The sequence below is a fragment of the Martinezella lusitana genome (assembly GCF_016901135.1).
In the GTDB taxonomy this organism is placed as follows: domain Bacteria; phylum Pseudomonadota; class Alphaproteobacteria; order Rhizobiales; family Rhizobiaceae; genus Rhizobium; species Rhizobium lusitanum_D.
This window is the reverse complement of sequence record NZ_JAFEVL010000042.1, coordinates 173015-347897: the sequence shown is the minus strand read 5'-3', so window position 1 is coordinate 347897 and position 174883 is coordinate 173015. Positions and strand designations below refer to the sequence as shown.

Below are 174883 nucleotides of genomic sequence, written 5' to 3'. Positions count from 1 at the left end.
GAAGGTGATGTGCGGCACGACCAGATTATAGCCGACGGTGCCCCATGGAATATGCACCACGAACGCGACGCCGACATAAGCGAAGAGCGAGAGGGTCAGCCACTTTAAAACCGAAACGTACCGCGAGTATTGCGAAAACACTTCCAGCAGCACCGACGCAAGGCCGAACAAGGCAACATAGATCAACGCCGGGCCGCCGATCAACAGCTTGAGTGCCGCCCCCATCGCGCCGAGGTCAGCACCAATGTTGATGACATTGGCGACCACCAGCAATGATACGACGCCATATACGACGCCAACGGGGTAGTGTCTCTTCAGATTGCCGGCGACGCCTTGACCTGTGACACGCCCGATCCGGGCACTGATTTCCTGAATGGCGCACATCAAGGGCCAGCTGAAGAGCATGACCCAGCCCATACTGTATCCGAATTGGGCACCGACCTGCGAATAGGTCGCAATGCCGCTCGGATCATCATCGGACGCCCCTGTAATCAACCCAGGGCCAAGGATTTTTAACAGGTTCGGACGCTTTGACTGTTTGCTCACCGCCTGAGGCGACGGCTCGGTAGAATTGGCGTCCATCGAAAATGTCTCACCTCTTGATCGTGTGGCGTCGAACAACGTTCATACGTTAACGATCAAGGCGACCACTGGTTTCAGTCTATGCCAGCTATTTATTGTTTGGGTTGAGGAGTGTCATGCTTACTTGGTGACTATGACAGTCATCCGCGTGACGGGCCTCATGCCCAGCAAAAGATCGTTCAAATCCAAACTCCCACTAACGCGGTTTCTGAAACATATGCTAGGTGATTTGGGTATCAGTTGTGGGTCGTAACCCAGAGGGGCCGGGGAAGAGAAACGCGATGATCCGCAAATATCTCACCAATCATGAGCATCCGTTGCAGTCGGCCGATTTGGATATCTGTCAGCGGGCTTTCGATGCTCTTCTGATCGAGTTGGACATTGCCAAAGACGCAGAAGAAGCGGAGCGCGTGGCCGCCGTTATCATCGAGTTGTATCAACAAGGGGTTCATGATGAACACCAGCTAGTCGTTCTCGCTGGTGGAGCCCGCGGAAAGATCTGAACGGGTTTAGGTATAGACAAGTGAATGCGGTGGGTTTGCGTCGGCACTGAGCCGGAAAACTGCCGCGTCAGCCGGCGGATTCAGCTCGCCGTTGGTCGCCTGGCGAATGCTCGAGAGGAGTTTGATCATATCCCTAGGCTGCGGTTTCTTTGACGGATCGAAATGCTTGTAAAGCTGGATCGTATTCATGCTGACTGCTCCAACCACCGAAGCACTGCGACTTCATCTTCGTCCAACCATCTCAGTATGTTGCTGGATCTCGTCTTCACCTTCACTTGCGCAATTTCGGCTAGGTGGCCGTTTTCGAAGTCTTCAAATACACGCGGGTGGATGTAGGATCCTCGGCAGACAGCGCGCGTGTTCACCAGTTTCGCCGCAACGGCATCGACGACTTCGTTCACTTGTCTCGCTCGCGCTGTGGCGGTGTCGGCAGGTTGGACAGCCGCCAGCGTGGAAGCGGCCATACGGGTGGCGCCCCAGGTGCGGAATTGCCGCGAGCTGAAGTCGCCGGCGGCCGCCTCACGAATATAAGCGTTAACGTCCTGCGAGCGTATCGAATGACGAGCGCCATCGTCGTCCACATATTGGAACAGCTGCTGGCCGGGCAACTCCTGCAGCATTCGTATGGCGCGGATGATGCGACGATCGCTGTAGCTCAGTCGCCATTCCTTGCCGGATTTTCCCTTGAATCGAAACTGGACGCGTGATCCAACCACTTTGACGTGGCGGCTGCGCAAAGTCGTCAAGCCATAGGAGCGGTTTTCCATAGCATAGGCCTCGTTGCCGATGCGGATGAAAAGCTTGTCCATTAGCCAGACGACGGTAGCGAGCGCCTTCGCTAGTCCGGGCTTCCTGCGGCGAAGGTCGATATCGATCCGCTTGCGGATTTTAGGCAATGCTCGGGCGAACTCCGCCAGTTGCGCGAATTTTTCCCGGCCGCGCTCTGCGATCCAATCCGGATGATAGCGATATTGTTTCCGTCCCCTGACATCGCGGCCGACGGCCTGGAGGTGCGATCGCGGATCCGGTGAAATGATCACGTCAATGTACGCGGGAGGAATGGCCAAGGCGGAAAAGCGGTCGAGCTCGACCTTGTCGATGATGCGGTTTCCGCTCTGGTCGTAATAGAGAAAGTCTTTTCGGCCCTTCTTGCGGGTAACGCCGCTGTCCAGTGTGGCGAGATAGAAACATCCCGAACCATGGTCACCTTTCGGCACCGCCGGGTCAACAGCTGTGCGTCCGCGTCCCTCTACGACCTTGGCTGCCGCTGGTCTGGCGACGCTGTCGCTGCCGCCGCCATTTAGTCCCGATCCCAAACGCGTATTGCCCTCAGTCGTGGTCCTCTTGCTCGGGCGCATTTGAGATTTTGCGCCCGCGCGGGTGTTTGATGTTCTCGGCATCGTGCGCAGCTTACGCAAGCATGCGGATGTGGGGCTCGCGATCCCAATAACGCTTGCCGGCTGCACCGACAAAGGCGGAGAGACCGACCACACCTGCGTCAGGTTGAATGCCGGCTTTGTCGAGCAGAGGCTTGGCCGGCTCATCATAACCGATGGCCTTCAGATGGCCGAAAGCATCCATCACCCATTGCACCGCAGCCCCTTCCTTGACAAGCATTGCCGCACCCTCCTTCGACAGGATGACCGCCACGGCGTCGAAGAGCTGTGACGGCGAACCGAGGAGTTGCCCGTCGGCCTGGATCGTATTGCCATCTGAAAGTTTCGTTCCTCCCACCTTCGGCGCGACGATGAAGGGTGTGGCGCCGGCAGCGGTCAGAGAGCCGATAAGATCGGAGATTGCCTTGGCGTCGCTACCGGCGGCGATCATGATGCCGATCTGCCGACCTTCGATAGTGTCCCGCATGTTGCGATGTATGGACAGGGACGGCGAAGGATCGAGATCGATCGGTTTACGGGCGGGCGGATTCTTGTTGGGCAGGACGATGCCGAGACCGGCGGCGACGCGGTTTGCCAGATCGGCATCGACATTCATGAGGTTGCCCACCATGCGTGGCGGCACCTGCTCGAGCTGCACCTTCGATAGCTCGAACACGAAGGCGGAGGCGATGTGAGCCTGTTCCGACGGTGTTTGTGAATTCCAGAACAGGCGTGCCTGACTGTAGTGATCGGCAAAGAGTTCGCCGCGTGCCCGTAACTTGTCCCCTTGCTCTCCTTCTCCGGCCTGGTGGGCGAAGGTTCGAAAGCCGGTGACGGGACATTCGCGCGGCCCGCCAGGTTCGCCGCTTGCGGCAAGACTGTTCGGTTCGTAATTGGCGCGGCCCTTGGGTACATTCATCTGCATCTGACCGTCGCGCTGGAAGTTCATCACCGGACATTTCGGCGCGTTGATCGGCAATTGATGGAAATTCGCAGTGCCGAGCCGTGATTTCTGTGTGTCGAGATAGCTGAACAGGCGCCCCTGCAGCAGCGGATCGTTGGTGAAATCGACCCCCGGCACGATATTGGCCGGACAGAAGGCGACCTGCTCGGTCTCGGCAAAGAAATTGTCCGGATTGCGATCAAGCACCATCCGTCCGACGATCTTGAGTGGCAGGATCTCCTCCGGAATGAGCTTGGTGGAATCGAGGACATCATAGGGAAGGCTTTCGGCGAATTTGTCGTCGAAGAGCTGCAGGCCGAGCTCCCATTCCGGAAAATGGCCGGCGGCGATCGTCTCGAACAGATCGCGGCGATGATAGTCGTTATCGGCTGCCTGTAGTTTCAACGCTTCGTCCCACACCAGCGACTGCATGCCGAGTTTCGGCCGCCAATGGAATTTCACGAAGGTGGATTTACCGGCCTCGTTGACGAGGCGGAAAGTGTGGATGCCGAAGCCCTGCATCATGCGGAGCGAGCGAGGAATGGCGCGATCCGACATCGCCCACATCAGCATATGGGTCGCTTCCGGCATCAGGGATGCCCAGTCCCAGAAGGTATCGTGGGCACTGCCGGCTTGCGGATAAGCCCTGTCCGCCTCCATTTTGACGGCGTGGATGAGATCTGGAAACTTGATCGCATCCTGGATGAAGAAGACGGGGATGTTGTTGCCGACGAGATCCCAGTTGCCTTGCTTGGTGTAGAATTTCACCGCGAAGCCGCGCACGTCGCGCGGCGTATCGACGGAGCCTGCGCCGCCGGCAACGGTGGAGAAGCGGACGAAGACCGGGGTCTTTTCGCCCTTGCGCTGGAACAGATCGGCCTTGGTGATGTCGGGCAGCGGCTCATAGAGTTCGAAAAACCCATGCGCGCCCGAACCGCGGGCATGCACGATCCGCTCGGGGATGCGTTCGTGATCGAAATGAAAGATCTTTTCGCGCAGCGCGAAATCTTCAAGAAGGGTCGGCCCGCGTACGCCCGATTTCAAGCTGTTCTGATTGTCGGAGACAGGGATGCCCTGGTCTGTCGTCAAATGATCGACGCCCCCATGTGGCCCCTTGGCCGGTACCTGCTGATGCGTCTCGCCGCCTTCGCCGCGCGAGGTCTCGAAATTCGTATCCGTCGCCATTGGGGTCCTCCTTCGGACGTCATTCTGCGGACCTAACGTCCGCTATTCCTGGTTGTTCCGAGCGACCTGCGTTCGTCGCTCTTGGGCCGTTCAAAGGGCAATGAGCGCAATGCCAAGATCGTGCTGGTGGCGACGGCGAAGGTGGGCAGGTGCTTCGACGATCGTAGCCTCCAATGTCGGATGCACGATGCCGTCAAGGAAATGGCCGCCGCGCGTGGAGCCGTCCTGGAGGCCCAAAACCGCGTGGAGATGGAGACTTGCCTTGCCATCGTCGCCGGTCGCTATATCGCCGAGCAGGCTCAGCACCTCGCACTGACTATCGACGGGAATCTTGAGATAGCTGCGGCTGGCAAAATCGAACCAGCCGACGGTGGCCTTTTCGAAAGCGCCGATGGCGGTGACTGACGCGGCCGTCAGCCTTTCAGCGATGGCAAAGCCGCCAAGGGTGGAGAAGGCTTCCTCTGTCGCATCAAGTACGACCACATAGGTCCGCTGGCCGTTCGTCTCACTGACCTGTTTGTAATTCATGGACGTCACCTCGCTTTGGGCTTCAGTCGGTTGTCCGTTAGAAATTGAGACACTTCGGTCGATGGTCATTTCGCACTGATCGCGAAGTTCGTGTAGTTGCTCACAAGAGGAGCAATGACAGCCGCTACTTCTCGCGGTTCACACACGCGGTCGATTGGAATGCGCCGGGATCGAGCGGCTTGCAGGCTTTTGTGTACAGGTGCAAACAAGCGCAAAACCAGGAATGGTTTTCCGATCATGGATTTCGCGAGACGCACTATACCCAGACCGTCAGCGGCCTCATTTCCTTCTGGGCGATGTGGTGATTGCTTTTTAAAGACGCTTATAGCGGCCGGCCAATCCCGATGAGAAATTCAGTTCCTCGGCATTTTCCGAAATCGCAAGCACCACCCGGCTCTTCAGCCGGGCTGCGGCACAGGCGTAATCTATTCTTACGGCCGCCGCACGACCCGCATAACCAGCGAGATGACCAGCAGAACCAAGAAGATGAAGAACAGAACTTGTGCGATCGAAGCAGAAGCGCCTGCGATTCCCCCAAATCCGAGAACCCCCGCAATTAGCGCCACAACAAAAAACACCAGAGCATAATAAAGCATGGTGATCTCCTTTTCGGTGTATGCGGAGACAACGGAACTCATCAAAATTGGTTCCAGAACATCCATAATCTTATTGCATTTGATCTTTTGCGCTTGGCTGCAGGCATTGATCCGCTCAAGCGAGGCAACAAATGGACGTCGGCAATGAAGGCGTCCCACGGCATCTGTTTGTAGATCAGCCGAACCCAACGGCGCGTTGAAATGATCTATCGTCCTCATCGGGTTCAGGTGGTTCGGCTGCCTGAAGATAGAATTTTGCAGGAACTGTCAGAACAAACCAAAGACTTGCTCCCAATAAGAAAAACATCCCCGTGGAGTCGGCTGTTCCTGCGAAAAATGGGAGGCTAGCGGACACGAATAGGACGGTCATTCTCACGGACCATTCTGCCTCCCGTTTTGTGAGGGCGCGCGTCCTGTGGAGTGCATATTCTCGTCGGCTATAGATATTGGCTATTCTGAACGAGGAAACCAATTTCCAAACGGAAGGGAGCGCGAGCATGGCGAGAGCTGAAGCGCAGAGGACAAGCCCAGAATCGCGAAGAAAATGTGCGGCGGCGATCAAGAGAAGCGAGAGCACAGCGAGATGCCATGTCGGCTCCAGCCGCTCGGGATGCTGTCCAGAACGAATATGCCAGGCTCGCAACCCGCTAGCTGCGCCGTCGAGCAACGGTCGATCGATGTAGCTATTAATCCATTCCATCCACAGGTCCTCATAATCAGACCCGAACGGAACATCATTTTATTTGGTCATCATCGTGGCAACGCCACTGCCAAGTGTCGATCCGACATCACAACGGTTGGCGCGCGTCGAGTATCCTCAGGGCAGAGGGGACATGAAAGCGCAGCTTTTGACGAAATATGGCGCAGAGGCATTATCGTTGGCCGAGCTTTATCGGATGAGCCTTCGCTCAAGAAATGCCTGCATGTCGCGGCGCCCGTCTGCGACGCAATAAACAACAACATCGGCGCCCATGACGCGATAGATCAATCGCCACGGTTTGTGATGCAGTTCGCGATATTCGGAGATTCCCAGGCCCGCCAATTCCTTCGGAATGTTTCCTCGTTCCGGGAATTCCTCAAGGTCGGCGCATGCACTCTCGATTTCCGCTAGAATTCGATCGGCAGTCTCGGCGCCGTCGCGGCCGGCGATGAAACGATAGAGGTCCTCGATGTCTCGTTCGGCGTCCTCGGCGAAAAGAACACGATAGGACATCAGGAATGGCTATCCGCCAGACGCTTGCGGATGCGCGCAAAGGATTCGGCCACAGGACGGATCTTACCCTCCTCGACCTGTCGGTTGGTGAGCGCCAGCACCTTTAAGAGCGCCAACGTCTCCTGCGTTTCTTCGTATTGGCCGACGTCCTGAAGGACGGCTTTCGCCTCTCCATGGAGCGTAATGACAACCGGCTGTGGGTTATCCTTCAGCGTGCGGATGATCTCCGGGGCATGCGCCTTAAGATAGCTGATAGGCCTAACCTGTTCTGACAGCTTCATGCGAAGACTCCTTTCCGACCAGAATATAGATCATTAAGTGGTCGATTGAAAGGTATGGTTTCGATTTTGACTTCATCGCCAACCTTCTCTACTCGGCGTGTTGAGGTTGTGAATCAGCATCGACTGCTGACCCCTGAACAGACCGCGATTAAGTGCATGTGTTTGTTGGATAATTTCACAATAGATTGGGTCATCATCGGCGCAGATTGAGACTCCACTCAATTTCCATTTTCTGTCTGTAAATCACGCCTTTCGCTCATGTCGGAAGGGTCAGCCTTCGGTGCGGATTCACAGGTCGGCAAACTACAAAGTTGCCAGCCTCCGGTTTGAAATCCGACCGGCATAATTCTTCCTCATCTCCATCTTCTGTTCCAGCGCAATGATGACATCGGGCGTCAGATCGACGCCGTGGAGTTCGGCAATATCGGGTAGGCCGCCGGGCGTGAAGACGTTGATCTCGAGGATTTTGTCGCCGACGATGTCGAGCCCGACGAGGAACATGCCATCCTCGACGAGCTTGGGCCGGACCATTTCGGCGACTGCGAGAATCTCGGGCGTGATTTCGGCGGCGGCGGCGGTGCCTGCCGCATGCATGTTGGAACGGACATCGCCTTTTGCCGGCACACGCCGGAAGGCGGCATAAACGCCGTCGCGCTGCAACGGTCGGCCATTCATCAGGAACAGTCGGATATCGCCAGCCATCGCTTCGGGAAGATAGGCCTGTGCGATCAGGTACCCTTCGCCGCTGACCGCCTCGAAAATCTGATTGAGGTTGCTTTCCTTGGTAGAGGCGATCTTGAAAACGTTCTTACCGCCCGATCCCTGCAGCGGCTTCAGGATGGTGCCCTGCTTCTGCTTGTCGACGAAGGCGCGGATCTCCTCGATGTTTTTCGATATCAGAGTGGACGGTCGCACCGCCTCCGGAAAGCCCTGAAAATAGAGCTTGTTCTGAGCGCGTGCCAAACCGTCCGGATCGTTGACAGTGAGCACACCGCGCTCGGCCGCGAGCCTTCCGAAGATCGCACCGGCATGCGCCGCCCACGGCCGTTCATCAGCATCTTCGGATGGGTCGTTGCGTAAGAAGAGCACATCGATCTCGCTGATGTCGACGGTCTGGATTTCCACCTGATCGCCCTGCAATGCGCTGATAAAGGTATCAGCTTTTTTCGGCTTTCCATTCTTGAGGGCGGTTGTGCGGATCATCAGGCGGTCGTCGGGACGAAACACGAAGTCGCCTGGCGTCAAATAACAGACGTCATGACCACGGGCGATGCCGGCAAGCGCGAGCCCGGTCGTCGTGTAATCCTTGGTTTCGCCTTCGATGGAGTTTACAAAAAATGCTATCCGCATTCACGGCTCCTGTCGTTGGATCATGTCGAGAGGGCGCATACCGCTTCTGGCCCGTTCCAGCCGCGTACGTCCTGCATCGGTGTGAAGAAAGATGGGCTGGATTGCCGGTAAGCGGAGAAGTCCGCGGTCGGCGAGTTCCTGCATGACCTTGAAATGCGACGCGGCAATCTTGCCCATCCAGAATGGCTCCAGAGCACCGCCATTTTCAAGATGATCGAGAAGAGCGAGCAGGCCGCGAAGATAGATCGCATCCTTGGCAAGCCCGCCGCCGCGATAGAGCCGCAGGACAAGGTTGAAGGCTGCCGGTTCGGAAAAATTATAGTCCCTGACGAGTACGGAATAGGTTTCGGCAAATGTCGCGCCGTCGAGCATGGAGGCACATCCGACGACCCGTCCCGCAATCAGCTTGAGTCGCTCCGGCGTCATGCCGCCGGAGAGATATTCGGCGAAAACGGCCAGGCCTTCCTGCATGCCCTCATATCCTGAAAGCCCCGAGCGAAACAGCCGCAGACCTTGCGCCGAACCGTTGAAATAGGTCAGCAGATGAACGCCGATCTCATGCGACAGCAAGGGCTCGACGCGGCGTATATCCATCAGCGTACTGCGGGCGATCAGCAAACGATGTCCGGACACCATCAGGCCTGAAGGCAAATCGTCGCGAAGCTCGACCGATGCCTCGAAATCCTTTCCTTGTCGCTGATATGCCGCGACCATAGCCCTGGCCCGCCGCTCCACTTGGAAACAGTCGGCGATCTTGTTTCCCATGCCCGCGTCGTCATCGACGTTCGGCCATTTTCCGTTCAAGGCGGTCAGGATCGTTGTCGCCTCGCGCAGCAAGGGCCGCTCGACCGGCTCATAGAGTGCGCGGCCGAACTCGACAAATTTGGGGTTCTGTCGCGACGATAGCAGCGAGAGTTGCAGATCTAGCTCCCGCTGCTTTTCGCGATAGAGTTGGTAGAGCACGGGGTCTTCGAGATGTTCGAAGGAGATCGAGAAAAGTTTCCGCTTGACCGTCTCTACCTGCAATCCGAGCGGGCGGTAGAGAAAGGCCGGCTGTGCCCCGTGGCCGCTGGCCTTGAAGGCTTCAAACGCAGCTTCCGCATTGATGGGTGTAACCGCCAGAAGAAAGTCGAACGTCGAAGCGATCTCATCGATGTTGCGGTCTACCCTGGAAACCGCGTCGATGAACGCCTTACGTCCGAGTGCTCGGTGCGTGGTCAGCTTGAAGAGCTGATGCATTGCGATAAAGGAGGCGAAAGCCTGCAGGCCCGCATCGAAGAACATGGCCACAAGCTGTTCGCGAAGTTCCGGATAGATGTCTTCGGAGCCGGGTTGGCGGTAGACCGGTGCGAATCTCACGGCAATGGCCGAGCAGCCGAGTTCGCGCGCGAGCTGTTTGTCGTCGCTCAAGGGAGCCGCCTCCGTCTTCTCCACGCGCGGCGTACGGAACCGCGCTTCGCTGTCGCTGACGGCCGTCGAGAATGCATCGGCTGCTGCAATCGCATCGGCGCTCGACCAGATCGACACTTCGAATGGTGGCAAGAACGGCGCGTCATCGGTTAAAAACCTGTCCTGCGACAGTTCACCAATGTCGAGCAGGAGGAAAGCGCCAAAGCGCTCTTCCAGGGTATCTACGACAGCATCGATCACCGCTATGGCCGGCGCTGCATGCGGCGCTATCAGATAAGAGGCATTGGCTTGGGCAACGTCCCGGGCCGTGGGTTCGGCGCCGTCCTCCGCGATATGGACGCATAGAAAGGGCAGGGGTCTGTCGATATGCAGACGACCACCGCCGGGCAGATCGCGACGGATCGACTTGCCTTCACGGAGACAGGTCAGGATATCTTCGAGCCAATTCGTTTCGTCTTCCCGGCTAAGCGACGTCGCCTTGTTCATTGCTCAGACCCCAGTGCTTGCTCCAACAGGGGAACGGTGGACGCAACGATGCCGCGGAGCTTTTTAAGGACATCGAGATCCGGTTTGCCCGTCCACTCGTCCATGAAGAATTTTTTGAATTCGACCGCGATGGCGCAGCCGGTGAGAGGGAAATGCTCATGGATGAAGCGGGTCTGCTCGCCCTTGCCCTGGAAGGCAATGTTTTCCCGCACGTCGAGCCGGCAGCCGTCGATCTCGAAAGACTGGAAATGATCCGTGAGAACATCGAGCACGTGCGACCAGCGGGCGCGGTCGAGGGAGGACGTGCCAATATTGATATGCGGTGCTTTTGCCTGTTCCGTCGGTGCAGCGGCAGGTCCTCCCCGACGATGATTGTAGCTGTGGATATCGAGAACCACGAATCGGCCATGCCAACGCTCGATACCCTTCAAAAAGGCCAGCAGCACTTCGTAATAATCATCATGGGTCTGAAGGGAGGTCTTGGCGTCATCGGATGAAAGCCCGTCTTTCCAGACCGTCAATCCCCAGGCCTGTTCCGGTGCGTAGTAGATCGCTCCATCGCGACCTCGGTTGATGTCGACTTCGAAACGGGACCGATGGAAAACGATCCGGTTCGGAACGTCGCGTGAGATGAACTCCGTGAATGGATCCTCCTCGCGAAGGCGCTCATCGGATGAAAGCGCATACAAGCCTTCCAGCTCCTTGCGAACGGCGTGCCCATCGTGGATGGCCGTCGCAACGATCGGTGAGACGCCGCGCTCGATTGTCCAGAGGGCGTCCGAATGAACCGGAGGAATGGTCAGCGACTGAGGCATGTCTGTTTGTTGGCACCTATCTGTGAGCGAAGAGCGGTGAGCCAGACTGAACGCCGGACAAGCCGCTGAAACCTCTCTCATGCGTAGTCTAAACGCATACAAGCAATAAAAGTTACGCGAGCCTCGACCGCTGAAAAATCCGGCTGGAGCCCTGTGGATGCTCTTGCGATGCAGACGTCTTGCCGCTGGTCGCTATTGTCACGACGTAAATCTGGAGAGAAAATGAGGCGCTTGCCGATTGTCGCTATCGGATGAGGGAGGAAGACACGATAATCTGTGAGTTACACAGCAAGCATGACGCCCCTTTGGATTCAAATGATCTGAACATCTGTCAACGAGCCCTTGATGCTGTCCTGACCAAATGAATATTACGGGCGATACCGAAAAGGCTGAGTGCGCGGCAGCAATCATCAATTGTATCGCCAAGGCGTTCATGACGAACACCAGCCTTTCACACTCATCTGTGGAGATGACAGGCGAATGTGAGATAAGGAACAAATCAACCGTATGAATGTTGGGAATGAGGCGAGCCGGTCGGCAGGTGCGGCGACCTGGTCACTGGTGTGACGACAGCTGCGACCCTATGGATCATGACCCTGGGGCTGATGATCACATCAGTTCTGGCCATTTTAGTCATCAGGCCTTTCACCTCAGGCAACGGCCAGGATACGTCGGTCCGTCAGGGACCGATCGAGCAGCCGGAACCAAAGCCATGACGACGGAACGGCGCCCTCATTTGGCTGGCTGCTGATTGTTCTGCTGCCCGTTTTGCGTATCGCCAGGTTTGATGACGGGTGTCCTGCCCACCTTCGGAGCAGGCTTTTCCAACTCGCTGTCGCCGACGGCCGGCGGCTTCAGTACGCCTCTGCAATCCGCTAGCTTGTCGCCGGAACTGTCGTCTGGAACCGGTGCTGCCTGCCCGTTCCTTTGCATTTGTTGTCCTGATTGATCGGCTTTGCACCGATCGCTGTCAGGCGCTTGCTGAGCAAACGCAATCGTCGATGAAGCGGCGACGGCCAGGGTGGCCGCCAGCAGGAAGGGTCGGCATTTGGGCGAGGGCCATCCACCGAAACGACGCCTCGCATTAAACCTGCGTGGAAATGATGGTGTCGACGCTGATCGTACCGCTGACGACGCCACACTGATGATATTCCTTGCCATTGTTCACCTCGATGACAGTGTAGAGTTTCTCATTGCGAAAGACGCTTTAAGGCGGAACCAAGCGCGGCAAAGAACCGTTTCCTTCTCGTGTCGGAGGGAAATTCATGGCTCCACGTTCATTCTGGAAAGGTTATCTGAAACTATCGCTCGTGACCTGCCCGGTCGCCATGGCGCCGGCGACCAGCGAGAACGAAAAGGTCCGCTTTCATACCCTCAACGGAAAGACGGGCAATCGTGTCGTCAGTCGCTATATCGATGCCGTGACCGGTAAGACTGTGGACGAGGACGACGAGGTCAAGGGATATGAGCGGGGCGAGAGCGACTACGTCATGCTTGAGGATGATGAGCTCGATGCGATGGCGCTGGAAAGCACGCGCACGATCGATATCGAGATGTTCGTACCGCGCGACAGCATCGAATGGATCTGGTTCGACACGCCGCACTATCTGACGCCCGACGATGCCGTCGGAGAGGAGGCTTACTGCGTTATCCGCGATGCGATGGCCGCAACCCATATGGTCGGCATTTCCCGGTTGGTCATGTACCGCCGGGAGCGAGCCGTCATGCTGGAGCCGCGAGACAAGGGCATTGTTTTATGGACCTTGCGATATGGTGACGAAGTGCGCGGCGAGGAGGATTACTTCGGCGATATCGGAGCCAAATCCGTGGATTCCAAGCTGATGACCTTGGTGCAAAAGCTGATAGAGGAGCGCACCAAGCCATGGGATCCCCACATGGTCGCGGATCCCGTTCAGGAAAAACTGCTCGAGATCATCGCGGCTAGGAAGAAAGGTCGCAAACGCCCTGCAAAGGTTGAGGCCGAAGAGGAGGCCGCGCCCAGCAATGTCATCAGCATCATGGACGCGCTTAGAAAGAGCCTCTCGCAGGAAACCGGCGCAAAGAAGCGATAGGCTCGCAAGGGTTCAGGCGCTGCGTTTGCGTCTTGCCTCGTACTGGCGCAACGGTTCGGCCGAAGCCTTGAATTCAGCCCAAGGATCCGAGCGAAGTGCGGAAAGCCGTGTCGCTGCGTTGAGCACGGTGAAATAATCCGGGCCGATGGCAGGGCTGAGTTCTTCCCATGACAGCGGCATGGAAACGGCGGCGCCCGGGCGGGCGCGACTGGAATAGGGTGCGACCGCAGTCGCGCCGCGCTGGTTTCTGAGATAATCAACCAGGATCTTTCCGTGACGCTTCGATTTCGTGATCGTCGAGACGTAACGCTCGGGGCTGTCGGACGCCATCGCATCCGCGATGCCTTTCGTGAAAGCCTTGACATCAGGCCACTCGGCTTGCGCAACCAGCGGACAGACGATGTGCAACCCCTTGCCGCCTGAGGTTTTGACGAAGGGGGTCAATCCCGCTTGTTTCAGCCGCTCGCCCGTTTCTTCTGCGGCCGCTATCACCTGGCTCCAGTCGACACCCGGTCCCGGATCAAGGTCCATGATAATCGTATCCGGCTTTTCCCAATTGCCGACCATCGAGCCCCAAGGGTGAATCTCAAGGACCGCTGCCTGTACCAGCCCGATCAGCCCATCGAGATCGTTGATGCTGATATAGGGCTCTTCGTCCTTCGGATCCTGGGCCAGTGCAATATTCCGGTTCATGCCCTTCCAGGCATGTTTCTGGAAGAAGTGCTGACCATCGATCCCGTTTGGGCAACGTACGAGCGCGAGCGGACGGCCGACAATGAACGGCCCCATATAGCGCCAGACCTCGGCATAATAGTCCGCAAGCCCCGCCTTGGTCACACCTTCATCCGGCCAGTAGAGGCGGTCGCCATGGGTCAAGGGCACGCTGGGCCGAGCCGGTTTTGCCGGCGTCTTCGCCGCAGCTTTCGGCGTCTCGCGCACGATTTCCCGCGGATCCTTGTCCTCTCTGAGGCCTCGGAAGGATGCATGGCGCAAATGCCCTTCGGCTGTCCAGGTTCGGAATTCGACTTCGGCTACCAATTCGGGTCGCACGAAGCGGACACCGCGGTTTTCCTCAGGCGTCAGCTTGGCCGCAAATGGGCTTTGTTCCGCTTTCAGGCGACCGAGTGTTTTGTAGAGCTGCTCGGCTACAGTGTTGGTGAAGCCGGTTCCGACGCGTCCGACATGGTCGAGCTTACCGTCGTCATAGACGCCGAGGACAAGCGAGCCGATCGCCTTTCGCGAGGTGCTGGAGGGAACCCAGCCGGCGACGACGAATTCCTGCCGCGACGAGCATTTCGATTTGACCCATGTCTTTCCGCGCCCGGAGCGATAAGGATCATTCGCCACTTTGGAAACGATGCCTTCCAGGCTCAAGCGACAGGCATGTTTCAACAATAGGTCGCCATTTGCATCGAAGTGGCTGCTGAAACGCAGCGTCCCGGTTTCGGATGGTATGATCTGCTGCAGAAGCTCCTTGCGCCGGACCAGCGGGCAGGCCCTGAGGTCATAACCGTCGAGATGGATGAGATCGAAGGCGTAGAAGACGAAGCGATCACTCCGGCCCTCGCTGAGATCGGCTTGCAAAGCGGAGAAATCCGAAGCGCCGGCAGCCTGCTCCACCACCAGTTCTCCATCGATAACAGCCGTTCCGACGGGGAGGTCCTTGAAGGCGCTGACGATGTCCTTGCCGAATTTTCCCGTCCAGTCGAGGCCGCTGCGGGTCAGGAGCTTGACACGGCCTGCTTCGATGCGAACTTCGAGCCGATAGCCGTCGAACTTGATTTCGTGAAGCCAGCGTTCACCCGTCGGCGGTTTCGACACCAGCGTCGCCAGGGCAGGCTCGACGAAGGACGGAAGCGCGGCTTTCTTCGCGCCTTTCACCGATGATGGCTCGATGAGGGTCGGTGCGGCATCCGGCGCAGGCGTTTCGGCCTTTTCCTTCGCCTTGTTTTTCTTGCGATCGATCCTGCCGGTCTTGGAGGACCAGCCCGGTTCTTCGCCGTCGACATCGCCGATCACGCGTCCTGTCTTTGCCGATTCCGGTCGTTCATCAAGGATATCAGGCGTGCCTTCCGGCCGGGCCACTTCGTCCTCGCCCTTGATCAGCAGCCAGTTTTCCCGCTTCTCCCGCGGCTTTCCCGCCATGCGGATCAGATGCCAGCGGCCGCCCAGTTTTTCACCGTGCAGCTCGAATTCGAGATGGCCCTTGGCGTAACCCTTGTGAGGATCGCCAAGCGGCGTCCAGGAGCCGCGATCCCAGACGAGGACGGTTCCGCCGCCATATTCGCCCTTCGGGATCGTGCCCTCGAAATCCCCGTATTCCAGCGGGTGATCCTCGGTTTGTACGGCAAGCCGCTTTTCACCGGCAATCAGGCTCGGCCCTCTAGTGACGGCCCAGCTTTTCAGCACGCCGTCCATTTCGAGGCGAAAGTCATAATGTAGCCGGCGCGCCGCATGCTTTTGAATGACGAAGCTATTGCCTGCAGGCTTTGCCTTCTTGGGAGCACGGCCTTTCGGTTCCGCCGTCCGTGAGAAGTCCCGTTTGCGATTGTAGGTCTCGAGTGCCATTGTCAGCTCGCCTTGCGCTGTGGCCGCGACGAAGTCCGGGCGCGCGGTTTCTCCGTTTTCCCGCGTGTCGAACCCGGCTTCTTTGCTGAAGGTTTCGGATTTGCCTTATCGCCGTCGCGCATGCCTGCGCTTTCTCGCAGCGCTTCCATAAGATCGGTGACTTTCGCCACCTTGGCGGGCTTGCGTGCCGGGATAGGCTTGCCTTCAATCTTTGCCTTGACGAGTTCGGTGAGTGCGGCCTCATACCGATCATCGAATTCGCCGGCGTCGAATGTGCCTTTCTTGGTGGTGATGATGTGTTTGGCAAGGTCGAGCATCTCGCCCTTGATCTTCATATCGGGCACATCTTCGAAGGCTTCATCCGCCGGGCGAACCTCATAGTCGAAGTTCAATGTGGTCGCGATCAGTCCCTTGCCATGTGCGCGGATCAGGAGCGTGCGCAGGCGGCGGAAAAGGACAGCCTGGGCAATGGCGGCAACCTGTTGATTGCACATCCCCTCGCGGATCAACGCGAAGGCCTCTTCGCCGGCGGGCGCTGAAGGGGCAAGATAATAAGGTCGGTCAAAATAAACGTCATCGATATCAGAGCACGCCAGAAACGCCTTTACGTGCAGAACCTTGTCGCTTTCCGGAACGGCGGCGGCAACTTCGTCGGGCTCCAGCGCGATATAGTCGTCCTTGTTGATTTCATAGCCCTTGACCTGATCTTCGCGTGGCACTGGCTTGCCGGTCTCGCCATCGATGAATTCGCGCCTCACGCGATTGCCGGTCTGACGGTTCAGCGTATGGAAGGAGATGCGCTCCGAGGTCGAGACCGCTGTATAGAGAGCGACGGCGCAACTCACTTCGCCGAATTTGAGAAATCCCTTCCATTGCGCGCGCGGGACCATGATCCATACTCCATGTTCACGATGGGATTCAACGACGGCGGATCGGCATTGTTCCGTTTCGTCGGTTTCGTCGATGGATTGCTGTATCGAGGGAAACGAGGTGTCGCACTTCGGTCTGTTTCGACCGCAGCGCCGCATCTAACCGTTCGGCTGCAATATTGACCGGAAGAGAAACCGGGCAGCTTTCGTCGGGGGAACGTAGGGCGCGCTGAGAGCGCGCAGAGCGTTGGAAGGCGCAAAGGCCGGCGAGCCCGCACCGTAAGCGGTCCGGCAGACCTCTTGCAGCCGCAAGATCACATGTTCCGATCCTTTCAGGACCAACCTTTGCGGCTTTCTTCGGATCTCTCATCGATTCAACGGAGTGACCGGGTCGGAAGTTCAAATCTCCTCAAGGCGGTCATTAATTGGACCGGTGAGCACCGGATTACTGACCGCTTCGTAGGGGTGCCCGGGCAGATACATAAAAGCTTCCCATCGGACTTCGATCCATTGCATGATACACTTCCTGATGGTTATTGGTTTGATGTCGCGTCCCCGCTGGCGGCCGGAAAAGAGCTTTCCGAGCTATGCGTATCTGCCGGGCAAGCAGCCGCACCCTGTCCGCGATCCTGCGGGACATAGTTATCGTCATGTCGATCCTATGCCGGTCGCGGGGGAGGCGTCGCTTGATTCTGACATGTTCTTCTGGGGGCTCGACCTCTTCAACCACGGATATTACTGGGAAGCGCATGAGGCTTGGGAAGGTCTTTGGCAGGTGGCGGATAGAGGCAGTCCATTGCGCATGTTTTTCAAAGGAATAATTCTATTGTCCGCGGCCGGGGTGAAGATCCGCGAAGGCAAGCATATTGCGGCTATGCGCCATGCCGACCGCGCGGCCTTGCTGCTTCGTCGACTGATGAAAGGGCCGCATCGTGTCTTCGAAAGGGTGCTCGGCATGACACCTGCGACGCTCGCTGATTACGCCGAAGCCGCCGCAAGACTTTCCGCTCCTTTACAGGCGAGGGCGCCTGGAGAGCCTCAGCCCGTGTTCGAATTCGTTCTCGGGTCGCGCTCCTGAAGGAGACGGGCAGGATCACCGAGGGGCGCCTATCGGCGATTTCGAGAACTATGGGCCAGCCCCCAATCATGCTTTGGACCAGACCGGAACTATACGGTCCGCTCACTCGTTTCCTCGGATATCGCATCGTTGGCGATGCTGCATAGGGAGCATGAAAAATGCCGAACGACATCAGGACGGGTGGAAAGAGACCGTTCAAGGAAACCAATGACAACGTGGTCGGGCAATCTGTGGAAGCGCAGGCTCAATTGCGCGATGCGGCGAAGGAGTCATCGACATATGTGGGGCGTGGCGAGACGCTCGGCGTTTACCAATTGGTCCCCATCGCAGCCTTCAACGATCCCAATTGGGACATTGCGCCCTCGCGCGGCAAAATGTTGGTCGCGGCACGGACAACAGGCGATGCGCGTGTGGTGGCTGCCGCCTTTGAAGTCAATTTTATGAAAATCAAATCCACGCCGGGCGAGAGCGTGGCGACGATGGGAGCAAGCGCCTTTCGCAATGAGAAGCTCTACACGGTCATAGAAATCGATAGAAATCGCGGCGATCTAGATCGAGGGGTAATGGAGATCTCTGACACCGGGATGACCGCCAGCCAGGCCCTGAGAGCCGATTTCGATGCACGTCCTCATGATGGTCGGTCGTTTGGCGCTGGATCGCTGGCGCGGTGGGACAACGAAGGCGGCGCGCCATCAACCAATTGATTAGATGGTCGCGACCGCAGTAACAGGCGAAGAAGACATCTTTGCCAGACACCCCCTCCAGGCAAGCGCGCACGGAGCGAATTTGGAACTATCACGCGCGCATCACTGAGATCGAGCCAATGGAGTTACAAGCTTATGCCCAAGAGAATGGTCGAAGCAACCGTCAAGAAACGCGGTAGGCGCACAGCGGTTGGACTAATGAACACAACGCAAGCACTCGATATGCCGGAAACAGAGGGTATGGAGTTTTCGCATCCGGATGAAAGACCGGGAGAGACTGAGGTGAGACTTACACAAAGCGAATTTGCCGAAGTCGTCAAACTTTGAACGTGCCTCAGATGCAGCTATCCGAGTTCAAGTACTGTTGGTGAGCAGACTTAGTGCGGCTTTTCCGCATAAGTCTTGTTGGCGATAGGCGCATTTACGAAGATGACCATCTTCAAGTGCGGCACTCTGTCGATGAGATGATATTGCTATGATCAACAGGGATCTTTCGCACCGTCATCCCATCCGGAAACCAGACCGACACCGATTGCGTTTTCATATGAGGCTTGGACCGTTTCGATAGCTAATTGCGCCGATGCCGCGTAGCCTTGGCGCAACACCACGAAACCGGGATCGGATGCGGTCGCGCTCGACCAGTGCCAGAGGCGGCTGAAACGGAGACCGGTAATTTTTCTGGGGTCAGGCGGCGCGCAGAAGGGGTGGCTTGGGCTTGAACAGCGAAGTCCCCATCGACGCTGAAGATCGTCAGAGGAGGCAACCGGCCTACGTCTTTGCCTTGCCGAACGGAGATGCCTCTGAAGCGGGATGAGGGCCAATTATCCCGCGCGTAATCGCTTTTCGCTCGTCGCCCCGGTTTTCTCCGATGGCTTGACGTAGGCGCGCAGGAAGGTCTGCACGGCCTTGCAGGTCGCGATCTGCAGCTGTTCATCGGTCGGCGTCTCGCCGAAGAGGACGATCATCTGCAGGTCGGCATTGATGAGGGCGAGGAATTGTCGTGCCGCAAGATCAAAGTCGTCCATAGCAAGATTGGCCTGGCTCGAAAGGCGCGCCAGGAGTGCGGCCAGCGCTGCATCCACGCGACCCGGACCCTGCTTACGCCAGGCCTCGAAAAGGTGCGGATAGCGCTCGCCTTCCGTCTGGACCATGCGGCGAAGGAATTTTCCATCGTGATTGCAGGAGCAGTTGCGCACTAGCGCCGCGGCGAAAGCGGCCAGCTCGTTCTCAAGATCGTCTGCGTTGTTGGGAAATGTCGCCAGGACGGAGAATAGTGCAGCGTTGGCACGGTCCATGACATCCTGCACGACCGCCATGAAAAGTGTCTCTTTCTCGCGGTAATGATTGTATATCGTCTGGCGGGAAACACATGCTTCCATAGCGATTTCATCGATGCTTGCTCCGGAGAAGCCTTCCCGGCAGAAGACCTCTGCGGCGGCATCCAATATGGAGATGCGCTTGGCGCATTGGCCTCGCTGGGTATGGCCGCTTGCCTTTCTTGCCGAGGGAATTCGCTTTTTCATGAGCCGAAGATAAGACGTGTTGACGTTTTAGACAATAGTGTCTAATTTTACATCTATGTCCAAATTTATGGACGAGAATAACAAAGCGCATGCATGGTTCTCCCAAGTCATCGCATTCGCCCTGCCAATCCATTGAAACTCCGCCAAAAGCGATGCGGCGCCCTTAGTGTTGCGCCTTCTTGAAAGATCATCATCATGACGACCTCCTTCTTTCGCATGGCGCTCATCCTCGGTCTTCTGTCGGCCATCGGTCCCTTTGCAATCGATATGTATCTTCCGGCGCTACCTTCGATCGGTAAGGACTTGCATGCCGAGACGAGTGTCGTGCAGCTCAGTCTCCTCTTTTTCTTCATTCCTTTTGCGGTCGCGCAGCTTCTCTATGGTCCTATTTCGGATATGTGGGGACGCAAGCTGCCGCTTTACATCGGTATTGGCCTTTTTGCCGTGGCCAGCATCGGTTGCGCGCTCGCCAACAGTATAGAAATGCTGATCGCGTTCCGTTTCGTGCAGGGCATCGGCGGAGCTGCCGGCATGGTCGTACCGCGCGCGGTTGTGCGCGATATGCATACGGGTGTTCAGGCTGCCAAGCTCATGTCGCTGCTGATGCTGGTCTTCAGTATTTCGCCGATTCTTGCGCCGCTGACCGGCAGTGCCGTGATCAGCTTCTATGGCTGGCGTGGCGTGTTCTGGGCTGTAACGATCGCCGCCGTCATCGGACTTATTCTCCTGTCGACGCAGCTTGAGGAGACGCGGACGAAAGCGGATCGCCGGCGTAGCAATCTCAGCAGCGCGATGAAGGCCTACAGAATGCTGCTCAAAGACGGCCATTTCCTGGCGATGACGTTCATCGGAGGCTTCGGACTTTCCGCGTTTCTGGTCTATCTGGCGAACTCATCCTTTGTGCTGATCGAGCACTATGGCCTGACGCCGACCGAATATAGCCTCGCCTTCTCGATCAATGCCGTATCGTTCTTCGCCGTCTCGCAGGCTACCGGCTGGCTTGGGCACAAGTTCGGTCTCGTTCGCATCATGCGGATCGCGGTGGCCTCCTTCGCTGTCGCGATGGCCGCTATGGTTGTTGTCATGGCCGCAGGGCTCAATCAGTTGCCTGTCATGGCAGCCTTCCTGTTTGTCGGTTTCGGTTGCCTTGGGCTGGTCATTCCCACCACCGGCGTGCTTGCGCTGGAGGACCACGGCGAGATTGCCGGTACGGCATCGGCCTTGATGGGAACGCTGCAATTCGTGGCGGCCGCTGTCGCCATGACCGTGTCGGGCCTGTTTTTCGACGGAACGGCCTTGCCGATGGTCATCGGTATCGCTGTCTGCGCCCTGATTGCGTTCGGATTGGCTCAGGCAACAACGGGACGACGCCATGCTGCGGTAGACACGGAAGCCGACGCGCCGGCTGCCGAGTAGTTCTTTGCTCCCCCGAAAACGCGAAGGCCCGGGTAACTCCGGGCCTTCTGCATTTGTGTGCGTCGACGTCCGGTAAAGCGGCCCGTAGATTCAAGAGGCGCAGTAAATTTTCCGCATAGGCCGATTCTCTCCGAGCGAAAATCGCTCATTGTCGTTGGAGTGGTGCGCCGGGTGAGTAAACTGCCCCCATTTTCGACCGGACATGCAGCATAAGCAGGAAAGCTCAAGCACAGGTTTGAGGCTTATGTCTTACGAGTTTTGACGGGTTGATCTGATGGGGAGACGGTATCTTCTGTGTCTCGGCGGCACGCAGTTACGCCAAACTTCTGTCTGGTTCGAACTTTTCGCGCGCGCTGATAAACACGCTTATTTTTGCATTGGCATCCGTGACGGTCGAAATGGTCCTGGGGGTACTTGCAGCAATGCTCCTGAACCAAAAATTTTACGGTCGAGGGCTCCTTCGCGCCTTGATGATCCTGCCTTGGGCGCTTCCGACGATCGTAAATGCCATGCTCTGGCGTCTGATCTACGATCCGCAATACAGAGCGCTTAACGCTGCCCTTACACAGGTCGAGCTCATCTCCGAGAGGCTCGCGGTGCGAAAGCCTTCCCCGGTATGGACGCCGTCGCTCAAGACAGCGCCTGCTGCTTTGCACGTTTCCTGACAAAAACACGGATCGATAAGGCAGCGAGAAGAATCCGTTATACGTGCTCGTTGTGACCCGGGCCTTTCATGCAATGTCATTGCGATAGGAAGGCAGTTGCCGTTGTGCAGTTTGCCCAGCCGCTAAATGGAACCACGTTGACGGCCGGACGTTTCTGTATGGCGATATCGGGCACTGCTGACATTTCGTCGGTACCCCCGAATGGGAGGAAAATATGAAAACGTTGCTGATCGCGATCGGCCTTTTGGCCGCAACAACTTTGCCGGCTCTGGCGGCCGAGCCCGTCAAGATGGTCGACACCAAAATGGGCAAGGTCATGGCCACGGAAAAGGGCATGACCCTCTACACGTTCGACAAGGATGCCCAAGGTAAATCAAACTGCGACAAGGATTGCCTCAAGAAGTGGCCAGCCTTTCACGCTGCCGGCAAAGCCAAGGCAGAGGGTGAGTGGTCGTTGGTCAAGGATGCCGACGGCAAGGAAATGTGGGCTTATGGCGGCAAGCCGCTTTATACCTTTGCGGGAGATAAAAAGTCAGGCGACATGAACGGCGATGGCGTTGGCAACGTCTGGCACGTGGCCAAATAGCCGGATCGGCGTAGAGTTGCAGAGGGCGATCCTCGGATCGTCCTCTATGTCGTGCTGGAAATTCCTGCACAATGCGGCGTCGCATCTAGGGCAAATCCTGTGATCGATGGGCAGGGCGCCAACCAGAACGTCGCCGTCGGCGATGGTGGGTTGCGACCATGTCGGAGGCCGGCATCAATCTGCTCACAGCCCGGAGGGCCCCTTACGTCGCTTCCAAAGGCGCGATGCTCGGCCTTACCAAATCTCTGGCGCGTGAGCTCGGCCCGCATACAGCCGTCCGACATTGCCGACCTCGTGCATTTCCTTGTGACGCCTGCGTCTGATATGATCTCGGGCCAGAACATCGCGATCGACGGCGGCTGGTAATGACGGTCGCCTTCAGCTCCGTTTGGTCCGTGGTTTCAGTGGGCGAGGTAGAGGTCATGCTCAGCTTGTCGGGTCGCGGCCCTGGTCCGTTCGTCTACGACGCGACGATGACGTATCGCCTTGAAGGACCGTCGCTTGTCACGGAACTCACGGTTACGAACCGGGCCGCAATGCGCTTGCCTTACGGCGCCGGCTTTCATCCCTGGTTTGTGCGTGAACCGTCAACGCTTCTTAAGGCCGGCGCCAAGCGCGTCTGGCTGGAACAGCCCGATCATCTGCCCTTGAGGGTCGATCCGGTCTCGCGGCACCCCAGTCTTGATTTCAGCGAGATGCAAATGTTGCCCTCGTCCTGGACCAACAACTGGTTCGACGGCTGGGATGGGAAGGCGCGTCTGGAGTGGCCGAATCGGGGTCTTGCGGTCGATATCGAAGCGCAAGATTTGCTCAACCGTTATGTCGTCTTCTCGCCTGACGGCGATGCCGATTTCGTCTGCGTCGAGCCCGTTACTCACGCGGTGGATGCCTTCAATCTGCCGGGAGGTCCAGAAGCAAACGGGCTGAAAGTCCTGATGCCGGACGAGGGCCTGCATGTTTCCGCGATGTTTCAAGCTTCGAGCCTTTGACAGATCGCGGAAAGCCTTCAAAGGCCGATGCGTAGCTCATGGCGGGGCACCGTAATGTTAACCGAGAATCGATGGGAAGCGGGACTTGGTGGGGCTCTGTTGCAAAGAGCGACGACGGTTGCGGAAGGGTTTGTTGATTTCTGCTTCAGACTGTATAGACTCCAAATTGCCTGTTGATGAGACGCACCTCTCCCATGACCCCGCTCTCGTATTGCCAGAGTGCCGCCTGTCCCTTGCGCAGCGCGTTCATCACCTCGAAGGGGCTTGTCACGTTGTTGTCGATTGATTGAATGGCGGTAGCCGCAGCTCAAATCAAGCACATTCCAGTCATGGCTTTCCACTGCGCCATGGCGCGGAGGCGGTGAATGCCGTAGGAGCGGAGTTTATCGGTGATGATCCGTTTGGGAACAAAGCTATAGCGCTTCATCAACGCCACCAGCAGGCGCTTTGCCGCCCCTTTATCACGTCGCTTCTGCAAGATTTCTTCGAGAACGGTGCCATGCTGATCGACTGCGCGCCAGAGCCAGAATTTCTTTCCAGCACATTTGACGACGACTTCGTCCAGATGCCAAACATCGCCGGGGGGCGTCTGCCGCCGCAGGTTGCGGGTGATTGGGGGGCCGAACTTGGCGATCCAACGGCGGACTGTCTCATAGGATACGTCGATCCGACGCTCGAGCAGCATTTCCTCAACCTCACGAAGACTGAGGTTGAACCGTAGACAAAGCCAGACCGTGTGAGCAACGATCTGCGGCGGAAAACGGTGGCGCTCGAAACTGATATCTGCTGTCTGCATCGCCGAAAATAATGCGGAGCCCATCAGGCAGGCAACCCATTCCGGTTAATGTGACAACACCTCACCGGCTATTTTGGTGTGGCGCTTGGCGTGCTTGACGGTGCGGGCGGAGGAGGTGGTGGAGGTGGTGGATCCTTTCCCGGAGGCGGCACGACCTTGCCAGACGGCGGGTCAGACGGTGCCCCAGATGACTGCTGCGGTGATGGCGGATTGCGTCCGGGAGGAGGCGCGACCCCACGCGGTGGTGGCCCAGGCGGCGTTGGAGCTTTGGGCTGCTCCGGTTGCTTGGGCTGAGGGGCTTGGGTTGCAGGGGTAGCCTGGGTTGTAGTTGCAGGGGCGGCTTGACTTGTCTGGGCAGACTGCCCCGGATTTTGTTGGTTGAGGCAAACCAGAGCAAGTTCCTTAATGAGTTCTAACTCGGGCTTCGTTGCATTGCTCTCAGTGAACGATAATCCACCGCCGGATGGGCAATCGAAGGTGACCTTAGGTTGAGCCGATCCGCCGCCTGCCGCACCAGGGGGGTGCACTGGCACTGGGACTGGGACTGGTTTTGGCGCAGGCTCGGGAGGAGGATTGCCGCCGACGATGACGTATGTATTAGTGGTGGTGGCCGGCGCGCTAGTGCTTGCTGGCGTCCCTGTTGCCGTTGCCTTGCTCTCTCCTCCTGTTGCTGTTGCCTTTCCGTCTCCCCCTGTTGCGGTGGTTGTCCCTCCGGGTGTGCTGCTCCCACCTACTGATGGAGACTTCGGCGGCAGACCCAAAAGTTCTCTCGCCTTATTATCGAGCAGCTGCTCGGCTTTCTTCAGACCGTATTCCTTCACGGATGGAGGAATGATCCCGACGTACGGAATTTTCGTCATTGGACTGCCCTCACGCTGCCGTCGCCGGGGCCGCAGAGGCCCCCAGCGTACCGTTTGCCCTGGCCTGCGCGAGTTCCAGTTCGGCCGTAAACAGCCCAGCGCTGCGCATGTAATCCGGCACAAGGTCTTGCCGACCAGTGGAAAACACCCCGACCGCCGTCTCGAGCCACGCGCGGTATGCCTTAAGGAGGTCGGCGTCATTACCCTGCGCTTCGACGCTCAAGGCATGCACGCGCAGAAATTCCAGGACGCCGAAGCGCATGATCGCCGCATCCGCATCCGCGTCCGAGGGCGGGGTGGATGCCGTGTCGATTGCGGCTTTTGCGCTCGCGACGCTCACTTCGATCAGCCGAAGAATACTCATAACGTCTCCTTTCGAATTGTACCGATGCTTACAGGTTTGGGTCGTGTCACCTGCCAACCCGCGGCCGATAGCGCTGAGGCGACAAGATCGGCCGCTTCTTCCGAGGGGCTTGCATCACAGAACTTGATCTGTGCGGCGCAGCCCGTTGCCCGCCAGCGCGCATTGTCGAGCGCTTCGCCCCCGTTCGGCGCTGATGGAGACACTGCAATCACATCACCTGCGGCGGTCCCGGCGACCCGAACAACATATTTCTGCGGCTCGGACTGAAGATTGACATCAGCACCGAATGCCGCGTGCGGTTCTTCGGCGAGCACGTCCTTCAGCACATCGCGATAGCGACACAGTTGATCGGCACAGATCACCGTGCATAGCAGATAGGGGTCATGCGTGCGGCGCATGAGTTCCTTTGCGCGTTCCATCATCAAACCACGAGAAGCGGTCGCGCCGAGCCAGAGCTGATTGCTGTTGATGCGCTCGCCGACAGAATCGCGCATGGCCGAGGTCAGTAAGTCCACGGCGGCCTTCGGCCATCGCCCCTGCACGGCACGACGCGCGACAGTGATGTGAAGCACCTGCAAGGCGAAAGCGTGAACTCGCTCTGAAAGATCCTCGCCAAACGGAGTGCGCGCGGCGACGAAAGCGACCACGTCGGGCCATACCACATCGAGCCCGTCAGTGGCGGCAACCGCAGTGTTGAAAAGCCGTATCCCGAGCAGCCGTCCATCGGAGGATTCGGCGAGCGCACGCGCGTCACGCCACTGACCGGGGGTCTGGCCCGCCAAAGAATGGAACTGGCTTTCCTCGAAATACGCCTCGATCTCAGGCCGCGATCGCCACTTAGTCATCACGGCGGCAACCTTGGCATCGTCAATCGCTATGGCGACGCCAAGATCCTTCGCCTTCGGCACGGCCACCATGACCGGCGAGTGATCGCCTTCACTGAACACTGCCGCACGTCCACGCGGGAGAGTCGACAGAATCTTCGACTGCTCTTCGTCCATCGACATGGCGAGAGCCATCGCCTCCCGGTCGTCGCCGGCCACCAAACGGTGAACAATTTTCAGGTTCGTGTTCTTCAGGACATCGGGTGCGAGTCGGACCGGAACCTGATCGGCGATGATCATGCCTTGACCGTAAGCGCGCACTTCCGACAGCATCTGTGAGAATGCATCAGAAAACGCGCCGCGCGGATCCGCGTGCCAGGAATCTTCCAACTTCTTTCCGCCGGACAGCAGCCGGTGAGCCTCTTCGATCACCACGATGTGCGACAGCGGGTTGCCTGGTGGCACAGGCAGGTTGGCAGCGGCCGCAGTGGCGAGGCGTGCGGAGTATTCCGCCCGCCGGTGCTCGTATAGGCGGACCAAGAGGAGCCCCATGATGAACGCCTTGTCGTCATCGTCGCCAATCCCTTCCAGTTCAATGATCGTCGGCGCGCTCAGCAATTCGCCGATCGGGACCGAACGTTCGACGTCAAGCATCAGCCCCCGGGTTCCGCGCCGCAAGCCGTTGAGGCGCGTCGTGAGCGAAGCCGTCATTTCCTGCGTGGTTTCTCCCTTGTATCCAAGCTTTGGAACCGTGCGCTCGACGGCAGCGACAAGTTCGCCGATCGTCGGAACCTTCGGCGTGACATCTGAGCTGCCGTGCCTACCCGTAGTGAAGTCCCATCCACGCTCCGTATAAAGCTCAACCAAACATTGCTCGAGGATTTGGGGAAGCGGTATCCAAAGCGCGAAACTTCCCATGAAGACGGCTTTGAGCAGGTCGAGGTGGGTCGAAACGTCGACGCCTGGCGGGATCTCGAACGGATTCATTCGCAGTGGCGCCACTTGTTCGCGACCCAGCGTGAAAACGCGAAGCTTGTCTGCGAGGCCCTTCTGGCCAAGCAATTCTCGATACTCGGTCTTTGCCGGCTCGATCACAAGAAAAGGGACGTCGGCCGCCGCCGCTTGCATAAGCAGATGCATCACCGTGTTAGTTTTGCCGGAGCCTGTTAGACCGCTGACGAAGGCGTGTCGTGTAAACTGATCCAGCTCAGTGCGATACGTCGTGTTGGTCTTGCGCTGCTGGTCAAGGATTTCACCGACCTCCACGGCCTTCTGTATGTTTTGCTGCACCGGCCGAGACACGGCGAATGGCGGCGCCGATCGAACGGAGAAGCCGGATGAGTCGCGTCGGGGGAAATGAACCATTGCCGCAAGCTGCCGCGTATCGAGCAGGCTCTGATTGAGAAAGGGGTGCCGCCAGATACGTGGACCTGGCGGAGCGGGCTGGTAAGGCAAGGCCCAATTGCCGGCGAGCTTTTGCGCTTCGGGCAATGGCAGTACACGAAGCGGTGATTGTGGACGATCCGACGAAAACTGCGCGCGCCACGCCGCTGCCAGGCGCCAGTAACTGCCGATGTCGCCGAGAAGGTAGACGCCCGTCCGCCAGGCTCCAATGGCGAGCCCGCGGTTGAGCGACTCGGTGAGTTCTTCCACGTGCCGACTGTAGGCGCGGGTCAGAGGCAGTTCGCCGCGCGTTTCGCTTGCCGCGAGTGCCGCCCGCTGATCGTCCAGCGCAATATCACGCAGCTTGGCGATGGTTACCAGGTCAATGGGTTCGGCCAGCACCACAACTGCGAAGACCCCACCGTGAAGACCTCGCAACAACCGGTCCCAAGGCGCATCACCATCGCGAACCTCGCCGTTTGGCACGCCGTAGGCAAGACCGCCAAGTTTCATAGGCGCAAGCAAGTTGGAGTCGATCGCCTGGACGGTTCTGTCCATGGACGGATAGGCCCCATCAAGCAGGGAGGCGAGTACCTTGTGCTGTTGGTCGAGGCCCGCGTCCTGTTCGACGCTCCACGTGCCGATGGAGAAGCGAACGCCATCGGGCGCACCAATCACCTGGAATGCAAAGGGAATGGATTCGCCGGCGAGCCCCGCGAGCACCGCTTCCGTCGTGAATTTCGCCGGCAGGTCCCTCTCTTTTTGCTTTTCATTGAAGCCGACACCGAGGATGTGTTCGAGCCGCCGTGCCTTGGAGGGAACGGGCGCCCATGACGCCTGCGGTGGCATGCGCGTCGGATCGAGCGAGAGGCCGGCTATGTAGTCCAGGGCTTCGGGGCGAACAAGAGATTCAATAGGCATGGCTTGAGGCTCTCCTCCTGCAATCAACGCTTCGGCACTACAGGGGCAGGTAAATTGAAGTGTATGGTTGGGGGGGAAGATTTCTCGAAATCGGATTGCATCTGTTGGGAGGCCTGTTGAAAATTGGATAGCATCTGGCGACCCGCTTGGTTGAACTGAGAGGACAACTGCGAGAACACAAGTAACATAATTGCGACACCCACGATGGTAGTAACGACTTTAAAAAGGCCCTGTCGTGCCCACGGCCACCTGCTGGTCAGCCCACCGATGTAGACGGCTTGCGTGGTGTGATTGACGCATCGCGTGGCGGCGAGAAACGTCGGACTCTTTCGGCCGATGGCTTCCACCCAGTCGCCGACGTCGGCGAATCCGCTCACGCTGGTGCCCACCAGCCTCACGCTGGCGACAAAGGTCCGTCCCGCATGGGGATCATTTCGCTCAAGCCGAAGCGTGAGAATGGGCACGTTAGTTTGGCCGCTCTGAAGTGTCGCTTGTTCGACATCGGTGACCTGGCCGGCAATGCTGCCGGCCATCGTCTGCGCCGGTATTTGTTGCCCAGTGAGTGCCGGTGGGGTCCTGGGGATTGTGTGTTCTTCCTGCCGTGGAGGCGATGTATCAGAGACCGACTGAGGGTCGGGAAGTTGCCAGCCACGTCGGCGCATTGGAGATGCTCCCAGGGTTTCGGAAGTCGCTATTGCTTCCTTTGGTTGTACATTTTCTGCTGCAAAAGCGAGATTGGACGACACCGTCTCCGAACGATGTCTTGAGAGTGCGGGGGCGGTAGAGGGCTCATAAGCATCCCTTTTGGCCGGCGTTTGGGCTTGGGGTGATCCCTTTGGTTGAAAGAAATCGCCGAATGACCAGGAAAATAGGCCAATAAATCCGCACAAAGTAAGGATCGTCATCTCAATAGTAAAACTTAGTCTGTTACTGTATGGTGGGGTTTTTGAGATATAATTGAGAAAAATATTGAACGTTATAGATCCTACTAAGGAAAGTATAAAGCAAATAGTTTTGTTTTTCGTAGAAATCATCATTTTGTTTAAATAAATAGAAGATATTCTTATAATAAGTAAACATATAATAAATGATAATATCATATTAATTATAGAAAATATATCAACAAAGCTGGGTGAAAAATGAGATTTAACGAATCCTTCATCACCAATGGTAGCGTTTAGACCCATTATACTGGAAAATAATATCCAGAACCTGATGGCGTAGCTTTTTAAATTTCTGTTAGCCGGTTCTTTTTTTTGCTTTTCACGTGGGTTCAAGGGGAAGAATCGCTCGAGAAGTAGCTCGAACAGCATGGACCAAATTGCATAAAATGAAGCAAAAACCGAAAGCACCGTGGCAATTGACGCCCTCGGCGAGTCGACAAAGGCGCCATAAGCAATCAAGACGTTCGAAACAATCAGAACGAGTATTAGAAGAACGCGCCAAAACGTCGTCAGCCTGGTAAACTTCACCATTGAATCCCAGTGAAATACCAAAACAGCAAAAATTATAATTGCCGAAAGCAAAGATGCAAAAAGATGAATTAGGGAAATTTCAATTGCCGAAAGCGATGGCATATCCACGCCAGCCATAAAAATCGCGGCGGCGCTAAGAATTACCAACGTGACCAAACGCCAGTCTGTCTCGTCCGAATTCTTAGGATCTCGATTAAACAAGCACGACCTCCGCCAGACAAATGAAATTCTCGTATCTTGGCGAATTTTGTTGGTATATTCCGCCGGTTGCCATGTATCCGAGGTGGTGGGTAAACACGTGACACTTCGTTCAAAGTTAACCTTCACCCGGCTTTCTTTTCGCCATCTGGTTGATGGCGCGCGCGACGATCAATCCCGAATTCCCGCTCACGCCGTCGCCTGGCCAAGTCGCCGCACATCCGTGTTCGAGGTCACGCATCTTTCGTTCCAGATTTTTCTGATGTTGGCATCAACCGTTTGGTGGAGACGCGTGTGGTTAAGGCGCGCGAAGCAGTGCCATTTGAGGAATCAATCGTGTGGTCCAGGCGCAGAGACCGAGGGCGGCATCAACAGCGGGTCAAAGCGGAATGGAAAGTGATGCCGCCAGCCTCACGAGATCGGTCTGACGCTTGCAGCCGGTCTTCTCGAAGACACGAAGAAGATGCGTCTTGATCGTGCTTGCGGCGAGCCCGAGCTTTACGGCGATACCTCTTTGAGTTTGTCCCGCCACGATCATCTCGAAGACGCGCGTTTCTGCTGGAGTAAGGCCGTAGAGCAATGCCAGGGCGTCAGCCGGCATTTGCGGGGAGGCGACCGATGGTGACACGAAAATCGCGGCAACCGCATTCTGAAGGATATCGCGATGAAGCGGCATGACATGCAGGATCATCGGCGTTCCGTCGCGGCGGGTCGCCGGGATGCCCGAGCGTCTCGGCGGCGACGTCAGCGGGCCGGTCGCGGCACTTTTGACCGCTTCCTTCAAAGCGGCCGTGGCAGCCTGCCGCGGCAAAGCGAGGCGCCCATCATTCAGCGTGAGCGGATCCTTGGCGTTCAGCATTGCGGTTGCCACGGCGTTGGTATGAACACAGATGGCGTCTTCGTCGACAAGCACGATCGCTGAATTGAACGTATCAAGCGTCGAGGCGAAGGTGGAAATTTCTATCGTTTTCAGTTCCAGGACCTGGCTGATTGCGACAGCCCGCCGGATATGCGGAGCCAGCATCCTCAGCCCCTCGATTTCCCCATCGGTGATCGGCCCCGCCGAGCCGTGTCGCCCAAGCGTAAAGTTCGATAGAGTCGTTGTATTGTGCTCTAGACTGATGTTGACGGCGTCCGTAATACCTTGCGGCCTTACCCATTCAACGAAATAACGATTGCCTTCGAGATCGTATCCGGGCATCGCGCGAGACTGCACGACCGGCTCCTCAAGCGGATACTCGGTCAGTTTCTCGATGCCGCCCCAAGCGTCCGTAACCGCCGATCCATAGTTTAGCATTCGGGCGGACCAATAGCTGTCGACGCCCACCAAGGCGCCCAGAAGATGAATTCCCTCATGCGCCGTTACGGAGAGGATTGCATTGTGGAAGTTGAATTCGGCGCGTATCGCGTCGATAACACCCCCCCATTTTTCAGGCATAAGAACACAATCATAGATAGCGCCTATGAGATCTGACATGCGTTGCGCGAATTCGTGCTGTTCGGACATTGGATGCTCCGAGATTGGGCTGCCGCCTCCACCGGCAACTTTGCGTAATTCGACATGGCAGAGATCTGGAAAGTCTTGCAGCATCCACCAAATGGCGGACGCCAACCTTAAAGAAATCTGAAAGGTTGAAAGCGTCAAGCAGAAAATGCACGGCCAGGGTGATGATTTTCCCGTCAGGCTGGAGCAGCCGGGGCGGGTGGATATGGCAGATCTTGCAGATGTGATGCGTACCACGGCTTGGCGAAGAATTTTTCGAGTTCCGCGATATCAAAGGATGCGGGCCGGCAAAGGGCTCGCATCACGGTCGGGCGCGCCGTTTTCTGAAGGTAACGGCGCGCAACCGTGGTGCCAGCCTGGCATGGGGGCTGCCAGGCTGGCAGACACGATCACACTGGGCCCAGGTGTTGCAAACCGTTGCATAGAATGGACATGGCACCATGCTTGACAGTTTCGAAAGTCCCGCAGGGCATTTGATATCCTTCGGCCTGTCCTATCTTTTGCTGGCCATCTCTCCCGGGCCGAATTTGATGATCGTTTCCGCCGCCGGGCTGCATTCGCAGCGCGCGAATGCGGTTGCTGCGGCTCTTGGCGTCGCGCTCGGCGCCTGTCTGCTTTATCTCGCAGTAACGCTCTGCACTGGTCTCTTGCCCGTAAGCGATACGACGAAACGGCTAGGCGCGGTGTTTTTCGGTACTTATCTCGTTTATCTCTCTGTCAAGTCCTTGAGCCGCACACGCGTGGTGGCAAGGTGGACGCATTCGACGGCCGCGGAACCTACATCGGGTTATTTCAGGATGGCTTTCCTCACTGCGATGGCCAATCCGGTCACCGCTATGTTTTTCGCGTCTTCCCACCTTGTCGCATCCTCTTCTTTCTTGACCTTTGTTTGCGCTGGTGTGATCTTCGTAATTGCGGCGGGCTGGTTTACCATGGTCGCTGTGATGGCATCAAATGACAGGCTGCAATCGCTTTCGGGGCGTCACCTCGATCGCTTTGATCTATTCTTTGCAGCGGTATTTCTATTTCTCGGTATAACGACACTATTGTCTTCTCTTCCGTAGGTGTTGTGCCCAAGTCCTGCGCCGGTCCGCGCGCGTCTTGATCCTTCGGATAGCGCGCTGCGGCAATATCGATCGACTGAAGAAGTTCCCAGGGCGTTTCCCGACCGCAAGCGGAGCGGGTTTCTCGGCATTTGGATTACGCTTGACGTACGGCGCCTCTTTTTCCTGCAGATGTAAAATGGCATTTTAAATGCTCTTCATGTCGTTTTCAGCATGTATACTCGGATCTCGGGTGAGGATTAGCCCACGCGAGCCGATATTCGCAAAGAACAGGTCATCTCCTCAGTTTCATTAACTATGGTGTTGGACAATATGGTTGGTCGAACCTATCCTTTGGAACGGATTTCCACACTTATCGGCACGATATACGATTGTGTTCTCGATCCCGGACTGTGGCAGTCGGTTGTCGATAGTATTCGAAGAGAACTCGACTTCTGCTATGCGGTTCTCGGGGTGTATCCCCTGCCGGGTGGCAACGTTGTGCTTGGCGTTTCGACGGGCATCGATTCAGTGAAACTCGGCGAGCTTCCATACTATGGCAACGATCTCGTGGAGCTCTGGGGCGGCGACGCCCGCGTCAAACAATACCCGCTTGAGGAACCCATAGTCCAGTCCAGGGTCGTGCCGAATGCCACTCTCTTGGCCAGCCGCTATTTTATCGAATGGGCTGGCCCCCAAGGTGTCATCGATGCGGTTGCGATCGGATTGGAGCGCAATACACGCATGGTCTCCACGCTTTCGTTTGGCCGGCATAGCACGGCCGGTATCGTGGGAAATGGGGAAGTCGACAGCCTGCGACTTCTGGCGCCGCATTTCCGGCGCGCTATAGCAATCAGCCAATTGCTCGAATTGCAGTCAATTGCAGCCGCCAACGTTGCATCAGTGCTGGATGGCCTCTCGGTTGGCGTCGTGCTGGTGGATGAATTGATGGCTCTGATCCATACCAATCCCGTCGCCGAGGCGATGCTGGCCCGCAAGGATCCGATCAAAGTCACAAATGGCCGCATTGCCGTCCTGGATGCTTCGTCCGCTGTGGAGGATGCAGTCGCCCAGGCGGCCGGTGATGAGATGCTGCTCGGACGCCGCGGCGGCACCGGTTTTCCCATCCACGGCCCCTCCGGGGAGCCCTATATCATCCATGTCCTGCCGCTGGAAAGGCGGGAAAGTCGCCCCGGCCTGTTCCGGCGAGCGACGGCGGCCCTCTTCGTCACACCGGCGGATAGACCGATAAGTCTTCCATTTGATGCATTCGCGGCCCTGTATGGTTTGACCCCTGCAGAGGTAAGGATCGCGGAGATGTTGGTTGCGGGCCGGACCCGGCGGGAGATCTCGGATGAGCTTGGCCTGGGGAGCGCCACCGTCAAAACGCATCTTCTCCGCGTTTTCGAGAAAACGGGTGTTCGGCGCCAGGTTGACCTTGTCAGACTTGTCGCCTCTTTTGCGTCACCCGCCTGAAAGAGCTCACATCTAAGCCACAGCCCATTTTTCTTCGGTGCGGTATGTCGTGAATCTGGCGGCTATTGCGTTGGGTAAAGACTATCGGTTGATCGAGAATCCTAAGAGACTGACTCGGAAAGAATTCAATAAAGATAATATCTTGTGAGCCGTCTGGTCCGGCTGCGGATCTGGGCTACCGGCTCCATGAACGCGGTCTGCAACCGTTATCACAACGCGTAGGCTGAGAGCTTCATGAAAACTCTGATAGTCGAAGACTGTCTATATTGCTGACGACTAGAGCTCTACGGACGTAGCCGAACGATTGTCGAGGTTCATCGAACAGGTCTACAGTTCCAAGCGGCTATACTCGCATCTTTCAACGCCGGCTTTCGGCGTGCGCCGGTTCGATTCCCCTCATATCAGAGCAGCATTTGCGGCTTTCGTCGGACATCTCGTCCGCTTCAACGGAATGACGGGATCGAAAGTTCGACTTTGCACAAGGTGAAGGAGATAAAACTATCGAAACGCCGCAGAGTGGGCTAGGGCCACTCACGGCGCTTCTCGCCTTGAGCCTAGCGGATTATTTTCCCGTCGCTTCTCGCCCGTCATGGCGATGAAGTTCTTGACGTTTCGGCTTCGTTTCAGCCCAGCAGACGATGCTTAGCGACGATCGTAACCTCGCGCGTCAGTCAACCAGCCGATCAGCGGCAAGACGGTTCATCTCCCAATATAGGGGAACGTCAAATAGCGTTTCCGGGATAAGCTCAGCTAGCCGGCCGGAATCCAAGCTGAGGCTAATTCGGCAGGCTGAACTCCTAAGCGGCCAGCGCATGGCGACGGCGGTTTTTCGAATCCATCAGTGAAATCGAAGCCTTTCTAGGTCGCATACTCATTAATTTTGTTGCCGCAGAGAAGACCTCGCCCACGGTTGTGAAAATCCGGCTATGAGCTATTCCTGCCTTGCGACTTTCGTCAAAGAGCGTCGGTAGTGCATAGCAACAACGCCGTTGTGGAGCGGCTTCGCCGAAACCAATTCGAGCTGTCGCGCGCTAGGCAAGCCGCTCTCGTATAGAGTGGGGCCGTGGCCGACGATCCTGGGGTGAACGAGGAACTTGTACTCGTCGATCAAATCCAGCCGATCCAGCTCAGCCGCGAGCTTGCCGCTACCGAGGAGCACGCCCGCCGGGGTCGCACCCTTGAGATTCTGCACGCCTGTTCGCAGATCACCGGCGATGTGGTGGCTATTGTTCCACGGGAAGTCGTTTCGCGTAGACGACACCACGTACTTCGGCTTGGCATCCAGCTTAACCGCCCACTCGCGCATCGGCGGCGGTACCTCCGCTTCGCCGCGGGCGACCGCTGGCCAGTAGCTCTCCATCATCTCGTAGGTGACGCGGCCCCACAACATCGCCCCGCTCTCGTCCATGAGGCGAGTGAAGAAGGCGTGTGTCTCGTTGTCGGCGATTCCTTCTTGGTGGTCGACACAGCCGTCTAAGGTGACGTTGGTGCTGAAGATCAGTAGTCCCATGCGACAAGCATACAATCTTCCGATACCGTAGTCACGCTTCAGCTGTGGCTGTTGCGGGCAGCAGAACAGCTACTCTAGGTCGCATGTTCATAAGCGATAGGCAAATCGGCTGAAAACTGATTCAAACTCCGAAAGGAGTTTACGATGGCCCACGGACGTTATGACGTGACTGAGTTTGAGTGGAATGTGATCAAGCCGCTTTTGCCGAACAAGGCGCGGGGCGTTCCGAGGGTCGATGACCGGCGCGTGCTGAACGGTATTTTCTATCAGCTAAGGTCAGGTTCGCCTTGGGCAGATTTGCCCGAGAGATATGGGCCTTACACGACGGTCTACAATCGCTTCAACCGCTGGCGGAAAGCCGGTGTCTGGAACAGGCTAATGGATGCAATCATCGCTGCCTATGAGGCCAAAGGCCAGAAGCTGCAAATGATCGACAGCACAAGTGTGCGGGTTCACCAGCAAGCTGCCGCCCAAAAAAACAGGATGGAATTTGTTGTATCGGTCGTTCGAGGGGAGGACTGACCACCAAGATGCATTTGCGGGTCAACGAACACGGTCTGCCGCTGCAGATCGAACTCTCCCCCGGTCAGGCCCATGATGCCCCGATGGCCGAACTGCTCCTGCAAGATTTGCCCAAGGGAATGAGCCTTCTCGCCGACAGAGGCTATGACGCCGACTGGATCAGGGAGATGATCGAAGATCAGAACTGCACGCCCGTCATTCCACCAAAATCAAACAGACGTGAAGAAATCCCCTTCTCAAAGCGCAAGTACAAGAAATGCAATCTCGTCGAACGCTGTATCAACAAGCTCAAGCAGTTCAGGCACATCGCAACACGATACGACAGGTACGCTTCAGCTTACCTCGCCTTTGCAAAGCTTGGTGCTATCCGGCTCTGGCTTAGGTTTTATGAGTCCGCAGCCTAGTTGCGCAGGCGGAGAAAGATGCTCAACCAAAAACGATACTCTTCTTCGTCACCTTCGCACCAAGCCTCAAATGCGCACCACGCCACTGTCGTTGGCGCGCTGTCTCCATAAAGCGCAATCATATCATGGACTATTTGATGATCCTTGCGAGTGGCATCCGATTTGCCGTCAAAGCGGCCTGCTGCTGCACGTGTCGTTGAATTTCGGGACAAGTAAACACCTCCTGCGTCCGGCGCAGGGAGTTGATTTTGAAGCCGGACGTTGGAAGCTCATTTAGGAGCTGCGAAGGTCGATCTAGCTGACCATCCTATCGTCCTGGGCATTTTGCTCGTGACAAACATGTCACGCGGAAAGAGGCTTCGTGGAAGAAATCCGACGAAGTTTTAGTTCTGCGACTATGATCGTCTCCGTGAGCGGCGATCGGCTTCTTCTACGTCTATCCTTAGTGCTTCAAGCTGATCCTGACAGACTGCTTCCACCCGATCGATCAAATCCGTCGTGCGGTTCAAGAGCCATGCGAGTGCCTCTCGGCTTATCTCATAGTGCTTTGAATAGCGCGCCTTAACATATGCTTCGTTGAGAATGTTGAACCAGGCGACAAAGCGCTGTTGGTCGCGTGGCCAAGCCTCTGCCAACTGCTGCGCCTGACTTTCAGCGAGACCACGCAGGTGCTTGAGATTGTGGGAGGCTGGGCTGTAATTAGTCAGCACGAGCAGCAACGTGGCATAAGCCTGTTCGATCGACTGATGTAGGAGGAACGCGGATTCTTTGAAATCGCCTTCATTCATGTAGAATAACGAGCCTTTTGCGAATTTCCGAGCATGGGGCAGCCGGTCTTCGAAATACTCTGATGCAAATTTGTAGGCGTCCGCAGGGTGAAGGAGATTGGGATTGGCCAGCGGCTTATCATCGAGTTCGTACAACACGACACCATCGCGGCGGAGGTCGACGAAAAAATACCGGCCCTGCTTGAGTAGGGTGTTTACCTCACGAAGCGAATGCACGATGAAATTGACCGGTGTTTTGATTTCGTCGAGATGCAGGAAGCGGTCCGCCGCCTTCTGCCAATAGGCGGAGAAATCGGTAAGCTTCCGATTGTTCACGATAATCAGCAGATCGAAGTCCGAGCGGTAGCCCTTCTTGGTATGGGGCTCGTCGACCCAGCTGCCGCGTGCATAGGATCCGAACAGGATGATTTTCAGAATACGGCCGCGCTTCTTGAAGTCCGCCGACCCACCCTTCAGCGCGTCTTCAAACTCTTATGCAACACCTCTAGGACCCGAGCGAGCTCGCGTCGCTTAAGCGGCGGCAAATGGTCGATGCTGGACTTCATGAACAAGGGCGGCTCTTTCACGGACATAGGACAGGCATAAAGGAGCTTGCGCTTCAAATCCACAGCGTGCGCGAAGACGGCAGGAAAAGCAACAAAAATGTTGCATCAAAAATGGGAGAATTATACTAGACTTTTATGTAGGAAATGCGAATATTGGGCAATGTTGAGCCAAAAACGGCGGAAATCTATGAAGTACGGTGATCTCGCCGCTATTTTTGATGCAACACAATTCCGGATCTTCGATCTGGCAGTTAACAAGAGAAGGGCTGTTGTATGAATCCAGAGGTTCTTTTCTGGTCGCAAAATCCCGACTTTTATCTCGTGTTTAGCCACATTCTCGCAGTGGAGGGGCTGAGTTCCGCGCTTTTGGACGAGGAAAAGGTGGGGGAACTTGCAGGACGCACGTCTGTTTTAGCGATTGTCCTCGACACTGAAAACAATGCAGAGCGTGCGTTGCGCATTTGTAGCCTGATCAGAGCCGATCGGACAACGGCGCATATCCCGTTGCTCGCGCTGATACCCAGCGGCGATGAGCGGCACTATCTGGATCTGCTCAAGGCCGGTGTGACCGAAAGTTTTGTTCGCCCGATTTCGCCGGCAAGGATATTGGCCTATCTGCAATCTCTCATGTCAGGGTTGCCTCTGGGAACAGGAGGCATCCGCCGGGACGGCAGTACGTTCAACGTTTGGGAACTCAGCCTCGAGGTAGGCAAGAGGCTGGTCAGGCACGGCTCGGAAGAAATTCAGCTCGGTCCGATAGAGTTCAAGCTTCTATGCCGTTTGCTTCAAGCACCTGGCCGCGTCTTTAGCCGATCGGAACTCATCGAAGCAGCCTGGCCTCCGAACTATTATGTCCAGCCGAGAACGGTCGACGTTCATATAGGGCGTTTGCGCCGTGTGCTGGAGCAGATGATCGGTCACAATATTATCCGCACGATTCGCTCCAGCGGTTACGCCGTCGAATTCGGCTAGTCCTACACTCGTGCTGCTTCACATATAAGCGATCATATAACATTAGTAATATTGTATATTTCATAAGATTTAGTGCCTAGTTTGTTGAGGTTGCTGGGAACTGATTTCAACCTCTGGTCTGCACACTGATGGACCGGAGTTTGAAACATGGAAAAGAAAATTTCCGCGCGTTCTGATCGAAACAGGAAAACAACCCACCGTAATACCGGCAGCCTCGTCGACACGGCCGATCGACATTTCGAAGCTGCCCACTATCAAGGTATCATGGCGATCTACGCCCATCCGTCGGACGGCAGGGCCGTCAGGCTGAACTATGAGGATCGTGCGGTTGTCGACTTTGTCCGATGCTCCTATTTGGGCCTCGACAATCATCCCGACATTGTCGAAGGTGCCGCCGAAGCCGTACGGAGTTCGGGCACACTGCATTGGTCGTGCGCCCGCACTCGACTGAATTTTGCGAGTCTCGGTGAGTTGGAAGAATCCCTCTCCGATCTCTTCGCCGCGCGGGTGATCACTTACACCACAGTGCTCGCCGCCAATATGAGTGCCTTGCCGTTGGTCGCTTCGGGCCATCTCACTGGTGGTCCCAAGGCCGTCATGGTGTTCGATCGCCTGGCCCATGCAACCCTTGCCCATCACAAGGGCACCATTGCTCAGGAGACGCGGGTCGAGACAATAGCCCACAACGACCTCGATGCTCTCGAGCGACTATGCCGCCAGAATAAAGCCGTCGCCTATATCTGCGATGGTGTCTACTCAATGGGCGGCAGTGCACCGATATCCGGCCTGCGCCGCCTCCAAGAACAATATGGCCTGTTTCTTTATATTGACGATGCTCATGGAATCTCGCTCTTCGGCGAGCGTGGTGAGGGCTTTGCGAAGTCCCAGATTGGTGAATTGGGCGACAGGACCATTATCGCAGCATCTCTCGGCAAAGGCTTCGGTGCATCTGGTGGCATGCTTATGCTGGGTACAGCGCACCAGGAGATCCTGTTCCGCAGATTTGCGGTGGCTCATGCCTTTTCGGCATCGCTCAACACGGCCGCTATTGGTGCCGGTCTGGCATCTGCGAAATTGCATCGAACCGAAGAATTACCTCATCTGCAGCGAACGCTGCAGCAAAAAATAGCCTTGCTTGACGGTTTGATGCCGACGGAACAGCACGGAGCTCGGCTTCCGATCCGCACTGTTCATCTTAGTGATGAATTGCTCGCGATTGGCGCCGCGACAAGTCTCTTCAGGCAAGGCTTCTACACCTCGGCGATCTTCTTTCCCACTGTATCAAGGGGCAACGCCGGCCTAAGGATCTGCGTCACCGCAGGCCACTCAGATGAGGAAATCAGGTCTCTCTGCGCAGCAGTGATTGCGATCCGGGATGAAATCCAGGCAAATTTGGAATGATGGGCGAGGCGGATCTCGGCGACGAGTTCAAACGGCACATCTGGCCTCGGATTCCGCAAAGTGCCATTCTGTCATCGGCGCCCATTTGGGGCGCCGGCAGGGCGTAGCGGTTAAAAATGAAGATCTGAGGCGTATAGCATGGGCTTAATGCAAATCACTTGCAAGCTGCTCTAGGGAAACGCAGGTTTTCGCGAGGCTTGGCGAGCCCTTCTGACGTAGGACGCGCTCATTCGACATCTTTTCCATGCATAGCCAATGCGACGCAGACGCGAGCATCGCAATTGGGCAATCGAATTATAGTGAATAATTTTATATAGTATAATCGCGTCCTTTGGCCTTGCTACTTACTCTGTCCAAAGGCTCTCAGTTTTTCAAAAATCTCAGGTGCGATCTCGAATTGACGCGCCTTGCCGCGCCCCATCGAATTCTTCACGAATGTCTCCGTGAGCATGCCACGTTTGAGCAGCGGCTCTATGACTTCCGAAACACCCACACGCGTCAGCTTCGTAATCTCCACGAGATTTGAAATGGTTAGAGCCTGATGCCCCTGATTCATGATGTAAAGGATGCTCATCATGCCGACCTGCTTCAGTCTGGATTGTGGCGTCTCGTCTTCCTGCGGATGATCCATGATTTCACGCAGGATGAAGGCTGCGAACGAAAGACTATGCAATTGTGTGTTGAAGGTACTTGTCATCTTTTTAACTGCATTATATAAGTTAGTTAAGCGACGAGGAAATTCCATCCTGAAGTCGTAAAGATCGCTTGATGCTGTCACATCGAAGGGTCCTAGCCATGAAAAGCCTTCTGGTTGGAATAGTCTCCGCCGTTACCGGCTGTATTCCCATATACCTTATTTCAGGGGGTGATGCGCGCGCCGATGATTGGGGATGCCAGGTTATCCTGTGCCTTTCTAATCCGGGTGGCCCGACGCAATTTGCCGAGTGCCGTCCACCGATCAGCAAGCTCTGGCAGACGCTTGCCAAGGGACATTCCTTTCCAACTTGCAGCGGCGTCGGTTTCCGTGCTTCCCAACCCGGATATGAACCCTATTCATGCAATGACGGCTATAGCCTGACCGCGCGCTATGGTGACCGCGGCCAAGAGGCGACTTGCGTCTCCGCAACACTTCAAAAGGTCGATGCCCGATTTTGTCGCTCCGGCCGCAATGGTGCTGCCGAAAGCACCGATCTGGTCACCTCGGCTCGGTGGCAGCGCGAGGGAAAGCACGTCGAATGCATGGGTTATCCGATCGAGCGACCGAGCAGGCGCTCGCAGCCGCATTATATCGACGTGAACATCGACAGCGTCGGTAGTCAACGTGTGTGGTATTGACCCATGGCCGTCGCCTTCATCGATCTTGCTGAAACTTGCGCGCCCGCGGTTGCGGTAGAAACGCTGGCTGCCGTCGTCAGTCTGGAAAGCAATTTTCAGCCCTTCAATATCCGCATCAATAGCGACCTTCCGCTTGACCGGCAGCCAAAAAGCAAGGCGGAGGCGATCGAAACCGCAGCCAGGCTGGTTGCCGAGCACCAGGACATCCAGCTCGGGCTTGGCGGTGTCGGAATCGAGGAGCTTAATAAACTCAATCTTACGATCTCCGATGCCTTCGATCCTTGTCTCAATCTCAAGGCGACTGCGACGCTACTCGACGGTTACTATCGCCTAGCCATGCGTGCGGGCGCGGCATCGGAGCAGGCCAAGCACGTAATGTTGCAGTCCTATTATGGGCGCTCCGATCCTTCCGTCGGGCAAATGGTTCGGTATGACGAGCAGGTCCAGCGAGAGGCAGAACGGCTCTCAGGAGGGCTGGCGACGCTGACAATAGGGCGGGGCGCTGAGCAGCCGACACCTCTTAAGGATCAGGCAACCAGTCCGTCTTCCGACGGCAAGGCTGGGCTGCCGCAGGAATGGACGACGAAAGCGCCGTCCTGGGATGTGTTCAACGTGGCGCGGCGCTCGTCCGCGCTCGTTTTCCAAAACGATCAACCGGAGCAGCCTGAATGATGTCAAGGATCAATATGCGTTCACTTGCAGCCATTGCCTTGATGGCCGCCCTGTTTTCGGCAGTCACGATCGAACCCGCCTTCGCCCAGAGCACCGGCGGCATCGAGACGGTTCTGCAGAACATCGTCACATTGCTCACAGGCAATGTCGCCAAGCTGCTCGCGACGATCGCCGTCATTATCGTCGGCATCGCGTGGATGTTCGGTTATCTCGATCTGCGAAAGGCAGCCTATGTCGTGCTTGGCATCGGCATCATCTTCGGTGCCTCGCAGATTGTCAGCACGATCTCAGGGAGCTGAGACAATGCCGGACAAAGTCATGCTTGAGGAAGACACGCTTTTTCTTGCTTGCACGCGGCCGGCGATGATTGCCGGTGTGACAATGGAAGCCATGGGCGCCAACGTCATGATGACGACGATCCTCTACATCATCGCGGGTTCGATCGCCTACGCGCTTGTCGGTGTGGTCTTCCATCTCATCTTTCGCGCGCTCGTCAAGCATGACCATAACATGTTCCGCATTCTGCTCGCCTGGATTGAAACGCGCGGCCGCTCGCGCAACAGCGCCTACTGGGGCGGTGCTTCGCTGACGCCATTGAGGCTCGTGCGGCGCTACGATGAAAGGGACCTCGGCCTTGCATAGCGCTTCTCTCCTCGAATCCCGCGAACTCGATCCTGAGACCTTCATCCCCTATGTCCGTCATGTGGACGAGACGGTGATTGCACTCGATTCAAGAGCTCTAATGGTGATGATCTCTGTCGAGGGTGTATCGTTCGAGACGGCTGACAGTTTAGACCTGAATAGCCTCTATCGCGACCTCAATACGCTCTACCGCAATATCGCCGACGAGCGTTTGGCAATCTGGACCCATATCATCCGGCGGCGTGACAATACCTATCCGGATGGTGAATTCGCCAATCCTTTCTCGGCCTCGCTCAACGGTAAATATAGCGAGCGAATGGTGCGGGAGGACCTGTTCCGCAATGACCTCTATCTCAGCTTGCTATGGTATCCGAACCGCGATCCCGCCGAAAGGTTTGCGAGCCTGTTATCGCGGCTTCGCAAGGCACGGGATAGTGCTGCAGAGCTCGATGAGGATGCGCTGAAGCGCCTCCGCGACAAGGTGGTCGATTTGACCGCGGGGCTGCAGCGTTTCGCCCCGCGCGTGCTGTCGCTCTACAATGAGAACGGCATTCTGTTTTCCGAGCCGAGCGAGGTGCTGCACCAGATTGTCGGCGGCCGCCGTGAGCGTATTCCGCTGACGCAGGGAAGGATTTCCGCCGCGATCTATTCGGATCGCGTGATCTTCGGGCGAGAGACGGTTGAGATCCGCCACGAGAGCACCAGCCGCTATGCCGGCATGTTCGGCTTCAAGGAATATCCGGCGAGGACCCGCAGTGGCATGCTCGACGGCATTCTAACGGCCCCTTTCGAGTTGATCCTGACGCAGTCCTTTGCCTTCACCTCGAAAACGGATGCTCGCTCCATCATGGGACGCAAGCAGAACCAGATGGTGAGTGCTGGCGACAAGGCGGCGTCACAGATCGAGGAACTCGATGCGGCGATGGACGAGCTCGAATCGAACCGCTTCGTGCTTGGCGAGCATCATCTGACGCTTGGAGTATTCGCCTCCACCGTCAAAGACCTCACCGACAATCTCGCCAAGGCGCGTTCCCATCTGACCAGCGGTGGCGCCGTCGTGGCACGTGAGGATCTTGGGCTTGAGGCGGCTTGGTGGGCGCAATTGCCCGGCAATTTTCGTTATCGAGCACGCTCGGGCGCAATCACATCGCGGAATTTTGCAGCACTTTCGCCGTTTCATTCCTATCCGACGGGTAAGAAGGACGGCAATGAATGGGGACCGGCCGTTGCCATGCTCAAGACCGCGTCAGGCGCGCCATTCTATTTCAATTTCCATTGCGGCGATCTCGGCAATACTTTCGTCTGTGGCCCGTCGGGCGCCGGCAAGACCGTGCTCGTCAATTTCATGCTTTCACAGCTCGAAAAGCACGATCCGCACACGGTCTTTTTCGACAAGGACCGTGGCTCCGACCTCTTCGTACGCGCCGCCGGCGGCATTTATCTGCCGCTCAGGAACGGGGTGTCGACGAGATGTGCGCCGCTAAAGGCGCTGGAGTTGACGCCGGCAAACAAGGTGTTCCTAACCCGTTTCATTGGTAAGCTCGTCGGCTCGACGGCACACGAGCTTTCCGCCCGCGAAGCCGGCGACATTGCTCTTGCAATCGAAGGGCTCGCCGATTTACCAAGAGCGCAGCGCACGATCGGGGCGCTGCGTGCGTTCCTCAACAATGTCGATCCGGAAGGGATTGCCGCTAGACTGCGCCGCTGGGAGAGCGGAGGGTCGCTAGGCTGGGTCTTCGACAACGAGGCCGACGACATCGGCATCGGTGCCAAATTCCTCGGCTACGACATGACGGACTTTCTCGACAACGAGGAGATCCGCACGCCGCTGATGGCCTATCTCTTCTACCGTGTCGAACAGTTGATCGATGGCCGGCGCATCATCATCGTCATCGACGAGTTCTGGAAGGCGCTGCAGGACGAGAGCTTTCTCGATCTCGCCCAGAACAAGCTTAAGACCATCCGCAAGCAGAACGGCTTGATGCTTTTTGCCACGCAAAGCCCTCGTGATGCCATCAACTCGGCGATCGCGCACACGATCATCGAACAATGCCCGACGCAGGTCTTCCTGCCGAATGCGCGTGGCGATCGTGCCGACTATGTCGATGGCTTCAAGCTTACCGGACGGGAGTTCGAGTTGCTTTCGCGCGAGCTCTCGGTCGAGAGCCGCCGTTTCATCGTCAAGCAGGGGCATAATAGCGTGGTCGCCGAGCTCGATCTCAACGGCTTCGACGATGAGCTCGCAATCCTTTCTGGGCGAACGGCAAATGTGGAACTCGCCGATGCGATCCGTGCCGAGCTTGGGGACGACCGGGACGAATGGCTGCGGATATTCCAGCAAAGAAGGAGTGCATGCTGATGGAGCAGAGCAGAAGGATTCCCATGACAGCGATAGTGCTGTTCCTTTCCTCTTACGCCGCCGGCGGGCAGGGTATCCCCGTGATCGATCAGACGGCGATTGCCAAGCAGATCGAGAGCATCACCCAACTCAAATCGCAGCTTGATGCGCTGAACCAGCAGCTTCAGCAGGCCCAGCAGCTCTACGGCTCTCTGAACAAGCTGACCAACATGGCCGATATTGCCAGCATCTTGAACGATCCCTCGATCCGAAAGGCGTTGCCTCAGGATTTCTCCACTATTGAGAGCCTTCTCAAAGGGTCAGGTTCAGGTGCGCTCAGCGACGCCGCTTCGAAATTCCTGGCCGACAATTCGACTTACAAGACAAGCGCCAATGATTTCTACGCCCAGGAACTGTCGCGTCTTCAGAACAGAAATGCCGGCCAGATGAGCCTCGGCCAGCAAATCTACGATACGGCGACCAAGCGGATCGACGGTATTGATCAACTGCGCCGGCAAATCTCTTCGGCGAGTGACGCCAAGGACATAGCTGATCTGCAGGCGCGGCTGCAGGCTGAGACGGCCTTTCTCCAGACCGACATGCTCAGGATGCAGGGGTTGCAGATGGTGCAGCAGGCGCAGGCTCAGGTCGATGAACAGCGCAAGGCCGAGGATTGGCGCAAGCGCATGGATGCCATGGGAGCGGCCCTTCAATGAAGTTTCTTGTTCTCTTCGCACTCGCTCTCTCTTTGTTCGGATGCTCGAAGAAAGCCGAGCGTGTCTATTCGGTCGAGGAGCTATTGGCAGACCAAGGACTGCTGTCGAAGATCATTGCCAAATGTCGAAACAATCCAGGTGAATTGCGAACCACGCCGAACTGCATGAACGCCGAGGCGGCCGATTGGAAAGCCCGCCTAAAGCGCATGGGCAAAGCACTCGGGGGATGAGGCATGTATCAGGTCTTCGCCTTCGTCGACGGGCAGTTCAAGGCGCCGCTGGAGAAATTCATTTCCTCGGGCACATCGAACATCGCGAGCTGGGTCAACGGCCCGTTGACGGCCGCCTTGACGCTTTATGTCATCCTCTATGGCTTTCTCATCCTTCGCGGATCTGTGCACGAGCCAATCATGGATTTTGCCTTTCGAGCGATGAAGCTCGCCATCATACTGATGCTGGTCAAGAATGCCGGTGAGTACCAGACCTATGTCAGTAATATTTTCTTCGATACGCTGCCCAAGGAGATCTCACAGGCGCTGAACTCCGGCACTACACCAAGCGCTTCGACCTTCGACAGCCTGCTGGACAAGGGTCAGAAATGTGCAAAGGAGATCTGGTCGCGCGCCTCGTGGGGTGTCGACCTCGTCACCGCTGTCGGCGGCATGCTGGTCATCTTGTCAAGCTTTATGGTCGCTGCGATCGGCTATATCGTCTCGCTCTATGCGCGTCTGGCACTGGCGATCGTGCTTGCCATCGGACCGATCTTTGTTGCTCTCGCGATGTTTCAGTCGACGCGTCGGTTTACCGAGGCCTGGATCGGACAGCTGGCCAATTTTGTGATCCTGCAGGTGCTGGTTGTCGCGGTCGGCTCGTTGCTGATTACCTGTATCGATTCCACCTTCACGATGATCGAAAGCTATAGTGATGTGCTCATGAGGCCCGTCGCGCTCGGTGCTATTTGCCTTGCCGCCCTCTACGTCTTCTACCAGTTGCCCGGCATAGCCTCGGCACTTGCCGCGGGTGGCGCGTCGCTCACCTACGGCTATGGCACGGCGCGCGATGCGCATGAAGGCATGCTTGCCCGGGGTGCGCGTGCCATCGGCCGTGGCCTGCGGTCGGAAAGGGCAAAGTAGTGGGACCTTCAAGCAAACAACAAAATGGCTGGTTCAGGATGATCCGAATATTCGTGCTCTTATGCGTGGCGTCGACTCTTGGCAGTTGCGCATCACTCTCCCATCCCCTGCCCAAATGCGATGGCCATTCACGTCGGCCGCTCAATCGCGCCATGTGGCAGTGGGACGGCGATAGCCGGTTTGCGCCGCAACGCCCGGAGCGTCCGCCGACACAATCCGCCGGCAAGCCGCCTGGCTATATCGAGGAAAAGCCGGACAACAGTCCCGCCGCCTTCGCGCATTTCGATGTCGCGAACTCCTATCATCCATGCGCGGAGTAGCGGCGATGGTGACGACTGACAATCTCAAGGGCTATTTCGATAAGGCGCGGCGTTTCGACCAGGACCGTATGATCCAGTTGGAACGCTCGGCCCGTATCGCCTGGTTCGTGGCGATCGCCGCCAGCATTCTCGCCGCAGCTTCAATCGTTGCCATCGCCGGCCTAACGCCGTTGAAGACGGTCGAGCCCTTTGTGGTCAGGGTCGACAATTCGACCGGCATTGTTGATGTCGTTTCCGCGCTCACGTCGACCGCCGGCAGCTATGATGAAGCAGTGACCAAGTATTTCGCAGCGCGCTATGTGCGAGCCCGCGAGGGCTACGTCTGGAGCGAGGCGGAAGAGAGTTTCCGCACAGTTTCGCTGCTGTCGACGGCACCAGAACAGACCCGGTTCGCAGCCTTTTATCGCGGCGGCAATCCGGATTCGCCCCAGAATATTTACGGCCGCAATGCCTCGTCGCGGGTCAACATCGTCTCGATCTCGCTGATCAGGGGCAACGTCGCGTCGGTTCGCTACATGCGTACTGTCACTCGCGGTGATGAGGCGCACACGACCCATTGGGTGGCGACGCTTACCTTTTCCTATGTAAATGCGCCGATGTCCTCAACCGATCGGTTGGTGAACCCGCTCGGTTTTGTCGTCAGCGATTATCGGTCCGACCCGGAGGCCATCAATTGAAACGTCATTATTTGATTGTTTTGCTCGCGGTAGCAGGTTGGTCGTCGCCCGTCCTTGCGCTAGAGACGCCACGCGGCGCTCCGCAAGACAGTCGTATCCGCTTTGTCGACTATCAACCCTACAATATCACCAGGGTCGTGGGTTCGCTGCGTTCGTCGGTCCAGATCGAGTTTGCGGCAGATGAAGAGATCGCTCATGTGGCGCTTGGAAATACCGTTGCCTGGGAAGTGGCGCCGGCCGGCAATATTCTCTTCCTGAAGCCACGGGAAAACCAGCCGGTCACCAACATCTCGGTGATAACCACGCGCCGGGATGGCTCAACCCGCAGCTATCAGATGGAGCTGACGGTCCGGGATGGACCGGTTGCCGCCGGTCAGGATACTTATTTCTACGTCAAATACCGCTATCCCGCCGATGAGGCGGAGCGTCGGCGCCAAGACGCGGCCGCGCGGGCGCAGGCGGCTCAAGCAGGGCAAGCTGACAAGGTATTGGCACTGCACGAGCAATATGGACCACGCAACTGGCGTTATGCGGCACAAGGATCGGCAGCCCTCGAACCACAGGCGGTCTATGACAACGGCAAGATCACGACCTTTGCCTTCAGCGGCAATCAGGAAATGCCGGCAATCTATATGGAAAACACAGACGGCACCGAGAGCCTGGTACCAAAGTCTGTCGATGGGGACCTAGTGCTCGTTCACGCGATCAGCCGCAAGTTCATCCTCAGAAGGGGAGGCGACGTGCTTTGCGTTTTCAATGAAGCCTACGATCCAGCAGGCATCAATCCCGATACCAATACCACATCTCCTTCGGTTGAACGCGTTGTGAAATCGCAGGCGGCAACCGCGCAGCAATAGGGAGATTGCAATGTCGGAAGAGATGGAAGATCCAATTCCCGGTGAACGTGCTGAGACCGTCGCCAGCAAGCGGGCCAATAGTAATCCGCTCTTGAAGCGCGGCGCCGTGGTCTTGGCGATGGTTGCTTTCATAGGATTCTCGCTATGGTCGATGCGCGACCAGCAAAAACCAGATGCTGGTCAGCCCGAGCGTGTCGTCATCCGCCAGAACGCGGACTTCGAACCGGCCAAGGAGGAACCGAAGACTGCAATCCCTCTTCCGGAAGCGCAGTTGCCAACGCCTTTGGTGCGCGAGCAAGCCGTCGTGACAGAAGATCCGTTGTTGGAGTCTGCCCGTCGGGCGCCCGTTATGGCCTATAATGGGCAGCAGACTTCGCCGCCAAAGCACGACGATGGCGCCGTTTCCGCAGATATCGGTTCCAATTACCTTCCCATCCCGGGAAATTCCGCAGCGCTCAACGGACAGGCTGAAAACGAAGATCAGCGCTTCAATAGGATGTTAGCACCAACGCATCTGGAAGGATCTCGCGCTGGCACACTCGGCAACCGCGATTTCATCGTCGCCATGGGCACCTCTATCCCTTGCGTGCTGGAGACGGCCCTTGCATCCGACCAGCCGGGGTTCGCTAGTTGTGTGATTAATCGCGATGTGCTCTCCGACAACGGCCGGGTGGTGCTCATGGAAAAGGGAACTCAGGTCGTTGGAGAATATCGTGGTGGCTTGACCCGCGGCCAGAAGCGCCTGTTCGTGCTTTGGAATAGGGCAAAGACGCCGAAGGGCATCATCATCGCGCTTGCTTCACCCGCAACCGATGCACTCGGGCGGGCAGGTATGGGCGGTCATGTCGATACGCATTGGTGGGAGCGGTTTGGGAGTGCCATCCTACTTTCGATCGTCGGCGATACCACCACTTATGCTGGCACCCGGCTGCAGGATAGCGATGTGCAGGCGCAGAATACCACGACAGCCGGCCAGCAGGCGGCGGCGATCGCGGTCGAACAATCGATCAATATCCCGCCGACGTTGACGAAGCACCAGGGCGAGCTTGTATCGATCTTTGTTGCCCGTGACCTCGATTTCTCCGGTGTCTATAGCCTGCGCGTCACCGAGCCGCGCAACAAGGTTCTCGATCGGGCAGCATTGGGGGATTTCAGCCCTCGATCGACGCTAGTGACGAAGTAGGACGAGGATGACCGAAGCTTCCGACGCAGGCGTCGTCCGTGAGCTGCTTTCGCCACTATCGCGCTTCCTGAAGGACGCATCGCTTTATGAGATCGTCATCAACCGACCGGAAGAGGTGCTGACGGAAGGTCCAGAGGGATGGCAGTGTCACGAGCTCTCGGAGCTTGGCTTCGACAAGCTCATGCGTCTAGCGCGTGCTGTGGCGAGCTATTCGAACCAGGCTATCGACGAGTCCCGGCCGATCTTATCGGCTACGCTGCCGGATGAAGAGCGGATCCAGATCGTCGTACCACCGGCAACGACCAAAGGCACGGTCAGTATCACGATCAGAAAGCCGTCGGCGGTCACGTTGACATTGGACGACCTCGAAGGTGCTGGGTTGTTTTCTGAAGTCACTGCCATGAGCACCCGTGTCGCATCGTGGGATATGAAACTGATCGATCTCTATAAGGCGGCCAATTACGCGACATTTCTGCGCCAGGCCGTGCTGGCGCGCAAGAACATCATTATCTCGGGCGCGACCGGGTCGGGCAAGACCACCCTGTCAAAGGCATTGATCCGGCACATTCCGGAGCACGAGCGGATTATCTCGATCGAAGATACGCCGGAACTGGTCATCTCGCAGCTCAATCACGTCAGGCTTTTCTATTCGAAAGGAGGGCAGGGACTGGCGAAGATCGGCGTGAAGGATCTTCTCGAATCCTGCCTCAGGATGCGTCCTGATCGTATTCTTCTGCAGGAACTGCGCGACGGCTCGGCCTTCTACTACATACGCAACGTCAATTCGGGACACCCTGGGTCGATCACAACTGTGCATGCGGATTCCGCGCAGCTGGCATTCGAACAATTGACGCTGCTGGTAAAGGAATCCGAAGGTGGCCGTGATCTTGCTCGCGACGATATTCGCGCGCTACTAAGGGCCGCCATCGATGTCATCATACAGTGTAAGAGATCCGATGGCCGATTTCACGTCACAGAGATATATTTTGAACCTTCCGTGAGATCGAAGTCAGCGAGATGATCGACGCTGCAAGTCCTCGTTCTGGATCGCGACCCCACATGCCGTCATGCGCATTGGCTTCCTCGCATCATGCTGGAAACCGTCGACGAGGGAGCGGAACCCGCTTCAGTTTGTCGGAAGATCGGAGCTGATGCGAGACGTGAGCCTCAGCTTCTCCAAAAACGATTGGCTTTGACAGCCAGCTTCATCTCCTTACGCCGAAAATAGATCGCCCGGCCGCAACGGATCGGCCTGTGACCTTGCACGATGATAATCTGCTCATCCTTGCGCATGGACTGGGTGATTTCGTGCGGCATGATCAGCGGCCGGCGATGGAGGTTGATGTTTTCTGATCGGCGCGTTCCGCTATTCGCATTACCCCAACCGAGATTACGTGAACGGCTGCGCACCTCGACGGTCATTTCTCCACATTGAGCCGACACGCTGCGAGCGGTCTCCAGTGCCTTGATCGCGGCGTAGGAGGCAAACGCGCATCCGTCGATCCAGGATGTCGCGCCATCCTTCCCGAAATGACGCTCGAGCTGGCCGACCGATTGATACATCAGCATTAAGGTGATTCCATATTTGCGGCCACGGTCGCGCGCTTCTTCGAGCGCGCGCATGTACCCCAGCAGATCGACCTCATCCAGCATGAACAGGGCCCGGCGCCGGAAGTCACCGTCGGCTTGGACCATGGCATTCAGCAATGACCCGATGATAACCCGGCCGATTCCTGGATAGGAGCGCAGGATTGAGGCGGGAATGTTGAGAAACACATCCTTGGATCCTTTGGCAATGTCCCTCGATTTGAAGGCATTGCCGCAGACGAGGCTTGCGTAATTGTCCAGCGAAAGCCACTGCGTGTCCTTGGAGGCGGTCGAATAGACGCCGGAAAAAGTCTGCTCGGTCATGTTGGTGAACACGCCAAGGGTCTCGCGGATGAAGGCGGATCCAGAGTTCGCCTGGATGTCTCGCAGCATAGCAAGGACGGATGGCTCAGGTTCGGAGACGATAAGGCGCAAGCTGCGCAGGTTGCGCCGGCCGGCATAGTCGGGAGAAAACATGACGTGGGCGAGCAGACCCGTCAGAAGATTATGGGCTTGGTTCTGGAAGTAGGCGTTGGTGGAAGATTCGATGCGTAGACTGTCAGACAGCAGCATCTGGGCGATACCGACAATATCCTCCTCCTTGCGCTCCGACGTCTCAATACCGTCAAGTACGTTGAAGCCCATCACCGGATTGGTCGGGTCGAGCACCATGACGTCGCGGCCGAGAGCCTGCATACGGTGTTCAAGCACCATCGGCGCAACCTCTGTCGAAGGATCGAGGCAGATGAGCGGCCCCCTGTAGCGCAGCGCCGTCGGTATGACGTTGCTCGTTGTCTTGAAACCGCCTGAACCGGCAAAGAACAACATGTGGGTTGAATCGAAATCCTGACGGTAGGTCAGGAGCGGCGCTTTCCCGCCCTGTCCCCATGTTGGGAGATTGTTTGGATCGAAGGAAAGATCGTGAACGAGTTCACGGTCGACGCGGTAGCGTTCTCCGACAACAATCTCTCCATCCGCGGGAAAGAGTTTCGCGGCCGCCGCCATGGGCAGCCAGTCGGCATCGCCGAAGACGCCACGCCTTATTCGCTTGATCGGATCGGAAACGACAACCGATAATCGTGCCGAAGTGGCGACAAGGCCGAAGCCGACGATGGTGCTGACCACAGCGAAGGCATCGAAATAGGATAGCGCTCCATCCCATGTGATGATCTGTCGACCGACTAGCGGCACGAGACGGGAATATTCGCGGGCGCCGTAGTATCCGGCGACAGTTAGAAAGCAGCCCAGGCCTGCGATCGCGATCGGCTTGCGGCGATGCTGCGGCAGGGCCAGGACCGTGAGCAATCCCGTAGCTGGGCCAAGCAGAAGTGCGGGCACGGGCGCGGCACGTAGGAACCAGTAAGCGACCTTTACAGGCATACCGCTGGCCCATACTTGCCATTGCCACGAGACGATTGCGGCGGCGAGCGCCGTGGCAACAGCCGGCACAAGGGCCAACAGCATGCTTGAATGCAGCCTGCTACCAAGCGCCATTATCCGATTTCCCTATTGGATGGCGAGCTCGGTTGAACTGCAAGAGCCTCAGTGCCGATCCGCGTCAGCCACTGCTGCTCGGTCGAGCTCTCGAGGATGTTTGCCATCTGCAAGAAGCCGCCCGAGAGGAAAGCGCGGTCCGTGTTCGCCAATCCGTCTCTGACGACGATTGCGCCAAGTCTGGGCTTCGTGCCTTTGTCATGCGTGCTCTTAGCCATTTTTTGGAGCTTCCCCCGCAGCTCCAGACGCAGGAGTTTGCGACCGAGGTGTTTGAGAGGATGGCTGGTTGAGGTTCTTGAGCTCTGGCAGAAATCGCCGGGAGAAATCTTCGAAGATTGCATCGAGTTCTTCATCCGAGATATCCAACTCGGCTAGGCCGGATTTTGTTGCAGCCCTGGCAAAGCGCTCCGCCGATTTTACTATCAGAAGTTTTTTGCGATCTCTGAGCTTTTCGATCTGTGCGTCAATGTCTGAAATAAATGATTTCTTGGGCATTATGAGCCTTCTCCGATGTTGAGAGCGCCGATGATATTGATTATACTACAGTAAATAATGTAGTTAAATGGCCATGTTGAATTAACCTCAAAAGTGATGTCATCGGAGTTTGGCTCGGCGGGCGAAATACAATCCTCTGCCGCACATCGGAGATGCTGGCAGTCTTGCCGTGCCGGCTGAGCGATGGACGCGCCAGATCTGTGTGGGGCGCTTGAGGTCAGCCAGGCTATCGTCAAGAAGAAGAACGTTCAGGCGATTGCTGAACGGCAACCCACGGAGTAGTTATTTAAATTCCTCCTCAATCTCTTTGATGCAGCGCCTCCCGAACGGGTCGGCGGATTTTATCCTGACCGACCCTCCCTATCTTGTCCGCTACCGTGACCGTCAAGGACGGACAGTCGCCAACGACGTGAACAGCGACTGGCTGAATCCGGCTTTCACCGAAATGTACCGCCTGCTGAAGACTGGCGGCTTGGCCGTCAGCCTCTACGGCTGGAACAAGGTGGACCTGTTTATGGATACCTGGCGCAAAGCCGGGTTCCGGGTCGTCGGCCACCTCGTCTTCCAGAAGCCTTATTCCTCTTCGCAATGCTTCCTGCGTCATACCCATGAGCAAGCGTATCTGCTGGCCAAGGGCTCGCCATTGGAGCCCGATTACCCGCTCGCGGACATATTGCCGTGGGACAAGACCGGTAATCGGCTGCATTCGACGCGAAAGCGCTACGTCCGCTGGAGGGGATAATTCGGTCGCTCACCCGGCCGGGAGATCTCATTCTTGACCCATTTTGCGGATCAGGAAGTACATTGGCGGCCGCACGTCGCTGTGGGCGTCATTTCCTTGGCATTGAGCTTGAGGGCTATCACTATATGACCTCCAGTTGCGGGTTCATGCCGCACTCCCATAAGGGACTATGGTGATGAATATTGACAATATGTGCTACGATACCCACAATAAAGGGAGAACGAAAGGATATGCCAATGGCGTCGGGAAGCATTCATGTGAAGGTAGGCGGCCAATTGCAGGCCCATATTCAGCAGCAGATTGGTGAGGACGGCCTCTACGAAAATGCCAGCGAGTATATTCGGGCGTTGATCCGCCGCGACTTGAAGACGCGGGACGAGGCGTGGGAGGCGCTGGCAAAGGAATTGGCCCCCGCCATGCGGGCGGATGATAGCGAGTTTGTCGCGGTTTCCGCTGAAGACGTCATCCGCCGAAATACGCGTCGCTGATCGTGGCAACTTATCGTTTTTATCCGCGCGCGGATGCGGCGCAGGACAAGATTTGGCATGACATCGTTGAGAGATGGGGCGAGCCGCAGGCGATTACCTACATCACGGGGCTTCACGCGCACTTGAGGCGTCTTTGTGAAAGTAAGGCGCTTTGGCGCCAGCTTCCGCAAAAGCTTGCGGTTCCCGCCGATGTCAAACGCGAGGCGTATTTCAGTCGCTATGAACATCACTATTTGTTCTTCCGCGAACTTGATAACGGCGATCTTGGTGTGATGAGCATTTTGCACGAGCGCATGGATGTGCCGGTGCGTCTTGCGGAGGACCTAGCGGCTCTATCCGAAAAAACCGAGCCTTCTAAGGCGTAGGTGTTGGCGCTTTCGACAGGAAAACGGGGAGTGGGCATGAAGCGAATAAACGATGCGGTCCTCAGGCCGGGCGATATCATCCTTACCACGTCCGCCGTGAAGGTCAGCAAAGGCATTCGTTTCGCCACCGGAAGCGATATCTCGCATGCCACGGTCTGCGTCGAAGGCTCTCGGTTATCGACGCGACTGCTGAGGGCGTGCAGGCCCGGAATACGCAGAGGCTTTTCTACAAAGATACGCATCCCGTCCATATTCTCCGATTGCGCGGTGGTCTCACCAAAGAGCAACTCGATGCGGTTCTCATGCTTATGCGCGGGCACATCGGTACCCAATATTCAATAAAAGAGGCTATGAAAACGGAGCTTAAGGGCACGCATCGAGCGACCAGTGTATTCCGGCGTGCAAATTTGGCTCTGACTCAGTTTTGATGCAGTTGTGACGATGCTGCCTTGCTGGTTTCCACAAAAGGAATCAGCCTGATGAACACCAAGTTTCGCCCGTCTGATTTGGTACCGGCGGGCTTCATCGCCGAACACATCACCCACATTAACGATGAAACCTGCATCTTGCTTTCCCGAGCCGGCGCTACTGCGTCATGTCCAGCGTGCGGACGAATGTCGAGAACAGTTCGAAGCCGCTACTGCCGCCAGGTCGCGGACCTTCCTCTTTCGGGAAGGCGTGTCCGACTTCTCGTCCGCACACGGAGGTTCACCTGTGACGCGGTGCTCTGCGGCAGGCAAATATTCTCCGAGCGGTTCGGCGATGTGCTGCCTCCCTACGCCAGACGAACCGGCCGTCTCGAGCATCTCGTCCACCATTTAGCGCTTGCACTTGGAGGACGCCCGGCGGCGCGTTTTGCCCAGCGGCTGATGCTTCCCGTCAGTAACGACACCTTGCTACGAGTTATCCGCAGGCAAGGGTTACCGCCGTCGATCCCACCGTCGGTGATCGGCATCGATGACTGGGCCTGGCGGCGCAATCATCGCTATGGCACGATCGTGTGTGACCTGGAGCGTCGGCGGCCGATCCGTCTGCTACCGGACCGTGAGCCAGCGACGGCAGAGGCCTGGTTGCGGGGAAATCCCCAAATCCAGATTATAGCGCGTGACCGCGGCGGCGCTTACGGGCTGGCGGCAGCAAAGGCGTTGCCCGATGCAGTGCAGTTCGCTGATCGATGGCATCTGATGGAGAATGCCAGCCGTGCATTCCTGGACACCGTTCGCAAATCTATGCGGCAAATCCGCAAGACACTCGGTGCAACGCGTATCAATCCCAAGCTGCTAACCGCGGCCGAACGCCTTCAATATCAAGGCTATCTCCGGCGTGAACAGACCAACTCGGTGATCATGGCGTTCGCAAAGGACGGTGCCACGATAAAGGAAATCGTGCGCCGTACCGGGCATAGCCGCGGCTTGGTCCGCCAAGTGCTCAGGGGACAACGCAACGACGTCTTTCGGTCAAGAGAAAGTTCGTTGGAGACCTATCTCGAATGGCTCGACGCCCAATGGGCTGCTGGCAAGCGGAACGCTACTGAGCTATGGCGGCGGTTGAGAACACAGGGCTTTCGTGGTTCGCGCCGGGTCGTGAGTGAATGGGCGACACGACGTAAGCGGGCCGACAAGGCAGATGCGGAAATGTTGAACCGCATTCCCTCTGCCCGAACGATCGCCCGCCTTTTAACAACTAGCAGAGACAATCTGACGAAATCCGAGACCGTCACCATCGCTGCAATAGAAGGAGGTGTTCCCTTGCTGGTTAAAGCTCGCGACATCATCGCCGACTTCCATCGCATGATCCGGCGTAAGGCGGAAAACGAGCTCGCGCCGTGGATCGACCGCGCTCGCGAAAGTCTGGTTGCCTCCTTTGGCAATGGCGTTGCGAAAGACATACAGGCAGTCCGAGCAGCGATCGTCTCACCGTGGTCCAACGGACAAACTGAGGGGCAGATTACCAAGCTCAAGCTGGTGAAGCGCCAGATGTACGGTCGCGGAAAGCTCGATCTGCTTCAAGCTCGCCTGATCGGCGCGACATGAGAGAATTGCACCAAATCTGCGTCAGAGCCAATATTCCACGCCGAAACACAGCCTATTCGCACCCAGTCTCATAGTGGGAGCAAAAAATCCTCCTCCTCCAATTTTCTGTATTGATATAGCTAAACATATTAGCTTATATCCAAAGCAATAATTGGACGGAGTTTTCATGTCGGCTTTAACAATCCTGCGTCCGAAGTGGCTATTGACCGGCCCCAGCGCTAAGACGCTACGACACAAATGGGCTGTGGTCATCAAGGGAAAACAGATCGCAGGTATCGCGCCGGCAAACGAACTTTTGACTCGCTGGCCCGATGCGGAAATCGTCGATCTGGACGACTGCCTGTTGATGCCGGGGCTAGTCAATGCGCATCAGCACGGACGAGGGCTCAGCCAGTTGCAGATCGGCCACCACGATCGCCCGTTGGAAACCTGGATCGCGCAGAGACGCGGCAGGGGACTTCTCGATCCATATCCTCTGGCAAAACTGACCGCCGCCAATATGCTGGCCAATGGTGTCACGACAGCGGTGCAGGCCAACTTCAGCTTCGGTACAGGCAATTACGAGCAAGAATTTCGCGACCAGTGCCGCGGTTATGACGAGGCGGGCCTGCGCGTCACCATGTGCGTCGGAGCTATGGATCGGGGTGGCGTGGTCTATCCGCCCCGAGAAGCCTGTTTCATGGCAGACTTGGATGACGAAATGCAATCCTGGCTCTCGATGCCATCCTCTGCCGCCTATGCCGGAGACGGCTCAGCGACCGTGGCGCTGATGAGCCGATTGCTCGCTGATTTCGGCGATCACGATCGGATCCGGCTTTGCTATGGCCCCGCCGGCCCGCAATGGGTCAGTGACGAACTGTGGGCGGTGCTGGCAGGCGACGCAAACGACAGGGGACTGGGCCTGCATATGCATGCACTGGAATCTCCGGTGCAGCATCGCGCAATGAAAGAGCTTTATCCGGAAGGTGTCTTCCGGCGGCTCGAACGTCTGGGTGCTATGTCTGAGCGAACTGTCGTCGCCCACTGCGTTTGGGCGGATGACGCAGATGCCGAGGTGCTCGCCCGCACCGGCGCCACGGTGGTGCGCAACCCCGGCTGTAATCTCCGTCTCAGCAACGGAGTGGCGCCGATGGCACGCTATATGAGCCAGGGTGTGCGGATGGCGATTGGCACCGACAATCATACGATGGCCGATGACGAGGATCTCCTGGCCGAGTTGCGGCTTGCCAATTATCTCGCCCGACAGCCCGACTGGAACGGTCCGCCGGCGCCTGAAGTCGATGATCTCCTTGCAATGGCGACAACTAATGGGGCGATCGCGGCGCAATATGGCGGTGAGGTTGGCGAGATCAAGGTTGGCATGCGTGCCGATCTCGCGGCCTTCTCGTTAAAACGAACCCGCGAGCCGCTGATCGATCCTGACATGCCCCTTATGGAGGCATTCCTCGCCCGCGCACAAGGCCGCGACACGAAGCTGACCATGGTGGACGGGCGCATCCTCTATCGCGATGGACAGTTTACCAATTCCAACCTGCTCGATGTCGAGATCGAGGCAGTTTCGTCCGCTCGCGCCGCGCGAATGCCGGCCGTTCTAGCCAATCGCGATCGCGCCCAACGCCTGCACGGACATCTCTGCGATCACTACAGCGGCTACATGGCCGAAGCCATTTCTGAAATCCAGGGGGCCTGATCTTGGTTACTTCCTCGAATCCGCGTGCGCCGTATATGATGACGAGTGAACATCCCAAGCTAGCGTTGCCGAACGGCAAGCCGCTTATTATCCATGTCGTGGTCAACATCGAATACTGGGCTTATGACCAGCTCACACCACGCACGATTGTCATTCCGCCACATGGCCGCTCGCATGTGCCTGACCTGCCCAATTTCTGCTGGTCTGAATATGGCAATCGCGCCGGCATGCCACGGCTGCTCGATCTCTTCACCAGTCGTAACATTCCGGTCAGTGCCAGCATTAATGCCAGTGTGCTGGATGTCTATCCAGGCCTGGCGCGCGCCGTCCGAGACGCGGGGTGGGAATTCATCGGCCACGGCATGCATCAGCGTGCGCTCGGCGAAGAAAGCGACGAAACGTCGTTGATCAAGGCCGCGCTTGATGCACTTGAGGCCTTTACCGGCAAGCGCCCCGTCGGCTGGATGAGCCCTGGCTGGTCGGAAACCTACGACACGCTTGATCATCTTCGCGCCAATGGCATTGAATATGTCTGCCAATGGGTGATCGACGATATTCCGACCCGGCTTGTCACCAAGCACGGCTCGATGGTGTCGCTACCTTATGGGCTCGACATCAATGACAGCGTGGTCTTTGCCATTGAGAAACATTCGTCCGCTGAGATGCGGTTGCGTATAGAAGAAACAATCCGGACGTTCGAACGCGAGATTGCTAAACAGGGGCAGCCGCGCGTGTTGACCATTCCGCTTCATCCGCATCTGTCCGGTGTTGCCCACCGGATCAATCATCTGACTGAAGTCATCGATGCACTGATTGCCCGCGACGATACGATTTTCATGAACGGCAGCCAAATCCTGAACTGGTATCGCCAGGCCTCTGCGGGCACAGGGGCATGAACGTGGAGGATATGGAGATCGGTATCGAGGCAGGATTGGCCTTCGCGGAGCCGCTGTTCGATGTGATTGGCGAACGCTCTTTCGATGGTATCGGATTTACCCGCGCCGCCTATGGGCCAGGCGAACAGATGGCGCATAATGTTGTGGCGCAGGCCGGACGAGATCTCGGTCTTCGCGTCGAGTTGGATGCGGCGCTCAACCTGTCGATGACGCTGGCTGGAAAAGATGGGAACAAGCCTCCGTTGATGATCGGCTCACATCTCGACGCAGTTCCGCAGGGGGGAAATTTCGACGGCTTGGCAGGTGTGCTGGCGGGCCTTGCCACTGTTGCCGCAATCCATAAAAGCGGCCGGACATTGCAGCGCGATCTGGTCGTTCTGGCTATCCGCGCCGAGGAAAGTGCCTGGTTTGGTGCGCAGCATATTGGCAGCCGGGCTTTGCTTGGAACTTTGCCGACCTCCGTTCTGCAGACTGCACGACGGGTAGACACCGGAAGGAGGCTCGCCGAACATATGCATGAAGCCGGCGTCGATATCGATCGCTTGAAACTTGGCCTGCCGCTGAAAGACCCGTCCAGTATCGGCGGGTATATCGAACTCCATATCGAACAGGGACCGATCTTGGTCGACCAAGGCCTTTCGATTGGGGTTGTGCAGGCCATTCGCGGCAATCGCCGCTGCCGGCACGCCGTTTGCAGGGGCACTTACGGTCATTCCGGCACCGTGCCACGTATCGCAAGGCACGACGCGGTGTTTGCCGTAGCTGAACTCGTCTCCAGCATGGATGAGTCGTGGCGGATGATCGAGGAAGAGGAGAAGGGCGATCTGGTCCTGACCTTCGGCCAGTTCTTTACCGATCCCGGCAGCCACTCTGTCACGACCGTGCCCGGACAGGTGACGTTTTCCTTCGATGCCCGCAGCCATTCCGCGATCACGCTCCAACGCGTCGAACGCGAACTGATTGAGACTGCGGACCGGATCGCAGCACGACGCGGTGTCACATTCGAGTTCGCGCCGTTAACCGGCGACGAGCCGGTCGCAATGGACACTCAGTTTCATGAAACGCTGTTGCGAGGCGCCGAACATCTCGGACTGTCGGCGATCTCACTGATGAGTGGTGCAGGCCATGATGCGGGCGATTTCGCCAGCGCCGGCGTGCCCTCGGCGATGATTTTCGTTCGGAACGACAAGGGCAGCCACAATCCCGAAGAGGCCATGGAGATGAGCGATCTCGCGGAGGCGGTTCGTCTCCTGACCTGGTTCGTAAATCACATAGACGAGGAACTATCTTGAAGCCGCTGACACCGATCGCCCATGCACTTGGCGCGCCAAATTCTCGTTACAGCGTCAACACGCCTGCGCTGATCCTCGATCTTGATGTCCTAGAGCGCAACATCGCCGCGATGAGCCAGGCGATGGCGAAGTTCGGCCGGGCGCTCAGACCCCATATCAAGTCGCATAAATGCAGCCGCATCGCGCGGATGCAGGTTGCGGCAGGCGCGATCGGCCTTTGCTGCGCAACGCTCGATGAGGCCGAGGTCATGGCGGCGGCGGACCTAAGAGGGCTTCTGATCACGTCACCGATCACCACGCGAGAGAAGATCTCCCGATTGATGGCGCTGGTCGCGCAGGCTCCAGACACGGTGATCGTCGCAGACCATCCGGACAATGTCGATGCACTGGCCCAAGCCGCCCGTGCTGATGCCGTGGAGCTCGGCGTGCTGGTCGATCTCGAACTCGGCTTCGGCCGCACCGGTGTCCTGACGGTCGATGCAGCGGAAACACTGGCTCGCCGGATTGCAGAAAGCGGCGGTTTGAAATTCGCTGGGATTCAAGCCTATGGCGGGCATCTACAGCATATTCCGATCCACGCGGACCGCGTCTGCAAAGCCAAAGAGGCGCATGCCTTTATCAGCCAAGCTGTAACTCGTCTGGAGAGCGTAGGTATAGAAGTGCCGTTGGTGACGGGTGGCGGCACGGGAACCCATGCCATCGACGGTTTGGGCGGCCCGTTTAGCGAAATCCAGGCAGGTTCCTACCCTCTGATGGATGCCGACTACAACGCCGTAGCGTTTCGCGACGATGCGCCCTGGCCCTTTGATGTGTCATTGTTCGTCCAGTCGGCGGTAATAAGCTCCAATGTTGCGGGCACGGTGACCATCGACGCCGGCACCAAAGCACTGGCGCTCAATGGTCCCAAACCGCAATTGACGAATTTGGGTCTTGAGCGCGCAACCTATGAATTCAGTGGCGACGAACACGGACGTGTCCGCTTGAACGGTTCAGAGTGTGCGCCAGGTATCGGCGAACGCCTAGAACTCATCGTGTCGCATTGCGATCCAACGGTCGCACTCTACGACGTCTATCACTGTGTTCGCGGCGATCGTCTGGTCGACATCTGGCCGATCGATGCTCGCGGGCGGCGATAGGTCGAAATGATCTCAGCTCGCTGCCTTCCTTCGAGCAGATTGGGAAACCGATTTTGTCAGGTCGCGCTTGCGCTCCCTGTTGATCAACTTGATCATGTCGGCAGCATGCTCGGCGCAGGGCAGCAAGTCATCCAGAAGTGCTGCTAGCTGCAAGAATTTCACCCGGTCGAGTGAGGCGAACAAGAGATCATTGACGGTGCGTTGGGTAGGGGCGAGATCGATCAGGCGCTTGTGGCCCTCTGCTGTCAGACGGAGCAATACGCGCCGCTTGTCATTGACGTCGTTGAGCTTCTCCATAAGCCCGGCTGCGACAAGCTTGCCGCTCTCGATCGTGACGAAAGCGCCGCTCCTGCGAAGATAGTCGGCTACCTCGACGACAGAGATACCGCCGGCACCCTGCAGCCGTTGAACCGCTGTCAGCACTTGGTGCTGAACACCGCCGACGCCATAGAGCTCGCCGAATCCGCTCGCCAGCTGTTCCATCACCTGGCCATGCGCATGCAGGCGGTGGATCACATTACGGGCCATCGCATCCGAGCCATCGATCAGCAAGTCAGGATTGGTTACGGTCAGCAAAGGCGGGTGGTTAACCTGGGTTTCGCGCCGCTTTGGCATAGAGTGTTTCCTTCAACGTTCAGTTCATACGCATCGGCTCGTTGGATCGCCGATTGGTTCCTGAATCATACTTTATATGTTTCCTTTGTCTGTTAGCCAATGCCTTCTTTGGCCCTTTCCCCAATGGATCCGATCCTGCCACCTGAAGTGCACAATAACAGCTCTCAAAATCCTCGTCGGACGTGCTGTGTATTAATTGACTGCTTTTAATAAAAGCTGTATTTCAAAGCTATATGCAAAATCAGAAAGGGAACTTGCACATGTTGAGGACAGGCCGGGAGCATCTGGAATCGATCCGCGACGGACGGACAATCTATCTCGGATCGGAAAAGGTGACAGATGTCGCCGAGCACCCCGCCTTCCGCAATGCCGCCAAGACAATTGCAGCCGTCTACGATCTGAAACGAGACCAAGCTCATCAAGCCTTCGCCAGCTATGAAGGGGAGGGTGGCGAGCGTTTTTCAAGCTACTATCTGCAGCCTAGGAGCCGGGATGATCTGAGGAAGCGGACGCGGACCCACCAGCTGATCGGCGACGCGACCTACGGAATGTGGGGCCGCTCGATTGATCATGTCTCCTCCTTCATCACCGCCATGGCGATGCGCTCGGATATCTTCTCCCGCAAGGGCGCACAGTATGGCGCCAATATCACCGCCTTTTATGAGCGCATGCGCAGCGAAGATGCCTATGCGAGCTATGCGATCACGCCGCCGCAAGGTTCACGTGATCCAGAATTCTACCAACGGCAAAATCTCGCAAGCCCGACCCTTCGTGTAGTTGACGAAAAGGACGATGGCATTGTCATTTCCGGAATGAAGATGTTGGCGACCGGCGGGGTTTTCTCCAACTACGTCTTCGTCGGCAACATCCTGCCGCTCGCCCCCAGCCAGATCAAGGAATCGGTCACCTGCATGGTGCCGGTGTCTGCCCCCGGCGTGGCGCTGTGGGCACGCAAGTCGCTGGAGCGCGAGGCAAGGAGCGAGTTCGAAGCGCCGCTGACCTGGCGATTTGACGAAACCGATTCCATGCTGATGTGCGACAACGTCAGAATCCCCTGGGAATATGTCTTCACCATGGATGACCCCGACCAGTCGCGGAACATCTATATCGAGACGCCGGCCCATTCCTTCGGCAACCATCAGGCCAATGTCCGCTTTCATTCCAAGATGAAGCTGATCGTCGGCCTTGCAAGCCGCATCACCCAGTCGTCGGGCGCCGATCAGGTACCGGCCGTCCGCGAAACGCTTGGTCGTCTGGCGGCGTTAGAATCCGCACTTGATGGCATGATCCACGGCCAGATCGAGTGCGCCGAAGACTGGGGCGACGGTTATATAGGCTATAACAGGCGCATGATGTATGCGGCGCTCAACTGGTGCACCGAGAACTATTCGCCCATCGTCGATTGCCTGCGCGAACTGTGCGGCGGTGGCGTGTTCCAGATGCCGGCCGATATTTCCGTCAGCGAGGATCCGGCGCTCGCCGAACAATTCGAGACCTTTTTCCGCACACCGCAAATGCATGCGCAGGACCGTATGAAGCTTTTCAAGCTCGCCTGGGACGTGGTCGGAACCGAATTTGCGGGACGGCACCAATCCTACGAGAAATTTTATGCGGGAGCAGCCTTCGTGGTTAAGAACCACAATTTCCGCGAAACACCCTGGGACGATTTCCGCAAGATCGTCGACGATCTGATGGCGAGCTATGACGTGCCGCAGACCACTCTGCGCGATGCGGCGGAGTGATGGCGATGACAGCAGCCGACGACATTATCCTCTATGACGCAGCCGGCGTGCCAGGTCCTCGGCGTGTCAGGATATGCCTGCTCGAAAAAGGTCTATCCTTCACATCGCGCTGGATGAACCTGGCGCTGATGGATCAGAAGCATCCCTCCTATCTCGAGCTCAATCCGATGGGGCTGGTTCCCACACTTCTCCATCGTGGTGAGGTAATCTTCGATTCCAATGTGATCAACGAATATCTCGATACGCTCTATCCCGAGCCGAGGTTGGTGCCACCCAATCCGCGCCGCCAGGCGGAAATGCGCATGTGGTTTGCCTTCGAGGGCGATTTTGCAAAGCCATTCCGCGATGCCTCCTATGAGACGGCGGGCAAGGCGCGCATCAAGAACACCGGCCTGACGCCTGAAGAATTGCGAGCCGAGATCGGGAAACGCACCGACAATGAGGCCTATCAGAAATTTGCCCGGAACGTGCTGACCACGCCAAGAGATGAGGACGTTATCGCCGATCGTTTGGCGGTGATTCTCGAGAAGATAGGTGCGATGGAGGCACGTCTGGGCGACGGCCGGACATGGCTCTGCGGCGATACGTTCACGCTTGCCGATATCGCCGTCGGTCCACGCATGGACCTGTTCGGTTCGATCGGGGTTAGCGATCTCTATCAGCGCTTTCCCCGCATTGGCGCGTGGATGGGCAGGATGCAGCAAAGGCCATCCTGGTTGGCTTCGGCGATTGTGCCGGAACCGGGAGAAACCGAGCGGTATATTGCCGCCTGAAGGCACGCCTTGAAAGTAGGCAAGGCGGGGCAGCATACTCGCCCCGCCTTGCATTCCTGCATTTTTCGAAGAGAGGGTGCCGTCGGTAGGCGGCGCCCTCTCTCCGCATGCGCTATTTGCACATGTTCCGCCCGCCTTCGCAAAGACGGAGAGATCGAGCGGCGAACCGCCCGACCCCGATTCTTTACGCGGCCTTGGTTGTCGCCACGCCGGAATCCAGTTTGGCGATCATCGAGTCCGCTGTCTCGATCTGCGCAAACGCCATGGCCAGCGTGGCACAGACCGCTTTCTGGACCTGTTCGGCGGATACGTCAGGGAGATCGAAGGTGGCGGTGCCATCGCTGATGAAGAACACCTGGAAATCGCGCATATTGGCTTCGCGCGCCGTCGTCTCGCAGCAGACATTCGTGGTGATGCCGGTAACGATCACCGATTCAATGCCGCGATTGCGCAGGATTAGTTCGACATCTGTGCCATAGAAGGCGCCGTAGCGCGGCTTGTCGACCACGAGGTCGGTCTCGGCGATGGCGAGATCGGGATGGAGCTCGGCCGACGGCCGGCCCTTATACAGAAGTCCGGCCTTGATCGCCGCGTTGAACTCACCCATCACGCCGGTTGTGCTGCCGTCGGGGCGAACCACATGGGCGGTGTGGATGACGAGACCGCCGGTGCGGCGCACGGCATCGGCAAGCTTGTTGATGCGCGGAATGATCGCGGCGCCTCCTGGAGCGGCGACCGGCGAATCTTGCACGAAGCAATTTTGGATATCGACATTGATTAGGGCTGTGGTCTTTGGGTTTACCGAAAAATTGGTCATGAGAGCCTCTCTTTGAACCGGCCGAGTATGCATGTCGGCCATGGAAACAGTCTCAACACGGATCGGCGAATTGTCAAATTCCGCCAACAGGAAAGCAAAATCATAAATGCAAGTTATTTAGTCATATCTCTTAAAAAATACGCGCCTGATGCTCAGCTAGCGTGCAACCGAATTTGCGAATGGCCCGAACCCTGCCATTTCCATCATGCAATCCGATAATTCTCTATATAGCTTTTAAAAGAACCTATTATAGAAAATTAAATACTGTTGTAGAAATGACACCGCGTGCGGCGGCGGTCGACGGTGGAAGCGCGTGTCTGTCGGTTTGGGAGACTCGCATAAGGGCAAATGCGCGATACCTTGACTAGCTTTGAAATATAGCTTTATTTATTACATATAAGTTCAACTCTGTCGGAGCGCGACCGTGACCGCAACACTCGATGCCAAAGACCTTCGCCGCGCCTTAGGCCATTTCGTGACGGGTGTCACCGTCGTCACGACGCGCTGTTCGCAGGGCAGTCTGCAGGGCATTACCGCCAATTCCTTCAGTTCCGTCTCGCTGGATCCGCCGCTGGTGCTGGTCAGCGTGGCGCGCAGTCTCTCCAGTTTTCAGCATTTTCGTTCCTGCAACGCGTTTGCGGTCCATCTTTTGGGTGACGATCAGCGCGACATCTCCAACCGCTTTGCCGCGCGTGGCAGCGACAAGTGGGCGGGCATCGACGTAGGCGAGGGGGTCGATGGCATACCACTGCTGCCAAACCGCCTTGGCCTCTTCGAATGCAAGCTGCATGCGACCTACGACGGCGGTGATCACGAGATCCTAGTCGGGCGGGTCGTACGTTATGACGTCGCCCCTGAAACCCTGCCTTTAGTGTTCTTCAAAGGGGCCTATCGCTCGATCTCCCTCTGACTAGCGACATTGTTCGACGTTTTGGCACGGGTTTTGCATTGTGGATTATGCTTTTAAAGAAAGCTAAATAGTCTACATAAAACCAAGAGGGGTTCGCGATGAGTGATCACAATCAAAAACTGTTCGGCCGGCGCACCATATTGAAATTCAGCGCGACAGCCGCGATTTCGGCGCTTGCCGCGCCCGCCTATCTACGCCAGGCTTTTGCCTCCGAGCCGATCAAGCTCGGCTGCATCATGGACGAGACCGGCCCGCTCAGCCTTGAGGGCAAGCCGATGGTCCAGACCACCAAACTTGCTGTCGATCAGTTGAATGCCGCGGGCGGGCTTCTCGGCCGCCAGATCGAAATGATATCCTACGATACGCAATCGACGATGCAGCTCTACACCCAGTATGCACAGCGTCTGGCGTTGCAGGACAAAGTCGATGTCGTCCATGGCGGTCTGACCTCGGCATCTCGCGAGGCGATACGGCCGATTTTCGGGCGCGCCCGGATCCCATACTTCTATAACACACTCTATGAGGGCGGCGTCTGCGATCGCAACACCTTCTGCACCGGCACGACGCCAGCCCAGACCGTCAATCACCTCGTCGACCACGGCCTCAAGAATTGGGGAAAGAAAACCTATGTTCTCGCTGCCGACTATAATTTTGGCCAGATCACTACGGATTGGGTGCGCAAGTTCATGGCGGCCGGTGGCGGCAGCGTGGTGGGCGCTGATTTCTTCCCGCTCGATGCCACCAATTTCTCCTCGACGATCGGCCGGATCCAGAGTGCAGCGCCCGACTTCATTGTTACAGTCCTGGTTGGCGGCGCGCAGACCAGCTTTTACCAGCAATGGGAATCGGCCGGCATGAAATCGAAGATCCCGCTCGCCTCCAATGTCTTCGGGCTCAGCAATGAAATCAACTCGATGCCGCCTTCGACGACTGATGGCATCGTCACCTGCTATGGCTGGTATCCGGGGATCGATACCCCGGCGAGCAAGTCCTTTGTCGAGAAGATGGAAAAGCAGTTCGGCAGCGATCTGACCGGCATGAGCGAGCTCGATGTCACCACTTATGACGGCATCATGTTCTGGGCGCTGGCGGTCAAGAAAGCCGGCTCACTGGACCGCGAGGCGGTTCTCACCGCACTGGAAAGTGGCCTGAGCTATGATGGCCCAGGTGGAGCTGTGTCGCTTGACCCCGCGACGCACCACACCATCCGTCCCACTTATCTTGGCCAGCCGAAGGATCGCAAATGGCAGGTGATGGAAACGTTCGCCCACCAGATTCCGAATGATAGCGGTGGCCAATGCGATCTTAAGGCCAATCCGCGGCTCAACAAGCAATTCACCCCTGTGATCTGACCGGAGGATAGGACATGGATCTTGCCGGCCTCATTGCCTTTAACGTCGTGACGGGCATCGCCACGCTCTGCCTTATCACCATCGGTCTCGGCGTCATTTATGGAATGATGCGCATTATCAATCTCGCTCATGGGGAGTTGATGATGCTGGGCGCCTTCACCTGCGTCATCGCCACCGAGGCCGGCATCAATATCTGGATCTCGATTTTCGTTCTCTCGCCCCTGGTGGTGGGCATAATTGGGTTGGTGCTCGAGCGCACCATCATCCGCTTTCTCTATGGGCGAATTCTCGACACCATGCTTGCCACCTGGGGGATCAGCATCGGCCTGACCGGGCTGATCGTCACGATCTTCGGAAACAATGTCCGCACATTGGCAAACCCTGCGCCGAGCTTCGGCATCGGCGCATACTCGACAAGTCTTTACGGGTTGGTGATCGTGGCCGTGGCAGTTGGCGCGCTTGGATCGCTGTTTGCCCTTCTGCGCCTCACCAAATTTGGCCTGATCCTGCGGGCAACGATGGAGCGGCCGGGTATGGCCGCTGCACTCGGGATCAAACCTGACACGGTCTATATGGCAACTTTTGCGTTGGGTTCGGCATTGGCGGGAATGGCCGGCGCGGTTCTTGCGCCGATTTCCGGCGTCTCGCCGGTGTTGGGCGTTGCCTACATTACTCGCGCCTTCATCACTGTACTGGGAGGAGGTGCTGCCATTGTCACCGGTACCGGGCTTGCCGCGATGCTGTTTGGCACGATCGACGAACTTGTATCTTTCAAGGCTTCACCCGTGATCGGCAGCGTGGCCATGCTGATGGCCGCTGTCGTTCTCATTCGGATTTTCCCCACCGGCATTACCGGCCGTTTCCTGAGGCGTTCGCTATGACATCACACGCTTTTGGAAAATTTCTCGATCAATACGCAGGCGCGGGCAGCTTCCTTTCGGTTTGCCTTCTGCTGATCCTGGTTATGTTCGGTCTGCCTCTGTTCGTTTCGACCTTCGACCTGCTGCAAGTGACCATCCTGGCGGTGATGTCGATCTTTGCGCTCAGTCAGGGTTTCGTCTGGGGCTTTGCCGGCATCATGTCATTCGGCCAGGCCGGCTTTCTCGGACTTGGGGCATACGCCTATGCGGTTGCGGTGATCAATTACGGCGATAGTACGCTCGCCGTACCGATTTCGATCATCCTGCCCATGCTGTTTGCCGCCGTGATGGGTTACTTCATGTTCTATGGCCGGATCAGCGACGCCTATGTCGGGGTGATCACCTTGACGGTCTCGGTCATCCTTTTTCAGCTGATCAACTCCACATCCGGCAGCCAGTATCGCATTGGCGTGGCAGAGTTGGGGGGCTTCAACGGAATCCCAGCCATCCCGCCGCTCAATCTGATTGGCGATCCATCCCGTCCGCTCGATCAGACCGGGATTTGGTATGCAACAATGGGCGGACTTTTGCTTGTCTATGGCCTGTTGCGTTTCATTCTGATGAGCCGCTTCGGGCGGGTCGTGGTGGCGATCCGGGAAAACGAAACCCGTGCCCAACTGATCGGCTACGATCCTCGGCTCTTCAAGCTGCTGGCCTTTGTCATTGGCGCTGGCATCGCGGGTCTGGCGGGCTGCCTCTATGTCAATTGGGCGGGCTACATCAGCCCCGGCGTCTTCGCCCTCACCATGTCGGCGCAGGCCATCATTTTTGTTCTGGTCGGTGGCCTCGGAACCTTGCTGGGACCGATCCTTGGCGCCGTTCTGATCCAATGGCTGATCAACACGATTGGCGACCAAGGTACGGTTGATCCCGGACTTGGGCTCGGCATCATCCTGGTGGCTTTCGTGCTGCTATTTCCAAAGGGCATCGTGCCGTTGGTGCAAGCTGCAATCCAACAGGCGCTGACCTTGCGAAAGCGAAATGTCGGTTCGCCATTGCTTGCCGATGCCGACCCATTACAGAGCGGAGCGGAATGACCATGACAAATCCTATCCCTGCACCGGCAAGGAAGCTGACGCCGCTCCTGGAGGCGCGTGACGTCACCATGAAATTCGGCGGTGTCACAGCCGTGGATCATGTCGATCTCGTTCTCAACGAGGTCGAATTGCGCTGCCTCATCGGACCGAATGGCGCCGGCAAAAGCACATTTTTCAAGATGCTGACAGGCCAGCTACGACCGAGTGCCGGTTCCATACGGTTTCGCGGCAGCGAGATCGGCGGCTCCCATGCCCATGAGATCGCCCGGCGCGGCGTAGGCATCAAGACGCAGGTTCCGAACCTGTTCGATGGTCTCAGCGTCCGCGAGAATGTCTTTATCGCTGCCGCGCGCAGGAAGTCGGTGGCTCGTGCAACGGCAATCGTCGACGAAGTGCTCGAACGCCTTCATCTGACGGACGTCGCCGGCAGAGAGGTGGGACGGCTCGCCCATGGCCAGCGGCAATGGGTCGAGCTTGCCACCGTGCTTGCTCAGGAGCCGGAACTGATCCTGCTCGACGAGCCGGCCGCCGGCATGACCAAGGTTGAAGTCGAGCGCACGGCTCAGCTAATCCTCGAAATCAATCGCACCCATGCGGTCGTCGTTGTCGAGCACGACATGCAGTTCATCCGCAGGATCGCAAAGGTAGTCACCGTCTTCTATCAGGGCAAGATCTTGGTTGAAGATCACGTTGACCGTGTGCTTGCCGATGAGCGGGTGCGCAATGTCTATCTCGGCAATGCCGTATCGGCGTGAAGGTGTCAAATGAGCGGAGAGCATCGCGCTGTGGGCCACGTCCAACTGTTGAAGGTCATCAATCTGCGATCAGGCTACGGTCGTATCCCAATCGTCAATGGCCTGTCCTTCTCGGTGGCCGAGGGCGAGTTCGTCGGCATTCTTGGCCACAACGGCATGGGCAAGACAACGGTGTTGCGCACCTTAATGGGCTATCTGCCGGCATACGGCGGCACAGTCGAGCTAGGCGGCAAGGACGTCACGCGTCGTTCGACGACGCAAAGGGCAAGGGCTGGGATCGGTTATGTGCCCCAGGGACGCGAGATCTTTCCGGGGCTCAGCGTCATCGAAAATCTGCGTATGGGTTGCCTCCTGAATGCCGAACCTGAGAACAAGGTGATAGAAGAGATACTCACATTCTTTCCACGCCTCAAAGCCTATCTTGGTCGTATCGGCGGCGCACTCTCGGGCGGCGAACAGCAGCTTCTGGCGCTGGCGCGCTGCCTGTGCGGCGCCCCGCGTATCGTTCTGCTCGATGAGCCAACGGAAGGGATCCAGCCGTCGATCATCGAAGAGATGATCTCAACACTGCGCGATTTCGGCGAGGCGCGGAATCTGACCATCCTTTTGGTCGAACAGAACCTCAGTTTCCTTTCAGCCCTATCCCACCGCATTCTGGTGCTGCAGAAGGGCATGATTACCGGCGAGATGTCGCCCGAGATCGCCCGCTATCCAGCGTTGATCCATGACTTTGTCGGCTTGACTTGAGTGATGCGCTGGCATCGTCAGCGCATTCACGATCCATTGCTGTCTGCCATCAAATAGGGAGCCTGCTCGTATGAAAAAGAAAATCATCCTCGACTGCGACCCCGGTATCGACGATTCGTTGGCGATCGCGCTTTGTTGTTCGTCCAATGAGATCGAACTGCGCGGCGTGACGGTCACGCACGGAAATGTTCCGTTGAACCAGACGCTCGACAATGCACTGGCGCTTCTGTCATTTCTTGGCCGCGATGTCGAAGTCTATGCCGGGGCGATACGCCCATTGGTCCGCAGCCCGATCGACGCCTCCAATGTGCATGGCAATAATGGACTGGGGGGAGTCCGGCTGCCTCCGCATAATCGCAAGCCAAATGCCAAGGGCGCGGTTGAATTCATTATCAACGAGGTAATGGCAAATCCCGGCGAAATCGGCCTCTTTGGCATCGGGCCCCTCACCAATATCGCGCTGGCGCTCAGGATGGAACCCAGGCTTGCCGATGCGGTCGCAGAGATCGTGATCATGGGCGGTGCGATCGGCGAGGGCAACACTACGCCCGCCGCAGAATTCAACCTCTATGCCGACCCGCATGCCGCTCGCATCGTGTTCGAAAGTGGCCGGCTAACAACGATGTTCGGCCTTGACGTCACCCACAAGGCGTTGGCAACGGCCGAGCGCTTGGCGCCTTTGAAACATATGGGCAACAAGGTGGCGGATCTGGTTCTACGTTTCCTGGAAAGCTATCGCGGCTTCTATGCGGATGTTTACGGATGGGAGAGCCCTGCGATCCACGATATGTGCACGATTGCCTGGGCTATCGATCCCTCTCTCTTCCAAACGCGGAAAATGCGGGTGGAAGTAGATACCAATGAGGGGCTGAATTTGGGCCGAACAGTCGGTGATAGCCTGTTGCGCAACGCCGACGCGGCCCTGGTCGATGTTGCTCTTGATGTCGACGCCGATGACTTGTTTGCATTGTTTGCTGAAAGGGTCGCCCGCTATTAGAGCTAAGTGAAAGCGAAACGAATGCATGGTTCCACTTCAAGACATATGCCGCAGGGAGGAAATGGCGGAGTAGGACGACTTCGAACGGAAATCGCCCTGTGAACGCTAAGCTGCCAACCTCGGAATAGGCCCCTCCACCAATCGCAAGAATCGGGTGTTGCGAGCCCCCGCAACCCATACTGGCATAGTGCTGTGCAACGCGCCCGCTCAACCATCGCTGGTCAAGCGATGAGCCATCGACAAATTACAGGTGAGCGCGACCATTCTTTTCGGTGTGTTCGTCTTGGGCCGGGAATGAGCCCTATTGCGAGCATCTGGTGCCATTTTTCAGGTATGACGGATGGCCGGATGCTGTCGGGCCTTACGGACCGGCTCCCAAAAAGGCCAGTCGGGTGAGAACCGTGTAGTGCGATTCCGATACCATCAAAGCGGCGAAGACAAGCACGAGGACTGGGGGAAGTAGGATGGCGTATATCAACGCCAGGCGTTCCCAGGCCATGTGCATAAAAATCGCAACGATCAGCCCTGCCTTCAGGACCATGAACAAGAGGATCAGAGACCATCTGAGATAGCTCTGGATGCCGAGGTAGTCGACGAGGTAGGAGAAGGTGCTGAGGACGAAAAGCAGTCCCCAAACCACCATATAAAGTCTTATCGGATGCTGTTGTCCCGAATGCGCCTGCTCTTGTGCCATGATGCTATCCTCACCACAGATAGAAGAATGCAAAGATGAATACCCAAACCAGATCCACGAAGTGCCAATAAAGCCCCGTTATCTCGACGATCTCGTAGTGACCCTTCCGGCTGGTGAAAAATCCCCGCCTTTCCTGATCGAAGTCCCCCCGCCACACCTTGCGTGCCATGATCAGAAGAAACAGGACCCCGATCGAAACGTGGGTGCCGTGAAATCCCGTGATCATGAAGAAGGACGAGCCGAATTGCGCCGCCCCCCAAGGGTTCTCCCAGGGACGAACGCCTTCCCTGATCAGTTTGGTCCATTCGAATGCCTGCATTCCGACGAATGTCGCGCCGAGGGCTGCCGTCGCCAACATCAGCGCGGCAGTCTTGCGGCGATCGCGGCGGTATCCGAAGTTGACGGCCATGGCCATCGTGCCGCTGCTGCTGATGAGGACGAAAGTCATGATGGCGATCAGGATCAGCGGAATTTCCTTGCCTCCGATCGTCAGGGCGAAAACCTTGCTCGGATTGGGCCAAGCAACGGTGGTCGACATGCGCGCCGTCATATAGGCCAGCAGAAAACACCCGAAAATGAAGGTGTCGCTCAGGAGGAAGATCCACATCATCGCCTTGCCCCAGGAGACGTTCTTGAACGTCCGCTGGTCCGATGACAGATCAGCGGCAACGCCGCGCAGTCCCGCGGGCCGCAGATGCGGATCACTTACCGGTCTTTCCATGGATTCGGTCATCATCGAAACTCCTCAGGTGACCAATTGACGGCAGAGATCGACGAAACTATTCGCCCAGCCGGCGAAGAGCGCAAAAAGGATCAGCCAGACAACGAGCATGAAATGCCAATAGATGGCGCACAGATCCACGCTCAGGCGAACTCTTGTCAGCACAGGGCTGATCCGGGCGCGGATTACGGTCCGTCCAAGCACGAAAAGCCCGCCTAGAATGTGCAGACCATGCAGTCCGGTGATCATATAGAAGAAGCTGTTTGATGGGTTGTCGGCGAGCAGATAGCCTGCCGACACCAGTTGCCGCCATGCCAAAACCTGCCCGGCGAGAAAGAGAACGGCCAGTACGAACGCCACCGCAAGAGCCGTGTTCAGCATTCCGCCGCGATCAAGACGGGCTTCGGTTTTCGCCCACTGCAGCGCCACGCTGCTTGCGGCAAGGGCCGCCGTATTCACCCATAGCAGCCGCGGGATCGGGATACCCCACCAGTCGGCGCCGCCCATGCGGCTGAGATAGGCGCTGATGAGGAGCGTGAACAGCGCGCCGACGACGGCAAGAAAAATGCCGAGCCCAAGTTTTGCTATTGTCACCGATGATCCCTGCATCTCCGGCGCATCGCCTGCCAGACCCACTTCCAGCCAGGGCTTTGAGGTCAGCCGCTGCCTTGCCATCCACCAGGCAATGATGCCGGCGATCCCGGCCATGAAGATGAGAATGGCGCTCATGACGACGCCCTCTCGGATAAGCCGCCCGAGGCCGGCTGGTTCTGCGGCAGGAAGTCCTGATCCGCTCCGGGAACGCTATAATCATATGGCCAACGGTAGACGATCGGCAGCTCTTTGCCCCAATTTCCGTGAATTGGCGGCGTTTGCGGCGTTTGCCATTCCAATGTCGTTGCCCGCCATGGGTTGCCGCCCGCTTGCCTGCCCCAGCGAAGACTCCAGGCGAGGTTGAACAGGAACAGAATTTGAGCGGCGCCGACGATCAACGCTGCGACAGTGATGAACATGTTCAGCGTATGCGCCGACGGCGGAATGAAAGCGGTTTCGCCCAGCTCGTAATAGCGGCGCGGCACGCCCATCAGGCCGAGATAGTGCATCGGGAAGAAGATCGCATAGGCGCCGAGAAAGGTGATCCAGAAGTGGATATGACCCATCACCACGTTCAGCATGCGCCCCGTGACTTTCGGATACCAATGGTGGATTGCGCCGAAGATCACCAGGATCGGTGCGACCCCCATCACCATATGGAAATGGGCAACGACGAACATGGTATCCGAAAGCGGCACGTCGACAACGACATTGCCGAGAAACAGACCGGTCAATCCGCCATTGATGAATGTGACGATGAAGGCCAGGGCAAACAGCATCGGCAATGTCAGATGGATATCGCCGCGCCAAAGCGTCAGCACCCAGTTGTAGACCTTGAGCGCTGTCGGAATGGCAATGATCAACGTCGTGGTCGCGAAAAAGAACCCGAAGTTCGGATTCATGCCGCTCACATACATATGATGCGCCCATACGACGAAGCTTAGCGCTGCGATGATGACGATCGCCCAGACCATCATCCGGTAGCCGAAGATGTTCTTGCGCGCATGGGTGCTGATCAGATCCGAGACAATGCCAAAGGCGGGAAGTGCGACGATATAAACCTCCGGATGGCCGAAGAACCAGAACAGATGCTGGAACAGGATGGGGCTGCCGCCCCCTTGCTTCAACTGTTCGCCCATCTCGACGATGGAGGGCATGAAGAAACTCGTGCCGAGCAACCGGTCGAACAACATCATGACGGCGGCGACGAAGAGTGCCGGGAAGGCAAGCAGCGCCATGACGGTCGCAGTGAATATGCCCCATACTGTCAAGGGCATTCGCATCAGCGTCATGCCGCGGGTGCGTCCTTGCAGCACAGTGACGACATAGTTCAGTCCACCCATGGTGAAGCCGATGATGAAGAGGATCAGCGATGACAGCATCAGGATGATGCCCCAATCACGCCCTCCCGGCGTCCCTGATAGAAGAGCCTGCGGCGGATACAGCGTCCAGCCGGCGCCCGTCGGCCCGCCAGGCGCAAAGAAGCCGACGACCAGGACGATGACTGCGAGCAGATAGAGCCAATAGCTCAGCATGTTCGCATAGGGGAACACCATGTCGCGGGCGCCGAGCATCAAGGGGATCAGATAGTTGCCGAAACCGCCGAGGAACAGTGCCGTCAGCAGGTAGATCACCATGATCATGCCGTGCATGGTGATGAACTGATAATAATGTTCCGCGTCGATGAACGAAAAATAGCCGGGAAACCCAAGCTGCAGCCGCATCAGCCAGGACAGCACCAGCGCCACCATGCCGATCGATATGGCGGTCAAGGAGTACTGAATGGCGATGATCTTGGCATCTTGGCTGAAGACATACTTCGTCCACCAGCTTTTCGGGTGATAAAGCTCCACATCCTCGACTTCAGCGGGCTGGATGACCTGCTCAGTGCCGGATCCAATGTCGACCATATTCTATCCTCCCTGTTTCCTCCGATGCGGCTTTTCCCCTCAAGTACGCATGACATTTATTTGGCCGCTGACTTTTCCGCCGACGCCAGCGATTTCGAGAAAGTCGGCTGCTGCTGCAGCCAGGCTTGATAGGCGGTCTCGGTATCGACGATGACGGTGCCACGCATCTGCGGATGACCGACACCGCACAATTCCGCGCAGAGAACCTCGAAGGTTCCTGTCCGCGTCGGCGTGAACCAAAAATAGGTGACCGAGCCGGGGATCATGTCCATCTTGGCCCGGAATTCCGGCACGTAGAAATCGTGCAGGACGTCGATCGAGCGCAAAAGCATTTTGACCGGCTTGTCTGCGGGCAAATGCAGTTCACCGCCTTCGACGATGACGTCGTCCAGCCCGGCGGGATCATTCTTGTTCAAGCCGAGCGGGTTGTCCGGGTTCACATCCCGCGTGTCTGCCCGCCCGAGCCGCCCGTCCGCTCCCGGCAGCCGGTAACTCCATTGCCATTGCTGAGCGACGACTTCGACCTGACTGGCATCGGCCGGGACCGTAACGAACTGTTTCCATACGAAAAGGCCCGGAGCGAGCATCGCAGCTACACCGATTGCGGTTCCGCCGGCGAGCCACCATTCCAACCGCTTGTTTTCGGGTTGGTACGCCGCCTTGTTTCCGGCGCGGTGCCTGAATCGGAGGACGCAATAGGCTATGAACAACACGACCGCCGTGAAAACGAAGCCGGTGATCCAGAACGTGATGACAATCGTATTGTCGATGTAGCTCCAGTTTGACGCGATCGGCGTCCACCACCATGGGCTCAGCAGATGGAACGCGATCGATCCCACCACCAGTAGAACGAGAATCACTACGACAGCCATCGTCTCCTCCCTGACCCGGCCGCGAATATTTCCACAATCCCATCGCGAAACGTTTTAGTATTATCTCATGAACAAGTCAGGCGAGCAATTGCGGCAACAGCAGCGGTTGATCCCGGCAAAACGCCCGGGGCATATTGACGCCGCGGGAACGGATCGGCGGCGTCAGGTTGCTGAGCGAGCCCCGCCGATCCAACCGGCAACGCGGGAAACAGCTCGTCCACACTTGGCATTTCGCTATTTGGAGTACTGCTTCAGATAGGCAATCAGGTTGGTAATCTCGGTATCGTCCTTCAGCCCGACGAAGGTCATTTTCGTGCCCTTCACTTTCGCCTTGGGGTCGTGCAAATAATCGCGGAGCGACGTCTCGTTCCATACGAGGCCGGCCTTACCCGCCTCCTGCATCGCCGGCGAATAGGCGAAATTTGGATGTGTTCCAGCGGTTCTGCCGAACAGACCGTTCAGCGAAGGGCCGATCTTGTTCTGGTCGGTTTCGGCTATATGGCAAATGGCGCATTTCTTGAAAACGGTGGCCCCTGCGGTAGCGTCGCCCTCCTGCGCTGTAGCGTCAAGCGGGATGGCAATGGCGAAAAGCAGACAGATCGGAAGAAAACGGCAAGACATGGCAATCCTCATTCTCTTCATCGCTAACCCAACCAACACGACTCCCATCAGGCAGGTCGCAACGGCTTGGAGGATGATCTCTGGGTAAATTTCCTTTGTGAATTCAAGGCATGCGGCTCGGATAGACGGGGGCAATCAATTTTCGATACAGGTGCCAGGTCGAATGCCCGAGGATAGGCATGACGACCGCAAGGCCGGCAAAAATCGGGATTGTGCCGACGACGAGCAGTGCCGCGACGATCAATCCCCAAAGCGCAATTGGTCCTGGATTGGTAAGCGTGGCGCGTATGCTCGCGTCCACAGCTGCGACTGCGCCGACATCCCGGTCCAGCAGCAGCGGGAAGGTCACCACCGTCGTCGCCAGCACTATTATTGCGAAAACGAAACCGGTCAGGTTTCCCCAAAGCATAAGGGAGAGGCCTCGCGGGGTCGTCAGCACATCTGACAGGAAGGTCGAGATCGAGGTCAAACCGACCTCATCGAATGTCATGGTGTAGATGCGCTGTGCGATAATCAGCCAGGCGACGAAAAGCGCGAACAGCATGAAGCCTACCGCAATGATCGACGGCAGCGCCGGCGAGTGACGGACCTCCAGCGCATGATGCCATGAGCTATCCAATCCCTGCTCGCGGCGTCGACTGATTTCATAAAGGCCAAGGGCCGCGATCGGACCAACCAGCGCAAAGCCTGATATCAAGGGATAAAGCAGCGGCAGCAGGTCAGCGCCGGAACTCCACATGACCAGAAAAATGCCCGCGATCGGATACATAAGACAGAGAAAAACGTAATGAGATGGTTTCTCTCCAAAGTCGCTAAGCCCCGACTTCAGTGCATCGACAAGATCCGCGACGCCTATCTTCTGGACTTCCGGGCGCGTAAATTCACCGCTCGCACCGGCCATGACATGGAATGTCGCCATAGCATCTCTCCTCCGCCTCAATCCGGCTGGCGGTGCAAAGACGCCCGGCAAATTTTTACCGATACGTCAAACCGCAACCGGTAGTGATAATTTATCAAATCTTATTGCCGTTGTCGCCTATTCTTTAAATTAGAAAATTAGATACTCGTCATTTCTTGCGCCGGAACGATCGGCGATTTTCGACACGGACACCTGGAAGACGATGCCCGCCTATGGCGGTGAAATCTTGCCCATCGAGTATCTGGTAGTCGACTCAGCGGCGATGTCATGTCTGGATGGCGCCCCTGCCGATCCAGGTCGTTTGGCCAAGGAGAATTCATGTCCCTTGCCTGTGGTTCGGCGTTGACGGATGGCCCCGTGGTCCCCTGGATTTAGAGTCTGACTCGAAATGGCGTGCGGCATTTCACGTTCGTATCAATCTCCTTGTGAGGCGGCGGATATGAGCGACGAATATCCAGGCCACGGCGCTTTCGATGGTGGCTTCGAAATCCTTGGCGAGCCGCCTGCATCGTCCGAGCCAGGCGAAGGTTCGTTCAACCACCCATCGGCGGGGCAGCAGCGCGAAGCCCTTGGCGGTGTCGGAACGCTTGATGATCTCGAAGGTCCATTGACCGCGGGTGGCCATGGCGTCTTGCAGCTTTTCCCCGCCATAGCCGCCATCGGCGAACACATGGCGCAGCCACGGATAGAGTGAGCGGATGGAGGCGAGCAGGTTCGGCGCGCCATTGGCAGCCGGTCGGGGTCATGTAGAGGATCGCCTCGACAACCGATCGTAGGTTGGTCTTTCCTGGTCGCCCGATCTTCGAGGCCCCCGGCACAAACGGCTCGATCAATCTCCATTCCGCATCGGTCAGATCGCTTGCATAACGCAACGCCTCGCGCTGATAACGCACCCGGGTGGTTTTAGTCCAAGCCATCGTGATCTCCATTGTGCTTCGCAACCCGACGGAATCACAACAGATTGAAATCACCCAACTTCACTTTCAATCAGCCTCTGAGAGTGCCACAGTGATTTTTGGATGGTGTCGTTCAGCGGGTGTCGTTCCGATCAAATCGAATGATACGATTTAGCGCCTGCTATAGGCTTTATCGAGGAGAGACATCTTGATTTGCCGCGCTTGCACGATTGCTATGCCCCTCCCCAGCATCCGGTACCTAAACGCATGACCAAAGCGCGCGCCGTGCCCATGCCTAGCAACAGCGTGCTTGCGCCGCTTTACGCGGGCGCGGACCTTTTAGACGCCTTTGCAATTCGACTGCCGGCGGGGGCAAGCGATGATCTAGAGGCGCTGGCACGCGCCGGGTTCGAGCGACCGGCGGGGTGGATTCGTGCGCTCACTCGTATCCGCGATGTGGTGATGGCGACAGTCGGCGTCAAATCGTCGCGCGCCATCGGTCTTGCCGCAGCGGGGCGTGGGCCGGTTATCGGCTACTTCCCGCTGCTGTCAAAGAGCGCGACGGAGTTGGTCGTGGGTGAGGATGACTCGCATCTCGACTTCCGCGTCACGATCCAACTTCGCGCCGATGCAGCAAATGGGCGCGAGCTGGTCGTGGGTACGGTGGTGCATTGCCATAACCGACTGGGGCGTATCTATCTTACGATGATAGCTCCGTTTCACCGCGCGATTGCGCGGGCGAATTTAGAACAGGCGGTCAGAGCAATGAAGATTTAGGCATGCTTTGCTGGTTGCTGCTGGCTGTAGTCGACCATTAGCGGTCCGTGGCGCATCCCGCGAATTTGATGGTGTTTTGCAATTTGCGTGGCAACATACTCTACCTTCGAGAGGTGGGTACATTTAGGCAAACCACGACAGGAGCGAATATGTCTGAGCGCGACACCAAGCTTCACGGTTGCTGGCGGTTGGTTTCTTTGGATACTGAGCTTCAGGATTCAAAGGAGCGCGGTCAACCGTGGGGCGCTGACCCCAATGGGTACCTTATTTTCGGCTCTGATGGGCGAATGATGGTACTGGTTACCGCAGAAGCACGGGAGCCGGGGAATACAGACGAGAAACTGGTGGCACTTTTCCGTACTTTGATGGCCTATACCGGACGGTATCGGATAGATGGGAATAGGTTCATCACAAAGATTGACTCATCCTGGAATGAAGCCTGGAACGGCAGTGAGCAGGAACGATTCTACAAGCTTGATGGAGACACGCTCGAGGTCTCTACGGCCTGGATGCCGAATCCGTTGGTATCAGGAAATCCAATAGGAAGGGCTATTCTCAGTTTTAGACGCGAGTAGTTTTCCCTACGCTGAGTTCGCAACTAGTCGCTAGTTTGCAGCTCATCAACGCGACGATGAGCCTGGCAACCAGGCAGCCACCTTTGAATGACCGCATTGTGGCGGCCTCTAGGGAAGGTCTGCATAAACTCGGCTCGATACGTACTTTACGATGTCGGGCTGACTTGATCGGTCAGATCGCTTGCATAACGCAACGCCTCGCGCTGATAATGCGCACGTTGGTTGTAGTCCAAGCCAACGTGACCTCCATTGTGCTTCGCAACCCAACGGAATCACAACAGATTGAAATCACCCGATTTCTTTTTCAGTCAGCCTCCGAAGTTATTGATGAGCTTTGGAGTAGGGCGGTGTCATTCTTCAAAGCCTGTTCACAGGCGAACGCAAAAACTACTTCACAAACGCTGGATGTGCTTTCGTCAAAACTTGAAATACTCTAGAACCGGTGGATGCGCAGTCCCAGTACTTTTTCCGACAGGACAACGACCAATAAGGTCAGCACGATGGACACCGTTGAAACGGCTGCTGCCTCCGGTGTGAAGTTTGTGCGCAGATAATCATAGAGCTGAATTGGAAGCGTGGCGGTTCCTACGTTCTTCAGCATGAAGGATATGGTGAACGTGTCAAAGGATATGATGAAGGCGAACAGGCATCCGCCGATTACGCCAGGCTTGATCAGCGGCAGCATGATGCGGCGAAACCGCGTCAATGGTCCCGCGCCGAGGCTCTTGGCTGCCAGGCTCCAGGATGGTTCGTAGGACTCCATCGCCGCCGAAACGTTGATGAAGACGAAGGGAAGAGTGATGAGGCAATGGCCGATGATCATCGCCGCGATCGTTCGCGTGCCCATGCCTATCGAGTAGACAAAGAACAACAACGAGATGGCTGTCAGGACCTCCGGCAGCAGCAGCGGCAGGAGCATGGCGAGCCGGATGCTTTCCTTCCAGCGTCCGGCATGCTGGACATAGAAGATCGCCGCCATCGTGCCGATGATCGCTGAGATCACTGTCGAAACTGCGGCCACCCAGAGCGATGTCTTGATTGCACTGAGGAAGACCTCATTGTGAAAGAACACCACATACCAGCGCAGTGAAAGGCCCTGTGGCGGAAACGTCAGGAACGCGCCCGCATTGAAGGAGGCGCCGACGACCACGAGGATCGGCAGCAGCAGAAAGGCATAGATCATCAAGCAATAGCCGGTGAGGAGATGCCTGGCCATCAGTTCGCCTTCCATTTCATGCGGGTGAGCCTGGCAAACAACATCACCATGATCGCCCCGGTCAAAGACAGCATCAGCGCCATGGCCGAGCCGAACGGCCATTGAAACGTATCGATAAGTGCGTCCACCACACTGACCGCCATCGTCTTCACGCGCAGGCCGCCGATCAAAGACGGCGTGACGTAGGCGCTGAGCGATAAGACGAAGACGAGTATGCAGCCGGCCTGTATGCCGGGCATCGCGAGCGGTAGCACAATTCTCCGGAAGGCGGTGATGCGTCCGGCTCCGAGCGAGCGGGCGGCTGTTTCGATCGACGGGTCTATACCCTGCAGCGCGCTCATGAGCGGAAGGATCATGAAGGGCAGGAAGACGTGCACCAGGGCAATCACGATACCAAGAGAATTATACATCAGGGCAAGGGGGCGATCGATCAGGCCGAAGCTGATTAGGCTGCGGTTTATCATGCCGTTGTTGCCAAGGAGGATCGTCCAGCCATAGCTGCGGATGACGATGCCGACGAGAAGCGGTGAGAGCACAAGGCCATAGGCCAGGCCGCGAAAACGCATTTGGGTCTTCGCAAGTTGCCATGCGACGGGGAAGCCAAGGATGAGGCAGGCAAAGGTGGTGATGAAACCGATCATCAACGTGTTTGCGGTCTGCTCCAGGTAAAAGCTGTCGGCAAAGAGCCTGACATAGTTTGAGAAGGTGAAGCCGGGTGCGTAGGGCGTCCCGTTCCCCGGATTGCGCAGGCTCATGACCACGATGTTGATGTATGGCAATACCAGGAAGACGCCGAGCAGCAGAACGGCCGGGGCTATCAGGACAAAAGGCTTCAGAGATTTCGCTCGCAGGCTCATGCGGCGGCTCCGAGCGCCCAGAATCGATCGCCATCGACCTTGACGGTGACACGGTCGCCCGGAGAGAAGCGGTTGCGGGGAAAGGTCTGAACATTGATGGTGTCGCCGCCGTCGAGCGCCAACCGGTAGTCGATCAGACTGCCCGAATAGTAGCTTGCCGTGATGGTGGCCGGGGTGCCTGTCTGCCCCGCGCTTTCCGGAAATAGCTCGACGGCCTCGGGGCGCAGCACCAGCGTCACGGCTCCATCGGGCAACCTCGGAGCATTGCCGATCCTAACCATGCCGAGCGCGGTATCGATGACCGAGATGTCGTTCGCGTCAGTGGATAGCAGCCGACCAGACAGGATGTTGACCTGCCCCACGAACTGCGCGACTTCCAGGCTGACCGGCCGATCGTAGATATCGGCAGGTGCGCCATATTGGGCGATCCGCCCACCAAACATGACCACGACACGATCCGACATGGTCATCGCCTCGGCCTGATCGTGGGTCACGTAAACGGTCGTGATGCCAACACGCTTTTGAAGGTCGCGGATAAAGACACGCATCTCCTCGCGCAGCTTGGCGTCGAGGTTGGCAAGCGGCTCGTCGAGAAGGAGAATTCGAGGTTCGATCACGAGCGCGCGCGCAAGTGCGACACGTTGTTGCTGCCCACCGGAAAGCTGGCGCGGATAACGGTCCGCATATCCGGAGAGCTGCACCATATCGAGAACGCGGGCCGTGCGCTTGGCGATCTCGCGCTTCGGTCTGCGGCGCATCTCCAATCCGAACGCCAGGTTCTGCGCGACAGTCATATGCGGAAACAGGGCGTAGTTCTGGAAGACCATGCCGATGTCGCGTTTTTCAGCAGGCACGCGAATGACGTCCTGCCCATCGAAACGGATCGCACCTGACGTTGCATCCTCGAATCCGGCGATCATTTTCAGCGTGGTTGTCTTGCCGCAGCCGGAAGGGCCAAGAAGGGAGATAAACTCCCCCTTTGCGATTTTTACGGAAATGCCGTTTACCGCGAGAGATGCCCCATAATGCTTGGTCAGCGCTTCGATGCTCACCTCTGTCATGATTGATCTTCCAAATTCTGCCGGCGGCGATCGCGTTCATGCCACCATGTCGAGAAAGGAGCCGGGCCGCATAGGGGCGGGCCGGCATATCGCGCGGGGGTCATCAAGGCGCGTCTAGCGCATGACCTTTGCCCAGGTCTCCGAGAACTCGGCCTGCTTCTCGTTCATGAAATTCCAATCCCATGTCAGGATCTTGTCCATCGCCTCGCCCGAGATCGGCACATCCTTTTGCAGGTCGCCCGGAACCACCACCTTGGAATTGGTGGGCGAGACGAAGAACTGCTTCATGAGCGGTATCTGTCCCTCCGGAGAGAGCAGGAAGTCGGCATATTGGTAGGCGAGTTCCTTTTCCGGGCCATGGCCAAGGATATTCAGTGTCTGGTCGAACATCAGCATGCCCTCTTCGGGCACGACGACATCGATCGGCAGCCCTTGAGAGCGCAGGCGCGCCACTTCCCCGAAGTCGAAGGGCGCAACCACGAATTCGCCCGCTGCAATGCCCGTCGACAAGTTGAAATCAGCCTGTATGACCGGGCCGAGCTTTTCCAGCGCCTTGAAACCGGCATCGATGTCGTATTGATCCTTGCCGAAGATCTTCGATGCCAGCATCAGCTCCATTTTACCGGCCGTGTTGGCGAAGTTGTAGAGGCCGATGCGACCCTTGAATTCCGGATTCTCCCAGAGATCCTTCCATCCTTTCGGCGGGGTTTGGACCATATCGGTGCGGTAGGCGATGCCGATCGGCGAGACCATCGCCACGGCGCCCCAGCCGTCCGTCTTCTTCGCAAGGGGGTAGAGATCGCTATAGTTTGGCAGTTTCGTCAGATCGAGCTTCTCGAAGAAGCCTTCCTTGCGCAGGCTGGAGGCAAAGGCTTCGTTGGTCATCAGGATCGAATAGGGAGGGTTTTCAAGGCCCGCCGCCCGCAGGTTGGCGCTCCAGACGCGACCGTTGCCGGCATCGAGGGTCACCGCGGCGCCGCTCTTCGTCGTGAATGCGGGTGCAAGCGTCGAACGCCAGAACTGCTCCCAGGCACCGCCGAGCGTCGGCACCACGAGCGTCTTGCTTTGCGCGCGCGCAGGAAGGCTGATCATGGTTGCAGCGGCAAGGCCGCCCATTCCGGCAAGAAGCTGCCGCCTGTTCATGTCCATCATTTCGGTTCCCCTTGTCATGGCTGCGTGTCGGTGGATGCTTGTGCGGCAGGCGATGTTTCGCTTCTTGCGCTCAGGACTTGCTGAAGGCCTGGCTTGTCTTCAGCGCGATATAGTCTCCGTAGGTAATCGGCGCGTATTTCGCCGGCGCCTTTGCCGCAAAGGGCGGCAGGCATTCGATAAGCGTCTCTTTGGACGGATTGACAAAGAAGGGAATGGATTGACGCCGTGTCGTTCCCTTGAAGTTACCGGGTGGATTGGCAACCCGATGCGGCGTCGACAGCCATTCGTCGTTGGTCCAGCGCATGAAGGCATCGGCGATATTGACGACATAGGCGCCTTCGACGTTCGGCGCGTCCAGCCATTCGCCATCCCGCCTGCGGACCTGAAGCCCTCCCGGAGATGCCTCCGAGCGCAGAATGGTCATGAAGCCGTAATCGGTGTGGACGCCCGCGCGCAGCTGTCCGGGCAGCGGGCTTTCCTGTTGTTCTGGATAGTTGATGACGCGGAGTGCCGAAAGGTGGTCGTCAAAGGCCGGCTCGAAGTAATCGGGTGCAAGCCCGATCGCCTGGCAGAATGCGCGTCGCAGATGCTTCGCAAGCGTCTCCATCTCGGCAAAATAGGCGCTGAAGGCCGCCTGTAGTCCGTGTGGTACCGTAGGCCAGACGTCACCCGGAAGGCGCGGCCCGAAATTCAGGCTTTCCTTGTAGTCACCCGGTGTCTTGATCCCAAGCGTCGCGCTCAGCGCTTCGTCTGCGATCGGGGAGAAAGCGACGCCCCCCTTTAGCGAGGTTCCCCGGCCCTGTTTCTTCTTCCAATCCTGCGGTTCATCGAAGAAATCGCGGGCAAGACTGTAAAGCTGCGCGGTCGCCTCCGTGGACACGCCATGTCCGGTGATCAGGAAGAAACCTGTTTCGCGGCAGGCAGCCTCGATCGCCTTGACGACGGAATCGCCACCTGTGGTCTGATGGATAAAAGGAGAAACATCTATGACCGGAATGCCGTCCATATCCTGCCTCAAGGGTGGGGCCATCTGCATTGTCTGATCCTTTCCGGAATGAACATAGCCGTGTCGTCGTGGCGCTTCGACGCCACACCAGCGAGGGAGATGATGTCAGTCGAGCCCTTTGAAGGGTGCGTCGCGAAATTCGAGATATTCCTTCAGCGACATCGTCTGAAGATTGCGCATCCATTCCTGTCCGTCCTTGCTGACGTGAAGGGCGGCAATGGCGTGCACGTTGTAGTCGAAAGACGTCATCAGGCCCGCGGCGATCTGCTGATTGTTGATGGAGGACTTGGCAAATTTGATTGCCGGAACCGGCATGCGTGCCAGCTTGCGTGCCAGGTTCTCGGTCTTCTGCTTGAGCTGATCGGCGGGCACGACCCTGTTGATCAGGTGCATGCGCAGCGCCTCTTCCGCATCCACCAGATCACCGGTGTACATCAACCAGCGTACATCGCGGGTGGCCAGCAGCCACGGCATGAAGAGTGCAGGCGGGCCGGAATTGTGCCTGACTTCCGGCTCGCCGAATTTGGCGTTGTCGGCGGCGATCGCAAGATCGCACGACATGACGAGTTCGAGCGCGCCGGCAAGCGCATAACCGTTCACCGAGGCGATGACGGGGATTGGAGCCTTCCAGATATTCAGAAGTGCCTGAGCATTTTCCGACATGTCGGCATGCCAGTCCTCGATACTGACGTCATAGTCTGCGCCTTGCAGGTCATAACCGGACGAAAACGCGCGGCCGGCACCGGTGATCACCAGCGCGTTGACATCCTTGTCGGCAACAGCGAGCGCGACGGCGCGGTCGATCTCGCGCACGGTCGTCTTGTTCATGGCATTGAGCTTGTCCGGCCGATTGATGGTGATCGTCGCGAACTTGTCCTGTTCGTCCTTGTCGTAGAGGATGGTCTCGAAGGTTTCGGATATGCTCATATGCTCTTCCTCTTTGCGTTGGCGTCAGCCGACACAGGTTCCGATGCGGGGCTGCTCGACGCTTGCATCAGTAGGTCCGCCTTGTTCTTCTCGAAACGTTCTATCGATGCTGATTTGACGGGGCCAAACCCCTTGATCTGATCCGGAAGCCGGGCGAGCGCGATGGTGCGAGGTTGGTTTTCCGGGGACAGGTTTGCTGCAAGGTCCATGATCAGCGCCGCATAGTCGGCGACCAGTTTGCGCTCCATGCGGCGCTCATGCGTATAGCCGAACGGATCAAGCGGCGTGCCGCGAAGGAAGCGCACTTTCTCCAGCACGGAGAATGCCGGCGAAATGAGCTTGCGGCTGATGGCAATCTTTGCCGGATTTCCGGTGCGCTTGTCGGTTCCGCGGGAAAAGAGCGGCGGCGCGAGATGATGCTTGATCTTAAAATCGCCTTCGAACTGCGCGGCGATCTTGTCCTTGAAGCTCCGGTCGTTGTGGAGCCGAGCTACTTCATATTCGTCCTTGTAGGCCATCAGTTTGAAGGCGTTGCGCGCCACGGCTTCGGAAAAATCCTCGCCGAGCTTCAGTCGCGCTTCGGCGCTACGGGCTGTCGTCACCAGTCTGAGATATTTGTCGGCATAGGCGGCGCTCTGATAGAGCGTCAGGAATTCGATGCGCTTGGCGACAATATCGTCCAGCGTCTGCTTGGCCGGCGCATCATCCGGGTCGATTGCGGCGGCTTGTTTGACAGCCTCCGGATCCACCACAGAGCGACGGCCCCAGCCGAAGGCTGCGCGGTTCATTGCAATGCCTGTGCCATTGAGTTCGATCGCCGTATCGATCGCCTCAAGGCCGATTGGAACAAGTCCGCGCTGCCAGGCGTGGCCAAGCAGGAACATGTTGGCCGAGATCGCGTCGCCCATCAGCGCCGCTCCCAGTTTTGTCGCCGCAATAAGGCTGATGGCATTGTCACCGGCCGCTTTGCGCAATGCCTTCACCGTCGCTTCCTGCCGAAAGTCGATTGAGGTGTTCTGCACAAAAGAGGCCGTCGGCGCGAAATGATCGTCGAGAACGGCCTTCGTGCGGCCGGCAGCGAATGTGGATAGGGCGTTCTGAGCCGCCGATACGACGATATCGAAGCCGAGGACCAGATCGCTTTCCCCCGGCCCGATGCGTACGGATGTTATATTTTCTCGCGCCTTTGCGACACGCAGATGCGAAATGACGGCTCCATTTTTCTGGGCAAGGCCGGTCTGGTCGAGCGTCTGAACGGCAAGGCCGTCGATGTGGGCGGCCATCGACAATATGGCGCTGACGGTGATCACGCCCGTCCCGCCGATGCCGGCGAGCAGCATGTTGTACGGTCGGTCGGTGATCGGTCGGATGGCGGGAAGGGGAAGGTCGTCGAAGCTTGCCTTGCCTGCCTTTGCGTCCGGCTTGCGGATGGTCCCGCCCTCGACGGTAACAAAGCTCGGACAGAAGCCTTTTATGCAGGAAAGATCGGTGTTGCAGCTCGACTGGTTGATCCGCCGCTTGCGGCCGAATTCCGTTTCCTGCGGCTCGATGGAAATGCAATTGGAAACCGCGGAGCAGTCGCCGCAACCCTCGCAGACGAGTTCGTTGATGAAGGCGCGCTTGTCGGAGACGGCCAACGCACCTCGCTTGCGCCGACGCCGCTTTTCGGCAGCGCAAACCTGATCGTAGACGAGGACGGTAACACCCGGCACTTCGCGCAGTTCGCGTTGCAGCGCATCGAGTTCGTCGCGGTGGTTGACCGTAACACCGCCCGGCAGATTGCCTTGCCAGACCTCGGGGCGTTCGGCGACGACGGCAACCCGGGCCGCGCCTTCCGCCAGCATCTGCCCGACAATGCCGGGAACGGAGACTTCGCCGTCATGCTTCTGGCCGCCGGTCATGGCAACCGCGTCGTTGTAGAGGATCTTGTAGGTGGCGTTGACCTTAGCGGCAATCGCGGCACGGATCGCAAGCAGCCCGGAGTGGAAATAGGTGCCGTCACCCATATTGACGAAGATATGCTTCTCGTCGGTAAATTGGGAAAGGCCGATCCACGAACCGCCTTCGCCACCCATCTGGGTAAAGGTCGAGGTGTTGCGCTCTTCCAGCCCAATCACCATCATATGGCAGCCGATGCCAGTCGAGGCGCGGCTTCCCTCAGGCAGTCGGGTGGAAATACTGTGCGGACAGCCTGAGCAGAAATAGGGATCGCGTTTCAGCGCCGGCGTTTCCGTGGCGCTTGCCGCAAGGAGCGCCTCGATATCGTGCGATCTGGCAAGCAGATCGGTGTGATGCTCACCGATGACCGAGACAATCGCCCTGGCAACGGCAACCGCATTGATCTCGCCGGCGGCGGACAAGAGCGGTTTGCCATCCGCACCGAATTTGCCGTAGACCCTTGGGCGCCGGTCGGAGGCCATGTTGAAAAGCTGAGCCTTGATCTGGTCTTCGATGACCGCGCGCTTTTCCTCGACCACCAACAGGGTTTCAACACTGGAGGCGAACCGTTGGAGGCCCTGCGGTTCGATTGGCCAGACCATGCCGATCTTGTAAAGCTTGAGACCAAGTTCGCCGGCCCGGCGCTCGTCGATACCAAGGCTTGCCAGTGCTCCCATGAGATCGAGCCATGATTTCCCGGTCGAAACGATGCCGAGCCTCGCCGTGCCGGCAGTGCTGCCCCAGATCGCTCTGTCGATGCTGTTGTGACGGGCGAAGGTGTGTATCGCCGCCATCTTGTTTTCCAGCCGCCGCTCCATCGCATGCGGGCCATCCGGCCATCGCAACGAAAGGTCGCCATTGCCCTCGGGATAGACGATGGCAGGCCGATCGGGATCGAGTTCGACCGTCGCGGTGCACTCGACGATCTCCGTCTGGCATTTGAAGCCGACCCAGGCGCCGGAATAGCGGCTGAGCGCCCAGCCGAGCAATCCATATTCGATATATTCTCCGACGCCGGCCGGCGACAGCAACGGCACCATCGCAGAGATAAGATTATGCTCGCTCTGATGCGGCAGGGTAGACGAAACGGCACCGTGATCGTCTCCGACGAGCATCAGAACGCCGCCGTTCGGATTGGTGCCGACGGCGTTGGCATGGCGGATCACGTCCATGCTGCGATCGACGCCGGGCCCTTTGCCATACCACATGGCGAAGACACCATCATACCGGGTGCCGGGAAACATCGCCGTCTGCTGGGTGCCCCAGACTGCGGTGGCGGCAATGTCTTCATTCAGTCCGGGCTGGAAGCGGATGTGATGGCCGTCGAGATATTTCTTCGCACGCGCCATTTCACGGTCGAAGCCGGCAAGCGGCGAGCCGCGATATCCGGAGACATAGCCGGCGGTATTCAGTCCGCGCGCGAGGTCGCGCTGACGTTGGATCATCGGCAAGCGAACGAGTGCCTGCGTGCCGGAAACGAGGATGCTTCCCCGATCAAGCGTATAGCGGTCATCGAGGCTGGGTGTCGTCGCGGCAAGGACTGTAGGCCGATTTTCGGGATGTGCGGCGGCGGAGGGAGTGGACATTTATGCGCGCTCCCCCGGTGCTGTCGGTTCCATGTCGAAAACGCGGCCGCGATTGAGGATGTTATTGGGATCGAACGCTGATTTGAGACGGCGCATGGCGGCCATTTCAGTCGGGCTTCGAACCAGCGGCAGCCACTTCTTCTTTTCAAGGCCGATTCCGTGTTCGGCCGATATCGATCCGCCTTCGCTGGCGACACAGGAGAAGGTCGCGTCCGCGACGCGGTCATAATGGTGTGTACGAACGAGAAAATGCAGATTGCCGTCACCGAGGTGACCGAAAATGTAGATGGAAGCGGCGGGATCGACATCCGTGATTTCGGCTGTTGCCCTGTCCAGGAACCGTTGCATCGCGGAAATGGGCAGGCTGACATCGAAGCCCGCGACATGATCCATGCTGAAAATGAAGTCGCTCGCCGCATCGCGCAAAGCCCAGATGGCATGGTAGTCGCGCAGAGAGCGGGAAACAGCGACATCGTTGACGATGCCTTCCTCATAGCATTCCATCAGCGCGGCAGAGAAGCGATCCTCGTCGCCCGCCTCGTCCTGTCCCTGCATCTCGATGAGCGCGTACATTCCGGTACCCGCCGGCACAGGAGCCGGTGCGCCGGTGTGATTGAGAACGCCAGCATAGACGGCCGGGAAGATAACTTCGAAAGCGGAGAGAGAAGGCCCCAACCTCTGGCGCAAACGCCGCAGAAGCGTAATTGCCGCACCGAGCGAGGGAAGTGCGCAAAATGCATTTGCCAGTGACTGCGGCTTGGGATGAAGACGCAGACAGGAACGGGTTACGACACCAAGCGTGCCCTCGCTGCCGATGAATATCTGGTTGAGATCGAACCCCGAATTGTCCTTAGAGAGGCCCTTGAGGCTGGTCAGCACCGAGCCGTCTGCCAGCACAACCTCTAGGCCGAGAACCTGGGCGCGATACATGCCGTAGCGCAGCACGCGAATACCGCCGGCATTGGTGGCGATGTTGCCGCCGATGGTGGAGGTGCCGCGCGCGCCGATATCCACGCCGAACATGAATCCGTGGCTGGCTGCGGTCTCCTGAACGGCCTGCAAGGTCGCGCCGGCATGGGCGATCACAGTTCCGCTATCCTCGTTAACGGGCTCGATTGCGCTCATGCGCTCCAAGGACAACGCAATCTCGCCAACCATAGGCCGCGCGGCCCCGGCAAGACCGGTCCGGCCGCCTTGTACGACGACAGGCTGGCGGACGGCATCGCATGCGGAAAGAATGGCCGACACTGATGCGGTATCCCTGGGGCGAAAGAGGATGGACGGCCGCACGCCGCGCCTGTCTGTCGCGTCCGCGCAATAGGCGTCGCCGACATCCGGACCTACGACAATAGCGTTCTTGTCGAGACTGCCATGGAGGCGGCCCAACAATTCTCGCAGCCGCAAAGACGGCTCAGATAAGGGATGAGCGGCGAGCGCCCGGTCGATCGATCCGCCCAATTCTGTTCCCCTGGTTATCTGGATCGAGGGCAGGTTATCGCCTATCTGATATTTGTCAAACCTATATTTAAATAGCTATAGCCTTTTCAATGAATGCATGGCATCAATGCAATCGGGCGAAGGATGGAGCTCTATGAATCTTAGATATGACGAAGTGGTAAGATCTGGCATCGCCAAGCAGGTTGCCGAGAACATCAAGTCCGCGATCCTGGACGGACGCCTCAAGATCGACGAGCGGCTGCCGACGGAAGAGGATCTTGCCAGGAGCTTCGGGATTTCCCGCCCGACGGTACGCGAGGCGTTGAAGCGCCTGGCGGCGCAGAATCTCATTCATTCGCGCCGTGGCCCCCTCGGTGGCAATTTTGTGATGCGCCCCGATCCGGAAGGTCTGTCGAAGGCAATTACCGGCGCAGCGACGCTTCTCGTCGGCATCGGCGCTTTCGATATCGACGAAATCATTACCGCAAGGCTTGAGACGGAAACGATCTGCTGCCGGCTTGCTTGCGAAAACCGCAGCGAAGAGGGATTGCAGGCCATGGCCGCCGAAATCGCCCTGCAGCGGGATCAGGACATCAGCGATGAAGATTTCTGTGCTTCCGATGTGCGCTTCCATCGGGCCCTGGTCGACTCGACCGGCAACGGCCCCTTGAAGCTGATGATGTACATCGTGATCGAATCCTTCATTCCGATCACGAACATGATCGTCTTCAGGGTGCGAGAGCGCCGTCAGGTCGTTGTTTTCCACCAACAGATCCATGAGGCGCTGAGCAATCGCGATGTCAGCGAGGCGACGGTGGCGCTCACAAATCTCCTCACCTATGTGCGTGACAGCTATAGTGCCGCACTCGATGCGCGCGGCCGCCGTGCGAGCGAGCAGGCGCAGTCCTGAACCCGATCGGCTCACATCCTTAGAAGCATTGAAATTCAAGGGAATTCTATGTCTGATTCTTTCAGGGCAATGGTAATCGATACGGTTAACGGTAAGCCGGAGGCTGGTTTCCGGCAGTTGACCTTGGCCGATCTGCCCGACCACGATGTTCTGGTCGAAGTCGCGTTTTCCACTGTCAACTACAAGGATGGTCTGGCGCTTTCCGGTAAGGGGAGGATTGCGCGTCGCACGCCGATGGTTGGCGGCATCGATCTTGCCGGTATCGTCGTCGAGTCGCGCTCGGACAAATGGGTTGCGGGTGACAAGGTCGTTCTGAACGGCTGGGGTCTCTCTGAGACCGAATGGGGCGGTTATTCCCGTTACCAGCGGGTCAAGGCGGAATGGTTGATCGCGTTGCCGCAGGAATTCTCGCTGGAACAGGCGATGGCGATTGGAACGGCTGGCTATACGGCGGCGCTTTGCGTCAATGCTCTGGAGGATTGGGGAACGATCAGCGTGGATGATCGGGAAGTGCTGGTCACCGGAGCGGCAGGCGGGGTCGGCTCGGTTGCCGTCAGTCTGCTGGCCAGCAAGGGCTATAAGGTAATCGCCTCGACTGGGCGGCCCGAAACTCATGATTATCTCGCCGCGCTGGGAGCTTCAGGCTTCGTCGAGCGCGTGGCGCTGAGCGAGAAGGGCGGCCCGCTGCAGAAAGAGCGCTGGGCGGGCGCAATCGATTCCGTCGGCTCCACGACGCTTGCCAACGTGCTATCCCAGACGGTCTACGGGGGCGCGGTGGCTGCCTGCGGTCTTGCCGGCGGCGCCGATCTGCCGGCAACGGTCTTGCCGCATATCTTGCGCAATGTGGCACTGCTCGGCATCGATTCCGTCATGGCGCCCGTTGCAAAACGCCAACGTGCCTGGCAGATCCTCGGCCAGCACCTAAACCCTGTACACCTGCAGGCGTTAACGCGGATTGAGCCGATGTCCGCGTTGCCGAAAATAGCAGAAGATATCGTTGCGGGTCGCATCCGCGGTCGCATAGTCGTGGAGATCACCTGACACCTGGTTATGGCCACCTGCCGCGCTACTGAGGGCTGCGCATGTGGCCAGAGGGAATTCGATATGCGCGACGTTCGGCGGCCATCATCGCACTCGTCGCCATCCCTATATCTTCTCGAAAGCCGCCACCGCTGTTGAGGCCAATAGAAAGAGTCGCCGTGGTCGCAAAGGGAAGGACCGAAACCCAAAACCTTCATAGAAGGTTGAGGCCGCCGCGTCCTTTGCCTCGACAACGATCGCGAATACTGCGACGGAACGGCTGGCGCCGAGGATACGTCGCACAGCGTCAGCCAACAATAGTTCACCAATGCCTCGACCTCGCGCCCTAAGATCGCGCGCCAGTCGGCCGATCAGTGCTGCTGGGATGGCGTCGTAGCGGGGAAGCCTCTGTCCGATCTCTTCCGGAAGATCGTCGATCGCCAACGTGAACGAACTGAGGCTGTAGAAACCGACGACGCCAAGTTCGTCGTCGGTTGCGACAAACACCCGCGCGATGTTGCGTTTGTCGTCCTGGCTGGCACGACGCTGGAACCAATCATCGAGATCGGACTGCCCGCACGTGAATTGTTTTCGATCGTGACCCTTGTCCAAGGGCGCGATAGCAAACCCCATGAGCCAGTCAGCCCACTAGGTCGCGGTGCCGCCGAAGGGCGGCCACCAGCTTGTCGGCAGGTTCAGGCGGATCGAGTACGGCGGCGAGAAAAGCGTCCCGATCGGCACCTGTCAGTACCATGCGCTGATGTTCTTCCAACACGCGACGCGCGCCCTCATAGGCGAGATCGCCGGCCGTCAAACCTGACACCGCCATGGCGCGCTGGATCAACTCCTTTGCGGAGCCGGCAACACGCAGTTCGATCCGGTCTTTCTTCAATTCACGGGGAGGCCTGACGGAATGGGCAGAGGGCGGCATAGCTGTATCCTTTCATGCGGAAAAGTACGGCAAAATGCCGTGCGCGTCAATAGGGGTATCTATTGGGACACTTGTCAAAGGAGTTCAATGAGCCGCGGCGCTCGGTATAAAAGTTGGCCAGATCATTCGTAGCAATTTCCTGGATTATTTCGCGGCTTGAAAGCTCGCGAGAATGCGGGTGCTCACCGGCTCTCTTGGGGCGCATGATCAGAGATTTCTTGTCCGAGGGGAAATAAGGTTTGACCCACATTTGATGATTTCGAGATTGCGTGAAACGCGGAAGGCTATCGCAACGAGATAATCTGTATCAGATTACGACTCAAGGGCTTACGAAATGACCACGCGTTACGAACTTAAAAAGCGACATCGCACCGTTTGGCACCAACATCAGCGTCTCAATTCACACGCCATCTCCTCGACACGGAGCAATCCTCGTTTTGGTGACGATGCGCACCTTTCGTGACTGGGTACTGCGGCAAGTCTCTGGCGATAGCCACGCTCGCAAAGAGATAATCTCCCCAAAGTACCGCATTGTTCGCGGGTCCCGGAGGATCGCTCACGAGAACGGAGCCAAAACTGTGATCGCGATGTTGGGAGCATCAAATTGAACAAGATGTTTTCTTTCATGGCAACGTCCATCTTCGGTTTGCCATTGCGGATGCCCATTGTTTCGGCTGGAAGATGACCGGGATTGTAGAGCGTGCATAGCTGTCACTAATCCTTTTGCCCGAGGTGACGAGCAAAATTCATTCTCCTTTAGGCGACATTGTTCTGCGGATGGTGAAGCATTAGCGTGCTCCACCAGGTCTGCGTCTCCACTTTCCATCCGCTGGCGACCGCGCAAAGACCGATTCGCAGCGCCGCAAGGGGACGTAAGGGGATCGTGGCTGCTGCCAAAAGGACACTAGTTCGAAAGTTGGGGGGGCAGATGTTTGCGGATTTGGAGGTCTTTCAACAGGCGTTTGACGTGTGCGTCGCGGGCGGAGGCCCGGTCGGTATTGCCGCTGCGCTGGAATTGAGCAGGCGCGGCATACGAACGCTGCTTATCGAAGCCGGGCCGAAGCGATCGAAACGACCCCGACAAAACGAAACAGGGTTCGACATAGAAGACGATGTCTATCACGCTGCGGACCGACTTACTTCGGCCACCGGACTTGGCGGCACGTCCGAACGATGGGGTGGGCAATGCGTTGAGCTTGATGATATAGACTTCGAAGCAAGAGATTATGTCGCACACTCCGATTGGCCTATTGCTCACGAAAAGATTTCGCCTTTCTATCAGCGGGCGCGATCTCTTTTGAGCAGCAATGTCGGCGGCGAGCGATCGGAACTAGAACCGGAACCGGAGACTGATTTTCCAACATCCCGCGAAAGCTGGACACGAATACGCAACACAGCGAGAGCCAACAGGGCCGAGCTCGCTTCTTCGCAGAACCTCTTCGTCGCCCTAGACGCGAGGGTCAAAGCTCTGGTGTTCGACCCGGTGGAGGGGCGGGTACGTTCCATGTCGATTGCCTGCCGCGGTGGTTCGTACAAGGTGTGCGCCGAGCACTACGTGCTGGCCTGTGGCGGCAGGGGCAATACCCGGCTGCTGCTGAACCTTCAGGTTGCGTTTCCGCAATTGTTCGGCGGAAGCGATGGGCCGCTCGGGCGTTTCTACATGGGACACCTCGCTGGGCAGATCGCGCAGATCGAATTCGCCACCAGGGAGCATGCCGAACGGTATCTTTTTAAGCGTACATCCACCGGAACCTTCGTGTGCAACCGGTTTCAACCCGCCCCCAAGGTGCAACGGGCTCTCGAACTGCCAAATATCGCTTTTTGGCCGACAAACCGGAGGGCCGCCGTAGGTGAGGTCGACGCGGCGCTCTCGCTGCTATATCTCTGGAACAGCCGGAAGACCGTCGTCCACAAGGCGACATGGGGCGAAGCCGATCGATCCCGTTACTATAATGTGTTGCATAATATGCTGCGCCATCCCCTTGGCGCGACCCGTTCCGCGCTGGGGCTGATTCACCAAAAATACAGTTTGGCCGAACCATATGTTCTGCTGCGCAGGCCAGACATGCGATACGGCCTTCGTTACCATGGCGAGCAAATTCCCAGCAGTTCAAACCGCGCCTTCCTCAAGCCCGTGCAAGATGAGGATGGCCAGTTCAAGCTCGAGGTCTCATTCCGATATTTGCCTCAGGATTTTCGCGGGACGCTCCAAGCACATCTCGCCCTCGATCGCTGGCTCAAGGAGCGCAAAATAGGCAAGCTGATATTCGACGCAGCTCCCGAAAATGTTGAAGAGCATATCGCCGCACAAGCCAAAGACGGCTATCATCAGATCGGGTTGACCAGGATGGGTGTGGACCGCAACCACGCCGTCGTCAACCACAACTGTCGCGTCATCGACATCGCTAACCTCTATATCGCCGGTAGCTCCGTTTTCGTTACATCCGGACAAGCTAACCCCACGCTTCCCGCCGTCGCCTTCGCCGTCAGACTCGCCGAACATCTCGCGACTGAGGCCCGCCGTCAAAGCACCACGGCGGCGGATTTGTCGACGAGCAGCCGTTTGCAGCCTCAAAAGGGATCGCCTCTGAGTATCCCATGAAGCATTTGCTGATGTCTTGCTGGGTATCGCGCGTCTGATCGGGCAGCTGAGAATTACGTGAAACTCGGCGCTGCTCGACGAGAAAGTATCGGGCAGAAGGGTGTGTCCGGCTTTTTCGCACCGGTCCTGTACGATCGCTAGATGGTCGAGAAATGCGCGGCACTCCTCTCAACGAAACGCGAGTCACTTATGACACCATCATCGGTGCCGTCACCTCGGTCGGCAAGAATGTCCTGTCGCGCGTTGCTGCCCTGCACGACGGTCTTTCCGGGATTGTTGCCTTCCTCCCAATTGTGCGATGCTCCTCAGCGAAATGGCAGCAACTGCGCACAAGGGAAATGGGCGGCATGAGCATATCGGACTTGGAGGGCGGCGGTGGTCCGCGCAAGAAGAGCCTTTATGAGGAGCTTCATGGGCGACTGAAGGCTGAAATCCTGGAGGGTGCCGTGCCGGAAGGGATCGTGCTGACCGAGGCTGCCCTTGCCGGTATTGTCGGCAGCAGCCGCGCGCCTGTGCGACAGGCGCTGCAAATGCTGGCCGAGGATGGTCTGATCAATCGCTTCGACGGTCGCGGCTTTGTCGTCGGCTCGTCGGGAACGCCGCCCAGGCGGGAGAAGCTGGCCGACTATCTCGGCAAGCTGATCGAGGCCGATGCCAGGCCGATGTTTGCCTGGCAGGCGCTTTATGAAAACGTCGAGCGCATTGTCGTCTACCGCTCGTTTTTCGGCCGTTACCGGATCAATGAAAACGAGCTCGCGCGGCATTTCGGGGTCGGCCGCGCGGTAGCGCGCGATGTGCTCCTGAAGCTCGAAACGCTCGGCATTACGGAAAAGGACGACAATTTCCGCTGGTCGATCGTGCCGCTCGACAGCCAGCGTATCCGCGATCTCTACGAGGTGCGTGAGCAGATCGAGCCAGTCGCGCTTTCAAGCGCCTTGGGCGGCCTTTCGGATGATCATATCGGCATGATGCTGGCGCGGCTATCGAAGGCGCTTGCTGATTATCCCGATGTTTCGGCCTCGACCATGTACGAGCTGGAGCTCGACCTTCATCTGCGCAGCCTCCTGGCTTGCCCGAACAAGGAGTTCCTGTGCATCCTCAAGCGCACGCATTGCATCCTGACGCTCAGCAAGCATGTGGTCGGCATCCGCATCAAGATGCCGGAATACGAGCCGTTTCTCGCCGAACATATCGGTGTATTCGAGATGATGCGGAGACGCGACGAGGAGGGGTTGCGCAAGGCGATGCGCGACCACATCCGAAACTCCCAGCCGAATGTCCAGGCGCGCGCCGCCTATATCCGCGCGCATTATCAGCCCGATGACTATAGCTTCATCGCCTAGCGTATGCGTGCAATATCAGGTGATGGCACCGACCTGCCAGGGCACGAATTCATTGTCGCCATAGTCGAAGGTTTCGCTCAGCGTCTTCTTGCCGGAGGCGACAGCAATGATGTCCTCGAAGATCCGCTCGCCGGCCGCCTCGATCGTATCCTCGCCACTGACGATGTCACCGCAGTTGATGTCCATGTCCTCGCGCATGTGGTTGTACATCTCGGTATTCGTGGCGATCTTGATGCAGGGAGCCGGCTTGAAGCCCGAGACCGATCCTCGGCCCGTTGTAAAGCAGATCACGTTGCAGCCGCCCGCGACCTGGCCGGTTACGGCAACCGGATCGTAGCCCGGCGTATCCATGAAGACGAAGCCGGTCTTGTCGACGATCTCCGAATATTCATAGACCGCCTTCAGTGGCATGGTGCCGCCCTTGGCGACCGCGCCGAGTGATTTCTCCAGAATGGTTGTGAGACCGCCGAGCTTGTTGCCGTAGGATGGGTTGTTGTTGAGCTCGGCGCCGTTGCGTCGCGTATAGTCGCGCCACCAGTCGATCCTTGAGAGCAGCTTTTCGGCAACTGCCGGTGTCGCAGCGCGCCGCGTCAGCAGGTGTTCTGCACCGTAGATCTCCGGTGTCTCCGCAAGAACCGATGTCCCGCCATTGCGAACGAGAAGATCGGAGGCATAGCCGAGCGCCGGATTGGCCGAGATTCCCGAGTAACCGTCCGAGCCGCCGCATTCGAGCGCCAGTTTCAGACCAGAAAGCGGCTGAGCGGTCCGTCTGGCCGCGTTGACCTCGGGCAGCATGTCACGGATCATTTCGGAGGCGGCGGCGATGGACTTGCGCGTGCCGCCGAGATCCTGAATGGTCATGGTGCGCAGCCGGTTTCCCTCTTCGAGCTTGTAGTGCTCGAGAATGGGCGCGATTTGGTTGGTTTCGCAGCCGAGCCCGATCATCAGGATACCGCCGAAATTCGGATGGCGCGCGTAGCCCTGAAGGGTGCGCGCCAGATAGCGATAGCCCTCGGAATTGGTGTTGATGGCGCAGCCGCCGCCATGGGTGAGTGCGACGACGCCATCGACATTGTCGAAGCCTTCCAGGCCGCCGGTGCGGTTGAAGTGTTCGGCGATATATTTCGAGACGGTGGCCGAGCAGTTGACCGTGGTGATGATGCCGATGAAGTTGCGGGTGCCGACGCCGCCGGCGCCGCGATCGAAGCCCATGAAGGTGCGACAGTCCTCGCGAGGCAGCATGCCTGCTTCTTCGATATCGACGCTGAACTGGTAGGGATGGTCGGATTCGATGACGGCGAGATTCTGCAGATGCACATGGCCTCCCGCCGGAATGAATTGTGTCGCTATGCCGATCGGCTGGCCAAATTTACGGATTTCCTGACCGGCGGCGATATCGCGCACCGCCACCTTGTGTCCGCGCGGGATTTGCTCGGCGGCGATCAATCCTTCGATGCCGGTCGGGCTCCCGGCACGGATCATCGCGCGGGCAACCGCGACGTCGTCTATGGGATTAAGGAGGATGACAGGCGAAACGGCGGACATGAAAGGTTCCGTGAGGTTGGATTAATGTCTATTGCTAGCAATAGACAATCATTCGACGGGGAGGGCGTCAAGCGTGATTGACGCCAGCGGCAAAGTTCTTTCCATCAGTTGTGCGGCTGGCGTGCAAGCCAGGTGGTCAGATCCGCCTCGGCCCGCTCCAGCGCGTTGTGATTGAGCAGCTTTCGAAGGAGCGCGACGGCAACGGCCCGCGCACGCAGATTGAACCGGCCGTCATCGCCCTGGTTGCCGAGCGGCTGGTAAACGCCGAGCTTGACGTAGAGCTGCTGCAGCCGGTTCTGCACGCTGCGCACCGACAGACTACGCCTGTGCGCGATTGCCCGATCGGTGAGGCCGAGCGCGATGTCGACAAGGATCTCATATTCGGCCTCGGTAAAGCCGTTGATGTTGCCGAGGCTCTTTTGCTGCATGCCGCGCACTTCGCGGTCGATCACGCATTGGCTTTCGATGAAGATGCTGCGAAGCGCGAGCTTCAGCCGGTCGTCGGAGGCCGATTTCAGCACATAACCGTAGACTGCACCGACCGGCACGATGCGCGAGACGCCGCGCACATAGGCCTCATCCGAATAGTTCGACCAGAACAGGATGCGCGTTTCCGGCCGCTCCTTCCAGATGGTGCGCGCCGCTTCAATGCCGTTGCGTGGGCTCATCTGCAGGTCCATGACGATATGGGCGGATTTCCAATCGCGCGCCAGTCGTTCACCGGCACCGCCGTTTTCGGCTTCCACCACGCCGTCACATTCGGGGAGGGCGGCGCGGACGGCCTCGTGCAGATAGGAACGATGAAGAGGATCGTCCTCGATGATCAGGACCTTCATGCCGCAGCTCCTCCGACGGGTTGCGCCTTGGCGGGCAGGCTGACGCTGACCAGTGTTCCTCCGGATGCCCCTGCCGGTTTGACGGCGAAACGCGCCGAGATCAAACGCGCCCGCGTCTTCATGTTTTCGATACCGCCGCCAGATAATTTGCGGGCATTACCGAGCCCCAGACCATCATCGATGACGTCTATGGTGACGGCCCCTTCGGCGCCTTTCAGATGAACCACAATGCTGCTTGCCTGCGCATGGCGGATGGCGTTGTTGATGGCTTCCTGCGCTATGCGGAAGAGCGCAATGGTGACTGATTGTTCGAGGCAGTCGATGGCGCCGCCGGTCTCGTCATTCAGGGTCCACGCCAGCGTTGCCCCGCTTTCCTGGATCGACCGTTCGAGGTGGTTTTCCACCGCCTGGGCAAAGCCGAAGAGCTGAAGGACCGAGGGTTTTGCCTCCTCGATGATCTGGCGAAGATCGTGCATGCTGTGCTGCAGACCCCGGAAGAGCGGCTCGAGCGCCTCGCCCGTGACATCAGGCTGGCGCGCCAGCCGCTCCAGCCGCCGCGAAAGGCGAGTGAGATCGGCGAGGATCTGGTCGTGCAGGTCCATGCCGATGCGTTGGCGCTCCGCCTCAAGCGCCTCCGTCAGTTTCAGCGCGCCGAGCCGCAGGCCTTCCTCGCGAGCTCGCGCCTCCGCCTCGACGATAGCGGATCGTTTCGCCTGATCTGCGGCGCGGATGGCGAAGAAGTGCGGAGCGAGCAGATCGGCAATCGCGCGTGCGCTTTCGACATCCTGCATGTCGTAAAAACCCATCTGATGGCTGGAGCAAGATAGCGCGCCTATGACATGACCCTGCACTTTGAGGGGGACATGCAGGCGGCTGTGCAGCGATTGATGGAAGATCGGGTGCGAGAAAGCACCTTGGAAATGGAATTGTGGATCGCTCCAGGCGTCATCGGTCAGCAGATGGTCGGTCTCGCCCCAAAGAAGCGTGCGAATGGGGCTGTTGCTGACGGGGGCTGGAAAGCGCTTGCCCCAATCGGTCTCCATCCCGCTTTCGTAGGCCGTATGGAATTTCTCGTCCACCATGATGATGCAGACGTCGAGGTGATCATGCGGGATGACATGGCTGATCTCGGCCGCGACAGCCTGGATGACGGAGTGAAAATCAAGCCGGCCGGCTATAAGCCTCGAAATGTTGAGGTAATGGTCAAAGACCGATTGTGGCGCCAGATCGCGCAAGACACGCCCTCCCAGGCAATACGTCGACCTCTACTCCTCCGATCGATCGCAGCATGCAGATTTCCAACGCTATTAAGCGCCGAACAAAGTCGTTCGTCCTGCGGACTTGCGCATCTTTTCTGCGGGATCCCGCAAGGTCCCGCCCTTTAAGCGCCTATACAAGCGTCACAATCTCGGACATCCTGTTTCTACTGACAGGGGAACCTTCAGTGCAAATATTATTTTCGATCGTTCGTTGAGGAGCGCGTTCGAAAATCTTGGCCTGGAAGTTGAAGTACAGGCTCTTTGGGAGGAAAAAATGAATATTACCAAGATGCTTCTGGCGTCCGCCGTCATCGCGTGTGTTGCCGTGCCGGCTGCTGCCTTTGCAGATACGTCATCCAAGAAAATTGCCCTGTCGAACAACTATGCCGGCAACTCCTGGCGCCAAGCCATGCTCACCAGCTGGCAGAAGGTGACCGGCGAGGCCGTGAAAGCGGGCGTCGTTGCCGCCGCCGATCCGTTCACGACGGCAGAAAACCAGGCGACCGAGCAGGCCGCCCAGATCCAGAACATGATCCTGCAGGGCTATGATGCGATCGTCATCGATGCCGCATCGCCGACCGCGCTGAACGGCGCGATCAAGGAAGCCTGCGATGCCAAGATCGTCGTCGTTTCGTTCGACGGCATCGTCACCGAACCATGCGCCTGGCGTATCGCGGTCGATTTCAAGGCGATGGGCGCAAGCCAGATCGAATATCTCGCCAAGAAGATGCCAAAGGGCGGCAACATCCTCGAAATTCGCGGGCTTGCCGGCGTTTCCGTAGACGACGAGATTTCGGCCGGCATCCACGATGCGGCCTCCAAATATCCGCAGTTCAAGATCGTCGGCTCGGTGCATGGTGACTGGGCACAGGATGTGGCGCAACGCGCTGTCGCCGGCATCCTGCCGAGCCTGCCCGACATCGCCGCGGTCGTGACCCAGGGCGGTGACGGCTATGGTGCTGCCCAGGCCTTTGCCGCCGCAAAGCGCCCGATGCCGACGATCGTCATGGGCAACCGCCAGGACGAACTTGCCTGGTGGAAGAAGGAGAAGGACGCCAGCGGCTACGAGACCATGTCGGTCTCCATCGCGCCCGGCGTCTCGACGCTGGCCTTCTGGGTCGCCCAGCAGATCCTCGATGGCCAACAGGTGAAGAAGGATCTGGTCGTGCCGTTCCTGCGCATCGACCAGGACAATCTCGAAACCAACCTTGCCACGACCCAGGCTGGCGGCGTCGCCAATGTCGAATACACGCTCGACGATGCCAAGAAGGCCATCGCGACGGCAAAGTAGCCGATATCAGCCTGCTATTTAAGACCAGCGCCGCCCGATGAGAAGGCGGCGCTGGCCAGACGCAACGCCCGACCGGACGATCCATGATTGCAGTCAAAGACAATGCTTCGATGAGACAGGATGCCGAGCGGCAAGCGGTCGTCTCGGCCCGCGGCATTAAGGTGCATTTCGGTGCCGTCAAGGCGCTTGATGGCGCCGATCTTACAATTCTTGCCGGTGAATGTATCGGTCTTGTCGGTCACAACGGCGCCGGCAAGTCGACGATCGTCAACGTCATCAATGGCGGTCTGAGCCCGCACGAGGGCACAATCGCCTATGAGGGCGACGATAAAGTTCATGGCATCAACGCTGCGCGTGCGCATGGCATTCGTTGCGTTTTCCAGGAGCTATCGCTTGCGCCCAACCTGACCGTCGTCGAGAACATGCGGGTCGTTCACCGCAGCCTCGCCGGCTGGAACTGGCGGCGGCAGGCGGCCGCGATCATCCGCGCCAAGCTCGACGAGATTTTCGCCGGCCACAAGATCGACGTCATGCGCACCGTCGGCGAACTTTCCATCGCTGAACGGCAGATGGTGGAGATCGCGATTACCTTTTGTGTCGTGGGGGAAGAGCCGAAGCTCGTCATTCTGGACGAGCCCACCTCTTCGCTCGATGCCGGATTGGCGGCGCAACTGATGGCCTATGTCCGGGCTTTCGTTCAAACAGGCGGCGCCGTGATGCTGATCTCGCATATCCTTGGCGAGATCCTTTCGACCGCGAGCCGCATCCTGGTCATGAAGGACGGCCGTGTCGTTGCCGATCGCGCCGCTCAGGATTTTACGGTGCACAGCCTTGTGCAGGCGATGGGCAGTGTCATCAAGGAACAGGATCGCAAGGTGAGGAACGGAGAGGGTGTTGCGGCATCTCCCATTCTTGCGTTGCCTGCGCGCGGCGGTAAGGGTCTTGCCTTCGCGGTCCGCAAGGGCGAGGTGATCGGCCTTGCCGGTCTTGCCGGCCACGGCCAGACGGAGATGTTGCTCGATCTCCATCGGTCGCTCTCGAACAACTGGCTGCCGGGCAGGCAGGACAAGATCACCTTCGTCGCCGGCGACAGAAGCCTGAACGGCACCTTTCCGCTGTGGAGCATTTTGAAGAACCTCAGCATCGCGTCGCTCGGTGAACTCTCGCAGAAGTACCTCGTCAATAGACAGCGGGAAGAAGGCCTGGGGGCCGACTGGAAGGGCCGCATCGAAATCCGCACGCCGGCCATGGAAAACGGCATCCTGTCGCTATCGGGCGGCAACCAGCAGAAAGTTCTGTTCGCCCGCGCCTTGGCGACCACGTCACCGATTGTGCTGATGGATGATCCGATGCGCGGTGTCGATATCGGCACCAAACAGGAAGTCTACAGGATACTGAACGACGAAGCGTCGGCCGGGCGCACCTTCATCTGGTACTCGACGGAAATGGACGAGATCCGTCTCTGCGATCGCGCCTATGTCTTCCGCAATGGCGCCATTGTCGCGGAACTGGTCGGGGACAAAATCACCGAGGAAAACGTGCTGGCCGCTTCATTTGCCGGAGAAGGCGCATGAGCCGTCCATCCTCCGCCACCCTGCGCCTGCTGATCCCGGCACTCTCGCTTGCCGTCCTGCTCGTCGCCGTCTTTTATCTGCAGCCGCGAGCCATGAGCTATATCGGCCTCAATCTGCTCTTCAATCTCGCCGTGCCGATTGCGCTCGCGACAATCGCCCAGATGTTGATCATGTCGGTCAACGATCTCGATCTGTCGATGGGAGCCTTCGTCAGTTTCACCGCCTGCGTGGCGGCGACTTATTTGCAATCCTCCCCACTCATCGGCATCCTCATCCTGGCTGCGGCGATTGCCGTCTATGCCGTGATCGGCATCGTCATCTACATCAGGGATCTGCCGTCGATCGTCGTGACGCTCGGCATGAGCTTCGTCTGGGGCGGTCTGGCGGTCCTTTTGCTGCCGGCACCAGGCGGCACCGCGCCCGATTGGGCGCGCTGGCTGATGACCTCCAAACCGCCGCTCGTTCCCATGGCAATCGTCGCGAGCGTCGTCATTGCGCTGATTTCCCACCTGATCGTCATGCGCTCCTCCTTCGGTGTCCTGATCCGCGGTGTGGGCGGCAATCAGCGCTCGCTGCAGCGTGCGGGCTGGTCTGTCGTCAGCCTGCGTGCAGCGGCTTACGCGCTGGCCGGTCTCTTCGCTGTGCTGGCCGGTATTGCGCTCGTGGGCCTTACGACCTCCGCGGATGCGAATATCGCGCTGCGCTATACATTGCTGTCGATAGCCGGCGTCATCCTCGGCGGCGGCGAGTTCACGGGCGGGCGCGTCTCTCCGATGGGTGCCGTGATCGGCGCGCTGACGCTGACCTTGGCGGGCTCCTTCCTCTCGTTCCTGCGGATCTCGCCGGACTGGCAGATCGGTGCGCAGGGTGCGATCCTGATCATCGTTCTGGCCCTTCGGCTCTTGCTCAACCGTGTCGAAAAGCGGGAGAAACAATCATGACCGCTCTTCGCGCGCTCGGCCGGAAACCCTGGATCTGGTCCTTTGTCGCGGCCATCCTCGTGTGGATCATCACGGTGCTTTTCACAGGCGGCGCCAGTTCGATCGGCCTGTCGCAGGCCGCACTCACCTTTGCCGCCTTTTCCGTCATCGTCGGCATCGGCCAGATGTTCGTCATCACACTCGGGCCTGGCAATATCGATCTTTCGGTGCCGGCCACCATGACGCTTGCCGGCACGATTGCGTTGAAGCTGATGAATGTCGAGGACGGCATGATCGTGCCGGGCCTGCTGGTGTCGATCCTGATCGGCCTCGGCATCGGGATCGGCAATTATGCCCTGATCAAGTTGCTGCGCATTCCGCCGATCATCGCGACCCTCTCGATGAGCTTCATCATCCAGTCGGCGGCCATCTGGAGCAATCGCGGGCTGCGCATCAAGCCGCCCGAGCAACTGGCAGACTTCACCACCTCGGGCGTGCTCGGCATTCCGAATGTCGCCCTTGTCGCCCTGCTGTTGTCCGCGCTTGCCTGGGTCTTGCTGGAGAGGACGATCTACGGCCGCTGGATCTCGGCGATCGGACAGAGCATGTTTGCGGCGCGCATGGCCGGTATTCCGGTCGATGGAACACGGCTTGCGACCTATGTGCTCTGCGCCATCCTCGCCTCGATCTGCGGCTATCTTCTCGCCAGTTTCTCCGGTGGCGCAGCTCTCAATATGGGGGCCGAATATCTGTTGATGTCGATCGCCGTCGTTATCATCGGCGGCACAGCGGTCGCCGGCGGCGATTCAAATGTCCCGGGCATATGGGGCGCATCGCTGTTCATGTTTCTGGTCGTCTCTATGCTGAACACATACGGCTTCGGCGCCGGTCCAAGGCTCATTCTGACCGGCTTCATCATCATCGCCGTCATTCTCGTTGCCGGCGGCCGTCCCATCAGTGGGCGCTGACACTGTTCCCCCAGCGGTCCTTACAGGAAAATAGCAATGCCAAACGACGCACCGTCCCTTTACGAAATATACGACACGCGATTCCGCAATCTCGTGGTTCCGAGCGCCGGTCTGGAAGAGCTCTATTCCGATTGCCGCTGGGCGGAAGGGCCGGTCTGGTTCGCAGACACCGGCTGCCTGATTTGGAGCGACATCCCGAACGAACGCATGCTGCGCTGGGTGCCGGGTGGGAGTGTGTCGATCTTCCGCGCTCCCTCGAATTTCGCCAACGGCAACACGCGCGACCGGCAGGGGCGTTTGGTATCCTGCGAGCATGGCACCCGCCGGGTGACGCGCACTGAGATCGATGGTTCGATCACCGTCCTGGCCGATAGCTACAAGGGTAAGCGGCTAAATTCGCCCAACGATGTGGTCGTCCGCTCCGATGGATCCGTCTGGTTCACCGATCCGACCTACGGCATCCTGTCAGGCTACGAGGGCTATAAGGCTGAGCCGGAGCAGGCGACACGCAATGTCTACAGGCTCGACCCGGCGACCGGCGAACTGCAGATCATGGTCGACGATTTCCGTCAGCCGAACGGCTTGGCCTTCTCGCCCGATGAGACGAAGTTCTATGTCGCCGACTCCGCCGCAAGTCATGACAACAACGCCCCGCGGCACATTCGCGTGTTCGACGTGATCGGCGGAAACAAGCTCGCCAATGGCCAGGTCTTCTGCGACATCGACGCGGGCATTCCGGATGGATTCCGTGCAGACACCGCCGGCAATATCTGGACGAGTGCCGGCGACGGCGTGCATTGCTTCGCGCCTGATGGCACCTTGCTCGGCAAGATCAGGATACCGCAGACGGTCGCAAACCTGACTTTTGGCGGACCTCGCCGCAACCAGCTGTTCATTGCCGCGACGCGATCGCTGTATCGTGTCTACACGGCGGCCACAGGAGCGCAGGTGCCCTAGACTGCGTTGCTTGATCCGTTCATCGCAGGATGGATGATCTAGCTAGGTCGTGTTGACAAAGTGTTTCGGCCGATACGACCTTGGGGTTTAGAGGATGCTGGTGGCGAACGCGAAGAGCTCTGCCTCGTGGCATTGAGGCAGAGCTGAAAAGGCCTATTGAAAGGACCTCCCTGTGCGAACCTCCGATTGGGGGGCGCGAGTGTTCGCACGTTGCAGCTTTACTGCCGTTCGCTTAAACGGAGCTGAAAGGCCGGTGAGCACCGGCATGGTCCAGGACTGCATGCGGATCGCGAAGATCGGTTAGTTTGTGACCATCGGTTTGATCGCATGGCTCCGATCATAATCCATCTTCTAAAGCATGACAGAAAAATGGAACTGATCGAAGCCGAAATCGTAGTGTGTAAGAATCTTGATCATTTTACTTGAGCTTCGATCCACTATCGCTGCCTCATTAGCAGAGGCGAGCAAATAGCAAAGAGCGAGCCAGATCTAAAGCCGCCCATTTTTCTTAGGACATCTCATGAAGCCGAAACTCGTCCCGAACTCGGGCAGAGCGCGTCGCCGCGCGTGGAGCATACGCGTCCTTGTGGCCGCTCGGCTTCTGTTCGGGCCGGATACTGCCGCCTTAAGCGTCCCACACCATTAGCATTCCTTCTCTTGGAATAGAGAAGCGGTTCTGCCCTGAGGTCAAGGCAGAACCGGGAGACCGAATAACGGCTCACTTAATACGTCCAAGTGTCAGGGGTGTGAACTTGTTCGTCTGCTAATATTACACCACTCCTGGGTGAGCTCCTAGACAATAAATCATCCTATCCTTGCTCCGCGCATGTAGGCCCGAGCTCCTTAGCGAAAACCGGGAAAATCACATGTATTACGCGAAATTCTTCGCGGCTGTGAGTACGTCGTTGTTTGGCGGGCGGCTGTCGGCAAACCAAGTCAACGGCATCGGGGCCATTCTGACCGAATGGAAGGCGAAGTCCTTCGATAGCCGCTGGCTCGCCTACATGCTGGCGGCGACCTATCACGAGACGGACAACACTGTGTGCGCCATCTCGGAAACCTCCTCGGCGCCCCGGCTGCTTGCCACCTTCCTGAAATACTTCAGCGCCGACTAAGCAGCTGCCTATGCTCGTCAGCCGCAGCGCATCGCGAACCGGGCCTATGCAAGTCGTATGGGTAACGGAGACGAGATCAGCGGCGACGGTTGGCGCTATCGTGGCCGCGGCCTGGTGCCGATCACCGGCCGAGATAATTACGCCAAATACGGCATCGCCGATAATCCGGATGCGGCGCTCGATCCGATCAAGGCCATTGAGATCCTGTTCGATGGCATGACGAACAGCCGATTCACCGGCAGGAAGCTTGCGGACTTCTTCAGTGCCACGGCGGACGAGTGGATCGGCGCCCGCAAGATCATCAACGGCACGGATCAGTCGATCGATATTGCAGGCTACGCCCGTAAGTTCGCGGCGGCGATCGAGGCGGCGCGCTGATGGCGAGAAAGAAGCATGGTGAGCCCTCATGGATGCGGCGGCGGGTCATTGACGCCGAATATCGTCAGATTATGGGGGCGTAGTGATCTCATTCCTCGAAGACAAACACGTCACCTTCCTTCAGCGCGGCAAGGAACGCTTCACGAGCCTTTTCCGGTTGAAGGTTGCCCTCGAACGAATCCGTCAACGCTTCTTTCGCGGTTCGGTATGCTTGACCGTCTTCCAGCGTCGGCCATTCGTTCAGCAAGAATTCTCTGGCACGCTCGACGCTGCCAATGCTGACGCGTTGTCCAGTCCTTCTCGTCTCAACCGTAACCGGCTTGCTCCACGATGCTCTCGCCATTTGGTTTCTCCTTTGCCGAGGAAACTTGCTGACGCCGGGAATGTTCCGGGGAGGGCGATGACCTCACTCCTCCTTCATCGGTATCTTAGCTTCTTTGACTGCGTCGATGAACGCGAGGCGAGCATCCTCCGGAGTGCGCTTGCCGCTGATTACGTCGGCACAGATGGACAAGGCACGGTCCAATGCGGTGGCCTCCTCAAGCGGCCAATCCTCGATGAGCGCCCAGCTGGCCGCTTGGGTCGTATCGATGACCACCCACTCTTCGGGTTTCTCAAGAGCGATCGTGACCGCCTTGCTCCATTTTCTGTCCGTCATCGGAAACTCTCGAATTTGCGAATGCTTATCGCTTGTCTCATAGGCCGATTCATTTCGCCTGGCGAGGCGGTTTCGCGTGTCATTGACTTTCGCTGGAATGTTCCGGGGAGGGCAGCATGACAAGACAAAATGGAATCAATGTACATCGCTTCCTTGAGGGCTATGGCGTCAAGGTCCGTCTCTACCACGAGAGCAAGACGTCTCGGCCGGCTAATGTCGTCTATGGCGGCCGACAGATTGCTCGTCTTCTCAAAAAAGTTCCGGATCGCACAGGCCTCGTCGTGCGCTGTATCCAGACTAGCAATCCGACGGGCTTCGATGATGTCACGATCCGGTCGGTATGGTGCTTTCTTGGCGCCCATTTCCCCCAGAGCGCTCAAACGGCTGCGATTGAGGCGTTTTCCCGCAGGATCTCGCGGACGTGAAGAAGTGCGCTCTACGGCTCGCTATTGGCGAAGGCGGCCGCCTGACGAAAACGGCCGCCGCCATCAGCACCATTATTACCCAAGACATTCTGACCGGAGACAAAGCCGCATGACACAATCTACCGCCATAGACGAGTTCCAAGCCATCATCCTCGAGCGGCTGATCGAGGCGTTCGAGACGGACATCGCGCTGACGATCCGGGTCGGACCAAAGGTTCAGCGCTGGATTTTCAAATCATTGCAAGTGATTGAAGTAAATTTGCTCAAAGGCGAAATAATATTACGCGATGGCGCAGCTTTATATGCGTCCTACGAAGCGGCAAAACACACGGGCGATGATAACATCGGATTTGCATGCGCGGACGCCAAGCGATGAAAATCCCGCTTTGATGCGGATGTAAAGCTGTCGTCCACTTGTTATTGTTTTCTGGCCACCTAGATAGGTGATGAGCTGTTGCTGAGCGCTGGAATACTTGTGTTGCTCGCAATTGCTGCAGTCACTTTCTGCTTTTGACCACGGATGTACTGGCACTGGTATCGGAAGTGACGTGAGGAAGGTCGGCGCGGTTTCGCTCCGGCCTTTTTTGTTGCCGCCATTTAGGAGCCAATATGCCATCGGATGCGATTAAAGACGGGACCAAGCGACTTTCGGCTGGTGAAAAGATTGCCAATTCGGATAAGGCCGCCCGGGAAATCATCGCCAAAGAAAAAGCGCAACGAGAATCGAAAAGTGCTCGACTACGGCAAGCCCGCTTTGCGCAGGAAGCCGAAAGGGCGACAAGCTCCGCCGCGAAGCCGCTCAAACCTCGCAACCGCTCAAGTAAACCTTGATCGCAGACCCGATCGAGGATCACCATGGCTCGATAGGCCGAAGTGTGACCGTAACCATGCGGTGTCGCGAATAGGCCAATTCAATTCGCGCAAGCGCTGGAACACGTCAGAGCACTCGAAAGACTGCGGGTCGGAAACGGCAATCATGAGCCAGGGTGCGAAAGAGTTCGGTATGACTGTGTCGAGATGCGCCAGTTTCGCTTGGTCCAAGCGGCCCGCATGGGCTGCGTAGACCCAGGCACCTCAGGAAAAGGCCCGGCACAAGGCCGGGCCTGAGTTACAGGTTAACGGCAAACTCGTTGTTCTGATACAACCCTGTGGCCGTGGTGCCATTCTTTCACCGTCTTGGTGAAGCAGTCGCGATGATGACGGCCAGAATCCCAGCCGGCGCGCTCCTGATAGTGATGGCGATGATAATAAGGTCCGCCACCGTCTGTCGTAACTTCTACCGAAGCGGCTTGGGACGGAAGACTTGTGGCTGCAAGCGAAGCGAGAGCGATTGCAGAAGCGATAAAGAACTTGTTCATGGATTTCCTCCGAGCATTTTGCTCTTGTACAACGTCGCCTGGGGACGTTGGTTTAAAAGTAATATTCGGGGCATGAACGAGTCCTGACGGTTGCGTTCACGTGCGCTTAATCCCGTATGTTGATTAGCATAACTGCTAGTCGAGCTTTTGCTGCGGGTGCCTGCTGGAGATCATGGGCGTATAGATCGAAGCCGCTACCAGACGTTTAAATATCTTAGCAGTGACACGATGCCGATGATAATGACGATAATCTGCACAATCTGTCGTGTACGGCCATCTAGGGGTAGGCGCTGGACCAAGTAAAGCACCAGGACGATGACGAGGAACGTAATCAAAATCCCGATAATAACTGAAGCACCGAGCATCGGCTTTCCCTTCGCAAACGAAAAATATAATCGACAACAGGGGATCTAACTATGGGACAGCTGGCTAAAGTAAAGGCTTCTATTTAATTCTGAGGAGTGGACTTTCGACTTGTTCCTGACACGAGACTATGGCTTCACTCGTGGCGGAAGATGCCGCGCTGCCGCTCCAAACGTTGCCCTGGTACCATTAACTGCCCATGCCCACCGCTATCGGGGATCTTCGCTATTCTCAATTTTGCGATCATCAAAGTCCGGCTTTTATCAGCTCGATAATGTCGCAATAAATGCCTTCAACCATTAACGTGGGAACCGCTCGGTGGCTATACACGCCCAGCGTCGCGGCCCGATCTCGCCGTTGAAAGCGCCTACAGTTTCATGTCTTTCCATATTGGCCTCCGAATTAGCTTGATGCGGACAAGTTTGCGGAGGGGCATACCGACGAGTTCTTTCGCCGATGGACTCAACAGTTCGGCCGCCAGATAATCCTTGCGGGTGCAGAGCTCGCACCGGAATCGCCTCGCAACGCTCCTTATCGGAATGTCTCCGCACAATGGGATTAGGTCCACGGGCTCGTAGATGCGTTTCACCCGGCAGTGCGCGCAATCGATTTTGACGTAGTAGCCACCGTGTGGGTATGACGAAAGCGTGGGTGCTCCCAGGACGTCATAGCGGCTGAGCGGCTTCTCGGGCATTTCTCAAGTATCATCGACTTCAGGATAGTCAATCAGAGTATCCAAAAGGTCTCGCATGCGCTCAAGATGCATAAGCAATTCGCGCGACTTTGCTCCGCTACGTTCATAGCGTTCATCATAACAGCGGATGCTTACATGGCGCACGAATTCATCTAAGGCCACCGCGTCACTTCCGCTGATGGTCATCACTTTGGCTTTCGGCTTTGGTTCAACGTCGACGGCATCGTCGAGAAAAATCATGTCACCCATTTGCCAATCCTCCTTCAGGTTTGGTCAAGGCTCGGGCCCCAGCCTCGCGTCATTCCCTTGCTCATCACCGCGGAGGCGAGGGATAGCTGGTAGCGCAGATGCTGGATCCGGTGCACGAGATCCTCGATGGCGGCCCTTGCATCACCACTGTGCGCAGCAAGGATTGCTTCAATCGGATCGAATTCTGGCTCTTGGGCCATCGCTGCAGCTTCGGCACTCATTTGGCGCACGTCTCCGTTCCGCCGATCGACGGCGGTCCTCCTTGTCAAATTGTCGGTAAACCTAGACCGTGTCCGGTCTCGTTTGTTCTATAAATGTTCTCATTTTAGGGAAGAGTCAAGAGCGCCAGAGAATCGGGCCGGCCGGCATTATTGAAGCTTTTGACCGTCAAGAAGGCCATTCTCATAGGCAGCCGCAAGAGTGCTGTTTTCCGGATATGGATTAGGCCTATTGTTCAGGTGTCGTTTTCCTGCCTCGATACCTCGTTCATAGGCTTCTCTTTCATTTTCCGATGGGGTCCTCGGCATTTCTCGGCCGAAGCGCGCAATGGCTCTCGAGGTGGCGAGATCGCGTAGTATATTGCAATCAACAATTCCACTTTGGTAGAGCTTGATCAGATCCACCGCAAACATCTCTCGGTTGACATCGTTCAAATCGAACCAGGGTTGAGCAATGATAACGTCGAAAATCTTTTGAAGATTGTCGATCTCCTCCGGTTGAAGAACGCATTCGATGAGGTAGCGACGCATGACCTTCCTCCGTCATACAAGTTACTCTCTTTCAGCCTCTCGTGAAATGACAATCAACTGCAGAACTGGCAACCCATATCCTAGTTTGCCGGCTTGGAACTATGCGGTTTCAAATGCTCTGCAATCAGTTCCCGAGCCGCTGCGAATACGCCGCTGTGGTCATCGCCCTGGCTTTCCTCGAGCATTTGAAGGGCGTTCTCATAGAGATCGCGCTCTGCTTCCGCGCTGACCGCGCCGATCCGCCGAAGATGACCAATGAGCGCTGCAAGCGTGGCGGAATTCGAAAGCGCCACCGCGCCGGCGGACAGGGCGGCGGCATCACGGTTGTTCGGTTTGCCGGTCATATTTTCCTCCCGAAAGTGAAGCGCCTCCCTCAACGCTTGCATTGTACCTCCCCAGCTATCGCTCGCCAAAGATGGCGTCAAGACATCGGCTCCGTTCACGAAAAGAGTGCCAAGAGCTCGCCCATGAGTTCTTGGTCAATTGGGATAGCCGGCTGAAGGCATCTCGGACCTTTGATGGCGAAGCCAAAATTCGTTGATTGGGCAAGATAGCTGAGGCGAACAGCTCTGCCTCGTGGCATTGAGGCAGAGCTGAAAAGGTCTATTGAAAGGACCTCCCTGTGCGAACCTCCGACTGGGGGCGCGGGTGTTCGCACGACCCAGCCTTACTGCGGCTTGCTTAAACGTAGTTGAAAGACAAGTGGGCGCCAGCCTAATTCCGGACGGCATGCAGATGGCGAAGGTTCAGTTTGAAACCCTGGGCTTGATCGCATGATCGCGGTTATAGCCCATGATTTCGAGACCCGACGGAAAAGGGAAATCGTCAGGGTGAGAATCAAAGTGGATGAGTGTCTTAATGATCTTGCCAGAATTCTGGTCTATCCAAATCTCGATCGGACCGCTCCAAGTACGTCTATCAAATAGCGCATAGTACGGAGCGCTGGCTTCCCTTCTGCATGTTCAAGACCGGTCTCGAAGCAACTTTTGAATATTGGAAGACGTGTTACCTCATCAAGTGGGGTAAGCGTGACTCGCGGGTACCTTCTCCATTCAGCCCCGTCGGCCTTGTAATAGAAAACGTGAATGCCTCACATGAGAAGATGAGGCGGCCGGGCCGACTGAGAAGATTAAAATCGGTAGCTGCAACTATTCTTGGTGAACTCTTCGGTTTCCTCGTAAAATCGGCCTGATGCTGGCCACCGATCCCACGGTACATCAAAATAGTACGCAGGCGTTGCGCTAAATTAGTGTTGGAGAATTGCATTAAATTAGTGTAGGAGAATTACGCCAAATTAGTGCAATAGAATTACATTAAATTAGTGTTTCAGCGTGGCGTCCCACTAATGCCCGAAGGATATGATGTCATGCCAGCCCCCCACGAACTACTAGCCACCTCCCTTGAGGAGCTGAAGCGCGTCACTGAAGAAGGCACTCGCGGTGTCATCAAAAGCGACGAGCTGACCAGGCGGAATCGGGAGCGCCTGTTGAGTACTGGTTTCCTCGAGGAGATTATGCGTGGATGGCTTGCCGTAAATTCTCGACCATCCGACAGGCGGAGGGTCGATAACGCTTGGAGCACGGTCTACTGGGAATTCCTGCAACGCTACCTCGATGACCGTTTCGGTTCAGACTGGTGCCTGTCGTCGGAAACTTCAATTGCGCTCTGGGCAGAAAACCGGACCCTGATGCCCCAGGTCGTCGTCCGAAGCCCTGCGGCTAACAACCAGATAATTAGTATGCCCGGAAACACATCGATGTTCCTACTGAGGGTGCCCAAACTCGACCCCACAGTCGAGTATGAAGGTATGCGACTGATGAGCAAGGAGGACGCTCTCATCGGCATTGCTAAGAACACCTGGACCACCGCGCAGACCGACGTGATCTCGGTAGTCGGTTCGATCCGTGGATCCGCCACACTGTCGCGTGCGCTTCTTCCAAACGGCCACAGCAAGCTCGCAGGCCGAATAGCGGGAGCCCTTAGACACCTAGGTCGCGAGCGCGATGCCGACGCGATCGCCGCGTCCCTGCGCGCCGCTGGATATAACGTGGTCGAGGAAAATCCGTTAAATGGCTCGGTTCATACGATGCTGGATGAAAGGAGAGCGATCGCCCCCGCCGCCACACGGATCCGAAACATGTGGGCCAAGATGCGCGTCGACGTCCTGGACAGCATCGATATCGAAGGCAAGCGCGTAAACGATATCGATGGATACATGGAGGAAGTTGAGCAACGGTACATCGCCGACGCCCTCAACTCGCTGTCGATCGAAGGTTATTCGGTATCAGCCGAGTTCATTGAGCGCGTCCGCTCAGGAGAATGGAACCCAGAGGAGGATGCAAACGACTACGAGACGCGCAACGCGCTGGCTGCGAAGGGCTATCGCCTTGCATTCGAAGAGGTCAAGCACGACATCCGTCTAATCCTCGCCGGCGAGCCATCAGGCGAGTTGCTCTGGCACCGTCACCAAGACTGGTTCCGGGCGATGTTCCAGCCATCGGTGACGGCAGGTATCATCGAGGCTTACAAGCTTGCTGGATACCGCAGTCACAACGTCTATCTCCGCGGATCCTCGCACGTCCCTCTTCCTCCCTCCGCAATCCCAGACGCGATGGATGCGTTGTTCGACTGCATTGCCGAGGAAAGCGATGCGAGGGTGAAGGCGCTCGTGGCACCCTTCCTTTTCACCTACATTCATCCTTTCCCCGACGGGAACGGGCGCACGGGCCGCTTCCTGATGAACGCGCTGATGGCAGAGGCTGGTCTGCCTTGGACGGTCGTTCCGGTGGATCAACGCGACCGATACATGGACTGCCTGGAACAAGCCAGCCAACACGAGAACATCCGCCCGTTGGCGCTATTTATCGAGGAGCTGGCCAAGGCTCCACCTCCTCCTCGTCCGGAAAAATCGGCGTGGAGCGCCAAATACTAGCGCGGTCGTTCAAAGCTTGTGCGTCGCGCCGAAAGGCTGAACGCAGCATCGCAGTTGACGAACGAGGTCGACACTCTGCGCCACCCGATGATGTTGTGATTGCCGGACCGTGATACAGCGCGGCGCTGATATCGTGATGTTCCCAGCCCACTCTACGTGGCCCAACACTATACGTCTATGTGCCTGATCTCCGTAGCCATTGTCCATTAGCGCCTCCAGATATGGCCGCAGCGCCAGGCTTGGCCTGCCTGGCAATGTCGCCTGCTGTGGCCTTCGTTGACGAAGCGCTTCCTGAAGAACCTCGATCGCCTCCGACAGGCTATCATTCTCGGCTCATTGGAAGTCAATGGTCCGCTAATTGGAACTTGCAAGGTCGCAATCTGGAAGGAGGAACGCCTTCCCCCGGCCGGCGGTTCGTTGCCAGCGCACCCACTGCAGCGGGGAGACCCGCAACGCCCATCAAAACAGCCGAAAACCCTTATAGCACGATACTTTATTTATATTGGACGAGGCTCGCAATAAACGGAAAAATGCATCAAGGGACGCGGAACTTAAGACCTGGCGCTGCGATCATCGGTCGTGACATTCACCTGCACGGACATGTCGTCGAAATCGGATGCGCTGCCATCGTAGCTGCCCCACAGGGGTATCGCCTGTTTCGGGTCGCGGGCGACGCCGACACGGATCAGGTCGCGGTTGCCGACGATACCGTTGGTTGGATCGAACTCCACCCAGCCGGCGCCGGGAAGGTAGATCTGGCACCAAGCATGGGTCGATCCGCCACCGAGCGTCGACGAGCCGTCTCGGTCGGGAACGTAGATATAGCCGGTGATGAAGCGGGCAGCGAGCCCAAGCGATCTCGCCGCCTCCATCATTAGCAGCGCGAAATCGCGACAGGTTCCACGCCGAAGCTTCAGGGTTTCCACCGGAGCCTGCGTTCCATGCGCCGACCGCCGGGCGTAGATGAAGCTCTCGTGGATCGCGTAACATAAGGTCATCAGCAAGCGCCCGGTTTCGGTGGGCTGGCCGATCCGCACGAATTGCCGCGCCCATTTGCCGACCGCATCCCCCGGATCAGGGTAATGGCGATGAATGGTCCGCTCCAGATCAAGCGCTTCCTCCGGATCGTATGCAAAAGGATAGGTCAAGGCCGCCTCGTCGATCTGAAGGTCGATTGCAATGTGCGGCGTATGGTCAAGGCGAATGGTTGTTTCGAAGCGAAGTTCACGCGAGGCTTCCGCAAAACCAACCAGGGCGACACAATTGCCGAACACGTCATGGATCCATCGGACGTATTCCGGCTGCGGATCGACCTGCAGGTGGGAGCTCAACAGCCTCTGGTCGAAACTGTCCCTTGGCCTGAACATCAGGCGGTGCTCGCCAAATTCCACCGGTCTTGTGTAGCGATAGGAGGTGATATGCCGGACGGAGAATGTGGTCATCCAATCACCGATGATAGTTGCGAGGGCGGCGCTATTTATGAAACCTGCATGCCTCTTTCGCTTGGAGGCGATGCGAGAACCAATGCCATAGCAGACGTCGCCTGACGATCACAGGCATAAACGCCGGCAGTCGCCGATATGCATCTGCTTTATAAGGCTTTCCGAGCTTCGATCGACAGTCTGGCAATTTTATATTTGGTTTCTCAAGGAAGAAGCGCACCATCGCGCACGGCGCCCGGACCGTGCAGGTGTTCAGGTACGAACCGCCGACATCACCGCCGGAACAGGCAACAGCGGAGTTCAAACGGGTTTACACTCGTTCACATGGCGCTTGGGGCCGATGCGGCTTTTGCTTCCCGATTTCTATTGAGGCGGTTAGCTGATGATGTAAGGAGATCTTGCCTCATGCCGTCAGTGGTTCGTCATATCGCATCAGCCGCCCGGCATTCGCCAGCACCAGCAAGGTGCTGAAATTGTGGAGGAGGGCGGCGACAACGGCTCCCGCTGCTCCGAGAAAACCGAAACCCGCCAATGCGACGATCGCCACTGTCCAGCCGAGGCCTATGATGACGTTGGTTTTCAGCGTCCGGCGGCAGAGCCTGCTGAGGCGGATGCATGTGCCGAGCCGTCGCAGATCGCTACCGATCAGGATGATATCCGAGGAGGCAAGCGCGATATCGGCGCCGCCCGCGCCCAAAGCAATCCCGACGGCACCGGCCTTGAGGGCGAGCGAGTCGTTGATCCCGTCGCCGACGACAAGAGGTTTGAAGCCGCTTTTCGTCTCGCTTAGCACGCGTTTCAGCTTGTCCGCGGGCAGGGCCTCAGCCGCTATGTCGGTTATGCCGATCTCGCGCGCCAGGGCATGCGCGACCGATTGGCGATCGCCGGTGAGCAGAAGCTGCCGATTGAGCCCGAGCGCCCGCAACTCCGTCATCGCAGCCGCTGCTTCGGGCTTGACCGTGTCCGACAGGAGAAGCCAGGCGACAAAATTTCCGCCGATGGACATGCCCGCGAGCGGACCGTCATGCGAGGGAACCGGGGGAACGATGACGGACAGGCGTTCAAACAATTCGGGACGCCCGAGGGCCACTTCACCCATCGCCGTGCTCGCAACGACGCCCAAGCCTTGAAATTCCCTAACGCTCGTCAGGGGGTGATGAGCATCATGGGCGACGAGCGAGGCCAGCGCCCGGCTGACCGGGTGGCTGCTGGCAGCGCCCAGCGAGGCGGCCAAGGCCCGAACGGTCTCTCGGTCCGTATTGGCGGTAAGCCTGATGTCCTGCAGCCGAAGCCGGCCGAAGGTGAGGGTGCCGGTCTTGTCGATGACCAAGGAGGTCAGGTCTGCCAGCTCTTCGAGAAATGCCGAGCTACGGATGAGGATGCCGTGGCGCGCGGCGACCGCGATACCGGCAATCGCCGTTGCCGGCGCAGACAGGACCAGGGCGCAAGGGCAGGCTGCAACCAGGATCGCAAGCATGATCTGGTCATTGTAGGTGAGGAACCAGGCGATGGCCGCTATCGTCAATACGAAGGCCAGATATTGCTGAGCGTAGCGCTCCAAGAGCCGGGTGATCGGCGGCTTTGAACTTTCCGCGCGCTGCATCAGCGCGATGACCTTTCCAAGCGTCGAATCCTCACCTGCTCGGGTCACCTCGATCTCAAGGCGACCGTCCAGGTTGATCGCGCCACCGAAGACGTCCATACCGGCGGAGACTTCGAGAGGCACGGATTCGCCGGTGATCGGCGCGGTATCGAGGCTCGCGTGTCCCTCCCTGACGCGACCATCGGCGGGAATGCGGTCTCCCGCTCTCACCTCCACCAAATCGCCTGGCTTCAGCGCGACATTGTCGACTTCACGCGTCCCGCCATCCGGCGTGATCAGCCGCGCGTGGCTGCGGGTCAGACGCGCCAGCGCCTCCATCGCTTCTTTCGATCCGATGACGCTGCGCTCCTCCAGCACATGGCCGAATATCATGATGATCGGCAGAAGCGCGGCGGTCAGCAGATCGCCCGTCGCCCAGGCAGCCAGCATCGCCAGGGCGATCAACTGATCGGTGATGCCATGCAGGCTTGGATGGCGCAGGCTATGCCAACCGGACCGTACGACCGGAACTGCGACGATCAGCGAGGCAGCCGCCAGCAGAAGCTGGCTGACGCCCTCTTCGTCAGGCGCAAGCCAGCGCCAGGCGATGCCGAGCGCGAGCAAGCTCAAGGCGATCATGGCGAGTGTGAGCTGAACGGCCGCCGCCTGCTTTTCGTTAGCGGTCAGCAGGCCGGCGCTGAGCACATGGCCATGATGGTGCGCGTGGCCATGGGAGCCGTGCGAATGATCGGTCGCCACACTCATTTGTCGGCTCCCTGCAGAATGAGCCGTGCATCGTCCCGGGGATCGACCGTGACCACCGAGCCTGCCTGCGACAGGATTTTGCCAACGCGATCCCGATAGAGACGCCAGAGAAGGCCGGGATCGCTATCGGACCCTTGCGTGCTGGCAAAGCCGGTGACGGTGGCAGTGTCGGCACGTGCCTTTGCCAGCCGTTCGCTGGATTGCGCTTCCGCCACCTGCACGATCCGGTCGGCTTCCTGATCGGCGGCCTGCTTGTCCTTCTCCGCATCGTTTTGCGCTGACGCAATCGCCTGCTCCGCCTGCTGGCTTGCCGTCAGCACCCCATCGAATGCGCTAACGGCCGTCGCCGGGAGTGTGGATTGAACATCGGCCCGGTCGATCTCGATCCCGAGACCCGTGCCCTTCGCTTTCAGGGAGTTTAGACTGCTATTGATGCTGTTCACCAGGTCGGCGCGCAAACGCTCGCGACGCTCGGCGACATCGCTGTCGGCGGAGACCAGTTCCGGGCGTGCGACCAGAACGCTGTCCAGATCGCGTGAGGCACAGATCACAACGGCGCTGCGGGTCACGAGACGGTCCAGCGCCGGAAGGACGTGCTCCTCTTGCAGGGCATAGGCGAAGGGATCGGTCACCCGATAAAAGACGCGGATATCGAGCTGAACGACACTCGCGTCTGCGGTCAGCAGATATCCCGATCCCGCCAGGGTATCGCTTTCTGTCGCAGTGCCGGCTTCGCCGGCCTGCGCGGCTGGTGAGCGAAGCAATCCATCGATCCGGCGTTCCAAGACCGTTGCGGCGTCGGGCAGAAGCAAAACCTTTTCGAAAGGCGCAGGCAAGGCCCATAGCAGGCCAGATTCCTGCACCCGATCTAAGGCGCCCAGGCGCAGGATAACGGCCCGGCTTTGCGGCGCGATCTCCCTGATATTGGATGTCGCCCAGCCGACGGCCGCCAGCACCATGATTGCGGACAGCAGCACGGACACCAGACGAAAGGCCTGATGTTGCGCCGCCGAATTCCTATCCCCGACCGCACCCATCTCTAACGTGCTCCGCCTGCCGACGCGGCGCTGGGTGGACCATCGATCAGAGCCCGGAACGGTGCGGCATCGGTGCGTAAGACAAGGCGCGTGTTGGAATTGACGATCGTGCCGAGCGTGTCGAGCGAGCGAAGCAGTTCGTAAAGCTCCGGCGCGCTCTTATAGGCCGTTCCATAAATCTGCGCCGCTTCGACGCGGGATTTGGCTTCTATATCGGCAGCCTTCACGGTCGCGTCCGCCTGCAGGACTCTCGCGTCGCGTTCGGCTGCGGAACGAATCTCCGCAGCCTGGCGTTTGCCGACCGCCGCACGCTCGGTGGCGATTGTCTCACGCTCGGCCCGCATGCGGTCGACGGTGGCGTTCAACGTCACCGACGGTAAGGTCAGGCGCTCGATACCGACATCGACAACCTGCAATCCATAAGTGTCGAACAATTGCTGTGCGATCTGTGCCTTGAGTTGCTCCTCCAGGGCATCGATCCGAAGCTTGTCCGGATCGGGATTGATCAGCGACGACAGGTCGAAATTGCTGGCTCTGGTTTCCAGCGATGATCCCAGGAACGTGCGGATTTGCGCTGCCGCCTGATCCGGCTGGTTCTGAACCGACCGCACGAAGCGCTTGATGGCATCCGGATCGGGGGGAACCTGCCAGATCGCATAGGCCTGCGCGATGATCCGCAGCCCATCCTTGGTTCCGACATCCTGCAGGCCGCTGGACGTTGATTTGGCGCGCAGATCGACGTCGATGGTTTTCTCCAGAGGAATGGGAAGCCGGAAGGCGAGGCCTGGATCGATCAGAACGCGAGCCGGATTGCCAAACCTGGTGATGATGGTCGCGGCTCCCGATCTCACCTGGACGAGGCAGGCGGCGACCAGAATGATGGCGACGACGATCATCGCGACGATCAGGCGGGACCACCGAAAGGGCATTGTCACGTTGTGATCACCGCCGTGAGAATGATGATGATCGTGACCGTGATGGTCTAGGCCCGGATGGGCGTGTGCGTCAGTCATGGGCCGGTTTCTTCGCTTTGGTATGGAGTGTTCGGCTCGGCATTTGTGTCGGGATCGACCGGCAACATCATGCTCCGGAGATCGAGAGTCGGAGCGACGCTTCCGCCGATGCGGTGATCGAGGACGAGAGCCTTTGAATGGGATAGTCCCATCGTTAGTTGATTGAAGTATTCCTCTGTCAGAAATGCCTGTCCCGCCTCGTGGAAGGCTGATTGCTCGGCCTGGAAGCGCAGCTTTGCGACCTCTGAAGCCGCGATGCCTTCCCTTGCCGTCGCTGTCGCATCGTCCTGCCGGAGGCTGGCATTCAATTGCGCCTCGTTCGTCTGTTCGGCTGCTGCTCCCCGCTCGCGCGCAACCAGCGCCTCGGCGCTGATCTCTACCGCCTGGACGCCGTGAAATGCATTGGCCGCGCCGGCGGGTGGGTGAATAGCCTCGACGACGACTGCCAGAATCTCGACGCCACTGTTCAGCTCATCCATGTTTTTCTGGACTGTCGAGGCGATATCGCTTGCCAGTGACAGCCGGCCCTCGCTCAAGACATCGTTGAGCGTTCTTCTGGCAAAATCATGCACCAATACCCGGTTCGCTGTGCTTTCGATCAAGGCCGGCAGATCGGCGACCCGATAGGCGGCTTTCATCGCCGCCTGGTCCGAAAGACCGATGCGGTAGACGAAGCGGACGTCCATGTTGACGACCTGAAAGCTTTGCTCGCCGCCGGTGCCGCTGGCGATGACCTGCGATTTCTCGCTGATGTGCGAGGCATCCCATAGCCGGTTCGCACTTTCCGGCGCTGGCCCTTCGGCATCGGCCAGCGCCTCGCCACTGCCGTTCGTGCTGACGGAGGTTGCCAGCTCGTGCACACTGCCGTTCTCGATGGCAATGACACGGCCGAACGGCCACGGAAGACCGATGTGAAGGCCGGAATGCAGGATGCCCTCGGCCTTGCCGAACCGCTCATATACGCCACGGCCGGACATCGGAATTTCGCGCAAGCCGCTCAACAGCCAACCCAGAAGGAGTGTTCCAAGAATGATGGCCGGAGCGGTCTTTCGAATGAACGAAAAAGCCCAAATCTGTCGAAGGTCGATGCCGTGCTTGGTCCGCAATTCAGATTGGATGCCGACCAAAGGCTGAGGTGGCCACCGAAGAGTGCCGGCGATAAGGCTGGTGGCGATCAATGCCGGCTCGCCGCTGTCGTTTTGTGGACGGAACATAGAGGCGATCGCGCGGAGCAGGAGCTCAAGCCCGACAAGCGCGACAAAGCCTCCCAACGCCGCCAGGAGTTTGATGGACAGTTCGGATCCGCGCGCGCTCAGGAACAGGCAGAAGCAAGACAGGACGAGCACGAAAATGGGCACGCGCGACAATTGCGAAATTGCTCCTGCCTCGGGCCATTCCGCTGCATCGATCGCGGCGAGCCGTCTTTCCGTCACAAGCAGAAGAAAGGCGAAAGCCAGACAGGCCGCAATGATGACGAGGGACGGCGTTCCGATCGCTGTGCCATCCGCCTTCAATGGCCAGCCGGCGTAGACGATCAGGCATGCGAACAGGGAGAGACCGGCGACCCAGAGCGGGCGGGCTCCGATCCGCAACAGGAGTGACCGCACCGCGAAGAAAGCGCTTCCCGTCCACCGCTCGATCCGATCCGGCCCTTCCATCTCCTGCGGCGACCACGGCGATGTCACGAAAGCAATGAGCCATTGCGCGGGTTCCCCGAGCCGAATACCGGCGAGACCGGCTTTCTTTCGACGCCATTCCGCCACGTCGTAGGCAGATCGAAGCCCGGTGCCAAACAGGATAAGTGCAGCGGCGTTATTGCAAAACAGAGCCACCCAAATTGGGTTGAGGTTGAATGTATTTGCAATCAGGGCACAGAGCAAAAGCAGGGCCGCGAAAATTGAGACGCTGAAGCCCTGGTTTGCAATATCATGCGCTTGAACCGCGGCAAGTTGGAAGTCTGCTCGGTCTTTGATCTCAGGAAGCTGCTGCGTATCGTCGGAACTAGTTTTCGGCATTCCCATACTATATGCGCTCTTCCACGCCGCATTGAAGAAAGGTTTCTATCTATCTCGCCAGCGCCGCGACCATTTGGGTGTGAGGATACGTTATTACGTATCGCCCGCTTATCTGCAAGGCCTCACCTTGATCAAGGAAAGCCGGCTGATCGGCATCACTTGTGCCGCGTAGCCCCCGGAAAACAGACATAGTTTAGCTACGACGAGCTTGGCCGTCGGTGCCCGTCGTCTGGACAGAGCTGGCCTTATGCCACCCGCCGGCTATCGGATCTTCGCAACGCGGCGGCGCGGGTTCTTAAATCCCCGACCCGTCGAGCTGCTGGGCGTCGTCGCCTTCCCAGGGTGAGGGCATGGAGGTGCGATTGAGATTGGCCGAGGGCATCGGCATCCAGCACTTCAGCTCCGGCTCGGCATATTGGATGACGCGGCCCGGCGAAGAATCAGAGGCGCGCCAGCCTTCTGAACCGAACTGATCGCCATTCGACCAGTAGGCGAGGTCAACTCCTGCCGGCCCCTGTTCGGACGGGCGGATCGTGACGAGGATCCGACTGCCGTCTTTCGGCGCGCTTGCCATGTGGCGCCAGCGGTCTGGCTCGTCCATCGTTCTTCCTCCTGCCTTGCTGCGGATTGAAGTGTCGCCTCGCCATCGAAAGCGGTCAACCCAAACTTTCCACAACTCATCCTCTATCGATTGATTGTCCGATCTGGGGATCGGGTGGAATTTCCTGAACATCGGCGGAACGACGCTGCTGACCACGATCCACAGCTCCGCCGAGAAGAGGAGGGCGCAAGCTACCAGCGACATGATAATCTTCGCAGCAGCCTCGCCTGTTCGTTCAGTGCCGGCGATCTGCTCGAAACGTTCGGATGGTGTTGAATTCCGCGAGGATTTGGCCCCTTTTCCGCAACTCCTTGACCCACTTTAGCCGCGGACAACGCCATCTTACCGAGGTTTTGTACGACGACAGCGTGGTCTGCGCAAAATGGAAAAGAGGGTCGGTTCGCGGTTGAAATCAACACCCGGTCTTCAAATGCTTCATTCACATCTCTTCTGACACCGGCGAGCGATGCTTACTTAAATCGTTCGGCATCGATTGGAACGAAGAAGCCGGCTTTGACACGATCCATGATGACCATTGTCTTGAACCCCTTGATATCATTGTTTTCGTAAAAGAATCTCCGGGTGAACTGCTCGTAGTCTTCCATGCTCTCGGCGGTTACGATCAGCAGGAAGTCGGCATCTCCCGTGACGTAATAGCCGTTCATCACCTCCGGCGTCTGCCGTATCGACTGCTTAAAACGATCGACGATATCGGCTCGTTCGCGCTCCAGTGTCACGAGTACGAACATAGATACCGGCCGTCCGACTGATTTCGGCCGGACAATCGCCACGTCTCCTTCGATAACGCCATCAGCCCGCAGCTTCTTCAATCTTCTCTGAACCGCGGTCGCCGAAAGGCCGACGAGTTCTCCCAGCTCTTCCGACGCTAGGCGATTGTTTGTCTGAATGATGTTGAGCAGCTTTGCGTCTATTCGATCCATGCCCTGACCTCTGTTGCCGATTTTCTGTGCATGGTGAAAATATACGCAGAAATTCTGCGTTGCGACAGCGATCTTGCAGGAAACGTGCTTTGCTACGCGAATAAGTTTGATCAAGAGCAAGAAATGGGAAGGCGGAAAAGCGATGCGCCCAATGTCATTTTCTACTGTCCTGGCGCACCGCTTCGCTTCAGCGGTTGGAAGGGTCTGGACTCGGCGGCGAGTGTTCAGGACATGGCCTCGGCCAACTCACGGAATTGAAATACGTCTGCTTCGGCAATCTTGCCGCCTAAGGAAATACCGTCATGCCTACGATCGATGAAATCAGTCAAATGGATCGCAGTTCGGTCCTGCACCCATTCACCTACCTGAAAGACTACGCCCAAGGCGAGGCCGGTGGCCCGACGATAATGGAAACGGGCAAGGGCGTGCGCATCACCGATGCGACGGGGCGCGAATATATTGACGGTTTCGCTGGCCTCTATTGTGTGAATGTTGGCTATGGCCGGACGGAAGTCGCTGAGGCGATTGCTCGCCAAGCCTACAAGCTCGCATATTATCACACCTATGCTGCCCACACGACCGAGGAGCTGGCTGTTTTGTCCGACCGCCTGATAAGGATGGCTCCTGGGCGCATGTCGAAGGTCTTCTATGGTCTCTCCGGCTCGGATGCCAACGAAACCCAGGCCAAGCTTGTCTGGTATTACAACAACCTTCTCGGCAAACCGCGCAAGAAGAAGATCATCGCCCGCGAACGGGGCTATCATGGCTGCTCAGTCATCTCCGGCTCGATGACGGGATTGAGCTTCTACCACGACCATATGGACCTGCCTGTCTCCGGTATCCTGCGTACCGGCGTTCCGCATCACTATTGGGGTGCTCATCAAGGCGAGACCGAAGAGGAATTCTCCACCAGGCGCGCCAAAGAGCTTGAGGCTCTCATTCTGGCCGAAGGCCCGGATACGGTCGGCGCATTCATCGCCGAGCCGGTGCTGGGCACCGGTGGCATAATAGCGCCGCCGGCGGGCTATTGGGACAAGGTTCAGGCTGTATTGCGCGAGCATGACGTCTTGCTGATCGCCGACGAGGTGATTTGCGGCTTCGGCCGTACAGGCGCTCCCTTTGGGTCGCATCTCTACGGCATCGAACCCGATCTGGTAACCGTCGCAAAGGGCCTGACGTCGGCCTATGTGCCGCTGTCGGCCTGTATCGTCGGCGAACGGGTCTATGAGGTTATGGAGGCTGGCACCGAAAAAGTCGGCAGCTTTTCCCACGGCTACACCTATTCCGGCCATCCGATCGGCGCGGCGGCTGCCAATGCGGTCCTCGATATTGTCGAGAACGAGCAACTTGCGGCTAAGTCCGCCATCCGAGGTGCCTATCTTCTATCGCGCCTGAAACAGGAATTCAGTCAGCTTCCGATCGTCGGCGAAGTCCGCGGTGTCGGCATGATGGCCGCCGTCGAATTCGTCGCCGACAGGGAGTCGAAAACGCGCTTCGATCCCGACCGGAAGGTTGGGGCACGGATCTCAAAGGCCGCACGCGACCGCCAGCTGATCGCTCGCGCCATGCCGCATGGCGATATTCTCGGCTTTGCTCCACCACTCGTTATGACCGAGGGTGAGATCGACGAGATGGTCGCAATCGCGGCCGCCGCTGTGCATCAGGTAATGGACGAACTCACCGTCGAGGGCGCCGCCCTGTGATCGGAGCGATTAAGCAAGGAGATTTCTTGAGGCTTCAATGCGTGCATGACTGAGAGAATACGCTTACCTAACAAATAAAAAGGGGAATGAAATATGAAAAAAATATCGCTGGCCCTGATCATGGGCGGACTACTGTTTTCATCGCTTTCTATGTCGGCCAGAGCCGATGACGGAACTCTCACCGTTGGAACCGAAGGCGACGCGCCACAATTCAGCATGGCGGATGCAAACGGCAATGTCACAGGCTATGACGCTGATGTTGCCAACGCGATTTGCAAGGAAATGAAGGTCAAATGCAAGTTCGTCGTCCAGTCCTTCAGCACTTTGATACCGTCGATCGATACGAACCGCTTCGACGTTATCATATCGGGTCTCGGCATTACGGACGAGCGCAAGAAGAAGATTGACTACTCCATCCCCTATGGTTCGGCACCGCAGTATTTCGCCGTCGCCAAGGGATCGCCCATTGCGTCCATGACTTCGCTCGCCGAAGTCCTGAAGGCCCTGGACGGTAAATCGATTGGTGTCGTCAACGGCACGACCTATGCGCGCTATATCGCCAAGAACATTCCGACCGCCGACCTCAAGACCTATGATTCCACCACCCAGTTGACGGCCGATTTCGCCGCCGGCCGACTGGACGCCGCCTTCGGGGATGCGCCGACATGGGCTGACTTCCTGAAGACCTCAGATGGTGCGAATTTTACCCGTGTGGAGATCAAAGTCAGATCCAGCGATGATCCGACAACGCTCGGGCAGGGGATGGGCGTCGGACTGCGCAAGGGCAATACGGAGCTCAAGGCAAAGCTCGACAAGGCGATTTGTGCTCTCATTAAAGACGGTACGATGACGAAGGTCAGCCAGACATGGTTTAGCGACGATTACACGCTTTCCTGCAAGCTGTAAGCGATGCAAATGTCGATGTCGTCACTGCGTGCAGTGACGGCACGTTTACTGGTGACGGATGATACAGACATTTTGGCATCTCATGGTGGAGCAGGGTTGGGCCACGGCAATCCTCAGAGGCAGTGGCGTCACCATCGTCGTTGGCCTTTTGGGAATGCTGCTAGGACTGCTTTTTGCAATCCCCTTCGCTCTCGCTCGCTGGCGCGGTCCTTGGCTGATCTCGCAATTGGTTTACAGCTACACCACTCTGATCCGTAGCGTACCCGGCCTCCTGGTGATTTACTTGTTGTTTTTCGGTTCCGTCCAGGCGGTGGATACCGTTGCCGATGTCTTCGGCTATAAGCAAGCGGCGCGCGACAGCTACGGCTTCATCATGGGCGTCATCTCAATCGGCATCATCTCATGTGCCTATTCGACTGAGGTTTTGCGCGGGGCGCTTCGTGCCATCCCGGTCGGAATTATCGAGGCCGCTCTCTCGTTGTCATTGCCGCGTCGGATCGTCTACCTCAAGATCATCGGGCCGCTCATGCTGCGCTACGCGTTGCCAGGATTAAACAATGTCTGGCAGTCGACCATCAAAGATACGTCGCTCATTTCGGTGGTGGGATTGGAAGAGCTCATGCGACTATCGGCGATTGCCGCGGGGACCACACGCAGCCCACTCCTCTTCTACGTGATTGCTGGTCTCGTCTTCTTGGCCATAACCGGCTTCAGCCAAATGTTCTTCACGCGTGTCGAAGCGCGCCTCAATCGCGGCTTCAGGAGGACCTAAGCATGGACTTCGATCTCATTCAGGCAGCATTGCCTGTCCTTTTGAAGGGTGCGTGGAACACGCTGGTGATCTCCGCGTTCGGCGTGGGCGTCGGGTTGCCGATGGGTTTAGCTTTTGCGCTTGCTCGCCTGTCGCGGCGAAAGTCTTTGGTGGCGATCTGCAACGGGTTCAGCGCGGTCTTCCGCGGCACGCCGCTCCTGGTGCAAATTTTCATTCTTTACTACGGGGTCGGACAGCTAGCCTTCGTCCGGCACAACCCGGTGCTGTGGTGGTTAGTCGGCGATAGTCTGCGATGCGCCATCTTCGCCGTCATCCTCAATACAACCGCCTATACCAGCGAGATATTCAGAGGCGCTTTTATGTCGGTCCCGATTGGTTTGCTTGAGGCGGCCAAGGCGAGCGGTATGTCGCCCTGGGTGACGCTTCACAAGGTCCATTTCCCACTCGCCCTGCGTCAGGCGTTGCCCGCCTATGCCAACGAGGTCGCGATGATCATCAAGGAATCGAGCCTTGCCTCGACCATCACGGTTTTGGAAATAACCGGTTATGCCAAGCGACTGATGAGCGAAACCTTCGCCATCATCGAGATCTTTGTCTTGGCGTCCGTAATCTATCTGGCGATCAACCTCGTGGCCCTGTCTGCCATCGGGTGGCTGGAGACCCGGCTGTCCCATTTCGAAGGCCCGCGATTGGCACGCTCGCGGCGATAGCGGCCGGCGGCAATCTGCAGAGGGTCAGCTGACACAAGAACGAAAGGTAAGACGTTGAAGCATGTCATCATCATTGGCGCGGGTGTGGTGGGGCTGTCAGCTGCTCGGGTCGCGCTAAAAGCCGGCTTCAGGGTTAGCCTGTTGGAGCAGGGCGCTGTCCCTAATCCACAGTCGGCGTCCCATGATCAACATCGATTGATCCGCTACCAGTATGGAAAGGCGGCAGGTTACACCACGATGGTGCGCCATGCCTTCGCTGCGTGGCAGCGTCTTTGGGATGATCTGGGGATCTGCCTGTTCGAGCGCACCGGTGCCCTCGGCCTATCGCATGCTCCAACCGACTATGTTGCGGACACGCTCAAGACCTTCCAAGACCTCAGAATTTCTCACGAGCGCCTGAACAGCGTGGAGATCGAGCGGCTTGCGCCACATCTGACCGTCCCTGAAGGAACATGGGGCCTTCTGAACAAGGACGGTGGCGTTCTCTTGGCCGACCGCATTGTCAGCGCGCTGGCCGGCTGGGTCCGCAACGCTGGTGCAGACGTGCGCGCCAATACCCGCGTCGTTCATGTTGATATGCACCGTGCCCTGGTCTCCCTTGAAGACGGTACCGATCTGCAAGCCGACACGGTTCTTGTTGCCGCGGGCGCCTGGCTCGGTGACTTGCTGCCCGAATACGCGCGGCCGACGTACCGTCAGGCTGTCTGCTACGTCGATGTCCCGGACGACATCATGCATCAATGGCGCAGCGGTCCTTGCCTCACGGATATCGGAATAGGCGACAATTACGCTTTGATGCCGGTTCGCGATACAGGCTTGAAGTTTGGATCCGGAGCCCATCGCAAGGCGGGAAGTCCGGCCTTTGGCTTTGGCGCAGATCCCGATGAGGGATACCAGGTTATCGCGCCTTTTCTGCCGTTCCTGCGGCAAGCAGATCTGTACAGACCGCGCCGGATGGCCGTTGGCTATTATGTGAAGGACAGCAGCAAGGCGTTTCACACCGACATGGTCGGCAGAACCCTGGTGATTACCAATTGCGACGGCCAGATGTTCAAGTTCGGCCCTTTGATGGGCGAGAAGCTGATTGCCTGTGTCCAGGGCACCCTCAGTCCAGCGGACCTGAAACTGTGGGCGGCCGGCGGTTGGCCGACATCGGAATGATTATTTGCGACCAAGCTAGAAAGGGCATCGCATGAGTGGACTGACCTTCTTTGACTTCGAGAATCTGCCGGCACCTCGCCATGGCGTTCCCCTTGCTGACAGGCTTATCGAGGGTGAACCGAAATTCACGACATGGGACATTGAAACGTCCGCCGACGGCACTGTGACGAGCGGCATCTGGGAGGTCACGCCCGGCGCCTATTGGTCCATCAAGGGTGACAGCTGGGAATTCTGCTCGATTCTTTCTGGCGTATCGGAATTGATCGAGGAGGGCCCGCCGCCGCGCCGTGTGCAAGCGGGCGACAGTTTCGTGATGAAGCCAGGGTTCAAGGGCATCTGGCGCGTGATCGAGACCACCCGGAAGCTTTGGGTGCAGAAGGATTGAGGCAGTGAGCTTGGGCTGCAGGGCTACCCAGGGCGGCGGTTTTGAACACGGTGCCGCCAAAAGGCGGTCGCCGTCCGCGGCGCTCCGACCGGTCACATGGACCGTAGGCCCTGCCGCTCCCAAGGCGATGGCTATTCCCTTTCCCGCCCCTCGGCTTGCACCCGTCACAACCACGATCATCATGGCTTTCTCCTGCCTTGAAGTCGTTTGGATCGCCGGACTTCCGGAACTAGTCCGGCAGGCCGGCGAGCGAGCGCATCAGCCGTGCTAGGTCTCCTGTGATAAGACCATTGCTCCAATCCATCACTGCCTTCAACGCTATGTCGCGGCGCTCGCCGAGCTTGGCGTAGTCGTCCTCGGTCAGGCCCTGCATGACCTCTTTCAGCCGAGAGGCGCCAAGATCAGTGCAATAGAGTGCGCCTCCCAACTGCTGGCGCCAGGATGTGTCAAGACCGCCGGCATCGATCCCGTCAAAACCGATCTCCTCGATGAGGCCGATTACCACGTCCTTGGCCCGCTGATCATCGGCTGCGACCGGCAAGGCGATGCGCTCCGGCGAGCCTTTGGGGTGCCCCTGCTTTCGGAGGCTGCCAATCGAGATGCTGTTGAACGCCTTGACGACGGGTCGTCCCAGCTGCTCGGCGACCCACTTCGTCTCGAGCATACCATTTTCCAACGCTTCGATGCGCCCGTCACGAAAGGAAGCGTAGTTGCCAGTGTCGACCACGATGAGGTCGTTGCGCGCGCCATCGAACAGATTGGCCGGAGATTGCTGGATAGCCTTCATTGGCACCGATATGACCAGGATGTCCGACTGTCGGGCGATATCGACGACCGGCACTGCCGTCGCGCCGACCTCTTTCGCCAAATCGGCGAGGGTCTCGGGGCCGCGGGAGTTTGCGATCCGCACGGTATGCCCCGCATCCTTGAACTTTCGTGCGAGGCAGGCGCCGATTTTGCCGGCGCCGATCAGACCGATTTGCATGGTTTCTCCAGTTCTGGATCTGTTTGCGCCAATGCGGACCGCGGCGTCATTTTGCTTCGCCTAGAAGGCGTAAGGGATGTCGTGATAGATGCGGTTGTTTGCTATCATCCAACGTCCATCGACTTTCTTCAGGATCGGCCGGTAGTAGCCACTCTCTATCGGGGTGATGGTTCCTTGCGCGCCAAAAGCCCCTGCCGGCCAACCGCCTTCGGGCTTCTCTGCTCCGACGACGTTGAACACCACGAAATGGACGTCGAGTGTTGCCGTGTCACCTTTCACTTCGATGATAGGGTCATGGGTGGTGTGATGGCTCCACCCCCGCGGCGGATGCGGCTTCATCAACGTGGTAACGGCTTCGCCAATGGCTTTCGCTCCGACCAACTCGCCAAGAAGCTCAGCTGTGCCTGCATTGTTGTAGAAAATCTCGGTCTTGCCTTCGGGCAGGAAGATTTTGCTCATTGCCGCTCCGTCTCGGTAGTCGGCTGCTCGGACATACCGCGCCATCACCTCTTGAATTTCACGTTCATCAGACATGGAAGGTCTCCTTGAGAAAATATGATACGATGATGGATACATATATCGAACTTGATCTGCAATAGTAAAAGATACATATTTGGCCAAACAGGAGCAGATGATGATCGATGTCCGTTTCCCGACCGCCTTGCAGATGATGCTGAGCCTGGCGCTGGCTCAGGTCGAGGGCGTCGAACGGTTGAGTTCCGCTGAGTTGGCAGAGGGGGTCAACTCCAATCCAACATTCGTGAGGCGATTGTTGGTGCCCCTGATGCAGGCGGATCTTGTTCGTTCGACCATGGGACGAGACGGAGGTGTCAGCCTAAGCGTCGACGCCGCCGCGATCACGCTCGGCGAAATCTACAAGGCGACTGTGGGGGACAAGAAGCTATGGACCGGACGTAGCGATATCCCCCATCGGTGCCTCGTCAGTTGCAATGTCGAACGGTTCTTTGGGAACTTGGCCGACGAGGTGGATGAATCGGTGTTGCACCTGTTGGGTGGGCGGACGCTGGCCGATGCACTCTTGGAGCTTCGCACCCTCGACGCGGAGCGCGTTTGAAAAGACAGCCTGCGGCATGGGTTTCCACCCCGACCAAGCGAGGCGTCCTCATGGCCGAGCTCCCTGAAGACCCCAGCCATGAGGGGAGAACGTCCGTTTTTTCGTCTACAGTTCGCCGTTAAAGACCCTCGACGACAAAGCCTCGATAGGACGCGCTCTTAAAGCGGTGCTGCGCGACAGCCTGATAGTCCGGGCTGCGATACCAGGCTAAAGCTGCATCGACGGTTGGAAATTCGGCGATCGCCACGGCCTCGGGTGCTGGCCCTTCCAACACCTCCAGTCTGCCATTCGCGGCAAGGAACTGCATTGGGAACTTTTCGAGCACTGGTCCTACAGAGTTGACGTAAATATCCAGCTCCTCCTGGTCGTATGTTTGCTCGCGGATATAGATGACATAGGCGGTCATTCGCGCTTCTCCGATTTGACCACGTGCGGCTGACAAGGCGGTTGTTCACGCTCCGTCCGCGATACTTTGAGTCCGGCATAAGATCAGTGCTGAATGACGACCTTGCCTACGATATTGCGCGCGCCGTAGTGCGTGATGGCTGCCTTGGCGTCATCGAATGCATAGACGCTATCGATTACCGGCCGGATGCCATGTTGTTCCATCGCCCGGCACATGTCCTCGAGATCCCGGCGGTTTCCAACTGTCACCGCGCGAAAGCCGACCCGGCTCATGAACATGGTCATGAAATCGACGCCACCTTCATACCCTGCCAGGATGCCAACGATGGAAATTTCCGCTCCAACAGCAGAGGCCTTCATCGACTGGGGCAGGGTCAAGGGGCCGCCCACCTCGACAACGCGATCGACGCCGCGGCCGTTGGTGAGTTCGCGGACCGCGTCACCCCACTCGGGCGTCGCATTGTAATCGATGACGTCGTGCGCGCCGAGCCTGCGAAGCGTCTGCGTTTTCTCATGGCTGGAGGTCGTCGAAATCACCCTGGCGCCAAGCGCAACGGCCAGCTGCACGGCGAACAATGACACGCCACCGGTGCCCTGAGTAAGCACCACATCGCCGGCGCGAACACCGGCAAGTGCCGACCATGCCGTCACTGCGGCGCAGGAAAGCGTAGCGCCTTCCTCGAAGCTCATGTGAGATGGCATGGGAACAAGGATCTCCGCGTTGACCACCTTGTATTCCGTCAGCCAGCCATCGTGATCGACGATCCACTGCTCGGGTGGAGTGTTCAACGTTCCGCCAAACCAGTTGGGAAGGAAGGAATTGACAACCTTGTCGCCGACCCGGAAGCGCTTGACGCTTTCACCGACTGCCTCGATTTCGCCGGCGCCATCCGACAACGGCACGCGGCCAATTTGAACGGGCGGCTGATACTGGCCGGCAAAAATGGGCAGATCGCGAAAATTGAGCGACGACGCCCTGACGCGGACCAGGACTTCACCTCGACCGGCCTTCGGAATCTCGCTCTCTTTGATGATCAGGTTGTCGGGTCCGCCAAAACTGCTGATGTGGAATGAACGCATGGATCTTGCTCCTGGACTTGATGCCTTGTGATTTCTTTTTACCGGGAGCATGATTGTTTGATAATCGCTCTATATTGGTACAGCCTGTGCAATCAAACTTCACAATAGATCGAGCGCGTATGGACGGCGTAGTCATGTTTCTGGCTGTTGCCGAACTGCGGGGGTTTCGGGCTGCGGCGGCGCGTCTCGGGGTGACGCCTTCCGCTGTCAGCCAAGCAATTCGGAACCTTGAGGCCCGGGTCGGCTCACCTCTTTTTGTGCGGACGACCAGGAGGGTAAACCTCACGGAGGCAGGCGAACGGCTTCTTGCCCACGCGCGGCCGGCGGCGGATATGTTGAGCGCCGGCATCGACGCCGCTGGCGGGTTAGGCGATGACGTGCGAGGAAAGCTGCGCATCAACGCGCCGCGAGCGGCCCTGCCGTTGCTGATCAACCGCCTGTTGCCCGATTTCTTGGCTGCCCACCCACAGATCCAGCTCGAACTCACTGGCGAGGATCGTCCGATCGATATCGTCGCGGAAGGGTATGACGCCGGCATACGGCTCGGCGATTTCGTCGAAATGGATATGGTCTCCGTTCGTCTAACGCCGGCCGAGCGGTTTGTAGTGGTGGGGGCGCCGAGTGTCTTCAAGGCGCAAGGCCGGCCAGTGCGCCCCGAAGATCTGCACGACTTCCGCTGCATCCTTTATCGGACCGATGCGAGTGGTGCGGACCACTGGCGATTTGTCGTTCAGGGGCGGCCCGTCACCATCGCGGTCACGGGTCCCCTGGTGATCAACGATATTGATTTGTGCATCAGGGCGGCACTGCGCGGTGTTGGATTGTTCCGACTGCCGCGTTCGCTCGTGATGCCCTATCTGGATGCCGGGGCGCTTGAGACCGCGCTCGACGCTTTTGGCGAAGATGTGCCCGGCCTCTCGCTCTATCACCCAAGTCGCAGCCAGGCGCTGCCCAAATTGCGTGCCTTTATCGAGTTTGCCGTCACGCGTATGCGTCATCCGGTGAGCGCCGCCGACTATTTACCCACGGCAGTGGATTAGCGTGCTTTGAGGCCCCTTCCGCCGCCGAAGACGACGGCGACACCGGCGGTCATGGGACCAGGAGCAGCTTGCCAGTGGACTTGCGGCTTTCCATGTCGGCATGGGCCGTCGCCGCATCGGCAAGCCGATACTCGCCGCCGATCAGGACCTTGAGCTTCCGTTCGGCGATCCAGTCGAATAGCTGTGCCGCGCGAGCGCGCAGCAGACCGGGCGTATGGATATGGTCGAAAAATGTCGCATAGCCGATCTTGATGCTCTTAGGTAGGCTCATGATATCGAGCGGCCCAGGGCCTCCAAGCACCGGACCATACCAGCAGAATGTTCCCGATCGGCGTAGTATGTCGAGCGAGCCCTGAAAGGTCGTTGGCCCGGAGCCGTCATAAACGACATGCACTCCTTCGCCCTTGGTCAGACGCAACGCCTCTTCTGCGAACCGGCCTTTTGTATCGACGATGACATGGTCTGCACCGGCCTCCCTGGCCGCCGCGACCTTTTCCTCCGACGAGACGCGTCCGATGACATGGCCGCCCCGCAGTTTGATGATCTGGGTCAGTAGCAGCCCGACGCCACCCGCGGCCGCGTGGACGAAGGCGACGTCACCGGGCTGAGTTGGATAAAAATCGGTCGCGAAATGGCTGGCGGTGAGACCCTGCATCATCACGGATGCGGCCACGCGATCGTCGATCGCGTCGGGAACCGGCACCAGCGATGCAGCAGGGATTGCAATCCGTTCCGCATAGCTTCCGGGCGCATAGACCCAGGCGACACGCTGGCCGGGCTCGATGCCCTCGACGTCAGCCCCCACCTTCAGGACCCGCCCGACACCTTCGACGCCAAGAATCTTGGGGTTGGGAATATTGGTCCAGGCCATTCCCTGTCGCACACCGATATCCATGAAGTTGACGCCCGCGACGGCGATCTCGACCAATGCCTCGCCCGGACCTGCCACCGGTTCGGGACGCTCGACATATTCCACCATCTCCTGGCCGCCTATCCCGTTCATCACAACCGCTCTCATTGATGGTGCTCCTCTCTTGAATGATCGTTCCATAATTAGTTAAAAAAAAAGGGCGCTACCGCAGCGCCCTCAGCGCCATGTCGGCTAGGCTGGCCAGCGCGGCGCGGTCGCCGCCGCCGCGTCCAGCGACCCGGATGCCGGCAATGTTGGCGATCAGAAATTCAGCGGTTGCTTCCGCGTCCAGGCTCGGGGCGATATCGCCTTCGCGTTGCGCATCGTGAACGCGGGCTACGATGGCTCCGCGCAGGCTTTTGCCCAGGAGCGTGCGGATCTCTTCAAGGTCAGGGCGGGACGCACCGAATTCATAGGTCGAACTGACGCCAAGGCACGGCTGATCCGCGGTTTCGACGACGCGATGCAGCATCGCAACGATCCCGTCGATCCCGCGCGCACCGCTTTGCAGTGCACCGAAATGCGCAGCACACTCGCCCAACCCGTAGCGACGCACCGCCGCGCAATAGAGCTGCCACTTGTCGCCGAATGCAGCGTAAAGGCTTTGCCTTCCGATCCCCATCGCATCAACGAGCATCTGGGCCGAGCTACCCTCGAATCCATGCTCTCTGAAGACGTGGATCGCGTCATCAAGCGCAGCGTCCGTGTTGAATTCCCGCGGTCTTGCCATGAGCACAATATAGTCGTTCTGGAACGATTGTTCAATAATGAATCCGGGATTGATCTGCTACGAGGCGATCTGCCCCAATCAGGTTTCGTGATTGGGTCGCCTGACCATACGAGAACATACGAAGGATATGGCTGGGCGAACCACCTGCTACGGCGAGGCTGGCTCGATCATGGATCGAATCGAGTTGAAGAGTGGACACCGTGATCGAAAAAGCGGTGATGGCCGACAAGGGGCTGATCGGGTCAGACCAGGCCGTGAGCCTCGGCTTGATCGTTACAGAGCTCGTTATCAACTCGTTCAAGTATGCTTTTCCGATTCCGAAGAAAGGTGATGCGATCGATGTGAGCTACAAGGTTGCTGGCGAGGACTGACTACTCACCGTTTCGGATAACGGCATCGGCAAAGATCTCGGGCCGGCGACAAAGAGCGGCGGTGGCCTCGGAACTGCAATTGTTCAGGCCCTTGTGAAGCAACTCGGCGCGACAATCATCACGATTGGTAATTCCGCTGGGACATCGGTGTCGATCAGCTGCGTCGATATAACGTCGAATTTTCCCGACGCGACTTGAACCTTCGCAGCGAAGGATTCACCGGGAACAAAAGTCCGAGCCTGTACCATCTCCACCAGAGTGCTGATGACCTGATCGGGGCTGTAGGTTTTACTGAGGAGCAGCAGCTCGCGACATGAGTGCCACCAGAGCACGCTGTGTGGGAGAATGATCCACCATTTGATGTGTATCTGATCGTGGTGCTTAACTTTAGCGGGCAATGCGGCCACAAAGGTTCTTTCTCACATCGTTGCGACCCGCCGGACATCGTTTCGCCTTTCAGCTATTTGGCGTTTGTCGTTCCGACCACCGTGTTCTAATGTGGTGATTAGACATGCGGACACTCCGCCACGGTTGACGGCGACGCCCCGTTCAATCCGCCATAGCGAGCGTCAGGGATATAACCTTATGCTTATCCGCTATGGCTACGACATTACCGTGACTTGCCCGCAACCGACACCGATGCTGACCATGCTGACGCCGCGTCCCGAGCGCTCGGCTGATGTTCGATCGCCGGATGTCGTCGTAACAAGCCCTGAGATAGCAACCACCACCTACCTGGATTTGTTCGGCAATGTCTGCCGCCGCTTCATCGCACCGATGGGTGACCTGCAGATATGGGGTGACGGAACCCTTGAAGACAGCGGTACCCATGATCCTGCTTTTTGGGATGCGCAGGAGACCGCGGTCGGTGAGCTGCCGGACGATTGCCTCATCTACCTGATGGGAAGCCGTTATTGCGAGACCGACCGTTTGAGTCAGATCGCATGGGACAGGTTCGGCAACGTCGCGCCGGGATGGGGCAGGGTGCAGGCGATATGCGATTTCGTTCACCAACACATCATCTTCGGCTATCAGAACGCTCGCTCGACACGGACGGCGCTGGAAGCCTATGAAGAGCGTATCGGCGTCTGCCGCGATTACGCCCATCTGGCCATTGCCTTCTGCCGCTGCATGAACATTCCGGCACGCTATATCAACGGCCACTTGGGCGATATCGGCGTGCCGATCCTCGACCCCATGGATTTTAGCGCCTGGATCGAGGTTTTTCTTGGTGGTCGATGGATGACGTTCGATCCGCGCAATAACGTGCCGCGCATCGGCCGGATCGTGGTCGCCCGCGGTCGGGACGCAGCTGACGTTTCGCTTATAGTTTCCTTCGGTCCGCACGTCTTGAAGTCTTTCCGGGTCTGGACCTATGACGTCACGGATGCACAACCTCCGGCCACCCGGTAGTTCGTCAACAAGGTGCCAATTTCGCTCGTGAACGGCTCGTCGGCAACGCTGCCGACATGAGCCTTAGCCCCGGAAAATTCCAGCTCCCGCTGGCCCAAATTCGGGGTGCACTTCAGGAGCAGGAAAGTGGCCGACCTCTGCCGCAGGCTCGGAATTTCAGATGCGGCGTTTTGGGCGCACGGTATCAACCAATTTCCTCAAAGGAGCCGTCAATCTCCATGATTTGCTATTCAGCAGATTGCCAAGCCGACCAAGGATAATTGCGTTTTCCTCTTCGTATTTTTGGGCTGTCTCCAACTCCATTTCGAGGCGCTTCACCTCAGCTTCGATGGTGTTGCATTGCGCGGAGAGCCTCGTAACATCATTGGAAAGCCTCGCGACATCATCCACTGCGGCCTGTCTTTCCTGTCTCACCCGTGTGAGCTCGCGGCGCAAGGCGATGAGATCGATATCGGATGTCGTGGGATAGCGATGGATCGATTGGCCGGCAGTCTCTGCAGCTTGGTTCGGCCCGGAACCGCCAAGTTCGGATCCGACCCGAACCAAGGACATGGAAGCGACTTGATCATGAGCCGATTTTGCCGCTTCGGCGGTGATCGTGGCAGGAAGTATGGGCTTTAGGGTCTCGTAAAGATAAGACCAGTCCTCAACCATGCGCGGAAAGACTGGGAATACAAGTGGGATGCAGGCCTTGGCAGCACCATGCACCAGCCGATGAAAACCAAGCGCCAGCAGCCGCGCTTGGTCGAGGGGATTCAACGAGTAGATGATCCCGCCGGGGGTATAGGCGAAAACCTCCCATGTGGCATCGAGCCGGTCCGCCATCCAACCAACGGTCTGGTGCAGGTGTCGGTGCTCAAGGATGCTTCTGCTCGAAGCCGCCTCGACCAGGTCCCGCATCGGAATGATGATGGCATCGAAAGAAAACCGGTTGCTCGCCAGGATCTCGTCGATGTATTCGCCAGACCAAGGCGATTTCAGCACATATGGCAGCTTGTCGCTCTGATCTACAAGAAGTAGATGCTCGAGGCCGGCATTGGCGTTTGCTTCCCAAGCTTGCGATTTGTCATCAGGCTTATAGCCCGTGTCCAGACCCAAGGCGGAAAGGTACCGTACAAGAAAGCTTGTACCCGCCCGGCCGGTGCCAGCAATGAGGAGATGGTGCGATGGTACAGGACCTTCAATGGTCTCGTTGGTATCTTGCATGGTCAGATTAGCTCAATGTTCCGGTAAACCGGAATTGCAAAGGTGCTGCCGGATCCCATGAAGGCGACGCGAACATTCCGCGTCGGGTACATGAAACCGGCAACGATGCGCCCCCACTTGAGCATCATCGTGATCGAGTCAGTCTAGACGGCTCGCCCGTTGAAATCCATCCTTAAACAAGAAACTAAGTTCGTGATTGATATCTTCTTAATTTTGCGCGTTGTGAACCACACGTCATTCAACCTGGGCGACTAGCATTAGCGAACATGCCCCGCTGGCGCTGGAAAATATGGTGCTTGCAAAAGGTCGAGTTTCCTTAAGCTATTCAGTCACCAGATTATGGAATTTGTTCAGACAACGAGCGAAGGCTGCTGCGGGCCTGTTTTCCTTGAATACGACAAGCCCACATTCATAAAGGGCTTCTCGAATATTTGGTAGCTAACGAAGGCGAACGGAACCAGCGCGAGGAAGCAGAGCAACGCCCAGACCTGTCCAATGTAGTAGTAGGAGATATTCATGATGTGTTGTTGCACGAAGTCCGCCATGAGGAATACGACGTAGAAGTGCCAGAGATATATCGAGTAGGAATATTTGCCGATCTTTGCGATGGATCGTGACAGCAATCCGCGGGAATGTTGGAATGAGCCATCGTAGTAGGCAATGAGTGCGCTAAAGAAAGCCCCTTCAATCGTAGGGAGAATAATCCAGATAGGAGAGGGCGAGGGGTATTGCGGCATTCGGTAGAAGCCGCCCATCCGGTCAAATAGATAATAAAACACGCAAAACACCGTCCCTAGTGCTAGAGCAAGGACGTGTTTCCTGATAATCATAGAACGGTAGTGGTAGGCCAAAATTCCAAATACAAATTGGTCTAGGCGGCCAGCGAGCGTCCAATAGGCGGGCCAGAAAACGGTACCGTTCCTGATGAATAAGAATGTTCGTAAGCCGACTGCTAGGAATATCGCCGCGAAGAGCAGCGCCGGTGATTTTCGGCAGAGAAACAGCAGAAGCGGAAGTAAAAGGTAGAAGTGGAATTCCACTGTCAGGGACCACGCACCGTTGGGGAGTGTCGGTTCGATCAGACCGGTCGGAAGGCTTCTTAAATAGCCAACGAGGTCAGCTCCAACGACATACTCCCGCACGCCCTCCACTACCAACATCGCAAAAAGTAGCGGTAGGAGCCGGGTCGCTCTACGTGACAGGAATGCAAGGTAGTTTACCGATCTCCCGTCAAGAATTTTCGCGAAAAGATACCCGCTTAATGTCATGAAAAGAGCGACGCCCGTATGCCCCTCATCCAGTAGAGCAAGCGGGAAAATCGATGGCGCACCTTCAAAAGGAACTGGGTAGCCGTTCGCGTAGTGCAGGAAATGCCAGCTGAAAACCATGAATGCCGCAAGCGCGCGAATATGATCGAGACCTAAGTCCCTGGTTCGTTTTTTGGTGTCGGTCATTGCTCGAAATGGGTCGGATGAGAATATGAGTTGGTGAGCTATACCAATCGAGAGAGCATTTCAATTACTCGCGGATTAGTGAGACTCTGACGGCATTGACCTCGCAAAAGCTTAGAGACCAGCGGAGCTGTCGAATGCTCCTTCAAAAATGCCGATGATCTGTTTGCCTGTGAAACGGTCTCGCTTCATTCTCTGGCCCTCTCAAACCGGCCAGAGCTTGCTTCAGAATGGATTATTTCAATAGGGTAAGGCCGCTAGCAACTTCTCCGCAGGCTCGATCCGGCAATTCCGAACTCGATGAGGCCTGGATTGTTCAAATTGGCTACAGTGACCACTACGGGGCAGCTGATCTTAATAACCCCCCGGCTGCGGATGGGTCGCGAGCCTCAGGTCTCTCAGGCCGCGATTACCGTCGCGGTTGCCGGTTGCGGCGACCGCGGTGAAGATGCGCTGGGCATCGTCATACATTTTGAGATTGAGATAGCAGTATCCGCGCAGCACCATCAGGTCGACACGCTCCTGCTGAAGCTGCGAGCGCTGGTCGAGATAGAGGAGGGCCTCATGGTACCGCTTGCCCGAAAAGGCCGAGAGTGCGCGATCCGAGAGAATGGCCACCTGCAATTCGGCGGCGCGCTGATGGTTCATGGGGGCCTTGGTCGCCGCGACGGCGGCGTTGTTGGCAAGCCCGGCCCGCAGATAGGCGAGGCTTTGCCCATAGGCGGCCTCCTCGCGTGACTTTGGATCGGTATTGTTCAGCGCGACGCCAAAGGCTTCCACGGCTTCCATCGGTCGATTGAGGTTCATCAGGCACCAGCCGCGCGATAGTGCATTTCCCGGGGTCAGCAGCTCGGCACTGGCGGTGGTCGTGCAGCCGGCCGGACTGCGTGCGCCGCGCACGACCGTTCTGGCGCGGGTTTCCGCCTGACTGTATTCGACTGGTGGGGCGCGGCGAACGGGCACTACGGGCTCCTGGGCGACCTGCGCGTTGGCGGGTGGTTGCGTCATGGGAGCCAGAGGCGTTGCTTGGGGAGCCACCAGAGGGGTGCTCTGGAGCGTTCCCTGCGGCGCGATCTGCGGTGTTGCCTGGACTGTCTGATTCGGAGAGGGCAGTGGTGCCGAGGTCGGCGTGCGCGTCGTCGGCTCGCCGAGAACGGCGATACGCTGCGAACGGCTTGCCCAGAGCCGCTGGACTTCGGCGACACCCTGCCGATCATTCAGCTGATTGCGCGTGATGGCCAGTCCATAAGCGGATGGTTCGTCATCCGGCTTCCAGCGAAGCGCCGTCTCGAACCAGCGCGCCGCCGCCTGCGGTTGGTTCAGCGAACGAGCATACCATCCGAATTGTTGTGCCGTCGGAACGTATTTCTGCTTCACCACCTCGGAGGCCATTCGCCCAAGGACCTCCTCGTTCAGATTAGGGGGCGGCTGCAAGGCCATCAGATTGGCGGTGGCGGCAAGATAGGTTGCCATCGCGTCCTTGGATTCGTTGCGCCACTTATACATCGCGTCTTCGGCCTCTTGCGGCTTGTGGTCGGCGATCAACACCAATGCCAGGCCCTGCGAGATCGCTGCGGAATCTTCCTTGGCGTGCGCGGCTTCGAACCACTGCTCGGCGTCGCTGTAATTGCTGCGGCGCAGATAGTACCAGCCGAGAAGCGAATCATCGGATGCCAGGCCCTGGCTCCGCGCAACGCGTTCGACCTGCGAGAGATAGTCCTGAGAGACGGTTAGTTTCGGATCGTCATTGCCCTGGGCCACGAAACGGCGTGCAAGGTCGGTCCTTACGCTGTCGAATTCCCGCCCGCCATTGCCGTCGGGTTTCTCGAGGGCCAGCAGGTCCTGCATGGGCTGATAGGCCAGCAGTGCCGCCGCTTTCTGGATGGTCGCAAGCCGTTCCTGCGGATTGGCGCAGCTCTTCAGCATATAGGTGTAGGCGTCCTGCCCGCGCTTTATCCGATCCGTGCGAATGAAGGCCTCGGCCACCCGCCACAGAATGTCGATGTCGCTGCAGGTGAGCAGGCTCTGCGTATTGGCGGCGATGTCGATGACAGTCGCATATTGTTTGAGATCGGAGGCGTTGACGAGGCGCGTGCGCGCTTCGGCGACGTCGAGGCGTTCCAGCAGATCGGCGGGCGGCTGCCACCCGACTTCCGCGGTCTGACGGTCGGCGATCGCCTTACGCAGATCGGCATAGCGGCTTTCCGAATAGAGCTGCCACATAGCTTCCAGCTGCTTGTCGCTGTTCTGCGGAATGGCAAGCGGATCGGCTGGAGGCGTCCAATTCGGGTAAAGTGTCTGCAGTCTCGAGATCTCGGCCTGCAGCCGCGCCTTGTCGCCGCGGCTGGCGAAATAGCGCAATGCGCTTTCGTCCACCTTCGGCGGATTGGCCGGTTGAGCCTGGCCTGGCTGCTGCTGCGCCGGTTGTTGCTGAGCAGTCTGGGGTGCCGTCGACTGCGGTGCAGCCTGTGCCAGCGCGTCGGGCGCGGGTGTATTCGTTTGGGGGTTGTTCGGCGCGTCGGACAGGACGGCGGATGGTGCTGTCGCCTGGATGCGGTCGGCGACCGCACGCAGATCGACCGTTTGTTCCGTAGCGCCGCCCGGCTTGATATCGGCTGCAAGCAGCGTCTGCGGCTCCAGACGGCTCGATTTTGCCAGCTTGATCTTGTCTTCAGGCGAAACATGATCCTTGGTCGCGAGGGTGAAACCCGCCACGGCCACTGCCATAAAAGCCATGATCAATGTGGATTTTATAAGCACTCCGGGTGTTTCTCCGCGACGAAAGCCAGGCCCAACAATTGCAAAGTGGACGGGTAGTAAAGGGACGGCGCGAACTGCCGAACCGAGGTGGGTAGTTTCGTTCCGCTCACCACACACGCCACAACATCGTTAACAATCCTATAACCGGGGTCGGCAAGCAGCTGTTTTGGCTTGCCCGTTGCCAGATCGATCGTGCCCGGTTCGTCCCCTTCGACGGTCATGCCTTGTTGCAGCCGTGTCAGCAAAACCTTGTCGTCTATACCGGCTCGCGCCAGGTAGAGCGGTATCCTGATAGCATTATAGCCAAACTCCGCCTCGAAGCCATCAGCAGGTTCCGGCCTGGCGCGCAGGCTCACCCAATCGGCCGGCAGCTTTCGCGGGCCGAACTGCATGGCGCGCAGTAGCGCAACGCCATCGTCCGTCAGTTTTTGCCACCGATCCGAGGGCGCCAGCAACGCCATGACGGGGATAGCCTCGTAGATCCAGTAGGATGGATTGATGATCGGGCCATCCTTACGGCCCGGTGCCCTGTAGCCGTCAACACCGGGAATGAGCAGCGTTCGGCCGCCGGAATCGATCACGACACGGGAAAGAAGCGCCTTCGCCATGGTTGCGGCGGCCTGCAGATAGTCCTTCTTGTTCCAGGCCGATCCCGCAAGCGCCAGCGCGTAGGCGATCAAGAGGTCGCCATCGGAGGCATTGTTCGTGTCCGCTATATGCGGCGTGACGGCCGGGTCCCATTTCCAGGCAGCTAAGCCATCGTCGCGCAACAGCAATTCGGTTCGTGTGAAGTACCAGATCTGCTCGAAATCAGCCGGGCTGTTGGCGAGATAGGCGAGCAACAGGCCGTAGCCTTGACCTTCGCTGTGGCTCATGTTGCCATTGCCATTGTCGATGATACGGCCGCTTGCATCGAGGAATTTCGTCTTGTAGGCGATCCAAGCTTGCGGATCGATCGCAGCATGTTGAGCCGCGACCGGTTGGGCGACCGCCAGGATGGCAGCACCGCAGATTGCAAGGATTGAGCGCAAGCGTCTCATTCGCGCCTGCCGATCTTCGAGAGAATGCTTGCGGTGCTGATGCCGAGCAGCAGCGAACCGATTACCAGCAGGAACGCGTAGGACAAGATATTGCTGGAAAGCCAGTTGGCGGCGATCAGGCGGTAATTGGTCAGCGACCAGGGCTGCGACATGACTAAATCGAAGCGGCTGACAGGCACCGTTTCGATCTTTCCCGTCTTGCCGGAATAGACGGTGATGCGACCGCTGATTTGCGGCCAATCGAGTTGCGACGTCATGGCCTCTACGCCTGCCCGCAGATCTCCGGCGCTCGGTGCGGTGATCACGGTCCAGGTGGCGTCGTTGGTTGAGTTGGCTTCCTGGGCGATCAGGAACGTGTTGGCATTCGACGGCGTAAACACCTGTTCCGAACCTGGCATGAAGCGTAGCGAGCTGAGCGAGATATCGAAATTGCGATGCATCCATTGCTGGAAGCGGTCGAATTGACCCTGCAGCAGACCGCCGCTGATGCGGGAGCGCCAATCCGCAATCGTGACGGAGGCGTCCTGCGTGCCGGCTTGCCCTGGAGTGGGTGGGCGCCAAGCCACCTGGCTCGTCGCTGCGATATTCATTTGCGAAAGGATCGTCGACGGCAGTTGCGAGATCGAACCGATGAAGATCGCATTGCGGCCACTGATCGTGTTCGGCGAGGCAGTCGGCTCCACGGCGATCGGGTGTCCCGCAACGATCGCCATCTGCCCGAGCAGGGTTGCGGTCGCCGACAGCGTATCGGCATCGGCCCGATCGATGAAGAGGGTGGTCGGCCCGGTGTCGCGATTATAGGGATAGCCGGTTCCTGCAAACGCCGCCAGGTTGGGGCGCTGTGCGACCCTTGCAAAATCCGGCATGCGGAACTGGCTTGTGTCGAATAGCGCAAAACGCGGCGTCGTGCTGGATGTGGCGGCGGGCGCGCAGGCGGTATCCCCGTCGGTCATTAACATGGCCTCGAGCGTCAATGTATTCAGGCCCGGCTTGAAATGGCGCATGGTGATGCGGATGGGCAATTGTCGGAAGATGCCACCGCCGCTGGCAGTAATCGGTTTCGTCGTGGCGATGCTGCCATTGACGTAAACGTCGATATGGCTGCCGGGGCGCACGTCCTTTGCATAGGCGGCGTCCAGCTGGATGGTCGCCTCCCCATAGGCATTCGCATAGAAGTCCGAGGGGATCGCCACGTTGAAGCTGGTGTGGAAGCGACGCCCGGAGAACTCCGTCGTCTTCACGCCCAGTTGCTCGAAGGAAAGGCTGGTGCCGGAGTAGATCAGAGGGGCATCCGGCGCCGTCCATCGCTGCGTGACCAGGAGATCGCGGCGGGTGCCGGGATCCCGGTCGGTCGGTGAAACGACCATATCGATCGCAGAAGAGATCGCCTGCCAGGATGGGCCGCTGATGAGCAGAAGCTGCTGGCCGCTGCGCGGATCGATCGCGAATGTCGCCAGCGCGCCGCTCTGGGCCGCGGAAGGTACGGCAAAGACGGGCTGCAGTTCCGCGGGTGTGCCGACGACAACCGTCATCTTGCCCGGTCCCGCCGGCGGTATTGCATCCGTGCCAAAAGAGAATGTCTCGTTCGGCATGCCGCTGAGAAGAGACAGGCCTTGCGCAAGCCGCAGCAGCGGCTTGGTGGTGCCGGGTTGAGCCAGCGCCGGCACCACAATATTGTATTGGGTTTTACCGGCACCATCGACACCGATCGCGCGGATTGCATCGGTGGTCGACAGTTTCTCGGCCTCGCGGCCGGTGAAGCTTAGATAGGTTTTTTCCGGATCGACATCGGACCAAAGTTCATAGGTCGATTGGATGTCGCAGTCGGTGCGATGGCGTTGTGTCGCCTCGAACGTCAGCAAATTGGCGCCCGGCTGCAAGAGCCCTCGCGGAATATCGAAGCTGACATCCGAAACACTATCGGGCGAACCGATCTGCTGCTGGTGAACCACCCGGTCGTTGAGAAGGACGGTGAGTTGCGATGCTTCAGGAGCGACGACGACCGCATTCTGATAGGCAAAATTGAATTTCGCCGGTGCCGCCGCCTGCTCGGGCGTCAGATAGATCGACCAGGATCTGCGATCGTTCTCGCCTTCCAGCCGGAACTTCGCGAAGGGGACGACGTAACGCCGGAACGCAGGTGTCGCCGCGGTCGCCTGTTTCACCACCGGTGCCACCTGGGGTGTCACTTGAGCAGGGACGGCGGGCGTCGTCACATGCGGCGCGACAGCCTGCGGCGTGGCTGCCGGCGGCACAATCACTTGCGGAGTGGTCACCTGGGGAGCAATGACCAGCGGAGCGACCGCCTTGGGTGCCTCGGCTTGCGGCGTTGCCGGCTGTGGCGTGAAAATCTGCGGTGTGGGCGGCGGCTCGCCTTTCGGCCGTTCGCCCGACATGTCGAAGGGCGTCGTTTGCGCCTGCGCGACTGCGGCGCTGATGAGGAAGATCAGTGCTGGAAGGATGCGTCTCATCAGCCTTTCGCCTTCGCGTCCTGCCGCTGTTGCCCCTTTTCGGCCCCGACACCCTTGAACAGATAGAGCAAGCCGCGGCTGGTCTGGTAGAGCGATAGGCCCAGGAACCAGACCGTTCCGCGGATGATGCCAGGGTTGCGGCGACGTGCCTGCTGAAATTTCGTCCATTGATCGGAGTTGGCAAAGACAAGATCGGCGATCAGCCGATGATCGGCTGCACCTTTCGGGACATATTGGCACCCGATGGTCGTGATGTCTCCCGTCTGCTCGATATTGCGGATGATGACCGACAGCGTCACCATCTCGGCGCTGCTATAGGGCTGGAAGCGGATGATGGCTTCGGAACCGACCTTCACCAGGCCCATGTCCTTGTTGAAGACGTTCAATCTGGCGCCGTGAACGGACACATCTTCGATAGAGGCGGAATTCCATTTGTCGCCAACGCCGAATTCGCTGCGTCGATCGACCCTGACGCGCCGCGAGGAGGCGCGTTCGCCGCGCTCGGAGACGACACCTAGCGCGCAACCGGAGAGGATCAGGTTGATGATGTTCCAGCCGCCGACGACGAGCGTTACATCAGCCTTATAGGGTTCGGCATAGACACGATATATGGTCACCGCCAGCGCAATAACTTGTACGGCAAAGATGACGAAGAACGGGCGGCTGATTTCCGAAAGACGGCTGACGGAGATCGATTCGTCCTTGGCCGTGACCTTGAAGGTCGGCTTGCGAGGGTTCAGCATGACCGAGATGACGGCGGGCAATAGATGCACCGTCTGGACATATTCGTAGAGCTCGGAAATCCACGGCCAGCGGAAGGAGCCATAGAGATAGTTCTGCATCATCAGGTTCACGAGCATGTAGGCGAGCGTGTAGGCAAGGAATTCGCTGCCTGAGGCCGTGAATATCTCGAGATCGAAAAACAGATAGCAAAGCGGCGCGAACAGGAAAATGGCGCGTGGAAACGGGAAGAGCCAGAACAGCGTCGAAGACATGTAGCACAGGCGCTGCGGCAGCGTCAGGCCGCGCTTCAACAGCGGGAAGCGGAAGCGCAGGATCTGCATCATGCCCTGCGCCCATCGGCTGCGCTGGCCGATGAAGCTCGCAAACGTGGCGGGCTGCAGCCCGGCAATCAGCGGCTTGTCGACATAGATGCTGTTCCAGCCGGCGCCATGGAGCGCAAGCGCGGTTTCACAATCTTCGGTAATGCTGATGCCGCTGAAGCCGCTTTGCGATTCCAGCGCCTTGCGGCTGAGCACGGCTGCCGAACCGCAGAAGAAGGCCGCATTCCATTTGTCCAGACCGCGTTGAATGATGCCGTAGAACATCTCGTTCTCGCTTGGCATGCTGTCAAAGGTGCGCAGATTGCGCTCTAGCGGGTCGGGATTGATGAAGAAATGCGGCGTCTGGACGAGAAAAAGCTTCGGATCGTCGTCGAAGTAGCCGACCGTCTCGAGCAGGAAATCGCGCGCGGGCGCGTGATCGGCATCGAAGACGGCGATAAGGTCGCCATCGGAATGTTCGAGCCCATTGTTGAGGTTGCCGGCCTTGGCGTGTTCGTTGCGCTCGCGCGTCAGATATTCGACGTCGAGGTCGACACAGAGCTGTTTGAGCTCGTCATGGCGGGCAATGGCCGCTTGGGATTCAAGCACCTTGGTCGAGTTTCGCTTCTGTGCCGTGCCGCCGTCGTCAAGCAACCAGACCTTAAGCTTGTCGGCCGGATAGTCCATCGCCTTTGCGGAGGCGAGCGTATTGGCGAGAAGATTGGTATCCTCGTTGTAGGACGGCACGAAGACGTCGACGGATGGGAAATCTTGCGTCTTCGATGCGCGGGCCGTGCGCGGGGGCAGGGGTGTGGCGACGATGAAGAGGCTGAGCATCAGCATCGCCACGTTGTACATTTCGGCGAGATAGAGCAGCAGCCCCGGGATGAAATTTTCAAGCTGGTTGATGGGCGGCAGCGTACTCGTAGTCCGCCAATACACATAGCGCAGCACGATTGCCGTGCCGAAGGCGAGCGCGACAAGCCGCCAGGTGCCCTGACGCTTGAGGATCTTGATGATCGCCATCATCGTGACGACAACGGTGCTGGCGATCAGCTGCGTTTGAAGGTTGATCGGCAGCGTGATCAGCATGACCCCGCATAGCGCGATCACGGCCCATATCAAGATGCTGCTTGCTGTCTGCATCGATCTTCCTTCAAAGGTATTGCCAGGCGCCATCCTGGCGCCCCGACGTCGTGCCGCTTAACGGCGGCAAGCATCAGATATGCCAGCATCTCCGTTACAGTCCGGTAAAGGCACGATGACGCTGCTTCTATTGGCTGCGGGCGGATGCTGCGCCGTTGTCGCCGGCGCGCTGCTTGTAGCTCCCGTCTGCGGCATGTCGCCCTGCCCATCGGGGAGCGGCACGCGCGGACCAATCATCGGCGGCAGCACTGGGGCGGCCTGCGGCTGCGGCTGTACGGCGACCGGCCGGCGCGGAACGAAGCGGCGTGCTGCCACTGGAGCGGTCTGGTAGCCTATGCTGATCGGGGGAGTGCGATAGGCGGCCGCGTCAGGATAAACCGGCTCGCCGGGCTTGCCCAACAGGGCATCGGCACCCCGCGGAGCTCCGAACGGGTTCAGGGGTGCGCCGTCGAAACTGCCGGCGATCGTGTAGCCGTAGACTGTGCCCAGCAGTTGGCGCTCGGTCGCGTGTGCGTCGCAAAGCCTGAGCCTGACCTGCACCATGCCGAAATTGCGCTGCTCCACCGGCGGAGAAAAGCCTGCCTGGATCTGCTGCCAGGCATAGAGACAGGTGTCGCCATTTCTGCTTTGGCCGGACGCATAGCCGAACGGTCCGTAGCTGTTCTGCACGAAGGTCGCCGAGCGTGCCAGCCGTACACCGGGCACGGCGGATGCCATCTCGCGGGCTATCGCGAGGTCGCTGATCGTGTTGTACGGCCTGCTGCCGAGCCCTGGATTGGATCCCGTCAGGCCGAGAAACTGAACCTTGAGAAAATTCTGGCCGGGTACGGAAGACGACGTCGAAAGCGAGATCGTCTGCTCGACATCCTTTGCATGTCTGCGCTCGACCACATTCACGATCGCCGGACCGCCGGGAGGTGGAAAGGCCAGCGCCTTGTCATTGTCGACCGTTTCGACGCCGATCGACTGCCTGATGTGACCCGTTGTCGTGCATCCCGCCGTCAAGCCGGCTAACGTCATTAGCGCTATCGTTTTAAGAAGGTGCATCTTGTCGGGTCACGGCAAAGTGTTTCTGTGTTATATCATCCGCTAAATTGCGCGGTGGAGCTGGGAATCAAGTCCTTGTATTTGATAACACGAATAAGCCGGATTATGGTTAACCGCCGGTTAATGCCGGGGATTGAGGTGCCGGATAACGGCATGAAGTTCAGCCGGGCGTGACATTCGTCCAAGTTTGCACCGAGGAGAGCCGCGAAGGCTCGCGTGCACGCCGCCTCCGTTGTAGGCAAATGCATGAAATTCGAGCTTTATTTCGACCTGCGAAACGCAATCTGAACAGCCCTGTTCAAGGCGACCGGAAGAACCGACATGTGGTTCTCGCCGGGATATTCCTCGAATATCGCCGTCCCTTCGAACGACGCCGATGTTGCCCATCGCTGCGCCATGTCACGGGCGAGTTCGATCGTGCGAGTTTCCTTGGCGCGTTCCTGCCTCTTGTGCTCATCGGGCGTGCCCTCGTGGAACGGCGCGAGCGCTTCTCCCTCGTATTCACCAGCGGAAAGATGCAGCTCGATATCGAGGGGAGCCTCAAGATTGTCCATGAGGGCTCTTTCCGCCGCAAGGATCGCTGCGTCTTCCCAGAAGATCGCCGGGCTCGCCGCAATCCAGCGGCTGAAGGCGTGTGGTTTCGAAAACAACGCATAAAGGGCGAACAAGCCGCCGAATGAGTGGCCGAAAAGCGCCTGGCGTGACCGATCGACCGGAACCTGGCTTTCTACCCAGGGCTTCAGTTCGTCTTCGATCAGCTTCAGGAAACGTTCTCCTCCGCCTGTCCTGACATCCGGCGCGCCAGGGAAAAATGGCGGATAGGTCCGCCCAGGTGGCGGGCTCAAATCCCAGGAGCGCCTCAGCGGATCGTAGGGTTCGTCCGACGGGTAGCCGATAGCGACGATAATGCCTTCACAGATATTGGTTCCGTTCGGATAGGCCGCCTGCACTTTGAGCGCGTCGACGGCGGTTGCAAAGCAGGCATTCCCATCCGTCAGATAAAGAACCGGCCACCCTTCGGGCGGGGGCGATTTATCGGGTCGATAGAGAAAGATCCTGTGTGGCTGATCGGCGTTTTCGAAGGTGAGATCGGCAAATGTTGCGCCGGCAAGTGCAACAGGCGTCAGCGGGACCGCTGCATTGAGTGATGACGGGTGAGGCATGGTCTCTCTGGGCGATCGAAGGGCGGGTGCGGCGCAAAAGGGGCCGCTGCTTCAAAAAGATGATAAAATTCCTCATATTATGAGAATCGAGATTTGCCAAGCAGATCAGGAGCTTCAACCGCGTAATTTTACGGTGTGTGTCTCTTGGAGGCAACTTTGGTGCGTCAAAGATCCGATATCGATAAAAAAGATGACTATTAAAGTCATGTATTCTTGACGACGGCGGCGCCTGCAATCTAATTTGCGCCATCTTTTGCAGGAAAGGGTAGGCGAAAAGAGAACATGGGACAGACATTATATAATAATATCAATTATTTGGAAAGAAATTCATTTCGATTGGGGCGCGCTGCCACAGCACTTGTCACCCTGTTTGCGCTGAGCGGCAATGCCTTTGCCCAGGATTCTGCAACCAGTGAGAATGCGGGCGGCGCGACACAGCTCGCTCCGATCGTCGTCAGCGGCCAGTCGAGCGGCACAAGCGACAATAAGACAGTCGCAGCCAAGGAAAGCCGCGGTGCCACGAAGATCGATACGCCGCTGGTTGAAACGCCGCGCGCCGTTTCGGTGGTCACCAAGAAGGAAATCGAGGAGCGCGGCGCCCAGAGCATCATCGAGGCGGTGCGCTATTCCGCCGGCGTCCAGACCGGCATGAACGGCTTCGACCCGCGTTTCGATCAGATCTTCATCCGCGGCAACAACATCACGACGACGGGCGATTTCCGCGACGGCTTGCGGCAACCCTATATGAATTATGGGATGTTCCGCACCGATCCCTATGCGCTGGATCGGGTCGAGGTGATCAAGGGGCCGGTATCCGTGCTCTATGGTGCCGGCTCGCCGGGCGGCATCGTCAACAAGATCTCGAAGCTGCCGACGGAAGAGACGATCAGGGAAGTCGGGGTTGTCTACGGAACATCGGACCGCGCCCAGACCATGTTCGATTTCGGCGGCCCGGTCACCCAGGATGACGATAGCATGCTGTACCGGATCGTTGGCCTGGCGCGAAAGGGTGACACCAATTTCGATATTGCCGACGATCGCTATTTCATACAGCCGTCCTTTACCTGGAAGCCGGACGATTCCACCACCTTTACGGTCTATGGCTCGGCGCAGGCGGATGAGACGGATGCCAATGTGGGCGCGATGGTCGGTCCCGATGGCAATATTCTCGATCTGCGCGACAGCGATCCCGACTATGACTACCAGAAGACCCGCCAGCAGCAGGTGGGCTACCAGTTCGAGCACGAGTTCGACGGCGGCTTCACCTTCCGCCAGAATCTTCGCTTCTCTCATATGGATCTGAGGGCTCGCTATCTCAGCACCTATAGCTGGACCGGCACCGTCGCTCATCGCGGCGCGACCGCTATCCGGGACTCGATGAATGTCTTCCAGGTCGACAACCAGCTCGAATCCAAGTTCGACACGGGCCCAGCCTCGCACACCATGCTGTTCGGCCTGGACTACACCAACGTGAATTCGTCCTTCGGCTACGGCTTCGATGCGACCACCAGCGCCGCCTATGATTTCGACATCTCCAACCCGACTTACGGCGTTTCCGGCCCGACGCCGGACTATAATTACAGCCTGGTCAGCGCCAGCATGCGGCAGGTGGGCGCCTATGCTCTCGACCAGATCGAGCTAGACAAGTGGCGCTTCACGCTTGGTGGACGGCAGACCTGGGTCGATCAATCGAGCGACACGACTTTTGTTTCCTCTGGAACGAGCACGTCCGAAAACATCAACAACAAGGCGTTCACCGCCCAGGCCGGCGCGCTCTATCTTTTCGACAACGGCATTGCGCCTTTCACCAGCTATTCGACCTCCTTCGATCCGGTGACACAGCGGTCGGCATCCGGCAGCATTCTGGATCCCACGAAGGGCAAGCAGTATGAGCTGGGTGTGAAGTACCAGCCGCCGGGCACCGATATTCTCTTGTCCGCCGTTGCCTATCACCTCGTCGAGACGAACAAGCCCGTCCTGGTCAACCCCCTGACGCTCGTCTATGCCTCGCTCGGCGAGGTCACCAATAAGGGCATCGAACTGGAGGCCAAGGCGACCGTTGCCGACGGCCTGGATGTGATTGCCGCCTACAGCTACAATCACTCGGAAATCACCGGTGGCGACGACGTCGGCAATACGCCTTCGATCACGCCGAAGCATATCGCCAGCCTCTGGACGAATTATGCCTTCCAGGAGGACACCGTCGCCAACGGCCTGACGGCCGGCGCCGGCATTCGCTATACCGGCGAGACCTATACCAGCACCGCCAACACCTCCAAGAACGACGCCAGCTTCTACCTGGACGCGGCCCTTTCCTACGACTTCGGGGCCGTCGACAAGAAATACAAAGGCCTGACGGCATCCCTCGACGTCCGCAACATCGCAAACCGGCGGCTGACGGTCTGCGACAGCGGCTATTGCTATTTGGGTCAGGGTCGCAACATCACCGCGTCGTTGAAGTATCGGTGGTAAGTGATTGGCGGGCGCTGCGCTTTGGCGTGGCGCCCGTCATCTTTCTTACGGTGAATCCGAAGCTTGGAAGCCGAGGTTTATCCGTTAAGACACTCAGTATGCTTGCCGGCTTATTGAAGCGGATCGTTGTGATTCCACAGACCAAAACCTGCCAGCGAATGGATAGAAAGCGCCTGCTACGCCAAGACCGCGCTCTAACGTGATGCTTTTTGTCGCTGCAAGTGTTCCAGCCTGCGTCACGAGACTGTGTCGCGAAAGACAAGGAGCGACGGAAGCCAGCTTCTATTGGTCTTATGCCGTCCTACGCCGCTTCATCAGCAGCACGAGCAACAACGGCGCACCGACCAGTGCCGAAACCAGCCCCGCCGGGATCTGATACGGAAACGCAATCATCCTGCCGAACCAGTCCGCGAGCACCATAAGCCCGCCGCCGGCAAGGGCCGCTCCGGCAAGCTGGGGGGCTGCTCGTCGCAGTCCCAGTTCTCGGGCGAGATGCGGGCCCATGAGGCCGATGAAGCTCAAGGGGCCGACGACGAGTGTGGCGGCGGCGGTCATGGCGGCGGCAAGCGCGAAGAGGCAGGCGCGAGTAAGATTGACGCGGATGCCGATTGCCTGCGCTGCTTGTGATCCCAATGGCAGAAGATCAAGCCAGCGGCGGGCTAGGAATGCCAGCGCGAGGCCCGTGGCGGCGACAATCGCTGCGGATATTGCCTTGGGTATATCAACGAGATAGGTCGATCCACTCATCCATTGCATGACCGTCATCGCGCGCGGATCGCCGCTGGCGGCAAGCACGCTGATGAAGGCATCCAGCATGGCGCCGAGGGCGATGCCGGTCAGCAATACCCGTTCCGGCGCGAAGCCGGAACGCATGCCGAAGGCGAAGATGGCAAGCAGGACGGCGAATGCGCCGATGCCGCCGAAACCGAGCTGAGCGGCCATGCCGGGTGCGGGCAGGATGAAGAGCGCAGCTGTTACGCCGATGGTGGCGCCGGCCGAAATGCCTAGCACTTCCGGGCTTGCCATCTCGTTGCCGCTGAGGCGCTGCAGGATTGCGCCGACGACACCGAGCATCGTTCCGGCGGCAAAGGCGCCAATGACGCGCGGCAGACGATAGGGCAGTACGTCGGGCCAATTCAGATAGGCAAGGACGGTCCATGCGCCATCTGGCGCGCGTCCGAAAAAGATTGCGCCAGCGAGCAGAGCGAGAAGCCCGATGAACGTCGCGAAGAGCAGATTTCGCGAGGTGTGTGCAGTCCGGTTCGGAGTTTGTGACGGGGCAGGCACATTGCGTTGCGTCGCCTTGAGCCGGGGGAGCATCAGGAGAAGCAAAGGAGCGCCGAGGAGTGCGGTGATGGCTCCCGTCGGCAGGAAGGTCGAGGATGCTCCGGAGAGAAGCACCAGTGCCTCGTCGGTCAGAAGCAGCAATCCGGCGCCGATGAGAGGGGACCAGATAAGCTGGCTCTTCATCTGCCGCGCGCCGGAAAGCTGCGCGATCCGGGGGGCGATAAGGCCGATGAAGCCGATGACGCCGACGGCGCTGGTCACGACAGCGGCCAGCATGATGGCAAGGCAGACGGCAGCAATACGCGTCCGCTTCACCGACAGGCCGAGCCCGCTGGCGCCGCCGTCGCCAAGTTCTATGAGCGATAGCGGCCGCGCCATCAGGAAAGCGGCGATGGTGAGAATTGTGATTTTCGGAAGGAGGGAGAGGGGGATGGTCCAGCTCTGTTGCGCCAGCGACCCGGCACCCCAGATGAAAAGGCCGGAGAGGTAGCGGTCGTTCATCAGAACGAGGATGGCAGCGAGCGCGCCGCTCCAGACGCTGACGATTAGCCCGGAGAGCACGAGTGCAAACGGCGAAAAGCCTCGTCTTGCACCGATCAGGAAAACGACGGCCGCTGCCACGGCACTACCGAACAGAGCGACCGCATCGCGACTGAAGCCCTCAAGCGCCGGAAAGGCGAGCATGACGGCAACGAGCGCCAGGTTGGCGCCGGCGGAAATGCCAAGTGTAGAGGGTGAGGCAAGCGGATTGCGCAGCACTTGCTGCAGCAAACTTCCCGATAGCGCGAGTGCCGCGCCGGCCAGAAGCGCAGTCGCGATTCTCGGCAGCGTCGAATAGACAAGCAACAGGCGCTGCGGATCGTAACCGGCGTCCTGCACCATCAGGCGCGAAAAATCCGGCGCGAGCTGATGCCAGACGAGCAAGCCGGCAAGCACCAACAGCGTCAGCGCCACGGCGGGGGCGCCGAGGGAATTGTTTGCATTGCTGCGTATCATGCGAGTTTTTCCAGATGATCGAGCAGAATGCGGGCGAAGCGCTCTGCCTCCTGAACCATGCCGAACATCAGCGTGCCCGGCAGTACCGAGACTCGACCCGCCTGGACGAAGGGAAGGCTGGTCCACAGAGGGCTGTCCTGCAGATTGTCGAGTATATTTGGCGGAATGAGGGGTTCGAAGGCGATCAGGCGCAGGCTTTGATCTAGCGTTGCCAACTGCTCCAGGCCGATCGTTTCGAAACCCCAGAAATTGCCGGTTCCTGTCCAGGCGTTCCTGAGGCCGATCCTCGTCATGACGTTCTGATAGAGGCCGGTGCCGCCATAAATGCGGGCGTGGCGCTGATCGACGAAATTGACGAGCGTCAGCGGCGGCGGCTTGAGCTTATTCACCCGGCTGGCGCAATCGTCGAAGAACTGTTCGGATTGCGTCAGGAAATCCTCTGCCTGCTGTTGACGGCCGATGGCGGCGGCCAGCAGCCGAGTGGCTTCGATGGAGCGTTGCAACGCCTCGCCACCTTCGGCATAGATCGTGAGCTCCATGATCGGCGAAATCGCTTCCAGGCGTGGCTTCAGGGGAGCGAGATAGGGTGTGGTCAGGATCAGCGCCGGTTTCAGGCTTGCCAGGATTTCGAGATTGATCTCATTGGTGGTGCCGAGATCGACGACCCCGGCCGGCATTTTCGGCTCGACGACCCACCTGTCCCAATCGGCAAGCGAGGCGATCGCCGCGGGTGTGACGCCGAGCGCCAGCAGCGTCGAGGCCAGGCCGTAGTCGAGCGAGGCAATCGGTCCGGACACTGCCGCGCCGGCATATCCCGCGCGTGGAATGGCGAGGAGAGCCGCGGCCGCAAGAAGCGCGTTGCGGCGTGATAGCCTCAACCCGTCGAAATGATCCTCAGATGACATAGGCGAGCGGCGTTCCGTGCACCGGATGAGCCGTCACGCCCATATTCGTGCCGTAGATCGTATGCAGCGTTTCGGCTTTCATCAGGCTGGGCGAGGGGCCGGCGGCAATCAGGCGCCCTTGTTTCAGCGCATGCAGGTGATCGCAGAAATGCGCGGCGACATTGATGTCGTGCAGCACGAGGATGACGCTCAGGCCCTTCGTGCGGCAGAGCTCTCGCACCAGCCCGAGGATCTCCATCTGGTGCGCAATGTCGAGTGCCGAGGTCGGCTCGTCGAGGAGGAGACAGCGACTGTCCTGCGCGACCAGCATGGCGATCCAGACGCGCTGGCGCTCGCCGCCCGAAAGCGTGTCCACCATCCGACCCTTCAATGTATCGACATGCGTCAGCACCATCGCGGTCTCGACCTTCTCCCGGTCAAGATCGGTGAAGCGGCCCAGAGCTCCATGCCAGGGATAGCGCCCGCAGGCGACGAGTTCCTCGACGGTCATGCCGGCGGCCGATGTGGTATCCTGCGGCAGATAGGCGACAGCGCGGGCAAAGGCGCGCATGTCGTAGGAGGCGGCGGAGACGCCATCGAACAGGATCCGTCCGCCTGTCGGCTGGATCTGGCGTGCCAGCAATTTGATCAGGGTCGATTTGCCGGAGCCGTTATGGCCGATCAGCCCTGAGATCTCGCCGGCATTGAAGGCGAGATCCAGCGGATGAAGAATGGTCTTGCCATCGACGTCGAAGCGGAGGCCCTCTGTCGTGAAGACGGATACCGGATGCTGGCCGGCTTGTGGGATGGTTTCGTGTTTCATGGTCGTTCCTGCTGAAGCATCATGGCTTCGTGATATCCTGATCGCCTTCAATTGGCGGCCGCTAGCGGCTTGACGAAGAAAAGGCACGGGTGGTCCTCGTGCCAGAGGGTTGGGAACACTTCGGCACGGATGAAGCCGTTCCTGTCATAGAAGGCGCGCGTCGCATCATATTGCGGCTCGTCCTTGCCGCGCGGCGCAAGCGTCTTCACCGTCAGCAGCTTGCAACCAGCGGACCGGGCGAATTGCTCAGCGGCGGCAAGCAGCCGCTTGCCTACGCCGCTGCCATGGTGCTGCCGCCGGGTGGCGATGACCAGGATTTCCATAGCGGCGGGAGGATGAGCCTGTATCGCAACGAAGCCGGCGACGGAGCCTTCGTCGAGACAGCCAAACATCGGCAAGGTTTCGACGGCTTCCGCACATGCCTCGATGACCTCCGGTTCCGTGAACCAGTCCGTCAGCTCCGACATGATGGCACGGCAGATATCGCCCTTGGATTCGGTTATTTCGATAGCTTCCTGCATCTGTTCTTCCTTCCCGGCTGGCAGCGTCATTCGGCGCTCCCGTGTCAGGCTCGCATCTCCGGGGAGCGTGGTGTTCTGGTCCGCCTGTGATCGCGAGGCGCGGCAAAATCCTGATCGGCCTCGAGCGATATTGCAGCGAGGCAGCGTGAATGCGCCTCTCTCAACAGGCCGCAAACGAGGGCGCATGAGACGCCGGCCTCCTTGGCGATGATGTTTTGCGGAACATCCTTGAAATAATGCTCCTCGTAAAACTTGCGTGTCCTCGCAGGCATGGCCTCGACTGTGCAACGGAAGGCTTTGTATGCCTCGGCCTCGTGCAGATGCTCTTCGGGGCTTCCGTAGGCCGACGTGTTGCCGCCGACCTCTTCCTCGACGAACAGGCCTCTCTCATATCGCAACCGTCGCATGTGGTCTGTCGCCAGATTGCGTACCATGCGCATCACATAGGGGGCCGGTGCCGCTATGTCCTGCTTGAGCGGTTTGGAGACCAATTGCAGGAGCACCTCCTGCACGACATCCTCGGCCAACGTCATGCTACCGGTGATCCGGCGCGCGATGGAGAGAAGCTTGGGATAGGCATGAAGGGCTGTTTGAAGTTGCTCATTGGAAGTCGACTGCGAAGTGTTGGCAATCATGTCGGGCTCTCGCTGAAATCCAAAGTTGCATTTCGGTGTGCCCCTCTTTTTCAGCGCACCGTATAAAACATGATAATGATAGTCAAGATAAAATCTAAAGGCTGGGAAACATCTTTCGTTGCGCCGGTTAGTGATATGATTTTATTTTAATTTTAAAGAATCATGGATGAGGCTTCCAATGTCTTGATGCTGTTGCCAGACCGGTTCGGGTAGCATTTGCGAGGCCGCGACAGCCCATAGGAAGTTAGGTGCATTTTCGCTATGGCAAGAGCCGAAGCGGATGAAATTAGCTTCATGGAATGGCCGATTTGACATATTTTCGGTTGTATCCGCCGGCTCGAGCGCGATGTCCCTCGGGTCATCAAGGAAGCCGCGGCCACGGCACTTCAATGCAGCCTCTTTTCGAACCCAATATGAGAGAAATGTCTTGTGTTGTTGCTCCGGCGGCTGTCGCTGGATGTCGTCGAGTTCCCGCTCGCAGAGAATCAACGGCATGACTTCGAGCGCCTCCGTTTCGGAAAGCCTGCCCGGCTGTTCGATGTCGATGCCGACGCGACCGCCGCGACAGACCGCGAGGGCAACCCTGTCTGTCGTATGGGAAAGATTGAAGTCGATATCGGCATGATCGGGCAGATATGGCCTGCCATATGGCGTAAGCGAGATGGTGAGTGCCTGCGGTGCGCAGCCGACCATCCTGCCAATAATGCCGCGGCAGAGAAGGCGTCCGGCGATGAACAAGCGCGCAGCGTCGCGTGACCGAAATGCAGCGACGCGCGCTTTTTCCGCGTCGCTCAATAGAGCGGTGGAGACATCAAGCCCGTCGCGCAGATACAGGCTGTGAAGCTCGATCTGCGCGATCTCTTCTCCCTTTGGCAAGGCGGGCATCTTATTCCGCAGCCTGCCCCAGATGCGAGGAGAGCTCGGATGAATGCCCCTGGGTTTCCCATTGGACGATGGGATCGAGTTGACCGAGATCGAAATGCTCGCGGCCAAGCAGTGAATTGGCGATGACGGCGCTGCGCCATGCGGCAAGGCTGAGCTGCGGTTCCGCAATCCCGTGGCTGTGGCGTCCGGCATTGAGGACGAAGATGCGATTTTCGCGCGGGCCGTCCCATGCGAGCGAGAAATCGCTTTCCAGCACCGGCTCGCCGATGGAGTTCAACTCGATGCGGTTCTCAAGCGAATGCAGGAATTCGGGAAGGACGAAGCGATAGCCGGTGGCAAGCACGATCATGTCGACGGCCAGCGTCTCGACGCTGTTGTCGAAGCCATTGCGCATGGTGAGCGCTATCTCGGGGCCGTCGTATTCGGCCGCGATGACATCGCGGAAGGGGCGCAAGGATATGCCGTGACTGGTGCCGCCGGCCGCTTCGAGTTTCCTCTCATAGAGTCGCCGATAGAGCTTTTTCAGGGTCGAGGCGGAGACGCCGTCGCTCGCAAGCACCTGTCGGCGTGTGTGGGTGAGCCGCAGCTCCTCGGGAAGCCCATGGAAGCGCTCCATGTAGCTCGGCGTGAAGAGTTCGTTGGTGAAGGGGGTTGCATCAAGCGGCTCGAAATTCGGCCGGCGGCTGATCCAGTGGACCGACGAGACGGCGTTCAGATCCAAGAGGGCGTCGACGATCTCCGCGCCGCTCTGGCCGCCGCCGATGACGGCAACGCGCGGGGCTTTGACGTCGCTGAGGCGCATGGCGGCTTCGCTGCTGTGAAAGGTCATCGACTTTGGCAGTTGCTCGGCCCAGATCGGGCGTGCCGGGATCTTGCCGACGCCGACGGAAAGATTGCGGGCGCAAACCGGGCCGTCATCAGTGGCGATGGAGAAGAGACCGTCATTCGCATGGACTTCTCGCATGCTTGCACCGAAACGAAGCGAGGTCAGGCCGCGTGCGACCCACGCGAGATAGTCAGCGAACTCCTTGCGGGGAACGGCCTCATATTCCGCATTAAGAAACTGGTAAAAGCGTTTATGTGCAACTAGATAGGAGAGAAAGCTCCACGGGCTGGTCGGGTTGGTGGCGGTCACCAGGTCCTTGAGAATGGATGTCTGCATTTCCGCGCCCGGCAGCATCATTCCCGGATGCCAGGCGAAGGCCTGACGCCGTTCGAAGAAGCGGACCGAAAGTTGCGGTATGGAGTCGAGCTGGGCGGCAAGGCTGAGGTTGAACGGACCAATTCCGGCCCCGGCGAGGTCGAGCACGTGCGATGTCATGATGCAGCTCCAGAGAGATGTCGATTAGTTGTTCTTGCCCGTGGGCAGGATGGTCGGCGCAAAGGCATGGTCCAGCCGTCGGGCGAAGCGCTGGTGGAATGGCGTCTTGCCGATGATCGTCAGATGGTTGGTGCCATTGACGATCTCGGAGGCCGTGGCGTTCGGCGAATAGCGGCGCCAGTCGATGACGTTGAGCGCGCGCGTCAGGGAATCCTCGGCCGCGAAGGCGTGGATGCGGAAATCCGAAGGCGCGAGGCGGTAGTTTCGGAAGATCATCGCGTTGTCGACCAGGATCCAGAACGTGTGCTCCTCGGAGCCGATGTCCGGACCGTCAGACGGCAATTTGACGTTATGCTTGACGATATGGTGGAGGAACTGCTCGTAAACCTCGCCATCCATCGCGGCAAAGAGCCTCTTCCAATCCTCGCGCATCGGCGTCGTCGCGAGCCAGGTTTGCACGGCGGCATGGGTACGGTCCCTGATGCCGTCTTCAAAGCGCGGCATGACGCCGACGGTGAATTCCTCGTCCATGTCGCAAACATCGACCATGCCGATCATGCGCAGGTCGATGTCATTACCGAGCTGGCGGGCAGCTTCGTAGGCAAGAAGCCCGCCCCAGGACCAGCCGAGGAAGGCGCAGGGCCGACCCTTGGCCTTTTTGCGCACCGCTTCCGCATAGCGCGCCGTGATGTCCTCGACGCGGGTGCTGAGCGTCTTGGCCTCGGTCAGCGAATAGCAGATGAAGCCTGTCGCCGGCTGTTCCGGGCCGAGATAGTCAACCAGACGCATGTATTCGCGCGTCGAGACGAGGAGGCCGGGGAAGCAATAGAGAACCGGCCGGTCTCCATTTCGCCGGAGATAGACGACATCGACACCGGTCTCGTCACGGCTTCCCTCGATGGCAAGCGCCAGATCGCGGATGGTCGGATGATTGAACATGTCGGCAATCGAAAGCGGCCATTCGGGATGGCGCATCTTCAGGCGCGAGACGATGCGCACGGCGGCCAGCGATTGTCCGCCGATATCAAAGAAATTCTCGGTGACGCCGATATCGCCGATGTCGAGAATGTCCTTCCACGCTTCGAGGATTGCCTTTTCCTTCTCGCTTGCCGGTGCGACCAGTTCGCGTTCGATGCGAGGTGCGGGCAGGGCGGCGCGGTCCAGCTTGCTGTTCGGCCCCAACGGCAGCCTGTCAATGATCATGATGGTTTGCGGGACCATGTAGTCGGGCAGGGCGGTCATGGCGGCGCGGCGCAGTTCAGTAACGCTTAGGCTTTCGCCCTCGCGCGGAACCAAATAGGCAACGAGCGAGCTGCGCCCACCCTCATTGTGCAGCAGGACGACGGCTTCGGCGACGCGCTGATCCGACCGCAGCACGGCCTCGATCTCGCCGGGCTCGATACGGAAACCACGCAATTTGATCTGATGATCGATGCGGCCGGCGAATTCGACGATGCCGTCCCCGCGCCAACGACCGAGATCGCCGGACTTATAGAGTCTGCCGCCTTGCGAAAAGGGATCGGGAATGAAACGGTCCGCCGTCAGTTCCGGCTGGCCGAGATAGCCGCGTGCAAGGCCGCTGCCGCCGATATAGATCTCGCCGATCACGCCGACCGGAACGGGCGCGAGGTCGGCATCGAGCACATAGATGCGCCGGTCGCCCACGCCGCGGCCGATCGGCGCGACCGTCCCCTCGAAGCGGGTTCCCGCCGGGATTTTCCAGATCATCGGCGTCATGATCGTTTCGGTCGGCCCATAGCCATTGATCAGCATCTGCGCATTGAGGTTCTCGGTGATCATCTCGAACACCGCTTGCGGCAGCGCCTCGCCGCCGAAGGAATAGAGCCGCAGCCGCGGTATGTCGCTATTCTCACCCGCATATTCGGCAAGTCCGCGCACGTAGCTGGTGGGAAGGCTGGCATTGTTGACGCCGTGCCGCTTCATCATCGCGAAGGCATCTTCGGGCGTGGCAAGCTTGTCCTGCGTCAGCACCACGCCGCCGCCCGCCATCAGCGGCACCATCCAGCGCTCATGCCCGCCGTCGGAGGTGAAGGGCAGAACCGGATATTCGCAGGACACCTCGCTCATTTCGTAGATGCGCAGGGTCGCCTTGCAATGATGCGCCAGGGGACCGTGTTCGACCGCGACCCCCTTCGGCACGCCTGTCGAGCCGGACGTGTAAATCACATATGCAAGCTGCTGTGGGGAAATGGCGGTGTCGGGCGCCTCGCTGTTTTCCGACGAGAGATCGGTTGCGTCGAGATTAAGGAACGGCGTGGCGATATCGCCCGGCAGATTGGCGATGTGCCGCGTGCGGGAGATGACGAGCGACAGGCCGGGAGCGGTCAGGATGTGGCGGTTTCGCGCTTCGGGGTGATCCGGCTCGACCGGCGTGAATGCGCCGCCTGATTTCAGCACAGCAAGAATGGCGATGATCGCATCGATCGACTTTTCGAGCGCGATGGCGACGCGCTTCTCCGGTCCGATCCCCAAGGAGATCAGGCGATGCGCCAGCCGATTGGCCGCTGCCTCGAGCTCGCCGTGCGTGACCGATTTTTCCCCCTGCACCACGGCGAAGGCATGCGGCCGCCGTCCGGCTTGTGCGGAGATGACCTCGTGGATAGGCACTCCGTCATTCGGCTCGGGCGCGTCGGGATAGGGCGCGGACAGCCTGTCCAGCTCTTCCGGCGAAACGAATGGGATGCACTTGATCGACTGGCCGGGGTCCCTGCCCAGCCGGGCAAGAGCAATAGCCAGATCGTCCGCAAAACGGGCGATCTGCTTGCACTCATGCTTTTGCGGATCGAAGCCGAAGCCGATGCGGAGCCTATCCTTGGAAATTTGTGAAACGGTGACGACCAGCTCGGCATCGCGGCGCGCCGGCGGCTCGACGAGGCTGCGGATCGGGGTCCCATCGGTGCCCGATTCCATAAACTGGAGCGGCGGCCGTACATCGAGAAGCGTCTTGACGAGGCCGGTGGTGTCAAAGAATTCGTCACGCCGCAGCAAAGCATCGGCAAGAGCCTCAAAGGGCAGGGATTGTCGGCCGACGATTTCAATTTCCTCGACGAATGTCTTGCGGACATCCTCAAGCCCCGTGGCGCCATCCAGTTCCGCGGTGAGGATCAGCACATCCTCGCTGCGTGCGGCGATCACCGGCGTCTGTGGCCGCGTGACCAAACCGATCCTTTGGGTGCTGTATCCGGTGTGGCGACGGAGGGCGATGCCCAGCGCGGCAAGAATGTCACGGGACGTTTCAGCGGTCGGCTGTGCTTGCGCAAGGTGTTCTGGGGCGGGCACCTCCACCAGATGCTCGAACCATGCCTCATCGACTATATCCCTTCCGGCGACCGCCTGCGGTGGGAGTGAAGCGATATTCTCCTGTGCGGTCAGGCGCTGGAACCAGAAATCGACAAGTTCCGGTGCTGGATTTCGCGGCACGCTATTGCCGATCAGCCAGGATGCTGCGTCCGGAAGCGTGGTTTCAGCAACATCAACCGACACATTGGTGCTGCGGATATTACGCAGGAAATCCTTAGCAAGCAGATCGAGCGTTGCTGCGTCGGCAAGGACGGCGTGGAGGGAAAATACTGCGCCGACAGCTTGCTCGTTCCTTGACAGGAGAATGAAACGGGCGGGATTGCCGCTGGCGAGATCTATGGAGCGCTCTCGTTCCGCCGAGGCGGCTGCTGCAAGCGCCTCGTCCAGACGGTCATCGGCAGCCAAATCCGCCTCGATGACATCGACATGACGACTATTCTTCAGGATCTGCTGCACAGCGCCGCCGGCTCGAGCCTCGAATTCCGATGTGATGAGCGGATGTTGACGCGAAAGCGCAGCGAGACCCTCGCGCGCTACCGCAAGAGCGATTGGAGGGAAGGCGATGGCAAGAATTTGCCGCCCATAAATGACCTCGTTGCCCGTCTCCGATAGAAGCCAGATTCGCGACTGTGTCGGCGATAGCGAGCATTTCGCGACGTGATCGGAGTCATCAACCGCTTTGGCATTCGGGTCATGAATTGTCATTTCTTCGCCGTTCTCCTCGAAGATGCAGTAGTACATGGTCGGAATAGTGAAATAGAATAGTGTATATATCTCCATAGTTGTAATAACTATTTAGTTTAATTCTCTATCTATATTACATTTCCGGTGTCAATGAATCGGAACTCTCCATGAATTACATTGACGCAGCTCCATAACGAACGACATCGGCGGAAATTCAGAAAAATATCAAAAAATATTTTCGGAAAATATTTTGAATTTCGCGAGGCGCCATTCGTCACTGCGGAATTAGCGCTGTGTGCGACCTTGCCGATTCCAATGACGCGCGGTTTCGAGAGATGGAGAAGAACTATGGATGCTTCCGTAGCGATGAGGAGCGAAACGATGGCGACGCAGTCATTCGATCTCCGTCTGCCGGCGGCAGGCGTTGCGAGCCATGCGCTCGCCTGCGGCCAGCCGCTTCTTGTATCGCCGGGACGGACGCCGGGCAGTTTCCGCGTCGAATATCACGAAGTGGAGGTGGCCTCGGGTTATCTGTCGGGTCCCGCTGCCAACCTGCTGATCTTTGACACTATATCCGCTGCTACGTCGCGGGTTGCTGTCGACGATATCGTCAAGGCCGTGCTGGAAGCCGTCTTGATCTGCAATCCGCAATTGGGCTGTGTCGAGGTCGAGATCGCAGACGCTAGCCTTGCCAGTCGTCTGCTGAGCTCCGGCGCTATCGAGCAGCGTGGAGACTGCCTGATCGGGCGCCCCGAAACCTTCTTTCAGCAAACGAAGCCCTGGCTCGGGAGCATTCCTCACGCCTATCCGGAGGTGCAAACCCTGACGAACGACGCCCTTCATCCGCAAAGGCCGCCGAAGCCGACGGGTCGAGTCTATAATCGTTTCATACCCTGGCTGAACACCCAGCTTGGATTTCACGTCGCCGATGTCGAGGCCGACCTTGAGCATTTCCATCGCTGGATGAACGATCCTCGGGTGGCCGCCATATGGGAAGACAGCGGCGATCTCGCCTATCACCGCGATTTCATTGCCGGCCGCCTTGCCGATCCGCGCACCTTGCCGCTGATCGGGACTTTCGGCGGCGTTCCCTTCGGCTATTTCGAACTCTATTGGGCCAAGGAAGATCGGATCGGACCGCATTATGACGCTGACGACTATGATCGCGGCTGGCATGTGGCGATCGGAGAGGATGACTTCCGCGGCAAGGCCTTCGTCAGCGCCTGGCTGCCGTCGCTGATGCACTACATGTTCCTCGCCGATCCACGTACCCGGCGTATTGTCGGCGAGCCGATCCATCATCACAGCCAGCAGATCCGCAATCTTGACCGCTCCGGCTTCGCCAAGGTCAAGCACATCCAGTTTCCGCACAAGAAGGCGTTGCTGGTCATGCTGCTGCGCGAGCGTTTCTTCATGGATCGGCTGCTCTCGCCGGACCTTTCCGGTCTAGCGAGCGAGGATGGTCTGCCCGTCCTCGGTTCGCTGCCACGGGATGCCGCGTGATGAAAGCATCGGTCGACATGAACGATCCGCGCATCATGCGGCTCGTTCTCACGGTCGCGCTTCCGGCCGTGGCTGGATTGGCCGCCAGCGCCGGGCATCATGCGATCAACGCGATCTTTCTTGGTGCGCTCGGGCCGGAGGTGCTGGCGGCCATCAGCCTGGTCATGCCGCTATTCCTGCTGGTTGCGGCGGCCGGCCAGGGGCTCGGCATCGGCCTCGCCACGCTTCTGGCGCGCCATCACGGCGAGGGCAATCTGACGGCCGCCTCATCGGTTGCCGCAACCGCGCTCGCTGCGACAATCCCGCTTGGTATCGTCCTCTCCGTGCTCATCTATCTCGGACTGCCCGATTTTGTCGGTGCGCTCGGCGCGGGCGATAGTCTGTTGGCGCCCGGCCTCGACTATGGACGGCTGCTTGCCTTCGGCGTGACGCTCGGGCTGCTGCAGGCGGTCTGCGATTTCATTGCGATTGCCGAGGGCAACTCGCGCTTCTCGATGATCGTGCTGATCGCAAGCTTTGCACTGAACGCCGTTCTCGATCCCGTCTTCATCTTTCTCTTCAAGTTGGGCGCATCAGGCGCCGCGCTGGCGACCATCCTTTCCGCCATGGCAGCGCTTGCCTGCTATGCCGTCTATTTCGTCCGCAGATGGGGCACGGTCCGCGTGACGCGCGGATTGGTGCGCTGGCGATTGCTGCGGCCGATGGCGAGGATCGGCGTTCCCGCCGCTGCTACGAGCATCGTGACCGGTTTCGGCTTTGTCGTGCTGATGCGTGAGGCTGCGGTCCATGGTGGCGACACCGGAGTGGCGGCCACTGCAATAGCCGTTCGACTGATGACTTTGGGTCAGCTTCCCATCTTCGGATTTTGCCTCGGGGCCCAGAGCGTCGTCAGCCATGCCTTCGGCTCCGGCGATGCGCTGCGGCTCAAAAGCGTGATCCGCATTATGCTGGCAGCAACGATGCCCGTCGCATTGCTTTATTCCATTCTGCTGTTTGCCGCTGCCGAACCGATGGCGCGCCTGTTCACCGATAGTCCGCAGGTCGTTGACGAGGCTGTAGCGTGGCTGCGCGCCCTCTTTCCGGTCTTTCCCCTGGCTGCCTTTCAGTCCGTACTACTGGTGATGCTGCAATCCCGGGGCAGGGCCGGCTTGTCCGCGCTCGTGGGGCTTGCGCCGCAAGGCTATTTCCTCATTCCGCTTCTGCTCCTGCTGCCGCTCTGGATGGGCTTTGCTGGCGTCTCCACAGCCCCTGCCGCAGCTGCAATTCTTGCCGCCATGCTCGGCCTCTTCGTCGCGCGGCGAGAATGGCTCGCCATTCTGCCCGCCGAAACCGAGGAGCAACTGACCGGCCAATCGACACTTCACCCCTGACCAAGAGGAACGCCATGAACGAGACACCGAGATTCGATGCCTATCGACACGCCATTCCCGATCCGCTGATGCCCCACCGCGACGATCCGTTTAGTGCTGCCGTGCCGCCGATCTATCAGACATCGCTGTTCCTGTTCGACAGCTACAAGGAGCTCGAGGATGTCTTCGCCGGCCGCTCTAAGAAGCCGATCTATTCGCGCGGCGACAATCCGACGGTGCAGCTCCTGGAGCGCAGGATTGCCGAGATGGAAGGCGCCGAGGAGGCGCGCGCCTTTGCGAGCGGCATGGGCGCCATTGCGGCGGCGGTCCTTGCCTTCGTCGGACCGGGAGATCGCATCGTCACCGTGCGGCACGTCTATAGCGATGCCTTCCGCTTCTTCGAAAAGGTTCTGAAGCGCTTCGGCGTCATCGTCGACTATATTGACGGCACCGATACCGAGGCCATGATAGCAGCACTTCCCGGCGCCCGGCTTGCCTATCTCGAGAATCCGACCTCGATGGTGTTCGAGCTGCAGGATTTGCCTCTCATCGCCGAGGCCGCGCGCCGCCATGGCGTCGTGACGATCGTCGACAACTCCTGGGCAACGCCGCTCTACCAGAACCCGCTCGCCCTCGGCATCGATCTTGTCATCCATGCGGCCTCGAAATATCTCGGCGGGCAGAGCGATACGGTGGCAGGCCTTGTTGCCGGCTCGAAGGCGCATATCGGCCGGATCAACAGCGAAATTTACCCCTATACGGGTGCGAAGCTGGCGCCGTTCGAAGCCTGGCTGGTGCTGCGCAACCTGGAGACCCTACCGTTCCGGATGCGTCATCACCACGAGGCCGGCCTTGAGGTCGCGTGCTGGCTGAATGCGCATGAAGACGTGACCAACGTGATGCACCCAGCACTTGGCGAACATCCCGGCAAGCGCACCTTCAGCGGCTTCGGCGGGCTGTTCTCTTTCGAGGTTTCCGATCGCATCGACGTGGCCGACTTCGTCGATTCGCTGCGCCTCATTCGCATCGGGGTGAGCTGGGGCGGGCCGGAGAGCCTCGTCGTCCCAGCTAAGGCAGCGCTCAGCATTTCGCCTGAGACCAATGTCTTTGCGCGCTTTGGCGTCAGTGATCGTACGATCCGCCTGAATGTCGGGCTTCATTCGGCCGCAGCCGTTATCGCCGATCTCGAGCAGGCGCTGCTGGCAGCTAGACGATAAGGCGCTTTGACGTTTCATATTGCCGTGCGGGCGGAGTGGCACTGCTTCTCCGCCCATACTATTATCCATTGTTGACTTCATTCCCGCCCCCATGCTGACCGAGAAAAGATGACCATTCCTTCCAATGAAATGCTGAGCGCGCTTGCAACCGAATACGGAACGCCGCTCTGGATCTACGATGCTGCCGCGATCCGCAGCCGCATCGAGCAACTGTCCGCCTTCGACGTCGTGCGCTTTGCACAAAAGGCCTGTTCGAACATCCATATCCTGCGGGAAATGCGAAAGGCGGGCGTCCGCGTCGACGCCGTTTCTCTCGGCGAGATCGAGCGGGCTGTGCGGGCGGGCTTTGCAACCGGCGGCGCGTCCGAGGCAGCGGAAATCGTCTTTACTGCCGATGTTTTCGACCGCCATACGCTGGATCGGGTCATTGCCGACAAGATTGAGGTCAATATCGGCTCGATCGACATGCTGCATCAGCTGGGTGAGCGCTCGCCGGGCCACAGGGTTTGGTTGCGCATCAATCCGGGCTTCGGGCATGGCCATAGCAACAAGACCAATACCGGCGGCGAAAACAGCAAGCACGGCATCTGGTTCGAGCAATTGCAGGAAGCCGTGGTGCTGACGCAGAAATATTCCCTGACACTGGTCGGCTTGCACATGCATATCGGCTCCGGCGTCGACTACGGCCATCTGCAGCGGGTCTGCGGCGCGATGGTTGGGTTCTGCCGCGATCTTGGCGTCGACATCGAGGCGATCTCCGCCGGCGGAGGGCTTTCCGTGCCCTATCGAGAAGGTGAGCAGGAAATCGATCCCTCGCATTATTTTTCGCTCTGGGATGCGGCGCGGCGCGAGGTCGAGGCGCATTTCGGCCATCCGATCCGGCTGGAGATAGAGCCGGGGCGCTTTCTAACAGCGGATTCCGGCGTGCTGCTTGCCGAGGTGAGAGCGGTCAAGACCATGGGCCGGAACCGCTTCGTGCTGGTCGATGCCGGCTTCAGCGATCTTGCGCGGCCGGCCATGTATGGCAGCTATCATCATATCTCGGTCATCCCGGGAAAGATGCCGCGCAGTGCTGAAGCAGCGATCTTCCCGACGGTCGTTGCCGGTCCCCTGTGCGAGTCGGGCGATGTCTTCACCCAGACGGAATCCGGGATAGTGCAGCAACGTGATCTTCCCGAAACCCATGTCGGCGACTATCTCGTTTTCCACGGCGCCGGCGCCTATGGGGCGACCATGTCGTCCAATTACAACAGCCGGCTCTACGCCCCCGAGGTGCTGATCGATGGCGGAACGCATAAGTTAATCCGCAGACGCCAGACATTTGATGAGCTGTTGGCCTTGGAGGATGTCTAGGCGGGAGCATCGGCTTTTTGGGCAGGGTACCTGGATGAAGTGGGCGGACACATCAACCATTTTGTGGTTGATGTGCCGTTTTTGTCCGAAGATCCCATTCAAAGATGTCGATGAGCTCTCGTGTCGTCAGGGCGGGGGCTTTTCCGCGGTTGCGAAATGAATATAGTGGGCACCACCGGGCGTCGTGGCGCCCGATTTTTATTCCGTTGTCACCGGCCGCAAGGCGCGAAAGTTCTGCACCGATATGCTGGCCTGGCTTGATCAGAAAACCGAAATCGTCGAACACGCCGATCAGGCGACGCAATTTTTCGAGCCGGCACATGCAGCTTACTATAGTGGCAAGCCAGGGCAGCCGCTGAAACTCATGTTGCAGGCGCGCAGTGATTTCCTGTCCATCTGGCGGCGCGGGGATTACCGGGAGCATGTGGCCGAGTTCAAGCTTCTCGGCCGCCAACTCATCATCGTCAATTCGCCGGATGCGATCCGTTATGTGGTTGCCAAGCGTCACGAGAATTTTGAGCGCAAGACGCCGCAGATGCGCCGCGCGCTGGAACATCTGTTGGGCGACGGGCTGTTCATCTCCGATAAGGAGACCTGGAAGCAGCGGCGGCCGCTGGTCTCCGATATCGTGCACAAGAACCGCGTGCCGGCCTTCGGCGCGATCATGCAGAATACCGCGAGCGAACTTGCCGACCGCTGGCAGAGCCTTGCGGACGGTGCGGAGGTCAATGCCCTGTTCGAAATGGCGGGGCTGACGGCGGAGATCATCTCACGCAGTATCTTCGGCAACGATCTCGGTGAGGACAGCGCCAATGCCGTCACCGAGGGTTTCGCGAGCTACCAGGCCTTGGTCGATTCCATCAATCTCGGCTATTTCCTGGGCTTCGACGAGGGGCTGCCGATCGTCAAGACACCGAGCCTGCGCCGATCGGTCAAACGCATCCATC

The 174883-nt window shown here is 58.3% G+C and carries 160 protein-coding genes and 8 pseudogenes (1 of these 168 only partly in view); 79 read left to right on the top strand and 89 right to left on the bottom strand.

All coding sequences use genetic code 11. From position 1 onward, the window contains the following. Positions 1–582, bottom strand: a 582-nt coding sequence (locus JTP94_RS15875) for an NRAMP family divalent metal transporter (protein WP_204851435.1), incomplete at its 3' end; no start/stop codon positions are given. Positions 583–863: 281 nt separating this feature from the next. On the opposite strand from JTP94_RS15875, the gene JTP94_RS15870 reads away from it, so the two are divergent. Then, positions 864–1085 (top strand): hypothetical protein, encoded by a 222-nt coding sequence (locus tag JTP94_RS15870; RefSeq protein ID WP_204851434.1) that lies wholly within the window; start codon positions 864–866, stop codon positions 1083–1085. Positions 1086–1091: 6 nt separating this feature from the next. Here JTP94_RS15870 and JTP94_RS15865 read toward each other — a convergent pair whose 3' ends face one another. The 11 genes from JTP94_RS15865 to JTP94_RS15815 form a co-directional block, all read right to left on the bottom strand. Further along, a complete protein-coding gene (locus JTP94_RS15865) occupies positions 1092–1274 on the bottom strand; it encodes a hypothetical protein (protein WP_204851433.1) in 183 nt (60 codons plus the stop codon). Further along, complete coding sequence (locus JTP94_RS15860; RefSeq protein WP_204851432.1) at positions 1271–2443, bottom strand: DNA topoisomerase IB; 1173 nt, start codon at positions 2441–2443, stop codon at positions 1271–1273. Before JTP94_RS15860 ends, JTP94_RS15865 begins: the two co-directional genes overlap by 4 nt. A 52-nt stretch (positions 2444–2495) precedes the next feature. Beyond that, positions 2496–4589 (bottom strand): catalase, encoded by a 2094-nt coding sequence (locus JTP94_RS15855; RefSeq protein ID WP_204851431.1) that lies wholly within the window; start codon positions 4587–4589, stop codon positions 2496–2498. A 90-nt stretch (positions 4590–4679) separates the two neighbouring features. After that, positions 4680–5117, bottom strand: coding sequence for a PPC domain-containing DNA-binding protein (locus JTP94_RS15850; protein WP_204851430.1), 438 nt, complete (start codon positions 5115–5117; stop codon positions 4680–4682). A gap of 431 nt (positions 5118–5548) precedes the next feature. Next, complete coding sequence (locus JTP94_RS15845; protein WP_037192009.1) at positions 5549–5713, bottom strand: DUF1328 domain-containing protein; 165 nt, start codon at positions 5711–5713, stop codon at positions 5549–5551. Between the two features lie 889 nt (positions 5714–6602). Then, positions 6603–6926, bottom strand: coding sequence for a type II toxin-antitoxin system RelE/ParE family toxin (locus tag JTP94_RS15840; RefSeq protein WP_204851429.1), 324 nt, complete (start codon positions 6924–6926; stop codon positions 6603–6605). Further along, positions 6926–7207 carry a type II toxin-antitoxin system Phd/YefM family antitoxin gene (locus tag JTP94_RS15835; RefSeq protein WP_204851428.1) on the bottom strand — a complete coding sequence of 94 codons (282 nt, stop codon included), beginning with the start codon at positions 7205–7207 and terminating at the stop codon, positions 6926–6928. Before JTP94_RS15835 ends, JTP94_RS15840 begins: the two co-directional genes overlap by 1 nt. Before the next feature lie 303 nt (positions 7208–7510). Beyond that, positions 7511–8557: a glutathione synthase gene (locus tag JTP94_RS15830; RefSeq protein WP_204851427.1), complete on the bottom strand. Its 1047-nt coding sequence runs from the start codon at positions 8555–8557 to the stop codon at positions 7511–7513. Continuing rightward, a complete protein-coding gene (locus JTP94_RS15825; RefSeq protein WP_204851426.1) occupies positions 8558–10453 on the bottom strand; it encodes a flavohemoglobin expression-modulating QEGLA motif protein in 1896 nt (631 codons plus the stop codon). It abuts the gene before it with no gap. Continuing rightward, a complete protein-coding gene (locus JTP94_RS15820) occupies positions 10450–11268 on the bottom strand; it encodes an N-formylglutamate amidohydrolase (RefSeq protein ID WP_204851425.1) in 819 nt (272 codons plus the stop codon). The genes JTP94_RS15825 and JTP94_RS15820 overlap by 4 nt, the downstream gene beginning before the upstream one ends. A 732-nt stretch (positions 11269–12000) precedes the next feature. Beyond that, entirely contained in the window at positions 12001–12201 is a 201-nt protein-coding gene (locus JTP94_RS15815) for a hypothetical protein (RefSeq protein ID WP_246755006.1), read from the bottom strand. 332 nt (positions 12202–12533) lie between these two features. On the opposite strand from JTP94_RS15815, the gene JTP94_RS15810 reads away from it, so the two are divergent. Next, entirely contained in the window at positions 12534–13340 is an 807-nt protein-coding gene (locus tag JTP94_RS15810) for a Ku protein (RefSeq protein WP_204851424.1), read from the top strand. A 12-nt stretch (positions 13341–13352) separates the two neighbouring features. On the opposite strand, the gene ligD is transcribed toward JTP94_RS15810, so the two are convergent. Continuing rightward, complete coding sequence (gene ligD, locus JTP94_RS15805) at positions 13353–15908, bottom strand: DNA ligase D (RefSeq protein ID WP_204851423.1); 2556 nt, start codon at positions 15906–15908, stop codon at positions 13353–13355. A 2-nt stretch (positions 15909–15910) separates the two neighbouring features. Beyond that, a complete protein-coding gene (locus JTP94_RS15800) occupies positions 15911–16798 on the bottom strand; it encodes a Ku protein (RefSeq protein WP_204851422.1) in 888 nt (295 codons plus the stop codon). 508 nt (positions 16799–17306) lie between these two features. Here JTP94_RS15800 and JTP94_RS15795 point away from each other — a divergent pair. Together JTP94_RS15795 and JTP94_RS15790 are read left to right on the top strand one after the other, a co-directional pair. After that, entirely contained in the window at positions 17307–17855 is a 549-nt protein-coding gene (locus tag JTP94_RS15795; protein ID WP_246755004.1) for a DUF309 domain-containing protein, read from the top strand. A gap of 158 nt (positions 17856–18013) precedes the next feature. Beyond that, positions 18014–18559: a hypothetical protein gene (locus JTP94_RS15790; RefSeq protein ID WP_204851421.1), complete on the top strand. Its 546-nt coding sequence runs from the start codon at positions 18014–18016 to the stop codon at positions 18557–18559. A gap of 821 nt (positions 18560–19380) precedes the next feature. Here JTP94_RS15790 and JTP94_RS15785 read toward each other — a convergent pair. Continuing rightward, positions 19381–20117 (bottom strand): annotated as a pseudogene (locus tag JTP94_RS15785) (TetR/AcrR family transcriptional regulator C-terminal domain-containing protein). A gap of 160 nt (positions 20118–20277) precedes the next feature. Between JTP94_RS15785 and JTP94_RS15780 the strand changes: the two are divergent. The 5 genes and pseudogenes from JTP94_RS15780 (at position 20278) to JTP94_RS15765 (ending at position 23738) form a co-directional block, all read left to right on the top strand. Continuing rightward, positions 20278–21498: a multidrug effflux MFS transporter gene (locus JTP94_RS15780; RefSeq protein WP_204851419.1), complete on the top strand. Its 1221-nt coding sequence runs from the start codon at positions 20278–20280 to the stop codon at positions 21496–21498. A 311-nt stretch (positions 21499–21809) separates the two neighbouring features. After that, a pseudogene (locus JTP94_RS15775) lies at positions 21810–22160 on the top strand (carbohydrate ABC transporter permease); the annotation flags it as partial. Between the two features lie 217 nt (positions 22161–22377). Further along, a complete protein-coding gene (locus JTP94_RS15770) occupies positions 22378–22749 on the top strand; it encodes a hypothetical protein (protein WP_204851418.1) in 372 nt (123 codons plus the stop codon). A gap of 200 nt (positions 22750–22949) precedes the next feature. Further along, a pseudogene (locus JTP94_RS35560) lies at positions 22950–23115 on the top strand (3-ketoacyl-ACP reductase); the annotation flags it as partial. Beyond that, on the top strand, positions 23115–23738 hold the full coding sequence (locus JTP94_RS15765; RefSeq protein WP_204851417.1) for an aldose 1-epimerase: 624 nt from the start codon (positions 23115–23117) through the stop codon (positions 23736–23738). The pseudogene JTP94_RS35560 and the gene JTP94_RS15765, both read left to right, overlap by 1 nt. 145 nt (positions 23739–23883) lie before the next feature. On the opposite strand, the pseudogene JTP94_RS35795 reads toward JTP94_RS15765, so the two are convergent. Continuing rightward, a pseudogene (locus JTP94_RS35795) lies at positions 23884–23994 on the bottom strand (IS6 family transposase); the annotation flags it as partial. 90 nt (positions 23995–24084) lie between these two features. Beyond that, positions 24085–24558: pseudogene (locus tag JTP94_RS15760) on the bottom strand (IS6 family transposase); the annotation flags it as partial. Positions 24559–24658: 100 nt separating this feature from the next. Between JTP94_RS15760 and JTP94_RS15755 the strand changes: the two are divergent. Continuing rightward, complete coding sequence (locus tag JTP94_RS15755) at positions 24659–24850, top strand: hypothetical protein (RefSeq protein WP_204851416.1); 192 nt, start codon at positions 24659–24661, stop codon at positions 24848–24850. A 554-nt stretch (positions 24851–25404) separates the two neighbouring features. Here the strand turns inward: JTP94_RS15755 and JTP94_RS15750 are convergent. The 4 genes from JTP94_RS15750 to JTP94_RS15735 all read right to left on the bottom strand — a co-directional run bounded on the left by JTP94_RS15750 (position 25405) and on the right by JTP94_RS15735 (position 32066). Then, positions 25405–25758 carry a hypothetical protein gene (locus JTP94_RS15750; protein ID WP_204851415.1) on the bottom strand — a complete coding sequence of 118 codons (354 nt, stop codon included), beginning with the start codon at positions 25756–25758 and terminating at the stop codon, positions 25405–25407. After that, complete coding sequence (locus JTP94_RS15745; protein ID WP_204851414.1) at positions 25755–28886, bottom strand: ATP-binding protein; 3132 nt, start codon at positions 28884–28886, stop codon at positions 25755–25757. The genes JTP94_RS15750 and JTP94_RS15745 overlap by 4 nt, the downstream gene beginning before the upstream one ends. Before the next feature lie 23 nt (positions 28887–28909). Next, positions 28910–30562, bottom strand: coding sequence for a hypothetical protein (locus JTP94_RS15740; RefSeq protein ID WP_204851413.1), 1653 nt, complete (start codon positions 30560–30562; stop codon positions 28910–28912). Between the two features lie 376 nt (positions 30563–30938). Beyond that, positions 30939–32066 (bottom strand): helix-turn-helix transcriptional regulator, encoded by a 1128-nt coding sequence (locus JTP94_RS15735; RefSeq protein ID WP_204851412.1) that lies wholly within the window; start codon positions 32064–32066, stop codon positions 30939–30941. Between the two features lie 437 nt (positions 32067–32503). On the opposite strand from JTP94_RS15735, the gene JTP94_RS15730 reads away from it, so the two are divergent. Beyond that, a complete protein-coding gene (locus JTP94_RS15730; RefSeq protein WP_204851411.1) occupies positions 32504–33127 on the top strand; it encodes a LysE family translocator in 624 nt (207 codons plus the stop codon). A gap of 312 nt (positions 33128–33439) precedes the next feature. Continuing rightward, on the top strand, positions 33440–34582 hold the full coding sequence (locus JTP94_RS15725; RefSeq protein ID WP_246755000.1) for a helix-turn-helix transcriptional regulator: 1143 nt from the start codon (positions 33440–33442) through the stop codon (positions 34580–34582). A gap of 623 nt (positions 34583–35205) precedes the next feature. Here JTP94_RS15725 and JTP94_RS35555 read toward each other — a convergent pair. Together JTP94_RS35555 and JTP94_RS15720 are read right to left on the bottom strand one after the other, a co-directional pair. Then, positions 35206–35351: pseudogene (locus JTP94_RS35555) on the bottom strand (ArgP/LysG family DNA-binding transcriptional regulator); the annotation flags it as partial. Between the two features lie 162 nt (positions 35352–35513). After that, entirely contained in the window at positions 35514–36092 is a 579-nt protein-coding gene (locus tag JTP94_RS15720; RefSeq protein ID WP_204851409.1) for a dihydrofolate reductase family protein, read from the bottom strand. Positions 36093–36236: 144 nt separating this feature from the next. Between JTP94_RS15720 and JTP94_RS15715 the strand changes: the two genes are divergently transcribed. Beyond that, positions 36237–37018 (top strand): IS5 family transposase gene (locus JTP94_RS15715; RefSeq protein WP_246754998.1). Its coding sequence is split into 2 segments (ribosomal slippage): positions 36237–36596 and positions 36599–37018, totalling 780 coding nucleotides; the frame shifts between segments, so codons are not numbered across the junction. Between the two features lie 395 nt (positions 37019–37413). Here JTP94_RS15715 and JTP94_RS15710 read toward each other — a convergent pair. Further along, positions 37414–38351: pseudogene (locus tag JTP94_RS15710) on the bottom strand (nucleotidyltransferase and HEPN domain-containing protein). A 273-nt stretch (positions 38352–38624) separates the two neighbouring features. Here JTP94_RS15710 and JTP94_RS15705 point away from each other — a divergent pair. Beyond that, positions 38625–39323 carry a response regulator transcription factor gene (locus tag JTP94_RS15705; protein ID WP_204851408.1) on the top strand — a complete coding sequence of 233 codons (699 nt, stop codon included), beginning with the start codon at positions 38625–38627 and terminating at the stop codon, positions 39321–39323. 147 nt (positions 39324–39470) lie between these two features. Further along, complete coding sequence (locus tag JTP94_RS15700) at positions 39471–40724, top strand: aminotransferase class I/II-fold pyridoxal phosphate-dependent enzyme (RefSeq protein WP_204851407.1); 1254 nt, start codon at positions 39471–39473, stop codon at positions 40722–40724. 340 nt (positions 40725–41064) lie between these two features. Here JTP94_RS15700 and JTP94_RS15695 read toward each other — a convergent pair whose 3' ends face one another. After that, positions 41065–41421, bottom strand: a complete 357-nt coding sequence (locus JTP94_RS15695; protein WP_204851406.1) for a MarR family transcriptional regulator — start codon at positions 41419–41421, stop codon at positions 41065–41067. A 98-nt stretch (positions 41422–41519) separates the two neighbouring features. On the opposite strand from JTP94_RS15695, the gene JTP94_RS15690 reads away from it, so the two are divergent. From JTP94_RS15690 to virB11, 13 genes are read left to right on the top strand one after another with little or no spacing between them, the layout of a single operon-like run. Then, positions 41520–42059 carry a hypothetical protein gene (locus JTP94_RS15690; protein WP_204851405.1) on the top strand — a complete coding sequence of 180 codons (540 nt, stop codon included), beginning with the start codon at positions 41520–41522 and terminating at the stop codon, positions 42057–42059. Between the two features lie 3 nt (positions 42060–42062). Next, complete coding sequence (locus JTP94_RS15685; RefSeq protein WP_204851404.1) at positions 42063–42731, top strand: lytic transglycosylase domain-containing protein; 669 nt, start codon at positions 42063–42065, stop codon at positions 42729–42731. Next, positions 42728–43030, top strand: coding sequence for a TrbC/VirB2 family protein (locus JTP94_RS15680; protein ID WP_204851403.1), 303 nt, complete (start codon positions 42728–42730; stop codon positions 43028–43030). Before JTP94_RS15685 ends, JTP94_RS15680 begins: the two co-directional genes overlap by 4 nt. 4 nt (positions 43031–43034) lie before the next feature. Beyond that, entirely contained in the window at positions 43035–43373 is a 339-nt protein-coding gene (locus JTP94_RS15675; RefSeq protein ID WP_204851402.1) for a type IV secretion system protein VirB3, read from the top strand. After that, positions 43348–45732, top strand: a complete 2385-nt coding sequence (locus JTP94_RS15670) for a VirB4 family type IV secretion/conjugal transfer ATPase (RefSeq protein ID WP_409456613.1) — start codon at positions 43348–43350, stop codon at positions 45730–45732. Before JTP94_RS15675 ends, JTP94_RS15670 begins: the two co-directional genes overlap by 26 nt. Positions 45733–45755: 23 nt before the next feature. Next, positions 45756–46427 carry a P-type DNA transfer protein VirB5 gene (gene virB5, locus JTP94_RS15665; protein ID WP_246754996.1) on the top strand — a complete coding sequence of 224 codons (672 nt, stop codon included), beginning with the start codon at positions 45756–45758 and terminating at the stop codon, positions 46425–46427. Continuing rightward, a complete protein-coding gene (locus JTP94_RS15660) occupies positions 46424–46657 on the top strand; it encodes an EexN family lipoprotein (protein WP_204851399.1) in 234 nt (77 codons plus the stop codon). Before virB5 ends, JTP94_RS15660 begins: the two co-directional genes overlap by 4 nt. A 3-nt stretch (positions 46658–46660) precedes the next feature. Next, positions 46661–47560, top strand: coding sequence for a type IV secretion system protein (locus JTP94_RS15655; RefSeq protein WP_204851398.1), 900 nt, complete (start codon positions 46661–46663; stop codon positions 47558–47560). Positions 47561–47598: 38 nt separating this feature from the next. Then, complete coding sequence (locus tag JTP94_RS36050; RefSeq protein WP_246754994.1) at positions 47599–47880, top strand: hypothetical protein; 282 nt, start codon at positions 47599–47601, stop codon at positions 47878–47880. 5 nt (positions 47881–47885) lie between these two features. Further along, entirely contained in the window at positions 47886–48557 is a 672-nt protein-coding gene (locus JTP94_RS15650) for a virB8 family protein (protein ID WP_204851397.1), read from the top strand. Beyond that, on the top strand, positions 48554–49414 hold the full coding sequence (gene virB9 / locus JTP94_RS15645) for a P-type conjugative transfer protein VirB9 (RefSeq protein WP_204851396.1): 861 nt from the start codon (positions 48554–48556) through the stop codon (positions 49412–49414). The genes JTP94_RS15650 and virB9 overlap by 4 nt, the downstream gene beginning before the upstream one ends. Positions 49415–49424: 10 nt before the next feature. Next, positions 49425–50597, top strand: coding sequence for a type IV secretion system protein VirB10 (virB10, locus tag JTP94_RS15640; protein WP_204851395.1), 1173 nt, complete (start codon positions 49425–49427; stop codon positions 50595–50597). Positions 50598–50604: 7 nt separating this feature from the next. Beyond that, positions 50605–51618, top strand: coding sequence for a P-type DNA transfer ATPase VirB11 (virB11, locus tag JTP94_RS15635; protein WP_204851394.1), 1014 nt, complete (start codon positions 50605–50607; stop codon positions 51616–51618). A gap of 146 nt (positions 51619–51764) precedes the next feature. On the opposite strand, the gene traG is transcribed toward virB11, so the two are convergent. Genes traG through JTP94_RS15620 form a run of 3 tightly spaced genes read right to left on the bottom strand, consistent with a single transcriptional unit; the run spans position 51765 to position 54173 of the window. Continuing rightward, the gene (gene traG / locus JTP94_RS15630) at positions 51765–53678 is read right to left on the bottom strand and encodes a Ti-type conjugative transfer system protein TraG (RefSeq protein WP_204851393.1); all 1914 of its coding nucleotides are present in this window, start codon (positions 53676–53678) and stop codon (positions 51765–51767) included. After that, a complete protein-coding gene (gene traD / locus JTP94_RS15625; RefSeq protein ID WP_204851392.1) occupies positions 53678–53896 on the bottom strand; it encodes a conjugal transfer protein TraD in 219 nt (72 codons plus the stop codon). Before traD ends, traG begins: the two co-directional genes overlap by 1 nt. Then, positions 53889–54173 carry a TraC family protein gene (locus JTP94_RS15620; protein WP_204851391.1) on the bottom strand — a complete coding sequence of 95 codons (285 nt, stop codon included), beginning with the start codon at positions 54171–54173 and terminating at the stop codon, positions 53889–53891. The genes traD and JTP94_RS15620 overlap by 8 nt, the downstream gene beginning before the upstream one ends. 310 nt (positions 54174–54483) lie before the next feature. On the opposite strand from JTP94_RS15620, the gene JTP94_RS15615 reads away from it, so the two are divergent. The 9 genes from JTP94_RS15615 to JTP94_RS15575 all read left to right on the top strand — a co-directional run bounded on the left by JTP94_RS15615 (position 54484) and on the right by JTP94_RS15575 (position 62815). Beyond that, positions 54484–54915 carry a DNA methyltransferase gene (locus tag JTP94_RS15615; RefSeq protein WP_204851390.1) on the top strand — a complete coding sequence of 144 codons (432 nt, stop codon included), beginning with the start codon at positions 54484–54486 and terminating at the stop codon, positions 54913–54915. Beyond that, entirely contained in the window at positions 54903–55091 is a 189-nt protein-coding gene (locus tag JTP94_RS35790; protein WP_204851452.1) for a DNA methyltransferase, read from the top strand. The genes JTP94_RS15615 and JTP94_RS35790 overlap by 13 nt, the downstream gene beginning before the upstream one ends. Before the next feature lie 60 nt (positions 55092–55151). After that, a complete protein-coding gene (locus JTP94_RS15605; RefSeq protein WP_204851389.1) occupies positions 55152–55403 on the top strand; it encodes a transcriptional regulator in 252 nt (83 codons plus the stop codon). A 2-nt stretch (positions 55404–55405) separates the two neighbouring features. Then, the gene (locus JTP94_RS15600) at positions 55406–55768 is read left to right on the top strand and encodes a type II toxin-antitoxin system RelE/ParE family toxin (protein WP_204851388.1); all 363 of its coding nucleotides are present in this window, start codon (positions 55406–55408) and stop codon (positions 55766–55768) included. A gap of 479 nt (positions 55769–56247) precedes the next feature. Next, positions 56248–57801 (top strand): ISL3 family transposase, encoded by a 1554-nt coding sequence (locus tag JTP94_RS15595; RefSeq protein WP_204851387.1) that lies wholly within the window; start codon positions 56248–56250, stop codon positions 57799–57801. 166 nt (positions 57802–57967) lie between these two features. Further along, a complete protein-coding gene (locus JTP94_RS15590; RefSeq protein WP_204851386.1) occupies positions 57968–59491 on the top strand; it encodes an amidohydrolase family protein in 1524 nt (507 codons plus the stop codon). A gap of 65 nt (positions 59492–59556) precedes the next feature. Continuing rightward, entirely contained in the window at positions 59557–60387 is an 831-nt protein-coding gene (locus JTP94_RS15585; protein ID WP_204851385.1) for a polysaccharide deacetylase family protein, read from the top strand. Next, positions 60384–61679: a hydantoinase/carbamoylase family amidase gene (locus tag JTP94_RS15580; protein WP_204851384.1), complete on the top strand. Its 1296-nt coding sequence runs from the start codon at positions 60384–60386 to the stop codon at positions 61677–61679. Before JTP94_RS15585 ends, JTP94_RS15580 begins: the two co-directional genes overlap by 4 nt. Beyond that, positions 61676–62815, top strand: a complete 1140-nt coding sequence (locus JTP94_RS15575) for a DSD1 family PLP-dependent enzyme (protein WP_204851383.1) — start codon at positions 61676–61678, stop codon at positions 62813–62815. Before JTP94_RS15580 ends, JTP94_RS15575 begins: the two co-directional genes overlap by 4 nt. Before the next feature lie 12 nt (positions 62816–62827). On the opposite strand, the gene JTP94_RS15570 is transcribed toward JTP94_RS15575, so the two are convergent. Then, positions 62828–63430, bottom strand: coding sequence for a MarR family winged helix-turn-helix transcriptional regulator (locus JTP94_RS15570; RefSeq protein WP_204851382.1), 603 nt, complete (start codon positions 63428–63430; stop codon positions 62828–62830). A 260-nt stretch (positions 63431–63690) separates the two neighbouring features. On the opposite strand from JTP94_RS15570, the gene JTP94_RS15565 reads away from it, so the two are divergent. Together JTP94_RS15565 and JTP94_RS15560 are read left to right on the top strand one after the other, a co-directional pair. Further along, entirely contained in the window at positions 63691–65172 is a 1482-nt protein-coding gene (locus JTP94_RS15565) for a 4-hydroxyphenylacetate 3-hydroxylase family protein (RefSeq protein ID WP_204851381.1), read from the top strand. A 5-nt stretch (positions 65173–65177) separates the two neighbouring features. Then, positions 65178–65945: a glutathione S-transferase family protein gene (locus JTP94_RS15560; protein WP_204851380.1), complete on the top strand. Its 768-nt coding sequence runs from the start codon at positions 65178–65180 to the stop codon at positions 65943–65945. Positions 65946–66129: 184 nt separating this feature from the next. Here the strand turns inward: JTP94_RS15560 and JTP94_RS15555 are convergent, their stop codons facing one another. Continuing rightward, positions 66130–66762, bottom strand: coding sequence for a cysteine hydrolase family protein (locus JTP94_RS15555; RefSeq protein ID WP_204851379.1), 633 nt, complete (start codon positions 66760–66762; stop codon positions 66130–66132). Between the two features lie 424 nt (positions 66763–67186). On the opposite strand from JTP94_RS15555, the gene JTP94_RS15550 reads away from it, so the two are divergent. From JTP94_RS15550 to JTP94_RS15520, 7 genes are all read left to right on the top strand, one after another. Beyond that, a complete protein-coding gene (locus JTP94_RS15550; RefSeq protein ID WP_204851378.1) occupies positions 67187–67672 on the top strand; it encodes a flavin reductase family protein in 486 nt (161 codons plus the stop codon). Positions 67673–67770: 98 nt separating this feature from the next. Then, on the top strand, positions 67771–69024 hold the full coding sequence (locus JTP94_RS15545) for an ABC transporter substrate-binding protein (protein ID WP_204851377.1): 1254 nt from the start codon (positions 67771–67773) through the stop codon (positions 69022–69024). Between the two features lie 14 nt (positions 69025–69038). Then, on the top strand, positions 69039–69905 hold the full coding sequence (locus tag JTP94_RS15540) for a branched-chain amino acid ABC transporter permease (protein ID WP_204851376.1): 867 nt from the start codon (positions 69039–69041) through the stop codon (positions 69903–69905). Beyond that, positions 69902–70981 (top strand): ABC transporter permease subunit, encoded by a 1080-nt coding sequence (locus JTP94_RS15535; protein ID WP_204851375.1) that lies wholly within the window; start codon positions 69902–69904, stop codon positions 70979–70981. Before JTP94_RS15540 ends, JTP94_RS15535 begins: the two co-directional genes overlap by 4 nt. Positions 70982–70983: 2 nt before the next feature. Then, positions 70984–71736 (top strand): ATP-binding cassette domain-containing protein, encoded by a 753-nt coding sequence (locus JTP94_RS15530; RefSeq protein WP_409456612.1) that lies wholly within the window; start codon positions 70984–70986, stop codon positions 71734–71736. 9 nt (positions 71737–71745) lie between these two features. Then, positions 71746–72483, top strand: a complete 738-nt coding sequence (locus JTP94_RS15525) for an ABC transporter ATP-binding protein (RefSeq protein ID WP_204851373.1) — start codon at positions 71746–71748, stop codon at positions 72481–72483. Positions 72484–72553: 70 nt separating this feature from the next. Continuing rightward, positions 72554–73480 (top strand): nucleoside hydrolase, encoded by a 927-nt coding sequence (locus JTP94_RS15520; protein ID WP_204851372.1) that lies wholly within the window; start codon positions 72554–72556, stop codon positions 73478–73480. Between the two features lie 361 nt (positions 73481–73841). On the opposite strand, the gene JTP94_RS15515 is transcribed toward JTP94_RS15520, so the two are convergent. From JTP94_RS15515 to JTP94_RS15480, 8 genes and pseudogenes are all read right to left on the bottom strand, one after another. Continuing rightward, positions 73842–74174 (bottom strand): cytochrome C oxidase subunit IV family protein, encoded by a 333-nt coding sequence (locus tag JTP94_RS15515; RefSeq protein ID WP_204851371.1) that lies wholly within the window; start codon positions 74172–74174, stop codon positions 73842–73844. Between the two features lie 10 nt (positions 74175–74184). After that, positions 74185–74907: a heme-copper oxidase subunit III family protein gene (locus JTP94_RS15510; protein WP_204851370.1), complete on the bottom strand. Its 723-nt coding sequence runs from the start codon at positions 74905–74907 to the stop codon at positions 74185–74187. A 12-nt stretch (positions 74908–74919) separates the two neighbouring features. After that, positions 74920–75624, bottom strand: coding sequence for a cytochrome c oxidase subunit 3 (locus JTP94_RS15505; RefSeq protein WP_204851369.1), 705 nt, complete (start codon positions 75622–75624; stop codon positions 74920–74922). Beyond that, positions 75621–77399, bottom strand: a complete 1779-nt coding sequence (locus JTP94_RS15500) for a cbb3-type cytochrome c oxidase subunit I (RefSeq protein ID WP_204851368.1) — start codon at positions 77397–77399, stop codon at positions 75621–75623. The genes JTP94_RS15505 and JTP94_RS15500 overlap by 4 nt, the downstream gene beginning before the upstream one ends. 56 nt (positions 77400–77455) lie before the next feature. Further along, positions 77456–78271: a cytochrome c oxidase subunit II gene (locus tag JTP94_RS15495; RefSeq protein WP_204851367.1), complete on the bottom strand. Its 816-nt coding sequence runs from the start codon at positions 78269–78271 to the stop codon at positions 77456–77458. 234 nt (positions 78272–78505) lie between these two features. Further along, on the bottom strand, positions 78506–78892 hold the full coding sequence (locus JTP94_RS15490; protein WP_204851366.1) for a cytochrome c family protein: 387 nt from the start codon (positions 78890–78892) through the stop codon (positions 78506–78508). 103 nt (positions 78893–78995) lie between these two features. After that, positions 78996–79811, bottom strand: coding sequence for a DUF2189 domain-containing protein (locus JTP94_RS15485; RefSeq protein WP_204851365.1), 816 nt, complete (start codon positions 79809–79811; stop codon positions 78996–78998). A gap of 403 nt (positions 79812–80214) precedes the next feature. Next, a pseudogene (locus JTP94_RS15480) lies at positions 80215–80728 on the bottom strand (transposase). 246 nt (positions 80729–80974) lie between these two features. On the opposite strand from JTP94_RS15480, the gene JTP94_RS15475 reads away from it, so the two are divergent. Together JTP94_RS15475 and JTP94_RS15470 are read left to right on the top strand one after the other, a co-directional pair. Beyond that, entirely contained in the window at positions 80975–81484 is a 510-nt protein-coding gene (locus tag JTP94_RS15475; protein ID WP_204851364.1) for a DUF2867 domain-containing protein, read from the top strand. Positions 81485–81633: 149 nt separating this feature from the next. Next, positions 81634–82059, top strand: a complete 426-nt coding sequence (locus JTP94_RS15470; protein ID WP_204851363.1) for a lipocalin-like domain-containing protein — start codon at positions 81634–81636, stop codon at positions 82057–82059. Positions 82060–82492: 433 nt separating this feature from the next. Here JTP94_RS15470 and JTP94_RS15465 read toward each other — a convergent pair whose 3' ends face one another. From JTP94_RS15465 to JTP94_RS15430, 8 genes are all read right to left on the bottom strand, one after another. After that, on the bottom strand, positions 82493–83275 hold the full coding sequence (locus JTP94_RS15465; RefSeq protein WP_204851362.1) for an ABC transporter permease: 783 nt from the start codon (positions 83273–83275) through the stop codon (positions 82493–82495). Continuing rightward, positions 83275–84132 (bottom strand): ABC transporter permease, encoded by an 858-nt coding sequence (locus JTP94_RS15460; protein ID WP_204851361.1) that lies wholly within the window; start codon positions 84130–84132, stop codon positions 83275–83277. Before JTP94_RS15460 ends, JTP94_RS15465 begins: the two co-directional genes overlap by 1 nt. Continuing rightward, complete coding sequence (locus tag JTP94_RS15455; RefSeq protein ID WP_204851360.1) at positions 84129–85193, bottom strand: ABC transporter ATP-binding protein; 1065 nt, start codon at positions 85191–85193, stop codon at positions 84129–84131. The genes JTP94_RS15460 and JTP94_RS15455 overlap by 4 nt, the downstream gene beginning before the upstream one ends. 114 nt (positions 85194–85307) lie before the next feature. Next, a complete protein-coding gene (locus tag JTP94_RS15450) occupies positions 85308–86345 on the bottom strand; it encodes a PotD/PotF family extracellular solute-binding protein (protein WP_204851359.1) in 1038 nt (345 codons plus the stop codon). A 70-nt stretch (positions 86346–86415) separates the two neighbouring features. Continuing rightward, positions 86416–87381 carry an isopenicillin N synthase family oxygenase gene (locus JTP94_RS15445; protein ID WP_204851358.1) on the bottom strand — a complete coding sequence of 322 codons (966 nt, stop codon included), beginning with the start codon at positions 87379–87381 and terminating at the stop codon, positions 86416–86418. 75 nt (positions 87382–87456) lie between these two features. After that, entirely contained in the window at positions 87457–88278 is an 822-nt protein-coding gene (locus JTP94_RS15440; protein WP_204851357.1) for an enoyl-CoA hydratase/isomerase family protein, read from the bottom strand. Next, positions 88275–91802, bottom strand: coding sequence for an indolepyruvate ferredoxin oxidoreductase family protein (locus tag JTP94_RS15435; RefSeq protein WP_204851356.1), 3528 nt, complete (start codon positions 91800–91802; stop codon positions 88275–88277). Before JTP94_RS15435 ends, JTP94_RS15440 begins: the two co-directional genes overlap by 4 nt. Further along, positions 91803–93260: an FAD-binding oxidoreductase gene (locus tag JTP94_RS15430; RefSeq protein WP_204851355.1), complete on the bottom strand. Its 1458-nt coding sequence runs from the start codon at positions 93258–93260 to the stop codon at positions 91803–91805. Positions 93261–93393: 133 nt separating this feature from the next. On the opposite strand from JTP94_RS15430, the gene JTP94_RS15425 reads away from it, so the two are divergent. Then, complete coding sequence (locus tag JTP94_RS15425; RefSeq protein ID WP_204851354.1) at positions 93394–94149, top strand: FadR/GntR family transcriptional regulator; 756 nt, start codon at positions 93394–93396, stop codon at positions 94147–94149. A gap of 48 nt (positions 94150–94197) precedes the next feature. Then, on the top strand, positions 94198–95190 hold the full coding sequence (locus tag JTP94_RS15420; RefSeq protein ID WP_204851353.1) for an MDR family oxidoreductase: 993 nt from the start codon (positions 94198–94200) through the stop codon (positions 95188–95190). Positions 95191–95295: 105 nt separating this feature from the next. Here JTP94_RS15420 and JTP94_RS15415 read toward each other — a convergent pair whose 3' ends face one another. Next, complete coding sequence (locus JTP94_RS15415) at positions 95296–95802, bottom strand: GNAT family N-acetyltransferase (RefSeq protein WP_204851352.1); 507 nt, start codon at positions 95800–95802, stop codon at positions 95296–95298. 7 nt (positions 95803–95809) lie between these two features. Continuing rightward, a complete protein-coding gene (locus tag JTP94_RS15410) occupies positions 95810–96100 on the bottom strand; it encodes a DUF1778 domain-containing protein (protein WP_204851351.1) in 291 nt (96 codons plus the stop codon). 928 nt (positions 96101–97028) lie between these two features. On the opposite strand from JTP94_RS15410, the gene JTP94_RS15405 reads away from it, so the two are divergent. Both JTP94_RS15405 and JTP94_RS15400 read left to right on the top strand, forming a co-directional pair. Next, positions 97029–98702 carry a GMC oxidoreductase gene (locus JTP94_RS15405; RefSeq protein WP_204851350.1) on the top strand — a complete coding sequence of 558 codons (1674 nt, stop codon included), beginning with the start codon at positions 97029–97031 and terminating at the stop codon, positions 98700–98702. Between the two features lie 152 nt (positions 98703–98854). Further along, positions 98855–100045 carry a GntR family transcriptional regulator gene (locus tag JTP94_RS15400; protein ID WP_246754992.1) on the top strand — a complete coding sequence of 397 codons (1191 nt, stop codon included), beginning with the start codon at positions 98855–98857 and terminating at the stop codon, positions 100043–100045. Positions 100046–100060: 15 nt separating this feature from the next. Here the strand turns inward: JTP94_RS15400 and JTP94_RS15395 are convergent, their stop codons facing one another. The 3 genes from JTP94_RS15395 to JTP94_RS15385 all read right to left on the bottom strand — a co-directional run bounded on the left by JTP94_RS15395 (position 100061) and on the right by JTP94_RS15385 (position 103661). Continuing rightward, positions 100061–101590 (bottom strand): UxaA family hydrolase, encoded by a 1530-nt coding sequence (locus tag JTP94_RS15395; RefSeq protein WP_204851349.1) that lies wholly within the window; start codon positions 101588–101590, stop codon positions 100061–100063. Positions 101591–101694: 104 nt separating this feature from the next. Continuing rightward, a complete protein-coding gene (locus JTP94_RS15390) occupies positions 101695–102426 on the bottom strand; it encodes a response regulator transcription factor (protein WP_204851348.1) in 732 nt (243 codons plus the stop codon). Then, a complete protein-coding gene (locus tag JTP94_RS15385; RefSeq protein ID WP_204851347.1) occupies positions 102423–103661 on the bottom strand; it encodes a sensor histidine kinase in 1239 nt (412 codons plus the stop codon). The genes JTP94_RS15390 and JTP94_RS15385 overlap by 4 nt, the downstream gene beginning before the upstream one ends. 298 nt (positions 103662–103959) lie before the next feature. On the opposite strand from JTP94_RS15385, the gene JTP94_RS15380 reads away from it, so the two are divergent. The 7 genes from JTP94_RS15380 (at position 103960) to JTP94_RS35535 (ending at position 110888) form a co-directional block, all read left to right on the top strand. Beyond that, a complete protein-coding gene (locus JTP94_RS15380) occupies positions 103960–104976 on the top strand; it encodes an ABC transporter substrate-binding protein (RefSeq protein WP_204851346.1) in 1017 nt (338 codons plus the stop codon). A gap of 110 nt (positions 104977–105086) precedes the next feature. Beyond that, positions 105087–106550, top strand: a complete 1464-nt coding sequence (locus tag JTP94_RS15375) for an ATP-binding cassette domain-containing protein (protein WP_409456614.1) — start codon at positions 105087–105089, stop codon at positions 106548–106550. After that, positions 106547–107491 carry an ABC transporter permease gene (locus tag JTP94_RS15370; RefSeq protein ID WP_204851344.1) on the top strand — a complete coding sequence of 315 codons (945 nt, stop codon included), beginning with the start codon at positions 106547–106549 and terminating at the stop codon, positions 107489–107491. Before JTP94_RS15375 ends, JTP94_RS15370 begins: the two co-directional genes overlap by 4 nt. Further along, a complete protein-coding gene (locus JTP94_RS15365) occupies positions 107488–108438 on the top strand; it encodes an ABC transporter permease (RefSeq protein ID WP_204851343.1) in 951 nt (316 codons plus the stop codon). Before JTP94_RS15370 ends, JTP94_RS15365 begins: the two co-directional genes overlap by 4 nt. Positions 108439–108474: 36 nt before the next feature. Beyond that, a complete protein-coding gene (locus tag JTP94_RS15360) occupies positions 108475–109395 on the top strand; it encodes an SMP-30/gluconolactonase/LRE family protein (protein WP_204851342.1) in 921 nt (306 codons plus the stop codon). Positions 109396–110261: 866 nt separating this feature from the next. After that, on the top strand, positions 110262–110510 hold the full coding sequence (locus tag JTP94_RS35540; protein ID WP_246754990.1) for a hypothetical protein: 249 nt from the start codon (positions 110262–110264) through the stop codon (positions 110508–110510). Positions 110511–110567: 57 nt separating this feature from the next. Continuing rightward, positions 110568–110888: a hypothetical protein gene (locus JTP94_RS35535; RefSeq protein WP_246754988.1), complete on the top strand. Its 321-nt coding sequence runs from the start codon at positions 110568–110570 to the stop codon at positions 110886–110888. 88 nt (positions 110889–110976) lie between these two features. On the opposite strand, the gene JTP94_RS15350 is transcribed toward JTP94_RS35535, so the two are convergent. After that, a complete protein-coding gene (locus JTP94_RS15350) occupies positions 110977–111231 on the bottom strand; it encodes a DUF982 domain-containing protein (RefSeq protein WP_204851341.1) in 255 nt (84 codons plus the stop codon). A 63-nt stretch (positions 111232–111294) separates the two neighbouring features. Beyond that, positions 111295–111546, bottom strand: coding sequence for a DUF982 domain-containing protein (locus JTP94_RS15345; protein ID WP_034512486.1), 252 nt, complete (start codon positions 111544–111546; stop codon positions 111295–111297). 116 nt (positions 111547–111662) lie between these two features. Between JTP94_RS15345 and JTP94_RS15340 the strand changes: the two genes are divergently transcribed. From JTP94_RS15340 to JTP94_RS15330, 3 genes are all read left to right on the top strand, one after another. Beyond that, positions 111663–111971 carry a hypothetical protein gene (locus JTP94_RS15340; RefSeq protein ID WP_246754987.1) on the top strand — a complete coding sequence of 103 codons (309 nt, stop codon included), beginning with the start codon at positions 111663–111665 and terminating at the stop codon, positions 111969–111971. Positions 111972–112080: 109 nt separating this feature from the next. Next, positions 112081–112347 (top strand): hypothetical protein, encoded by a 267-nt coding sequence (locus JTP94_RS15335; protein WP_204851340.1) that lies wholly within the window; start codon positions 112081–112083, stop codon positions 112345–112347. A 233-nt stretch (positions 112348–112580) separates the two neighbouring features. Next, positions 112581–112802, top strand: coding sequence for a hypothetical protein (locus tag JTP94_RS15330; protein ID WP_204851339.1), 222 nt, complete (start codon positions 112581–112583; stop codon positions 112800–112802). Between the two features lie 284 nt (positions 112803–113086). Here JTP94_RS15330 and JTP94_RS15325 read toward each other — a convergent pair whose 3' ends face one another. The 6 genes from JTP94_RS15325 to JTP94_RS15305 all read right to left on the bottom strand — a co-directional run bounded on the left by JTP94_RS15325 (position 113087) and on the right by JTP94_RS15305 (position 115728). Further along, the gene (locus tag JTP94_RS15325) at positions 113087–113329 is read right to left on the bottom strand and encodes a hypothetical protein (protein WP_204851338.1); all 243 of its coding nucleotides are present in this window, start codon (positions 113327–113329) and stop codon (positions 113087–113089) included. Between the two features lie 194 nt (positions 113330–113523). After that, entirely contained in the window at positions 113524–113694 is a 171-nt protein-coding gene (locus tag JTP94_RS35925; RefSeq protein ID WP_312038174.1) for a Thivi_2564 family membrane protein, read from the bottom strand. Between the two features lie 695 nt (positions 113695–114389). Then, positions 114390–114635, bottom strand: coding sequence for a hypothetical protein (locus JTP94_RS15320; protein WP_204851337.1), 246 nt, complete (start codon positions 114633–114635; stop codon positions 114390–114392). A gap of 14 nt (positions 114636–114649) precedes the next feature. Beyond that, the gene (locus tag JTP94_RS15315; protein WP_204851336.1) at positions 114650–114856 is read right to left on the bottom strand and encodes a dehydrogenase; all 207 of its coding nucleotides are present in this window, start codon (positions 114854–114856) and stop codon (positions 114650–114652) included. A 147-nt stretch (positions 114857–115003) separates the two neighbouring features. Beyond that, the gene (locus JTP94_RS15310) at positions 115004–115384 is read right to left on the bottom strand and encodes a hypothetical protein (RefSeq protein WP_204851335.1); all 381 of its coding nucleotides are present in this window, start codon (positions 115382–115384) and stop codon (positions 115004–115006) included. A gap of 80 nt (positions 115385–115464) precedes the next feature. After that, positions 115465–115728 (bottom strand): hypothetical protein, encoded by a 264-nt coding sequence (locus tag JTP94_RS15305; RefSeq protein WP_204851334.1) that lies wholly within the window; start codon positions 115726–115728, stop codon positions 115465–115467. Between the two features lie 1022 nt (positions 115729–116750). Between JTP94_RS15305 and JTP94_RS15300 the strand changes: the two genes are divergently transcribed. Beyond that, positions 116751–118316 carry a Fic family protein gene (locus JTP94_RS15300; protein ID WP_204851333.1) on the top strand — a complete coding sequence of 522 codons (1566 nt, stop codon included), beginning with the start codon at positions 116751–116753 and terminating at the stop codon, positions 118314–118316. A 551-nt stretch (positions 118317–118867) separates the two neighbouring features. Here the strand turns inward: JTP94_RS15300 and JTP94_RS15295 are convergent. The 7 genes from JTP94_RS15295 to JTP94_RS15265 form a co-directional block, all read right to left on the bottom strand. Then, the gene (locus tag JTP94_RS15295; protein WP_204851332.1) at positions 118868–119758 is read right to left on the bottom strand and encodes a transglutaminase family protein; all 891 of its coding nucleotides are present in this window, start codon (positions 119756–119758) and stop codon (positions 118868–118870) included. A gap of 403 nt (positions 119759–120161) precedes the next feature. Then, positions 120162–122105 carry a cation-translocating P-type ATPase gene (locus tag JTP94_RS15290; protein WP_204851331.1) on the bottom strand — a complete coding sequence of 648 codons (1944 nt, stop codon included), beginning with the start codon at positions 122103–122105 and terminating at the stop codon, positions 120162–120164. Further along, a complete protein-coding gene (gene hflK, locus JTP94_RS15285; protein ID WP_204851330.1) occupies positions 122102–123142 on the bottom strand; it encodes a protease modulator HflK in 1041 nt (346 codons plus the stop codon). Before hflK (JTP94_RS15285) ends, JTP94_RS15290 begins: the two co-directional genes overlap by 4 nt. 2 nt (positions 123143–123144) lie before the next feature. Continuing rightward, positions 123145–124155 (bottom strand): protease modulator HflC, encoded by a 1011-nt coding sequence (gene hflC, locus JTP94_RS15280; protein ID WP_204851329.1) that lies wholly within the window; start codon positions 124153–124155, stop codon positions 123145–123147. Then, on the bottom strand, positions 124152–126170 hold the full coding sequence (gene hflK, locus JTP94_RS15275) for a protease modulator HflK (protein WP_246754985.1): 2019 nt from the start codon (positions 126168–126170) through the stop codon (positions 124152–124154). Before hflK (JTP94_RS15275) ends, hflC begins: the two co-directional genes overlap by 4 nt. A gap of 295 nt (positions 126171–126465) precedes the next feature. Further along, positions 126466–126771 (bottom strand): hypothetical protein, encoded by a 306-nt coding sequence (locus tag JTP94_RS15270; RefSeq protein ID WP_204851327.1) that lies wholly within the window; start codon positions 126769–126771, stop codon positions 126466–126468. A 470-nt stretch (positions 126772–127241) separates the two neighbouring features. Next, positions 127242–127712: an Lrp/AsnC family transcriptional regulator gene (locus JTP94_RS15265; RefSeq protein WP_047462962.1), complete on the bottom strand. Its 471-nt coding sequence runs from the start codon at positions 127710–127712 to the stop codon at positions 127242–127244. Positions 127713–128014: 302 nt separating this feature from the next. On the opposite strand from JTP94_RS15265, the gene JTP94_RS15260 reads away from it, so the two are divergent. From JTP94_RS15260 to JTP94_RS15235, 6 genes are all read left to right on the top strand, one after another. Further along, on the top strand, positions 128015–129415 hold the full coding sequence (locus JTP94_RS15260; RefSeq protein WP_204851326.1) for an aminotransferase: 1401 nt from the start codon (positions 128015–128017) through the stop codon (positions 129413–129415). Between the two features lie 93 nt (positions 129416–129508). Next, positions 129509–130321, top strand: coding sequence for a transporter substrate-binding domain-containing protein (locus tag JTP94_RS15255; RefSeq protein ID WP_204851325.1), 813 nt, complete (start codon positions 129509–129511; stop codon positions 130319–130321). Positions 130322–130379: 58 nt separating this feature from the next. Further along, entirely contained in the window at positions 130380–131093 is a 714-nt protein-coding gene (locus JTP94_RS15250; RefSeq protein WP_204851324.1) for an ABC transporter permease, read from the top strand. A gap of 2 nt (positions 131094–131095) precedes the next feature. Further along, positions 131096–131803, top strand: coding sequence for an ABC transporter permease (locus JTP94_RS15245; RefSeq protein ID WP_204851323.1), 708 nt, complete (start codon positions 131096–131098; stop codon positions 131801–131803). 54 nt (positions 131804–131857) lie between these two features. After that, a complete protein-coding gene (locus JTP94_RS15240) occupies positions 131858–132964 on the top strand; it encodes an FAD-binding oxidoreductase (protein WP_204851322.1) in 1107 nt (368 codons plus the stop codon). Positions 132965–132995: 31 nt separating this feature from the next. After that, positions 132996–133349 carry a cupin domain-containing protein gene (locus tag JTP94_RS15235; protein WP_204851321.1) on the top strand — a complete coding sequence of 118 codons (354 nt, stop codon included), beginning with the start codon at positions 132996–132998 and terminating at the stop codon, positions 133347–133349. Between the two features lie 229 nt (positions 133350–133578). Here JTP94_RS15235 and JTP94_RS15230 read toward each other — a convergent pair whose 3' ends face one another. Further along, positions 133579–134367: an NAD(P)-binding domain-containing protein gene (locus JTP94_RS15230; protein ID WP_312038177.1), complete on the bottom strand. Its 789-nt coding sequence runs from the start codon at positions 134365–134367 to the stop codon at positions 133579–133581. A gap of 27 nt (positions 134368–134394) precedes the next feature. Continuing rightward, positions 134395–134868 (bottom strand): nuclear transport factor 2 family protein, encoded by a 474-nt coding sequence (locus JTP94_RS15225; protein WP_204851319.1) that lies wholly within the window; start codon positions 134866–134868, stop codon positions 134395–134397. 100 nt (positions 134869–134968) lie between these two features. Here JTP94_RS15225 and JTP94_RS15220 point away from each other — a divergent pair, with 100 nt between their 5' ends. After that, on the top strand, positions 134969–135409 hold the full coding sequence (locus tag JTP94_RS15220) for an Rrf2 family transcriptional regulator (protein ID WP_204851318.1): 441 nt from the start codon (positions 134969–134971) through the stop codon (positions 135407–135409). A 118-nt stretch (positions 135410–135527) separates the two neighbouring features. Here the strand turns inward: JTP94_RS15220 and JTP94_RS15215 are convergent, their stop codons facing one another. Both JTP94_RS15215 and JTP94_RS15210 read right to left on the bottom strand, forming a co-directional pair. After that, positions 135528–135815 (bottom strand): DUF1330 domain-containing protein, encoded by a 288-nt coding sequence (locus JTP94_RS15215; protein ID WP_204851317.1) that lies wholly within the window; start codon positions 135813–135815, stop codon positions 135528–135530. Positions 135816–135898: 83 nt separating this feature from the next. After that, complete coding sequence (locus JTP94_RS15210) at positions 135899–136894, bottom strand: NAD(P)-dependent alcohol dehydrogenase (protein ID WP_204851316.1); 996 nt, start codon at positions 136892–136894, stop codon at positions 135899–135901. A 134-nt stretch (positions 136895–137028) separates the two neighbouring features. Between JTP94_RS15210 and JTP94_RS15205 the strand changes: the two genes are divergently transcribed. After that, on the top strand, positions 137029–137934 hold the full coding sequence (locus JTP94_RS15205) for a LysR family transcriptional regulator (RefSeq protein WP_246754983.1): 906 nt from the start codon (positions 137029–137031) through the stop codon (positions 137932–137934). A 49-nt stretch (positions 137935–137983) separates the two neighbouring features. Here the strand turns inward: JTP94_RS15205 and JTP94_RS15200 are convergent, their stop codons facing one another. Further along, a complete protein-coding gene (locus tag JTP94_RS15200; RefSeq protein WP_204851314.1) occupies positions 137984–138952 on the bottom strand; it encodes a quinone oxidoreductase in 969 nt (322 codons plus the stop codon). A 55-nt stretch (positions 138953–139007) separates the two neighbouring features. Then, positions 139008–139574, bottom strand: coding sequence for a TetR/AcrR family transcriptional regulator (locus JTP94_RS15195; RefSeq protein WP_204851313.1), 567 nt, complete (start codon positions 139572–139574; stop codon positions 139008–139010). A 191-nt stretch (positions 139575–139765) separates the two neighbouring features. On the opposite strand from JTP94_RS15195, the gene JTP94_RS15190 reads away from it, so the two are divergent. Next, the gene (locus tag JTP94_RS15190) at positions 139766–139945 is read left to right on the top strand and encodes a sensor histidine kinase (protein WP_204851312.1); all 180 of its coding nucleotides are present in this window, start codon (positions 139766–139768) and stop codon (positions 139943–139945) included. Positions 139946–140028: 83 nt separating this feature from the next. On the opposite strand, the gene JTP94_RS15185 is transcribed toward JTP94_RS15190, so the two are convergent. Continuing rightward, on the bottom strand, positions 140029–140352 hold the full coding sequence (locus JTP94_RS15185; protein WP_204851311.1) for a hypothetical protein: 324 nt from the start codon (positions 140350–140352) through the stop codon (positions 140029–140031). Positions 140353–140530: 178 nt separating this feature from the next. On the opposite strand from JTP94_RS15185, the gene JTP94_RS15180 reads away from it, so the two are divergent. Next, entirely contained in the window at positions 140531–141358 is an 828-nt protein-coding gene (locus JTP94_RS15180; protein WP_204851310.1) for a transglutaminase family protein, read from the top strand. A 156-nt stretch (positions 141359–141514) separates the two neighbouring features. On the opposite strand, the gene JTP94_RS15175 is transcribed toward JTP94_RS15180, so the two are convergent. The 8 genes from JTP94_RS15175 to JTP94_RS15140 form a co-directional block, all read right to left on the bottom strand. Further along, the gene (locus tag JTP94_RS15175; RefSeq protein WP_204851309.1) at positions 141515–142564 is read right to left on the bottom strand and encodes a hypothetical protein; all 1050 of its coding nucleotides are present in this window, start codon (positions 142562–142564) and stop codon (positions 141515–141517) included. 350 nt (positions 142565–142914) lie between these two features. Further along, a complete protein-coding gene (locus tag JTP94_RS15170) occupies positions 142915–144018 on the bottom strand; it encodes an acyltransferase (protein WP_204851308.1) in 1104 nt (367 codons plus the stop codon). A 351-nt stretch (positions 144019–144369) separates the two neighbouring features. Beyond that, on the bottom strand, positions 144370–146775 hold the full coding sequence (locus JTP94_RS15165; protein ID WP_409456611.1) for a cellulose synthase: 2406 nt from the start codon (positions 146773–146775) through the stop codon (positions 144370–144372). Then, positions 146766–147815, bottom strand: a complete 1050-nt coding sequence (locus JTP94_RS15160; protein ID WP_204851307.1) for a glycosyl hydrolase family 8 — start codon at positions 147813–147815, stop codon at positions 146766–146768. Before JTP94_RS15160 ends, JTP94_RS15165 begins: the two co-directional genes overlap by 10 nt. After that, on the bottom strand, positions 147812–150286 hold the full coding sequence (locus JTP94_RS15155) for a cellulose biosynthesis cyclic di-GMP-binding regulatory protein BcsB (protein WP_204851306.1): 2475 nt from the start codon (positions 150284–150286) through the stop codon (positions 147812–147814). Before JTP94_RS15155 ends, JTP94_RS15160 begins: the two co-directional genes overlap by 4 nt. Beyond that, a complete protein-coding gene (gene bcsA, locus JTP94_RS15150) occupies positions 150286–152475 on the bottom strand; it encodes a UDP-forming cellulose synthase catalytic subunit (RefSeq protein WP_204851305.1) in 2190 nt (729 codons plus the stop codon). The genes JTP94_RS15155 and bcsA overlap by 1 nt, the downstream gene beginning before the upstream one ends. Before the next feature lie 57 nt (positions 152476–152532). Beyond that, positions 152533–153522, bottom strand: coding sequence for a cellulose biosynthesis protein BcsN (bcsN, locus tag JTP94_RS15145; protein WP_204851304.1), 990 nt, complete (start codon positions 153520–153522; stop codon positions 152533–152535). A gap of 260 nt (positions 153523–153782) precedes the next feature. Next, the gene (locus JTP94_RS15140; protein WP_204851303.1) at positions 153783–154685 is read right to left on the bottom strand and encodes an alpha/beta hydrolase; all 903 of its coding nucleotides are present in this window, start codon (positions 154683–154685) and stop codon (positions 153783–153785) included. 282 nt (positions 154686–154967) lie between these two features. On the opposite strand from JTP94_RS15140, the gene JTP94_RS15135 reads away from it, so the two are divergent. After that, positions 154968–157157 (top strand): TonB-dependent siderophore receptor, encoded by a 2190-nt coding sequence (locus JTP94_RS15135; RefSeq protein WP_204851302.1) that lies wholly within the window; start codon positions 154968–154970, stop codon positions 157155–157157. Positions 157158–157448: 291 nt separating this feature from the next. Here the strand turns inward: JTP94_RS15135 and fhuB are convergent, their stop codons facing one another. The 8 genes from fhuB to JTP94_RS15095 form a co-directional block, all read right to left on the bottom strand. Continuing rightward, complete coding sequence (gene fhuB, locus JTP94_RS15130; protein WP_204851301.1) at positions 157449–159440, bottom strand: Fe(3+)-hydroxamate ABC transporter permease FhuB; 1992 nt, start codon at positions 159438–159440, stop codon at positions 157449–157451. Further along, positions 159437–160345, bottom strand: a complete 909-nt coding sequence (locus JTP94_RS15125; protein ID WP_204851300.1) for an iron-siderophore ABC transporter substrate-binding protein — start codon at positions 160343–160345, stop codon at positions 159437–159439. The genes fhuB and JTP94_RS15125 overlap by 4 nt, the downstream gene beginning before the upstream one ends. Continuing rightward, on the bottom strand, positions 160335–161147 hold the full coding sequence (locus JTP94_RS15120; RefSeq protein ID WP_204851299.1) for an ATP-binding cassette domain-containing protein: 813 nt from the start codon (positions 161145–161147) through the stop codon (positions 160335–160337). Before JTP94_RS15120 ends, JTP94_RS15125 begins: the two co-directional genes overlap by 11 nt. A gap of 47 nt (positions 161148–161194) precedes the next feature. Then, positions 161195–161668 carry a GNAT family N-acetyltransferase gene (locus JTP94_RS15115; RefSeq protein ID WP_204851449.1) on the bottom strand — a complete coding sequence of 158 codons (474 nt, stop codon included), beginning with the start codon at positions 161666–161668 and terminating at the stop codon, positions 161195–161197. Between the two features lie 44 nt (positions 161669–161712). Then, entirely contained in the window at positions 161713–162303 is a 591-nt protein-coding gene (locus JTP94_RS15110) for a sigma-70 family RNA polymerase sigma factor (RefSeq protein ID WP_204851298.1), read from the bottom strand. A gap of 141 nt (positions 162304–162444) precedes the next feature. Beyond that, positions 162445–163188 (bottom strand): 4'-phosphopantetheinyl transferase family protein, encoded by a 744-nt coding sequence (locus JTP94_RS15105; protein WP_409456610.1) that lies wholly within the window; start codon positions 163186–163188, stop codon positions 162445–162447. 1 nt (position 163189) lies between these two features. Beyond that, positions 163190–164509, bottom strand: a complete 1320-nt coding sequence (locus JTP94_RS15100) for a lysine N(6)-hydroxylase/L-ornithine N(5)-oxygenase family protein (protein ID WP_204851296.1) — start codon at positions 164507–164509, stop codon at positions 163190–163192. A 24-nt stretch (positions 164510–164533) separates the two neighbouring features. Further along, positions 164534–168535, bottom strand: a complete 4002-nt coding sequence (locus JTP94_RS15095) for a non-ribosomal peptide synthetase (RefSeq protein ID WP_204851295.1) — start codon at positions 168533–168535, stop codon at positions 164534–164536. Positions 168536–168862: 327 nt separating this feature from the next. On the opposite strand from JTP94_RS15095, the gene JTP94_RS15090 reads away from it, so the two are divergent. The 5 genes from JTP94_RS15090 to JTP94_RS15070 form a co-directional block, all read left to right on the top strand. After that, complete coding sequence (locus JTP94_RS15090; protein WP_204851294.1) at positions 168863–170017, top strand: GNAT family N-acetyltransferase; 1155 nt, start codon at positions 168863–168865, stop codon at positions 170015–170017. Continuing rightward, complete coding sequence (locus JTP94_RS15085; protein ID WP_204851293.1) at positions 170017–171387, top strand: MATE family efflux transporter; 1371 nt, start codon at positions 170017–170019, stop codon at positions 171385–171387. Before JTP94_RS15090 ends, JTP94_RS15085 begins: the two co-directional genes overlap by 1 nt. 14 nt (positions 171388–171401) lie before the next feature. Beyond that, the gene (locus JTP94_RS15080; protein WP_204851292.1) at positions 171402–172583 is read left to right on the top strand and encodes a PLP-dependent transferase; all 1182 of its coding nucleotides are present in this window, start codon (positions 171402–171404) and stop codon (positions 172581–172583) included. Positions 172584–172691: 108 nt separating this feature from the next. Next, a complete protein-coding gene (gene lysA, locus JTP94_RS15075) occupies positions 172692–173936 on the top strand; it encodes a diaminopimelate decarboxylase (RefSeq protein WP_204851291.1) in 1245 nt (414 codons plus the stop codon). A gap of 184 nt (positions 173937–174120) precedes the next feature. Further along, on the top strand, positions 174121–174883 hold the 5' portion of the coding sequence (locus tag JTP94_RS15070; protein ID WP_312038173.1) for a cytochrome P450. The gene runs 713 nt beyond the window's last position; 763 of the gene's 1476 nt are visible here — the first part of the coding sequence; its start codon is at positions 174121–174123; the stop codon falls past the right edge of the window.

Coding starts and splice junctions, on each gene's coding strand:
- JTP94_RS15870 (WP_204851434.1), top strand. CDS start 864: ATGATCCGCAAATATCTCACCAATCATGAGCATCCGTTGCAGTCGGCC.
- JTP94_RS15865 (WP_204851433.1), bottom strand. CDS start 1,274: ATGAATACGATCCAGCTTTACAAGCATTTCGATCCGTCAAAGAAACCG.
- JTP94_RS15860 (WP_204851432.1), bottom strand. CDS start 2,443: ATGCGCCCGAGCAAGAGGACCACGACTGAGGGCAATACGCGTTTGGGA.
- JTP94_RS15855 (WP_204851431.1), bottom strand. CDS start 4,589: ATGGCGACGGATACGAATTTCGAGACCTCGCGCGGCGAAGGCGGCGAG.
- JTP94_RS15850 (WP_204851430.1), bottom strand. CDS start 5,117: ATGAATTACAAACAGGTCAGTGAGACGAACGGCCAGCGGACCTATGTG.
- JTP94_RS15845 (WP_037192009.1), bottom strand. CDS start 5,713: ATGCTTTATTATGCTCTGGTGTTTTTTGTTGTGGCGCTAATTGCGGGG.
- JTP94_RS15840 (WP_204851429.1), bottom strand. CDS start 6,926: ATGTCCTATCGTGTTCTTTTCGCCGAGGACGCCGAACGAGACATCGAG.
- JTP94_RS15835 (WP_204851428.1), bottom strand. CDS start 7,207: ATGAAGCTGTCAGAACAGGTTAGGCCTATCAGCTATCTTAAGGCGCAT.
- JTP94_RS15830 (WP_204851427.1), bottom strand. CDS start 8,557: ATGCGGATAGCATTTTTTGTAAACTCCATCGAAGGCGAAACCAAGGAT.
- JTP94_RS15825 (WP_204851426.1), bottom strand. CDS start 10,453: ATGAACAAGGCGACGTCGCTTAGCCGGGAAGACGAAACGAATTGGCTC.
- JTP94_RS15820 (WP_204851425.1), bottom strand. CDS start 11,268: ATGCCTCAGTCGCTGACCATTCCTCCGGTTCATTCGGACGCCCTCTGG.
- JTP94_RS15815 (WP_246755006.1), bottom strand. CDS start 12,201: ATGCAAAGGAACGGGCAGGCAGCACCGGTTCCAGACGACAGTTCCGGC.
- JTP94_RS15810 (WP_204851424.1), top strand. CDS start 12,534: ATGGCTCCACGTTCATTCTGGAAAGGTTATCTGAAACTATCGCTCGTG.
- ligD (WP_204851423.1), bottom strand. CDS start 15,908: ATGGCACTCGAGACCTACAATCGCAAACGGGACTTCTCACGGACGGCG.
- JTP94_RS15800 (WP_204851422.1), bottom strand. CDS start 16,798: ATGGTCCCGCGCGCGCAATGGAAGGGATTTCTCAAATTCGGCGAAGTG.
- JTP94_RS15795 (WP_246755004.1), top strand. CDS start 17,307: ATGGTTATTGGTTTGATGTCGCGTCCCCGCTGGCGGCCGGAAAAGAGC.
- JTP94_RS15790 (WP_204851421.1), top strand. CDS start 18,014: ATGCCGAACGACATCAGGACGGGTGGAAAGAGACCGTTCAAGGAAACC.
- JTP94_RS15780 (WP_204851419.1), top strand. CDS start 20,278: ATGACGACCTCCTTCTTTCGCATGGCGCTCATCCTCGGTCTTCTGTCG.
- JTP94_RS15770 (WP_204851418.1), top strand. CDS start 22,378: ATGAAAACGTTGCTGATCGCGATCGGCCTTTTGGCCGCAACAACTTTG.
- JTP94_RS15765 (WP_204851417.1), top strand. CDS start 23,115: ATGACGGTCGCCTTCAGCTCCGTTTGGTCCGTGGTTTCAGTGGGCGAG.
- JTP94_RS15750 (WP_204851415.1), bottom strand. CDS start 25,758: ATGAGTATTCTTCGGCTGATCGAAGTGAGCGTCGCGAGCGCAAAAGCC.
- JTP94_RS15745 (WP_204851414.1), bottom strand. CDS start 28,886: ATGCCTATTGAATCTCTTGTTCGCCCCGAAGCCCTGGACTACATAGCC.
- JTP94_RS15735 (WP_204851412.1), bottom strand. CDS start 32,066: ATGTCCGAACAGCACGAATTCGCGCAACGCATGTCAGATCTCATAGGC.
- JTP94_RS15730 (WP_204851411.1), top strand. CDS start 32,504: ATGCTTGACAGTTTCGAAAGTCCCGCAGGGCATTTGATATCCTTCGGC.
- JTP94_RS15725 (WP_246755000.1), top strand. CDS start 33,440: ATGGTTGGTCGAACCTATCCTTTGGAACGGATTTCCACACTTATCGGC.
- JTP94_RS15720 (WP_204851409.1), bottom strand. CDS start 36,092: ATGGGACTACTGATCTTCAGCACCAACGTCACCTTAGACGGCTGTGTC.
- JTP94_RS15705 (WP_204851408.1), top strand. CDS start 38,625: ATGAATCCAGAGGTTCTTTTCTGGTCGCAAAATCCCGACTTTTATCTC.
- JTP94_RS15700 (WP_204851407.1), top strand. CDS start 39,471: ATGGAAAAGAAAATTTCCGCGCGTTCTGATCGAAACAGGAAAACAACC.
- JTP94_RS15695 (WP_204851406.1), bottom strand. CDS start 41,421: ATGACAAGTACCTTCAACACACAATTGCATAGTCTTTCGTTCGCAGCC.
- JTP94_RS15690 (WP_204851405.1), top strand. CDS start 41,520: ATGAAAAGCCTTCTGGTTGGAATAGTCTCCGCCGTTACCGGCTGTATT.
- JTP94_RS15685 (WP_204851404.1), top strand. CDS start 42,063: ATGGCCGTCGCCTTCATCGATCTTGCTGAAACTTGCGCGCCCGCGGTT.
- JTP94_RS15680 (WP_204851403.1), top strand. CDS start 42,728: ATGATGTCAAGGATCAATATGCGTTCACTTGCAGCCATTGCCTTGATG.
- JTP94_RS15675 (WP_204851402.1), top strand. CDS start 43,035: ATGCCGGACAAAGTCATGCTTGAGGAAGACACGCTTTTTCTTGCTTGC.
- JTP94_RS15670 (WP_409456613.1), top strand. CDS start 43,348: ATGAAAGGGACCTCGGCCTTGCATAGCGCTTCTCTCCTCGAATCCCGC.
- virB5 (WP_246754996.1), top strand. CDS start 45,756: ATGACAGCGATAGTGCTGTTCCTTTCCTCTTACGCCGCCGGCGGGCAG.
- JTP94_RS15660 (WP_204851399.1), top strand. CDS start 46,424: ATGAAGTTTCTTGTTCTCTTCGCACTCGCTCTCTCTTTGTTCGGATGC.
- JTP94_RS15655 (WP_204851398.1), top strand. CDS start 46,661: ATGTATCAGGTCTTCGCCTTCGTCGACGGGCAGTTCAAGGCGCCGCTG.
- JTP94_RS36050 (WP_246754994.1), top strand. CDS start 47,599: ATGATCCGAATATTCGTGCTCTTATGCGTGGCGTCGACTCTTGGCAGT.
- JTP94_RS15650 (WP_204851397.1), top strand. CDS start 47,886: ATGGTGACGACTGACAATCTCAAGGGCTATTTCGATAAGGCGCGGCGT.
- virB10 (WP_204851395.1), top strand. CDS start 49,425: ATGTCGGAAGAGATGGAAGATCCAATTCCCGGTGAACGTGCTGAGACC.
- virB11 (WP_204851394.1), top strand. CDS start 50,605: ATGACCGAAGCTTCCGACGCAGGCGTCGTCCGTGAGCTGCTTTCGCCA.
- traG (WP_204851393.1), bottom strand. CDS start 53,678: ATGGCGCTTGGTAGCAGGCTGCATTCAAGCATGCTGTTGGCCCTTGTG.
- traD (WP_204851392.1), bottom strand. CDS start 53,896: ATGGCTAAGAGCACGCATGACAAAGGCACGAAGCCCAGACTTGGCGCA.
- JTP94_RS15620 (WP_204851391.1), bottom strand. CDS start 54,173: ATGCCCAAGAAATCATTTATTTCAGACATTGACGCACAGATCGAAAAG.
- JTP94_RS15615 (WP_204851390.1), top strand. CDS start 54,484: ATGCAGCGCCTCCCGAACGGGTCGGCGGATTTTATCCTGACCGACCCT.
- JTP94_RS15605 (WP_204851389.1), top strand. CDS start 55,152: ATGGCGTCGGGAAGCATTCATGTGAAGGTAGGCGGCCAATTGCAGGCC.
- JTP94_RS15595 (WP_204851387.1), top strand. CDS start 56,248: ATGAACACCAAGTTTCGCCCGTCTGATTTGGTACCGGCGGGCTTCATC.
- JTP94_RS15590 (WP_204851386.1), top strand. CDS start 57,968: ATGTCGGCTTTAACAATCCTGCGTCCGAAGTGGCTATTGACCGGCCCC.
- JTP94_RS15580 (WP_204851384.1), top strand. CDS start 60,384: ATGAACGTGGAGGATATGGAGATCGGTATCGAGGCAGGATTGGCCTTC.
- JTP94_RS15570 (WP_204851382.1), bottom strand. CDS start 63,430: ATGCCAAAGCGGCGCGAAACCCAGGTTAACCACCCGCCTTTGCTGACC.
- JTP94_RS15565 (WP_204851381.1), top strand. CDS start 63,691: ATGTTGAGGACAGGCCGGGAGCATCTGGAATCGATCCGCGACGGACGG.
- JTP94_RS15560 (WP_204851380.1), top strand. CDS start 65,178: ATGACAGCAGCCGACGACATTATCCTCTATGACGCAGCCGGCGTGCCA.
- JTP94_RS15555 (WP_204851379.1), bottom strand. CDS start 66,762: ATGACCAATTTTTCGGTAAACCCAAAGACCACAGCCCTAATCAATGTC.
- JTP94_RS15545 (WP_204851377.1), top strand. CDS start 67,771: ATGAGTGATCACAATCAAAAACTGTTCGGCCGGCGCACCATATTGAAA.
- JTP94_RS15540 (WP_204851376.1), top strand. CDS start 69,039: ATGGATCTTGCCGGCCTCATTGCCTTTAACGTCGTGACGGGCATCGCC.
- JTP94_RS15535 (WP_204851375.1), top strand. CDS start 69,902: ATGACATCACACGCTTTTGGAAAATTTCTCGATCAATACGCAGGCGCG.
- JTP94_RS15530 (WP_409456612.1), top strand. CDS start 70,984: ATGACAAATCCTATCCCTGCACCGGCAAGGAAGCTGACGCCGCTCCTG.
- JTP94_RS15525 (WP_204851373.1), top strand. CDS start 71,746: ATGAGCGGAGAGCATCGCGCTGTGGGCCACGTCCAACTGTTGAAGGTC.
- JTP94_RS15520 (WP_204851372.1), top strand. CDS start 72,554: ATGAAAAAGAAAATCATCCTCGACTGCGACCCCGGTATCGACGATTCG.
- JTP94_RS15515 (WP_204851371.1), bottom strand. CDS start 74,174: ATGGCACAAGAGCAGGCGCATTCGGGACAACAGCATCCGATAAGACTT.
- JTP94_RS15510 (WP_204851370.1), bottom strand. CDS start 74,907: ATGACCGAATCCATGGAAAGACCGGTAAGTGATCCGCATCTGCGGCCC.
- JTP94_RS15505 (WP_204851369.1), bottom strand. CDS start 75,624: ATGAGCGCCATTCTCATCTTCATGGCCGGGATCGCCGGCATCATTGCC.
- JTP94_RS15500 (WP_204851368.1), bottom strand. CDS start 77,399: ATGGTCGACATTGGATCCGGCACTGAGCAGGTCATCCAGCCCGCTGAA.
- JTP94_RS15495 (WP_204851367.1), bottom strand. CDS start 78,271: ATGGCTGTCGTAGTGATTCTCGTTCTACTGGTGGTGGGATCGATCGCG.
- JTP94_RS15490 (WP_204851366.1), bottom strand. CDS start 78,892: ATGTCTTGCCGTTTTCTTCCGATCTGTCTGCTTTTCGCCATTGCCATC.
- JTP94_RS15485 (WP_204851365.1), bottom strand. CDS start 79,811: ATGGCGACATTCCATGTCATGGCCGGTGCGAGCGGTGAATTTACGCGC.
- JTP94_RS15475 (WP_204851364.1), top strand. CDS start 80,975: ATGACCAAAGCGCGCGCCGTGCCCATGCCTAGCAACAGCGTGCTTGCG.
- JTP94_RS15470 (WP_204851363.1), top strand. CDS start 81,634: ATGTCTGAGCGCGACACCAAGCTTCACGGTTGCTGGCGGTTGGTTTCT.
- JTP94_RS15465 (WP_204851362.1), bottom strand. CDS start 83,275: ATGGCCAGGCATCTCCTCACCGGCTATTGCTTGATGATCTATGCCTTT.
- JTP94_RS15460 (WP_204851361.1), bottom strand. CDS start 84,132: ATGAGCCTGCGAGCGAAATCTCTGAAGCCTTTTGTCCTGATAGCCCCG.
- JTP94_RS15455 (WP_204851360.1), bottom strand. CDS start 85,193: ATGACAGAGGTGAGCATCGAAGCGCTGACCAAGCATTATGGGGCATCT.
- JTP94_RS15450 (WP_204851359.1), bottom strand. CDS start 86,345: ATGATGGACATGAACAGGCGGCAGCTTCTTGCCGGAATGGGCGGCCTT.
- JTP94_RS15445 (WP_204851358.1), bottom strand. CDS start 87,381: ATGCAGATGGCCCCACCCTTGAGGCAGGATATGGACGGCATTCCGGTC.
- JTP94_RS15440 (WP_204851357.1), bottom strand. CDS start 88,278: ATGAGCATATCCGAAACCTTCGAGACCATCCTCTACGACAAGGACGAA.
- JTP94_RS15435 (WP_204851356.1), bottom strand. CDS start 91,802: ATGTCCACTCCCTCCGCCGCCGCACATCCCGAAAATCGGCCTACAGTC.
- JTP94_RS15425 (WP_204851354.1), top strand. CDS start 93,394: ATGAATCTTAGATATGACGAAGTGGTAAGATCTGGCATCGCCAAGCAG.
- JTP94_RS15420 (WP_204851353.1), top strand. CDS start 94,198: ATGTCTGATTCTTTCAGGGCAATGGTAATCGATACGGTTAACGGTAAG.
- JTP94_RS15415 (WP_204851352.1), bottom strand. CDS start 95,802: ATGGGGTTTGCTATCGCGCCCTTGGACAAGGGTCACGATCGAAAACAA.
- JTP94_RS15410 (WP_204851351.1), bottom strand. CDS start 96,100: ATGCCGCCCTCTGCCCATTCCGTCAGGCCTCCCCGTGAATTGAAGAAA.
- JTP94_RS15405 (WP_204851350.1), top strand. CDS start 97,029: ATGTTTGCGGATTTGGAGGTCTTTCAACAGGCGTTTGACGTGTGCGTC.
- JTP94_RS15400 (WP_246754992.1), top strand. CDS start 98,855: ATGCGCGGCACTCCTCTCAACGAAACGCGAGTCACTTATGACACCATC.
- JTP94_RS15395 (WP_204851349.1), bottom strand. CDS start 101,590: ATGTCCGCCGTTTCGCCTGTCATCCTCCTTAATCCCATAGACGACGTC.
- JTP94_RS15390 (WP_204851348.1), bottom strand. CDS start 102,426: ATGAAGGTCCTGATCATCGAGGACGATCCTCTTCATCGTTCCTATCTG.
- JTP94_RS15380 (WP_204851346.1), top strand. CDS start 103,960: ATGAATATTACCAAGATGCTTCTGGCGTCCGCCGTCATCGCGTGTGTT.
- JTP94_RS15375 (WP_409456614.1), top strand. CDS start 105,087: ATGAGACAGGATGCCGAGCGGCAAGCGGTCGTCTCGGCCCGCGGCATT.
- JTP94_RS15370 (WP_204851344.1), top strand. CDS start 106,547: ATGAGCCGTCCATCCTCCGCCACCCTGCGCCTGCTGATCCCGGCACTC.
- JTP94_RS15365 (WP_204851343.1), top strand. CDS start 107,488: ATGACCGCTCTTCGCGCGCTCGGCCGGAAACCCTGGATCTGGTCCTTT.
- JTP94_RS15360 (WP_204851342.1), top strand. CDS start 108,475: ATGCCAAACGACGCACCGTCCCTTTACGAAATATACGACACGCGATTC.
- JTP94_RS35540 (WP_246754990.1), top strand. CDS start 110,262: ATGTATTACGCGAAATTCTTCGCGGCTGTGAGTACGTCGTTGTTTGGC.
- JTP94_RS35535 (WP_246754988.1), top strand. CDS start 110,568: ATGGGTAACGGAGACGAGATCAGCGGCGACGGTTGGCGCTATCGTGGC.
- JTP94_RS15350 (WP_204851341.1), bottom strand. CDS start 111,231: ATGGCGAGAGCATCGTGGAGCAAGCCGGTTACGGTTGAGACGAGAAGG.
- JTP94_RS15345 (WP_034512486.1), bottom strand. CDS start 111,546: ATGACGGACAGAAAATGGAGCAAGGCGGTCACGATCGCTCTTGAGAAA.
- JTP94_RS15340 (WP_246754987.1), top strand. CDS start 111,663: ATGACAAGACAAAATGGAATCAATGTACATCGCTTCCTTGAGGGCTAT.
- JTP94_RS15335 (WP_204851340.1), top strand. CDS start 112,081: ATGACACAATCTACCGCCATAGACGAGTTCCAAGCCATCATCCTCGAG.
- JTP94_RS15330 (WP_204851339.1), top strand. CDS start 112,581: ATGCCATCGGATGCGATTAAAGACGGGACCAAGCGACTTTCGGCTGGT.
- JTP94_RS15325 (WP_204851338.1), bottom strand. CDS start 113,329: ATGAACAAGTTCTTTATCGCTTCTGCAATCGCTCTCGCTTCGCTTGCA.
- JTP94_RS35925 (WP_312038174.1), bottom strand. CDS start 113,694: ATGCTCGGTGCTTCAGTTATTATCGGGATTTTGATTACGTTCCTCGTC.
- JTP94_RS15320 (WP_204851337.1), bottom strand. CDS start 114,635: ATGGGTGACATGATTTTTCTCGACGATGCCGTCGACGTTGAACCAAAG.
- JTP94_RS15315 (WP_204851336.1), bottom strand. CDS start 114,856: ATGAGTGCCGAAGCTGCAGCGATGGCCCAAGAGCCAGAATTCGATCCG.
- JTP94_RS15310 (WP_204851335.1), bottom strand. CDS start 115,384: ATGCGTCGCTACCTCATCGAATGCGTTCTTCAACCGGAGGAGATCGAC.
- JTP94_RS15305 (WP_204851334.1), bottom strand. CDS start 115,728: ATGACCGGCAAACCGAACAACCGTGATGCCGCCGCCCTGTCCGCCGGC.
- JTP94_RS15300 (WP_204851333.1), top strand. CDS start 116,751: ATGCCAGCCCCCCACGAACTACTAGCCACCTCCCTTGAGGAGCTGAAG.
- JTP94_RS15295 (WP_204851332.1), bottom strand. CDS start 119,758: ATGACCACATTCTCCGTCCGGCATATCACCTCCTATCGCTACACAAGA.
- JTP94_RS15290 (WP_204851331.1), bottom strand. CDS start 122,105: ATGAGTGTGGCGACCGATCATTCGCACGGCTCCCATGGCCACGCGCAC.
- hflK (WP_204851330.1), bottom strand. CDS start 123,142: ATGGGTGCGGTCGGGGATAGGAATTCGGCGGCGCAACATCAGGCCTTT.
- hflC (WP_204851329.1), bottom strand. CDS start 124,155: ATGACTGACGCACACGCCCATCCGGGCCTAGACCATCACGGTCACGAT.
- hflK (WP_246754985.1), bottom strand. CDS start 126,170: ATGCCGAAAACTAGTTCCGACGATACGCAGCAGCTTCCTGAGATCAAA.
- JTP94_RS15270 (WP_204851327.1), bottom strand. CDS start 126,771: ATGGACGAGCCAGACCGCTGGCGCCACATGGCAAGCGCGCCGAAAGAC.
- JTP94_RS15265 (WP_047462962.1), bottom strand. CDS start 127,712: ATGGATCGAATAGACGCAAAGCTGCTCAACATCATTCAGACAAACAAT.
- JTP94_RS15260 (WP_204851326.1), top strand. CDS start 128,015: ATGCCTACGATCGATGAAATCAGTCAAATGGATCGCAGTTCGGTCCTG.
- JTP94_RS15255 (WP_204851325.1), top strand. CDS start 129,509: ATGAAAAAAATATCGCTGGCCCTGATCATGGGCGGACTACTGTTTTCA.
- JTP94_RS15250 (WP_204851324.1), top strand. CDS start 130,380: ATGATACAGACATTTTGGCATCTCATGGTGGAGCAGGGTTGGGCCACG.
- JTP94_RS15245 (WP_204851323.1), top strand. CDS start 131,096: ATGGACTTCGATCTCATTCAGGCAGCATTGCCTGTCCTTTTGAAGGGT.
- JTP94_RS15235 (WP_204851321.1), top strand. CDS start 132,996: ATGAGTGGACTGACCTTCTTTGACTTCGAGAATCTGCCGGCACCTCGC.
- JTP94_RS15225 (WP_204851319.1), bottom strand. CDS start 134,868: ATGTCTGATGAACGTGAAATTCAAGAGGTGATGGCGCGGTATGTCCGA.
- JTP94_RS15220 (WP_204851318.1), top strand. CDS start 134,969: ATGATCGATGTCCGTTTCCCGACCGCCTTGCAGATGATGCTGAGCCTG.
- JTP94_RS15215 (WP_204851317.1), bottom strand. CDS start 135,815: ATGACCGCCTATGTCATCTATATCCGCGAGCAAACATACGACCAGGAG.
- JTP94_RS15210 (WP_204851316.1), bottom strand. CDS start 136,894: ATGCGTTCATTCCACATCAGCAGTTTTGGCGGACCCGACAACCTGATC.
- JTP94_RS15205 (WP_246754983.1), top strand. CDS start 137,029: ATGTTTCTGGCTGTTGCCGAACTGCGGGGGTTTCGGGCTGCGGCGGCG.
- JTP94_RS15200 (WP_204851314.1), bottom strand. CDS start 138,952: ATGAGAGCGGTTGTGATGAACGGGATAGGCGGCCAGGAGATGGTGGAA.
- JTP94_RS15195 (WP_204851313.1), bottom strand. CDS start 139,574: ATGGCAAGACCGCGGGAATTCAACACGGACGCTGCGCTTGATGACGCG.
- JTP94_RS15180 (WP_204851310.1), top strand. CDS start 140,531: ATGCTTATCCGCTATGGCTACGACATTACCGTGACTTGCCCGCAACCG.
- JTP94_RS15175 (WP_204851309.1), bottom strand. CDS start 142,564: ATGCAAGATACCAACGAGACCATTGAAGGTCCTGTACCATCGCACCAT.
- JTP94_RS15170 (WP_204851308.1), bottom strand. CDS start 144,018: ATGACCGACACCAAAAAACGAACCAGGGACTTAGGTCTCGATCATATT.
- JTP94_RS15160 (WP_204851307.1), bottom strand. CDS start 147,815: ATGAGACGCTTGCGCTCAATCCTTGCAATCTGCGGTGCTGCCATCCTG.
- JTP94_RS15155 (WP_204851306.1), bottom strand. CDS start 150,286: ATGAGACGCATCCTTCCAGCACTGATCTTCCTCATCAGCGCCGCAGTC.
- bcsA (WP_204851305.1), bottom strand. CDS start 152,475: ATGCAGACAGCAAGCAGCATCTTGATATGGGCCGTGATCGCGCTATGC.
- bcsN (WP_204851304.1), bottom strand. CDS start 153,522: ATGCACCTTCTTAAAACGATAGCGCTAATGACGTTAGCCGGCTTGACG.
- JTP94_RS15140 (WP_204851303.1), bottom strand. CDS start 154,685: ATGCCTCACCCGTCATCACTCAATGCAGCGGTCCCGCTGACGCCTGTT.
- JTP94_RS15135 (WP_204851302.1), top strand. CDS start 154,968: ATGGGACAGACATTATATAATAATATCAATTATTTGGAAAGAAATTCA.
- fhuB (WP_204851301.1), bottom strand. CDS start 159,440: ATGATACGCAGCAATGCAAACAATTCCCTCGGCGCCCCCGCCGTGGCG.
- JTP94_RS15125 (WP_204851300.1), bottom strand. CDS start 160,345: ATGTCATCTGAGGATCATTTCGACGGGTTGAGGCTATCACGCCGCAAC.
- JTP94_RS15120 (WP_204851299.1), bottom strand. CDS start 161,147: ATGAAACACGAAACCATCCCACAAGCCGGCCAGCATCCGGTATCCGTC.
- JTP94_RS15115 (WP_204851449.1), bottom strand. CDS start 161,668: ATGCAGGAAGCTATCGAAATAACCGAATCCAAGGGCGATATCTGCCGT.
- JTP94_RS15110 (WP_204851298.1), bottom strand. CDS start 162,303: ATGATTGCCAACACTTCGCAGTCGACTTCCAATGAGCAACTTCAAACA.
- JTP94_RS15105 (WP_409456610.1), bottom strand. CDS start 163,188: ATGCCCGCCTTGCCAAAGGGAGAAGAGATCGCGCAGATCGAGCTTCAC.
- JTP94_RS15100 (WP_204851296.1), bottom strand. CDS start 164,509: ATGACATCGCACGTGCTCGACCTCGCCGGGGCCGGAATTGGTCCGTTC.
- JTP94_RS15095 (WP_204851295.1), bottom strand. CDS start 168,535: ATGACAATTCATGACCCGAATGCCAAAGCGGTTGATGACTCCGATCAC.
- JTP94_RS15090 (WP_204851294.1), top strand. CDS start 168,863: ATGGATGCTTCCGTAGCGATGAGGAGCGAAACGATGGCGACGCAGTCA.
- JTP94_RS15085 (WP_204851293.1), top strand. CDS start 170,017: ATGAAAGCATCGGTCGACATGAACGATCCGCGCATCATGCGGCTCGTT.
- JTP94_RS15080 (WP_204851292.1), top strand. CDS start 171,402: ATGAACGAGACACCGAGATTCGATGCCTATCGACACGCCATTCCCGAT.
- lysA (WP_204851291.1), top strand. CDS start 172,692: ATGACCATTCCTTCCAATGAAATGCTGAGCGCGCTTGCAACCGAATAC.